The sequence below is a fragment of the Dietzia sp. CH92 genome (genome assembly GCF_032248695.1).
Taxonomy (GTDB): domain Bacteria; phylum Actinomycetota; class Actinomycetes; order Mycobacteriales; family Mycobacteriaceae; genus Dietzia.
The window spans coordinates 115344-326773 of sequence record NZ_JAVHXC010000005.1 but is presented as its reverse complement, the minus strand read 5'-3'; the positions used below and the strand labels follow the sequence as shown (position 1 = coordinate 326773).

Below are 211430 nucleotides of genomic sequence, written 5' to 3'. Positions count from 1 at the left end.
CCCACGTCCGGCACGGAGATCATGCCCAGCACGTCCGCCGCGCCGATCCGCGCCAGCTCCGCCCGCCGCAACGACCGGGCCGCCGCGATGACCCGCTCGGGCGTGGGATGCCGCGCCGCCGACGCCGTGAGCGCCGACGCGATGTCCGAGACCTGGGACGCCACCAGCACCGGCCCCTCGGCACCGTCGGTGAGATCCGGGATCACCTCCGGGTTGCGCATGAGCAGACCGGCGACGAACGCCGACGTGCCCAGCACCTGCACGAGCCGGCGCGCCACGATGCTGTCGTCCCGCAGCGTGCGCAGGAACCAGGTGACGTCCTCGTTCTCCTCGCACAGCTTGCGGTACGCCAGCAGACCCGCATCCGGGTCCGGGGTGTCGGCCAGCCACTCCATGAACGTCGGCAGCAGCAACGCCTGGATGCGGCCCCGGCGGCTGCTCTGCCCCGCCAGCGCCCTCAGGTGACCCAGGGCGTTGCGGGGTGCGGCGAACCCGAGCGCGGCCAGCTGGCGCTCCATCGCCTGCGGGCTGAGCGACAGCGCCTCGGCGTCGTACGCCGCGATCGAATCGAGCAGCGGTCGGTAGAACAACTTCGAGTGCAGGCGACGCACCCGGCTGCGCAGCTGACGCAGGCTCTGCCTCAGCACCTGGGCGGCGTCACTCGGCCCGTTCGGCCGGATGTGCGCCGCGCGGGCCAGCCAGCGGTAGGCCTCCTCGTCGTCGTCCTCCGGGAGCAGGTGGGTGCGCTTGTACCGCTGCAGCTGGAGGCGGTGTTCCAGTAGGCGGAGGAACTCGTAGGCCGCCACCAGCTCCGCGCCGTCCTCGCGCGCGATGTAGCCGCCGTCCCGCAGTGCGGCCAGCGCGTCGACCGTGCTCGTCACCCGCAGGTCCTCGTCCGTGCGCCCGTGCACCATCTGCAGCAGCTGCACCGCGAACTCCACGTCGCGCAGTCCCCCGCGGCCGAGCTTGAGCTCGCGCTCCCGCAGTGTCTCCGGCACGTTCTCCTCGACCCGGCGGCGCATCGCCTGGACGTCGTGGACGAAGTCGTCACGCTCGGCGGCGGTCCACACCATCGGGTGGACGAGGTCGTGATACTCGGTGGCCAGCGCGACGTCGCCCGTCATGGGGCGGGCCTTGAGCAGCGCCTGGAACTCCCACGTCTTGGCCCAACGCCTGTAGTAGGCCGCGTGTGAGGAGACCGTGCGCACCAGCTCGCCCGACTTGCCCTCGGGCCGCAGGGCCGCGTCGACCTCGAAGAACGCCATCGACCCGATGCGCATCATCTCCCCCGCCACGCGCCCGGTCTTGGCGTCGGCCGGCTCGGCCACGAAGATCACGTCGACGTCGGAGATGTAGTTGAGCTCGCGTGCGCCGCCCTTGCCCATCGCCACCACACCCAGCCTCGCCGGCATCGGCGAGTCCGGGTAAACGGTGGCCACCGCCACGGCGAGCGCGGCGGTCAGCGCCGCGTCCGCGAGGTCGGACAGCCGGCGACCCACCTCCGCGAACGGCAGTCGCGGCTCGTCCCCCTCGACGGCCGCCGCCACGTCGTGGGCGGCGAGCAGTGCGATCTGGTCGCGGTAGGCCGAGCGCAGCACCTTGACCGCGGCACCGCCCGTGATGCCTGCGCGGTAGGTGCCCGGCGCGCACAGGTCCGCCCGCTGGGTCGGCGTCGGCGCGCCCTCCACCGGTTCCTCCGGGACGGCCTCGACCGCGCCGAGCATGGCCGCGACGACCTCCTGCGGCGTCGGAAGCTGCGCGCGCAGCAGGGCCCACCTGGTCGGTTCGGCGACCACGTGGTCGCCCAGCGCGCTGGACGAGCCCAGCAGACCGAACAGCCGCGCCCGCAGGCGGGTGTCCGAGCGGAGGGCCGAGTCCAGCGCGGCGGCGTCGGTACCGGCGGCACGCGCGCTGTCGTCGGCGAGCAACGCCTCGCGCAGCCGCACCAGCGCCCCCAACGCCAGGTCGGGGTCCGGGGCCCGGGACAGCGACCACAGCACCGGGACCGCGTCGTCGTCGGTCCACCCCAGGTAGTCGAGCCAGTCGGCGGCACGGTCGTCGAGCAGGCCGAGGCGCCCGGGGCTCGGCAGCCTCGGGCGGGACGAATCCCTGCTCACGATGCCGCCGCCCGTCACAGGTTGAGGTAGTTGCGCAGTTCGTACGGCGTGACGTCGGTCCGGTACTCGCGCCACTCGCGGCGCTTGTTGCGCAGGAAGAACTCGAAGACGTGCTCGCCGAGAGCCTCGGCCACCAGTTCCGACTCCTCCATCGCGTCCAGCGCCTGCTCGAGGCTGCCCGGCAGATCGGTGTAACCCATCGCGCGCCGCTCGCGACGGCTCATGGTCCACACGTCGTCCTCGGACTCCGGCGGCAGCTCGTACCCCTCCTGCACGCCCTTGATGCCGGCCGCGAACATCACGGCGAACGCCAGGTACGGGTTGCACGCCGAGTCCGGGCTGCGCACCTCGATGCGGCGGGAGGACGCCTTGTTGGGCGTGTACATGGGCACGCGCACCAGCGCCGAGCGGTTGGCGCGTCCCCAGGTGGCCGCCGTGGGGGCCTCGCCGCCCCCGATGAGTCGCTTGTAGGAGTTGACCCACTGGTTGGTCACCGCCGAGAACTCGGGGGCGTGCGTGAGGATGCCGGCGACGAACGACTTCGCGGTACCCGACAGCTGGTACTCGTCATCCGGGTCGTGGAACGCGTTGGAGTCGCCCTCGAACAGGCTCATGTGCGTGTGCATGGCCGACCCGGGGTGATCGCGCAGGGGCTTGGGCATGAACGACGCCCAGACCCCGTTGTTCATCGCCACCTCCTTGACGATGTAGCGGAACGTCATGATGTTGTCCGCCATGCTCAGGGCGTCCGCGTAGCGCAGGTCGATCTCCTGCTGCCCGGGCGCGCCCTCGTGGTGCGAGAACTCCACCGAGATGCCCATCGCCTCCAGCGCCTCGATCGCGTGGCGGCGGAAGTGCGGGGCGGTGTCGTGGACGGCCTGGTCGAAGTACCCGCCGTTGTCCGTGGGCACCGGCTCGGCCCCGTTGGTGTCCAGGTCCTTGAACAGGAAGAACTCGATCTCCGGGTGCACGTAGCAGGAGAAGCCCAGGTCGGCGGCCTTGTTGAGCTGGCGCCGCAGGACGTGGCGCGGGTCCGCCCAGCTCGGGCTGCCGTCCGGGTTGTAGATGTCGCAGAAGATGCGTGCCGAGTGCTGGCCGCCGTCGGCGTGCGCCCACGGCAGGACCTGGAAGGTCGACGGGTCGGGCTTGGCGACGGTGTCCGCCTCGGACACGCGGGAGAAGCCCTCGATCGCGGAGCCGTCGAAGCCGATCCCCTCGCCGAACGCCCCCTCGAGCTCGGCCGGGGCCACCGCCACGGACTTGAGCGTGCCGAGAACGTCCGTGAACCAGAGCCGGACGAACCGGATGTCTCGTTCTTCGAGGGTCCTGAGAACGTACTCCTGCTGGCGGTTCATGCCCTACAACCTAGTGCCTGTCGTGTTACGGGCGTGTGTCATCCCCCGGCCCGACGCGCCCCGACCCCCGGGGAGGGCTCGTGGCAGACTCGACCGCGACATCCCGCGGCGGCCGCCACGGGAGACGTCCCCGCCCCCTGTCCCACCCGGGGACCGGCACCGACCGGCCTCGAGGCATCGAAGGAAGGCCACACCCCATGAGCGACACCCCCGACACCCCGGTCTACGGATCCGGCGGCACCACCGCCCCGCAGACGCCGCAGGGCGCCGACCGGCCGGAGGGCCTGACACGGGTCACGCGCCTGCACCACCTCGCCGAACTCAAGGCCGCCGGCGAGCCGTGGCCCATGCTCACCGCGTACGACTTCGTGTCCGCCCGCCTGTTCCAGGAGGCCGGGATCCCGGTCCTGCTGGTGGGCGACTCGGCGGCCAACGTGGTGTACGGCTACGACACGACGGTGCCGGTGACGGAGGACGAGATGATCCCCCTGGTCCGGGCGGTGACCCGCGGTGCGCCGAAGGCGCTCGTGGTGGCGGACCTGGTGTTCGGCAGCTACGAGGCCTCGCCCACGCAGGCGGTCGCCGCGGCGACCCGCATGATGAAGGAGGGCGGCGCCCAGGCGGTGAAGCTGGAGGGCGGCGTGCGGATGGCGCCGCAGATCCGGGCGATCGTCGACGCGGGCATCCCCGTCATGGCCCACATCGGGTTCACCCCGCAGTCCGTCAACGGGCTCGGCGGGTTCCGCGTGCAGGGCCGGGGCGACGCCGCCGAACAGCTCCGGGCGGACGCCCGCGCCGTGCAGGAGGCCGGCGCGTTCTCCGTGGTGATGGAGATGGTCCCCGCCGACCTGGCGCGTGAGGTCACGGCGGAGCTGGAGATCTCCACCGTCGGGATCGGCGCCGGCAACGGCTGCGACGCCCAGGTGCTGGTGTGGCAGGACATGGCCGGCCACAGCACGGGCCGCACCGCGAAGTTCGTCAAGCGCTACGCCGAGCTGGCGGACACGCTGCGGGAGGCCGCCCGCGAGTACGGCACCGAGGTCCGTTCGCGGGCCTTCCCCGCGGCCGAGCACTCCTTCTGATCGTGGCGACCCACACCGAGGGCGCCGACCGGGCAGGCGTGCGCCGCGCCCCCTACCCGGCGATCGACCCGTACGAGACCGGCATGCTCGACGTGGGCGACGGCCAACGCCTGTACTGGGAGTGCTCGGGCAACCCCGACGGGGCGCCGGTGCTGTTCGTCCACGGCGGTCCCGGCGGCGGGACCTCGCCCGCCCACCGCCGGATGTTCGACCCGGAGGTCTACCGGATCATCCTGCTGGATCAGCGCGGGTGCGGACGCAGCACGCCGCACGTGGCCGACGGCGCGGACCTGTCCGTCAACACCACGTGGCACCTGGTGTCCGACCTCGAGCGGCTGCGCGAGGCGCTGGGCGTCGACCGCTGGCTCGTGTTCGGCGGGTCGTGGGGCTCGACGCTCGCGCTGGCCTACGCGCAGGAGCATCCCGACCGGGTCCGCGGCCTGGTGTTGCGCGGCATCTTCCTGTGCCGGCCGGGCGAGATCGACTGGTTCTACCGTGGCGGCGCCGCGCACCTGTTCCCCGACGTCTGGGAGGGCTACCTCGCGCCGCTCATCGCCGCGGACGGCGCCGAGGCGGTGGCCCGGCCCGGCTACGACCACGTCGCGGCCTATCACCGTCTGCTGCACTGCGGCGACCCGACGGTGGAACTCGAGGCGGCCCGGGCCTGGACAACGTGGGAAACGTCCACCTCGACCCTGCTCCCCCGCCCCGTCGGCGGGGACGGCGACCCGGACCGGTTCGCGCTGGCCTTCGCCCGGATCGAGAACCACTACTTCGTCCACGACGCGTTCCTGACCGGCCGGGCGATCCTCGACCGGATGGACCGCATCGCCCGCCTGCCCGCGGTGATCGTCCACGGGCGCTACGACGTGGTGTGTCCGGTGTCCAACGCGTGGGAGCTGCACGCGGCGTGGCCGGGTTCCGAGCTGCACATCGTGCCGGACGCCGGGCACGCTATGGCCGAGCCGGGCACCACCCACCACCTGCTCGAGGCGACGGACCGCTTCCGGCCCTGACCCGCCGGAGGCCGGGGAGCGGGCCGGTCAGACCACGCCGAACCGGCGCGAGGCCGCGACCGTGGCCTTCTGGTACCCCGCCGGGAACAGCCTCACCAGTGCGTCGAGGACGTGCGCGTCCACGCCGACCAGCACGCGGGCGCGTCGGCGCTCGACTCCGTCCAGGATGACCCGGGCGGCGGTGGAGGCCTCGGTCCGCGCGAACTTCGTGTCGAAGATGGCGGCGAAGTCGGCGCTGTCGAGCCCGTCGGCGGCGCCGGCGCTCCGGGCGACGGCCGTCTTGATACCGCCCGGGTGGACGCACGTGACGTCCACGGGGTGGCCGGCGGCGAGCATCTCCATCCGCAGCGACTCGGTGAACTGCTGCACCGCGGCCTTGGCGGCGTTGTAGGCGTTCTGCGTGGGCACGGACAGGAACGCGAAGATGCTGGAGATGTTGACGAGGTGACCGTCGCCGGAGGCGATGAGGTGCGGGAGGAACTCCTTGGTGCCGTGCACGACGCCCCAGTAGTCGACGTCCATGACGCGGGCGATGTCCTTGTACGCGGACCGTTCGACGGCGCCGGTGAAGGCGATGCCGGCGTTGTTGACGACGAGGTGGACCACGCCGAAGTGCTCGGCGACGCGGGAGGCGTACTCGGCGACCGCGGCCTGTTCCGTGACGTCGAGGCGCTGCGAGTGCACGTCGGTCGCGCCGTCGCCGCGCGCCAGCTCGACGGTGCGGGCGAGGCCGTCGGGGTCGATGTCGCTCAGGGCGAGCCGGGCGCCGCGCCGGGCGGCCTCGCGGGCCAGTTCCCGTCCGATGCCGGATCCGGCGCCGGTGACGACGACGACCTTGCCGTCCATCCGCCAGCGGCGCCGGTCCGCCCGGGCGCGGAGGGTGCGGAACGGTCCGGCGATGCGGGCGCTCATCGCAGGGCCTCCTGCCCGGCGGGCGTCGCGGCGGCGAGCTCGGCGGCGGTCTGCCGACGGTAGGCGCTCAGGTCGAACTCGCGGGTCTGGTGGCGGAAGGCGAAGGTGAAGTCCGGCCACACGGCGGGGGCGTTGCCCTTGTCGTCGAGGTACCAGCTGCGGCACCCGGTCACCCACACGGTCTCGCCGGTGTCCTCGCGCAGTTCGCGGTTGTACGCGTCCTGCACGGCCTCGCGGACCTCGACGGTCTGCAGGCCGCGGTCACGCATGGTGCGCATCGCGTCGACGAGGTAGTTCAGCTGGGACTCGATCATGTAGATCATGGACGAGTGGCCCAGGCCCGTGGCGGGGCCGACCAGGACGAACAGGTTCGGGTAGCCGGCGACCGTGGTGCCCTTGTACGCCTCCATGCCCCCGTCGCGCCACACCTCGGCGAGCGTGCGGCCCGCGGTGCCGCGGACACGCTCGAAGAACGGCGAGTCGGTGACGTGGAATCCGGTGGCCACGACCAGGACGTCGGTGGGGTGCTCGGCCCCGTCGGCGGTGACGATCCCGGTCCCGGTGATCCGCGAGATGGGCTCGGTGACGAGGTCGACGTTCTTGCGGCCGAGCGCGGGGTACCAGGTGTTGGACAGCAGGATGCGCTTGCAGCCGATCTCGAAGTGCGGGGTCACCTTCTCGCGCAGGGCGCGGTCGCGGACCTGCAGGGCGAGGTGGGCTCGGCCGAGGGCCCTGATCGGCGCCAGCGCGGCGCGGGTGCGGGTCAGGCCCACCACCTGGAACTCGCGGCTGGCGTACTGCAGGGCCCGGACGGCCCTCTGCAGGCCGGGCACCCGGCGGTACAGCGCCCGCTCGAGGCGCGGGTAGGGCCGGTCCATCCGCGGCAGGACCCAGGGCGCGGTGCGCTGGTAGACGTCGAGGTGGCCCACGGTGGGCGCGATGGACGGCACCACCTGGATGGCCGACGCCCCCGTCCCGATCACCGCGACGCGGCGATCGGCGAGCGGGACCGAGTGGTCCCAGCGGGCGGTGTGGAAGACCTCGCCCGCGAAGTCCTCGATGCCCTCGATCTCCGGAAGCTTCGGCTCGCACAGGGCCCCGACGCCCAGGACCACCACGCGGGCGTCGTATTCGCCCTCGCTCGTGGCCACCGCCCAGCGGCCGCGGGCGGCGTCGTACTCCACGGCGGTGACGTCCACCCCGAAGCGGATCTTCTCGCGGACCCCGGTCTCGGCGGTGACCCGGCGGATGTAGTCGTAGATCTCCCCCTGCGGGGAGAACGCCCGCGACCAGTCCGGGTTGAGGGCGAACGAATAGGAGTACAGGTGCGACGGGACGTCGCACGCCGCCCCCGGGTAGCTGTTGTCGCGCCACGTCCCGCCGACGTCGTGGCCACGTTCGAGGACGACGAGGTCGTCGACACCTTCCTGCGAGAGCCGGATCGCAGCGCCGAGGCCGGAGAACCCGGCCCCCACGACGAGGACGTCGACCACGTTCGGCTGACCCATTGTTACCCCCAACGTCGAGCGTGTGACCGGAACCACCCCGATCTTACCCGCTGGTAAGTCCCGGCGGGGATGCGACGCGGTGGGCGGTGTTCACCCGCAACTGGTACAACCGGTCCATGACGATCAACGAGGCCGTCGAGGTCGAGAGCAAGTTCGAGGTCGCCGACGACATCCGGACGCCCTCCGCGGACTCCTTCGCGCCGCTGGTCGCCGACGCCCCGGTGGAGCACGAGCTCTCCGCCGTCTACTACGACACCGACGACCTCTCGCTCACCCGGCACAAGGTCACGCTGCGCCGCCGCACCGGCGGGGACGACGAGGGGTGGCATCTCAAGCTGCCCGCCCACGCCGGCCGGATCGAACTGCAGGCCCCGCTCGGTGACGAGGTGCCCGAGGAGCTCCTCTCCGCGGTCGCCGGGTTGGTCCGCCGCCGCCCGCTCGCGCCCGTCGCCCAGATCGACAACCTCCGTCAGGTCCACACGCTGCGGGATGCCGACGGGACCGCGGTGATCGAGTTCTGCGACGACCACGTCTCCACGCAGTCCCTCGTCGGCGGCGGGTCCGCGGCCACGTGGCGGGAGTGGGAGGCCGAGATCGTCGACCCGTCGCGGCCCGACGCCCGCGCCCATCTCGCGGCCGTCGCCGCCGCGTGCACGGACGCCGGGGCCACCACCTCGTCGTCGTCGTCCAAACTCGCCCGCGCCATCGGGCCCCTCCCCGACGCCGGTGCCGAGGGCGTCTCCCCCGTCCGCGACGCACTGGCCCGCGACCTCGACAAGCTGCTCGATCACGACCCGGCCGCCCGGCGCACCACCATGACGGGTGTGCACCAGATGCGCGTGGCGGTCCGGGGGCTCCGGAGCACCATCAGCACCTACGCCGCCGAGCTCGAGGCCCGGACCTCCGACTCCGACCTCGATCTTCCCGCGCTCCTCTCCGAACTCAAGGTCCTCGCCGCGGTGCTGGGCAAGCTCCGGGACATCCAGGTGGTGGACGAGCGCCTCGCGACGCTGGCCGCCGGCTACCCCGAGGACGTGGTGAGTCCGCCGACCCGGCGACGCCTGCGGACGGAACTGGACGCGGAGGCCCGGCGTGCGGGCGACCGTGTCACGGCGGCCCTGCTCTCCGACAGGTACCTCGATCTGGTCGACCGGCTCCACGACCTGGTCCACGTCGCCGGCACCGGGCCGTCCGCCGACTCCGACGAGTCGACAACCGGCGGGAAGGCCCAGCGCCGCGAGGCCGAGGAACTGCTCCTACGCGGCGTGGACCGCCAGTTCGAACGATTCACCAAGGTCCGCACGCGCACCGAGCGCGACCTCGCGGAACTGGACCTCACGTTGGCCGAGCGGGAGGAGCTCACGCACGTTGTGCGCAAGCGCGCCAAGGCCCTGCGGCGCAACGTCAGCGCCCTGTCCGAGACGGACGAGCTCAGGGTGGCGCCCCTGCGCGACGCCTGCCAGCGGCTCCACACCGTCCTCGGGGACGTGCAGGACAGCGTCACCGCCCGGCAGTGGCTCCGCCGCATCGCCCGCCGTGCGGAGACCGCCGGTGAGTCGACGTTCGGGTTCGGCGTGCTGTTCGAGCACGAGCGCGGCTTCTCCGAGCGCGCCCTCGACGGGTTCGAGGGCGACGCCGCGGCGGTCACGGCCGCCTACCGCGAGCTCTCGGAGTCGCGGCGCTCGGCGCGGAAGCGTCGCAAGAAGAAGGGCAAGAAAGCCAAGAAGGGCAAGAAGTAGCGCCGGCGCGGACGCCCACGTCGCGAGTCCGGCGCTCACCTCGCGAGGCCGAGATGCCGGCGCTCACCTCGCGAGTCCGAGGGGCGAACGAGTCGCGGGTGACGCGCAGCGGCCCCGCCGGGGTGGATCAGTCCTTCTCGTCCTCGGCGTCCCATGCCTCGTTGCGGGCCTTGGCCTTGGCGAGCGCCGCCTCCGCCTCGCCGCGCGTGGCGTACGGGCCCATCCGGTTGTCCCAGTTGGTCACCTTGCCCTGGAGCGCCTGACCTGTGGCGATGTCGTAGTACCACTGCTCTTCCGACATGGCGGACCTCCTCGGATCGACGGGCGGGGCGTGCACCCACGACCCTACTAGCGCCGGCTCGTCGACGTGCGGCGTGGCGGTGGGCCCGCGCGGGCCGGGTGCCAGCGCATCCCTGGCCGGATACGCTGGCTCGTCGANGTGCACCCACGACCCTACTAGCGCCGGCTCGTCGACGTGCGGCGTGGCGGTGGGCCCGCGCGGGCCGGGTGCCAGCGCATCCCTGGCCGGATACGCTGGCTCGTCGACCTTCGATGGGAGAATGGTCCATTCCCGCAGCGCAACCGGCAAATGTTCGAGCACCATGCCATCACAAGCCGAGGAGGCAGCGCACCTGCGGCCAGCCGCGCTGGCAATGTGCCCGCCCCGGCAGCCAGCGACCCATCAGCCAGCACACCTGCGACCAGCCGCGCTGGCAATCTGCCCGCCCCGGCAGCCAGCGAACCATCAGCCAGCACATCCCCGGCCAGATACGCTGCCTCGTCGCCCTGCGATGGGAGAATGGTCCATTCCCGCAGCGCAACCGGCCAATGTTCGCGCACCATGCCATCACAAGCCGGAGAGGCAGCGCACCTGCGGCCAGCCGCGCTGGCAATGTGCCCGCCCCGGCAGCCCGCGACCCATCAGCCAGCACACCTGCGTCCAGCCGCGCTGGCAATCAGCCCGCCCCGGCAGCCAGCGACCCAGCAGCCAGCACACCTCCGGCCAGGCGCGCTGGCAATCTGCCCGTCCGGGCCGCCGGTTCGCCGCCGGGCCCGCCGCGGCACGCCAGCCGGGCCGGGGGCCAGCACATCCCCGGCCAGATACGCTGCCTCGTCGCCCTGCGATGGGAGAATGGTCCATTCCCGCAGCGCAACCGGCCAATGTTCGAGCACCATGCCATCACAAGCCGGAGAGGCAGCGCACCTGCGGCCAGCCGTGCTGGCAATCTGCTCGCCCGGGTCGCCGGATCCGCCGCCGCACGGCCGAAGCGGGCGGGCCGGGGCGGGAGGGACGGGGCGCGGCTTGCCGGGGCCGGGGCGGGACGGGACGGGCCGGAGCGGAGCGCTCTGGCCACCACGGTCGAGGTCGGGCGAACGAGTCGGCCTGTAAGCCGGATCCTGTGCCCACCGCGTGCGGCGGGCGACGGCCATCCATCTGGGCACACCGTCACCGGGTACCTCGAGCGGTCCACCCGCGGACTCGGGCGAGCAGCCCTTCCCGTGCATCGCTGCACGTCCATCCGCGCAGCCGCACCGCGAGCGGTGCGACCTTCGACCTTGCTCCGGGCGGGGTTTACCGAGCCACCCCGGTCACCCGGGGTGCTGGTGCGCTCTTACCGCACCGTTTCACCCTTACCGCGGCCCAGTGGGCGCGGCGGTCTGTTTTCTGTGGCACTGTCCCGCGGGTCGCCCCGGGTTGCCGTTAGCAACCGCCCTGCTCTGTGGAGTCCGGACTTTCCTCGGGCCGGGGCCTGAGCGCCCGTGGGCGCCGGTTCCCCTGTCCGCGGCCGTCCGGCCGACTCGTTCGCCGCCCCAGTCTAGTCCCCGGCAGTCGCCGACCGCGCCCCGGCGCCGGCGGCCGGGCCGCGTCAGCCGCGCCCCGGCGCCGGCGGCCGGGCCGCGTCAGCCGAGGTGTGAGGTGTCGTTGACCAGGTGCACCGACGTGGGCCCGTCGGAGTAGAAGCGCACGTCGGACACGGACGCCAGGTCCAGGTGCAGGCGGAACAGCAGCTCGTCGCCGGCACCGAGCCCGGCGCGGACGGCCAGCTTGATGGGGGTGACGTGGCTGACCACCGCGACCACTTCGCCGGGTCGCTCGGAGACGATGCGGCGCAGGCCCCGCTCGACGCGCGAGCGGACCACCGCGAAACTCTCGCCACCCGGCGGGGCGACGGCGGTGTCCCCGAGCCAGCGCGAGTGCACGTCGGGGTCCTGCTCGGCGGCCTCGCGGAAGGTCAGGCCCTCCCACCGTCCGAAGTCGGTCTCGATGAAGTCCTCGTCCACGATCAGCGGCACGCCGGCGGCGTCGGCGGCCCGCTCGGCGGTGCCCAGGCAGCGACGCAGCGGCGAGGACACCACGGCACTCAGGCCCGGCAGCGCGGCGAGGCGGCGCGCGGTGCGTTCGGCCTGGTCCACGCCGAGGTCGGTGAGCTCGGGGTCGCCCTGGCCGGAATAGCGCCGATCGACCGACAGGGCGGTCTGGCCGTGGCGCGCCAGGACGATGCGGGTGGGACTGCCGGTGGCGCCGGTCCAGCCGGGCCCGCCGCTCACGGGGTGCCGGTGCGGACGACGATCACGCCGCACTCGGGGCAGGTGAGCACGTCGTCGGCGGGCGCGGAGCGGAACGCGGACACGGTGCTGCGGTCGAGATCCATCGCGCACGCCGAACAGCGACCGCCGCCCAGGATCGCCGCCCCGACCCCGGCACTCTCCGCGCTACGGGAGTAGAGGGCGAGGAGGTCCTCGGGGATCCCCTCGGCCTCGCGCGCCCGGTCGGCCATCGTGGCGGTGACCGAGTCCTCGAGCTCGGCGAGGGCGGTGTCGCGGAGGGTCTCGGCCATGCCGATCCGCGCGTCGAGGTCGGTGACGATCGCCCCGGAGTGCCGGACGTCGGCCTCCATCGCCTCGTGGCGTTCGCTCAGCTCGCCGAGCTCGGCCTCGAGCGCGTCCTGACGGCGCGCCAGCGAGCGCAGTTCGTAGTCGAGTTCGGTGGCCTGGTGCTCCGACAGGCTGCCGGAGGCCAGCAGGTCGGAGTCGTGCGCGCGGCGTCGGCGGACGGCGTCGAGGTCCGACCGCAGTTTGGCCAGGGCGCGGTCCAGGTCCTCGAGGTGGATGCGCGCGCGGGCGACGGATTCCGTGGCGGCGCGGCGCTCGGCCCGGAGCCCGTCCAGCGTCTCCTGCTCGGGCAGGTGCTCGCGTCGGTGCGCGAGACCGGCCAGGCGCAGGTCGAGGTCGGCGATGTCGACGAGTCGACGCTGGTCGTGGGGATGGGCCTTCATGGGTGCCAAGACTACCGCTGCCCCGGCGCTCCCCCCGCGGCCACCGTCCACGGGTCGGTGCGCAGGTCGCACACGCTCGCGGTGACCCCGGCGCCCTCCTCGAGCAGAGCGGCGGCCTGCGCGCACCACGGGTACTCCAGCGCCCAGTGGGCGGCGTCGACGAGCATGGGCCCGCCCTCGCGCAGGTGCTCGTCCACGACGTGGTGGCGCAGGTCGCCGGTGAGGTAGACGTCGGCGCCGGCGGCCCGGGCGGCGCCGAGCAGCGAGTCGCCGGAGCCGCCGCACAGGGCGACGCGCCGGACCTCGGCGTCGGGATCGCCGGCCGCCCGCACCCCCCACTCGGTGGTGGGCAGTCGGTCGGCGACGAGCCGGGTGAACGCGGCGAGGGTGGTGGGCTCGTCGAGATCGCAGATCCGGCCGAGCCCGGTGTCCTCCGGCCCGGGTCCGGGACCGGCGTGGTTGACCAGGACGTCCATCGCGGGCACCTCGTACGGGTGGCCGGCCACCACCGCGCGCCGGATCGCGGAGCGCAGCTCGGGCGGGGCCACGAACTCGACCCGGGTCTCGGGGACCTGCTCGGGTTCGCCGATGCTGCCGATCGTGGGGTCGGTGCCGTCGCCGGGCCGGAACCGCCCGGTGCCGCGGACCGAGAACGAGCACTCGGTGTAGCCGCTCATGCGCCCGGCCCCGGCGGCGAACACGGCGTGCAGGAGGTCGTCGAGGTCGTCGTCGGGCACGGTCACCACCCACCGGTCGACGGTCCCGTCGCCGGTCGGCGCGAGCGGCGCGCCGGCGGTGAGGCCGAGGGCGTCGGCGAGGGCGTCGTTGACGCCGGGGCGGGCGGAGTCCGCGTTGGTGTGGGCGGCGTAGAGGGCGCAACCGCCGGCGATGAGGCGGTGCAGCAGGCGCCCCTTGGGGGTGTCGGCGGCGACGGAGTGCACGCCCCGCAGCAGCGGGGGGTGGTGGACGAGCAGCAGGTCGGCGCCCTCGGCCAGGGCGTGGTCGACCACGGCGTCGGTGGCGTCCACGGCCACCACGACGCGGGAGACCTGCGCGGCGGGGTCGCCCGCGACGAGGCCCACGCGGTCCCACGACTCGGCCAGGCGCGGCGGGTAGGCGTGTTCCAACAGGTCGATCACGTCGGCCAAGGTGGGCCCGCCGGTGGTCATGCTCGCTCCCCTTCCAGTCGGTTCGTCGCCGCGCCGGCCTGCGCGTGCCAGGCGCCGACGAGTTCGTCCACCATCGTGCCCGGACGCACGGCCAGCCGCAGGTAGGTGGCGTCGAGGCCGGGGAACGTGTCGCAGCGCCGGGTGACCACCCCCCGCCGCACGAGCCCGCGTCGGAACTCCTCGGGATCGAGGCCTCGCGGCGTGCGGACCAGCGCGAACGGCGCGGAGGGGGGCGCGACCACCTCGATCCCGGCGGTGTCGAGGGCCCCGACCATCGCCGTGCGCTCCGCCGCGACGTCGGCGCGGATCCGGGCGAGCTCGGCGTCGGCGGCGGGGCCGACGCACGCCCGGATGGCCTCCAGCTGGAGCGTGCCCAGCGGCCAGTGCGGTCGGTGGGCGGCGAGGTCGGCCAGCACGGCGGGATCGCCCACCGCGTACCCCACGCGCAGGCCGGCCAGCGCCCACGTCTTGGTGAGCGAGCGCAGGACCACCAGGCCGGGCAGGTCGGCGCCGGCGAGGGTGTGCCCGGCCTCGTCGTCCACGACGTCGCAGAACGCCTCGTCGACCACCGTGACGCGCCCGGGTCGGCAGAGCGCCGCGACGGCGGCGCGGGGGTGCAGCACGGAGGTGGGGTTGGTGGGGTTGCCGACGACGACGAGGTCCGCCCGATCCGGGACCAGGGCCGGGTCAAGACGGAACGGAACCGGCAGCAGGACGCGGTCGACGGGGACGCCGGCCCGTCGCAGCTCGAGCTCGGGTTCGGTGAAGGACGGGTGCACGACGGCGGCGCGACGGGACTTCCGGGCCGCGTGGTCGGCGAGGAGGTGGAACCCCTCCGACGCCCCGCCCAGGAGCAGGACGCGGTCGCGCGGCACCCCGTGGCGGGCGGCCACGGCCGAGAGCGCGGCCTCGTCGTCGTCGCCCCCCGGATATCCCCCCAGGTCGGCGAGGCGCCCCGCCAACCTGTCGCGGAGCCACGCCGGCGGTCCCGACCCGCGCACGTTGACGGCGAAGTCCAGGGCGCCGGGGACCAGCTCGGCGTCCCCGTGGTGACGCAGCGCCGCCCACGACGGGTCCTCGGCGAGTGCGACGCTCGGTTCGGTCATGACCGAAGCGTAGGACGCGGCGCCCCCGGCGCCGGCCCGGGGCGCCTCTGGGAGGATGGCGGCATGACCGACCGCCCGACCCTCCTCGTGGACCTCGACGGCACGATCACCGACTCCCTCGACGGCATCGCCAGATCCCTCCACCACGCGCTGGACGCGGTCGGGGCGCGGTGGGACACCACCCGCGACATCCGCTCGATCGCCGGGCCGCCCATGCGGGACACCCTCGCCTCGCTCGGCCTCGCCGGTGCCGACCTCGACCGCGCCATCGACGCCTATCGCGAGCGCTACGACGAGGTGGGCTGGCTGGAGAACGCCGTCTTCACCGGCATGGACGCCCTGCTGAACCGGCTGGCCGTGGACGGGTTCCGCATGGCGGTGGCCACCAGCAAGGACGAGAAGGCGGCCCGCCGGATCCTCGGCCACTTCGACCTGGCCGCGCCGTTCGAGTTCATCGGCGGCGCCGACGCCGCGGTGGGGCGGCTCGCCAAGGCCGACGTCATCGCGCACTCGCTCGCCGCCCTGGGGATCGACCCCGTCGCCGCGGCCGCCGGTGGCACGGACGGGGTGCTCATGATCGGCGACCGGGAGCACGACATCGACGGCGCCGCCCGCTACGGCATCCCCACCGCGGTCGTGCGCTGGGGCTACGGCCGGCCCGAGGAATGGGACCGGGCCCGCTGGTCCGTGGTGGACACGGCGGAGCTGGAGGAGGTCGTCCGTGGCCGCTGACCGGACCGTCCGCGTGGTGTTCGTCTGCACGGGCAACATCTGCCGCTCCCCCATGGCCGAGGTCATGGCCAGGCACGCCGTCGACGAGGCCGGGCTCGGCGACAGGGTGGCCGTCTCCAGCGTCGGCACCGGCGACTGGCACGTCGGCGACGCCATGGACCCCCGCGCGGCGGCCGAGCTCGCCGCCCACGGCTACGACACCGCCCACGTCGCCTCCCACCTGTCGCGCGAGGACCACGACGCGGACCTGCTCGTCGCCCTCGACAGCGGCCACCGCGACCACCTCCTGGGCGCCGGCGTCGACCCCGACCGGGTCCGACTCCTGCGGGCCTACGAGCCCGGCGCGGACGGCGCCGACGTCGCCGACCCCTACTACGGCGACGAGAGCGGGTTCACCCGCACCCGGATGCAGATCTCCCGCGCCCTGCCCGGTCTGGTCGCCGAGGTCCGCGACCTCCTGGGGTAGCCGGTCCCACCGCGGCGGGACCCCACGCCGCACGCCCGATACCCTGGGGTCATGCGGATCCTGCGGCGTTTCCTGACCCCCGGGTGGGTGCTCGGCATCCTCGCCGCGATCCTGTTCGCCTGGGCCTGCTTCGCGCTGCTCGCCCCGTGGCAGCTCGGCAAGAGCGACGACCTCGAGGCCCGCAACGCCCGGCTGGTCGAGTCCGTCGAGGCCGACCCCGCCCCGCTCGGGGAGGTGGTGCGCGGCCCGCAGGACTACGCCGAACGTGAGTGGCGGCTCGTCACCCTCGACGGTCGATGGGAGCCGGACTCCGAGGCCCTCCTGCGGCTGCGCTCGGTCGACGGCGAGCTCGTCTACCACGTCCTCACCGTGTTCGACCCCGTCGACGGGCCGGATCTCCTCGTCAATCGCGGCTACGTCCGGGTCGGCGAGAACAACGCCGTGCCCGACTACGCCGCCGCGCCCGCCGGCGAGGTCGGGATCACCGCCCGCGTGCGCGTCACCGAGCCCGGCCAGGCCGAACCCGTCGAACTCGGGGGCCTGCCCACGGTCCGCGTGGTGGACCCGGCCGTCATCGGCGACACCCTCGGGGCAGACCTCGACCCCGCCGGCTACCTACAGCTGAGCCCCGATCAGCCCGGGTCGCTGACCCCCGCGCCGGTTCCCGGGATCGAGAACGGGCCCTACCTGTCCTACGGGTTGCAGTGGCTCGCGTTCGGCATCCTCGCCCCCGCCGCCCTCGTCTACTTCGCGTGGGCCGAGATCCGCGCCCGCCGTCGCGAGGACGAGAGCGCACTCGCCGACGCCGCCGCCGACGCCGGGAGCACCCCGGGGGACGGTCCCGACGCCGACCCGGGCCCCCGCGAGGGCGACGGCCCGGCCGAGCCCCGGACCGACCGCAGCACGGTCCCGGACGACGGCTCGGCCCCGCGGGACGACGAGGTCTCCGCACGGGAGCGGGCCATGCGGGCACGCTACGGCGAGCGCGACGCCGCCGAACAGCGGCGGGCGTTCCGACGCTCCGACCGCCTCCGCAGCTGACGACCCCTCGACAACCGGCCGCCACCGCCGCAGAATCCGGGGATGACGATCCCGCGGCGCGCGGTCGGCGCGGCCACCGCCCTGTGCATGGTGCTCGGTGGGACCGCCGCGTGCAGCCCCGCCGACCGCGCCGTCCTCGTCGCGTCCGCCTGCCCGGACTCCACGGCCCTGCCCACCGCCCCCCGTCACGAACCCGGGCAGGCCCACCTCATCGGGCACGTCCTGCGCAGCGAACTGCCGACCGGGCCGGTGCCGGGGTGGGACGACGTGGTCTCCGTCGCCGACGCCGGCACCACCCTGGCCGCCGTCCACGCCGGCGGCACCGTCTCCGTGGTGGGGGTCGACCACGACGGCCTGCTCGCCGGGACGGGTGGCGCCGCGGGCCGGATCCTGGTGCCCCGCCGCGTGCCCGGTGTCTCCGGGGCGGTCTCGGTGGCCGCGGTGGGCTCGGCGTTCCTCGTCACGCACTCCGACGGCACCGTCACCGGCTGGGGCGACTCGTTCCCCGCCTCCGGGGGCCTCCGGGGCGACACCCCCACCCGCACCACCCCGGCGGCGGTGCCGGGCGCCGAGGACGTCGTCTCCGTCGCCGACGGCTCCCTCACCGCGCTCGCCCTCCGCTCCGACGGCGGAGTCCTCGGGTGGGGGGTCAACCTCACCGGGATCCTAGGGGAACCGGACGGCACCACCGTCCGTCGGATCCGTGACGTCCCCGGGGCGGTCAGCGTCGCCGACGCGTCCGGAGCGGCGGTGATCGCCACCGCGACGGGCGAGGTCTGCGCGTGGGGCAGCAACGTCCACGGCATCCTCGGCGTCGAGCCGCGCGGTGGTCAGACCACCCGCGCCCTGCGCGTGGACGGCTTCGGCGACGCCGGGGTCGTCCACGTCGCCGGCGGACAGCACTTCGCACTGGCCCTCGACGCCGCCGGGACGGTCTGGACCTGGGGACGCACCGTCACAGGCGTCCTCGGCGACGGCACCACCGCGGACACCGTCATCACCAGCCCCCGGCCGGTACCGGGACTGCCCCCGCTGCGGTGGATCGGCACGGGCGAGTCCTCCCCCTACGGGATCGACGCCTCCGGCGCGCTGTGGTCCTGGGGTCGCGGACCCCTGCGCGCCCCGGGGCCCGCCTCCGACACCCGCCCCCGACGCGTCCCGCTGCCGGGGCCCGCCCAGACGGTCTCCGGCGCCCTCGTCCTCCTGGCCCCGGGCGGCTGACCGCTCCTCGAGGGGACCGGCCCCGTCAGCGCCGCGCACACGGCGACGACCGCGGCACCGACCTGGACCGCCCGCATCAGCGTCGCGGCCCTCCGGATGTCGGCCGGGCGCGGCGGGTGGCCGTCCCCGAGGCGGGGCCGCTCCTCCGTGCCGTAGGGGTACGGGGTGGGTCCGCCGAGCCGGACGCCGAGCGCCCCCGCACACGACGCCTCCGCCACCCCGGCGTTGGGGCTCGGATGAGCCGGTGCGTCCCGACGCCACGCCCGGACGGCGGCACCGGGCCGCCCGCCCACCACCGGGGCCGCGGCCGCGGTGAGCAGTCCCGCGAGACGCGCGGCCGGCCACCCCAGCACGTCGTCGAGACGGGCCGAGGCCCACCCGAAGTCGCGGTACCGGGGCGAACGGTGGCCGACCATCGCGTCGAGCGTGTTGGCCGCGCGATGGGCCGCCGCTCCCGCGGGCCCGGCGACGCCGGCCCAGAACAGGGTGGCCACCGCGGCGTCGGAGGTGTTCTCCGCGACCGACTCGACCACGGCGCGCGCGAGCTGCGCGGCGTCGAGCGCGTCCGGCTCCCTCCCGCACAGCCACGGGAGCAACCGTCGCGATCCCGCGATGTCGGACCGTTCCAGAAGGTCGGCCTGGCGTCGCGCGATCCGCAGCAGTGAGGTCCCGCCCAGGCAGACCCACACGGTGGCGGCCGTGCTCACCACGCGCAGCGCGGGACGGGTGGCGGACGCCGCGTCGAGCGCGTGCACGCCGCCGGCGACCCCGCCGACGAGCACGGTGGTGAACGCGACCCCGCGGGCGCGTACGGCGGCGCCGCGCGCGGTGGACTCGAGGCCCTCCCCGACGGGCGGGTGCAGCACGCCCTCGACCCTCGAGGCCACGGCGCCGAATCCCGCCACCGGGTGCCACCTCGACGGGTCGGCCACCAGCGCGTCCAGCAGGACGCCCAGGGCGATGCCGCAGGCGCGGGCGCGAGATGTGTGCATGGGGTGCGCGCGGAGGGACTCGAACCCCCGACCGCTGGTGTGTAAGACCAGAGCTCTAACCGCTGAGCTACGCGCGCGTACGCCGGCGCCCCGCGGGCACCGGCGCGGCTCAGATTATCCCACCGGCAGCGGCGCCCCTCGCCGGGGCGGGCCGGTGCCCGGCGGACCGCGCTACTCGCGCGGCGGACCGCGCTACTCGCGCGGCGGACCGCGCTACTCGCGCGGCGGACCGCGCTACTCGCGCGGCGGTCTGCGCTACTTGCGCGGCATGCTGTTCTTGCGCAGGGCCAGCCGGCTACCGACCCAGTCGCCGAGGGCCGCGGTCCGGGTCTGGAGCATGCCCGCGGTCTGGGCGGACTCCGCGATCACCGCGGGCACGACATGCCCGTCGAGCCCCGTCTTGGGGGTGAGGACCCACACCGACCCCTCGTCCGTGAGCGGCGTGACGACGTCCATCAGCCGGTCCACGAGGTCCCCGTCGCCGTCCCTCCACCAGAGCAGCACCGCGTCGACCACCTCATCGGTGTCCTCCTCCAGCAGCTCCGATCCGACGGCGTCCTCGACGGCCTCGCTGATCGCCTCGTCACAGTCGGAGTCCCATCCGACCTCCTGAACGACCATGCCCTCCGTCAGTTCGAGCTGACCAGCTACCTGGTCCGCCCCGTCCTGCTGGTTCGCCGCGGCGACCACCGTGGTGTTCCTCCCTCTGCTCCGGATAGTCCATCTAGGACTTTCGCTGACCAGGAACACTACCCGCGGACCGGCACCGGGGAAACGAGTACCACCCAATTAGCGGCACGAGGGCTGCCGCGGCGGTGTCGCGGGTCACGCTTTGGGGCACAATCGGAGTCGACGGGCCGACGGTGGCCCGGTCCGAGCCCCACGCGACCCGCCACACACCCGCGGACCGCGTCCCGGGCCCGACGCTGTACCACGAGCGGTGGCCCCACCGGGCCGGCGCGGTACGAATCACAGAAGTGAGGACGACAAGCATGACCGAGAACGCAGGCCCCAGGAACGGTTCCGCACCCACCAACGTGCCGGTCCTCCGCGAGGGCGTCGCGTCCTACCTGGCCGACTCCGATCCCGAGGAGACCCAGGAGTGGATGGATTCGCTCGACGGCCTGCTCGCCGAGGCCGGTCCCGAGCGGGCCCGTTATCTCATGCTCCGGCTGCTCGAACGCGCCTCGAAACAACGCGTCCCGCTCCCGGCACTGACGTCCTCCGACTACGTCAACACCATCCCCACCAGCCTCGAGCCGGAGTTCCCGGGCGACGAGGCCGTGGAGCGGACCTACCGCCGGTGGATCCGGTGGAACGCCGCGATCATGGTGCACCGCGCGCAGCGTCCCGGCATCGGCGTCGGCGGCCACATCTCCACCTACGCGGGCGCGGCGCCGCTGTACGAGGTGGGCTACAACCACTTCTTCCGCGGCAAGGACCACCCCGGCGGCGGCGACCACGTCTTCTTCCAGGGCCACGCCTCGCCCGGCATGTACGCCCGCGCCTACCTCGAGGGCCGGCTCCGCGAGCACGACCTCGACGGTTTCCGGCAGGAGAAGAGCCATCCGGGCCGCTCCCTGCCGTCCTACCCGCACCCGCGCTCGATGCCGGAGTTCTGGGAGTTCCCGACCGTCTCGATGGGCCTCGGGCCCATGAACGCCATCTACCAGGCGCGCTTCAACCGCTACCTGCACAACCGCGGCATCAAGGACACGTCCCAGCAGCACGTCTGGGCGTTCCTGGGCGACGGCGAGATGGACGAGGTCGAGTCGCGCGGGGCGCTGCAGGTCGCGGCGAACGACGGGCTCGACAACCTCACGTTCGTCATCAACTGCAACCTGCAGCGGCTCGACGGGCCGGTGCGCGGCAACGGCCAGATCATCCAGGAGCTGGAGTCGTACTTCAACGGCGCGGGCTGGAACGTCATCAAGGTCGTCTGGGGACGCGAGTGGGACGCGCTGTTCGAGAAGGACACCGAGGGCGCCCTCGTCTCCCTGATGAACTCCGTGTCCGACGGTGACTACCAGACGTTCAAGGCCAACGACGGCGGCTACGTGCGCGAGCACTTCTTCGGCCGCGACCCGCGGACCGCGAAGCTCGTCGAGGACATGACGGACGAGGAGATCTGGGACCTGCGTCGCGGCGGGCACGACTACCGGAAGATCCACGCCGCGTACAAGGCCGCGCTCGAGCACACCGGGCAGCCGACCGTGATCCTCGCCCACACCATCAAGGGCTTCGGGCTGGGGCAGAACTTCGAGGGGCGCAACGCGACGCACCAGATGAAGAAGCTGACGCTGGACGACCTCAAGCAGTTCCGCGACAAGCAGCAGATCCCCATCACCGATGAGGAGCTCGAGGCCGATCCCACCCAGCCGCCGTACTACAACCCGGGCCCGAACTCCCCGGAGATCCGGTACATGCTGGACCGCCGGGCCGCCCTCGGCGGTCACGTGCCCGAGCGGCGGCAGACCTTCACCCCGCTCAACGTGCCGGACATCGACTCGCTGAAGTCGCTGCGCAAGGGCTCGGGCAAGCAGGCCGTGGCCACCACGATGGCGCTTGTCCGAACCGCCAAGGAGCTCATGCGCGACGAGTCGCTGCGTGACCGTTTCGTGCCGATCATCCCGGACGAGGCCCGCACCTTCGGTATGGACTCGTGGTTCCCGACGCTGAAGATCTACAACCCGCACGGCCAGAACTACACCTCGGTCGACCACGAGCTCATGCTGAGCTACAAGGAGGCCAAGAACGGCCAGATCATGCACGAGGGCATCAGCGAGGCGGGATCGGTCGCCGAGTTCACGGCCGCCGGCACCGCGTACGCCACCCACGGCGAGCCGATGATCCCGCTGTACATCTTCTACTCGATGTTCGGCTTCCAGCGCACCGGCGACGCCATCTGGGCGGCCGCCGACCAGCTGGCGCGGGGCTTCCTGCTCGGCGCGACCGCCGGCCGCACGACCCTCACCGGTGAGGGTCTGCAGCACATGGACGGGCACTCCCCGCTGCTGGCCGCGACCAACCCGGGCATCATCTCCTACGACCCCGCCTGGGCCTACGAGCTCGCGCACATCATGCGGGCGGGAATCGAGCGGATGTACGGTCCGGGCGCGGCCCACGAGACCGAGACCGACGGCATCGACCGCAACGTCTCGTACTACATCACCCTGTACAACGAGCCCGTCCCCCAGCCGGCCGAGCCCGAGGACCTCGACGTCGACGCCCTGCTGCGGGGCCTGTACCGCTTCCGGGCGGCCGAGTCCGGCACCCACAAGGCGTCCATCCTGGCCTCGGGTGTGGCCATGTACGCGGCCGTCGAGGCGCAGAAGATGCTCGCCGAGGAGTGGGACGTCGCCGCCGACCTGTGGTCCGCGACCTCGTGGAACGAGTTGGCGCGCGACGGTTTCGAGTGCGAGCGACACGCCCTGCGCCACCCGGACCAGCAGCCCCGCACGCCGTTCGTCGCGGCGGCCCTGGACGGGGTCGAGGGCCCGAAGGTGGCCGTGAGCGATTTCCAGAAGGCCGTGCCCGACCAGATCCGCGCCTGGGTCCCCGGGGACTTCACGGTCCTCGGGTGCGACGGGTTCGGCTTCTCCGACACCCGGCCGGCCGCGCGCCGCTACTTCAACACCGACGCCGAGTCGATCGTCGTGGCGGTCCTGGCGGGTCTCGTCCGCGAGGGTGCGATCGAAAAGGTGACCCTCCTCGAGGCCGCGCGGCAGTACAGGATCGACGACGTCATGGCCGCCCCCGAGCCGACGACGGATCCCGGAGTGGCGTGACCGAGACGACCGACCCCGGCACCGGGGAGAGGGATCCGGAGCGCGTCCGGCGGCGTTCGTCCACGCCGCCGGACGCGAGGCCCGTCTCGGACGCCCTGCTCAAGCGCATCACGCGGTACTCGGGGACGCTGTCCACCGAGGCGGTGCGTGCCCTCGAGCAGGAGTTGCCGTTCTTCGCCGAGTTGTCCGCGGACCAGCGGGCCGAGATCCAGCTCATCATCCAGAGCGCGGTCCGCGACTTCGTCACCTGGGTGCGTAACCCCGAGGCCCCGCACACGGACACGATCGCCGGGTTCAAGCTCCTCCCCAAGGGCGTCGGCCAGGGGCTCACCCTGCAGCAGACCGTGCAGCTGGTGCGCTCGACGCTCGAGTACTTCGAGCTGGTGATGCCCCGGATCACCCACAACGAACGGCAGCGCGGCCTCATGATCGCGGCGGTGCTCAAGTTCGGTCGGGAGCTCGGGTTCACCGCCGCCTCGGTGTACGCCGCGGCGGCGGAGAACCGGGGCGCGTGGGACACCCGTATGGAGGCGATGATCGTCGACGCGGTGGTCCGCGGGGACCGGCACGCGGACCTCACCTCGGGCGCCTCCGCACTCAACTGGGACCCGACCACGGCGGCCACGGTCATCATCGGGACCCCGCGGGAGGACCTGGGTCTCGCCTCGGTGCCCGCGGTCCACAGGGCGGCCGTCGCGTCCGACCGGCACGCGCTGGCCGTGGTGCAGGGCGCCCGCCTCGTCGTCATCCTCTCGGGGGAACTGGAGTCCTCCTCGTCGATCCCGCCCGCCGTCCTCGACGCGTTCTCGACGGACGCCCCGGTCGTCCACGGTCACACGGTGCGGTCGCTGGTCGAGGCCCCGGACAGCGCTGCGGAGGCGCTGTCGGGGGCGGCGGCGGTGAGCGGGTGGCCCGGCGCCCCGCGGCCGGTCGCGGCGATCGATCTCCTGCCCGAGCGGGTCCTGGGTGGGGACCGCGGCGCGGCGGCGATGTTGGTCGAGCGGATCGTCACCCCCCTGCGCGGCGCGGACGCCTCCGTCGAGGACACGCTGCGGGCCTACCTCGACTCCGGCGGGCACGTCGAGAAGTGCGCGCGCGAGTTGTACGTCCATCCCAATACCGTCAGGTACCGGTTGAAGAGAGTGAGCCAAATCACCAAATTCGATCCGCTCAACGCGCGCGACGCGTTCGTGCTGCGAATAGCCCTGGTCCTCGGGAAGTTTGCGGAGCGAACTACTCAGGAGGGCTAAATATTCACTTGCGTCACAACCTGTAACGAAACCGAGCGCTCCGGAGATGGACGGCCAGCCAGCTCGCCATTTGTGGGAACCGTACAAAATCCGCCGCCCGTTTCTGGCTTCGGGAACATCATCTGAACCCCGCCCGGCCGTGTTGTCTGATACCCGTGCTTTGCCTAACCGCCCCTGGACAAGGGTCACAGAAAGCCGGGATGCTCGCGCCCTGGCTCGAGCTGCCCGGTGCCGCGGACCGTCTCGCCGACTGGTCCGCGTCGAGCGGGCTCGACCTCGAGCGCCTCGGCACCACGGCGACGCTGCAGGAGATCACCGACACCGCGGTGACCCAGCCGCTCGTCGTGGCCTCCGCCCTGCTCGGTGCCGCTGAGCTCCGCCGGCGTGGACAGGTCCCCTCCGACACGCTCGTCGCCGGCCACTCCATCGGTGAGATCGCCGCGCTCGCGATCGCCGGTGTGGTCTCCGAGGCGGACGCGCTGCGCCTCGCCTCGGTGCGCGGCGCCGCGATGTCCCGGGCGTGCGCGGAGCGGCCGACGGGCATGATCGCCGTCCTCGGCGGGGTCGAGGCCGACGTGCTGCTGGCCCTCGAGAACGCCGGCCTCGCCCCGGCGAACCGCAACGGCTCGGGACAGATCGTCGCGGCGGGCCCGCTCGAGGCCTGCGACGCACTGGAGAAGAACCCGCCCACCCGGGCGCGCCTCCGGCGTCTCGAGGTCGCCGGGGCGTTCCACACGCACCACATGGCCTCCGCGGTCGACGAGTTCCGCGCGCTGGCCGACACCGTCCGGGTCAACGATCCCGAGCTGGCGCTGCTGTCGAACGCCGACGGCATGGTGGTCGCCTCCGGCCGTGACGCCCTGGACCGGGTGGTCTCGCAGATCACCCATCCGGTGCGCTGGGACCTGTGCACGCAGACCATGCTCAAGCTCGGCGTGGACGCGTTCGTCGAACTCCCGCCGTCCGGCGCGCTCGTCGGGCTGGCCAAGCGCTCGATGCGCGAGGTCGCTCGCCACGGCGTGACCGTCCCGGAGGACATCGAGACCGCTCTCGCGACCGTCCCCGCCCTCAGCGGGGCCTGACACTCCCCCGTCCGACCACCCCCGGTCATCGGCCGTCGCCGATGATCGGGGCGAGAACCTCCGTCGCGCCCGCCGGGCACGACATCACCCATCAGAAAGGACACCACATGGCACGCACCGAGGCCGAGATCATCGCAGGACTCGCGGAAATCGTCGAGGAGGTCACCGGGATCGAGCCGTCCGAGGTGACCCCCGAGAAGTCCTTCGTCGACGACCTCGACATCGACTCGCTCTCCATGGTGGAGATCGCCGTGCAGACCGAGGACCGCTACGGGGTGGAGATCCCCGACGAGGACCTCGCCAAGTTGCGTACCGTGCAGGATGCGGTCGACTATATTCAGAAGATCGACCAGAGCTGACATACCGCCCCGCACGCCGGGGCGGGGACGCGTCGAAGGGCCGAAGGTGCGGTCGGTGCACCACGTCGAGCCCGCGTCCCTGCCCCGCGTGCAGGGCACCTCTCATAGATCGCCCCGCTCCGAGCGGGGCGCCGGGCACGAGATCCGGGCGCGGGACGGGGGTCCCGCTCCGGTCGTCGTCCGCCCACAAGCCAGTCCGGGGGTCCGTCACAGGTACACGCTCCCTCCCGGGGACGTGCACCAAGGAAAGGACTGCACTCAATGACCATCACCAGCGCTGTTGACCAGAACACCGAGATCGATCCGCGCGACCCCGTCGTCCGGCTCGAGAACCTCTTCGATCCCGCCTCACTGGAGTTCATCACCGAACCCGACGCCTCGGGTGCGCTGGCCGCGCGCGGCCTGATCGACGGTGTGCCCACCATCGCGTACGCCACGGACGCCACCGTCATGGGCGGCGCCATGGGCCTGGACGGGTGCCGTCACATCGTCCGCGCGATCGATGTCGCCATCGACGAGCAGCTGCCCGTCGTGGGCGTCTGGCACTCGGGCGGCGCCCGCCTCGCCGAGGGGGTCGAGGCACTGCACGCCGTGGGCACCGTCTTCGAGGCCATGGTCCGCGCGTCGGGTCTGGTCCCCCAGATCTCCGTCGTGCTCGGGCCCGCGGCCGGCGGCGCCGCCTACGGCCCCGCCCTGACCGACGTCGTCATCATGGCGCCGGCCGGCAAGATCTTCGTCACCGGGCCGGACGTCGTCCGCTCCGTGACCGGCGAGCAGGTCGACATGGAGGGCCTGGGCGGCCAGGACGTCCACCACCGCAAGTCGGGCGTCTGCCACATCGCCGCCGAGGACGAGCGCGACGCGCTCAACCGGGCCCGCCGCCTGGTGAACCTGCTGTCCGCGCAGGGCGAGTTCGACCAGCGTCTCCTCGAGGGCGACCACACGGACCTCGCCGGGCTGCTGCCGGAGTCACCGAAGCGCGCCTACGACGTGCGTCCGCTCGTCCACGGCCTCCTCGACTCCTCCGAGCTCGACGGCAACACGACGTTCGAGGAACTGCAGTCCAAGTGGGCTCCGAGCATTGTCGTGGGCTTCGGACGGATCGCCGGGCGGACCGTCGGCGTCATCGCCAACAACCCGCTGCGACTGGGCGGCTGCCTCAACTCCGAGTCCGCCGAGAAGGCGTCCCGCTTCGTCCGCCTCTGCAACGCCTTCGGCGTCCCGCTGATGGTCATCGTGGACGTGCCCGGGTACCTGCCCGGCGTCTCGCAGGAGTGGGACGGTGTGGTGCGCCGCGGCGCCAAGCTGCTGCACGCGTTCGCGGAGGCCTCGGTCGCCCGCGTCACGCTCGTCACGCGGAAGATCTACGGCGGCGCCTACATCGCCATGAACTCCCGCGCTCTCGGCGCCTCCGCCGTGTTCGCCTGGCCGGACGCCGAGGTCGCCGTGATGGGCGCGAAGGCGGCCGTCGGCATTCTCCACAAGCGCACCCTCGCGGCCGCGCCGGAGGACGAGCGCGAGGCTCTGCACGAGCGGCTGGCCGAGGAGCACGCGGCGATCGCCGGCGGCGTCGGCCGCGCGGTGTCGATCGGGGTCGTCGACGAGGTCATCGAGCCCACCGACACCCGCCGTCGCCTCGCCGAGGCGCTCGGCGCCGCCGCCCACACCCGCGGCCAGCACAAGAACATCCCGCTGTGATGTGAGCCCCGCCGGACGCGTCCGGCGGGGTCCACCCCGGCGCACGAGAAGGCGCCCGCCCCGGACACGTTGCCGGGGCGGGCGCCTTCTGCTGTGAGCGCGGGAGCCGAGGCGGGTCAGCCGACCCGCGAGAGCCAGGTGACCTCGGAGGCGGCGGGGTGGCCGCGCAGGGGCTCGAGCGCGCGGTCCCACGGGGTGCCGAGCTCCGCCTCCACGGCGGCGTGGAAGGCGGCCGGGCCCGCTTTCATGAGGTGACGCAGCCGGTTCTCGCTGATGACGACGTCACCGCTCGCGCCGGTCTGCCCGCGCCACATGCCGAGCTCCGGTGTGTGCGAGAAGCGTTCGCCGTCGACGAGGTCGCTGGGGTCCTCCGTCACCTCGAAGGACAGCATCGACCACTTGGCCAACGACTCGGCCAGCCGTGCGCCGGTGCCGACCGGGCCGATCCAGTCGACGATCGCCTTGCGAGCGCCCGGCTGGGCCGGCTGGTCTTCCCAGCGCATGGCCGAGTTGGCGTCGAGCGTGCTCGCGAGAGCCCACTCGACGTGAGGACACAACGCGGTCGGCGCGGCGTGGATGAACACCACGCCGGTCGTCGTATCCGCGAAATGGTTATGGTCAGACATCACTTCACTCCCGACTCACTGAGGGACGTCTTCCCCAACGACCTCACGAATCGCGTGAATGATGTGGCTTGTGTTGTTGTCGCTTACTACTGTGCCCGAAGTGACCGGATCACACCAGTGACACTTCTGGACTCTCAGCAAAGTTACAGCACCGTGATTCCGGCACCGTCCGCCGGCTCGGCGTGTCGCCCATCCGCCACGCCCCCACCGGGCGCGGTCGGAAACCGCGCCGCGGCCGGTCCCCCGCGCCGCGGTCAACCCCCGAGCGCGTCGACGACCGTGTCGGACAGCTCGGGCCACAGCGGCTTGGCCCAGTCGCCGAAGTCGCGGTCGGTGAGCACCACCAGCGCGGCGGACAGGGCCGGGTCGACCCACAGGAGCGTGCCGGACTGACCGAAGTGGCCGAAGGTGCCGGCCGAGTTGCGGGCACCGGTCCAGTGCGGATCCTTCCGGCCCCGCAGCTCGAACCCCAGCCCCCACGGGCACGGCTTCTGCATCCCGTATCCGGGCACGATCCCGTCGAGTCCTCCGAACTGCTCGGTGACGGCCTCGGCCAGGGTCTCGGGCGCGAACAGCCGCGGCGCGACGAGTTCGCGGGCGAACGGCACGAGGTCGGCCAGGTTCGCCGAGGCGCCGTGGCCGGCGGAGCCCTCGAGCACCGTGGACCCCATCCCGAGGGGCCGACACACGGCCTCGTGGAGGTACTCGGGGAAGGCGATCCCGGTGGCGTCGGCGATGTGGTCGGCCAGGACCTCGAACCCGGCGGAGGAGTAGATGCGCCGCCGACCCGGCTCGGTGCGGGTCGTGTCGCGGTCGGCGAAGTCGAGGCCGGAGGCGTGGGCGAGCAGGTGGCGCACGGTGGAGCCCTCGGGCCCGGCGGGGTCGTCGAGGCCGATCGCCTCCTCCTCGAGGGCGAGCAGGGCGGCGGTGGCGACGAGCGGCTTGGTCACGGAGGCCAGGCGGTAGACGCGGGTGTCGTCACCGTGGGTGGCGAGCGCGCCGTCGGGGCCGACGACCGCGGCCGCGGCGTTGTCCACGGGCCACTCCGCGATCACCGCGAGTGCAGCCGTGAGCGCGTCTCGATCGACCTGGTCCGGCATCGGTTCCTCCCTGGTTCGCGTCCTGCCCCGGCGGCGCCGGTGTCGGTGCCCGTCAGTCTGTCAGGTCGGCGCGACCACCGCGGTGAGGCTGGCGGGCGGGTCAGGGCCGCGGCACGTCGCGGCGCCGGAACCCGACGAGCCCCGCCGCGGTCAGGACGACGGTCGCCGCGAGCAGGACGGCGACGCCGGTGGGATCGACCGCGCCGGCCGGGGCGGCACCGACCGCACCGAAGGGTGACAGGCGGGTCTGTGCCTCGGTGAGTCGCAGCGTGGGACCCATGAGGGTGACGACGACGGCGAGCGCGAACGGCGCCCAGGCCAGGACCTGCAGCCGCGGGGCCGTGCCGAACAGGCAGACCGAGACCGCGGCACAGACGAGGGCGGCCGCGATCTGCCCGCCGCCCGCGCCGAGGACCCGGCCGGTCAGCCCCGGGTCGTCGAGCACCGCGGCGGCGGTGAGGGCGAACGCCGCGGAGCCGGCGAGCACGACGACCGCGGTCCCGGCCGCCACGACCACCACGTGCCCCGGTAACCACGCCCACCGGGAGCGCCCGGCGGCGAGCGTGAGCTCCAGCCGGCCCGAGGTCTCCTCGCCGCGCAGCCCGCCGAGGCTCTGGAGCGCGAACCCGGCGCCGAGGAACCCGGCGAAGGCCACGAGCATCTGCACGATCGTGTCGACGACGGCGTCGGGGTCGCCCAGGACGACGGCCAGGTCCGGGTTGGCGACCACGGCCTCCACCGCGACCTCCATGAGCCCGCCGTAGACGGCCATGAGCGCGATCGCGCCGACGGTCCAGCCGAGCACCGCACCGAGGTGCTGGTGGACGGCCGCGCCGACGGGCGAAGCGCGCCACCGCGAGGCCGCGGCGGGGCCGGTGCGGGCGGGCACCATCCCCGACCCCAGGTCGCGGCGGGCGGCGAGCCCCAGCGCCAGGGCGCCGAGCGCGGCGGCGACCACGAGCGCGACCACGAGTGGCGTCACCGACGCCTCGCCGAACGGCCGGGTCAGCCCGTGCCAGCCGAGCGGGGAGGTCCAGCTGAGCCAGCTCCGGTCGGCGTCCCCGACACCGCGCGTGACGAGCGTGAGCCCGGCGACGGCGAGTGCGGCGGCCCAGACGGTGCGGTGGTGCGCGAGGACCTGGGCCAGGACGGCGGTGGCGGCGCCGTAGACCCAGCCGGTGGCGACGATAGAGGCCGCGTACAGCGCCGCGCCGCCGCGGTCGACGTCGAGCGCGAGCGTCACCGCCCACAGGCCGGCGCCCAGGACGAGGAAGGCCCCGGTGACGACGACGAGGGCGGCCGCGGTCGGGGCGAGCCGCCCGACCCCGCCCGCGACGAGGAGTTCGGATCGGCCGGACTCCTCCTCCCGCCGGGTGGAGCGCGCGGTGAGGGCGATCGCCATGAGCGGGACACCGAAGCCGACGAGGAACGAGTACTCGTTCATCACCACGCCGCCGAGTGTGTCGAGGCCGTCGACCCGGCCAGTCAGCATGACCATGGACTCGCCGACGGAGGCACCGTAGGCGGCCACCTTCTGAGGGGTGTCGTAGAGCGAGGCGATGGACAGCGCGGTCGCGAGGAACAACGAGACGGCACCGGCGATCCACACGACGATCGCCGGCCAGCCGGTCCGCACCGCGATCCGGACCGGCAGCCCGGTCCCGGCGAGAGTGTTCATCGCCGGTCCCCGGCCCCGGAGTAGGCGCTGAGGAACAGTTCGTCCAGGCTCGGCGGGGTCGCGGTGAGGGTGTGGATCCCGGCGGCGTGGAGCAGGCCGGTGACCTCGGCGAGCCGCGGCGCGGGGACGTGGCAGCGGACGTCGAACCGGCCGGCGCCGGCGTCGTCGATCCGCAGGTCGTCGATGCCGCCCACCCGCTCCAGTGCCCGCGGGTCGGTGTCGGTGACGGCGTGGACCGCCGTCGTGGTGTGGCGCCGCAGGTCGGCCAGTGTCCCCGAGCTGACGGTCCGTCCGTCGCGGATGATGCTCACGCGGTCGGCGAGCGCCTCGACCTCCCCCATGATGTGGCTCGACAGCAGCACGGTGGCGCCGCCGGCGACGGCCTCGCGCACGCAGTCCTGGAATACCCGTTCCATGAGCGGGTCCAGACCCGAGGTGGGCTCGTCCAGGACGAGCAGCTCGGCGCCGGAGGCCAGCGCGGCGACGAGGGCGACCTTCTGGCGGTTGCCCTTGGAGTAGTCGCGGGTCCGTCTGGTGGGGTCCAGGCGGAACCGCTCGACGAGCTCGGCGCGCCGGGCCGGGTCCAGCCCGCCCAGCGACCGGCCCACCAGGTCGATGCACTGTCCGCCCGTGAGCCGCGGCCACAGCGTGACCTCGCCGGGGACGTACGCGATCCGCGAGTGCAGGCGGACGGCGTCGCGCCACGGGTCGGCACCCCACACCGTCGCGGTGCCGGAATCGGCGCGCATGAGCCCCAGCAGGATGCGGATCGTGGTGGACTTGCCCGCCCCGTTGGGGCCGAGGAAACCGTGGACCTCGCCTCGCCGGACGAGGAGGTCCAGCCCGTCCAGGGCGCGGGCGCGGCCGAACGTCTTGACCAGCCCCTCGACCCGGATGACGGCGTCGCCTTCTGAACGCATGACCAGCTCCTTCGCCCGATTTCCTCCGATCATTCCCGGTTCCGCGCCACAATGTGGGGCATGCGCTCTCCCATGTCCGGCCACCGTTCCTTCACGCCCTCGCTCCGGGACCGCCTGACCAAGGGCCTCATGACCGCCGCCGGATACCTGCCCGGCCCGCTGCTGCGCCCGGTCGCGGGTGCGCCGCGCCGCGTCGACGGCCAGGTTCTCGACCCGCACTTCCAGGCCGGCCTCCGGGTGATCTCGATGATGTCCGAGGGCGAATACGAGGACCTCGCCGTCGAACGGGCCCGTTCGGTCGTGGAGCGGTCGGCCTACACCGTCTCGGGGAGGAGGATCGACCTCGCCGTCGTCACCGACATCGTCCTCCCGCTCGGTGGGACCGGACCCGACCGCGCCGACCTGCCCGCCCGCCTCTACTCCCCCGTCGACGGAGACGAGGCGCTGCCGGTCCTCGTGTACTTCCACGGCGGCGGGTGGGTGCTCGGCAGCATCGACTCGCACGACGCGACGTGCCGCTACATCGCCGACACCGGTCGCCTCAAGGTCATCAGCGTGGACTACCGGATGGCGCCCGAGTGCCTCTTCCCCACCGCCGTCGAGGACGCCCTGGCCGCGTTCCGGTACGTCCGCGACCACGCCGCCGACCTCGGCGTGGACCCGCAGCGCATCGCCGTGGGCGGCGACAGCGCCGGCGGCAACCTCGCCGCGGTGGTGTGTCAACAGACCCGCGACGCGGGCGAGACGATGCCCGACTTCCAGCTGCTGTTCGTGCCGGCGACCAACATGTCCGCCCGGACCCGCTCCTACGAGATGTTCGGCTCGGGGTACTTCCTCACCCGCGGCAACATGGACTGGTACGAGCGCACCTACATCCGCTCCGACGACGACCGCCTCGACCCCCGCGCCTCTCCCCTGCTCGCCACCGACTTCTCGGGTCTGCCACCCGCGCACGTGGCCACCGGAGGGTTCGATCCGCTGCGCGACGAGGGCGAGGAGTACGCCCGCAGGATGGCCGACGCCGGGGTGCGGGTCTCGCTGCGACGCCACCCCACGCTGGTCCACCCGTTCGTCAACGCCGTGGGCGCGAGCCCGGTGGCCAGGGCGGCACTGACCGAGGCCGTGGGGGCGATGCGGATGGCACTGACCTACTGACCGGCGGGCGGGTCGCGGCCGCGGCGACGTGCCGGCGGGTGATCGTGGTGGGGCCAGCGGGGCTCGAACCCGCGACCAGCGGATTATGAGTCCGCGGCTCTAACCAACTGAGCTATAGCCCCTCGCGTGACGGCCGTCTCGTCCGCACGCGCGGCGCAATCGTAGCAAGCGCTCAGGTGGCGCCGTCCGGCCACCAGACCTCGCGGACGTCGGCCAGTCCGTCCTCGACGACCTCGGGCGGTGCGTCCCACACCTGCACGTATCGCCCGGGAGCCTCGTAGGCCGGCGAGCCGGGGTCGCCGGAGCGGACGAAACCCACCCACGACGAGTGCATCGCCGCGACCAGGTCCGGCGGCGCGGGGGCGCCCAGATACTGCCGGGCGTTGGCGGCGTGCGGGGTGGCCCAGAAGAACGGCAGGTCCGCGCAGTGCACCGCGCCGCGACCCTCCGACCAGCGGAAGTCGTAGACCCAGGTCGGTGCACCGGCGGCGATGCGGGTCTCGGCCGCCCGCACGACGGTCGAGTGGATCGTCGCCGCGTCGACGACCGCCCCCACCGCCCGCCGCAACGACCGCCCCGCGGACTGCCGGGCGATCGCCCGCAGGCCGGCGGTCGGCAGCTCCTGCGACCGCAGGATCATCGCCGCCCCCGGCACCAACGCCGGACCCGGCAGGGCGCGGACGACGCCCTCGAACTCGGTGGCCGTGGAGCCGACGAGCAATGGCACGGAGAGCCCGGGCCCCTCCCCGATCCCCTCCAGGGGCGGCACGGGGACGGTGTCGTCCCCGACGGTCGGTCGGAACGGCATGAGGAACGGGTTGTCCCGGCGCAGGCGGCGGTGGAACTCGTCGACCGCGCCCCGGCCGCCCGCCGCCAGCCCGGCGGCCGTCGCACCCTTGGGTGCACGGGCGGCCGGCGACCGCAGCACGGCGGGCGACGAGGCGATCCCCCGGTGGAACAACCCCACCGCCGAGGGCGAGGCCAGCAGGCACAGGACCGCGCCGCCGCCCGCCGACTGACCCGACACCGTGACCTGCGCGGGGTCCCCGCCGAAGGCGGCGATCTCGTCACGGACCCACTCCAGCGCCATGATCCAGTCCCGTACCCCGCGGTTGTCGGGCGCGTCCTGGAACGAGGTGAAACCCTCCACACCCAGCCGGTATCCCACCGACACCACGACGATCCCCGCCCGCGCGAACGCGGTCCCGTCGAACCAGGGCTGGTGCGACGACCCGGACTCCCACCCACCGCCGTGGATCCACACCAGCACCGGGTGCCCGGCGCCCTCCGGTGGTGCCCACACGTCCACATGGAGGATGTCCGTGCCCGCGACGATCGGCTCGGGGATCGCCGGATCGGGATCGAACCTCAGCCGCTGCGCGGTCGCCGCCGGGCGGGTGGCGTCGCGAACCCCGGACCACGGCGACCGCCGGACCGGGGCGGCGAACCGCAGCTCCCCCACGGGATCCTCGGCGTACGGGATCCCGTAGAAGCGGACCACCTCGCCCAGATCGGAACCCCGCACCCGCCCGGTGGACAGCGTGACCTCGACGGCGCTCTGGGCTGCGGGACGACTCATGGCGTCAGAGTAGCGAGACCACCCGGATCCGCCGGCGATCGCTGATACGAATAACTGATGACCACCGACAGGGAGCAGATCATCGAGCGGCTCGCGGACGTCGCGAGCGCCCTGGACACCCGCGACTGGGACAGGCTGGGGGCGCTGTTCACCCAGTCCGCGACGGGCTACGGCGCGACCGGTAGGGAGGCGATCGTCGAGCGGGTGCGGGACCACCTCGGGGGCTGCGGGCCGTCCCAACACCTGCTGGGCAACCACCGCGTCGAGCTCGACCCCGGACCGCGCCCGGACCATGCCCGGAGCCGCACCTACGCGCGGGTCCTCCACCTGGGCGCCGGGGACCTCGCGGATCTGTCGTACGAGTGCTTCGGCGAGTACACCGACGAGTGGACGCGGACGGACGACGGCTGGGCTATCACCGCCCGGTGGTTCGAGGTGAGCTTCGACATCGGCGACGCCCGCGTCCTCCGGCGCGACTGATCCCGTCGACGCCCCGGGCGCTACAGGTACCCGGCCCGCAACTGCTCGGGGGTCTTCGGCGAGAGCAGGCCGGGGGCCACGTCGAAGACCGTGTGGGCGCCGACCTGCCCGGCGGCGTGGAGCCGGTACACCGCCCGGGCGTACGCCACCAGGACCCCGGCCGTGAACTCCGGGTTGCTCCCGAGGGTGAGCCGGTACTCGATGCCCTGCGTGTTGCCCTCACCGGAGACCCCCGACCGGATGACGAACCCGCCGTGCGGCATCGCCCGGTGGTCGCGCGCGAGCTCCTCGGCGGTGATGAAGGTGACGGAGGTGTCGTAGTCCGCGAAGTAGTCCGGCATCGTCACGATCGCCTCGCGGACCGTGTCGGGGTCGGCCCCCTCCTCGAGGACGACGAAGCACTCACGCACATGCTTCTCCCGCGTGGTCAACGCGGGCCGACCACCGGCGCGGACCGCCGCGATCGCGGTCTCGCTCGGCACCGTGTACTGCACGGCGCCCGCCACCCCGGGCACCCGACGCACGGCGTCGGAATGCCCCTGGCTCAGGCCGCGGCCCCAGAAGGTGTACGTGTCCCCCTCCGGCAGCAGGGCCTCCCCCATCACCCGGTTGATCGAGTACATGCCGGGATCCCAGCCGGCGGAGATCAACGCGGTGGTGCCCGCCGCGCGCGCGGGCGCGTCCACGGCCGCGAAGTGCTCGGGGATGCGGGCGTGCGTGTCGAAGCTGTCGACGATGTTGAACCGGGCCGCGAGCTGCGGCGACTGCACCGGCAGATCGGTCCTGGAACCGCCGCACAGGATGAGCACATCGACCTCGGCCGCACCCGACTCCAGGTCGTCGTAGGCGAACACCGGAGTCCGCGGGTCGAGGGTCCGGACGTCCTCCGGTGCGCGGCGGGTGTACACCCCCACCAGCGCCATGTCGGGGTTCTGCGTGAGCGCGGACTCCACGCCGCGCCCGAGGTTGCCGTAGCCTGCGATTCCGATCCGGATCGTGGGGGCCATGCGCTGTTCACTCCTGAGGTGGTTCGGACCGGTGCTCACCGAGGCCACCCGGTGCGGAGAGACACTCACCACGGACACCGGGCTACAGAAACAGGCCGGGAACACGAAGTTCCCGGCCTGTTCGGTGATGCTCCCCCAATTGGACTCGAACCAATAACCCTTCGATTAACAGTCGAATGCTCTGCCAATTGAGCTATGGGGGATTGCTAGCGGCCACCCGGCTGGTGTGCCGGTTACCGAGAAACTACCTTAGTGCGCACCGAGCCCGGCACCAAATCGGCAGCTCAGGCGATGTCCGGAGTCGCACCGACCGCCTGCTCCAACAGGCCGCGTCGGTACTCCTCCAACGCCACCAGATCGCCGAACAACGCCGAGTAGCCCTCCGGATCCTCCGATGGGCTCATCCGCTGCACCTTCGACTTGAGGTCCGCGATCTGCCCCGACACCCACACCTCCTGCAGGCGCGCCAGCACCCCCGAGATATAGCGCGGCAGCGCCTCCTCCGACACCCGCAGGGTCTCCACCGCGAGCACGCCGACCAGGCGGCGCAGCCCCTCGTCCTCGAGCCCCTGCGACACCTCCGAGACCCAGTTCGCCCCGCTCTTACCGGCCGCGCATCCCCCCGCCCGTGCCAGCGACTCCGCGATCGCCGCGTACGCCGGGTGGGTGTAACACTCGTCCGGCAGCGAGTCGAACAGCGGGCCCGCCAGGCCGGGATACTGCAGGGCCGCCTTCACGGCCTCGCGTTGCGGCCACAGCACCGGATCCCCGGCGGCGGGGATCGGCACGCCCCTCGGCACCTCCGGAGACCGCTGGGCTTCGCCACGACCGACCTCGTCGTCGTCGTACCCCCCGGGGCCACGACCCGCGCCACCGCGCTCGGCGGACTCCCACCCCGGACGGCCTCCCCCACCCGGGCCGCCCGGCCCGCGCCGACGCGGACCCGGACCGGCCCCCGTCGACCGCGCCCGGCCCTTCTTCCGGGACTCCTCGCGGACCCGCCGCACCACCGTCGCCGGATCGTCCCAGCCCACCCACCCGGCGAGCTGGCGGGCGTACTCGTCCCGCAACGACGAGTCGCGGATGTCCGCCACCACCGGCACCGTCCGCCGCAGCGCCTCCACACGCCCCTCGGCGTGGTCGAGGTCGTACTCCTCCAACATCGAGCGGATCGCGAACTCGAACATCGGCACCCGCGCCGACACCAGATCCCGTACCGCGGCGTCACCCTTGGTCTGGCGCAGGTCGCACGGATCCAACCCCGGGGGCGCCACCGCGACGAACGTCCGGCCCGAGAACTGCTGGTCTCCGGAGAACGCCCGCAGCGCGGCCTTCTTACCGGCCTCGTCGCCGTCGAAGGTGTAGATGATCTCGCCGCGGAAATAGTTGTCGTCCAGCATCAGGCGCCGCAGCGTCGACAGGTGGTCCTCGCCGAACGCCGTACCGCACGCCGCCACCGCGGTGGTCACGCCCGCCGCGTGCATCGCCATGACATCCGTATAGCCCTCGACCACCACCGCGCGGCGCTGTGAGGCGATCTCCCGCTTGGACAGGTCCAGCCCGAACAACACCTGCGACTTCTTGTACAACATCGTCTCGGGCGTGTTCATGTACTTGCCCAGGGTGTCGTCCTCGAACAGCTTGCGCGCACCGAAACCGATCACCTCACCGGCGAGGTTCCGGATGGGCCAGAGCAACCGGCGGTGGAACCGGTCGATGAGCGTGCCGCGGGAACTCGTCTTGGACAGCCCCGCCGCCTCCAACTCCCGGGGCTCGAAACCCTGGCGCATGAGGTGCTTGCTCATCGTGTCCCAGCCCGCCGGCGCGTACCCGCAGCCGAAGTGCTGGGCCTGGGCCATGTCGAACCCGCGGTCGGAGAGGAACGTCCGCGCCGTCTCCGCCTCCGGATCCTGCGCCAGCCGCTCCGCGTAGAACTTCTGCGCCGCCGCGTTGGCCGCCGCCAACCGGGAACGGGTGCCGCGGTCGCGCTGGACGACCTGGCCGCCGCCCTCGTAGTTGATGCGGTAACCGATCCGGTCCGCCAGCTGCTCGACCGCCTCGACGAACCCGATGTGTTCCATCTTCATGAGGAACGCGAAGACGTCGCCACCCTCACCCGTCGAGAAACAGTGGAAGTAGCCGTGCTGCGGACGCACGTGGAACGAGGGGGTCTTCTCGTCCTTGAACGGGGACAGCCCCTTGAGCGAGTCCGCGCCCCCTGGTTTGAGCGCAACGTACTCGCCGACGATCTCCTCGATACGGGTGCGTTCGCGGATCGCGGCGATGTCCTGCTCCGGAATCCGCCCTGCCATACCGCTCAGAGTAGCCGTCCGCGCGCAGGACCGGCGTCGCCCCTGTGCGGGGCCGATACGCTGGGCCCATGATCGCCGTCTCACCCCGTCCGGCCACCCCCGCACCGCTCCGGCCACGGGCCGCGTCCGCTGCGGGCGCCGCCGTCGCCGCGGTCCTCGCCCTCCTCCTCTCCGTGGCCACCTGGGGTGCACCCGACGCCTCCGCCGAGCCGCCGACGCGCCTGCAGCAGCAGATCACCGACACCGCCGGCGCACTCGGTGGCGACACCCGGGAGGTGCAGGCGCGGCTGGCCGAGCTGCGGTCCACCGACCGCGTCCAGTTGTGGGTGACGTTCGTCGACAGCTTCGACGGCGTCCCCGCCCGCGACTGGGCCCGGCAGACCGCCCGCCTGTCGGACCTGGGCACCGACGACGTGCTGCTCGCGGTGGCCGTTCAGGACCGCGGATACTGGTTCGAGTCCGCCGACCCACGCGCCGATCAACGGATCGCCGCGAACGACATCGAACCCCGCCTCGCCGAGGGCGACTGGGCCGGCGCCGTGGTCGGCGCCGCCGACGGGCTCGAACGCCAGGGGTCCGGCTCCCGGATCTCCCCGCTGGCGATCCTCGCGGGGATCGCGGTGATCGTCGCGCTGGTCGTGGTCCTGGTCCTGATCACCCGGCGCCGGCGCGCGACCCGCACCGCCCGCCAGGCCGAGGACGCCCGCGACATCCCCGGCGACGACACCGCGCGCATGTCCGCCCTGCCGATCGACGTCCTCGACGCGCGCGCCCGCGCCGGACTCGTGGACGCCGACCAGGCCGTCGACGCCTCCGCCACCGCCCTCGAGACCGCCACCGGCGAGTTCGGCGAGCTCCGGACCCGCCCGTTCCGGGCCGCGCTCGACTCGGCACGCGCCGAGGTCGTCGCCGCACACGCGCTCGTCCAGCGCCTCGACGACGACATCCCCGAGACCCCCGACCAACGCCGGGCCATGCTTCTCGAGGTGGCTGCCCGCGCCGAACGGGCCGAGCGGGGCCTGGAGGACCAGGCGAACGCGTTCGGCGAGATGCGCGACCTGCTCATCAACGGCGCCGCCTCCGTCGACGCCCTCACCCGCCGCGCCGTGACCCTCCGCGCCCGGCTCCCCGAGGCCGAGAAGACGATGTCCGACCTGCGCGAGCGGTTCCCCTCCGCGGTCCTGGCGTCCATCTCCGACAACCTCTCCCTCGCCGAACAGCTCCTCGACGCGGCCGAGGCCGAGACCGGACGCGCACGCGTCGCCCTCGCCCGGCCGGTCGGCGAGCAGGGCGAGGCCGTGGACGCCATCACCACCGCCGAGGGTGAACTGGCGCGCGCCGAGAAGCTGGTCGACGGCGTGGACCACGCCGCCGACGACATCGCCACCGCCCGCCGCGACCTCGACCCACTCATCGCCGAGGTCGAGGAGGAACTCGACCTGGCCGCCCGCCTCCTGGCGTCCACCGACGTCAGCGACGCCACGAGCGGCGCCCTCACCGACGCCGCCTCCACCGGCCGGAACGCCGTCGAGGTGGCCCGCCGGGACGGTCAGACCGACCCCCTGGGCACGTTCTCCCGGCTCATCGACGTGGACCGGGACCTCGACGAGGCCCTCGCCGCGGCCGGACACGAGGCCGAGGCCGCCGGCCGGGCCCGCGCCGCCCGCCAGGCCGCCCTCACCCGCGCGGCCGGCGCCGTGCGCGAGGCCGACGACTTCATCGGCAGCCGCTCCTACGTGATCGGCCAGGCCGCCCGCACCCGGCTCGCCTCGGCCAAGAACTCGCTGGCCACAGCCGAGGCCACCGTCGGGCCGGCCGCGTTCCCCGCCGCCGACCGCGCCCTCAACCTCGCCCGCGAGGCCCTCCGGCTGGCCCAGGACGACGCCACCCGGCCGCAGTACACCGGCCGCTACGGCGGGCCCTACGGCCCACACGGCCGGGGCGGACGCGGCGGCTCCGGCACCGGGGCGATCGTCGGCGGCATGATCGCCGGTGCCCTCATCCAGGGCATGACCCGCGGCGCCGGGTCGAGCTTCGGGTCCGGCTCCGGCTGGAGCCGCGGAGGCGGCGGGTTCGGCGGCGGGTTCGGCGGCGGCGGCGGTGGCTTCGGCGGTGGCGGTGGCTTCGGCGGTGGCGGCGCCGGCGGGCGGTTCTGACCACGCTGTCGGACCCCGCGGCTAGCCTCGTTGTCCATGACACGTCGGCGGAAAGTCCTCATCGCGGCCCTCGCCGTACTGGCCCTTCTCGCGGCCGCCGTCGTGGCCGCGGGCGTGCACTTCCGCCCCCTGCTGCTCACCGGCACCGGCTACGCCGCCCACAACGCCTGCGCCCTGCACTTCCTCGTGGGACGGCAGGACGTCGAGGCCGACCTGCCGCCCAATCCCCTCGTGCCCTACCTGCGCACCGGGATCGACGAGGAGACCGGAACCGCCACCACCTCCGTGCTCGGGGTGGGTTTCCGACAGACCGCCCACGTCTCCGAACACGGATGTGCCCTCGGGGGCCGGGCCGCGGGGGCCGGCGACGCGCCGCCTTCCCCGGCCGCGGCGCGGGACGCCGGACCGGGAGTCCGACTGGTGGAGGCGACCGACGCCCCCGCCGAGGTCGCCGCGGCCCTGGAAGACACCGCCGCACACGAGGGGACGCGGGGCCTCGTCGTCGTCCACCGGGGCGAGATCCTCGCCGAGTGGTACGCCGCCGGCTTCGGCCCCGACACCCGCCAGCTCGGCTGGTCCATGGCCAAGAGCGTCGCCTCGACGCTCGTCGGGCGCGCCCGGCTGGAGTTCCCCGACGCCGACCTCGACCCCGCCGCCACCGGACTACGCCCCGAGTGGACCGACGAGAGGGCGCAGATCTCCCTGGACCACCTCCTGCGGATGACCTCCGGCCTGGAATGGGACGAGGAATACGAGCTCGGCACCCCCGTGACCAGGATGCTCTATCTCGAGCCCGACATGGCCGGTTACGCCGCGTCCCGGCCACCGGCGCACGCCCCGGGCGATTTCCGCCAGTACTCCTCCGGCACCACCAACATCGTGTGCGACCTGCTGCACGAACGCACCGGGATGGGGCCCGAGATGGCCGAGGAGCTCCTGTTCCGACCACTCGGCATGCGCAGCGCCGTACTCGAGGCCGACGCGTCCGGCCGGTCCGTGTGCAGCTCGTACCTGTGGGCCACGCCGCGCGACTGGGCCCGATTCGGCCAGTTCGTTCTGGACGGCGGCCAGGTCGACGGGCAACGGCTGCTCCCGGAGGGCTGGATGGACTACGCGACCACGCCTGTCGCGGCGGGCGGCGAACCCGAACCGTACGGCGCCCAGTGGTGGCTCAACCGGGCCGCGGACGGGGATCCGCTGAGATTCGACCGGATGCCGCCCGATGCCTACTGGGCCTCCGGCCACGACGGGCAGTACATCGTGGTGGTGCCCTCAGCCGACCTCGTGGTGGTACGCACCGGCTTCACCCCCGGCTCGAGCCTCGACGAGGTGGGGGTGGACCGGCTGGTGGACGAGGTCGCCCGCGCGGTCGGCTGAGCGGCTCAGCCCCAGGCGGCCTGGATCCCCGCGCTCGCGCGATCGACCCGCTCGAGCCGACTCTCCGTGTACAGCGCGATCTGGTCGACGATCACCCGCATCTTCGCCGCGTCGTCGGGCGCCGAGTCCCAGAGCGGCCGCAGTACCGGATCCAGGCCCGCCGGCGCGGACTGCGCCAGGAACTCCGCCACCCGGTGGATCCGGTCGCGCTGCCGGTCCTGACGCAGGCGGTGCCCCGGGTCGCTCATCACGTACCGCACGGCCATCGTCTTGAGCATGACGACCTCGGCCTCCACCTCCACCGGCACCTCGAGGTCCGCACTGTAGCGGCCGTGCGGCCGCGCGCCGTGCACCTCGCGGGTCGCGTGGATCGCGGGCATCACGAAGCGGCCCACCAGCTCACTGGTCAGCGCCTTGAGCGCGACGAACCCGGCGAAACTCTCCTCGAACGGCTGCGCCGCCCGGACCACCTCGAGTGACCCCAGCCGGCCCGCCGCCTGCTCCAGCTCATCGGCGTCCGGCCCGCGGAACTCCGCCGCGCCGAGCTCGGCGAGCGCCGCGACCTCAGAGCGGTCGGACAGCGATCGCAGGTCGAGCCGACCCGCGACGATCGCGTCCTCGACGTCGTGCACCGAATAGGCCACGTCGTCGGAGAAGTCCATGATCTGGGCCTCCAGGCAGCGGGTGTCCCCGGGCGCGCCCTGCCGGATCCACGCCAGCGTGTCCGCGTCGTCGGCATAGGCGCCGAACTTGCGGGTCCCCTCCCGCGGCAGCCACGGATACTTGGTGGCGGCGTCCAGCGCGGCGCGGGTGAGGTTCAGCCCCACCCCGCGGCCGTCGGCATCCACGACCTTGGGCTCCAGCCGGGACAGGATCCGGACCGTCTGCGCGTTGCCCTCGTAACCGCCGAACGAACGGGCGACCTCGTCCAGCGCCCGCTCCCCGTTGTGCCCGTAGGGCGGGTGGCCGATGTCGTGGCTCAGACCCGCGAGGTCCGCCAGATCGGGGTCACAGCCCAGACCCGCCGCGATGCTGCGCGAGATCTGCGCGACCTCCAGCGAATGGGTCAGACGGGTGCGGGGCGTGTCCCCGTCCCCGGGCCCCACCACCTGCGTCTTGTCGGCGAGCCGACGAAGCGCCGCCGAGTGCAGGACGCGCGCACGGTCACGGTCGAACGGGCTGCGCTCACTGGCCTTGCCCCGCCCGCGGCCGACCCCCTCGTCCACGCGCCGCTCGGCGTCCGCGGCGTCGTACGCGTATCCCGTCATCCCCGTCTCCTCCGGGCGTCGCCGCCCCGTCGTCCCGCGGTCACCGGCTCATCCCGGGAAGTCCACTTCGCTGCCGACGATCCGGTGGTACTGGTACCAGAGCACCGCGCCGGTCTCGCGGATGATGCTCATGATCTGGTTCTCCCGCGTCCACACCGCCGGTCCGTGCCGCGTGGGCGAGGTCCAGGCGTCCAGGCCGGCGTCCCGGGCCATCATCCGCGAACGGTACGAGTGGGTGGGGTCGCTGACCAGGACGACCGACTGCCCGCCCTGGTCGCGCACGGTCTGGGCGACGGCGTCGAGGCTGCCCTCGGTGTTGGTGCCGGTCTCCACCGCCAGGATGACCTCCGGCGGCACCCCGAGCCTGGTCAGGTAGGCACGTCCCGAGCCGGCCTCCGTGTACAGGTCACCAGGTTGGCTCCCCCCGACCGTGATGATCTGCGGCGCGACGCCCTCGTCGAACAGCAGCGCCGCGTGCTCGAGGCGCGCCTGGAACACCGGGGTCGGCACCCCGTTGTACTGCGCGGCCCCGAGCACGACGATCGCGTCGGCCGGGGTGCGGTCGTCGACACGCGCGACGTGCCACACGCGGAACGCGATGACGCCCGGGATGACCAGGCACGACAGCAGCGCGATGACCAGGACCCAGGTGACGGCCCTGGACACCGCGCGGAGCGGGGACCGGGATCTACTCACCCGTCCAGTGTGCCAGTGGCGCCCGTCAGCACCCGATCAGGCGCTGGGCGAGGTAGCCCTCCACCTGATCGATCGCCACGCGCTCCTGCGCCATCGTGTCCCGCTCCCGGATGGTGACGGCCTGGTCCTCGAGCGTGTCGAAGTCGACGGTGATGCAGAACGGGGTGCCGATCTCGTCGTGGCGGCGGTAGCGGCGGCCGATCGCCTGCGCGTCGTCGAAGTCCACGTTCCAGTTCTTACGCAGCTGCGCGGCGAGGTCGCGCGCCTTGGGCGACAGGTCGGCGTTACGCGACAGCGGCAGCACCGCGGCCTTGATCGGGGCCAGCCGGCGGTCGAGCTTGAGCACCGTGCGGGTGTCCACGCCGCCCTTGGCGTTGGGCGCCTCGTCCTCGGTGTAGGCGTCGATGAGGAACGCCATCAGCGAGCGGGTCAGGCCGAAGCTGGGCTCGATGACGTACGGCACGTACTTCTCGCCGGAGGCCTGGTCGAAGTACTGCAGGTCCTCGCCCGAGTGGGTCTGGTGCTGCGTCAGGTCGTAGTCCGTGCGGTTGGCGATGCCCATGAGCTCGCCCCACTCGTTGCCGGAGAAGCCGAACTTGTACTCGAAGTCGATGGTGCCCGCCGAGTAGTGGGCGCGCTCCTCGTCGGGAACGTCGAAGCGGCGCATGTTCTCCGGGTCGATGCCCAGGTCCACGAACCAGTCCCAGCAGTCCTCGACCCAGCGCTTGAACCACTCGTCGGCCTCGTCGGGCTTGACGAAGAACTCGATCTCCATCTGCTCGAACTCGCGCGTACGGAAGATGAAGTTGCCGGGCGTGATCTCGTTGCGGAACGCCTTGCCGATCTGGCCGATGCCGAACGGCGGCTTACGCCGCGCCGTGGTCATGACGTTCTTGTAGTTGATGAAGATGCCCTGGGCCGTCTCCGGACGCAGGTAGTGCAGCCCGGTCTCGTTGTCCACGGGGCCGAGGAACGTCTTCATGAGGCCGGAGAACAGCTGCGGGTCGGTCCACTGCCCCTTGGTGCCACAGTTGGGGCAGGCGATCTCGGTCATCGGGGCGTCGGCCACCGAGTCGAGCTTCTTCTTGGCGGCGTACGCCTCCTGCAGGTGGTCCTGACGCAGCCGGGTGTGGCAGTTGCGGCACTCCACCAGCGGGTCCGTGAAGGTCTCGACGTGTCCCGAGGCCTGCCACACCTGACGGGGCAGGATGATCGACGAGTCCAGGCCGACGACGTCCTCACGGCCCGTGACGAACGTGCGCCACCACTGCTTCTTGATGTTGTCCTTGAGCTCCACACCCAGTGGGCCGTAGTCCCACGCCGAGCGCGTCCCGCCGTAGATCTCGCCACACTGGTACACCAGTCCCCGGCGCTTGCAGAGGTTGACGACGGTGTCGATGACGGAAGCTGAGGCTGCCACGTCGGGGGTTCTCCCTTTGGTGAGTCGGTTGGCTGAGGTGTCGGGGTGGACCACCTCGGCGCGGGCCGGCGCCCGGGCACTTCTCACCAGGGTATCCGGTCGACCTCCCCGGTCTGGGATACTGGGGTCCCCTACCCGACACGACGCCGACGGCGACCGAGCACGACCTCGAGCCCGGAAGGTGGAGATGATGGCAGCCGGACCCCGATCGACCGGACCCGCGCCGGTCGCGGACGTCCACGACGCGGACCACCGGGCCGTCCCCGTCCCCCTCCCGCCGGACGATGTGGTGTCTGCGGCGGGCGAACTGCTCAGGGCCCTGTCCGCTCCCCTACGTATCGCTATCGTCCTCCAGCTCAAGGAGGGTCCACGGTGTGTCCACGAGCTCGTCGACGCGTTGGGCGTGACCCAGCCACTGGTCAGTCAGCACCTCCGCGTCCTCAAGTCCTCGGGGGTCGTCTCGTCCCATCGCCAGGGCCGAGAGATGCGGTACGAGCTGCTGGACTCTCACCTGCTCAACATCGTCGAGGCGGCCGTCGGGCACGCCGGGGAGCAGTGACGCCGTGACCTCAGGCGGCAGGCCCATCGGCATACGCTCGACGCGCCAGCGCAGCGCGATCTCCGCGTTGTTGGACGAGTCCAAGGGATTCCGGTCGGCGCAGGATCTTCACGCCGAGCTGCGTGAGCGCGGCGACACGATCGGGCTCACGACCGTGTACCGGACCCTGCAGTCGATGGCCGACGCCGGCGCGGTCGACGTCCTGCGGACCGACTCCGGTGAACTGATCTTCCGTAAGTGCTCGGACTCGCACCATCACCACCTGGTGTGCCGACTCTGCGGGTTCACCGTCGAGGTCGAAGAGCCGGGCGTCGAGGTGTGGGCGCACCGCGCGGGTCGGGCCCACGGGTTCTCCGACGTCAGTCACACGGTGGAGCTGTTCGGCCTCTGCGCGCGGTGCACTGAGGCGGACGCCGCCGGCGGGCCTGAGGCCGGCGCCGCCGCCGACTGAGCCGCCGCCGACTGAGCCGCCGCCGGTCCGGCCCACCCGGCCACTCCCGCCCGCCCGGCCCACCCGGCCACGCCCGCCCGCCCGGCCCACCCGGCCACTCCCGCCCGCCCGGCCCACCCGGCCACGCCCGCCCGCCCGGCCCACCCGGCCACTCCCGCCCGCCCGGCCCACCCGGCCACTCCCGCCCGCTCGGGCCGCCCGGACACAGCCGCCCGCCTCCATGGCGTCCGGCGCGTACCGATGCGCAGGCGAGACGCCATGCCCGCGCGCGGCTGTCCACCGAGCGCGCATCGGCGGGGGCGAGACGCCATCGACGGGAGCGCCTGCGCGGCATCTGCGGGAGCGAGACGCCATGCCCGCGCGCGGCTGTCTTCCGAGTGCGCATCGGCGGGGGCGAGACGCCATCGATGGGAGCGCATGGGCGGCATCGGCGGGGGCGAGACGCCATCGACGGGAGCGCCTGCGCGGCATCTGCGGGAGCGAGACGCCATGCCCGCGCGCGGCTGTCTTCCGCGCGCGCATCGGCGGGGGCGAGACGCCATCGACGGGAGCGCCTGCGCGGCATCTCCGGGAGCGAGACGCCATCCACGGCAGCGGCTGCGCGACGGGCGGCAGCGGCTGCGCGACGGGCGGGAGCGCCTGCCCGGAATGCGCGCGCCGGTCAGGCCGGGGCGACGCCGCCGAAGCGACGGTCACGCTCGGCGTACTCCAGGCAGGCCGCCCACAGGTCACGACGGTCGAAGTCCGGGAACAGCGTGTCCTGGAAGACGAACTCCGCGTAGGCGCTCTGCCACAGCAGGAAATTGGAGGTCCGCAGCTCGCCGGAGGGCCGGAGGAACAGGTCGACGTCCGGCATGTCGGGCTCGTCGAGGAAGTCCGAGAAGTTCTCCTCGGTGATGTCATCGGGCCCGAGCTCGCCGGCGGCCACGCGGCGGGCGATGTCGCGGGCGGCGTCGACGATCTCGGCCCGCCCGCCGTAGTTCACGCACATGGCCAGGGTCATGACCGTGTTGTCCTTGGTGAGCTCCTCCGCCTCCTCGAGCTCGGAGATGACCGATCCCCACAGCCTCGGCCGCCGCCCGGCCCACCGCACCCGGACACCGAGAGCGTTCATCTCGTCGCGGCGGCGGCGCAGGACGTCGCGGTTGAAGCCCATGAGGAACCGGACCTCCTCCGGGCTGCGCTTCCAGTTCTCCGTCGAGAACGCGTACGCCGACAGGTACGGGATGCCCATCTCGATGCACCCCTGCACGACGTCCATGAGCACGGCCTCACCGCGCTTGTGCCCCTCCGTCCGGGGCAGTCCGCGCTCCTGCGCCCAACGGCCGTTGCCGTCCATGACCAGCGCGACGTGACGGGGCACGAACTCCGCGGGGATGGCGGGCGGCCGCGCGCCCGACGGGTGCGGGGCCGGTGGCCGGACCGTGGTCGCCTGCGGGGCGGGACGCTTACGGAATCTGGGTAGTCCGGGCACGGGGCTCCTCAACGGGTGGGACGGGTTCGGTGTCGGCGCCGACCAGACCGCGGTCGACCAGGGGGAGACTGCGCAGGTCGCGCTCGAGATGCCACTGCAGGTGCGCGGCGGCGATCCCGGAGGCCTGTCGCACCACCGCCGGTGAGGACAGGGCGACGGCGTCCCACCGCCCGGCCAGCAGCGCGGACAGGTGCTCGGCGACGCCGGGTGAGAGCATGGCACAGCCCTGGGGCCGGCAGTGCACGCACACGGTGCCGCCGGAGGCGACGTGGAACGCCCGGTGCGGGCCCACGACGCCACAGCGTACGCAGCAGTCGAGGACGGGTTCCCAGCCGGAGGCGGCCATGGCCCGCAGCAGGAACGCGTCCGCGACCAGGCCGGGCGCGCGGCGGCGTTCGGCGAGCGAGTGCAGGGCGCCCACGGCGAGTCCGAGCAGCCGCGGTGTGGGTGCGCCCTCCTCGCCGGCGAGCCGTTCCGCGGTCTCGAGCACCACGCAGCCGGAGGTGTACGCGGGATAGTCCGCCACCAGCTGGCGGGCGAGGGATTCGCGGCTGGAGGCCTGCCGGACTGTCCCCAGTCCGCTGTTGCCGCGGCCCGGGGCGATCTGCACCTCCACCACCGCGAACGGCTCCAGGCTGGCGCCCATCCGGGAGCGCGTGCGGCGGACGGCGCGGGCCACGGCGCGCACGAGGCCGTGGCGTTGCGTCAGCAGGGTGACGATGCGGTCGGCCTCGCCGAGGTCGTAGGTGCGTACGACGAGGCCCGTGTCGGTGAAGGGATGCATCCGGGCCTCCTCACTGTGCGCGTACCCCTAGTGTCCCACCGGCGGGCTAGAAGCCGAGGCGCCCCAGCATCTTGGGGTCGCGCTGCCACTCCTTGAGGACCTTGACGTGCAGGTCGAGGTAGACCTTGGTGCCGAGCAGCTGCTCGATGCCGGCGCGGGCGCGGGTGCCCACCTCGCGCATGCGGGACCCGCCCTTGCCCAGCACGATCGACTTCTGGCTCTGCCGCTCCACGTAGACGGTGGCGTGGACGTCCACCATGTCGTCGCGGCCCTCGTGCGGGAGGACCTCCTCGATCGTCACGGCGATCGAGTGCGGCAGCTCGTCGCGCACGCCCTCGAGCGCGGCCTCACGGATGAGCTCGGCCATGCGGGTCTCGTCGGACTCCTCGGTCACCACGTCGTCGGGGTAGAACTGCGGCCCCTCGGGCAGCAGGGACGCGATGACGTCCGCCACCACGTCGACCTGCTCGCCGGATGCGGCCGAGACCGGCACGACCTCGGAGTCCGGGCCGAGCAGCTTCGAGACGGCGACGAGCTGCTCCATGACCTTCTGCTTGGAGACGGTGTCGATCTTGGTGACCAGCCCCAGGATCGGCGTGGTGGGGCACAGCTTGCGGACCTGCTCGAGGATCCACCGGTCGCCGGGGCCGATCCGCTCGCCCGCGGGGATGCACAGGCCGATGAGGTCGACGTCGGAGTAGGTGTCCTCGACGAGGGCGTTGAGTCGCTCCCCGAGCAGGGTGCGGGGCCGGTGCAGGCCCGGGGTGTCGACGAGGATGATCTGCGCGTCGGGCCGGTGCACGATGCCCCGGATGGCGTGTCGGGTGGTCTGGGGCTTGGCGGAGGTGATCGCGATCTTCTCCCCCACCAGCGCGTTGGTCAGGGTGGACTTGCCCGTGTTGGGTCGGCCCACGAAGCTGACGAACCCGCTGCGGTAGTTCTCGGGAGTGCTCATCGGTTGTCCTCGCGCCGGGGGTGGTCGTCGGTGTCGTCGTCGTCGGTCTCGAGGGGTGTGGCCACCACGGTGACCACCTTGACCCGCCCGCGCCGGTCGTGCCCGCCCTCGGCGCGCAGGTCGAGGCCGTTGGAGACCACGTGCGCACCGGGCAGGGGGACGCGACCGAGCTCGAGGGCGAGCAGGCCGCCGATGGTCTCGACCTCCTCGGAGACCTCGTCGGGGAACTCGATGCCGAACAGGTCCGCGACCTCGTCCAGGCCGAGCCGGGCGGACAGGCGGTGACGCCCGTCGCCCAGGTCCTCGACGGGCGGGACCTCGGTGGTGTCGTACTCGTCGACGATCTCGCCCACGATCTCCTCGAGGATGTCCTCGATGGAGACGAGGCCGGCGGTGCCGCCGTACTCGTCGACGAGGATCGCCAGGTGATTGTGGTCGCGCTGCATCTCGGCCAGCAGATCGTCGATCCGCTTGGCGTCCGGGACGAACACCGCCGGACGCATCACGTCGGCGACGGGGGCGGCGCGGCCGTCCGGGTCGTCGAGGCGGGCCACGATGTCGCGCAGGTAGACCACGCCCACCACGTCGTCGGAGTTGTCGCCGTCGACCACGGGGATGCGCGAGTACCCGGACTTCACGGTGAGTCGGGCGGCCTGGCCGACGGTCTTGTCGGACTCGATCCACACCATCTCGGTGCGCGGCGTCATGACCTCGCGGGCGGTGGTGTCGCCCAGCTCGAACACGGACTGGATCATGCGGGACTCGTCGTCGGCCACGACGCCGCGTTCGCGGGCCATGTCGACGATCTCGAGCAGCTCGATCTCCGAGGCGAACGGTCCGTTGCGGAAGCCGCCGCCGGGGGTGACGGCGTTGCCGACGCCGACCAGCAGGCTCGCGATCGGCCCCAGCACGACCCCCGTCACGGACAGCGGCGTCGCGGCGCCGAGGGCGAGGGTGTACGCGTGCTGGCGGCCGAGGGTGCGGGGCCCGACCCCGGCGACGATGTACGCCGCGACCGTGGTGACCACGATCGCGGTGACCAGGGCCCAGACCCGGGAGTCGATGAACTCGTCGAACACCACGGTGAACAGCACCGCGGCGGCGATGAGGCTGATCATGTGCAGCAGGACGGTGACGTTGATGTACCGGGGGCGGACCCGGAGCATCGTCGACAGGCGCGCGGCGCCGTAGCGGTTGTCCTTGGCCATGTCCTCGACGCGCGCGACGGAGACCGTGCTCAGCGCGGCGTCGAGGGCGGCGAACAGTCCGGCGACGGGGATGAGCAGCACGGCCGCGACGGCCGTGTAGATGGTGGTGTCCACGTCGTCAGGCGTCCACTCTCGGGGACTCGTCGCGGTGGTCGTACCACTCGCCGAGCAGTTCGTTCTGCAGGCCGAACATCTCCCGCTCCTCGGCGGGTTCGGCGTGGTCGTAGCCCAGCAGGTGCAGGCACCCGTGGACGGTGAGCAGCGCGAGTTCGTGCGCCAGGGGGTGGCCGGAGCTGGCGGCCTGGTCGGCGGCGAACGCCGGGCACAGGACGATGTCACCGAGCATCGCGGGGCCGGGTTCGGGCAGGTCGGGCCGCCCGCCCGGGGTGAGCTCGTCCATGGGGAAGCTCATCACGTCGGTGGGCCCGGGCAGGTTCATCCACGTGACGTGGAGATCGGCCATGGTGTCCTTGTCCACCAGCGTGATCGACAGTTCGGCGGCCGGGTGGACGTCCATCCGGGCGATCACGAACGCGGCCACGTCGATGAGTTCTGCCTCGTCGACCTCCACGCCCGACTCGTTGGCGACCTCGATACTCATCGTCGGCGCTGCTCCCTGTTCCTGTGTGTGGTGGCGGGTCGCTCGCCTCGTTCGAGGCGGGCTTCGTGCTTGGCGTAGGCGTCGACGATCCGGCCCACGAGGGCGTGGCGGATCACGTCGCGCGAGGTCAGTTCGGAGAAGTGGATGTCGTCGACCCCGGTGAGGATGTCGCGCACGACCTTGAGGCCGGAGCGTTGCCCGCCGGGCAGGTCGATCTGCGTGATGTCGCCGGTGACGACGATCTTGGAGCCGAAGCCCAGGCGGGTGAGGAACATCTTCATCTGCTCGGGCGTGGTGTTCTGCGCCTCGTCGAGGATGATGAACGAGTCGTTGAGGGTCCGGCCGCGCATGTAGGCCAGGGGCGCCACCTCGATCACCCCGGCGGCCATGAGCTTGGGGATGGCCTCGGGATCCATCATGTCGTGCAGCGAGTCGTACAGCGGGCGCAGGTACGGGTCGATCTTCTCGTGCAGGGTGCCGGGCAGGTAGCCCAGGCGCTCACCGGCCTCGACCGCGGGCCGGGTGAGGATGATGCGGCTGACCTCCTTCGCGCGCAGGGCGGCCACGGCCTTGGCCATGGCGAGGTAGGTCTTGCCGGTGCCGGCGGGTCCGAGGCCGAACACGATCGTGTGGTCGTCGATCGCGTCGACGTAGCGCTTCTGTCCCAGCGTCTTGGGCCGGATCATGCCGCCGCGCCGGGAGAGGACGTCGGTGCCGAGGACCTCCTCCGGCGTGAGCGGTCCGGAGTCGGCGAGGATCTCCACCGAGCGTCGGACGGACGCGGGCGTGATCTCCACCCCCCGGCGCGCCTGCCGCAGCAGGTCGGAGACCACGCGCGAGGCCCGGTCCACGTCGGGAGGGTCGCCCGAGATGGTCATGGTGCCGCCGCGCACGTGCAGGTCGGCGGCGAGGAGATCCTCGAGGGCGCGGAGGTTGGCGTCGGCGGCGCCGAGCACCGCCATGGCGAGGTCCGGGTCCAGTTGGACCGCGGTGCGGGCGGGGGTGTCGCCGGCGGTGCTGTCGTTTCCTGCGGTGCTTACGTGGATCACTTCCCGTGTCGTGGAGGGGTTGGGTCGAGTGTAGACCCCGGGTCGGACCACCTCGGGGTGAGAACGCCGAGCGCGCCCAGGGCCACCGCCGCGGCGGTGGACGTGCGGAGGACCTCCGGCCCCAGGATCACGGGGCCGGCGCCGGCGGCGGTGAGCGCGCCGAGCTCGGCGTCGGAGACCCCGCCCTCGGGGCCGACGACGACGAGGACCCGCCGCACCGGCCCGGCCGCGGTCACCGCGTCCGCGAAACCGGTGGCGCCCTCCTCGTGCAGGACGAGGGCGCGGGCACCGGCGTCGACCTCGGAGGCGACGAGGGCGGCGAGGGCGGTCGAGTCCACCAGGTCACCGATCTCCGGCTCCCACGCCCGTCGCGACTGCTTGGCGGCGGCCCGCGCGGCGTTGGCCCACTTGGCGCGGCCCTTGTCGACCTTGGGCCCGGTCCAGCGACTCACGCAGCGTTCGGCCTGCCACGGCACGATCCGGTCAGCTCCGGCCTCCGTCGCCAGCTCGACCGCCAGTTCCGACCGCTCGGACTTGGGCAGGGCCTGGACGACCGTGACCTCCGGGGTCGGGCGTGGGACGTCCAGCCGGCTGACGACCTCGGCCTCGACGCGGCCGGAGCTCGTCGTCGTCACCACGCAGTCCGCCACCGCGCCCCGGCCGTCACCGACCCGGATCGCCTCGCCGGGACGGACCCGCAGCGCCGACCCGGCGTGGCGCCCCTCGGGGCCGTCGAGCACCACGGACCCACCGACGGCGGGGACGACGTCGGCGCGGAACAGGGACGGGGTCACGGGCGTGGGTCAGTGCCCGGCGACGGCGTCGCGCAGCCGGGAGAACAGGCCGCCGCGGCGGGCGGTGTCCTCGTTGACGACCTCGGCCGAGTCGCCGTCCAGACGGCGCAGCTGCTCCACCAGGTCGCGGCGCTTGCGGTCGAGCTTCTCGGGGATCACGACCTCCATGTGGACGGTGAGGTCGCCGGCCCCGCCACCGCGGACGCGGGGCATGCCGCGGCCGGTGAGGGTGACGGTGTGGCCGGGCTGGGTGCCGGCCGGGATCTCGATCTGCAGGGCCTCGCCCACGACCGTCTCCAGCTCGACCTCGCCGCCGAGCATGGCGTCGACCACCGGCACGCGCACGGTGCAGTGGAGGTCCTCGCCGTCGCGGACGAACACCGGGTGGGTGCGCTCGTTGACCTCGATGTAGAGGTCACCGGCAGGCCCGCCGCCGGGGCCGACCTCGCCCTGCCCGGCCAGGCGGATCCGCATGCCGCCACCGACGCCGGCGGGGATCTTGGCGGAGACGGTGCGGCGCTTGCGCACTCGCCCCTGGCCCGTGCACTCGCCACAGGGGTCGGTGATGATCTCGCCCGTGCCCGCACACGTCGGGCAGGGGCGGCTGGTCATGATGTTGCCGAGGAGCGAGCGCTGGACGGACTGGATCTCACCCTGGCCCTGGCACATGCCACAGGTGGCCGGCGGCGTGTCGGTGGCCGAGCCCTTGCCGTGACACCGCTCGCACAGCACCGCGGTGTCGACCTGGATCTCCTTGGTCACCCCGGTGGCGCACTCGTCGAGGCCGAGCGTGACGCGGATGAGGGCGTCCGACCCGGGCTGGACACGGCTGCGCGGGCCGCGGCCACCGCCGCCGGCACCGCCGCCGAAGAACGCCTCGAACACGTCGCCGAGTCCGCCGCTGCCGAAGCCGCCGCCGAACCCGCCGCCGTAACCGCCACCGCCCGACGAGTCGAGCGGGTCGCCGCCCATGTCGACGATGCGGCGCTTCTCCGGGTCGGTGAGGACCTCGTAGATCGCGGTGATCTCGCTGAACTTCTCACGCGCCTCGTCCGACGGGTTGACGTCGGGGTGGAGCTCGCGGGCGAGCTTGCGGTAGGCGCGCTTGATCTCGGACTCCGAGGCGCCCCTATCGACCCCGAGGGTCCCGTAGTAGTCGCGTGACACGTGTGGCCTTTCGTCGTGAATGAGTTCAGTCCAGGGCGGGAAGTGTACGGACGTCAGCGTCCGGTGAGGAGCTCGCCCACGTAGTGGGCAACAGCGGCGACCGAGGCGATTGTTCCCGGGTAGTCCATCCGTGTGGGCCCGAGCACCCCCATACCGCCGAACGTCTGCCCCTCCGCGCCGTACTGGGAGGACACCACGGAGGCGCCGCGGATCTCCGCGGCCTGCGTCTCCTCGCCGATCTGGACGGTCACCCCGCCCGGGCCGCCCCGGCCGACGGAGTGGGCCGCGGTGAGCAGGCGCAGGATCACCACCTGCTCCTCGAGGGCCTCGAGGACCGAGCGCAGCGAGCCGTCGAAATCGGCGGCGCTGCGGGTGAGGTTGGCGGTGCCACCGAGGACGATCCGGTCGTCGGGGTGCTCGACGAGGGTCTCCACCAGCACGGTCACGCAGCGCTCCACCGCGTCGCGGTAGTCGGGCCGGGCCCGCTCCCCCGTCGCGGCCAGCGCGTCGGACGCGTCGGCCAGTCGCTTGTCCGCGACCGCCTCGGACAGCAACCCGCGCAGCTCGGCGAGGTGGTCGTCCGACAGCGGGGCCGCCAGCTCGACCGTCCGCTGGTCGACGCGGCCGGTGTCGGTGATGAGCACCAGCAGCAGACGGGTGGGCGTCAGGCTCACCACCTCGAGGTGGCGCACCGTCGACCGTCCCAGGACCGGGTACTGGACCACGGCGACCTGGCGCGTGAGCTGGGACAGCAGCCGGGCCGCGCGGCGCAGGACGTCGTCGAGGTCCACGGCGCCCTCGAGGAACGCCCGGATCGCCCGCTTCTCGGCTCGCGAGAGCGGGGTGATCTCCTCGATGGAGTCCACGAAGTGGCGGTAGCCCTTCTCCGTGGGCACCCGCCCGGAACTGGTGTGCGGTTGGACGATGAAACCCTCGGCCTCGAGCACCGCCATGTCGTTACGGATGGTGGCGCTCGAGACGCCCAGCGAGTGGCGGTCGACGAGGGCCTTGGAGCCCACGGGCTCGTGGGAGGCGATGTAGTCGGAGACGATCGCGCGCAGGACCTCGGTCCTACGATCGGCCGTACTCGACATACCCCGCTCCTCCCCTGCTCCTGTTGGTCGTTCTCCCGCCGATTCTAAGCCAGTTCCTGCGGCGACGGCTCACACGAGGATGTCGCGGACCACGCCGTCGGCGAGCAGCCTGCCCTTCTCGGTGAGCGCGTACCCCGGGCCCGCCGGGTGGTCGGCGTCCCGGCGACGCAGCAGCCCGGCCGACACCCGCTCGTCGGCGCGCGCACGCTCGTCCGGCGTGAACGCGTCGTCGCCCAACCCCTCGGCCAGCCGGAGGCCGGTCATGATCCGCTCGATGTGACGGTCGTCGCCGTCGAGCATCTCCCCTCCGTCGACGGGCAGCCGCCCGGCATCGCACTCGGCGGCGTAGCGCGCGGGGTGCTTGACGTTCCACCACCGGGCCCCGGCGACGTGGGAGTGCGCACCCGGTCCGATGCCCCACCAGTCGCCGCCGCGCCAGTAGCCGATGTTGTGGCGGCAGTAGGCGGAGGGGTCGGTGGCGAAGTTGGAGACCTCGTACCAGTGGAAGCCGGCGCGGGCGAGGCGGTCGGCCACCTGTTCGTAGCGGTCCGCCAGCACGTCGTCGACGGTGCCGGGCATCTCCCCGCGGCGGATCCGGCGGGCCAGGGCGGTGCCGTCCTCCACGATGAGCGAGTACGCGGAGACGTGGTCGACCCCGGCGTCGACGACCGCGTCGAGGGTCCGCGCGAGGTCGTCCCCGGTCTCCCCCGGCGTGCCGTAGATGACGTCGAGGTTGACGTGCTCGAACCCCGCGCGCAGCGCCTCGGCGACCGCCTCCTGCGGCCGGCCGGGCGTGTGGGTCCGGTCGAGGATGCGCAGGACGTGCGCCGCGGTGGACTGCATGCCCAGGGAGATGCGTGTGAACCCGCCCTCCCGCAGGCGCTCGAAGAACTCGGGCGAGGTGGATTCGGGGTTGCTCTCCGTGGTGACCTCGGCCCCCGGTGCGAGTCCGAAGGCCGCGTCGATGCGGCCGAGCAGACCCACGAGGACGTCCGCTCCGACCAGGGACGGGGTACCGCCGCCGATGAAGACGGTGTCGACGGTCGGTGGCGTCCCGGCGGCGGACAGCGCCCGGGCGGCCCGGTCGATCTCGATCGCGGCGGCGCGTTCCCAGTCGACGGGTGAGGTCGCCGAGCCGAGCTCGCCGGCGGTGTAGGTGTTGAAGTCGCAGTAGCCGCAGCGGGTGGAGCAGAACGGCACGTGCAAGTAGATGCCGAAGGGCGCCTGGGGGTCTCGGGCCGGGGGCGTGCTCGCCAGCTCGGCCGGGTCGTGTGGCGCGATCGTCACATCCGACCGGTCTCGGTGTCCGATCCGGTCTCACCTCCTGTCGTGCCCGGGGTGGGCAGCGTCTCGATCGGCGGGGTCGTGGTCGCCGAGAGATCGTCGTCTCCGGAAACTGTAGCCGCAGGTGCGCTGTACGTCGGTGTCCGGGCAGCGTCGTCGGGGGTGCCCGGGCCCGCAGGCGTGTGGGGCACGGCGGTCGGACGGTCGGGCCCCGCCTCTCCGCCGGGGGTGGCGGCCGCGGGGGCACTGTAGGTCGGCGCCTGCGCGGCGTCGTCGGGCGTCGCCCGGCCCGCGGGGGTGTCCGGCACGGCGGACGGTCGGCCGGGACCCGCACCGCCCCCGGACGTGGCGGCCGGCTTGGAACCGGTGGGCTTGGCGCGCCGCTTGGCCGCCGCACTCGTACCGGCTCCGGACTTCCCGGCCGGGGCCTTCCTCGCGGGCGCTTTCGTGGCCGGTGTCTCCTTGGCCGGTGTCTTCTTGGCCGGTGCCTTTGCCGCCGCGGTCTTCTTGGCGGGAGCCTTCTTGGCCGCGGTTTTCTTGGCGGGAGCCTTCTTCGCGGGAGCCTTCTTGGCGGGCGTCGGCGGGCCCGCCGGCTGCTCGGGCTCCGCCGGGTCCGCCGCACCGGCCGGGTCGCCGGCCTCCCCGGCGTCCGCGGGACCGGTGGGACCGATCGATTCGGCGGCGTCGGCGTTCTCCCGCAGCTTCCTGGCGGCGGCGCGCTGCTCCCGGCGCTGCCGGCCCAGTTCCTCGACCGACCTGCGCTCCGTGGACGGGGCGCCGTCGCGCTCGCGTACCTCCGCCGCGGCGACGAGCTCCGCCAGGGCGTCACCGACCGCGTTCGCCAGCGGCCACGGGTCCGGCACCAGGTCCTTGCACGCGATGAAGCCGAAGTGCAGGCGCCCGTCCAGCGACATCACCGTGCAGTTCAGGCCCGCACCGTGGAACACCGGGCCGAGCGGCATCATCTTCTCGATCCTCGCGCCCAGGAAGTACAGCGGGAAGTTGGGCCCGGGAACGTTCGAGATGACGAGGTTGTGCACGACGGGGTGCCGCTCGGACAGCCGCAGCCTCGAGTACATGCGCACGGCGGAGCCGAACACCGACGGTGCCGCGAACTGCGCCCAGTCGGTGAGCAGGTTGGCGTCGAGCGCATCGGTGTGGTCCTTGGCCACGGTGTTGGCGTCGCGGATCGCCTCGAGCCGCCCCACCGGGTCGTCGATGTCCGTGGCCAGCGACATGAACATGCCCGACACCCGGTTGGTGCCGGGCCTGGACTCCGCGGCGTGTACGGACATGGGCACCATCGCGATGAGAGGCTTGCGCGGCCGGGCGTCCAGCCCGTCGAGGTAGGTGCGCAGCGCGGTCGAACACACCGCCAGGACCACGTCGTTGACCGTGGTGCCGAAGGCGTTCTTCACGCGCTTGATGTCCTCGAGGTCCACACTGGCGAACGAGATGGACCGGTGCCCGGTGATCGTGCGGTTGAACGGGGTCCGCGGCGCGGTGAACGGCGCGGGCATGGCCAGCCCCTTGCGGGCCCGGTTGATCCACGAGGGCAGCACGCCGAGCGTGCCCGGGAGCAGCGTGGCCAGCCGCCACGGCGTGGCCAGCCGCGACAGGGCCCCGCCCACGGCCAGCTCGATCGCCCCCGACCCGCCGGCGGTCTCCGCGACCAGCGCCTCGTCGAGTTCCGGGTCCTCCGGCGTCAGGGTGCACAGCTGCGAGAGCATGTTGGCCCCCGTGACCCCGTCCACGGTCGAGTGGTGCATCTTGGCGAAGACGGCCACGCGGCCGTCGGGCAGGCCCTCGATGACGTACATCTGCCACAGCGGCATCGACCGGTCGATCGGCTGGCCGGCCAGGTGAGCGCACAGCTCCGCCAACTCGAGGTCACCACCGGGTGCCGGGATACCGACCCGATGCAGGTGATGGTCGATGTCGAAGGCCTCGTCCTCGACCCACACCGGGTGGTCCACGTTGAGCAGCGAATCGTGGAGTTTGCGACGGAACGGCGGCATCCCCTTGATCCGGCGGGCCAGTTCGTGCCGCACCGCCTCGAAGGAGTACCCGTCGGGCATCTCCGAGACGTCGAGGACGATCAGCCCGCACACGTGCAGGAGCTGGGACCTGGTCTCGAAGTACAGGAAGCTGGCGTCCAGTCCGCTCAAGCGCTGCATGGAGGGAGTGTACGTCCGGGTATGGCCCCACGGGCCGCGTTGCACGCGTTCGCCGGGACGCCGATGTGAACGGGTCTACAGCACCTCGACGAGGACCCACGCGATCACGACGAGCGCGATCAACAGGACGAGGGCGAGAGTCACACGCGACCGGGGCATCAGCGGACCTCCTTCCCGGTCTCGGCGGTCCGCGACGCGACCAGCGCACGGAACTTCTGGACGAGGACGTCCGCGATCCACTCCACCGCCACGGCGGCGAGGAGGAACAGCGGCAGCCCCATCACGAGCAGGATCGCGACCTGCAGCGCGAACGGCAGGGTGGCGAGCCAGAGTTCGACCCTGTCCCACAGCTGCAGGAACCCGGTCACGCAGGGATCCTACGACCGCCCGGTGGCGGCGGCGCGGCGGCCTCCCACCACCGAGGAGTCGAGCCCGCGGCGCCGCAGCAGCGCGGCCGTGCTCGGCTCGGACCCGCGCATCCGCCGATAGGCGTCCAGGAAGTCGATCGCCCCGCCCCGGGAGAGCACCTCGCGGCGCATCCGGTCGCCCGACTCCCGCTTCAGACCCCCGCGCTCGACGAACCACTCGGCGGCGTCGGCGTCGAGCACCTCGGCCCAGAAGTACGAGTAGTACGCGGCGGAGTACCCGCCGGCGAAGACGTGCTGGAAGTACCGCGACCGGTACCGCGGCTCGATCCCCGGGACGTCGAGGCCGGCGTCCGCCAGCACCCGGGCCTCGAACTCGTCGACGTCGGTGACGGCCTCGGCCTCCTCCGGCGAGAGGGAGTGCCACGCCAGGTCGAGCAGAGCGGCGGCGAGGTACTCGACGGTGGCCTGGCCCTCGCCGAAACGCTCGGCCTCCTTCAGCCGCTCGACCAGCTCCGCGTCGATCGGCTCCCCGGTCTCGACATGGCGGGCGTAGTGCGCGAGCATCTCGGGGCGGCGCGCCCACATCTCGTTGACCTGCGAGGGGAACTCGACGAAGTCGCGCGGGACCGAGGTGCCGGAGAACACCGGGTACTCCACGTCCGACAGCAGGCCGTGCAGGGCGTGCCCGAACTCGTGGAACATCGTGGTGACCTCGTCCATGGTGAGCAGCGTGGGCTGCCCCGCCGCGGGACGGGCGAGGTTCATGACGTTGACGACGACCGGGCGCGAGCCCAGGAGCCGCGACTGGTCGCGGAACGAACTCATCCACGCGCCGCCGCGCTTGGTGGGGCGGGCGTAGTAGTCCAGCAGCAGCAGACCCACGCCGGCGTCGGGCTCCGCCCGCTCGTCGTCGAACACCTCGATCACGCGGACGTCGGGCAGGTACCCGGCGAGGTCGGTGCGCTCGGCGAAGCGCAGGCCGTACAGCTGCGACGCCGCGTGCATGACGCCGTCGCGGAGGACCCGCTCGAGCTCGAAGTACGGACGCACGGTCGCGTCGTCCACGCGGAACCGCTCGGCGCGCAGCCGCTCGGACTCCCACGCCCAGTCGGCCGGGTGCAGCTCGCGCTCCTCCCCGCCGAGCAGGTCCTTGGCCTCGTTCCGGGCGTTGGTGACGGCGGCGTCGACCACGTCGAGCAGCAGGCCCCGCGCCGCGTCGGGAGTCCCCGCCGTCTCGACCGCGAGCACGTGCTCCGCGTGGGACCCCAGCCCGAGCAGCCGGGCACGCTCGGCGCGCAGGCGCACGATCTCCAGCACGATCGGGGTGTTGTCGTGGCCGGGGGTCGCGCCCCGGGCCAGCGAGGCCTCGGACACGCGGCGACGCAGCCCGGCGTCGTCGAGCCACGCGGTGATCGGCTGGACGGTGGGCAGGCCCAGCGGGATCAGCCAGCCGTCCCGGCCGGCGTCGGCCGCGCTCGCGGCGAGGGTGGCCCGCATCGACTCCGGGAGCCCGGCGAGCTCGGCCTCGTCGGTCACGGGGACGGCCAGCTCGGTGGTCGAGGCGAGCAGGTTCTCGCCGAACTCGGTGGTGAGCTCGGCGAGGCGGGTGTCGATCGCGGTGAGGCGGGCCCGGTCCGGGTCGTCGAGCGCGGCACCGGCGCGGAGCAGGTCCCGGTGGTGCCGGCGGACGAGTCGCTCGGTCTCCTCGTCGAGGTCCAGCTCGCCGGCCTCGAGCGCGGCGTGGACGGCGTCGACGCGGGCGAACAGGCCCGGGTCCGTCATCACGGACGAGCGGTGGGCGGCGAGCAGCGGCGAGACGACCCGATCCACGGCGAGGCGGGCGGGCGTGGCGTCCGGTCCGAGCAGCCCGTAGAAGAGGGACAGCACGCGGTCCAACGCCGACCCGGACCGCTCGAGGGCGACCACCGTGTTCTCGGCGGTCGGTGCCTCGGGAGTGGCGACGATCGCGGCGATCTCCGCGGCGTGGTCGTCGATCGCGGTGCGGATGGCCGGTTCCAGGTCCTCGTCGCGGACCGCCGCGAAGTCGGGCAGCCCGTACGGCAGCGGGGACTCGTCGAGCAGCGGGTGACGCGGGGCCTCGGGGCTCGGAAGGGTCATGCCGGGCAGTCTACGTCCGCCACCGACCCGTCAGAGCCACTGCGTGGCCGTCTCCCACGCCAGCCGCGCCGCGAGGATCGAGATGACGACCAGGAACACGGTGCGGATGAACTCGTTGCCGTGCCGCATCGCCATCCGGGCCCCGATGAACCCGCCCGCCAGGTTCGCCACCGCCATGCACCCGCCGATGAGCCACAGCAGTTCGCCGTGGAGGCCGAACACGAGGATCGAGGCGATGTTGGTGGTGAGATTGGCGAGCTTGGCCGCGACGGTGCCCTGGAGGAAGCCGAAGCCGAGCAGCGCGACGATCGCGATGACGAAGAACGAGCCGGTGCCCGGGCCGAGCACCCCGTCGTAGAAGCCGATCACGAGCCCGATGAGCGCGGAACGCCAGGTCCGCGCCCAGCCCGCGTGTCGCTCCTCGTGCACGCGGCCCATCGTCGGCTTGAACCACGTGTAGGCCCCCACCGCGATCACGGCGACCAGGACGATGGGGGTGAGCAGGTCCTTGGGGATGAACCGCGCCACCGACGACCCCGCCGCGGACCCGGCGAACGCCGCCACCACCAGCGGCAGCACCATCGCCACCGGCACCCTGATCTTCCGGAGATAGGTCAGGGTGGCCACGAGCGTCCCCGCCACGGAGGAGAGCTTGTTGGTGCCGAGCACCTCGGGGGTCGAGGCCTCGGCCGGCAGGGCGATCACCAACGCGGGGAGCTGGATGAGGCCGCCACCGCCCACGACCGAATCGACCCAGCCCGCGACGAACGCCGCGAGGACCAGGGCCACGAGGACCCAGAACGAGACGCCGAGGGCGGAGGACGAGACGATGCTCGCGACGGGGGTGGGCATGCCGATCACTGTGCTGTAATCGGTTTGTGTATATCAACCCTTACGGGGCCGATCCGGTCACCCTGGCCGCCGACCTGGCCAACCGCCGCCCCCGCTCCACCCGCGAACTGGTGGACCGCTGCCGCGAAGCGGGGGTGACGATCGACCGGGAGGCCTCGGACGCGGACCTCGCGGAGGTCGGGGCGTTCCTCGACGCGTGGCTCGTCGTCGTCGACACCACCGAGCCCCGGGGACGCGCCGACGCCCTCAACGCGCTCCTCGCCGTCCACGCCGAGCCCCCGCGCCTCACCGACCACGACGGGCACTGGCACGTCCACTACCGCGCCGACGACGTCAGCTTCGCCCGCTTGCTCACCGCCATGTTCTCCGTCGGCACCGCCCTGCACCTCACCTCACGCGGCATCGACCGGCTCGCGCGGTGCGCGGCCGACGACTGCGACGCCGTCTTCGCCGACACCACCCGCAACGGGCGCAAGGCCTACTGCTCGACGCGCTGCACCAACCGCTGCGCCGTGCGCCGCCACCGCGCCCGGGCCTGACGGCCGCCGGGCGGCCCGGGTCGCGGGACTACTTCTTCTCCGCGCTCGAATCCGCCGACAACGCCGCCACGAAGGCCTCCTGCGGCACGTCCACCCGACCGATGGACTTCATCCGCTTCTTACCCTCCTTCTGCTTTTCCAGCAGCTTGCGCTTACGGCTGATGTCGCCGCCGTAGCACTTGGACAGCACGTCCTTGCGGATGGCGCGGATGTTCTCGCGCGCGATGATCTTCGACCCGATCGCCGCCTGGACCGGCACCTCGTACTGCTGACGCGGGATGAGCTCCTTGAGCTTGACCGTCATCTTGTTGCCGTACGCCTGCGCGTGGTCACGGTGCACGATCGCGCTGAACGCGTCCACGGCCTCGCCCTGCAGCAGGATGTCGACCTTGACCAGGTCCGCGATCTGCTCGCCGGCCTCCTCGTAGTCCATCGACGCGTAGCCCTTGGTGCGGGACTTGAGGGAGTCGAAGAAGTCGAAGATGATCTCGCCCATCGGCAGGACGTAGCGCAGCTCGACGCGCGTCTCCGACAGGTAGTCCATGCCCTTCATCTCGCCACGCTTGGACTGACACAGCTCCATCGTCGTGCCCACGTAGTCGCTCGGCACGATGATCGTGCACTTGACGATCGGCTCGTAGACCTCGCGGTTCTTGCCCTCGGGCCAGTAGGACGGGTTGGTGACCTGGTGCTCGGTGCCGTCCTCGGCCACCACCCGGTAGACCACGTTGGGCGCGGTGGAGATGAGGTCGAGGTTGAACTCGCGCTCGAGTCGGTCGCGGGTGATCTCCATGTGCAGCAGGCCCAGGAAGCCGCAGCGGAAGCCGAAGCCCAGCGCCACCGACGTCTCCGGCTCGTAGTCCAGGGACGCGTCGTTGAGGCGCAGCTTGTCCAGGGCGTCACGCAGCACCGGGTAGTCCGACCCGTCGATCGGGTACAGGCCCGAGAAGACCATCGGGTTGGGCTCGGCGTACCCCGGCAGCGGCTCCTCGGCACCGTGGCGCGCCGCGGTGACCGTGTCGCCGACCTTGGACTGGCGCACGTCCTTCACGCCGGTGATGAGGTACCCCACCTCGCCGGGGCCGAGCCCCTCCGTGGCCTTGGGCTCGGGCGAGATGATGCCCACCTCGAGCGCCTCGTAGGTGGTGCCCGTGGACATCATCTTGACCTTCTCGCGCGGCTTGAGCGAGCCGTCCACGACGCGGACGTAGGTCACCACCCCGCGGTAGGTGTCGTACACGGAGTCGAAGATCATCGCGCGGGCCGGCGCCTCCGGGTCGCCCACCGGCGCGGGAATGGTCTCGCACAGCTTGTCGAGCAGCTCCTCCACGCCGGCGCCGGTCTTGCCCGACACCCGCAGGACGTCACCCGGCTCGCAGCCGATGATGTGGGAGATCTCCTCGGCGAACCGGTCGGGGTCCGCGGCCGGCAGGTCGATCTTGTTGAGCACGGGGATGATCTCGAGATCGTTCTCCATGGCCAGGTACAGGTTGGCCAGGGTCTGCGCCTCGATGCCCTGCGCGGCGTCCACCAGCAGGATCGCGCCCTCGCACGCCTCCAGCGCACGGGAGACCTCGTAGGTGAAGTCGACGTGGCCGGGGGTGTCGATCATGTGCAGGACGATCTCCTCGCCCTCGTGCGCACCGGAGCGCGGCACCCACGGCAGGCGGACGTTCTGCGCCTTGATGGTGATGCCGCGTTCGCGCTCGATGTCCATGCGGTCCAGATACTGGGCGCGCATGAGGCGCTCCTCGACCACGCCGGTCAGCTGCAGCATCCGGTCGGCCAGCGTCGACTTGCCGTGGTCGATGTGCGCGATGATGCAGAAGTTCCTGATCCTGGCCGGATCGGTGAACGTCGTCTCTGCGAAGTTGGGAATCTCGATCACTCCTGGAGGCGGGCCCGGGTGATGCTGGATTGCGGTCCGTCCGGGCGATCACCCCATTGTCACACGCCCGCAGCCCGAACACCCATCACGTATCGCCCGGTGGGGACGGCGTCCACGGTGCCGTCGTCGAGGAACCGCGCGGTGGAGCTGGTCATCGCGCGCATGTTGGCCGTCATGCGCTCCTCGCTGCCGCGCGCGTCGAAGAACACGGCGAGGTCGGTGGCGGCCCCGATCGGGAACACCTCCTCGACGATCCCGTCGATCACCGGGGCGTCCGCCGTCAGCGCGCGGACCACCGCGTGTTGCGTGTAGGAGGTGGTCGACTGGGTCCCGATCGCCACGGGGGTGTGCTCCTCGAGCCAGCAGTGGAGCCACTCCTCGCGCCCGATCCGCCCCGGCCGGCGCAGGAAGGCGATGTTCGCCATCCCCTCGCACCGCCCGTCCGGCCCGGGTTCGGGGGCGGGCAGGGGTTCGGAGGCGGTGGTCGACCACGCCGAGACGGGGCCGACGGCCCGCAGCGCCGTGATGACCTCGGCGCACGCGGTGGCCGAGGCGACGGGCACCCGGGCCCGGATCACCGCGAGCACGGGACGTTCGGTGACCCGGACGTCGATCAGCGCGCCGGCGACCTGCTCGTCGCGGACGTTGACCACGTACTCCCGGACGCCGAGCGCGGCCAGCGGCGCGGCGGCGGCCCCGCCGATCCGCGCGAGCACCTCCCCGGCCGCCTCCGGGCCCGCCGGGTCACCGTCGCCGCCCCACACCACCGCCACGAGCATGTCCATGGGCCGATCCTAGGGCGGTTACGCTGACGGGCATGGCTATCGACTGGGCCCGCGTGGGTCGCACGGCGGTCCGGATGGGCCGCAGATACGGACCGACGGTCGCACGCGAGGTGCGCAGGCGGTTGGACGACCGCGCGCCCTCCCCCGCCCTCTCGCGGCGGTCCGGCGCGGCGGGCCGGCCCGCCACCACCCGCACCGCCCCCACCTCGAGCCGCGCCCGCACGATCACCTACGCCCCGGACCTGGACGGTCACGCCGACCCGGGCGAGATCGTGTGGACGTGGGTGGAGTTCGAGGAGAACGACGGGCGCGGCAAGGACCGTCCGGTCCTGGTGGTGGGGCGCGACGGGGACCGCCTGCTCGGCCTGCAGCTCTCCTCGAGGGAGAGAAGGGACGACGACGAGGGGTGGCTCGGACTCGGATCAGGCCCGTGGGACTCCGAGGGCCGACCGAGCTGGGTACGCCTGGACCGGGTGCTGGACGTCCCCGAGCAGGGCATCCGACGCGAGGGCGCGATCTGCCCGCGTGAGAAGTTCGACCGGGTCGCCGAGCGGCTCCGCGCGGACTACGGGTGGCGCTGACGCCGGTAGTCCCGCGCCGCGAGCCCGAGCGTCGAGCGGAAGTCCGCCGCGAGGTGTGACTGGTCCGCGTACCCGAGCTCGGCGGCGACGTCGGCGATCGTCAGGTGACGGTCCCGCCGCAGCCGCAGCGCCGCCTCCTGCAGGCGGTAGCGGCGGATGATCCGCAGCGGGGACAGCCCGATGTGGTCCGCGGCCAGACGCTGCAGGGCCCGGGTCGACATCCCCATCCGGCGGGCCAGGTGGCCCACCCCGACGATCTCCGGATCGCTCTCCACCATCTCGATGAGCCGGTCGGCCGTACGCGCGCTCTCGGCCTCGCGCCCGGGAGCCCGGGCCGCGGTCGTCCACCACGCGGACATGACCCGGGCGGCCGCCGCGTCGTCGCCCTCCTCCATGCACCGTGCGACCTCGGCCTCGAGTTGCTCCGCCCCGGGGAACGGGACCTCCGCGTCGACGATCTCTGCGGGGGCGACCCCCAGCGTGGCCAGACCGACGGCGCGCAGGAGCACGCCGAACGCCCATCCCCGCCCCTCGAGATGCCGGGAGGAGGCGGACGTGGTCGGCCCGGACAGGGTGATGCCCCCGGGCTGGACGACCAGGTTCGCCGCGGGGAACGGCAGCAGCGCCTGGGTGGACACCTCGCCGTCCGGTAGGTCCCACCGCGCGATCCAGTACCACCGGACGAGGTGGGCCAGCCCGTCCGGCACCGCACGCCGGTGGAACGTGGGTAGTGCGTCGGGATAGAGAACGCCCCGCGCGTCGTCGAGACCGCTCATCCCGCACCCCCGATCCGTCGGAGTGGACATCTGTCGCGAATCTACAAGTTCGTGCGCGGCCCCGCCCCTAGCGTCATGGGCATGAGCACACAGGATCGGCCGGCCGGGGTGACCGGCGAGCACACGACGGACGGGATCCCCCACGGGCACACGAGCCTGACCCCGTTCCTGGCGCTGCGGGACCCCGCCGGGGCGCTGCGCTTCTACGAGTCAGCCTTCGGCGCCCGCGTCTGCGGCGTGACCGAGATGGGCGGGCTCCTCGTCCACGCCGAGCTCGACTTCGGTGCGGGCAGGCTGCAGATCGGCGCCGTCAACCCGGAGTACGGCCTCGTCGCGATGCCCGACGGCGACGACGACTGCTACTCGCTCGGCCTGTACTGCCCGGACGTCGACGGCGTCGTCGACCGCGCGGTCGCCCTCGGCGCGACGGTCCGCGAGCCGGTCACGACCTTCGTCTCGGGCGACCGCTACGCCTCCCTCCGTGACCCCTTCGGGGTGCGGTGGTCGGTGATGACCCGTGTCGAGGACCTCTCCGACGCCGAGAGCGACCGTCGGGTGGCCGAGTGGGCGGCGTCCCAGTAACGTTGTCTGGCGTCGACGGGGGTCGGCCGACGTTTTGGCCGGTGAGAACCCCACTGGTAAAGTGGGCCGTCGGTGTCCACCGGAGCACGTTCCACGTGCCCGCACGGACGAGACGACCAGACATCAGATCGGCGGGATCCCCTCGTGGAGCCGTCGACACACGACATAAAGGTGTGACGAGTGGCCAACATCAAGTCCCAGATCAAGCGGAACCGCACCAACGAGCGCAACCGCCTCCGTAACCAGTCGACCAAGTCGGCTCTGCGTACCGCCATCCGCAGCCTGCGCGAGGCCACCGAGTCCGGTGACAAGGAGAAGGCCGGCGCCCTGCTCGTCGCCACCTCCCGCCAGCTCGACAAGGCCGCCAGCAAGGGTGTCATCCACCAGAACCAGGCCGCCAACAAGAAGTCGGCGCTGACCAAGGCCGTCAACAGCCTCTGAGTCACCCCGGCGCTCCCGGCCGGGAGCCGCCCAGCCCCGCGTCAGCGCCACCGACGCGTCGAGGCTCCGAGGGCCCACCCCGCACCACGCGTGCGAGGTGGGCCCTTGTCGTGTGCCCGCCACCTCGGCCGTGAGACGCGGACGGGCGCCGGCCGTCGGCGGTGACCGTGGCCGTCGGCGCTGACCGTGGCCGCCGGCGCTGACCGTGGCCGCCGTCCGGTCAGAGCGAGGCCAGTGACCCGACCTCCCGCACCGCCCGCTCCAGCGCGAAGGACGGATTCTCCGCCTGCCCCTTGACCTCGCCGTTGAGACGCGCGACCACCTGCAGCGCACTGCCCAGGGTCTCGATGGACCAGTAGCGGGTCTGGGCGGTGACCTTCTTGACCTTCCACGGCGGCAGGCCCTGCTTGGCCAGCTCCCCCGGCGGCACGCCACGCTGCGTACCCACCAGCGCGATCGAGTTCACCGCATCCGCCAACGCGTCGGCCAACACGACCTCCGGCACGCCCGTGTGCAGCGCCCACTCCAGGGCCTCGATCGCCCCCGCGACGTCGCCGGTCACCGCGCGCTCGGCCACCGTGAACCCACTGACCCCCACCACACCCGAGTGGTAGCGCCGCACGGCCTCCACGTCGACCTTCCCGCCGGTGTCGGCCACCAGCTGACCGCACGCCGAGGCCAGCTGCCGCAGATCGGTGCCCACCGCCTCGACCAACGCCTCGCACGCCTCCGGCGCGACGCGGACAGCCAGGCCGCGGAACTCCGAGCGCACGAATCCCACCACGTCCATGTGCCGGGTGAGCTTGCCGGCGGAGTGCTCCTCCGCGCCGGCCTTGCGCAGGTCCGCCACCAGCGACTTGGCGCGCCCGCCGCCGGTGTGCTGGACCACCAGGACCGTCTCGGGCGGCAGGTCGCGCGCCGCGTCGAGCACCGCCGCCTGGGCGTCTTTGCCCAGCTCCGCCGCCCCGGTGATCACCACGATCCGGGCCTCCCCGAACAGCGACGGCGAGAGCAGCTCGAACAGCTGGGGCGCCGTCACCTCGGGCCCGCCCAACCTCGAGACCACGGGCGGGTCCTGCCCCGCCGGTGTCGCGGCGCGCACGGCCGAGACGACGCCCGTGGTGGCGCGCTCGGTGAGGAACTCGTCCTCCCCGAGCACCAGGTGCAACACAGCCGGCGCGGGCCCCGATGCCATCTGCGCTCCTCGTCGTCGTCGTTGTCGTGGTTCTCGTCGTGGGTCTGTTCACTCCGGTCGTCGTCCGGCGACCACCGCACCGTCCCCGACGCTCCCCGTCATCGTGCCACGACGCCCCGACCGGTCGCCCGGGCCCTGACCCGCCACCACCCCGGGCCTCACGAGCGGCGCTCGCCGTCCTCCATCACCATCCGCTCACGGGTGTCGCCGTGCACCGCGGTGCCCTCCGCGACCGGCTCGTGGAGGGCTCCCGAGGTGTCCGGGGCGGGCGTGCCCTTCCCGATCTCGGACTCCGAGAGCGTCCCCGAGAACCGCTCGGTGAGCTCGCGGAAGAGGCGATGCGAGGCGGTGGCACCGCGTGCCTTGGGCCCCACGGGCCGCTCCTGCTCCGGGTCGACGCACGCGTCGACGATCGCGTCCACCACGATGTCCGGGTCGTCCATCGCCGCCAGCCTCGGCGCGTGGCCGGTGTAGTTGCCCACGTGGTCCCACCAGGGCGTGTCGGCCGCCCACGGCAGGATGGTGCCGACTTTGATCGTCTCGTGCAGTCCGGCGAGCCGCAGCTCCTCGTTGAGCGAGCGGCCCAGGCTCGTGACGCCGGCTTTCACCGCGGCGTAGCTGGCCTGGTACGCCAGCGGCACCTCGCCGGCGACCGAACCGACGTTGACCAGCACGCCCTCGCCGCGCTCGACGAACCGTCGCAGGGCCACGTGGGCGCCGGTCATCATCCCCTTGAGGTCCACGTCGACCAGCCGGGCGTGATCGGCGAGCGGGATCTCCCAGAACAGGCCCATGACGCCGACCGCCGCGTTGTTGACCCACACGTCGATGTGGCCGAACCGGCCCTCGGCGGCCTGAGCGAGGCGCTCGACGGCGTCCGGGTCGCTGACGTCGGTGGGCACCGCCATCGCGGTGCCGCCGGAGTCGGTGATCTGCGCGACCACCTCGTCGAGGACGTCCGGGCGTCGGGCGGCGACGACGACGTGGGCCCCCAGCGCGCCCAGTGTCAGTGCCGTGCCGCGGCCGAATCCGCTCGAGGCGCCCGTCACCACGACCGTCCGCCCTGCCAGGTCTTCCCGATTGCTCATCCTGCCTCCTCAGGGTCGGCGACGCCGGGATCCGTTATCGCGGTTCATGGTCCGCCGCGTGCGTGGACCCTGCATCCGGTCGACCGGCCGGCCGGCGGGGCGACACGGCCTGACGCCGCGACGGGCAACGGATGCGGCACCCGGGGCGGCCCGCGATACTGGGCGGCGTGGAATCCGTGCTCGAGGCCGTACGGCGGTGGCGCCGCGACGACACGCCGTGTGCCCTGGCGCGGATCGTCCACACCCGGGGTTCCGCGCCCCTCCCGGTGGGCGCCGCGATGGCGGTCGCCGCCAGCGGCGAGATCGTCGGCGGGGTCTCCGGCGGCTGCGTGGACGGTACCGTCTACGAACTGTGCCGACAGGCCATCGACGACGGCCGGACCGTACTGGAACGGTTCGACGGCTCCGACGCCTCCCCGCTGTCCCAGGGCCCGACCTGCGGCGGGACCTCGGAGGTCCTCGTCCAGCCCGTCGACGACGCGGGCGACACGTTGCTGGGCCGCCTCGACGAGATGCTGCGCGGCCGCGAGCCCGTCGTGTTGGCCACCGCTCTCACGGGCGACCACGCCGGCGCCCACGTGCTCCTCGGCGCCGACGGCGCGGAGGGATCCCTCGGCGACGACCTCCTCGACCGGCACATTGCCCGCCTCGCGACCGAGCGACTCGGCCGGGCCGGCGCGGTCACGGTCGACACCGGCGCCCCGGGTGACCCCGACGGCCTGACCGCGTCCCACCGCGGGCGCTCACACGCACCGCGGGTCCTGCTGCACTCCTTCGCCGCCCCGACGCTGCTGATCTTCGGGGCCGGCGCGTTCGGTGAGTCCCTGAGCCGCGTCGGCGCGATGCTCGGCTACCGGGTGGTGGTCTGCGACGCCCGGCCCGCGCTGAACCGGCCGGAACGGTTCCCCGACGCCCACGAGGTCGTCACCCGCTGGCCGCACGAGCACCTGGACACCGTGCCGGTCGACGAGACCACCGCGATCTGCGTGCTCACCCACGACCACAAGTTCGACATCCCGCTCCTCACCGCCGCCCTGCGCGGCCCCGCGGGATACGTCGGGGCGATGGGCAGTCGCCGCGTCCACGCCGAGCGTCTGGAGCTGCTGCGGGCCGAGGGCCTGACCGACCGCGAGCTGGCGCGGCTGCGCTCCCCCATCGGCCTGGACCTCGGTGCGCGCACCGCGGAGGAGACGGCCCTGTCGATCGCCGCCGAACTCGTCGCGCACCGGCGCGGCGGCTCCGGCGCCCCGCTGGCCGGGCTCGAGGCGGCGATCCACACGTGATCGGACTCGTCCTCGCCGCCGGGGCCGGTCGACGGTTCGGCCGGCCCAAAGCCCTGGTCGAGTACGACGGCACGCGGCTCGTCGACCGCGCCGTGGCACTGCTGCGCGAGGGCGGGTGCGAGCGCGTCGTCGTGGTCAGCGGCGCCGCCGAGCTCACCGTGCCCGGCGCCGAGGTCACCCACAACCCGCGGTGGGACACCGGGATGGGATCGTCGCTACGCGTCGGTCTGCAGACGATCGGCGCCGGCGACGTGGTGGTGGTGCCCGTGGACATGCCCTGGCTCGGCGCCGAGGCGGTCCGGCGGGTCGCCGCAGCCGGGTCCGCACTGGCGGTCGCGACCTACGGCGGGGTCCGCGGCCATCCCGTTCTCCTGGGCGCCGATCACCTCGCCGGCGTCATCGCCAGCGCATCCGGCGACGTCGGTGCACGCCACTATCTGCGGGCGCACGCCCACCTGGTCGCCGAGGTCCCCTGCGACGACACCGGATCGCCGCGCGACGTCGACCGGCCCGAGGACCTGGCGGCCGCGGCCGGCGACCACAGCGTCCGCCGCGCCCGGTGACCCCCTGACCCGCGGTCGCCGCGGCCGCTGATCCCCGCCCGGCCGCCGGTCGCCGCGGCGCCTACTGGTCGACCGGAAGGTGCTCCAGCAGCGCGTCGGCATGGACGGGCAGGTCGCGGATGCGCGCACCGGTGGCGTTGTGGATCGCGTTGACCACGGCGGCCGCGCTGCCGACGTTGCCGATCTCCCCCGCCCCGCGCGTGCCCATCGGGGTCGCGAACTCGTCCACCTCGTCCAGCCAGACGGCGTCGATATCAGTGGCGTCGGCGTGGGTGGGGATGTGGTAGTCCGCGAGGTTCTGCGTGACGACGTGGCCGAACCGGGTGTCCCGGACGCTCTGCTCGTGCAGCGCCATGGACAGCCCGAAGGTCATGCCGCCGATGAACTGCGACCGCACCGCGCGCGGGTTGACCACGCGACCGATCGAGAACACGCCGAGCATCCGCGGCACCCGGATCTCACCCGTGTCGGCGTCCACGCGGGCCTCCACGAAGTGGGCGCCGAACGAGATCGCGCGGTAGCGCTCGAGCTCGGGGTTGTCCCCGGCGGCGGCGGTGGTCTCCGCGCCCGCCGGCGGGTCCTCGCCGTACCTCGTCCGGAACCGCCCGGCCGCGGCGAAGATGGCCGAGCCCCACGACGAGATTCCGGACGACCCACCGGCGACGGTGGCGTACGGCAGAGCGGTGTCGCCGATCTCCAGGGTGATGGACTCGGCGGGAACCCCGAGCGCGTCCGCGGCGACCAGGGTGAGCGCGGTCCACGTGCCGGTGCCGATGTCCACGGCGCCGACCTGCACGCGGTAGCGGCCGCCGCCCTCCGCGCGGATCGTCGCCCGCGACCCGGGCTGCACCATGTGCGGGTACGCGGCGCTGGCGACGCCGTAGCCGACCATCCAGCGACCGTCCCGGCGCGACGCCGGTGTCGCGGGGCGCCCGGACCACCCGAACCGCTCGGCGCCCTCACGCAGGCAGTCGACCAGACGCCGCGAGGTCCACGGTCTGCCGGACTCGGGGTCGGTCTCCGGGTCGTTGCGCACCCGCAATTCGATCGGGTCGAGTCCGCACGCCTCGGCGAGCTCGTCCATCGCGACCTCCGAGGCGAACGCGCCCGGGGCCTCCCCCGGCGCCCGCATCCAGTACGGGGCCGGCACGTCGAGGGGAACGGCGTGGTGGGAGGTCCGCCGGTTGGGTGCGGCGTACATCGAGCGCGACGGCACGGCCGACTGCTCGACGAACTCCTTGACCCGCGAACTCCCCGACCAGGCCTCGTGGCCGATCGCCGTGAGGCGACCGTCCGCGTCGGCCGCCAACCGGATCCGCGAGACCGTCCGCGGGCGATAACCCACGAAGACGAACATCTGCTGCCGGGTCACCGCGTACTTGATCAGCCGGCCCGGCAGGTGCATGGCCCCCAGCGCCACCAGCACGTCGTGGGCGTGCGGCGCGCCCTTGGATCCGAACCCGCCGCCGACGTGCGGGGCGATCACCCGGATCTGCCCGGTCTCCAGTCCCAGGACCGGCGCGAGCGTGGAGGCCACGCCGTGCGGGGACTGTGTGGAGTCGTACATGGTCAACAGGGGACCGTCCGGGTCCCAGTACGCGGAGACCGCGTGGGGTTCCATCGGGTTGTTGTGCTCCTCCGGCGTGGAGTAGCTCTGATCCACCACGTGCCCCTCCGCCCGCGCGCGGGCGAGCGACGGCCCCATCTCGCCGGTCGTCGACGCGGGCTCGTAGCCGCCGTTGACCACCTCGGGCTCGTAGACATCGGGGTGGTCGGTGCGGAACCCCACGTCGTGGGGCCGCTGCTCGTACTCCACCCGCACCAGCGACTGCGCCCACCGCGCCGCCTCCGCCGTCTCTGCCAGGACGAGGCCGATCGGCTGGCCGCGGTAGAGCACGTCGGTGTCCTGACAGATCGCGTACTCGCGCTCGGAGGTGTCGGCCAGCCGAGGCGTGTTCCAGGGCGTGAGGACGGCGAGCACTCCCGGCTGCGACTCTGCCTCGGAGGTGTCCATGGACGCCACGGAGCCGCGCGCGATGGTGGAGGTGACCGGGTGGAGGAACACGGGCTCGCCGGGTCCGGTGTGCTCGAAGGCGTACTGCGCGGTCCCGGTGACCTTGGCGGGCCCGTCGAGCCGCGGGGTCGAGGTGCCGATGGCGCTCATCGCGGTCCCTCCTGCCCGGTGGCGCCCGCGCGGCCGCCCGCGGCCTCCGCGGCGAGATCGCGCAACACGGCGATGATCGTCCGCCGTAGCAGCGGGACCTTGAACTCCGCACCCTCTACAGGCGTCGCGCCCGCCAGTTCGGCGTCTGCCGCCTCGGCGAACACCGCGGTGCTCGCCGTCCGGCCGACGAGCAGTTCCTCGGCCCTCCCCGCCCGCCACGGCTTGTGCGCCACCCCGCCGCAGGCGATCCGGACGCCGGTGATCACCTCGTCGTCGTCGACCTCGAGATGCGCGGCGACGGAGACGAGCGCGAACGCGAACGACGCCCGGTCGCGGACCTTCCGGTAGGTCGAGACGGCGCCGGGCACCGGCGGCGGCAGCTCCACCGCGACCACGAGCTCGTCGCGCTCGAGGACCGTGTCGAGATGCGGCCGGTCGTCCGGCAGGCGGTGGAAGTCCGCAGCCGGGATCCGACGCTCGCCGCCGGGCCCGAGGGCCACCACGGTCGCGTCGAGCACCGCCAGCGCGACGGCCATGTCGGAGGGGTGGGTGGCGATGCAGTCGTCCGAGTGGCCGAAGACCGCGTGGTAGCGGGTGTACCCACCGATCGCGGAGCATCCACTGCCGGGCTCACGCTTGTTGCACGGGGTGGTGACGTCCTGGAAGTACACGCAGCGGGTGCGCTGGAGGAGGTTGCCGCCGGTCGTGGCGAGGTTGCGCAACTGGGGCGAGGCCGCCGAGAGCAGCGCCCGGCTCAGCACCGGGTAGTCAGTGCGGATGACCGGGTGCCCGGCCAGGTCGGCGTTGCGCACGTTGGCGCCGATCCGCACCCCGCCCCCGTCCAGCGGGTCGACGGTGTCCAGCGGGAGCCGGGACACGTCCACGATCACATCGGGGGTCGCCACCCCGAGCTTCATCAGGTCGACCAGGTTGGTGCCGCCGGCCAGCGGCCTCGCACCGTCGTGTCGACTCAGCAGCGCGACCGCCGCATCGGTGTCCTCCGGGCGCTCGTAGCGGAACGGTCTCATCGCGCGCCCCCGTCACCGGTCGCGGCGGAGGAGTCCCGGACCTGTCGTATCGCGGCGACGATGTTCGGATACGCCGCGCACCGACACAGGTTGCCGCTCATGCGCTCTCTGATCTCGTCGTCGGTCAGGTCCACCTCGGCGTCGAGGTCCTCCGTGACGTGGCTCGGTGTGCCCCGCCCGGCCTCGTCGAGCATTCCCACGACACTGCACACCTGCCCGGGTGTGCAGTACCCGCACTGGAACGCGTCGGAGTCGATGAACGCCTGCTGGACCGGGTGGAGCCCGTCCGCGGAGAGCCCCGCCGCCGTGACGACGTCCCTCCCCTCCTGCGCCACCGCCAACGACAGGCACGAGGTGACCCGGCGGTCGTCGACCAACACGGTGCACGACCCGCACTGACCGTGGTCACAGCCCTTCTTGGGCGAGTAGTTCCCGATCCGGTCGCGCAGCGCGTCGAGCAGTGTCGTGCGCGTGTCGACGGTGACCTCGTGCCGTGCGCCGTCGACTGTGAGCGTGATGCGCATCTCCATGGACCGACTGTAGGGGTGGGTCCACGCTGTCCGCGACCGGTCGGCGTCGGCCGCGCGCGGTGGCCGATGCGCGGTCCGCGCCTACGCTCGAGGGTCCGGGACCATGCCACCGCGGGCCGCCCGACCGCGACGGAGAGGACACACACGTGACGACGACGCAGGCCGAGGCCACCGATCCACGCGAGGTGGCGCACCGCGTCTTCGGCTGGGACGAGCTGAGGCCGCCGCAGGCCGAGGCGGTCGAGGCGGCGGTGGGCGGCCGCGACGTCCTGGCGGTCCTGCCGACGGGTTACGGCAAGTCGGCGATCTACCAGCTCGCCGGGATCATGTCGGAGGGCCCGTGCATCGTGGTCTCCCCGCTCATCGCACTGCAGACCGACCAGTGCGAGGGCCTCAACGAACTCGCGGACTCCGCACCCACGCGCGCGTTGGCGATCAACTCCTCGATGGGCGCCCGCGCGCAGGCCGACGCGTGGGACGACGTCGTCGCCGGGCGCGTCGACTTCGTGTTCCTCACCCCCGAACAGCTGGCCAAACGCGAGGTGCTCGACCGCCTGCGCGAGGCCGGGCCGAGCTTCCTGGTGGTGGACGAGGCCCACTGCGTCTCCGCGTGGGGTCACGACTTCCGCCCCGACTATCTGCGTCTGGACGCCGCCCGGCACCGCATGGGCTCCCCGACCGTCATCGCGCTCACCGCGACCGCCTCGACGCCGGTGCGGGAGGAGATCCTCGACCGGCTCGACATGTCCGGCGCGCTCGTGCTCGCCGGCGGCTTCGACCGGTCGGAACTGCATCTCGCCGTGCGGCGCCATGTGGAGGACGACGACAAGAAGGACACGGTCGTCGAGCGGGCCGTGGAGCTGGCCGGGCCCGGGTTGATCTATACCGCGACACGCCGGTCCACGGAGGAGTACGCGGCCCGCATCGCCGAGCGCTCGGCCGCATCGGACCGCCCACTGAGGGTCCGCGCCTATCACGCCGGGCAGAAGGCGGCGGAGCGCGAGGAGACGCTGGGCGCCTTCCTCGACGGCGACCTCGACGTGGTGGTGGCGACGAGCGCGTTCGGGATGGGGATCGACAAGGAGGACGTGCGGTTCGTCCTCCACGCCGACATCCCCGACTCGCTCGACACCTATTACCAGGAGGCGGGCCGCGCGGGGCGCGACCGGGAACCGGCGACCATCGAACTGCACTACCGCAGTGAGGACCTGGGGCTGCGCAGCTTCTTCTCCTCCCACAGCGCCGACGAGGACGTCATCCGTGCGGTCGTGAGGAACCTGCGTCGCGCGGACGGCCCGGTGCGGCTGAGCCGGTTGAAGAAGGCCGTCGACGCCGGCGGCAAACGGGTGACGGGCGCGGTGAACCTCCTCGAGGCGGCGACCGTGGTCTCCTCCGGGCGCACGGGCATCGAGCTCATCGAGGATCTCCGCCCGAAGGAGGCGGTGGCGCGCGCGCAGGAGATGTCCGAGACCCTCGAGCGGATCGACCGTTCGCGGATCGAGATGATGCGCGGGTATGCCGAGACCGACGGGTGCCGACGACAGTTCCTCCTCGGCTACTTCGGAGAGGAACTCGCGGACCCGTGCGGGAACTGCGACACCTGCGATGCCGGCACCGCCGTGGACATCACGCACTCCGCCGCCGACTTCCCGCTGCAGTCAGCGGTGATCCACCGGGAGTGGGGTTCGGGGATCGTCATGAGCGTCGACGACGACCGGCTCACCGTGTTCTTCGAGGAGCAGGGCTACCGGACGCTGTCCCTCGACCTGGTCCGCGAGCAGGAGCTGCTCACGCGGGCGTGATCTCCGGCGAACCGGGCAGGCCCGCCGCGACCCCGGCGACGGTCTCGAGCCACCACAACGCGGGTGCGCACATCGCCGACAGCACCACGGCGCCGTCCTCCCACAGCGGGCCGAGCGCGGCGGCCGCCGTCCCCAGCACCGTCACGACCGGCACGGCCGGGGCGACGGCGATGTTCGCCGGCAGCGCCCAGGGCCCCGACGCCAGACCGGAGGCCACCAGGATCGGCAGCGTGGCCAGGTGGGCGACGATGCAGACCGCCAGGACGTCGGCCACCGGTCCGGGCATCCACGGCCGGCGCACCCGCAGGGCCACCGGTCGCGCGGCCACCACGAGCGCGGCCGTCGCACAGACCGACAGGACGAATCCGGTCCCCGTGGCGGTGCCGGGGTCGAGGAGGGTGACGAGCAGGACGATCGCCGCGAGCGCTGCCAGCGGGCGCCCCGTCCGTCGGGCACCGAGTGCGGCCAGGCCGATCGCCCCGGTTCCCGCCGCGCGCAACACGGCCGGTTCCGGCCCCACCACCGCGACGAATCCCGCGAGCGCGAGCCCTGCGGCGACGAGGCGACCGCGGCGTCCGACCCCCGTCGCCGCGGCGCCGAGCAGCACCGCGCCCACGACGTAGGTGGTGTTGGCACCCGAGACCGCCGCGAGGTGCGCCAGTCCGGAGGCGCGGAACTCGTCGCGGGTCCGCTCCGACACCCCGCCCTCGTCCCCCAGGACGAACGACGGCAGCAGCCCCGACGCCTCCCCTGTCAGGGCCCGCTCCGAGACCTCCCGGAACCGGTGCCGCACCGCCGCCGGAACGCGGCCCGTCCACCCCGGGCCCCGCGTGACCCGCGGTGGCGCGAGCGCCCTGAGGCCCGGGGGCTCCCCGGCCGAGCGGGGCTCCAGCACCGTCACCGAGGTCCGCACGCGAGTCCCCGGTGGCAGGCCCCGCCAGCCCGCCCGCGCGAGGAGCACGACGTCGAGCTCGCCCGTGCGCGCGGTCGCTCCCGTCCCCGTGACCTCCACCCGGACGGGGACCATCACCCCGCCGCCGCGTACCGGCCGGTCGAACCCCGTCACCACCGCCTCCACCCCGGTGCGGGCGCCTATCAGCTGCACCAACGGGTGCGCGGCCAGGGCATGCGTACGCGCCGCCTGCACTCCCGCCGCGACCGCGCCGACCGCGCACGCCAGGGCCAGCACCCCGAGCGCGCGGCTGTCGAGCCGCGAGCGGTGGCCGGCACCGGCGGACCACGTCGCGGCCACCGCGGCGGCGGCCGTCAGCACCACCGCCAGCGCGGCGGCGCCGACCGCGGCGTCGGCGACGGCAACGGCGGTGGTGATGAACACCGCGAGGGTGGGCAGGACCAGTCGGAGGTCACGGGCGGCGGGGCTCCCGCCCGGCGCGCCGTCGGCGTGCGGGGGCGGCCCCGGGGCCGGGTCGGTCACACCGTCACCAGGTCCCGCAGCTTCGCCAGGGTCGCCGGGCCGATCCCGTCGACCTCGACCAACTGGTCGACACTGGCGAACGCCCCGTTGGCCGTGCGCCACGAGAGGATCGCCGCCGCGGTGACCGGCCCGACCCCCGGCAGGGTCTCGAGGGCGGCGGCGTCGGCGGTGTTCAGGTCGATCAGCCCTGCGTCGCCCCCTCGCGCCTTCCCGGGGCCGGGCGCGGTGGGAGCACCACCGCCCGGGGACCCGGGGCCGCCCGGGGGCGACCCACCGGCGCCGGGCCCGACGATGTCGCTACGCGGCCCCCTCGGCCCGTCCGGTCCCGGGGCCACGCCGACGAGGATCTGTTCGCCGTCGGCGACCTTGCGGGCCAGGTTGAGCCCGTCGCGGTCCCCGCCCTCCAGCACGCCGCCCGCGCTGTCGAGCGCGTCCGCGACCCGGGCACCGGGCGCGAGGGTGACCAGCCCACTGCGACCGACCAGTCCGACGACCGAGACGACGACCGGCTCCTGCTCCGCACCGGGTGCCGCCCCGGCGGCGGAGGCCACCGGCGTCGGGGTCGCCGCCGCGGGTGGTGCCCCCGCCGAGGAGACGTCGCCTCCCCCGGCCGCGGCGACCGGCGAGGCGAGCGGCAGATCGGGCACGGGTGGGCCCTCGGGGACGGCGGCGAGCAATCGGTGGACGGAGAACGCTCCGAGCGCGAGCACCACCACCACGAGGGCGATGCCGGCGAGCCGGTCCGGCGCCCACCGGATCCGGGCCCACCACGGTGGGTCGGCCCACGCGGCGAGGTCGGGTTCCGCCGCCGGGACGCGTTCCGGCCGGTCGCCGTCGGCGTCCAGCGCGGCCCAGGGCACCGCCGCCGCGCGGGCGGAGCCTGCGGAGTCGGCGCCCGCCGCGGCGGGGTCGGCGGCGGCAGGGGCGGCCACCGGTGGCGCGAGCGCTCCGGCCAGACGGTGCAGCGCGGCCGCCCGCTCCGGATCGGCGGGTCGGGCCCGGGTCTCGGTTCGCATGGGCGCGACGCTAGCCCGGCGCCCTCCCCCGGCCGGTGTCGTGACAGGCGGTCAGTCCGCGTCCTGTGGAGAGGGAGAGGGGATGGGGAATTCGGTGTCGGCCAGGTCCGTCACGGACACGCCCACTGTTCCGGGGCCCAGGTGCCACGCGAGGACCTCGTCGAATTCGACGATGACGACCCGCTCCGGGAACGGGGTCTCCTTGCGGATCTCCGCGGCCATCTCCGTGGCGCGATCGGGCGCCTCGTGATGGTGGATCACCACGAGGACGTCGCCGCGCGACACCTCGTCGCGCAGCAACGCCCGGAGCCGCTCGTGGGCTTTGGTCGTGGTGCGCGCCTTGGCCGCGAGGTCGACCGCACCGGATCGGAGGACGATCACCGGACGCATGGCGAGCGCGCTGCCGAAGAGGGCGGCCAGGGCGCTGATCCGCCCGCCCCGGCGCAGGTGCTCCAGTGACTCGAGGGCCGCGTACGTCGACGCTCCACGGCACAGTCGTTCGGCGAGGTCGTAGGTCGCCGACAGTCCGAGCCCGCGACCCGCCGCCCAGGCGCACTGGGCGACGGCGGCGCCGAACGCCATCCCGGCGACCCGGGAATCGGAGACCATCACCCGGCCGCCGAACCGGGTCGCGGCGTCGCTGGCGGACTGCCAGGTCCGCGAGAGTTCCCTGGACAGGTGCACGGACACGATCCCCGTGCACTCCGGGTCGGCGAGGAGGTCGGAGTAGATGGCCGCCATCTCGTCGGGGGTCACCGCCGCCGTGGACACCGCCCGGTCCCCCTCCTCCACGACGTGCAGGGGGACGACCGTGATGCCGAACTCCCGGACCCACCCGGCGGGCAGGTCCGAGCACGAGTCGGTGACGAGCCGGATCGTCATGGCGCGTCCACCGGCGGGGTGATGCCCGCGTTCCACTGGTCCAGCCGCCACAGCACCCGCCGGGCGGCGTCGGTGGTGGGCGCGACCTCCGGCTCGGCGTTCGACACGGCCGGGTCCCCGGGCCGGGGGTGCGCGGACAACTGGACCCAGCAGGTGTTGCCGAGCCCGTTGAACACCGGGTACTGCTCCACGGGCAACTCGAGCAGGGCCGCGGTCAGGGCCGCGATGGCACCACCGTGGGCGACCATCACGGCCGGGTGCTCGCCCCAGTCGGGCGCCGACTCCACGAGCTCGTCGACGACCTCACGGGTACGCCGCGCCACGTCGATGCGACTCTCCCCCTGCGGGGGCGCCCAGCGGGGGCTGCTGCGCCACTGTAGCCGCGCGTCCGGCCACTGCCCGTCCACCTCGGAGTGGGTCATCCCCTGCCAGGTGCCCAGGTGCGTCTCCCGCAGTCGCGGATCGGTCCGGACCTCCAGTCCCACCTCGGACGCCAGGGCTCTCGCCGTCTCGTGCGCCCGCTGCAGGTCCGAGGACAGGATCGTCCACGGCCGGCGGGGGGCGAGGACACGACCGACGGCGTGCGCCTGCCGCACCCCGAGCTCACTGAGCTCGGTGTCCAGCTGCCCCTGCATCCGGAGCGAGGCGTTGTAGTGCGTCTGGCCGTGACGCAGCAGGATGAGACGGCGGGTCACCTTCGAGCTCAGAGCTCCTGGTCCCGCTGCGGCTCCTCCGGGGCGAGCGAGTCGTCGGACCCGCCGGCGCCGGCGGTCTCGGGACGGCGGGAGGTCTCCACGCCGTCGATCTCCACGACGGGGCAGTCCTTCCACAGGCGGTCGAGCGAGTAGTAGTCCCGCTCGTCGACGTGCTGGACGTGGACGACGAGTTCGTTGTAGTCCAACAGGGCCCAGCGGCCCTCGCGCGTGCCCTCGCGGCGCAGCGGCTTGTGGCCGGCCTCGCGGAGCTTGTCCTCGATCTCCTCCACCACGGCGTTGACCTGACGTTCGGTCTCGGCGGAGGCGAGGACGAAGCAGTCGGTGATGACGAGTTGGCCGGACACGTCGATCACGACGATGTCGGTCGCCAGCTTGTCGTCGGCGGCACGGGCCGCGACGGCGGCCATCTCAAGGGCCTCGGGGCTTGCGGTCACTGGGGGTTCTCCTCGGGGTGGGGTTCGATGGGGACGGGGATCCGGTGTACCGGGGCCGTCGCTGCGGGCGTGCCGTCGAGGCGGGTGGACCCCTCCGGCCGGTAGAGGTTGCGTTTGGCGATGTACTGCACGACCCCGTCGGGGACGAGGTACCAGACCGGGGCGCCGTCGGCTGCGCGCCGGCGGCACTCGGTGGACGAGATGGCCAGGGCCGGGATCTCGAGCAGGTAGATCCGTCCGTCCTCGATCTCGGTGAGGTGGGTGTCGGACAGCTCGAAGCCGGGGCGTGAGACCCCGACGAACGTGGCGAGTTCGAACATCTCCTCCCATCCGCGCCAGGTGAGGATCTTCTCCAACGCGTCGGCACCCGTGATGAAGTACAGGTCGGTCTCCGGGTGCTGGCGCAGCAGATCCTTGAGGGTGTCGACCGTGTAGGTCGGCCCCTGACGGTCGATGTCCACGCGACTGACCGAGAACCGCGGGTTGGAGGCGGTCGCGATGACGGTCATGAGATAGCGGTCCTCGGCCGGTGAGACGTCCCGGCCCCACTTCTGCCACGGTTCTCCCGTGGGGACGAACACGACGTCGTCGAGTCCGAACCGGTGGGCCACCTCACTGGCCGCCACGAGATGCCCGTGGTGGATGGGGTCGAAGGTCCCGCCCATCACTCCGATGCGGCGTCGCTCGCCGTCGGCGGTTCCCGTCGTGGTCATGGTCACCGAGTCTATCGGTCGGTCATGACGCGTAGTCGCCTGCCGCGCCCACCGCAGCGCGGGGTCACACGGGGAGCAGGCTGGAGACGACCGCCGTGAGCTGTTCGACGTTGCGGCATTCGTGCATGGGCACGTACTGGGAGTAGAGCCTGGCTGCCGAGTCGCCGGTCCCCCACTGTCGTCTCGGCTCCGGGTTGAGCCAGTGGGTGTGGCCGACCCGTTCGCTGACGAACTCCAGGGCGCCGACCGCCGGATCGCGGTAGTTGTTCCGGCCGTCGCCGAGGATGAGCAGCGACCCCGTCCGGGTCAGGGTGTGTGCGTACTTGTCGGCGAACCCCGCGAGGGCGTGGCCGTAGTCGGAATGCCCGTCGTAGGTGACGATCCGGGCTTCACGCACCATGCGGCTCATCGCCGAGCCGAGGTCGGAACCGGATTCGAAGTACGAGGTCACCTCGTCGGTGGTGTCGACGAACGCGAAGACGCGCACCCGGGAGAACTGCTCGCGCAGCGAGTGCACAAGCTGCAGGGTGAAGTGGCTGAAACCCGCGACCGACCCGGACACGTCGCACAGCACGACCAACTCGGGGCGGGCGGGCCGCGGCTTGCGCAGCACCAGTTCGACCGGCACGCCGCCGGTGGACATCGACCGGCGCATGGTCTTGCGCATGTCGATCGCGCCGTGCCGGTGCCGACGCCGGCGGGCGGCCAGGCGGCTGCCCAGCTGCCGGGCCAGTGGCCCCACCCGGCGCCGCAGCGCCTGGAGGTCCTGGTCGTTGGCGCGCAGGAAGTCCACCTGCTCGGCGGCGGGCCCCACCGCGTACTGGGCCACCCTGTCCCGTCCCACGGTCTCGGCGGTGCGGCGGCGGGTCTCGTCGGCGACCTCGCGCAGGAACCCGCGCACCATGTCCGCGGCGGCGTTGGCGGCGGCGGTCTTCTCCGCGTGTCGCTTGGAACCGTCGGGATCGAACGGGTCGGCGCCGAGCAGCCCGTCGAGGATCCTCTGCATGATCGAGTTCGTGTCCAGCGGGCTCAGCGCCTGGTAGGCGGAATAGCGCGGACCGTTCACCGAGTCGTAGGAGCCGAGCTGCTCCACCAGGAGCTCGGCCAGCGCCCGGGCCTTGGCGCGGGACTCGTCGGTGTCCTCGAGCAGGAGCGAGGCGATGAGCTCGTTCAGCGCGTCGGGATCCACCTTGCCGTCGTCGTCGGTCGGGATCTCCACCTCGAGCACCACCCCGTCACCCGGGGTGTGCGCGCCCACGGCGGCGGGGAACCACAGGTCGAAGAGCTGATCGAACACGCCCCGGTGCGTGGGCTTGTGGAGGATCGTCGAGGCCAGCGCCTCGCGCAGCGCGGCGCGGTCGAGCAGGTCGACGTGCACCATCGCCGAGGCCGCGTCGACCGCCTCGCTGGGGCCGACCGGGATCCCCTTGCGTCGTAGTGCGTCGACGAAGTCGACGAGGTGGCCGGACAGGCCGCCCGGGCTCTTCTGGGTCATCTCGCCCCCCTTCCGCTCGCCTTGCGCGACGGCGTCTAGTTGAGCCGCAGTTCGGCGGCGGCGCGCAGCTGGTCGGACTGGTGCTTGAGGACCACGCCGAGGGTCTGCAGGACGGTCTCGTCGTCGATGGTGTCCAGGCCCAGCGCCACGAGGGTGCGCCCCCAGTCGATCGTCTCGGACACGCTCGGCACCTTCTTCAGCGCCATCGCGCGCAGCACGCCCACCACGCGCACGAGCTGTTCGGCCAGCCGGTCGTCGAGCTCGGGCACGCGGGAGGCGAGGATCTTGCGCTCCAGCTCGGGCGTCGGGAAGTCGAGGTGGAGGTAGAGGCAGCGGCGCTTGAGCGCCTCGGACAGCTCGCGGGCCGCGTTCGAGGTCAGGACCGCGAACGGCCGGCGGGTGGCCTCGATGGTCCCCAGTTCGGGGATGGTCACCGCGAAGTCGCTGAGGACCTCGAGCAGCAGACCCTCGATCTCGATGTCCGCCTTGTCGACCTCGTCCACGAGCAGCACGGTGGGATCGCTGCGGCGGATGGCGGTCAGCAGCGGCCGCGACAGGAGGAACTCCTCGGAGAACACGTCGTCGCGCGTGGAGTCCCAGCCCTCTCCCTGGCCGGCCTGGATCCGCAGGATCTGCTTGGCGTGGTTCCACTCGTACAGAGCCCGAGCCTCGTCGACGCCCTCGTAGCACTGCAGGCGGATGAGTTCGGCCTCGGTGGCGGCGGCGACGGCCTTGGCCAGCTCGGTCTTGCCGACGCCCGCCGGGCCCTCGATGAGCAGCGGCTTGCCCAGCCGGTCGGCGAGATAGACCACCGTCGCGGTCGACCGGTCGGCCAGGTACCCCTGGTCGCCGAGGGCGTCGATGACGTGGTCGATGCTCTCGAACGCCGGTCGCTGTCCGGTGCGGGCTCGGTCCATGGGGCGGGTCCTCTCGGTGGGTGGTCTGTCGGGCCGCCCGGGGGCGGCCCGCTCGGGCGCGGGTGCCTTACGGCCGCACGTGCCCCTGACCGTGGGCGATCCACTTGGTGCTGGTGAGCTCCTCGAGTCCCATGGGACCGCGGGCGTGGAGCTTCTGGGTGGAGATGCCGATCTCGGCGCCGAAACCGAACATCTCGCCGTCGGTCCACGCGGTGGAGGCGTTGACCATCACCGCGGCGGCGTCGACGCGCGAGGTGAACGCCTCGGCCACGTCGATGCTGCGGGTGGAGATCGCCTCGGTGTGCCCGGAGGACCAGCGCGCGATGTGCTCGATCGCCTCGTCCACGCCGTCGACCACCTTGAGCGCGATGTCCATGCTGAGGTACTCCTCGCCCCAGTCGACGTCGTCGGCGGGGACCAGTCCCTCGAGGTCACCGTGAACGGTGACGCCGGCGGTGCGCAGGGCGCCCACCACGCGGTCGACGGCGGCGTCGCCGAGGGCGGCGTCGAGCAGGACGGTCTCGGTGGCGTTGCAGACGCTGCACCGGCGGGTCTTGCCGTTGAGCAGGAGGCTGATCGCCTCGTCGAGGTCGGCGTCTCCGTGGATGTAGAGGTGACAGTTGCCGGTGCCCGTCTCGATCGCGGGGACCTTGGCGTTCTCCACCACGGTCTGGATGAGGCCGGCGCCGCCCCGGGGGATCACCACGTCCACGAGCCCGCGCGCCTGGATGAGGTGGGTGACCGACGAGCGGTCCTCCGAGGGGAGCAGTTGCGCCGCGTCGACGGGCAGCTCGTGTGCGGCGAGCACCCCGCGCAGCACCTCGACGAGCGCCTCGTTGGAGTTGCGTGCCGAGCGGGAGCCGCGCAGGAGCGCCGCGTTGCCGGACTTGAAGGCCAGCCCGAACGCGTCGACGGTGACGTTGGGGCGCCCCTCGTAGATCATCCCCACCACGCCGAGCGGCACCCGGATCTGGCGGAGCTGCAGCCCGTTGGGCCGGGTCGAGCCGCGGGTGACGGTCCCGATCGGGTCGGCGAGCCCGGCGACCTGGCGCAGTCCGCCGGCGATGCCCTCGATCCGCTCGGCGGTGAGCCGGAGCCGGTCGAGCATGGCCTCCCCGGTCCCGGCCTCGATCTGCTCGGCGATGTCCGCCGCGTTGGCCTCAAGGATCGTCGACTCGGCGGCCACGAGCGCGTCGGCGGCGGCCAGCAGCAGCGCGTTCTTGCGCTCGGCGGTGAGCAGGGCCAGCTCGCGCGAGGCCGCGCGGGCGCGGCGGGCGGCGCCGTGGACGGCGTCGCGGACCGGGTCCGCGGCGAGTCGGTCGGCGTCCGTCTGGCCGGCGAGGTCGGGGGCGTCGAGGTGGCTGGTGGTCATGGGCGTCAGCTTACCGATGTGGGCCACGTCGACGTCGCAGGTGAGGTCGCGGCGGGACGGTCAGCGCCACCAGCCCCCGTCGGCGCGCCCACCCCGGGCCGCTACGCGCGCACGAGTACCGCGACCTGGAAGCCGCTGTCGTCGTCGAAGGGCCGCAGATCCCAGGTCGACCACCGCTGCTCGAGCCGAAGTCCGGCGCGCTCGGCGTCGAGGTCGAACTCTTCCCGCGTCCAGCCGCGGTCGAGTCCGAAGCCCACGACGAGCCTGCCGGGCCGTCCGTCGGTGGACTCCGACGCGGGGGCGAGCCGTGCCGCGAGGTTGGTCAGCACGGCACCGCGGTCGGCGGGGTCGACAAAGGCGAGGACGTTGCCGGCCGAGACGGCGAGGTCGAACGGCCCGGCGGCCCAGCCGTCGTCGGCGAGGTCGGCGACCTCCCAGCTGGCGTCGGGGCACTGTTCACGCGCCCGGTCGACGAGGTAGGGGTCGAGGTCCACGCCGGTGACGCGGTGGCCGCGGGCGTGGAGGTAGATGCCCATCCGGCCCTGGCCGCAGCCCACGTCGAGGATGCGGGCGCCGCGCGGCGCCATCGCGTCGACGAGCCGCGCCTCGCCGTCGATGTCGACGCCCTCGGCGACCATGTCGTCCCAGCGCCGCGCGTACCGCCGCGAGTGTTCGGGGTCGGCCGCCACGATCTGCTTCCATGTCTGCGCCATGGGCCCCAGTATGGCCGCCGTGGCGCGGTGGTGACGAGCGTGGTGGCGACGACGACGAGGTGGGCTCCCACCCGGCCCGCGGGCGGGTGGGTCAGGATCCGAGGCGGCGGAGGAGACGGAACGTGGTCAGGTCGGCGCCCCGGGTCTGGTTCACGAGGGTGGCCGCCGCGACCCCGCCGAGTAGGTCGACTGCCGCGATCGACCGGAACCCGCCGGTGCCGCCGTTGTGCCAGAGCACCCCGGGGGCGGCCCGGTGCCAGCCGAGGCCCATCCCCGGGGGCCCGCCCGGAGGGGTCGCGTGGGTGAGCCGGACGGCGTCGGCCAGGGCGGTGCGCGACGGGTCGAGCTGCGCGGCGAGATAGCGGGTGAGGTCGGCGGCCGTGGAACGCAGCGCGCCCGCGCCGGGGATACCGGGTAGGGGCCACGGGTCCGCGGGGCGTCCGCGGCCGCGGTGCCCGTCCGCCGCGCGTCGACGTTGCTCATCGGTCATCAGATCGTCGGTGACCGTGTCGGTCAGCCCGAGGGGGAGGCAGATCCGGTCGCGGACGAGGGTGCCGAAGTCGGTGCCGGTCGCGGTGGTCATCGCGATGCCGAGCAGGCCGGCGCCCAGGTTCGAGTAGGCAGGGGTCCCACGCCCCGGGGCGCGGCGGAGGCGGACGTCCGCGAGCCCGTCCAGGACGTCCTGCTCCGTCAGCTCGGCGTAGGGGTCCGCGCCGCGGCGCAGGTAGGCGAGGTTCTCGCGCATCCCGAGGCGTGCGGGCGAGCGCGGGAGCCCGGAGGTGTGGGTCGCCAGGTGCTGGAGCGTGATCTGCACGCCGTCGCGGTTCGGGACGTCGGTGCCGGCGGGGAGCAGCTCGCGGACCGGGGTGTCGAGCCGCCACCGACCGCCCACGACCCCGTCGGCGAGCAGCAGTGCGGTGAAGGTCTTGGTGATGGAGCCGATCTCGAACAGGGTGCGGGCGTCCGGGACGCTCCCCCGGCCGGTGTCCCCGCAGCCGGCGACGTGGGTGCCCCCGGGGGTTCCGGCCGCCACCACGACCCCCACCCGTCGGCGGGCCAGTCGGGCGACCGTCCGTTCGACCTGTTCCGCGGTGTCCGGTCCGTCGCTCGTCACGGTCCTCAGTCAACACCGGCCGGGTCGGCGTCGCACACCGGTGTCGGAGGCGTGGGGCACGATGGGCCCATGACCTCGCCGGCGGACAGCACCCCTTCACCCAGCCCGACGCCGTCGGACCCCGCGTCGCTGCGCGCGCGGGCCGACGAACTGCTGGGGGCCCTCGCGGGGCCGGGAGCGCGCCTGCGCGAGGACCAGTGGACGGCGATCGAGGCGCTGGTCGCCGACCGCCGTCGCGCACTGGTGGTGCAGCGCACCGGCTGGGGCAAGTCCGCGGTGTACTTCATCGCCGCCCGGTTGCTGCGCGAACTCGGCTCGGGCCCCACGGTGATCGTCTCGCCGCTGCTGGCACTCATGCGCAACCAGGTCGAGGCGGCCGCGCGGGCCGGGGTCCGCGCGGCCACCATCAACTCGGCCAACATGACCGAGTGGGACGAGGTGCGCACGGCCGTCCGCGCCGGCGAGGTGGACGTCCTGCTGGTCAGCCCCGAGCGTCTGAACAACCCGGACTTCCGCGACACGGTGCTGCCCGCGCTCGCGGCGGACGCCGGCCTGGTCGTGGTGGACGAGGCCCACTGCGTCTCGGACTGGGGGCACGACTTCCGGCCCGACTACCGCCGGATCCGCACACTGCTCGCCGACCTGCCGGAGGGTGTGCCGGTCCTGGCCACCACGGCCACGGCCAACGACCGCGTGGTCCGCGACGTGGCCCAGCAGCTCGGCGTGGGCGTGAGCGGCCTCGCGGGGCGGGCCCCGGCCCCCGACGACTTCGCTGCCTCCGACACCCTCGTCCTCCGCGGCGGTCTGGACCGCGAGTCGCTGCGACTGTCGGTGGTGACGATCGAGGACTCCGAGAAGCGGGCGGCCTGGCTGGTGGAGAACCTCGGCTCGCTACCGGGCAGCGGGATCATCTACTGCCTCACCGTCGCCGCCGCCGAGGACATGGCGGAGCTGCTCACCTCGGCCGGGCACCGCGTCAGCGCCTACACGGGACGCACCGATTCCGGCGAGCGGGAGGAGCTCGAGCGGGCCCTGTTGGACAACGAGGTCAAGGCGCTGGTCGCCACGTCCGCGCTCGGCATGGGTTTCGACAAGCCCGACCTCGGGTTCGTCGTCCACCTCGGTGCGCCACCCTCCCCCATCTCCTACTACCAGCAGATCGGACGTGCCGGGCGCGCGGCCGATCGCGCCGAGGTCGTCCTGTTGCCGGGGCCCGAGGACCGGGCCATCTGGAACCACTTCGCCTCGCTGGCCTTCCCGCCGGAGGACGTGGTCCGGCGGGTCCTCGACGCGCTCGAGCCCGACCGTCCGCAGTCGACGCAGGCGTTGGAGCCGGCCGTCGACCTCGGCCGGACGCGGCTGGAGATGGTGCTCAAGGTCCTCGACGTGGACGGTGCGGTCCAGCGGGTCCGCGGCGGCTGGGTCTCCACCGGCCGACCGTGGCACTACGACGCCGAGCGGTACGCGGGACTCGCGCAGGCGCGGCAGGCCGAGCAGCAGGCGATGATCGCCTACGAGCGCACGGAGTCCTGCCGCATGGAGTTCCTGCGTGCCCAACTCGACGACCCCACCCTCGACCCGGCGTCGCCCGGGTGCGGCCGCTGCGACAACTGCACGGGCGAGCGCCGCACCACCGACGTCGACTCCGGGGCGCTGACCCGGGCCCGCGAGGCGCTGGAGCGGCCCGGCGTCGCGCTGCCGCCCCGCCGACAGTGGCCCACGGGCCTGGCCAAGCTCGACGTGCCGCTCAAGGGCAAGATCGCCGACGGCCCGGACGAGGGCCGGGCGCTGGCGCGCCTCACCGACCTCGGGCTGGGCCAGAAACTGCGGGCGCTGCTCGCCGAGCCCGATCAGGACGCGCCCGAGTGGCTGGCCCGCGCCTGCGTGCCGGTCCTGCGCGAGTGGGGCTGGGCCGAGCGGCCCACCGGGGTCGTCGCCCTGCTCACCGGGGAGCACCCGCGGCTCGTCGCGAGCCTCGCCGCCGCGCTGGCGCGGATGGGGCGCATGGAGCCGCTCGGCGAGCTCACCCGCGACCCGGCGATACCGCCGGTGACCGCGCAGAACTCGGCCTACCGCGTGGCCCAGCTGTGGGGCACGTTCACCGGCCCGGCCACCGCGCCGGGCGGGCCGGTCCTGCTGGTCACCGACGTGCTCGGTACGGGCTGGACGGTCACCGAGGCGGCCCGGCACCTGCGGGAGTCCGGGGCGTCGGCGGTCCTGCCCCTGGCGATCGCCTCGCAGGCCTGACCGGTTCAGACCTGGCGCGCCATCGCCCGGCCGGCCTTCATCCCGGAGAAGATGCAGCCGCCGAGGAACGTGCCCTCGAGCGAGTTGTACCCGTGGACGCCGCCACCGCCGAAGCCCGCGACCTCGCCCGCCGCGTACAGGCCCGGGAGCGGCTCGCCGCCCGGGGTCAGGCACTGCGAATCGAGCGTCGTCTCGATCCCGCCGAGGGTCTTGCGCGTCATGAGGTGCACCTTCACCGCGATCAACGGGCCACCCGACCCGGCGGCCGAGCCCCTTCCCGGGCCGGAGTCCGCGAGCAGTCGGTGCGGCTTGGCCAGGCGGGTCAGCTTGTCCGTGAGCACGCGCCGCGAGTTGTGGATCGCCTGCACCTGGGCGTCCTTGGCGAACGGGTTGTCCATCTGCCCGTCCATCGCCAGGACGAACTCGCGCACCTTTTCCACGTCGAGCTCCGGCTCGCCGTCGCGCAGCAGCGAGTTCATGCCGGCGACCAGCTCCTCGAGGGTGTCCGCCACCACCCAGTCGACACCCTTCTCGACGAAGTCGGCGATCGACGGGGGCAGCCCGCTGCCCGCCTTGGACGCGAACTTCCTCACGCTCTTGTCGGTCAGCTCGGGGTTCTGCTCGGAGCCGGAGAGGATGAACTCCTTGCCGGCGATCGCCGAGTCGAGGATGAACCACGAGTAGTCCCGCCCGGCGCGGCGGATCGCCTCGATGGACGCGGTCGTGTGGAAGCCCGGGAACAGCGGCACGGGCATCCGGTCGCCGTTCGCGTCCAGCCACAGGGTGGACGGGCCCGGGATGATGCGGATCGCGTGCGAGGGCCACACGGGCGCGAAGTTGGCCACACCCTCTGTGTAGTGCCACATGCGGTCCCGGTTGATGAGGTTCACGCCCGACCGGGCGGAGATCTCCAGCATCCGGCCGTCCACGTGCTCGGGCACGCCCACGATGAGGTTCTCCGGCACATCGCCGAGCCGATCGGTCGGCCAGTACCTCCGCACCAGGTCGGGGTTGCCGCCGATGCCGCCGGAGGCCAGCAGCACGGCCGCGGCCCGGAACTCGAACTGCCCGGTCTCCTCGCGCGGGGACGCGACGCCGCGGTCGTAGTCGCACGGCACGAGCGTCGCACCGCGCACGCCCACGGCGCGGCCGTCCTCCACGACGATCTCGTCCACCCGGTGGCGCACGGCGAAGCGCACGAGCCCGGCGCGGGCGGCGTCGCGGACGGGCTCCTCGAAGACGCGGACCACCTCGGGCCCGGTCCCCCACGTCACGTGGAAGCGCGGGACGGAGTTGCCGTGCCCGTTCACGTCGCCGCCGCCGCGCTCGGCCCAGCCGACGGTGGGGATGATCCGCAACCCCAGGTCGTGCAGGTACCGCCGCTTCTCCCCCGCGGCGAACTCGACGTAGGCCCGCGCCCACTGCCGCGGCCAGTGGTCCTCGGGACGATCGAACCCGGCCGAACCGAGCCAGTCCCGCCACGCGAGCTCGAGCGAGTCGGAGATGCCGATCCGTCGTTGCTCCGGGGTGTCCACCATGAACAGTCCGCCGAGCGACCAGAACGCCTGCCCGCCGAGGTTCTTCTCGTTCTCCTGGTCCACCACGAGGACCCTCTTACCCGCGCGGCTCGCCTCGTAGGTCGCGACGAGCCCCGCCAGCCCGTGCCCCACCACGATGATGTCGGGGGTGAACCCCGGCTCGGGCGCGGGCAGTGGTCCGGCGTTGGCGGCGCGCGAGGTCGACGGCGTCTGCCACGCGGGGTACACGGGGTGGACTGGCCGGGCCTCGCCGGTGGTGCGGGCGGAACGGGACGCGGAGCTGGTCATGGGTCCAGTGTGCCCGGTCACTCCATCAGGTGGCGCAGGTATCGCTCGGGCGCGTCCAGGTACCGGCGGTAGTGGTCGACCATCGTCAGGTCCTCCCACCGCGCGCAGTGCATGCCCTCGTCCGACAGCTCGTACAGCGCCGCGCCCGGGACCGAGGCCAGGATCGGCGAGTGGGTGGCCATGAGGACCTGAGCGCCGCGCCGGTCCGCCAGCTCGAGCAGCAGCGCGACCAGGCGGAGCTGCGCGTCGAACGACAGTCCCGCCTCCGGCTCGTCCATCACGAACAGCCCGCCGTCGGCGAACCGGGACGTGGTGACGAGGTCCCAGAACGCCTCGCCGTGGCTACGCGTGTGAAAATCCCGCTCGGGGCCGGAGGACTGCAGGTAGGTGAACATGCTGTGCATGGTCTCCGCGCGCAGGAAGTAACCCCACTTGGACGCCCCTCCGCCCCGCACCAGGCGCAGGTCCTCGTGCAGCGGTGACTCCGATCTCCACGTGGTGTCGCGGCCGTGGACGGACCCGCCCTCGGCACCGAGCCCGTACGCCATGGCCACGGCCTCGACGATCGTGGACTTGCCGGCGCCGTTCTCGCCGACGAGCACGGTGAGATCGTCGAGCTCGAGGCCGTCGCCCACCAGCTGCGCGACCGCCGGGATCGAGTACGGCCACGGGGGCTCGGTCGCCCCGGGCCCGGCCACTGCGGCCGCGACCTCGGGGGCGGCGGTCACGCGGACCACGGGACGCGGGTCCAGCACACGGTCTCGGCTCACGCGGTCACGGTACCGTTGCCCTCATGCGGATCCACCAGATGAACTGCGGGACGTTCGCCGGGCTGGCCCCGACGCGCGTGCTGCTGGTGGAGGCCCCGGACGCCCTCGTCCTGGTGGACTCCGGGATCGGACTCGCCGACATCGCCGACCCGGCCGGGCGCCTCGGCCCGGCCCGGCACGTGCTGCGGCCGGCCCTACGCGAGCACGAGACGGCGGTCCGGCGCATCGAGGCCCTGGGACTGGACCCGCGGGACGTGCGCCACATCGTGCTCACCCACCTGGATCTCGACCACATCGGCGGGCTCGCCGACTTCCCCGGGGCGCAGGTGCACGTCTCGGCGCAGGCCCTGACGTGGGCGGTGCGCACGCCCCGGTTCCTGGAGCGCCGCCGCTACCGCCGCGCCCAGTGGGCGCACGGGCCGCGCTTCGCCGAGTACGCCTTCGGCACCGACCGGTGGGAGGGCTTCCGCGTGCACCCCCTGGACCACGTCGCGGAGGGGATGCTGCTGGTGGACCTGCCGGGCCACGCCGTCGGTCACGCCGGGGTGTTCGTGCCGGGGCGGGTGGGGGGCCCGGCCGCGGGCGGGAAGGGCGACGACGGCGAGGACGTCCTCCACGCCGGCGATGCCTTCTACCACCGGGGTCAGATCGGTCGGGCCGGACAGGTGCCGTCGTGGGTCCCGGTCGCCGAACGCGCCATGGCTCTGGAACCGGCCGCGGTCGAGGTGACGCACGCCCGGCTCGCCGGGCTGGCCGCCCGCCGGGAGGGCACCCTGGACGTGGTGTGCGCACACGACCCCTCGGGGCCCGGGGGGCTCTAGATGGTCCGCATCCGCGAGACGGCCTGGACACCGGCCGAACGCACCCCACCCGACCCCGACCTGCCCGAACGTGCGGACGCCCTGGCCGAGCTCATGCGGGGCCGCCGCTCGGTGGTCCTCACCGGGGCGGGCATCTCCACGCCCTCGGGAATCCCCGACTACCGCGGTCCGGACTCCCCCGGCCGCACGCCGATGACCTACCAGCAGTTCGTCGGCGACCCCGCCTTCCGCCGCCACTACTGGGCCCGCAACCACCTGGGCTGGCGGCACATGGAGGCCGCGCGCCCCAACGCCGCGCACCTGCTGCTCGCCGACTGGGAGCGCCGCGGCCTGGTCGCGGGCGTCATCACCCAGAACGTGGACCTGCTGCACCTCAAGGCCGGGAGCCGGCGGCTCGTCGACCTCCACGGGACCTATGCCGTGGTCACCTGCCTCGACTGCGGGCTGCGGCAGAGCCGGTGGGCCCTGCACGAGGAGTTGGACCGCCTCAACCCCGGCTTCGCCGAACGCGTCGCCACCCGCGGCGCGATCGAGGTCGCCCCGGACGCCGACGCCGTCCTGGAAGACACCGCCGACTTCCGGATGGTCGACTGCCCGCGCTGCGGCGGCGTGCTCAAACCCGACATCGTCTACTTCGGGGAGAGCGTCCCCGCGCACCGTGTGCTCGAGGCCAACGCCCTGGTCGACGGGGCCGACCTCGTCGTCGTCGTCGGATCCTCCCTCACGGTCCGGTCCGGGTACCGCTTCGTGCGACGCGCGGTCACCACCGACACCCCCGTCGCGGTGGTCAACCGCGGCCGCACACGCGCGCACGGCGAGGCCACCCTCACCATCGACGGCGACTGCGTCGACGTCCTCACCCGCGTCGACCGCGCGCTGGGCGGGTAGACCGCGGGCGACGCGAGTACCGCCCGGCCCGGACCTCCGGGGCGCGGTCGCTGTGCGGGCCGCCACAGGCGCACACTGGAACCATGAGCACAGATCTGAGCCCCGCGGCCGCGCTGGACCGACTCCTCACCGGCAACCGTCGCTACGTCGACGGCGCCAGCCTCCACGCCCACCAGGATCCCGCCCGCCGCGCCGAACTCGCCGGGGAGCAGCACCCGTTCGGTCTGGTCTTCGGATGCGCCGACTCGCGCGTGCCCGCCGAGGTCGTGTTCGACCAGGGCCTGGGCGACCTGTTCGTGGTGCGCAACGCCGGCCACATCGTGGACCCCTCCGTGCTGGGATCCATCGAGTTCGGCGTGGACGTCCTCGGCATCCCGCTGACCCTCGTGCTGGGACACACCTCCTGCGGCGCGGTCGGCGCCACGATCACCGCGATCGACTCCCACTCCACCCCGTCGGGCTACCTGCGCGACGTGGTCGAGCGGATCGCCCCGGCCGTGTTCGAGGCGCGGCGCGACCCGGAGGCGGGCTACGAGGACGTGGTGATCGAGAACGTCCGGCAGACCGTCACCGCGATCCGCGAGAAGTCCGCCGCCGTCGACCGCGCGATCACCGAGGGCCGCACCGCGATCGTCGGGGCGATCTACAACCTGGCCGAGGGGACCGTCACGCCGGTCCACACCGAGGGCACTGTCGACAGGGGCTGACCCGCGCCGGTCAGACGGCGACGAGGTCGTCCGCGTGCACCAGCGGGCGCCCCTGGCCGGCCGCGCCGCCGGCCGCCTCACGCTCGGCCAGGCGGGAGCGGACCTCGATCGAGTCGTACTGGGCGATCCCGCGGCCGACCACCCGACCGTCAGAGTCGTGGAGCTCGATGACGTCACCGAAGTGGAACAGCCCCTCCACACCGGTGACGCCGGCGAGCAGCAGCGACCGGCGGGCACCGGTCACCGCGCGCACGGCGCCGTCGTCGAGCAGGACCGCACCGCGGGCGTCGGCGGCGTGACGGACCCAGAAGCGGCGCGCGGTCATCCGCTCCGGCCGGGCCGCGAAGACCGTCCCCACGGTCGGCTCGGCGGCGAGTGCCTCGGCCGCCCGCTCGGCCGCGGTGAGCAGGACCGGGATCCCCGCGTCGGCGGCGAGGCGGGCGGCCGCCAGCTTGGAGGCCATCCCGCCGGTGCCCAGCGCTCCCCCGGCGCCGGCCACGACTCCGTCGAGATCGCCCTCGCCGCCGACCATCGTCACCGCGGTCGCGTCGCCCTTACGCGGGTCCGAGTCGTAGAGGGCGTCGACGTCCGAGAGCAGGATCAGGGCGTCAGCGCTGATGAGATGCGCGACCAGGGCCGCCAGACGGTCGTTGTCACCGAAGCGGATCTCGTTGGTCGCGACCGTGTCGTTCTCGTTGATCACCGGCACCGCCCGCAGGGTGCGCAGGCGGTCCAGGGTCCGCTGCGCGTTCGCGGCACTGTCCCGCCGGCCGATGTCGGCGGCCGTGAGCAGGACCTGGCCCACCACACGGTCATAGCGGGAGAACGAGTCACCCCACGCCCGCGCCAGCTCCAGCTGGCCCACGCTCGCCGCCGCCTGCTTGGCGGACAGCGTCGCGGGCCGGGTCGTCATGCCCAGCGGCGCCATCCCCGCGCCGATCGCACCGGAAGAGACGACGAAGACGTCCGAACCGCCGGTCATCCGCGCCTGACAGACGTCGGCCAGGGCGTCGAGCTCGGCACGCCGGATCCCGCCGTGGAAACTGGTGATCGCGGACGAGCCGATCTTGACCACCACGCGGCGGGCCGTGCCGATCCTACGGCGCAGTTCCCGCTCGGTGGTCACTCCAGGATCTCCTCGTCCGGGTCGATCAGACCGCGGCGCACCCGCTTGCGGTACTTGCGCTCGGCGGCGCCGATCCGCTCGTCCGACTCCAGGCGGATGTCCGTCCCGCGGCCCGTGCGCATGAGATCGACACCGGCCGGCGTCTGCGGCTCCCACTGGAAGGACACCTCGCCGATCGTGACGGTGCACCCCTCTTCGGCGCCGGCCTTGATGAGCGCGTCCTCGACGCCGATGCGGGCGAGCCGGTCGGCGAGGAAGCCCACGGCCTCGTCGTTCTCGAAGTCCGTCTGACGGATCCACCGTTCCGGCTTGGTGCCGGTCACCACGAAGCCGCCGCGCTCGGCGGGGTCGGGGCGGATGTCGAACTCCCCGGCGTCCACGGCCTTGGGTCGGATGACGATCCGTTCCGGCGCCGCGGGCGGGTTGGCCTTACGGTGCGCCTTGACCAGTTCGTACAGTCCGAAGCGCAGCTCGTCCAGGCCCTTGTGGGCGACCGCGGAGATCGCGTAGACCGGCCAGCCCCGCTCCTCGAACTGCTCACGCACCATCTCGGCCATGTCGGCCGCGTCGGGGACGTCGATCTTGTTGAGCACCACCACGCGCGGCCGGTCGGACAGGTCGCCGATCCCCGCGTCGCTCAGCTCGGACTGGTACGCCGCGAGCTCGGCCTCCAACGCGTCGACATCGGAGACCGGGTCGCGGTCGGACTCGAGGTTCGCGCAGTCCACGACGTGCGCCAATACGGCGGTGCGCTCGATGTGGCGCAGGAAGTCCAGGCCGAGTCCGCGGCCCTCGCTGGCGCCGGGGATGAGACCGGGGACGTCGGCAATGGTGAACGTGTCGTCGCCCACGGAGACCACTCCGAGGTTGGGCACCAGGGTCGTGAACGGGTAGTCGGCGATCTTGGGCTTGGCGGCCGAGAGCACCGAGACGAGCGAGGACTTGCCGGCGGACGGGAAGCCCACGAGCCCGACGTCGGCCATCGACTTGAGCTCGAGCGTGACGTCGCGGACCTCTCCGGGCTCGCCCAGGAGGGCGAAGCCGGGCGCCTTGCGGGCGCGGGAGGCCAGGGCCGCGTTCCCGAGTCCGCCCTTTCCGCCCTCCGCGGCGACGAACCGGGTGCCGGCGCCGACGAGGTCGGCGAGCACCTCGCCGTCCTCGTCGAGCACGACCGTGCCCGGCGGGACGGACAGGACGAGGTCCGCGCCCTGGGCGCCGTTGCGGTTGGCACCCATGCCGGGCTGCCCCTTTCCGGCGCGGGCGTGGGGCCGGAAGTGGAAGTCGAGCAGCGTGTGAACCTGCGGGTCCACGACGAGGATGACGTCGCCCCCGTCACCACCGTTGCCGCCGTCGGGGCCGCCGAGCGGCTTGAACTTCTCGCGGTGCACGGACGTGCAGCCGCGGCCGCCGTCACCCGCCGCGAGGTGGAGGACGACGCGGTCGACGAATCTCGACATGGTGGGGGCTCCTCCTGATGGTGGGCGGGGACGGGCAGCGGTGTCGCAAATGCTCTCGGGGGCCGGGTGTGGGGTCCGTCAAGACCCCGCCCGGCCCCCGAGGGCGATCAGATATGTGGTCGGCTGGAGGCTCAGGCCTCGGCGCCGGCCGGCACGATGTTCACGGTCTTGCGGCCGCGCTTGGTGCCGAACTCCACCGCACCGGCGGAGAGGGCGAACAGGGTGTCGTCGCCGCCACGACCGACGTTGACGCCCGGGTGGAACTTGGTGCCGCGCTGGCGCACGAGGATCTCACCGGCGTTGACCTCCTGGCCGCCGAAGCGCTTCACGCCGAGACGCTGCGCGTTGGAGTCACGACCGTTACGGGTGCTGGACGCGCCCTTCTTGCTTGCCATGTCCGAGTCCCTCCTTCAGGGAGCACGCCCGAGGGCGCTGAGCTGGTGGCCTACAGGGGCCGGGAGTGGATTACTTGATACCGGTGATCTTGACGACCGTCAGCTTCTGACGGTGGCCCTGACGCTTGTGGTACCCGGTCTTGTTCTTGAACTTGTGGATCCGGATCTTGGGACCCTTGGTCTGCTCGACGATCTCGCCGGAGACGGTGACCTTGGCCAGTGCGTCGGCGTCGGAGGTGACGGACGCGCCGTCCACCACGAGGATCGGGGACAGCGACACGGAGGTTCCGGCCTCGCCCTCGATCTTCTCGACCTTGACGTGGTCCCCTTCGGCGACCTTGTACTGCTTGCCGCCGGTCTTGACGATCGCGTACATCGAGGGCTTCCCCTTGCTTCTCGGGTGTGCGGCCGCCGGGGCGACCGCACCTGGTGTGCGGTGTTCTCTCATGCTCGCCGGCTCACGCCGGTCGGAGTTCGGAGGGCTCGGGGTCCGTGTGGACCCTGCCCGCGACTCCTCGCGCGGCGACATAGCGCCGCGACGAGCGACCTGTCAAGGTTACGGTCCGGCGGCACAGCAGGTCAAACCGACCGTGCCGCCGGGTCCGCGACCCGGTGTCTTCAGTCGCCCGTGGGGGCGGTCGTCGATCGCGTGGCGCGCCGCCTCGCGGGACGCTTGCGTGGCTCGGCGACCACGGCGGTCGGCGCCTGGGCCAGCGGCGCCGCCTCCACTCCCGCCGGGGGCCCGGCCGGAGGGCTCGCCTCGGGGGCGGGTGCCGGGGGCGTCGCTGCCGCGTCCGCCGTGGCCGCCCCCGCCTCGCGGCGGGTGGACCGGCGCCGGGGCCGTCGGCCGGACGTGGTGCCGGTGGACGAGGCGTCCGCGGTCTCGGTCGTGGACGTGGCGTCGACCTCGGCCACCGCCGTGTCCGCCTCGGCGACGACGGCGGACTCGGCCTGCGGCGTCTCGACGACCTCTGCCGCGGCGGTGTCCTCCGCCGCGGTCTCCGGGGCGGGGGCGTTGTCGGCCGCGCGGCGCGACGCGCGGCGACGACGCGGGGGCCGGGTGGTGCCCACGGCGTCCGACGAGTCGGCCTCGTCCGGCCGGGGTGCCTGCGCGGGCGTGTCGGACTCTGCCGCCGCCGAGGCGGCGTCGGGAGCCGCCCCGCCCGCGGGGGCCCCGGTCGGCGGGGCGGTCACCACCACCGGTGCAGGGGCCTCGGTGGCGCGACCGTCCTTCTCCCCCGTCGGCGTGCCGGGGGTCTCGGCGGCGGGCTCACCGGCTCCGGCGGCGGGCTCACCGCCGCCCGTGTCGGGCTCTCCGTCCTGGCTCTCGGCGTTCTGCCGGGCGATCGCCAGTGCGGCCGGGTGCGCGGCGGGCGCGGGGCCGTCCTTGCGCGGGGCCTGCTTGGGAGCGGCCGACTCGGACTCGCCGGCCTTGCCGTTGCCGCCCTTGCGACGACCGCGCCGTGCGCCCGGCTCGTCGGCGTTGTGCGACTCGGTGTGCAGCGGGTCCGCGTGGATGACGAGGCCGCGGCCCTGGCAGTGCTCGCACGGCGTGGAGAACGCCTCGACGAGGCCGGTACCGAGCTTCTTCCGGGTGAGCTGGACCAGGCCGAGCGAGGTGACCTCGGAGACCTGGTGGCGGGTGCGGTCACGCCCGAGCGCCTCGGTGAGGCGCCGCAGGACGAGGTCGCGGTTGGCCTCGAGGACCATGTCGATGAAGTCGATGATCACCATGCCGCCCACGTCGCGCAGGCGCAGCTGACGCACGATCTCCTCGGCGGCCTCGAGGTTGTTCTTGGTGACGGTCTCCTCGAGGTTGCCGCCGGAGCCGGTGTACTTGCCGGTGTTGACGTCGATGACGGTCATGGCCTCGGTGCGGTCGATCACCAGGGAGCCACCCGAGGGCAGCCACACCTTGCGGTCGAGCGCCTTGGCCAACTGCTCGTCCACCCGGTGGGTCGCGAAGACGTCCACGTCGGGGTTGTCGTGACGTTCGAGCCGCTCGACCATCTCGGGCGCCACGCGCGAGACGTAGTCGTGGACCGTGTTCCAGGACGTCTCGCCCTGGATGACGAGCTTGGAGAAGTCCTCGTTGAACAGGTCGCGGACGACCTTGACGAGCAGGTCGGGCTCCTCGTACAGCGCGACGGGCGTGCCGGATCCGGAGTCGGTGCGCTTGGCGGCCGCCTCGGAGATCTCGGACCACTGCGCGGCGAGCCGCTCGACGTCGCGGCCGATCTCCTCGGCGCTGACCCCCTCGGCCGCGGTGCGGATGATGACGCCGGAGCCCTCGGGGACGACCTCCTTGAGGATCCCCTTCAGGCGGCGGCGCTCGGTGTCGGGCAGTTTGCGGGAGATGCCGGTCGAGTTGCCGTCCGGGACATAGACGAGGAACCGCCCGGCCAGGGAGATCTGCGTCGACAGGCGGGCGCCCTTCTGCCCGACGGGGTCCTTGGTCACCTGGACCAGCACCATGTCGCCGGACTTGAGGGCCTGCTCGATCCGCCGGGCCTTGCCGCCGAGCCCGGCGGCCTCCCAGTTGACCTCGCCGGCGTAGAGCACGCCGTTGCGGCCGCGTCCGATGTCGACGAACGCCGCCTCCATGCTGGGCAGCACGTTCTGCACGCGGCCGAGGTAGACGTTGCCGACCATCGAGCGGGCGGACTCGGTCGTGACGAAGTGCTCGACGAGGACCTTGTCCTCGAGGACGCCGACCTGGGTCATGAGACCCCGACCGTCGGCGCGCTGCTTCTCGCGCACCACCATGACGCGGTCGACGGCCTCGCGGCGGGCGAGGAACTCGGCCTCGGACAGGATGGGCTGACGGCGACGCCCGGCCTCGCGGCCGTCGCGCCGACGCTGACGCTTGGCCTCGAGGCGGGTGGAGCCGGTGATGCCCTGGACCTCGTCGGCGGAGGTGCCGGAGGCCTGGCCCCCGCGTCCGGAGCGACGGCGCGCGTCGCGCTCGTGGACCTCGGTGTGGGGCGGGTCGTCGCTGGAGGCCTGGGACTCGTCGGTCCCGGCACCACCGTTGCGACGACGACGACGGCGACGCCGCCTCGAGCCCGACGGAGCACCCGTGGAGTCGTCCGACTCGTCCCCGTCGTCGTCTCCCGTGTCGTCCTGCCCGCCGGCGTCGTCGGCCGTGGGGCCGTCGGAGTCGTCCGCGTGGTCGCGACCGGACCCGCGACCCCGGCCCGCGGCGTCGCTGTCGGGTGCGTCCGCGTCGTCGGCCGCACCGGTGTCCCGGGCGGCCCCGGACACCGTGTCGGAGTCCGCGTCGCCGTCGGTGACGGTATCGATGCCCTGGCCGTTCTGCTCGTCGCCGCCCTCACCGCGACCGCGGCCACGGCCACGGCGACCGCGCCGACGGCGCCGGGCGCCGCCCTCGCCGGTGTCGGACTGGTCAGTGGACCGGTCGCCACCGGAGTCGGACTGCTCAGCGGACCGGTCGCCGCCGGAGTCGGACCCGTCGGGCTGCTCAGCGGTCCGGTCCCCGCGGGAGCCGGGCTCCACGGTGGCCCGGTCCGTGTCGGCGTCGGCCCGCCGGGACTGCTCGGCCTGCTCGGCGCGGCGGCGGCGCGAGGGCGCCTGTTCCGCGGCCGCGGCGGCGGTGTCCTCGGGCGAGAGGAACAGGGGTGAGAACGAGGGGGTCGCGGTGGAGCGGCGCCGGCGGTTCCCGGGCTCGGCGGAGCCCACCTCACCGGTGACGATCGCGATCTCGGGAAGCGGCGGACGCTTCCTCGCGTCGGCTCCGCCCCCGGACCCCGCGTCCCCGGCGTCGGCGCCCCGGGTGGTGGCCGGGACGTCGGCGGGGTCGGTCCCGGCGGGGGTGGTCTCGTCAGCGGTCCGCGCGGCGCGCTTCTCCGCTACCGTGGCCTTCTCCGCGGTCTTCTCGGCGGTGGTCCGGCGGGCCGGGCTCTTCTTGGCGGCGGCCTTCTTCGCCGCGGCCTTGCGCGGCGCCTTCTGGGCGGGCGCAGCGGTGTCCGCGGCGGGGGCCTGCGCGGCCGCGCCTTCCCCGGCGGCGGCGGGGGCCTGCTCACCGGCGCCTCCACCGGCGTCTCCGGAGCGACTGTTGAACCAGGTCAGCAGCACCTCGCGGGTCACGCCGGACTGGGCGCTCTTGATCTCGACCCCGATCCCGGCCATCGCGGCCAGGAACTCCTTGCTGGTCATGCCCACGGCCTTGGCCGCGGCGTGTGCGCGCATCCTCTCGGGCAGCGCGGCGAGGTCGTCGATGGTCAGGTTCGGATCCGACACGTGTCTCCTCCGGCCGGACTCCGGGCGCGATCACGTCACCGGGAAACCGGTGACCCACGCCGCCGCACGGGGTCGGGCGTCTTCTGGTCTCGGCCCCGCCGTGGCGGGGCTACGTCTTGTGGTCCGCGATACCGGGACGAACCGGTCCGCGGGTGGCGGGCGCCCGTTCCGGGGCGGACTGGTGGTCCACTCGCCAGGATGGGCTGGCCCCATTGTCCCACACCGAACGTCCGGGCGTCGCCGTCCGGGCACCACCAAATGGCGATGCGCCCGTCGGCGGGGCCGACGGGCGCAGGGGCGGCGCGGTCGCCGCGGGGGACGCCGCGGTCTAGAGGCCGGGGAACCAGAGGGCGATCTCGCGCGCCGCGGACTCCTCGGAATCCGAACCGTGGACCAGGTTGAGCTGGGTCTCCAGGCCGTAGTCGCCGCGGATGGAACCCGGGGCCGCCTTCTCGACGGGGTCGGTGCCGCCCGCGAGCTGACGCCACGCGGCGATCGCACGGGGGCCCTCGAGAACGCCCGCCACGACCGGGCCCGAGGTGATGAACTCCAGCAGGGAGCCGTAGAACGGGCGCTCGGCGTGCTCCGCGTAGTGCTCCGCCGCGGTCTCCTGCGGGACCCGCCGCATGTCCATCGCCACTATCCTGAGCCCCTTGGCCTCGATACGGGACAGGATGGTGCCGGTCAGGCCGCGCTCGACTCCGTCGGGCTTGATGAGGAAGAAGGTTCTCTCGGTCACGGCGGCAATGCTACAAGCACTCACACCACCCCCGACTCCCGGCGGGCCGTTCAGTCGTGCTGGCTGGGCAGGTAACCCCCGGCCATCCGTCCCGCCAGGTCCCGGCGCAGGAACAGGATGTAGGCCCACACCGCCGCGAACAACAGTCCGCAGACACCCATCGACCAGTGCACCGCCCAGCCGGCCACGGCCAGGGCGGCCAGCGTCAGATTCATGGGGATGGCCCAGGGCCTGCGCTGGAGCCCGCTGGCCACGATCATCGCGATGGCCAACAGACTGACGAACCACACCTTCCACGGCTGGAAGTGCGCGCCGTCGTCGAGCCGGGCGATCACCGTGAGCACCAGACCGATCACGATCGCCTCGAGGACCAATGTGCCCGCCATGATGCCGCGCAGACCCTTCCACGGGTCGACCGACGGTTCGTGGGCGGCGCCCCGGGGTCCGGGGGTCGGGTCGGTCACTGTGCGTCCTTTCCGAACAGACTGCGGGCGGCGCCGGCGGTGACGACCGATCCGGTGATGAGGACCCCGACGCCGGAGACGTCGTCGTCGGCGGTCGGGTCCGGGACCCCCACGAGGTCGAGGGCGGCGCTGACCGCGTCGGGCAGCGTCTCCACCACGTGGACGCGCTGGGCCGTGAAGCGCTCCTCCGCGATCCGCGCGAGGTCGTCGAGCCCCATCGCCCGCGGGGACGCCGACCGGGTGACCACGACCTCCTCCACCACCGGCTCCAACGCGGCGAGGAAGGCGTCGGCGTCCTTACCGTCGAGCATGGCGACCACGGCGACCAACCGCTTGAAGTCGAACTCCGAGGTGATCGCCTCGGCGAGCGCGCGACCGCCGTGCCCGTTGTGGGCGGCGTCGACCAGGACGGTGGGGCTGGAACTGAGCCGCTCGAGGCGACCCGGGTTGTCGACCGCGGCGAAACCCGCCCGGATCAGCTCCGGGTCCAACGCCCGGTCCGGCCCCGCACCGAAGAACGCCTCGACCGCGGCCAGGGCGGTCGCCGCGTTCTCCGCCTGGTGCTCCCCGAACAGGGGCAGGAACACCTCGGGGTACTCGCCCCCGAGCCCGCGCAGGGTGAGCTGCTGACCGCCCACGGCCAGTCGCCGCTCCACGACGTCGAACTCGGAACCGAGGCGGGCCACGACGGCCCCGACCTCGACGGCGCGGCGGATCAGCACCTCCATGGCCTCGGGTTCCTGGCGACCGATCACGGCGACCGGGTCCCGGGGCAGCAGGTCGTCCTGCGGACCGGGCTGGATGATGCCCGCCTTCTCCCCCGCGATCGTGGCGAGATCCTCGCCGAGGTACTCGGTGTGGTCCAACCCCACCGGTGTGATCACCGAGACCGCCGGGCGCACGACGTTGGTGGCGTCCCAGGTGCCGCCCATCCCCGTCTCGATGACGGCGACGTCGACCGGGGCGTCGGCGAACGCGGCGAACGCCATGGCCGTGAGCACCTCGAAGTAGCTCATCCGCGGCCCGCCGGACGCCTCGGACCGCTGATCCACCAGCTCCAGGTAGGGCTGCAGTTCCCGGTAGGTGTCGACGAAGGTGCGCGCGGTGATCGGCTCGCCGTCCATCGCGATGCGCTCGGTCACACTCTGCAGATGGGGGCTCGAGTTGCGCCCGGTGCGCTGGTGGAGCGCCCGCAGCAGGGCGTCGATCATGCGGGTGACCGAGGTCTTGCCGTTGGTGCCGGCGACGTGCACCACCGGGTACGCGTGCTGCGGGTCGCCGAGGATCGAGGTCAGCTCGGCGATCCGGTCCAGGCTCGGCTCGAGGCGCGACTCCGGCCACCGGGTGGCCAGCTCCTCCTCGACCGCGGCGAGCTCCGCGGTGTCGGCCTGCCACTCGGGGCTGCCCACCTCGGGGATCGGGCGCGGCGGCAGGTGGTCCTCGCCGTCGTTCTCCTCGTCGCCCGGGATCGGACCCCCGAGCGGGACGCCCGACACCAGCCCGTCCTCGCCGAGCATCTCGGCGACGTCCTCCTCGGTCGGGGTGTCCCACCCCTCCTCCGGGTCATGGGGCGGGAGCCACTTGCGGTCACTCACGCGGAGCCACTCCCCGCGGGCATCGCCTCGAGGCGGGCGGTGATCCGGGCGACCTCCGCCTCCGCCAGGTCGCGTCGGGCGCGGATCTTGTCGACCACGTGGTCGGGCGCCTTGCCCAGGAACGCCTCGTTCCCGAGCTTGGCGCCGGTGGTCTCGAGCTCCTTGTGGGCCGCGGCGAGGTCCTTCTCCAGCCGACGGCGCTCGGCCGCCAGGTCGATCGTGCCCGACGTGTCGATCTCGACCTCCACCGTCGACAGACCGAGCCGGACCTCCAGTGAGGCGGTGGCCGTGAAATCATCGGCTGCCGGGGTGAGCCGGGCCAACGAGGCCACCTGGTCGAGGAGGTCGGTCGGGAGGTCGGCGGCCTCCACCCCACCCATCCGCGCCGGCACCCGCTGGCCGGGCTTGAGCCCCTGGTCGGAACGGAACCGCCGGATCTCCGTCACCAGCGTCTGCGCGTCGGCCACCCGACGGACCGCCTCCGCGGCGTCGTCGGCCGGGACCACGTCGCCCGGCCACTGCGCGATCACGAGCGACTCCCCGTCCGTCAGCGCCGTCCAGAGGGTCTCGGTGACGAAGGGCACGACCGGGTGGAGCATGCGCAGGAGAACGTCCAGGACGTGGCCCAGCACCAGGCGTGTCCGCTCGGCCCGCTCCGAGGCGCGGGACTCGTCGTCGTTCCCGAACTGGACCTTCGCGAGCTCGAGGTACCAGTCACAGACCTCGTCCCACGCGAAGTGGTAGAGCGCCTCGCACGCCTTGGAGAACTCGTACCGCTCCAGCGAGTGGTCGACCGTCTCGCGCACCTGGCCCAGCCGGTGCAGGATCCACCGGTCCGCATCGGTGAGATCGGCGGCGGCGGGGAGCACGCCCACCTTCGCCCCGTTCATGAGCGCGAACCGGGTGGCGTTGAACAGCTTCGTCGTGAAGTTGCGCGAGGCCTGCGCCGAGTCGTCGCCCACCGACAGGTCGCCGCCGGGGTTGGCGCCGCGGGCCAGGGTGAAGCGCAGCGCATCGGCGCCGAAACGGTCGACCCAGTCCAGCGGGTCGATGCCGTTGCCCTTGGACTTGGACATCTTCTGCCCGTGCTCGTCGCGGACCAACCCGTGGAGGAAGACGTCGGTGAACGGGACCTTGCCCGGCGCCGCCTTCTCGCCGGTCAGGGTCTGCCCGACGAACGTGCCGAACATCATCATCCGGGCGACCCAGAAGAACAGGATGTCGTACCCCGTGACCAGCACCGACGTCGGGTAGAAGCGCTCCAGGTCCGCGGTGCGCCCGGGCCAGCCCATCGTGGAGAACGGCCACAGCGCCGAGGAGAACCACGTGTCGAGGACGTCGTCCTCCTGCGTGTACCCGGCGGGCGCCTGCTCGTCCGGTCCCACGCAGACGACCTCGCCCTCCGGTCCGTACCAGATCGGGATCCGGTGGCCCCACCAGAGCTGGCGCGAGATGCACCAGTCGTGCATGTCGTCGACCCAGTCGAACCACCGCGGTTCCTGGCTCGTCGGGTGGATCACCGTGTCCCCGTGGCGGACCGCGTCGCCGGCCATCTTCGCCAGCTCCTCCACACGGACCCACCACTGCAGGGACAGCCGGGGCTCGATCGGCTCCCCCGAGCGCTCCGAGTGTCCGACTGAGTGCAGGTACGGCCGGATCTCCTTGACGATCCGCCCCTGCGCCGCCAGGTCCTCACGGATCGCCTGACGCGCCTCGAAGCGGTCCATGCCGTCGTAGCGGGTGCCGGTGCCGGCGATGTGCCCCGTCGCGTCCATGATCGTGGGCATCTCGAGCCCGTGCCGCTGACCGATGGCGAAGTCGTTGGGGTCGTGCGCGGGGGTCACCTTGACGGCGCCCGTGCCGAACTCGGGGTCCACGTAGTCGTCCGCGACCACACGCATGGTCCAGCCGTCGCGGAACGGATGCGGGATCTCGGTGCCCACCAGATGCGCGTAGCGCTCGTCGTCCGGGTGGACGGCGATCGCGGTGTCACCGAGCATCGTCTCGAGACGGGTCGTGGCCACGACCAGGTGCGGCTCGGAGTCGTCCATCGCGCCGTAGCGGAAACTGACCAGCTCGCCCTCGACGTCGGCGTACTTGACCTCGATGTCGGAGATCGCGGTCTGGAGCGTGGGCGACCAGTTGACCAGCCGCTCCGCGCGGTAGATCAACCCCTTGTCGTAGAGCTCCTTGAAGATCGTCTGCACGGCGCGGGACAGGCCCTCGTCGAGGGTGAAGCGCTCGCGGGACCAGTCCACGCCGTCACCCAGGCGACGCATCTGCTCACCGATCGTGCCGCCGGACTCACGCTTCCACTCCCAGACCTTCTCGATGAAGGCCTCGCGACCGATCTCGTGCCGGTCGATCCCCTCCTCGCGGAGTTTGCGGTCCACGAGGGTCTGCGTGGCGATGCCGGCGTGATCCATGCCCGGCAGCCAGAGCACCTCGTACCCCTGCATGCGCTTACGCCGCGTGAGCACGTCCATGAGCGTGTGGTCGAGCGCATGGCCCATGTGCAGGCTGCCGGTGACGTTGGGCGGGGGCAGGACCACCGAGTACGCGGGCTTGTCACTGGACGCGTCGGCCTCGAAGTACCCCGCGTCCACCCAGCGCTGATACAACTCGCCCTCCACCTCACCTGGATTCCAGGAGGCGGGCAGGGCGTCCGCGCGGTCGGTGTTCTGGGAGGAAGCGGCTGGAGTCGTCACCCGGCCATCCTAGGCCGTACCCGCCGGGCCCCGACACACGCCGTCGGGCCGCGCGGGCCGCGGCGTCAGTCGGCGAGACCGAGCTCACGCACCGCGTCGCGCTCCGCGACGAGCTCCGCCACCGAGGCGTCGATGCGGGCCCGCTGGAACTCGCCGATCTCCAGGCCCTCCACGACCTCCCACTCCGCCCCGCGGCTGCGACACGGCAGCCCCGTCACCACGCCGGGGACCGTGCCGTACTCGCCACCGGACGGCAACGCGACGGTGGTCCAGCTCTCGCCGGAGGTGCCACGGACCCAGTCCCGCATCTGGTCGACGGCCGCGCCGGCGGCGGAGGCGGCCGAGGACGACCCGCGGACCGCGATGATCTCGGCCCCGCGGCCCGCCACGCGCGGTATGAACGTGTCCGCCAGCCACTCCGGTTCGAGACCGGCGGTGACCGGCTCACCGCCGCGCGTCAGGAAGGTCACGTCGGGGAACTGGGTCGCGGAGTGGTTGCCCCACACCACCACCCCGTCGAGCTCGGAGACCCGTGCCCCCAACCTCGTGGCCAGCTGGCTCAGTGCGCGGTTGTGGTCGAGTCGCATCAGCGCGGTGAACCGGCCCGCGGGGACGTCGGGCGCGTGGCGATGGGCGATGTAGGCGTTCGTGTTGGCGGGGTTGCCCACCACGACCACGCGGATGTCGTCGGCCGCGTGGTCGTTGACGGCCCGCCCCTGTTCACGGAAGATCGCCCCGTTCGCGGTGAGGAGGTCGGCCCGTTCCATCCCCTTGCCGCGCGGCTTCGCCCCCACGAGGAACGCCGCGTTGGCGCCGTCGAACGCCCGGGTCACGTCGTCCGTGATCTCGATCGAGTCGACCAGCGGCAGGGCACAGTCCTCGATCTCCATGGCCACGCCCTCGGCGGCGACCACCGCCGACGGGATGTCGAGCAGCCGGAGACGGACGGGCGTGCCCGGCCCGAAGACCAGGCCGGACGCGAGCCGGAACAGCAGCGAGTACGCGATCTTGCCGGCCGCACCGGTGACGGTGACGGTGACCGGGCTGTTGGTGCTCATCTTCTGGGCCTTCCGGGGACGACGACGGGGTCGGTTCCCACAGTAGTGAGAAACCGACCCCGTGCCGCGTGCCCGGTCGACGCACCCGGTCGCGAGCGGTGTCGCTGGTCAGGTGTGGATCTGCGCCGCCGTCTTCTGCCGGACCTCGTCGATCGTCACGTCGGGCGCCAGCTCGACGAGCGCGAAGCCCTCCTCGGTGATGTCGAGGACGCACAGGTCGGTGACGACCCGCTGGACACAGCCCTTGCCGGTGTACGGGAGGGTGTTCTCCTCCATGAGCTTGATGTCACCCTTCCGGGTGACGTGATCCATCATCACGATGACGCGGCCGGCGCCGTGGACCAGGTCCATCGCGCCGCCCATGCCCTTGACCATCGCGCCCGGGATCATCCAGTTGCTCAGATCGCCGTGCTGCGAGACCTGCATGGCTCCCAGCACGGCCACGTCGACGTGCCCGCCGCGGATCATCGCGAACGAGTCCGACGAGGCGAAGAACGCCGCGCCGGGCGCTGCGGTGATGGTCTCCTTGCCGGCGTTGATCATCTCGGGGTCCAGCTGCTCGCGGGTCGGGTACGGCCCCACACCCAGGATCCCGTTCTCCGAGTGGAGCGTCACGCGCACGCCCTCCGGGAGGTAGTCGGGGATCAGCGTCGGCATCCCGATGCCGAGGTTGACGTACTGGCCGTCGGTGAAGTCCGCGGCGATCCGGGCCGCCATCTGCTCGTGGGTCCAGCTCATGACAGGTCCTCCCCCTTCCTGCTCAGCTTCTCGATCTCCACGCCCGTCTCCTGCCGGCCGACCTCCACGACGCGCTGGACGAAGATGCCGGGGAGGTGGACGTCCGCCGGGTCGATCCCGCCCTCGGGGACGACCTCCTCGGCCTGGACGATCGTGACCCGGCCGGCCATCGCGGCGTCCGGGTTGAAGTTGCGGGCGGTCCCGCGGAACTGCAGGTTGCCGGCGGTGTCCGCCCGGTGCGCGTGCACGAGGGCGAAGTCGGTGACGATCGCCCGCTCGAGCACGTACTGCTGGCCGTCGAACACCCGGACCTCCTTGGGCTCGGAGGCCACCGCCACCCCGCCGTCACCGTCGTAACGCAGCGGCAGACCACCCTCGGCGACCATGGTGCCGACACCGGCCGGGGTGTAGAAGGCGGGGATCCCGGCGCCGCCGGCGCGCATGCGCTCGGCCAGCGTGCCCTGGGGGGTCAGCTCCACCTCGAGCTCCCCCGACAGGTACTGGCGGGCGAACTCCTTGTTGGCACCCACGTACGAGGCCGTGGTCCGGGTGATACGGCGGGCCTCCAACAGCTTGCCGAGGCCGAAGCCGTCGGTCCCGCAGTTGTTGCTCACCGTCTTCAGATCGCCCGCGCCCTGGTCGAGGAGCGCATCGATGAGGACGGCGGGGATGCCGACCAGACCGAAACCTCCCACGGCGAGGGACGCGCCGTCCGGGATGTCGGCGACCGCCTCGGCGGCCGACGAATAGATCTTGTTGGTCATGTCACACACGGTACCGCGTGTTCGCATCTGGCACAACAGTTCGCCTTGCGAACGCGCCCTGGCCGCACTAGCCTCTCATTCAACGAGAACGTGTCGCCCCTGTCACAGGCGCGGTCGTATTCTGTACGTCATGCGGAGCATCGTTCGACATGCGGACGTATGAGCTGCCTTCATATCGCCTTCGACCGAGAGGACGCCATGTTGCACCTCCCCGACCGGTACGTACCGGATCACGACGCCAACCCGCCGCTGCACTTCGCCGAGTACGGCACCACGCGGCTGCGTGCCCCCAGGAACGAGCTCGTCCTGCTGCCCCAGCGCATGGGCGAACTCACCGGGCCGGTCTTCTCCGACACGGCCGTCACCGCGGCCGAGGCCGATCTGACGTTGGTGGGCGAGGGCGAGGCCATCGGCCAGCGGATCATCGTCCACGGCCGCGTCCTCGACAGCGACGGGCGCCCCGTGCCCGACACCCTGGTCGAGGTCTGGCAGGCCAACGCGGCCGGCCGGTACCGCCACCGCAACGATTCGTGGCCCGCACCTCTCGACCCCAACTTCAACGGGGTCGGTCGCTGCATGACCGACGCGCACGGCCGGTACCGCTTCCTCACCGTCAAGCCCGGCGCCTACCCGTGGGGCAACCACCACAACGCGTGGCGTCCGGCGCACATCCACTTCTCGCTCTTCGGCCGCGCGTTCACCGAGCGGCTCATCACCCAGATGTACTTCCCGGACGACCCGTTCTTCTTCCAGGACCCGATCTTCAACGCCTCCCCCGCGGGCGCCCGCGAACGCATGATCAGTGTGTTCGACTACGACACGACCGAGTCCAACTGGGCACCGGCCTACAAGTTCGACATCGTCCTGCGCGGCAGCAACGCCACCCCCTTCGAGAACGGCGAGGAGCACTGATGATCGACACCGCCAACCCCCAGGCCCCCCGCTATCCCGCGCTGACCGGGCGCGACCAGGACGAGGTTCCCTTCGGGGTCACGCCCTCCCAGACCGTCGGCCCCTACGTCCACATCGGGCTCGAGCCCGACTGGACCACCTCGGGGACCCTCGCCGAGCCCGGCAGCCCCGACCACATCCGGGTGTCGATCGCGGTGGTCGACGGGGAGGGCACCCCGGTCGCCGACGCGATGATCGAGACGTGGCAGGCCGATGCCTCGGGCCGGTTCGTCGACGACGTCCCGCTGGTCGGCGGCTCGGGCTTCACCGGGTTCTCCCGTGTGTTCGCCGACGAGACCGGCACGGTCACCATCGACACGGTGCGTCCGGGCGCGATCGGGGACGGAGCGGGCGGTACCCAGGCCCCGCACCTCGAGGTGGGCGTCTTCGCCCGCGGGATCCTCAAGCGCCTCGTGACCCGGTTGTACTTCCCCGAGGACGTCGAGGCCCACGCGGGCGATCCCGTCCTGGCCCTCCTGCCCGAGGACCGTCGCGGCCTGTTGATCGCCGACCACCGGGACGGGACCTACCACCTCACCATCGCCCTGCAGGACTCGCCGGCAGGGCCCGAGACCCCGTTCTTCGACCTGTGACCGGCACGCGCGGCCCGCTGTTCGACCCGGTCTTCGGGTCGTCCCACGCCGACTTCTCGGACGAGGCCTGGGTCGGCGCCCTCGTCGAGGTCGAGGCGGCGCTCGCGCGGGCCGCGTCACGGTTCGGCCTCGTCAGCGCCCCGACCGCGCAGGCCCTGACCACTCTCGCGGCGGACCCGTCCCGGATCGAGGGCGCCGACCCGGCCACGTTGGGAGCGGCCTCGATCTCGGGCGGGAACCCGGTCATCCCCCTGGTCACCGCACTGCGGTCCGCGGTGGTCGGCCTCGACGACCGCGCCGTGCCCGGGGAGGTCCACGTGGGGGCCACCTCCCAGGACGTCATCGACAGTGCGGCGGCGCTGCTCGTCCACCGGGCGGCCGGGCACCTGCGCGCACACGCCGACCGCGTCGTCGTCGCCTGCGCCGACCTCGCCCGCACCCACCGCGGCACGCCGCTCGCCGGTCGCACCCTCGGCCAGCAGGCGCTGCCCACCACCTTCGGGCTCGTCGCGGCGGGGTGGGGCCGGTCGGTCCGCGTGGCCGCGACGGCGGCCGTCCGCGCGGCGGCCGCCGTGTCCGTCCAGTTCGGGGGCGCGGCGGGCACACTCGCGGCGGTACACCCCCACGGCCCGGCGCTGGCCGATGCGGTGGCCGACGAACTCGCCCTGCCCCGCGCGCTCGCCCCCTGGCACACCGACCGCGCGGAGCTGACGCTCTACGCCGGCGCCCTCGGCGCGACGGCGGGCTCGGTCGCCAAGGTCGCCGGTGACGTCATCCTGCACGCGGCCACCGAGATCGGTGAACTGTCGGTACGCGACGCGGGCGGGTCCTCGGCGATGCCGCACAAGCGCAATCCCACCTCGGCGATCGAGGCGCGGGCCGCCGCGATGCGCGTCCCCGGGCTGGTCGCCACGGTGCAGGCCGCCGCCGCCCACGAACACCAGCGCGCGGCCGGGGCATGGCACGCCGAGTGGGAACCGCTGTCCGATCTCCAACGCCTCACCGTCGGCGCACTGGCCCGCCTGGCCCACACCCTCGAGAACCTCGACGTGCACCCCGATGCGATGGCCCGGAACCTCGACGTCACCGGCGGGGCCCTGCTCGCCGAGCGCGTCGTGGTCGCCATGGGGCGCGACCGGCCCGACGCCCGCGGCCTCGTCACCGACGCGTGCCGCCGCGGTCGACTCGACTCGGACGAGCGCCTGATCGACGCGCTCGGCGCCGGGAGACTGCGCGACCTGCTCGACCCGGCCGGCTACCTCGGGCACGCCGCCGACCTGGTCGACGCCCTGCTCCCCACCCTCACCCCCATCGACGGAACGACCCAGGAGGAGACCCGATGACCACGACCGGGATCGCGACCCTGTCCCACGAGGACCGCCGACCGCAGGACGCGGGGCCCGACACCCCCACCCTCGTCCTGCTCGGCTCACTGGGATCCGACCACTCCATGTGGTCGCACCAGATCCGCGAGCTGTCCAAGCTCTTCCGGGTAATCGCGGTGGACCACCGCGGACACGGCGGGTCGGAGCTCATCCCGGGCCCCTGCACACTCGACGACCTCACGGCGGACGTCCTCGCGCTGCTCGACTCGCTCGAGGTGGGGACCTTCCACGTGGCGGGGCTGTCGCTGGGCGGGGCCGTCGCACAATGGCTGGCGATCCACCACCCCGACCGCATCGAATCCGTGGCACTGCTGTGCACCGCGGCCCGGTTCGGGGAGCCGCAGGGATGGACCGACCGCGCCGCCGCCGTGCGGGACGGCGGCATGGAGGCGGTCGCGGACGCCGTCGTCGCCCGGTGGATCACCCCGGCCCTGGCCGAGCGCGACCCGCGCCTGAACGCCTCGCTCCGTGCGATGATCACCGCCACCGACCCCGAGGGCTACGCCGCGTGCTGTGACGCCCTGGCCGGGTACGACGTGCGCGCCGATCTCGGCAGGATCGGGTGCCCCACGCTGGTCGTGGCCGGTGACGAGGACCCCTCCACCGCACCCGACGTGGTGAGGGAGATCGCCGACGGCGTCGACGGGGCCCGTTTCGTCGTGCTCTCCCCCGCCGCACACGTGCCCACCGTCGAACTGCCGGGCCGGGTCACGGCCCTGCTGCGCGAGCACGTGATCGCCGCCGCCGGCGGTGCCACCTACACCGCCGGTCGCACCGCCGCCCACGACGCCGGCATGCGGCGCCGCCGCGAGGTGCTCGGCGACGCGCACGTCGACCGCGCGGTCGCCGGGACCACCGACTTCACCGCCCCGTTCCAGGACTTCATCACCCGCACCGCGTGGGGTGACGTGTGGACGCGCCCGGGCCTGGACGACGTCCAGCGCCGCCTGCTGACCATCGCGGTCCTCACCGCCCTGGGCAACGACGGCGAGCTGGACATGCACCTGCGGTCCGCGTTCCGTGCCGGCGTCCCCGCCGAACTGGTCGCCGAGGTGCTGCTCCACACGGCGGTCTACGCCGGGGTGCCGAAGAGCAACCACGCCTTCGCCCTGGGCAAGGCCGCGCTCGCGGAGCTCGAGGAGCGCGGGTGACCACTGTCGACCAGGCGGCACCCGCGGGGCGGGACGACGACACCGCGCGGGCGACCTCCGCCGACTACGTGCAGTCCCTGGCCCGGGGACTCGCGGTGATCCGGGCCTTCGGCGCCGACAACCCCCGGCAGACCCTGAGCGAGGTCGCCCGCAACACGGGACTGACCAGGGCCACCGCCCGACGGTTCCTGCTCACGCTCGTCGAACTCGGCTACGTGGACTTCGACGGCTCGACGTTCGAGCTCACCCCGCGCATCCTGGACCTGGGGTACAGCTTCCTGTCCGCCACGCCGCTGCCGGACGTGGCCCAGCCCCACCTCAAGCGACTCAGCACGCAGCTCGGCGAGTCGTCCTCGGTCTCTATCCTCGACGGTCCCGACATCGTGTACGTGGGGCGCGTCCAGGTGAGCAGGATCATGACGGTCGGCATCACCATCGGCACGCGCTTCCCGGCGTACGCGACCTCGATGGGCCGGTGCCTGCTCGCCGGACTGGAGCCGTGGGAACTCGACGACTACTTCGGGTCCACCCCGATCGAGCCGCGCTCGGCCTCGTCACTGTCCGACGAGGCCGCCCTGCGTGCGGCCATCGACCTGGTCCGCGAGCAGGGTTGGTGCCTGGTCGACCAGGAGCTCGAGCCCGGTCTCCGCTCCCTGGCGGCCCCCGTCCGCGACTCCGAGAACCGCACGGTCGCGGCGATCAACATCTCGACCCACGCCATGAGGTACACCCCCCGCCAGCTCGTCGACGAGTTCGTCTCACCGCTGCTGGCCACCGCCGACGCCATCACCCGTGACCTGGTGGCCGTCAACCGCTGACACGACCCACCCACGCACGACCCGAGAAAGGCCCTCCCATGACCGACGCCGTGATCTGTTCCCCGCTCCGCACCCCCGTCGCCCGCTTCGGCGGCGCCTTCAAGGACATCCCCGTGGAGACCCTCGCCGCCACCGTGATCCGGGCGCTCGTCGAGCGCACCGGGATCGAGGGATCCCTCATCGACGACGTGGTCCTGGGCCAGGGTTACCCCGGGGGCGAGGCACCGGCGCTCGGCCGCGTGGCCGCCCTCGACGCCGGGCTCGGCATCGACGTGCCCGGGATGCAGCTCGACCGCCGGTGCGGTTCCGGGCTGCAGGCCGTCCTCACCGCGGCGATGCAGGTCTCCACGGGGGCGTGCGACCTCGTGGTCGCCGGCGGTGCCGAGTCCATGAGCGGCGTCGAGTTCTACGCCAACCCCTCGCCGCGGTACGGCATCCGCGGTGACGGCGTGCAGCTGGCGGACCGCCTCGCGCGTGCCCGGCTCACCGCCGGCGGCCGCGATCACCCGGTCCCGGGCGGCATGATCGAGACGGCCGAGAACCTGCGGGCGCAGTACGGGATCTCCCGCGAGGACCAGGACGAGCTCGCCGTGCAGTCCCACCAGCGCGCGGTCGCCGCCCAGCGGGCCGGCAGGTTCGACGCCGAGATGGTCCCCGTCGAGGTCCCGCAGCGCAAGGGCGACCCGATCGTCGTGGACACCGATGAGCACCCCCGGGCGGACACCACCATGGAGTCCCTGTCCCGCCTGCGCGCCATCCGCGGCAAGATCGACCCGGAGTCCACGGTCACCGCCGGCAACGCCTCCGGCCAGAACGACGGCGCCGCCGCCTGCCTGGTGACCACCCCGGAGAAGGCCGCCGAGCTGGGGCTCACCCCGGTCGTCCGGTTGGCGGGTTGGGCCGTGGCCGGCGTGGCCCCCGAGACCATGGGCATCGGTCCCGTCCCGGCCACCGCCAAGGTCCTGGACCGGCTCGGGCTGACGCTGGCGGACATGGACGTCATCGAGCTCAACGAGGCATTCGCCGCCCAGACGCTGGCCGTCCTGCGCGAATGGGACCTGGACTTCCGGAGCGATCGCCTCAACCCGAACGGGTCCGGCATCTCGCTCGGTCACCCGATCGGCGCCACCGGCGGGCGGATCCTGGCCACGCTCTGCGGCGAACTCGAGCGCCGTGACGCCCAGTGGGGCCTGGAGACCATGTGCATCGGCGGCGGCCAGGGACTCGCAGCGGTCTTCGAGCGCGTCTGAGTCATCCCGGGTGCGCCCTGTGCAGGGCACCGTGTCGCGGTACGGATCGCGTACGTGATCCGTATCGCGAACATTTTCGGAGATTTCTTCTCACTCAGTGATAAGCGGCCTTCCCGGCCCGGTGGTGGTCGGCGACACTATGTTGCGTTTCACAATCGGGCCGGGGAGGACGCCACATGGCGACGGAGGATCCGCACGGCGGGGACCGCTCGGTCCTCGGCCGTGCCTTCGCCGTGCTGGGAGCGTTCGATGACCGCCACCGAGTCCGGACCGCCTCGGAGATCGCGCGCGCCGTCGGACTACCCGTCCCCACCACCCACCGCCTCTGCGCCAAACTCGCCGACCTGGGAGCACTGGACCGCGACGAGTCCGGGCGCCTGTCCATCGGCGAGGCGATCTGGGAACTGGGGCACCTCTCCCCCCGCCGCCAGGGCCTTCGCGAGAGCGCCCGGCCCTATATGGAGGACCTCTTCGTCGCCACCCGGGAGAACGTCCAGCTCACCACCCTGGACGGCGCCGAGGTCGTCTACGTCGAGCAGATCTCGGGACGCCAGGCGATCTCCGTGAAGTCCCGGGCGGGAGGTCGGCTCCCCGCCCACGTGTCGAGCGGGGGCCTCGTCCTGCTCGCGCACGCGCCCGCCGACACGGTGAACGCGGTCATCGACGCGGGCCTGCAGGCCCTGACACCGAACTCGATCACCGACGAGCGCACACTACGGGCCACGCTCCACGAGATCCGCCGGCGCGGGCACGCGATCTGCCGACAGATGGTCGACCCGCACTCGGTGGCGCTCGCCGCCCCGGTCCACGACGGCCCCTCGGTGGTCGCGGCGCTCTCCATCGTCGTCTCCCCCTCGACACCCACCGAGCCGCTGATACCCGCGCTCAAGGCCACCGCGCGCGGCATCTCGCGCGCGCTGGCCGGGTGACCACACCCCGCCCGGGACCCGCCCTCCGGGGACATCCGCGGTCCCGGCCGCGCGCCGCGCCGGATCACATCCACCCCCACCTCGCCCACCCACCACCCCGGAGGATCCATGAAGACCCAGGTTGCGATCGTCGGAGCCGGCCCGGCCGGCCTCATGCTCTCCCATCTGCTGCACATCAACGGGATCGAGTCCGTCGTCTTCGAGAAGCGCAGCCGGCACGACGTGGAGGGCACGATCCGAGCGGGCATCCTCGAACAGGACATCATCAACCTGCTGGTGGACACCGGCGTGTCCGACCGGGTCCTCCGGGACGGCGAGCCGCACGAGGGCATCGAACTGCGGTTCAACGGCCAGGGCCACCGGATCGACTTCCGTGAACTCGTGGACCGCGAGGTCAACGTCTACCCACAGCACGAGTTCCTCATCGACCTCATCGCCCGGCGGCTCGCCGACGGGGGCGACGTGCGGTTCGAGACGAGCATCGAGTCGGTGCACGATGTCGAGACCGACACCCCGTCGCTCGTCTACCGGGACGCCGACGGCGAGGACGCCGTCCTCCACGCCGACATCATCGTCGGAGCGGACGGCAACCGCACCGTCACCCGCGCCTCCATCCCCCTCGCCGACGACGAGGCGCGACCGGGCGATCGCCGGGTCGAGCACATCAACCAGTACCCGTTCGCCTGGTTCGGCATCCTCGCGGAGGCGCCCAAGACCAGCGAGGAACTGATCTACGCCAACCACCCCAACGGGTTCGCGCTCATCAGCACCCGCTCCGAGACCGTGCAGCGGCACTACCTGCAGTGCGACCCCAACGACTCCGTCGAGGACTGGTCGGATGACCGCATCTGGTCCGAGCTGCACGCCCGGGTGGACGGTGAGGGCGCCGAGGTCAAGGACGGCGCCATCTTCGACAAGTCGATCCTGCGCTTCCGCAGTTCGGTGAACATGCCCATGCAACACGGTCGCCTCTACCTCGTCGGCGACGCCGCCCACACCGTCCCGCCCACCGGGGCGAAAGGCCTCAACGTGGCCGTCGCGGACGCCTGGGTGCTGGCCCACGCGGTGATGCGGTTCTACCGTGACTCCGAATCAGACCTGCTGGACGCCTACACCGACCTGGCCTCACCGCGGGTCTGGCGAACCCAGCACTTCTCGTGGTGGATGACCCAGATGCTCCACCGCATCCCCGCCCACACCTCGTTCCAGCGTCACCGGCAACTGGCGGAGCTGGACGCGGTCACCCGTTCCCGTGCGGGTCGTACGTACCTCGCGGAGCTGTACACCGGAACCCCCTTGCCCCGCTTCGACGGTGGCTCGGTCACCGGCATCTGACCTGAAAGGACTCCCCCGATGAAATCCGCCACCCGCCCCGGCACCGGGACGCCGCCGACAGCCGGTAGATCCGCCGCGTTCGTCGCCGCGCTCTGCTGGATCGCCGTCCTGCTGGACGGCTTCGACCTGGTCGTGCTGGGCGCGATCATGCCCGCGCTCACCGACCCCGACAGCGCGTACTTCAACACCGATGCCGGGACCGCCACCGCGATCTCCGTCGCCGGGCTCGTCGGGATGACGATCGGCGCGCTGACGATCGGAACCCTCACCGACCGTCTCGGCCGCCGCAAGCTGCTCATCCTCTCCGTCGCCGGGTTCTCGGCGCTCACGTTCGTCACGGCGTTCGTCGACACCGCGTTCCTGTTCGGCGCCCTGCGCTTCCTCGCGGGGATCGGCCTGGGCGGCTGCCTGCCCACCTGTATCGCGATGGTCACCGAGTTCACGCGCACGACCAAGGCCGGATCGGCGACCACCACGGTGATGACGGGGTACCACGTCGGCGCCGTCGCCACCGCCGCACTCGCCCTCGTGCTGCTCCAGCCGTTCGGGTGGCCGGCGATGTTCGTCGCGGGCGCAGTGCCCGCCCTGGTGCTGGTCCCGCTGATGATCCGGTACCTGCCGGAGAGCCCGTCCTACCTGTGGGCGCAGGGCCGGCGCGACGAGGCCCTGGAGATCGCGAACGCGTACGGACTCGAGACGGACCACCTGGTCGAGCGCGAGGACGACCTCGCCGCGTCCGGGACCGCGGGCCAGCGCCCGCCCGGCATCGCCTCGCTCTTCCGCGGCCCGTACCTGCGGACCTCCGTGGCGATCCTCGTCACCTCGTTCATGGGCCTGCTGCTCGTCTACGGACTGAACACCTGGCTGCCGAAGCTCATGCAGAACTCCGGCTACGACCTGGGCAACTCTCTGGCGTTCCTGCTCGTGCTCAACGTGGGCGCCGTGGCGGGCCTGCTGGTGGCCGGCCGCGTCGCCGACCGCATCGGCCCGCGGACCGCGGGACTCATCTGGTTCTCCGCCGGCGCGGTCTTCCTCGCGCTGCTGTCGATCCGTCTGCCCCTCGCGGGCATCTACGTGATGGTGTTCCTCACCGGCTGTTTCGTCTTCAGCTCCCAGGTCCTGGTCTACGCCTTCACGTCGACGCGCTACCCCGCGGCGATCCGCGCGACCGCCCTCGGCATGTCGGCCGGCTTCGGACGGATCGGTGCGATCACCGGACCGACCCTCGGCGGCGTTCTCCTCGCCGCCGGGCTGGGCCACCCGTGGGGCTTCTACGCGTTCGCCGTGGTGGGCGTGCTGGGCGCGATCGCGCTCAGCGTGACCACGATCGCGCCCGACCGCTCGGCGTCCCCGGCCGCGTCCGTCGATCGCGGCTGACCCCGCCCTCTCCCGCGCCGACGCCGGGCCGCTCTCGCGAGCGGCCCGGCGTCGTCTGTTCGAGCAGTGAGGGGCCCGGATCAGTCCTCGATCCGGGACGGGTGCCGCGTCAACGCCATGACCTCCATGTCCATATACGGGAACAGCGGGAGCCCCTGGAGCAGCTCGTGCAGTTCATCCGCCGACTCGACGTCGAAGATGCTGATGTTGGAGTACTGGCCGACGATCCTCCAGAGCTCCTTCCACTTGCCCGAGCGCTGGAGCTCCTGGCTGTACGCCTTCTCGCGCGCCACGGTGTCGGCGCGCACCTCGGGATCCATGTCGTGCGGGATCTTGACGTCCATCCGGACGTGGAACAGTGCCATGGTCGGCCTCTTTCGTGTCGTGGGTGGTCTGGTCGGTGGGGGCGACGTCAGCGGCGCGTGAACCGCTCGACCGCGTCGTGGTCGAGCTCCACGCCGAGGCCCGGTCCCTCCGGGAGGTGCACGCGACCCTCCTCGTAACGGATCGGGGTGGTCACGTAGGTCTCGGCCAGCAGCAGCGGCCCGAACAGCTCGGAGCCGTAGTTGAACCCCGGCTCGGCGCACGCCAGGTGCAGGGAGGCGACCGTGCCGATGGGCCCCTCCAACGAGGTCGCGGCGTGGCAGGCGATGCCCGCCGCCCGCGCGATGGCCACCGTCTCCTTACCGCGGGTCAGTCCGCCGAGCTTGGTGGTCTTGACCGCGATGACGCCGGCGGCGTCACGGCGGGCGACCTCCAGCGCGTCGTGCGGGGACTGCACCGACTCGTCGGCCATGAACTGGACGGGCAGCGAGCGGTTGAGCTCGGCGAGCACCTCGATCTGCTCGGTGGGCGTCGGCTGCTCGATGAGCTCGATCCCGACCTCGACCAGCGCCGGCAGGTGGACGTTGGCGGTGAACCGGTCCCACCGGGCGTTGATGTCGACCCGCAGCCCGGCGCGGCCGTTGAGCCTCTCGGCGAGCGCCGCGATCCGGGCGACGTCCTCGGCCGGATCCAACGCGCCCATCTTGAGCTTGAAGGTGCGGTGGCGATCCGCCGCCAGCAACTCGTCGATCTCCTCGACCATCTCCTCGAGCGGCATCGCGCCGAGCGCCCAGGTGCACTCGATCGAGTCCCGCACCGCGCCGCCGAGCAGGGAGCGGACCGGCACGTCCAGCGCCCTCGCCCACGCGTCGAACATGGCGATCTCGAGGGCGGCCTTGGCGAAGCGCCCGCGTGCGACGACGCCCTCCATCGCCTCCAGCACCGCGGGGATCTCGTCGACCCGCCGACCGACCGCGACCGGGGCGAGGTACTTCTCGACCAGCACCTGCATGGTCTCGGCCGACTCACCGCCCCACCAGGGCCCGCCCGGGGTGACGCCCTCGCCGTATCCCACCACACCCGACTCGGTGGTGACGGACACGAGCAGGATCGACTGGGCCGTGGCGGTGGTCGTCGCGAACTTGTGCGGCCGGATGAGCGGCACGTCGAGGATCCGTGTCTCCACGGATCGGATGGTCAGATCAGACATGAGGGTCCTTTGCTGGGTCGGCCGGTGAACCGCCGACGCCCCGGTCGCGTGTGGCGACCGGGGCTGGCGGAGGGGATGCTGCGTCGATCGCGCCGGTCAGGCCACGTAACGCTTCTCGGAGACGGGATCCAGGACGAAGTCGTACTCGACCTCGTCGATGCCGTCGGCGTTGGGCTTCGGGTGCAGGACGAGCTCGGGCTTGACGGCGCCGGCGACGTCGTCGTCGACCCACTGGCCGCCCTCGAAGTACAGCTGGGTGGTGATGAGGCGCTTGCCCGGGGCCGTCACCTTGAGGTGCAGGTGCGCCGGACGCCACGGGTGCCCGCCGTAGCTGGCGATGAACTCACCGGTCGGGCCGTCGTGCGGGATCTGGTACGGAGCGGGCTGGACCGTGGTGATGTGGAAGTGGCCCTCCGCGTCGGTGGAGAAGGTGGCGCGCAGGTTCCACTCCGGGATGCCCAGGCCGTCGTCGAACTGCGAGTAGTAGCCGTCGGAGTCGGCGTGCCACAGCTCGACGGTGGCGCCCTCGATGCCCTTGCCGTCCAGGTCGCGGACCTGACCGCGGAAGACGAACTTGGTGCCCTTCTCGTCCTCACGCATCGGCATGACGCCCTTGGAGCCCAGGTTCGGGGCGTCCGGCACGTAGTACGGGCCCTCGATGGAGCCCTTGGTGCCGCTGAAGATCCGGCTGTTGGAGTCCTCGATGAAGTGCTCCAGGAAGACGTCGAGCCACAGCGGCCACTCGCCGCCCTCGCCGACCTCGATGAGCCACTGCTTGAGGACGCGGTACTCGTCGTAGGTGACCTCGTGCTCGTAGATCACCTCGGACAGCTTGGTCAGCACGTCCTTGTAGATGGCGGCCGCACGCTCCTTGGAGGTGTCGGAGGTGAAGCGGGTGCCCTTGAACTTGTCCGTCGCGGCGGTTCCGGAGCCGGCGGCGGTGGGGACGGCGGTGTCGGTCATGACGCTCCCTCGGGGTGGTGTCGGTGGGTGGATCGGACCGGCTGGCCCGGTCGATGACCTCACTGTGCGCTGAAAGTGATGTGTCGTCAATCACCGACCTTTACAGACGTAGAGGACATTTCGTGCGCTCAGCGAACACCTCCGACGCGAACCCGCAGGTCGGCGGGCTGGACCACGGTCCGCGTTCGCATCGCGAACACCCTGCACCTAGGTATGACTAGGAGGTGCCCTAGTGTGATCGACCACACAGCCTGGCACCGTGGAGTCACACCGGAAGGAGGCCGCACTGCGGCCGGAACCGACCCACGCTAGGAGCCCTCGATGTCAGATCGACTCGACCACGTCCAGGCCACCCTCGAGACCGCGCTCGAGGACCGCCCCGAGGACGGCATCATCCGCGCCAACCGCCGCATCTTCACCGACGAGGAGATCTTCGAACTCGAGATGAAGCACATCTTCGAGGGCAACTGGGTCTACCTGGCCCACGAGAGCCAGATCCCCGAGGTCGGCGACTACTTCACCACCGACATCGGACGTCAGCCGGTCGTGATCACCCGCGGCAAGGACGGGCAGCTCAACTGCCTCATCAACGCGTGCTCGCACCGCGGCGCGATGCTGTGCCGTCGCAAGACCGACAACCGCACCACCCTGACCTGCCCGTTCCACGGGTGGACGTTCTCCAACTCCGGGGAGCTGCTCAAGGTCAAGGACCCCCGCGACGCCGGGTACCCGGAGCAGTTCAACACCAACGGCTCCCACGACCTCCGCCGCGTCGCACGCTTCGAGAGCTACCGCGGCTTCCTGTTCGGCAGCCTCAACCCGGACGTCCTGCCGCTCGCCGAGCACCTCGGTGACAGCCGCACGATCATCGACATGCTGGTCGACCAGTCCCCGGAGGGGCTCGAGGTGCTGCGCGGGTCGTCCACGTACACCTATGACGGCAACTGGAAGCTGCAGGCCGAGAACGGTGCCGACGGCTACCACGTGTCGGCCACCCACTGGAACTACGCGGCCACCACCGCGCGCCGGGGTTCGGGCGAGTCCAAGAACGAGACCAAGGCGATGGACGCCGGCACCTGGGGCAAGCAGGGCGGCGGGTACTGGTCCTTCGACCACGGCCACCTGCTGCTGTGGATGTGGTGGGGCAACCCCGAGGACCGGCCGCTGTGGGAGCGCCGCCAGGAGCTCGCCGACCAGATCGGCGAGAAGAAGGCCGAGTTCATGGTGGGCGCCTCGCGCAACCTGTGCCTGTACCCGAACGTCTACCTCATGGATCAGTTCTCCTCCCAGATCCGGCACTTCAAGCCGATCTCCGTGGACAAGACCGAGGTCACGATCTACTGCATCGCCCCCAAGGGCGAGAGCGCCGAGGCGCGGGCGGCCCGCATCCGCCAGTACGAGGACTTCTTCAACGCCACCGGCATGGCGACCCCGGACGACCTCGAGGAGTTCCGCTCCTGCCAGAAGACCTACCTCGCCGACGCCGCGCCGTGGAACGACATGACCCGCGGCACCACCCACCAGCTCAACGGCCCGGACGAGACCGCCCGCGGCCTGGGCATGGAGAACGTCCTGTCCTCCGGGGCGAAGACCGAGGACGAGGGCCTGTACCCCGTCCAGCACGCCTACTGGGTGGAGACCATGCAGCGCGCGCTCGAGGCGGAGAGGGCCGCACGTGAGGCCGACGAGCGTGCCGTCCGCGAGGACGCGGCCGACCGCACGCCGCAGCCCGCGACGGTCTCGACCGACGCCTGAGACGCCCGCAGTCCGAACCCTCCCGCCCCACGAAAGGCCTGATCATGACCGCACCCGCCGTGGCGTCGATCTCAGTCGACGAGATCTCCGCTTTCCTGTTCCGCGAGGCACGCCTGCTCGACGACCGTCAGTTCGAGCAGTGGATCGAGTGCTACCGCGAGGACGCGATGTACTGGATGCCCGCCTGGGATGACGACGGCGAGCTCACCACCGACCCCTACTCGGAGATCTCGCTGATCTTTTACCCGAACCGGGCCGGGATCGAGGACCGGGTGTTCCGCATCCGGACCGACCGCTCGTCCGCCACGTCGCTGCCCGAGCCGCGCACCAATCACCTCATCAGCAATGTCGAGGTACTGGACCGCCGTCCCGGCGAGGTCGATATCCGGTTCAACTGGCTGTCCTCCTACTACCGCTACAAGACGACCGACCAGTACTTCGGCACGTCCTTCTACACCCTCGACGTCACCGGTGAGTCGCCGCTGATCACCTACAAGAAGGTGGTCCTGAAGAACGACTACATCCACCACATCGTGGACGTCTACATGGTGTGACACCACACCGCGCCGGCGCCCCCGACGGGGCGCCGGCACCCACCCGGTCGCCGTGCGCGGCCGACACCGCCAGCGACCAGGAGTGAACCCCATGAGCTATCAGGTGGCCCTGAGCTTCGAGGACGGCGTGACGCGTTTCGTCACCTGCGGTCCTATGGAGACCGTCGCCGACGCCTCGTACAAGGCCCGGATCAACATCCCCCTCGACTGCCGGGACGGCGCGTGCGGGACGTGCAAGTCCCTGTGCGAGTCCGGAGAGTACGACGGCGGCGACTACATCGACGACGCGCTCACCGACGCCGAGGCCGAGGCCGGCTACTGCCTGCCGTGTCAGATGGTGCCGCGTTCCGACCTGGTCCTGCAGATCCCCACGACGTCGGACGTCGCCAAGACGACCGCGGCCGCGCACCCCGCCACCGTGACGGCCGTCGAGCGGCTGGCGGAGGGCGCGTTCGCGCTCACGGTGGAGCTGGACGACCGCGACGCGCTGGCGTTCCTGCCCGGCCAGTACGTCAACATCGCCGTCCCCGGCACCGACCAGACCCGGTCCTACTCGTTCTCCACCGGTGCCTCCTCGACGCACCTGTCGTTCCTCATCAAGTACGCGGCCGGCGGCGCCATGTCCGAGTACCTCGCCCAGCGCTGCGCTGTCGGCGACCGGCTCGAACTGACGGGCCCCATGGGCAGCTTCTTCCTGCGCGAGTCCACGCGACCGCTCCTGCTGCTCGCGGGTGGCACCGGGCTCGCACCGGTGCTGTCGATCCTCGAGACGCTCGCCGCGGCCGGCACGACCGACCGCCCGATCCACCTCATCTACGGCACCTCGTTCGACACCGACGTCGTGTACACCGACCTGCTCGACGAGTACACCACCCGCATCCCCGGCATGACCTGGGATCTCGTGGTGGCCGACCCGGACACCGTCCACCCCAACTCCGGGTACGTCACCGGCCTCATCACCCCGGAGCACCTGCACGACGGCACCGCCGACATCTACCTGTGCGGCCCCCCGCCGATGGTGGAGGCCGTGCGCGGGTTCCTGGACGACGAGGGCCTGCAGGTCACGCACTTCTACTACGAGAAGTTCACCCCGGCCGCCGCGGCGCCCGCCCCGTCCGCCCCCGCGGAGACGGGCCCCGACCCGGCGCAGCCGGTGGAGGAGGGCTCCCTCGTCGTCGACACCGCCACCCCCGCACCGTCCGCGGACGGTGACGGTGACGAGGCCGCGGCGCCCGTCCCCGAGGACACCGCCGACGTCGCCCCCGCCGCGGCGCCCGCAACGACCCCCGCCGCGCGCGTCGCCCCCGTGACCCCCCTCCTCGCCCGCTCGCCGGGCGAGCCGGTGCCCCCGATCGAGGCCCGGCCCGTCGGTTACGTCCCGCCCGCCCCGGGCGGTCACCCGGCGCCCGCGGCCGCCGCGGCCGGGCCGCAGGCCCCCATCGCCGCCCGCCCGGTCGGCTACACCCCGCCCGCGCCCGGACTCTCCACCGCACCGGTCGCCGCGGCCGAGCCGGAGGCGCCCATCGCCGCCCGACCCGTCGGCTACACCCCGCCCCGGGTCACGCTCCGCCCCTCCTCCGGGGCGGGCGCCGCGCAGACCGCCACGACCATCTCGCTGGCCCGCGGCGACCGGTCCGAGACCATCACCTCGGCGCCCGGCGTCGTCAGCGGCGAGGTCCATCCCGCGATCGGCCACTCCGACGCCCAGTTCGACGCCCGCATGGCGCTCGAACTCGGCGTCATCGAGCTGACCATGGGCCGCCTCGACGCCGCGCGCCTGGCCGAGTTCCGGATGCTCGCCGAGTCGGCGAACCAGTACATCGAGGGCGACCACTTCCTCGACCCCGAGCGGTTCACCGCCGCGAACGCCCAGTTCCACGAGTTCCTGTTCCGCTGCACGGGCAACGACTCGCTGCTGCAGGCCTACCGCATGCTGGAGGTGACCCAGGTGATGAACAGCGTCCTGCCCGACGCCCGCTGGGTGTCCGAGGAGATCGTCCCCGAGCACCTGGAGATCGTCACGGCGTTCGAGACGGTCGACCGGGACGCGGCGCGGTACCTCATCCGCCGCCACACCGAGCACGCCAAGGCCACCATGCGCACGGCGCTGGCCGAGCAGACCGCGGAGGCGGCGTCGTGAGCGCGCCCGTCGGCGAGTACGACCCCACTCCCCCCGTGATCGCCCCGGGCCGGTTCGCCGGGCGGTCGGTGCTCATCACCGGCGCCGTCCAGGGCATCGGCCGAGCGGTGGCCGATCGGGTGGTCCGCGAGGGCGGGCTGGTCACCGTGGTCGACCGCGCCGACCTCATCACCGGGGTCGCCGAGGAACTGACCGCCGTGTCGCCCGACGGCCATCGCGTGGTGCCCGCCCGAGCTGACCTCGAGACCTTCGAGGGCGCGCAGGCCGCCGCGGAGGCCGCGCTCGGGGCGCACGGCCGGATCGACACGCTCATCAACAACGTCGGCGGCACCATCTGGGCCCGGCCGTACCAGGAGTACGCCCCGGAGCAGATCGAGGCGGAGATCCGCCGGTCGCTCTTCCCGACCCTGTGGATGTGCCGCGCGGTCCTGCCGACGATGGTCTCCGCGGGCGCGGGCACGATCGTCAACGTCTCGTCCGTCGCGACGCGCGGGGTCAACCGGGTCCCGTACGCCGCGTCCAAGGGCGGTGTCAACGGCCTGACCTCGGCGCTGGCCCTGGAGGCCGCGCCCCACGGGGTCCGTGTGGTGGCCACCGCCCCCGGCGGGACCCTGGCCCCCGAGCGCAAGATCTCCCGCGGCGGCGACGCCCGCACCGAGCAGGAGAAGGCCTGGTACTCCCAGATCGTCGAGCAGACCGTCGACTCCACGGTGATGGGCCGCTACGGCACCCTCCACGAGCAGGCCGCGCCGATCTGCTTCCTCGCCTCGGACGAGGCCTCCTACATCACCGGATCGGTGCTCCCGGTCGCCGGTGGCGACCAGGGCTGACCGGCCCGTTCCCCCTCCCGAGCCGGGCGGCCCTCCCGCCCGGCCCGGCCCTCCCGACCGTTCCACGCGACCGGTCCGGTCCCCGGCGACCGGACCCCGCGACCGACCCCTTCCACCGGCACCCCGCCACCACCTGAACGGAGCCCTCCCGTGTCCCAGAGCACTCCCGTGCCCTCCAGCCGCCCGGTGCCCTCGAGCCCGCCCCCGGGCGGCGGCACCCCCTCCGACGTGTGGGAATCCCCCGCACACCGCCGGACCGTCTACGGCGTCCTCGCCGTGGTCGCGATGGCCATCCTGTTCGACGGCTACGACCTCGTGGTCTACGGCGCGGTCCTGCCCGCGCTCATGGCCGACCCCTCCCAGATCGGCGCCCTCGGCGCGGCGCAGGCCGGCGCGCTCGGCTCGTACGCCCTCGTCGGCGTGATGATCGGTGCCCTGAGCGCGGGCGCCGTGGGTGACCGGATCGGGCGCCGACGGATCATGCTCGGCGCGATCGCGTGGTTCTCCATCGGCATGGCCGCCACCGCGTTCGCCCGGGACATCACGACGTTCGGCGTCCTGCGCCTGCTCACCGGCCTGGGGATCGGGGCCATCGTCGCCACGGCCGGCGCGATCATCGCCGAGTTCGCCCCGGCGGGCCGCCGCAACCTGTTCAACGCCGTGGTCTACAGCGGGATCCCCGCGGGCGGCGTCCTCGCCTCCGCGCTCGCGATGGCCCTGCGGGACCACATCGGGTGGCGCGGCCTGTTCCTCATCGGCGCCCTGCCGCTGGTGTTGATCCTGCCGTACGCGTGGTTCGCGCTGCCCGAGTCGCCGCGCTGGCTGGCCTCGCGCGGCCGGACCCGGCGCGCGGCCCTGATCTGCGAGGCCACGGGCCTGCCAGCGGAGATGGCGCGGACCGAGGGCGTGCCCCCCACCGCGGGCACGTCGACGGAGAAGGGCGACGACGACGAGGCGCGCTACCGCACCGGCTTCGCCGCCCTGCTGTCGCCCCGCTACCGCCTGGGCACGGCGCTGCTGGGCTTCATGAGCTTCGCCGGGCTCCTGCTGACGTACGGCCTCAACACCTGGTTGCCCACGATCATGGAGAACTACGGGATCGACGCCAAGAGCTCGCTGGGATTCCTGCTGGTGCTCAACGGCGGTGCGATCGTCGGTGGCCTGGCCGCGTCCTGGCTCGCCGACCGGCACGGGCCGCGCGTGATCGTCGCCTGCTCGTTCGTCCTGGCGACGCTGGCGCTGGTCGCCATCACCCTTTCCCCGCCGCTCGCGCTGGTGGTGGCGCTGGTCGCCGCCGCGGGCATGGGCACCATCGGCACCCAGGTCCTGCTGTACGGCTTCGTGTCGAACTACTACGAGACCGGCGCCCGCGCGGCGGGCGTGGCGTGGTGCGCGGGCTTCGGTCGCCTGGGCGGGATCCTCGGCCCGGTCATCGGCGGCTTCCTCGTGGCGGCCGGCCTGGAGGCCGACACGTCCTTCCTGGTGTTCGGCGGGATCGCCCTCGCCGGCGCCGCGCTGACGCTGGCCGTGCCCCGCTCACCCGGACTGCCCGAACCCACCCGGACCGCGGCGCCCGCGGCCCCGCTCGGGTTCGAACCGGACGCCGACGCCGCCCCGCCGGCGGGCGTGGGTACCGGGGCGGGCCCCGTCGACGGGACCGTCTCCCCCGCCCGGACGGATCTACGCTGACCGCATGACCTTCGCCCATCCGGTTCCCCGTTACGGTCACCACCGCGCCGCGGATCGCCTCCACGCGATCCACGGCGCGGTGGTGGGCAAGCGGTCCTCGATCGTCCTGGTCACCGCGGCCGACGGGGGTGGCAAGAGCCACCTCGTCGACTCCGTCGTCGCCGAACTGTCCGGCGTGACGTCCGTGCTGGTCCGGGCGTTGCCGTGGGAGAAGGACGCCCGGTGGGTCGTGGCCGCGCGGGTGCTCGAACGCCTACCCCGTCCCGAGAACGAGCCCGCCCGCCGGCCCGCCCCTGAGGGGTCCGAGGTGGCCGGGGTGGCCAGGGGGGCCGAGGTGGCCGGGGTCGCCGAGATGGCGCATCCGGGCGAGGAGGACGGGGGCCGGGTCCTGGTCGAGGCGCTCGCCCTCGCACTGGTCTCGGCCGGTCCGGGGGCCGTCGTGGTGGTCGACGACGCCGAGTACGCCGACCCCGCCTCCCTGAGGGGCCTCGCCTCGGCGCTCGAGGCCGCCGCCGGGGCCTCCGTCATGCTGGTGCTCACCCTGGGCAGCCCCGCGCAGGGACCGTCGGCGGAACTGTGCTCCGCACTCGCGCGGGAGACCGTGCGCCTGGGTGCGCTCGACCAGTCCGAGATCCGCACGCTCGTAGCCACCCGGACCGGCCGCGAGCCGTCCGCCGCCGCGGCCCGACGTCTCCTCGACTACACGGGAGGCGAGGCCGGCGCCGTCGCGACGGTCGCCGACGAGGCCCCCGACTCCTGGTGGAACGCCCCCTTCTCCGTCCCGCCGCTGCCCGCCTCCGTGGAGCGCGAGATCGGCGCCCTGCTGGACGGCATGGACCCCGGTCACCGCGCGGTGATCGAGGCCGCCGCCGTCCTGTCACCCCCCGTCAACTACGACGCACTGGCCGCCCTGCTCGCGGCACGGTCCCGCGCCACGGTCTCGCCCGGGGTCATCGCGGCCGCCCTCGACGTGGCCCACGGTGCCGACCTGGTCCGCGTCGAGCTCGAGCCCGGCGCGGCCAGCGTGCGGTTCCGCTCCCCGCTCCTGAGGTCCGCGGTGCTGCGCGGCGTCCCGCCCAGCCAACTCCTCCGCATGCACGCCCTGGCCGCCCGGATCGCCGACGACGCCGGGAACCTCGACGCCGCGCTCGACCACCGCGCCTCCGCGTCGATCGGGCCGGATTCGGAGCTGTCCGAGACCCTGCGGGCCCGCGCCCTCATGCACGCCCGCGCCGGACGGTGGAGCGCGGCCGGGCACGCCTACCTCACCGCCGCCGCACTCACGCCGGACGTGGGGCGCACCCGCGACCTGCAGATCGACGGGGTCGACGCCCTCCTCAACGCCGGCCGGATCAGCGAGGCGAGGTCTCTGGCGCAGAGCCTGGAGCGCGTGCGGTCCGACCCCCGCCGGGACGCCGTGCTCGGCTCCCTGGCCCTCCACCTGGGCCACGCCGGCGAGGCGCAGGTCCTGCTCGACCGTGCGCTCGCCGCCCGCGAGGACCCCGCCTCCGGCGCCCCGGTCTCGGACCCGGTGAGCCTGGCCCAGAAGTTCGTCGTGCACTCCCTGTGCCAGTGGCGCCCCGGCCGCATCCGCCACTGGGCCACCGTGGTCACCGGCAGCGGACGCCCCGATCAGCCCGAGGTCGAGGAGGCCCGGGCGATCGAGACGCTGGGCCGCGCCATCGAGGACGGGGCCGACGCCACGCCGCCCGTCGAGGAGCGGCTCGCGGGCCTGGCCCCCGCGGTCGCGCAACGGTTCGAGATGGCGTCGGGCTGGATCGCGCTGGCCCGCGACGACCTCGAGACCGCCCGGCGCCACCTGGGCTCGGCCGTCCCCACCGCCGACGTCTCCGGCTCCGCCCGCATCTCCATCTGGGCCCAGGCCTGGCTCGCCCGGACCCTCCTGCTGCGCGGCGACTGGGACGACGCCCTCCGCGTGGTGGACACCGCCGCCCGCCGGGTCGACGACCTCGAACTGGACCTGCTGGCCCCGGTGGTGCACTGGCCCGGCGCCGTGATCCGCTCGATGCGCGGCGACCACCTCGGCGCCGCCGCGCACCTGCGGAACCTCACCACCAGCGCCGACGCGTACCCCGTCCAGGTCATCCCGTCGGCGATGGCCCGGATGCAGGTCGCGGCCGCCACCGGCGACTACACCTCGGTCCGGCTCGCCGCCGAACCCCTCGTCGCCCTTGCCGCCCGGATCGACATCGACCAACCGGGCTACTGGCCGTGGCACGACCTCTACGCCCACGCGCTGGTGCTGGCGGGCCGACTCGACGAGGCCGAGACGCTCATCGGACCCGCCGAGTCCCGCGCCGAGCGGCAGGGCCACCGCTCCACGCTCGCCCGCCTCGGCGCCGTCCGCGCCCGCATCGCCGCCGTCCGCGGTGACGTCGACGAGTGCAACCGGATCTTCCGTCGCAGCCTCGACCAGCTCGACGGACTCGCCATGCCCTACTACTCCGCGCGCATGCACTTCGGCTACGGGCAGACCCTCCGCCGCGCCGGCCGCCGCCGCGAGGCACACCTCGCCCTCGGCACCGCCCGCGACATCTACGAACAGCTCGGTGCCCGCGCCTACGTGGAACGCTGCGAACGCGAACGCCGCGCGGGCGGCGTGGACGTCGCCCGCACCGGCGGCAACAGCACCCTCACCCCCCAGGAGAGCGCCGTCGCCACCCTCGTCGCCGCCGGCCGCACCAACGCCCAGGCCGCCGAGGAACTCTTCCTGTCCGTCAAGACCGTCCAGTACCACCTCACGCGCATCTACTCGAAGCTCGGGGTCCGGGGCCGCACCGAACTCGCGGCCTACGTCTCCCGCAACACCGAGCTGTTCGAGACCGCCACCGATCCGACTGGAGAACTGTGACCGCCGACCCCACGACGACCGCCGCCCCCGCGGCCTCCGTCACCGCCGGGCGCCCCTCGCCCCGCCGGGTGCTCACCGACCTCGGCCCCCGCGAGTTCGCCAACGCCCTCATCGCCCTGGTCTTCTCCGCGACCGGCCCCGTCGCCGTCATCCTCACCGCCGGGAGCCAGGGCGATCTCTCCCCCGCGCAGCTGTCCTCGTGGATCTTCGGCGTCTTCTTCGCCAACGGCCTGCTCACCATCGGCATGAGCTGGATGTTCCGCACCCCGCTGGCCTTCTTCTGGACGATCCCCGGCACCGTCATCGTCGGCAACTCCCTCGCCCACCTGCGATGGTCCGAGGTGCTGGGGGCGTACGTCGCCACGGGCGTCGTGATCCTGCTGGTCGGACTGACCGGCCTGGCCCGCCGGCTCATGGACTGGATCCCCATGCCCGTCATCATGGCGATGGTCGCCGGGGTCTTCCTCCAGTTCGGACTCGATCTGGTGTCCTCCGTCTGGTCGTCCGCCGCCGTCGCCCTCCCGATGGCGATCGTCTTCGTCGTCGTCGGCTCCGTCCCCCGACTCGCCCGGGTCGTGCCGCCGATCCTCGCCGCCATGCTCGTGGGGATCGTCGCGGTCGTCGCCACCGGCGGCCTGTCCCGGGGGATCCTCGACGACGGTCTCATCGCCGCACCCATGCTGCAGGCGCCCGAGTTCACCCTGCGCGCCATGACCGAGCTCGTGGTCCCGCTGGCCATCACCGTGCTCGTCGTGCAGAACGGGCAGGGCATCGCCGTGCTACGCGCCAAGGGGCACCACCCGCCCGTCTCCGCCTGCGCCGTCGCCTGCGGACTCTGGTCGCTGCTCGTGTCCGCCATCGGCGCGGTCTCGACCTGCCTGACCGGCCCCACCAACGCACTGATCGTCTCCTCCGGCGACCGCGACCGCCACTACGCCGCCGCCATCACCAACGGTGCCCTCGCCCTGGTCGTGGGCGTGCTCTCCCCCGCCTTCGTCGGCCTGATCCTGGGCACCCCCGCGGCGTTCATCGCCGCCCTCGGCGGGCTGGCGATGCTCGCACCACTGCAGTCGGCGTTCGTCACGGCGTTCCGCACCGACCGCGCCCTCGGCCCGCTCGTGTGCCTGCTCGTCACCGTCGCCGACGTGTCCCTGCTGGGGATCTCCGCGCCGTTCTGGGGCATCGTGCTCGGCATGGCCGTCTCCGCCCTCCTCGAGCGGCGGGTCATGAGCTGACCCCGCGGCGAGACACGAGACGGCCCCCGCCGTGTGGCGGGGGCCGTCTCGTGTCCGTGGTGGCGCGGCCGACCGGTGGCCGGCTCCGTCAGCTCACGCCGAGCGCTCGCGGGGCTCCTCCTCGGAGACCGGCACGATCGTCGGCAGGACGTTGTCGCGCACCGTCTCGCCTGTGACGACCACACGGGCGACGTCGTCGCGGCCCGGGATGTCGTACATCACCGGCAGGAGCACCTCCTCCATGATCGCGCGGAGGCCGCGGGCGCCGGTGCCGCGCAGGATCGCCTGATCCGCCACGGCCTCGAGCGCGTCCTGCGTGAACTCCAGCTCCACGCCGTCCATCTCGAACAGCTTCGCGTACTGCTTGACCAGGGCGTTCTTCGGCTCGGCGAGGATGTTCACCAGCGCCTCGCGATCCAGGCTGGTCACCGTCGCCACCACCGGCAGACGCCCGATGAACTCGGGGATGAGGCCGAACTTGACCAGGTCCTCCGGCATGACCTCGCTGAAGTTCTCGGTGGTGTCGAGATCGCTCTTGCTGGCCACCTCGGCCCCGAAGCCCAGGCCCTTGCGACCCACGCGGTCGCCCACGATCTTCTCCAGGCCCTGGAAGGCGCCCGCCACGATGAACAACACGTTGGACGTGTCGATCTGGATGAACTCCTGGTGCGGGTGCTTCCGGCCGCCCTGCGGCGGCACCGACGCCTGGGTGCCCTCGAGGATCTTGAGCAGCGCCTGCTGCACGCCTTCCCCGGAGACGTCTCGCGTGATCGACGGGTTCTCGGCCTTGCGGGCGATCTTGTCGACCTCGTCGATGTAGATGATGCCCATCTCGGCGCGCTTGGTGTCGTAGTCCGCGGCCTGGATGAGCTTGAGCAGGATGTTCTCCACGTCCTCGCCCACGTAGCCGGCCTCGGTCAGCGCCGTGGCGTCCGCGATCGCGAACGGGACGTTGAGCATCTTCGCCAGCGTCTGCGCGAGGTAGGTCTTGCCGCAGCCGGTGGGGCCCAGCATGAGGATGTTGGACTTGGCCAGCTCGACACCGTCGCCACGCCCGAGCGCCGCGCCCACGCGGATGCGCTTGTAGTGGTTGTACACGGCCACCGCCAGATTGCGCTTGGCCGCGTCCTGACCCACCACGTACTCGTCGAGGAACGCGTGGATCTCGGCCGGCTTGGGCAGTTCGTCCAGGCCCGCCTCCGGCGAGTCGTCGACCTCGGACTCGATGATCTCGTTACACAGCTCGATGCACTCGTCGCAGATGTAGACCCCGGGACCGGCGATCAGCTTCTTGACCTGCTTCTGGCTCTTCCCACAGAAGGAACACTTCAACAGGTCGCCGCTCTCACCCACACGCGCCATGAGTTCTACGTCCTCGCATTCCGGGGGCGCCGATGTCTCGCCCCGTAGTCGACGGTACGCGGAAGCGGCCCCGAAAGCCGCCCCACGTGATCAGTTCATTGCACCCGACGGCGCGCCGCTCCTGGAAGCGGCGCGCCGCCGCCGCGTCAGTTGCCCGCCGACAGCTTGCGGTAGTCGAACACCGTGTCGATGATGCCGTAATCCTTGGCCTCCTCGGCCGTGAGGATCTTGTCGCGGTCGGTGTCCTTGCGGATCTGCTCGGCGTCGCGGCCGGTGTGCCGGGACAGGGTGGTCTCCATGAGGCGCCGCATGCGCTCGATCTCCGCCGCCTGGATCTCGAGGTCCGAGACCTGGCCCTGGATGCCGCCGGTGGCCGGCTGGTGGATGAGGATGCGGGCGTTGGGCAGCGCGGCCCGCTTGCCCTTCGTGCCCGCCGCCAGCAGGACGGCGGCGGCCGACGCGGCCTGCCCCAGGCACACCGTGACGACGTCCGGGCGCACGTACTGCATGGTGTCGTAGATCGCCATCAGCGACGTGAAGGAGCCACCCGGCGAGTTGATGTACATCGTGATGTCGCGGTCCGGGTCCTGGCCCTCCAGGACCAGCAGCTGGGCCATGATGTCGTTCGCCGAGGCGTCGTCGACCTGGGTGCCCAGGAAGATGATGCGCTCCTCGAAGAGCTTGTTGTACGGGTTGGACTCCTTGACTCCGTAGCTGGAGTGCTCGACGAAGGAGGGCAGGATGTATCGGGAGGTCGGCAGTGAGGTCATCGGTGACTCCGTGGTCGTGTGCGGGGCGGTTCGGTCGGCGGGCGGGAACCCGTGGGAGAAGGGCTCGATCACGACGGTGAGGTCCCGCCGGACTGCGACGCACGCGAGATCACGTGGTCGACAAAGCCGTACTCCTTGGCCTGCTCCGCGGTGAACCAGCGGTCGCGATCGGAGTCCTCGGTGACCTGCTCGAACGTCTGCCCCGTGTGGAAGGCGATGAGCTCCGCCATCTCACGCTTGGTCGCGGCGAACTGCTCCGCCTGGATGGCGATGTCGGCGGCGGAGCCACCGACGCCCGCCGAGGGCTGGTGCATCATGATCTTCGCGTGCGGCAGGGCGAACCGCTTGCCCTTCGCCCCGGCGGCCAACAGGAACTGCCCCATCGACGCGGCCAGACCCATGCCGTACGTGGCGACGTCGCACTCCACGAACTGCATGGTGTCGTAGATGGCCATGCCGGCCGTCACCGAGCCGCCGGGCGAGTTGATGTACATCGCGATGTCGCGGGACGGGTCCTCCGCCGCCAGCAGGAGCATCTGGGCGCAGAGGCGGTTGGCGATATCGTCGTCCACCTGCGAACCCAGGAAGATGATCCGTTCCTGGAGGAGACGCTCGTACACCGAGTCGCCGAGAGTGAGTCCGTGCGACCCCGGCGAGCTGAGGGCGGGCTGCGTCGAACTGGGCTGAGCCGCTGAACCGTTCTGGGCCACGGGGAACCTACCTTCACTCATCGTCTTCACCGCTCGCGCGGCGCCCGACCGACCGGCGGCCGGGGAACCGTTACGCCAACACTAACCAACGCCGACGACGGAACCGTCCCGCCGGGGCGGGTGTTCGCTCTCAGCGTCGGGCGTGGCCGCCGCGGGCCGGCGGCCACCACCTCAGAAGCGACGGGGCCGGGGTCCACGTGTCGTGGTCCCCGGCCCCGTCACGGCCGTCCCGCCGTCGGCGGGCCGGCGTGGGTCAGGCGTCCTCGCCCTTCGCGGCACCGGCGTCGGCGGCCTCGGCCGCGTCATCCTCGGCCGCCTCGACGGCGTCGGTGGCGTCGGTGGCGTCGGTGGCGTCCTCACCGGTTCCGAAGAACTCGGAGGTGTCCACGACGTTGCCCTCAGTGTCCTTGACGGTGACCTGCTGGATCACGTCGGCCAGGGCCTTGGAGCGGCGGACGTCGGAGAACAGCGAGCCGAGCTGGCCGGCCTGCTGGATCTGCTGCACGAACTGGTTGGGGTCCATGCCGTAGCGCTGGGCCTGGAACAGGATGTGCTGCGTGAGCTCCTCCTGAGAGACATCGGTCGAGGCCTTCTCGGCGACGGCGTCCAGCAGGAGCTGGCTGCGGATCGCGCGCGCGGCGGCCTCGCGGGTGTCGGCCTCGAAGGTCTCGCGGTCGAGTCCCTCGGCGGCGAGCATGGTGTTGATCATGTCGTCGTCGTGCGCGGCGTCACCGAAGATCGAGTGCAGCTGCTGGTGCGCCTCGTTCTCGACGATGCTCTCGGGGGTCGGGACGTCGGCGGCCTCGAGCAGGGCGTCGAGGACCTTGTCGCGGATCTCCCCGGCCAGGCCGGCCTTGGCCTGCTGGGCGACCTTCTCGGTCAGGTCGGCGCGCAGCTCCTCGAGGGTGTCGAACTCGCTGGCCATCTGCGCGAACTCGTCGTCGGCCTCCGGCAGCTCACGCTCCTTGACGGACTGCACGGTGACGGTGATGACCGCCTCCTTGCCGGCGTGCTCGCCGGCGACGAGCGAGGAGGTGAACTCCTTCGACTCGCCGGCCTTGAGGCCCGTGACGGCCTCGTCGAGACCGTCGATGAGGGTGCCCGAGCCGAGCTCGTAGGACAGGCCCTCGGTGGAGGCGTCCTCGACCGGCTCGCCGTCGACGGTCGCCGCCAGGTCCACGGACAGGAAGTCGCCCTCCGTGGCGCCACGCTCGACACCCTTGAGGGTGCCGAAGCGGGCACGGAGGTTGTCGAGCTCCGCGTCGACGGCGGCGTCATCGGTCTCGGGCGCCTCGACGGTGACCTCGAGCTCCTCGAACTTCGGCAGTTCGATCTCCGGGCGCACGTCGACCTCGGCCGTGAACTCCACGACGTCGTTGTCCTCGAGCTTGGTGACCTCGATCTCGGGCTGCGTGAGGACCACGAGCTCGTGCTCGTCGACGGCCTGGCTGTAGCGCGAGGGGATCATGTCGTTGATGACCTGCTCGAGGACGGCCGGGCGACCGATCCGCGACTCGAGGAGCTTGGCCGGGGCCTTACCGGGGCGGAAGCCCGGGATGCTGACCTGGCCGGCGAGCGACTTGTAGGCCTTGGCGAAGTCCGGCTCGAGCTCGGCGAACGGCACCTCCACGGTGATCTTGACCCGGGTCGGGTTGAGCTGCTCGACAGTGCTCTTCACGGTGATGTTCTCCTAGGAAGTCTTCTGGGGTTCGTGTCTTTCGGCTCCGCTGGTCGGGATGACAGGATTCGAACCTGCGACCCTCCGCTCCCAAAGCGGATGCGCTACCAAGCTGCGCCACATCCCGGTGGGTCGCGCGGCCGACCACCCCGCTGTCTCGCACGGGAAATCCGCCGGGCCGCCAAACCAACTCGCCCAGTGTACGACAGGCCCATCCCGCCGCCGATTCCGACTTCTCGGCCCGGGAGTTGGGGACGCCGCGCGGCGTCCGGTAGTGTTATCTCCGCGTGAGCGGGACCGGGACAATAATCCCAGGTCAAGCCCACTGACGCGGGTGTAGCTTAATGGTAAAGCCCCTGCCTTCCAAGCAGGATACGCGGGTTCGATTCCCGTCACCCGCTCCACAGACGGCCACACGGCGTCACCTGCGGGGCATCACCCATCCGGGCGGTGCCCCGCAACCGTTTCCGGGAGGGGCACTTTAGCCCAGACTTTAGCCAACTAGTCCGCGTTCCCCTCGTCGTCGCCGCCGCCACGCAGGCGCCCCCGCGGATGGCGTCTCGCCCGTCTGCATGACCGGCGCGCCCTCAGCCGCCCCTGCCCATGGCGTCTCGCCCCGACCCCGGTACGCGCGAGACGCCATGGTCGCGCGCGGCTGCGCTTCCCGCCGACGGACCCGCCCCGGATCTGCGTCGCCGAGGCCGCCCGGTCAGTGACCGCCCGGCCCCGGCTGGCAGGTGGGACACCAGTACAGCGTCCGCGCCTCCATCGCCTGCGCGCGCACCTCGTCGCCGCACACCCGGCATTCCCAGCCGTCGCGTTGGTAGACGTAGTTGCGCGGCCGGTCGGCGCCCCGCCTCGGTACGTCGCCGTGATCGTGCTCGGGGCGGATGGTGTGGATGGCCCCGGTCTGCACCCCGACCTCCATCAGGGCGACGAGGTCGTCCCACACGGCGTCGAAGTCCGTCCGGTCGAGTTCCCTGCCGGGCAGGAACGGGTCGATCCCGTGCCGGAAGAGCACCTCGGCGCGGTAGACGTTGCCGACTCCGGCCAGGATCTTCTGGTCCATCAGCAGGGCGCCGACCGGCCGGGCGCTGCGCGAGATCCGGCCCCAGGCGCGATCCGGGTCGGCGTGCGGGTCGAGGGGGTCGGGGCCCAGTCGGCCGCGTACGGCGCCGACCTCCGCCTCGGCGATCACCTCGCAGCGGGTCGGTCCACGCAGGTCGACCCAGTGCGCGGGGCCGCCGTCGGCGATCGCGCCCACCCGCATCCGCACCTGACCCACCGGCGCCGGCGGGGCCTCGCCCTCGGTCACGAGGTGCGTGTCGAAGAACCCGTACAGGCCCAGGTGGACGTGCACGGCTAGGCCGCCCTCGTAGTGGTGGAACAGGTGTTTTCCGACCGCCGTGGCGCGGTCGAAGTACCGGCCGTCCACGGCCACGTGGTCCGCGAACCGACCCTGGGGGCTGGACACACGGACGGGCCCGCCTGCGAAGTACTCGGTGTGCAGGCGGGCCAGCCGGTGGAGGGTGTGCCCTTCAGGCACGGTGAGGCTCAGGCCCCGGGGACCGCGGGGGCCTCGCCGGTGCGCTCGTACTCGGCGAGGATGTCGATACGGCGCTGGTGCCGCTCGGCGCCCGACCACTCCTGGTCGAGGAACGCGTCGACGATCGCCAGCGCCTCCTCGCGGGAGTGCATGCGGCCACCGATGCCGATGAGCTGGGCGTTGTTGTGCTCACGCGCCAGCCGTGCGGTCTCCACGCTCCACGCCAGGGCACACCGGGCGCCGGGGACCTTGTTGGCGGCGATCTGCTCGCCGTTGCCGGAGCCGCCCAGGACGATGCCGAGGCTGCCGGGATCGGCGACCACCTTGCGGGCGGCGTCGATGCAGAACGCCGGGTAGTCGTCCTCGGCGTCGTAGGTGTGGGCGCCGCAGTCGACCACCTCGTGCCCGGAGGCCTTCAGGTGCTCGGCGATGGCGTTCTTGGTCTCGAAGCCGGCGTGGTCCGCTCCCAGGTAGATGCGCATGGCGGAGATTCTGCCACGCGGCACCCGCCGCTCACCCCCGGGCGTCAATCGAACTGCGGGGCCTCGGTCCGTGAGCGCTTGAGCTCGAAGAAGTACGGGTAGTCGGCGAGCATCGCGGCGCCGTCGAACACCTTCCCGGCCTCCTCGCCGCGCGGGATGCGGGTCAGGACGGGCCCGAAGAACGCGGTGCCGTCGACGTGCAGGACCGGGGTCCCGACCTCGTCGCCCACCGGGTCCATGCCGCGGTGGTGGGAGGCTCGTAGCTCGTCGTCGTACTCATCGGTCCCGGCCGCGGCGGCGAGGCCGGCGTCCAGGCCGGCCGCCTCGAGCGCCTCGGTGATGACGGTGGGGTCCTCGATACCGCGGCCCTGGTCGTGGATGCGGGTGCCCATCTCGGTGTACAGCGTCCCGAGCACCTCCTGCCCGTGGCGCCGGGCGGCGGCGATCGCCACGCGCACGGGACCCCAGCCGAGCTTCATCTTCTCCATGTACTCCTCGGGCAGGTCGCGGCCGTCGTTGAGCACGGACAGGCTCATGACGTTCCACGTCAGGGAGATGTCGCGGACCTTCTCCACCTCGAGGATCCAGCGGCTGGTGACCCACGCGAAGGGGCACAGCGGATCGAACCAGAAGTCGACGGTACGGGTGGCGGGCTGGGTAGCTGCGGTCATGTCCCCATCCTCCCCGTCCGGCGGGCGCGCCGCCACTGCCGCGTGCGTGACGGACCCGGGTGGTAGGACTGGTGCGGTAGCCGAACCCCACCGAACCGAGGTCCCACAGATGCGCTCGCTCAACCTCACCCGCGCCGACGCCGCCGCGCGGTCGGAACTGCTCCGCGTCGAGTCGTACGACGTGGAGATCGATCTCACCGACGGCGGCGGTGGTCCCGGGTCCGGCACCTTCCGCTCGCGCACCGTCGTGCGGTTCTCCTGCACGCGCCCGGGCGCGGAGACGTTCATCGACCTGCGGTCGGCCGTGATCCGGTCGGCGGTGCTCAACGGCCGGGAACTGTTCCCGGCCGGGGAGGAGAACCGGTACGACGACGAGGAGGGCCTCACCCTCCCGGACCTGCAGGCGGAGAACGAGCTCGTGGTGGACGCGGATCTGGCGTACACCACCACCGGTGAGGGCCTGCACCGGATGGTCGATCCGGCGGACGGGGAGGTCTACCTCTACTCGCAGTTCGAGACGGCGGACGCCAAGCGGGTGTTCGCCTGCTTCGACCAGCCGGATCTCAAGGCCCGCTACACCCTCACGGTGACTGCACCCGAGAAGTGGGTCGTCGTGGCCAACACGCTGGCCGAGGAGTCCCCGGCGGAGGGCGGCGGCGTGATCCACCGCTTCGCACCGACCGAGATCATGTCCACCTACCTGGTCGCGCTCATCGCGGGCCCGTACCACGTGGTGGAGGACGCCTACACCGACGAGCACGGCACCATCCCCCTGCGGCTCCTGTGCCGCGCCTCTCTCGCCGAGCACCTCGACGCCGACCGGCTCTTCGCCGAGACCAAGGAGGGATTCGGCTTCTACCACCGCGAGTTCGGGCTGCCGTACGCGTTCGGCAAATACGACCAGATCTTCGTCCCCGAGTTCAACGCCGGCGCCATGGAGAACGCCGGCGCGGTGACGTTCCTCGAGGACTACGTGTTCCGGTCCCGCGTGACCGGCTACCGCTACGAGCGCCGCAACGAGACGATCCTGCACGAGATGGCCCACATGTGGTTCGGCGACCTCGTGACCATGCGGTGGTGGGACGACCTGTGGCTCAACGAGTCGTTCGCCACCTTCGCCTCCGTGCTCGCCCAGGTCGACGCGACGCAGTACACCGAGGCCTGGACGACGTTCGCCAACGTGGAGAAGTCGTGGGCGTACCGCCAGGACCAGCTGCCCTCCACGCATCCCGTCGCCGCGGACATGACGGACCTGGAGACCGTCGAGGCAAACTTCGACGGGATCACCTACGCCAAGGGTGCCTCGGTACTCAAGCAGCTCGTCGCCTACGTCGGCCGGGAGCCCTTCCTGGCGGGTCTGCGCGCGTACTTCGCCGAGCACGCGTTCGGCAACGCCGAGTTCGACGATCTGCTGTCGGCGCTCGAGAAGTCCTCGGGGCGCGACCTGTCCGACTGGGCCGGCCAGTGGCTGCGCACCACCGGGATCAACCCGATCTCCGTCGACGTGGCGACCTCCGGCGACGGCGCGGGGGCCCGCATCTCCGAGCTGACGGTGGTCCAGGGACCCGCCGCCCCCGGCGCCGGCGAGCTGCGTACCCATCGCCTCGGCGTGGGCTTGTACAACCGCGATGACAGCGGCGCGGTCATCCGGACCGCCCGCGCGGAACTGGACGTCACCGGCGAGCGGACGCCGGTCGCCGACCTGGCCGGTCAGCCCGTCCCCGACCTGATCCTCCCGAACGACGAGGACCTGACGTACTGCTCGGTGCGGCTCGACGAGCGTTCGCTGGCCACGGTCCTGGACTCCCTCGAGGACATCGCCGACCCGTTGGCGCGGACCCTGTGCTGGTCGGCGCTGTGGGAGATGACGCGGGAGGCGCGGCTCCCGGCGCGCCGGTTCGTCGAGGTCGTCTCCCGGGCCGTCCCCCGCGAGTCGCAGATCGGCGTGGTCCAGCGCGTGCTCACGCAGGCGCAGACCGCGCTGGCCCGCTACGCCGATCCGGACTGGGCCGCCGCCAGCGGCTGGGCGACCTTCTCCGGGGCGATGCTCTCCGCGGCCCGCGACGCCGAGCCGGGATCGGACCACCAGCTGGCCTTCCTCACCGCGCTGTGCGCGTGCCCCATCGGTATGGACCAGCGGCGCGTGCTCGGCACCCTGCTCGACGCCGGTGCGGACGAGGCGGGGCTGCCCGGCCTCGTCGTCGACACCGACCTGCGCTGGACCGTGCTCACCGCGCTCGTCGCCGCCGGCGTCGAGGACACCGACAGGATCGATGCCGAACTCGCCGCCGACGACACGGCGGGGGGAGCGCGCCGGGCCGCCACCGCCCGGGCCGCCCGCCCGACCGTCGCCGCGAAGGAGGAGGCCGAGGAGCTGCTCCTCACGACCGGGGACGACGCCCCGACCAACGCGATCGTGCGGGCCACCCTCCTGGGCATCGATCTGCCCGGCCACGAACACCTGCTGAGCGGTCTGTGCGAGCGATACCTCGACGACGTCACCGCGTTGTGGAAGGCCCGCCCCGGCGACCTCGCGCAGACCGTGGCCGAAGGGATCTTCCCCTCCTGGGCGGTCGACGCCGAGACCGTGGAGCGGTTCGAGAAGGTGATCGCGGACGAGTCACGGCCGGCGTCGCTGCGGCGGATCATCGCCGAGCAGACGGCGGACATGACCCGCGCCCTCGCCGCCCGAGCCGTCGACTCCGCGGCGGCCGGGTAACAGGGCGGCCGACCCCCGGCGCCGGCCGCCGCGACGTCCCGGGCCGGCCGCCACGAACTCCCGGCGCCGGTCGCCGCGATCTCCCCGGGCCGGCCGCCGGCGGGTCAGGCGGCGTCGAGGTAGAGGTAGTCCTCCCAGTACGGGCCGATCTCCCGCAGCTGCGAGACAAGCCTCCATGTCCGACCACGCGGGGCGACGAGCGGCACCGTGAGCTCCCAGCCGAGCTCGGAGAGCAGCTTGTCCGCCTTGCGGTGGTTGCACGGCGCGCACGAGGCGACGCAGTTCTCCCAGTTGTGCGCTCCCCCGCGGCTGCGCGGGACGACGTGATCGACGGTCGTGGCCTTGGCGTTGCAGTAGCCACAGCGGTGCCCGTCCCGGTGCATGAGCGCGGCGCGCGTCATCGGGACCTGCGAGCGGTACGGGATCCGGACGTACTCGCGGAGCCGGATGACGGAGGGGACGCGCACCGAGGTGTCCACCGACCGCACCACGACCTCCACCGGGTGCTCGTGCACCACGTCGGCCTTGCCACCCAGCAGCATCACCACGGCTCGGCGGGCCGGCAGGGCGGTGAGCGCCTCGTAACTGGCGTTGAGCAGCAGCACGCGCGGCGCCGACGCGAGCGGGACCGGCCGGTCCGGGACCGGCTCCAGTCGCTTGGGGGTCCGCGACCCCCGTTGTCGGTACTCCGAGTTCTCGCGCACTGCTGTGCCCATGGTCGGTCTCCGCTCGTCTGCTCCGAGCCCAGTGCATCATCGGTAACCGGGCCCGGGGTGAACCTCGCCTGCAACGATGATGCACCTTCGGTGAACTCTTCGCGCGGTTTATTAGTGGCCGGGCTGGTCGGGTGGGCCTGGCCGGGCTGGTCTGCTGGGCCTGGCCAGGCTGGTCGGGTGGGCCGGGCGGGACCGGTCGCGGCGGGGCGGTGGGGGCGGCGCCGGTTGTGCTCCGCGACGCCCCGCTCGGGGCAGCCACGCCGGTCGGACCGCCCTGTACTCCGGCTTTGGACGCAACCATGGAGGTCCGAAGCGCGAATCACCACCCTGGCTGCGTCCAGAGTCGCCATGAGTGCGTCCATCCGGATTCACGCGCCGAGGGGCGGACGCGGCCGCGCCAAGGGCGAAGGCGGGCCGGTCGCGGGTCAGGGGCGGGCCGGTCGCCGGTCAGGGGCGGGGCCGGGGCGGCTGCACCACCTGCGCGGGGGCCCGCGGGTGTCCGCCCCGGAGACCCGCGAGCGACCGCGCGGGCATGATGGACGTCATGAGCAGCAGCACGTTTTACGACGAGGTCGGTGGGGCGGAGACGTTCCGGAGGATCGTCCACGAGTTCTACCGCCGCGTGGCGGACGACCCCGTGCTGCGCCCGATGTACCCCGAGGAGGACCTGGGCCCCGCCGAGGACCGCCTCCGGATGTTCCTCGAGCAGTACTGGGGCGGACCCACCACCTATTCCGAGCAGCGCGGGCATCCACGGCTCCGGATGCGGCACAACCCGTACGTCGTCGACCGCGCCGCCCACGACGCCTGGCTCACCCACATGCTCGCCGCCGTCGAGACCATCGACCGCGACACCCTGGACGACGAGCGCCGCGCCGCGCTCGTGGACTACCTCACCCGTGCCGCGGCCATGATGGTCAACACCGCCGACGTACCGTGACCCGGTCCCCCGCCCACGCGCGGAGAGCCTGGGAGGACATGGTCCTGTACCAGATCTACCCACGCTCGTTCGCCGACTCCGACGGCGACGGGACGGGGGATCTGCAGGGCGTCATCGACCGGGTCGGGCACCTCGAATCCCTCGGCGTGGACGGGGTGTGGCTCTCCCCCATCATGCGCTCCCCCGGGGTCGACCACGGTTACGACGTCTCCGACCCCCGGGACGTGGATCCGCTGTTCGGCGACGTCGGCACCCTCGGACGCCTGGTGGAGCGACTGCACGCGGCGGGGATGGTCCTCATCATGGACCTCGTCCCCAACCACACCAGCGCGGAGCACCCGTGGTTCGCCGGCGCGGTCGCCGCCGGACCCGGCAGCCCCGAGCGGGCGCGCTATTTCTTCCGCGACGGGCGCGGCGAGGACGGCGCCGAACCGCCCAACAACTGGCCGTCCGTGTTCGGCGGACCCGCCTGGACCCGCGTCACCGAACCCGACGGCACGCCCGGGCAGTGGTACCTCCACCTCTTCGCCCCCGGACAACCCGACCTCGACTGGTCGCATCCGGACGTCGCCGACGACCTGGAGCACACCCTGCGGTTCTGGCTCGACCTCGGCGTGGACGGGTTCCGGATCGACGTCGCCCACGGACTGGCCAAACCCGCCGACCTCGCGGACCTGCCTGACGACGTCGAGATCGCACAGCTCGTCGTCGACACCCGTGACGCACGGTGGGACCGGCCCGGCGTCCACGACATCCACCGACGGATCCGTCGCGTCCTCGACACCTATCCCGGCACCGCGGCGTTCGGCGAGGTGTGGGTGGGACCGGTCGACCGGTTCGCCCGCTACCTCCGGCCCGACGAGCTGCACTTCGCGTTCCACTTCGCCCTCACCGGCGCCCCGTTCGACGCCGCGTCGATCCGCGAGGCGGTCGACTCGACCCTCGAGGCCGCGCGGGTCTCGGGCGCCGCACCCACCTGGGCGCTGTCCAACCACGACGTCGTGCGCGAGGTGACCCGCTACGGCAACGGCGCCCACGGCACCGCCCGCGCGCGGGCGATGCTCCTCGTCGAGCTCGCCCTGCCGGGCATCACGTTCGTCTACAACGGCGCCGAACTCGGCCTGCCGAGCGATTTCTCCATCCCGCACGACCGGCTCACGGACCCCACCTGGGAACGCACCGGTCACGCCGAGACCGGCCGCGACCACTGCCGCGTCCCGATCCCGTGGGACGGCGACCGGCCGCCGTACGGCTTCTCGGACACCGCGCACACCTGGCTGCCGATGCCCGCCGGGTGGGAGACGCTCACCGTCGCGGCGCAGGAGACGGACCCGGACTCCACCCTCGCGCTGTACCGGGAGGCGGTACGTATCCGGCACTCGTGGCCGTCGACGCGGTCCCCGGGGATCGTGTGGGGAGAACAACTTGACGGGTGTCTATCGTTTTGGCGCGAGGACGGCCCGGTGCTGTGCATGATCAACACATCGCGTCGCCCGGTGTCGCTTCCCGACGGCGACGTGGTGCTCGCGTCGGGGCCACTCGACGGGAGGACACTGCCGCCGGACACCGCCGTGTGGCTCCAGCGCTGACGAGGAGGAACTCGGGACATGCGACTTTCCGGTAAGACCGCGATCGTGACCGGAGGGGCCGGCGGCATCGGCCGAGGCATCACGCGGGCGTTCGTCGCCGAGGGTGCGAACGTCCTGGTGGTGGACATCAACGACGAGGCCGGACGGGCGCTGGTCGACGAACTCGGTGACGCCGTGCGTTACCTCGGCGCCGACATCTCCGTGGAGGCCAACGCCGAGACGATCGTCGCCGCGGCCGTCGACGCGTTCGGGCGACTCGACGTCCTGGTCAACAACGCCCACGCCTCGCGCCAGGCCCCGCTGCTGGAGACCACCGGCGAGATGATGGACCTGTCCTTCTCCACCGGGTTCTACCCCACCTTCTGGCTCATGAAGGCCGCGCACCCGCACCTCGCGGAGCGGGACGGCTCGGTCATCAACTTCGCCTCCGGCGCCGGTATCAGCGGCAGCCCGACCCAGGCGTCGTACGCCGCCGCGAAGGAGGCGATCCGCGCCATCAGCCGGGTCGCGGCCAACGAATGGGCCCGCGACGGGATCAACGTCAACGTCATCTCCCCGCTCGCGCTCACCGAGGGCGTGGAGGCCTACATCGAGGCCAACCCGGGCATCGAGAAGCGGCTGCTCGCGGGCACCCCGATGCGGCGGTTCGGCGACCCCGAGTCCGACATCGGCCGCGTCGCGGTGTTCCTGGCCAGCGACGACGCGTCCTACATGACCGGGCAGACGATGATGGTCGACGGCGGCAGCGTCATGCTCCGCTAGTCGGCCCGCAGCCTGGGGACGAGGACGTCGCGGACGGTGTCCGGGTTGCGCTCGACCACCACCCAGCGGCGTCCCAGGTCGCGGGCCGCCACCGCCGTGGTCCCCGAACCCGCGAACAGGTCCACCACCAGTTCGCCCGGCTCGGTGGCCAGCTCCACGATCCGCCGGAGCAACGCCTCCGGTTTGGGCGTGCGGAACCCGTCGACCCCGGCCGCCCGCAGTTCGGCACGCGCGGTGTCGGTCGAGCCGACCTCCTGGGCCAGCCAGATGGTCTTGAGCTTCTTGATCCGGCCCAGCTCGAACCGGTCCCGCTGGTAGACATCGACGCGCGGGCCGCTGCGTCCCCTGACGGTGCGACACACCAGCTCGTCGATCCGCTCCCGCGCCCGGTCACGCGACCACCGCCACACCGCCGGCGTGAGGTCGCCGAACACCGGCAGGATCTCGACCAGCCCCGGGCCGGGCTCCACCGCCACGACCCCGGTCTCCGGGTCGCCGTAGAGCGGATACGTCATGGTGGGTGTGGTGCGGGGGTTGAACCGCTTGTTGGTGTTGCGCAGGGGCAGGAGCCGGAAGCGCACGCCGTCGTCACCGGTGAGCGGGAAGTCGGCGGGATCGACGGCGGAGGCGACGCCGCCGGCCAGCCGCACGCGCTCGGGGTCGCGGGCGTACACCATGAGGCGGTCGTGGGAGCCGGCGAAGAACCGGTCCAGCTGGCGGCCCTTGGGATTGCTCTCCACCGTGAGGTCGGCGATGAACGCGTCGGTGCCGAACACGTCGTCGAGCAGGCAGCGGACGCGGTGCGCCTCGGCGTCGTCGAGATGGACCCACACGGTCCCGGTGTCGGCGAGCAGCGTGCGCGCCACCACGAGGCGGGCTTCGATGTAGTCCAGCCACTCGAAGCGCGGCATGTTGTCGTGGTACGAGTCGAAGCGGCCACCGCGGTTGTACGGCGGGTCGAGGTAGACCAGCTGCGCGGCGCCGGCCGGGGCGAGTCCGTGCCCGGCCAGGGCGCCGGCGGCCTCGGGGATCCGCGCACCGTCGCCGACGAGCACCGCTCCCGCGTGCTCACCGGGGAATACCGCCTCGATCCGGGGCGCGGGCCCCTGCTCCCCGGGGGCCGGCCCGCGGCCACGTCCCGGCCAGGACACCTCGAAGCCCGCGGCGCTCACCGCAGTGGTTCGAGGCTGAGGGCGTCGGTCCGGCGGAACGCCGTGCCGAAGCGGGCGTCGAGACGGAGCCAGGCCCCGCGCTCGCTCACCCGCACCGGCTCCCCCTCCGGTGCGCGGCCCGCCTTCTCCGGCACGAAGCCGCACATCACCATCGAGAACACCGTGCGCATGTCCACGCCGAGGGGATGGTCGGTGTCCGCGCGGACGGTGAGCGCCGCCTGGTCCAGCAGCGACGGCGGGAGCCCGGCCGGGCCGGCGTTCTCGCGTGCCGCCTCGCGCCCCGACTCGGTGAGGTCGAGGAAGACCTGCGCGGGCACGTCCTCGACGCGGGTGAACCCGTCGGTGGGCGGCAGCAGGCCCTGCCACGCGGAGAGCAGCGGCATACCCGGGTCGATCCGCCCCTCGAGATCACCCGACGGCAGCACGTCGAGTTCGGTGAGCAGGTGGTCGGCGCCGCAGACGACGTCGCCGCCGGGGCACGTGCCGCCGAGGGCACGCACGACGAGCGCGCCGAAGGGGGTGCGGCCCCACACCCGCATCCGGTCACCGCTCGAGGTCAGGCGGACGACGGCCGCCTCGTCGAGCCGCAGCAGTCGCCGCAGCAGGACGCGGAGATCATCGCGGTCGGCGGGATCCGGGACGCGGATCATCCCGTCGGCGGGGACGGGGGCCGTCACGTCCGGTCCTCGTGCCGGAACTCCAGCAGGTAGCCGCGCTCCTCGCGGGTGAACCGGCGGGGCCGCTGGGTGGTCAGGTCGAAGGCGGCGATCGTGGCGGTGCAGTCCACCGCCGGCGGGGCGGTGTCCGGGGTGGTGCGGGCGCGGACCTCGTGACGGGCCACGAACATGGCCCCGCCGACCTTCTCGCACCACATCCGCACCCGGATCGGCCCGTCGGCGTGCCGGATTTGACCGCGGTACCGCACGTTCAGATCCGTCATCACCGCGCCGGCGGTGAGCGTGGCGGTGGGCAGGCCCTCGGCGAAGAGCCACGGGATGCGCGCCTCCTCGATGAGGGTGATCATCCGCGCGTGGTTGACGTGGTGGTACAGATCCTGGTCCGACCACCGGACGGGCATCGCCGTGGTGAAGACCCGCCGACCCGGCTCCCCCGAGGCGCCCAGGGGTCCACCGGCGTCATAGACGAGCTGATCGGTCACCCGGCCGACCCCTGATCGGTGATCGCGGCCGGCTGCCGGGCGGCCTCCAGCACGTGGCGAACACCGGAGGGGATCTCCACGGACGACGAGGTGGAGGTGTCGTAGGCGACCATGACCACCCGCAGGGTGCAACAGATCTCGCCCGCGGCGTCGTAGATGGTCTGGCGGATCTGGTACGAGGTGGTGCCGACGTGCTCGACCTCGATCTCCACGTCCACCGAGGTGGAGTCACGCAACACCGGGCGCAGATGGTCGATCTCGGTCCGACGCACGACCTGCGGGAGGTTTCCGAGGCCGAACTGCCCCAGCCGACTGCGGATGAACAGGATCCGCGCCTCCTGGGCGTACTCGATGTACTTGATGTTGTTGACGTGCCCGAACTGGTCGAAATCCGCCCACCGCACCTGCAGGGTGCAGCGGAACGTCCCGGCGTCCGCCATGTCCTGTCGCGTCATCCCGCCTCCTCCCGGTGTCCGAGCAGCGCGGCCCGCTCCTCGGGGGTGATCTCCAGTGTGGTGGTCTCGTCCGCCGCCGTCACCACCATGACGGTGTCGATGACCGCGCACGGCTCGGCACCCGTGGAGTCCGAGCCGATCGAGGTCCGCATGGTGTACGAGGTGCGGCCGACGCGCAGAGTCTGCACGTCGACCCACACCGCGGGCACGCCCATGGGGATGGAGCGGCGGAAGTCGATCTCCATCCAGCGTGCGAGCGCCACCGGCACCCGGGACCCGGGGACGCCGAACTCCTCGCGGAAGAAGAGGATGCGGGCGTCCTGGGCGAACTCCTGGAACTTCACGTTGTTGACGTGGCTGCCCACGAAGTCGGTGATGCGCAGCGGGATGTGTACCCGGTGCACGACGCCCGGCGCACCGCTCGCGTCCTGTGCCGCGGCGGTGTCCGTGTCCTGGGTGGTCGGTGTCGCCATCCGTGTCAGCCCCGGGTCAGCTTGCGGTGGGTGACCCGGCTGGGGCGGGCGGCGTCGGGGCCGAGGCGCTCGACCTTGTTCCGCTCGTAGCCCTCGAAGTTGCCCTCGTACCAGTACCACTGGCCCTCGGCGACGTTGCCCTCCCACGCGAGGATGTGGGTACAGGTCCGGTCGAGGAACCACCGGTCGTGCGAGATGACCACAGCACACCCGGGGAACTCCTCGAGGGCGTTCTCCAGGCTGCCGAGGGTCTCGGTGTCGAGGTCGTTGGTGGGCTCGTCGAGGAGGATCAGGTTGCCGCCGACCTTGAGGGTCAGTGCCAGGTTGAGGCGGTTGCGCTCGCCACCGGAGAGCACGCCGGCCTTCTTCTGCTGATCGGGTCCCTTGAACCCGAACGCGCTCAGGTAGGCGCGCGAGGGCATCTCGTTCTGGCCGACCTCGATGAAGTCCAGCCCGTCGGAGACCACCTCCCACACCGACTTCTCGGGGTCGATGTTGGCGCGGTTCTGGTCGACGTAGCTGAGCTTGACGGTGTCGCCGATGCGGACGGTCCCGGCGTCCGGCTCCTCCAGTCCGACGATGGTCTTGAACAGGGTCGTCTTACCGACGCCGTTGGGCCCGATCACGCCGACGATGCCGTTACGGGGCAGCGTGAAGCTGAGGTCCTTGATGAGGATCCGGTCGTCGAAGCCCTTCTGGAGGTCGTTGACCTCCACCACCACGTTGCCGAGGCGCGGCGGGGTGGGGATCTGGATCTCCTCGAAGTCGAGCTTGCGGTGCTTCTCGGCCTCGGCCGCCATCTCCTCGTACTTGGCCAGACGGGCCTTGGACTTGGACTGGCGGGCCTTGGCGCCGGAGCGCACCCACTCGAGCTCGGCCTTGAGGCGCTTCTGCAGCTTCTGGTCCTTCTTGCCCTGCACCTCGAGGCGCTCGGCCTTCTTCTCCAGGTACGTGGAGTAGTTGCCCTCGTAGGGGTGCAGCTTGCCGCGGTCGACCTCACAGATCCACTGCGCGACGTGGTCGAGGAAGTAGCGGTCGTGTGTGACGGCCATGACGGCGCCCGGGTAGGTCGCCAGGTGCTGCTCGAGCCACAGCACGCTCTCCGCGTCGAGGTGGTTGGTGGGCTCGTCGAGCAGCAGCAGGTCGGGCTTGCTCAGCAGCAGCTTGCACAGCGCGACGCGACGGATCTCGCCACCGGACAGGTTGGTGACCGGAGCATCACCCGGCGGGCAGCGCAGGGCGTCCATGGCCTGCTCGATCTGCGAGTCGACCTCCCACGCGTCGACGGCGTCGAGGTACTCCTGGAGGACGCCCATCTCCTCCATGAGCTCATCGGTGTAGTTGGTCGCCATCTCCTCGGCGACCTCGTTGTACCGCCGCAGCTTGACCATGGTCTCGCCGAGGCCGTCCTCGACGTTCTCCTTGACGGTCTTGGCGGGGTCGAGCTCCGGCTCCTGCAGGAGGATGCCGACGGTGGCCTCCGGGTCGAGGAAGGCCTCGCCGTTGGAGGGCTGGTCGAGCCCGGCCATGATCTTGAGGATCGAGGACTTACCGGCGCCGTTGGGGCCGACCACGCCGATCTTCGCACCGGGGTAGAAGGCCATCGTGACGTCGTCGAGGATCACCTTGTCCCCGTGCGCCTTCCGAACCTTCTTCATCGTGTAAATGAACTCGGCCATTCTACCCTCTCACCAGCACAAATAGGTCTCATCACCGCGGGTGGGCCGCGGGCACGACCCCCATGTTACGTGTCCGCCCGCGACCCGGGCGTCCGCGGCGGACGCCCACCCCACACGCCGCGGCATCAGGGCGCGGCCACCCCCGCGAGCTCGCCGTCCTCGGCGGCCTCCCCGTCCGGGTGGTCCAGGTCCTGCGATCCGATCTCCATGGCGTTCTCGTCGGTCTTCGCGCGCCGCACCGTGACGTCCATGCGCGACAGGTCCGGACCCAGCGCGCTGACGCGCATCTCCAGGTCACGCATGACCCGGCCCTCGCGTTCGTACTCGTTGGTGAGCAGGCGACCGTGCAGGATCACTCCGTCGCCCTTGCACAGGACCCCGGACGCGCGTTGGCCGAGTCTGCCCCAGCAGTTGGCGGAGAAGTAGAGGGTGCCGCCGGTCTTCCACTCCCCGGACTGGCGGTCGAGGTAGCGGCTGTTGCTGGCCACCCGGAACGTGAACACCTGGTCGTCACCCACCCGCCGGGAGGTGGGGTCGGTGATCACGGTGCCGCGGACGGTCGTCTGGGTCTCGTTCATGGGCTCGCTCCTGTCACGTTCGGCCGACCGTGCGTCGGCCTCGTGACCCGAGGGTGCCCCACCTCGTCGTCGTCGCCCCCCGATCCCACCGCCCGCGGTGGTCCCCCTGTGGAGGGGGAACGGCCTGTGGACAACGGTGACCGGTGGGGGTCGACGACGACGGGGAGTTCGGTTCTCAGCGCCGGCGGTCGGCGCGGGCCATCTCCGAGAGCATCTCGTTGTAGGCCCTGAGCTCGGCGTCGTCGTCGCGATCGGCCTGTCGCTCCCCGCGCCGCGCCTCGCGCATGTCGCTCTGGTACCACTGCCAGGCCAGGGCCAGCATGACGATCACCAGCGGGATCTCCCCCATCGCCCAGGCGACGCCGCCGCCGACCCGCTGGCTCTGCAGCAGGTCCGGGATCCACGGCAGCCCGATGCCCGAGTACCACCGCTCCGCCAGCACCGTCGGGTAGTTCATGAGCAGGATGCCGAAGAACGCGTGGAACGGCAGGGAGCTCAGCAGCACCATCAGCTTGTACATGGGCGAGAAGTGCCGCGGGGCCGCGTCGACGCCGATGATCACCCAGTAGAACAGGTAGCCGCTGATGAGGAAGTGGACGTTCATGAACATGTGGCCCAGATGCTCGGAGGCCAGCGTCTCGTAGAACCCGCCGAAGTAGACGAGGTAGAAACCTGCCACGAACTGGACCGACGCCACGATCGGGTGGGTGAGGAACCGCGAGATGGGGCTGTTGATGAACTCCACCAGCCACTCGCGGGGGCCCGGCGGGTTGCCGCGGCCGGCCGTCGGCAGCGCCCGCAGCGCGAGCGTGAAGGGGCCGCCCAGGGCGAGCAACACCGGGACCAGCATCGAGATGAGCATGTGGCCCACCATGTGGCTGGCGAAGTCGGCCATCATGAACATCCCCATGCCCGAACTGGTCGTGAGGAAGAGGGTCACGCATCCCGCCACCCAGAACGCCGTGCGGCTCGGCGGCCACGAGTCTCCCCGGCGACGCAGGTGGATCAGGCCCCACAGGTACAGGCCGAGCAGGATCACCGAGGCCAGGCCCAGGACCAGGTCGAACCGCCACGTGCCGAACACGGTGGCGAAGCCGAACGGGCCGGGCAGTTCGAAGCCAAGCAGGGCCTCCTGGCGGGTGGGCACGTACAGCGGCGCCGGCGGCGGGGTGCGGCCCAGCGAGACGGACAGGCCGATCGTGCCGGCCATGACCACGGCCTCGGTGACGATGATCCGCAGCATCGTCGTGCGGTCGACGGGGGCGTTGGCGCCCGCCGACTCGATCCTCGCGATGACGCGACGCCGCATCGCCAGCCCGAACAGGGCCAACAGGCAGAGCACCAGGGCCTTGCACACCACCAGCAGTCCGTACGTGGAGGTGAGCATGTCGGCCGGGTGCAGGCGGACCAGCGCGTTGATGACGCCGGAGATGCCCAGCGCCACGATCGCCACCGTCGCCACCACCGAGTACCGACGCAACGCCAGGGCGACCCGGGTGCCGCCGACCCACGTGTGGGCGATCACCGCGATGAGGCCGCCGATGTAGAACGCGGCGCCGAACAGGTGGATGATCAGCGAGTTGGTGGCGATGTCGTGCGCGGTGCTGCCCGACGCGTGGCCCGTCGCCGCCACCGGCAGCAACGACAGCGCGCTGACGCCGAGCCAGATGACCGACCATCGCCAGCTCAGCGTGAGCCGCTGGCCGATGCCGGCGACCAGCGCGATGATCGCGGCCCAGCGCCACGAGGACGCCACGTCGATCTGGGTGACGGCCACCAGCCACTGGTCCGGCGGCAGCGACTGCCAGAACGTGCGCCCGGAGACGTCGGAGAGGGTGAGCGGGATGAGCAGCGCCGCCGCGACCGCCCACGCGATGTTGGCCCAGGACGAGACCTGCTGCATGCGGTAGCCGTCCACATCGAGCGTCCTGTCCTTCTGCGGCGGAGTGAAGAACGCCGCGAACAACGCGGCACCCACCGCCACCGACGCGAGGAGCTCTGCGATAGACCGCAGCGCCGGCAGCCCGGCCGTGGTGAGCACACCCGGGTCCGGAACGCCCACCAGCTCCAGGGCCACGTCCCGCGAGAGGGCGGACAGCGGGATGACCACACCGGCCGCCACCACCGCCAGGAGCAGGACCAGGAGGACGATGCTGCGGGTTCCGAGCCGCCCGCCCGAGGCGGGAACGGTCTTCGACGACGTCATGACCACCATCGTAGGAACCCGGGCGCCCCCGGGCCGATTCGCCACTGTCCGGCCCACCCCCCGGGATCGGTTACCATTCTCCCGGCGACGCCCGACGCGCGTCGTCTGCCTCCGTAGCTCAGTGGATAGAGCATCCGGTTTCTACCCGGCTGGTCAGGGGTTCGAATCCTCTCGGGGGCACAAGGTTTACGCAGGTCAAGCGGCATTTATGCCGTGCGATTCGCAGGTCGTGCAACTGGCGTACAAGTTGCCTTGTGTTGGTCAATAGAAATGGCCCCGTAGCGCGGGAACGCTCGGGGCCAGCGACCAAGACGAGGTAACCGTCATGGCCAACAGCCAGCATCCCACACCGCCACCGCTCACAGGCGACGACATCACTCACTTCCGGCGCATCATCGCCGGCGGACCGGGCAACGACCGGCAGAAGATCACCGTCGAGGTCGTCAGCCTGGTCGACAACGGCGAGGCATCCCCGCCGATCCTCTCGGTTCACGGCGAGCTCGACATGAGCCCCGACCAAGCCGTCGAGATTGCCGACGCGCTCACCGCGGCCCGCGCCGCCTACGCCGTGGCGCTCAAGGCTCACTGGGAGTCACTGCGATGAGCACCGTGACACGCACCCCCGGCCAGCGTCCCCACTGGTGCCTCGACGACCAGCCCGAGGAACCCATGACCGAAACCGCCACCGGCGCGGAAATCGTCACCTGGTCCCGGTACTTCGCACCCAAGGGCGTCTCGTGGGAGGTCGGCATCTTCGCTGAGGACCGCCTCTCCCTCGACGGCCTCGAGGCCGGCCCCACCGTGGTTCGCGTATTCGATCCAGAGTGCGACCTCACTCCCGACGAGGCCGAACGGTTCGCCCTGGCAATCATCGACGCCGTCAAGACGGCCCAGAACGCTCACTGAGCCGTCTCCGTCCAGTCGTGGCCCTCAGGTCCACGACTGGCGCGGTGATCGCTCAGCATGCGATCTAGGGCGTTCTCTGGACAGTTCCGCCCCTAACCAACTGTCTCCGGTGTGCACACCCACGAACCGGCGTGGGCGCTCCCTGCATGGTGTCCGGCCGGACATGCCAGGGGGTCACGACAAAGCTCGCACCCGTACGGGGCGGGCTACTCGTCGTGGGCAGATGGTCTATGCCGACATGGTGACCGGGCAAACTCTGGGGAAGGGGCAACTAGCGACCGATCCCCGTAGGGGATTCATTTGGCCGTAGCGGTGAACCACCTCGTCAGCGTTGCATCGTCTCCGGCGAAACACTCACCTGCCACCGTAAAAACAGTAACTTGACGGCATGAACAAAAGCACAGATGCGAATCGAGATGTCCCTGCGAAACTCTTTGCCCCTCGAGTCGGTCAAGCGCCGTATAAGGTAAGCGCGACACTCCTCACGTTCTTGCACGAGTCCCCCGATGCTGTGCTCGCAGAAGCGGAGACTAAGGATGGGTCGACCAACTGGCGGCTCTACTGGCTTGAGGGTGATGTCGTCGGACTCGTCGAGGCGTCCGCGGCGGTTGAGGGGTGGGCCAACGACACGCAAGATGATGTCACCCCCGACATTTCAGTCACGATGGTGCGACTATCGGCGGTAGGCGACATCCAGTTCGACGTTGCTCAGACCAGACTGGACCAGTGGGGCAGTGGACACCAGGTCACCGGGACAATGATCGTTGAGACTGGCGTCGATTCGATTCGTATCCCGCAGCAACCGTCAGGCACAGCCAAGGCCGACCAAGTGTCAGATTTTCACTCTGCACTCTTGGAGGCGTGGAGGGGCTAAGTACCTTCAGCGACTGCGCCCGGGACGGCCTCTGCGCACCGGTTGTGTCGGTGCCGTCCGTCCCTGCGAACCGTCGGTCCCCTGTGCATCGGCTCGCCACACACCGAACACGCGAGCATCCGCCGGCGGTCCTTCGACCGATACCGACACCGATCCGAACAGAACCGCTGCCGCGGCGACCGGGCCACAAACCCCGCCGAACACTCGTCACACTTGCGATCCATCGGACATCCTCACGTCGAATAGCGGCGAACTACAAGCAGCGCCCCACCAGCGGAAACGATCAGCAAGACCGTGTTTCGGGGGGACGGGGGTATTGGAAGCAATGCCGTGGGGGCTTCCGTGTGGCGTCGAGGGGTCACCCCCCACCCCCTGTGCGGCTGGTGACGCCCCCGACCGTTGTGGCCGGGGGCGTCGTGGCCGTGGTTACTCGGCCGGGGTGGTGAGCGTCATCTTCACGAGGGCGCCCTGCGAGGGGAACGCGAATCCGACGCGCATGGTGGCGCGGACGGCGACCCGGTCGGAGTCGAAGTAGCGGCTCGAATCGGTCTCGAGGCGGACGTCGTCGCGCAGGACGGTGAGGACGCGGCTTGAGTCGACGGCCCAGGCGGTTCCCGCGGTCAGGCTCGAGGACACGTGGACGGGGATGCCCAGGACCTGCCTCGAGGTGCCGGCGGTGGCGTCGGTGCCCAGCAGCGGCTGCGCCGAGCCGGTCCCGACCTTCACCTTGGCGAGTGCGAGCGCGTCGTCGGGATGCATGACGAACGCGGTGACGGTTGCGCCTGCGGCCTCGGCCTCGGCGAGAGCATCGGCGAACACGTCCACGCTCGAGAGTTCGCCGGTCGCGGTTGCGGTTGCGGTCAGGCTGCCGAGTCCGGCCGGGGCGGGGCTGGCGAGGTCACCGAAGAACGCGGCGTCGACCTGTCGGGCCATGCTGCGGGCCAGTCCCTCGCCAACGATCTGGGCGGCGGCGGGGCTCGAGTCCTCGGCCAGCTCTCGCGACAGGATGGTCAGGCCGGCGACCTTGGCCGGGGTGACGATGATCTCGTCGATGGTCGGATCGTCCGGGGTGATCTCGGCGCCCTCGGCGACCCATGCGGCGCCGGCGTCCTCGGTGACGACCGGGACGTGGAAGTTGGTTCCGGCGGTGCGGACGGTGGCGGCGACGGTGGGGTTGAACGCGAGCGCGGCGCGGGTGACGGGTTCGACGATGAGCGGCCCGTACTGCTCGGGCAGGATGCCGCCGACGTCGGAAGTGGTGGTGTAAAGAGCCATGAGGCTTGCCTCTCAGGAGTGCGTGAATGGGTGTCCCTGGTCCGGTCCTGCCGGTCCCTTGGTTGCCCTCCTGGGGCTGCGGTGACGGCCCGCGCTGCCCGCCGGGTGGTGGGCCGTCACCGTTGATTCTACCCTCTGCCGGGTCGGATCACGTCGGACCATGAGGCGGTGACGGTGTCCCCGGTTGCGGTGGCGCCGGATGCTCGCCCGCCCCGCCTGTATCCCTGCGGTTTGATGCCGAACCGGTCGCGGGTGGCGCGGACCGCCTCGGTGACGGCGTCGAGGTCGAGCCGGCCGGTGTCGTCGACGAGGGTGTCGAGGTCAGGTTCCGCGGCCCAGAACGCATCCGACTTGATGCCGAACCGTGCGACCTCGGTTTCGACGAGTGCCCGCCGTAGGTCGGTGACGTGGGCGGCGAGCTCGTCGGCGCGGGCGGTCGCTTGGTCGCGTGCCGCCTCGGCTTCCTTGGCGCGGTGCCGGTACTTGGCGGCCTCGTGGTTGGGGTTGTCGGGCTCGTCGTCGTGCTGGTCGACGTCGGGGGCCTGGTCCTCGAGGACAGTGTCGGGGGCGTCGAGGGTGGGGTCGGTGGTCTCACTCATGGTGGTTCCCTTCTGGGGGTTCGATGCCGAGTAGCAGCGGGCTAACGGCGAGGGTTTCGGTGGTGGTGGTGACGCCGTGGGCGTCGAGTTCGGTGACGGTGACCTCGGTGTGCTGGGCGAGTTCCCAGCCGGTTGCGAGGTCGACGCGGTCGGTGGCCGGTGGTCGGGTTCGGCGGTCGGCCCGGTCGGCGATGAGCCGGCGTAGGTCGTTGATGTCGTGCTCGTCGGTCATTCGGTTCCCTTCTCGACGGTGTCGACGAGGGCGTCGGCGAGTCGGCGGGCGTCCCTCGGTGACAGGTGGACATGCACGTTGCCGATGGACAGGCGGGCGCCCTTGCTGGTGGGTTCGACGTTGAGGTCGGCGAACCGGGGGGCGATCCTCACGCGGGTGATGTGGCTGGTCATCATTTCTTCCCCTTGCGTCGGCGGCGGCGTCGGTCGCGGGCCTTGTGTGTGGGCCAGGTGTCGCCGTTGCGGACCGGTGCCCGGTACGTGGCGATGAGCCTGAGCTTGTAGTCGTTCACTGGGCGGTTCCCTTCTGGTGGGTGCGGACCGGTCGGCCGCGGTGGTCGTAGGGGACCCCGGCCCAGATTCCGGCGCGTTGGTTGGGGCGGGCGTTGCCGGCGTAGTCGCGGCACTTGGTGAGGATCGGGCAGGTTCCGCAGATTCCTTGTGCGAGGGTGACGCGGACGCTGTAGTCCTCGGCGGCCTCGTCGTCCCGGCGGGGGTCGAACAGTTGCCACCGGCCCAGGCAGGCGGCGCCGGTCCAGCGGTCCCGGCCGGCCAGTAGTTCGGTCAGTGGGTTCACGCCGTCATCCCGTCCGGTTCGGCCGCTTCGACCGGTTCGTCCGGTTCACCCAGGGGGGGTAAACCCAAACCGGACGTTGCCGCGTCGAGGGATCTGGCGGTGTATCCGCGGGTGCGGTCGTCGGTTGGCTGCCGCGTGGTGTGCACCTTGTACGCGCTCGAGAGCATCCGCCCCATGCGTTGCACGGTCAGCGCCCGCCCGTATGAGCTTTCAGCGCCCCACACTTCGGGGTGAGCGATGATGAGTCGTCGGACGAGGTCCTCCGATCCCACGAACGATTCCCACGGTTTCCACACCTCGGCGATGTGGTCGATGAGTGCCAGCGCCGGCCGCTTCTGCACGTGACCTTCCTCCCGTTCAGTCTTGAGTTCCTCGGCCTCGGTTGTGGCGAGCTCGTCGACGGTGGCAGGCCAACGGCCCCCGGCGACGGTGGCGATGCGCTTGAGCGGTGACCAGCGTTCGCGGGCCCGGCCCTTGATCCCCTCGGGTAGTGGTGGCCTGTTGACGGCGACCTCGTCGGCGACGACCTCGGCCCACGCTGCGATGCGTGCGGCGAGCTGGTCGGCGTCGTCCTCGATTGCTTCCCAGTCGGATTCCTCGACGGTGTCGTCGTGGTCGCGCATGAGGACCACGCGGATGCACCGGGATCGGGTGTCGTCGGGCAGGTTCGGTGATATGCCGGCCATGAGGACCGGCGAGTATGTCGACATTTCCTGCACTTCCCAGCCGTCCTTGACCGGGACGAGGACCGGGCGGGTTCCGCCCCGCTTGTATCCGGTGTTGATGACGCTGAGCAGGTCACCGACGCCGTCCCGTTTCGGGTCGAGGTTGCGGTCGGCCTCGTCGATCAGCAGGGTCCGGGGTTCGCTGCGAACCATGCGGGCCAGTAGTGCCGCCGACGACAGGGCGGAAGCCTGCGAGGGGGAGAAACACAACCGGGCGAAGTGTTCGACGACGGTGGTCTTGCCGGCCTCGGGCATTGGCGAGTCGAGCAACAGCCGCGGGGTTGTGTAGAGCTGCCCCATGAAGTGCGTGTGCACGGCCCACAACGCGAGGATGTCGAGGTCACCGGGTGAGGTCGTGCGAACGTATCGGGCGAGCCAGTCGCGGACCTCGTCGAGAATCGGTTCCGTCCGGTCGACAGTGACCCCCTCTATCGAACCGGACGAACCGGTCGAACCGGTCGAACCGGACATATCGGGGGCGGTACCCCTACCGGACGAACCGGACAGACCGGTCGAACCGGACGAACCGGACGGGTCCGGTATGTCGCGGGGCTGGTCCATGCCGGCGGTCAGACCGGATCGGATCGTGGCCGCTGCCTCGTGGTCGTCCAGTCCGATTCCCCGCGCTGCGGCGGCGAGCTGGTCGGCGACGTCGTTGGCGTCGGCACCGGCTGCGACGACGAGGGTTCCCAGGTTGTAGGCGGCCCGGTTGAGGGTGTCGTTACGCGACCCTTCTGGGGCGCCCGCTACGGCGTCCAGTTCGGCGGCGAGGGCGGCAGCCCAGTATCGGCCCCCGCGCTCGTCACCGTTGATCCTGGGGGCTACTGCGGGCCTCTCGCGGACCACCGGGCGGCGCACGACCCGGTCGAGTAGGTGGGCGGGTAGGTCTGCCGGTTCGGTGTCATCCTCGAGGACGTACCGGCCCCCGTCAGGGTGAACACTCGGCGGCATGACGAGGTACCCGCTCGAGGTCTTGACGTCGATCCCCTCGGCGCCGTCGAGTTTTCCGCGGACCCGGTCCTCGATCCCCTCGGGTAACCATGCCCACACATGCCAGCCGCCCCCGCCGGTCTTGGTCCGATAGGTGGGCGGGAGGTCTCCCAGCGCGTCGAGCGTGCCACCGTGCCGGGGGTCGACGTCGAGGACCACGACACCGGCCGGGGGTCGGGCGGCGATGTTCGCGTCGGGGGTTGCGGTCCACCATGCGCGGATCGTGGCCGGGTCGGTGGTCGCGTCGTCTTTGCCGTGGGCAGTTGCCGGCCGCTTCGTGCGAGGGACGAGGGGGAACACCTCGAGCCCCTGGGCGGCGTAGGCGAGGGCGTGCTCGAGCATGGTCACTGGATCACCGCCTGCGGGGTGAGAGTGACCAGGACAAGGTACGCGTACTTGCCCCGCTCGCGGGCTCGTGTGACGGCCCGTTCAGCCGATGCGAGGGTCAGGAACAGGCGGCGCCGGTATCGGCCCTCACCGGTTTCGACGAGGACGGCGTACCCGGCTGCGGCGGTGAGCACACTGTCGTGGCGCGGGGTAGAATCGTCAGCAGTCGGATGGTTTGGGGCGCCCTCGTTCACAGCGGGGGCGTTCTCTTTTGCGCTCACGCTCACGCACCCCGCTTCACAGCGGCGAGGGGGCGCATCATGGCGTCGAGCTCGTCGAGGTCGACGCGGATCATGCGCGGCCCCAGGCGGTACCCGGTGATCCGACCCTCGGCGATCCATCGGCGGATGGTCTGGTGGTGGGCGTCGACGTACTCGGCAGCGTCGTTGATCGACACGTACCGGCGTTCTGGTGACTGAGACACAGAAACTCCCGTGAAACGGCAAAACGCCAAGCGGCAGCCACCTAGTTCGGTGTCTGTGCTCGGCGTCCCATGCGGGGTTCCCGTGTCTTACGGGGCTGTCTGGCCGTTCGTCGAGACCTTCATCGCGTGCCGTGCGGCTCGGCCTGGTGGCCGGCGATTCTCCCTCGACTAGCGTTCGACGTTATGCGCGGGCATTACTACCCGTGCCACTGAAGTTACACCCATGTGATTAAGTGCGCAACCGTGCGCTACTACTCCCCCATCATCTGAGACATTCGGGCCGCGATCTCGGCATCACGGCCGGCCGCAGCGTGCTGGTAACGCATGCTCATGGCCGGCGTGGTGTGGCCCAACCTCGACATGAGTTCCTTGGTTGTGGCACCGGCGCGGGCAGCGAGCACGGCGCCCTGGTGCCGTAGGTCGTGGAACCTTAGCCCCGGCCGTTCGATGGACTCGGCAGCGGCCTTGAACGTGCGGCGCAGGGTCCACTCGTCGAGTACCCCGTCAGCCTTGCCAGTGAACAACAGCGAGTCACGGCCCCTGCCGACGTGCCGCTCGAGATGGTCCAGCACGGCGGGCACGATGTGCGGCGGCACCGTCACGTCACGCACCCCGGCGTCGGTCTTCGGGGTCGAGAACACCGGCTTGGATCGTATGAACGTGACACCGCGGCGCACGTAAACCTCGGTGCCGTCCGGTGCCACGTCCCGGCGGCGTAGTGCGAGCACTTCCCCACGCCGTAGACCGCACCACGCGGCCAGCAGCACCACAAGACGAATCTCGTCGGGCATAGCGGCAGCGAGGCGGTCCAGCTCTCCTGCGGGCAACACTTCAATCTCGTGGACACGCTTGGTCTGGGACGCCCCGCGGATGCGGCACGGATTGGCCTCGATGAGCCCATCGTCGACGGCGGTTCCCAGGATGGTCCGCAGTAGCGCGTAACAGTGCGCGTTGCGGGTGGCCCCACTCCGGTCCCGGCCACCGTTCGGCGCGGACGGGGTAGCCACGAGGGCGGCGTGCCACTTGCGGACAACGGCCGGGGTGATCGCGGTCAGGTCGAGGTCTCCCAGTTCGGGCAGGATGCGTGTCTCGAGCTTGGATCGGTACGCCGTGCGGGTCGACGGTTTCAGGTTGCGTTCCTCGAGCCAGGTTCGGGCGTAGTCAGCGAGAACTACCGCCGGGACCTCTTCTTGCGCCTTGAGCCTGTCGGCCGGAGGAGTCCACACGTCGAGGTCGATCAGGCGGCGCTCGTGGGCGCACCATGCGGCGGCGTCGTCGTGGGCGTGGAACGTGGCCGGGGCGAGATGCTTTGCACCGTCCGGCCCTACGTAGTGAGCCTGGTACCGGCCTGACGGTAGTTTGCGGATCGCTCCGAATCCCCGTCTGGCGCCCCGCTTGTTTCCCATCGCGGCCTCTCTCGTGCAACTCGCATGCAAGACCTATCCGATCTTGTGTTCACTCATGCTATCGTATGCGCAAGAGGCGATAACGTCTCTGACCAGCACAATCAACTATCCGGGCAGGTCACGGCAGGTAAACCGGAACGGTTCACGAAGGGTTCGAATCCTCTCGGGGGCGCTGGTGTCGTTCTGATCAGAGGCACTTTCCCGCTCTGACGGCACTCGCCGTTAAGAATTCGCGGGGAGACGACCGCGAATCCCCCGCGACCGAGACCGTTGGCATTTGGCTACTCGGCCGCGCCGAGCCGGCCCTCGAGGTAGCTCACCCGTCGCTCAAGGACGACGACGACGACGGACATCGCCCCGTCGAGGAATTGCCGGGCACGGGGCAGGGCGCCTCCGTAGGACGCGGTTAAGAGGCATAAGTTCGTCGGGGTGAATTCCGCAGTTTCTTGTCGTTATAACCGCGCGGTGGATGGCCGGCTAGCAGCACGGCACGATTCTGCGTGTCGGAGGCTCGTCGTAGCCTCGACGCATGGATTGGGAGCTGCTGGTGGCGGGTCTGGCGTTCGGCATGAGCGGGCTGAGCTGGTGGGCGGCGCGGAAGTCGGCGAACGCGGCGGTGAGATCGGCTGACTCCGCGGGCGAGCAGGTTGCGGTGATGCGGACGCAGACCGAGATCCAGCGTGACCAGCTTGAGACGATGCGAGAGGCCAACAGACTGTCGCAGAGTGACCCTCCCATGCCACTGCTCAATATGCCCCGACTGCCGGAGTTCACCATTAGGCACAACCGGGGTGACGGGTACGTGGTCGCCAATAGCGGTCAGGGCACGGCGTACGACGTCGAGTTCGATCCCGGCAGGCTGGTCTGGCGTCCGAGCAACGAGCTGCCCACCGTCTGGGACAGCGCTCACGCCGAGTACGTCATCATCGCGGCCACGTGGGGGTCGGACCCGCTGGTCCGCGTGACCTACGCGACCGAGCCTGCTGGCGAGCGACGGACCCAAATGGTCGCGGTGCCCGGGAAGGGTCAGACCGGGTAGTCGTCGAGTCGTATCGTCGAGGCCTGACTGGCCCAGCAGCCGACACCGGTGAGGCGTCGGCCCCCCTCGACGCCCTCCCGGCGGCCCTGCTCACGGCCGCTCCGCGCCGACCTGTTCGTAGACCTGCCCCACGGGACGTGCGAGCAGCCGCTGCGCCATCTCGGCCTTGAGCACCTCCAGGTGTGCGTCCTCCTCCGGGGTGCGGTCGGGCTTGGCGCCGAGCGAGATGAACTCCTCGGTGACCAGGCCCTCGTCACGCAGGCGGAGCAGGACGACCCTGCCGCGGTAGGTGAACTCCCAGACGTAGCGGGCCAGGACCGGACCGCGCTCGGGCAGCGCGAGTGCGGAGTCGACCTCGTACCGGTCGTCGGTGACCGCCCGGAGCACCAGCTCCACGGCGTCGCGCCCGCCGGGGCCGGGGAAGGCCGTCCGGACGGTGACCTCCCGGCGTTCGACGGGCTCCGCGCCGTCCCGCCCGAGCAGCGCGACGGCGTGTTGGAGCGCGCAGAAGCCGTGCGCCACCCCGCCGGGGAATCCGGGGCCGTGGTAACGGTTGGCGTCCTCGATGGTGAAGTCGAGAGCGACGCCCGCCTCGTGGACGCGCAGAGTGCCGGTCATCGGTGTCCTTCCGAGGCCCATCGCAGGGCCGAGTAGAGCAGTTGGGTGGCGCCGGGCATGAAGCCGGAACCGTGGTGATAGACGGGGTCCATCGTGGTGACGAGCACCCTCCCGGGCGTCGAGGCCTCGTCGATGTAGAGCAGCGAGCCGTCCACCTCGCCCTCCGGGGTGTGCAGGTCGACCAGGCTCGCCGCGCCCTCGGGCGGGTCGAGCACCCCGTGGTAGTGCCAGGCCAGCGCCTTGTCGGCGAACCACGCGGCAGCGGGATGGTCGGTGGCCGTCCGGCGGATCCGGGAGTCCTCCCCGGTCCGCCACCACCAGAAGATGGTGGGCCTGACCTGCTCTCGGACGCCGGGCCACCAGGTGTCGACGCTGTTCTCGCCCAGGATCACCACGGTCGCCCCGGCCTCCGCGCGGGCACGAATCGCTCGCGCCCACGGGGTGAGCAGGTCGGTCCGGATGCGGTCGGCGACCACCACCACGTCGGCATCATCGAGATCGGTGGGCGAGCCGGTACGGGCGTGGACCGGCCGGATGCCGTAGGGCTCCAGCGCCGGGTCCGCCAGGGTCGCCAGCTGGGCGTGGCTGCCGCAGTGCAGCATCGCCATGCGCGGGGGTCGCGGGGTCACTTGCCCTCCAACCAGTCGAGGAGATTGTCACGGAGCGCCCCGGTGCCCCGGTCCTCGGACGCGAACGACATGAGGTCGTTGCCCGCGTGGACCAGGACCTCACCGGAGCCCAGCGGGAAGACCAGGTCGATCGGGCCGGCGATCCGGCCCAGGGTGTGCACGACGGTGGCACCGTGGGGCAGGTCGAGGTAGTAACCGCGCCCGTAGAACCCGGCCACACCCACCTGCTCCCGCTCCTGCGCGGACCAGCGTCCGGGTGGGGTGTTGTAGAGCAGGCCGGCCGGATCGACGCCGGCCCACACGGGGTGCTCGGTCACGCGGGTGAGCGCGAGATCGGCGGGCCCGCGGTACTCGGCTCGGCGCCATCGCGACAGCCCGGTGAGGAACGGGCGCTGCACGTGGCCGTTGACCACCACGCGCAGCCCGGCTCGGACGAGGTCGTCGAACTCCCCGCGGTGTTCGGCGAGGAATTCCTGGTCCACGTCCCCGGACAGGTACACGCCCGTCACCTCGGGGGTGCAGGAGTCGAACAGGTCGTAGACGTCCACCTCCCTGAGGCCGCCGCCGTTGTCGTCGTCGTACTCCTCTCCCCGGTTCGAGGGGCGCGGTGCCATCACGGCCTTGAGAACGGTCATGCCACTCCCCTCCCGAAGTCGGGGACGGTGAGCCGGCGCACCGCGCTCGGCGTGGCGACGTCGGCGGTGACGATCTGCACCCCGTACATCTCGGTGAGGAGCTCGCCGCTGAGCAGCTCGCGCGTGTCGCCGAGGTGACGGGTCTCCCCGTCGACCATGAGCATCGATCGTTCGGCGATGTGCAGCGCGTGGTCGGGGTGGTGGGTGGTCATCACCACGGCCATGCCCTCGTCGGCCAGCGATCGCAGCACCGCCAGGATGCGGGCCTGGTTGGCCAGGTCCAGCGCGGAGGCGGGTTCGTCGAGCACCAGGGTCTCGCAGCCGGACACCAGGGCCCGGGCGATGAGTACCATCTGCCGCTCGCCTCCGGAGAGGGCGCCGAAGTCGCGGTGCGCGAGGTGGCCCACGCCGACGCGCTCGAGCGCTGCCATCGAGGCCTCGCGGTCCCCGGCCGTCGGACTGGAGTACAGCTTGACCCTGCGGGCCCGGCCCATGAGCACCACGTCGAGCACGTCGAAGGAGAACACCGACTGGTGGGTCTGGGGGACGTAGCCGACGCCGCCCCGGGCGGTCACCGTGCCCGCGACGGGCTCGTGGACCTGCGCCAGGCACTTGAGCAGGGTGGTCTTGCCGCGGGCGTTGGGGCCGAGGATCGCCAGGACCTCACCCGGCTCCACCGACAGGGTCACGTCGCGGAAGATCCAGGGCCGGGAGCGCCCGTAGCGGAACGAGATCGCGTGGACGTCAAGCATGGGCCCCCCAGATGGCCGAGCGGTTGCGCAGCAACAGCACCACGAAGAACGGGGCGCCGATCACCGCGGTGAGGATCCCGAGCGGGAGCTCGGCGGTGCTCACGGTCCGGGACAGGGTGTCGATGAGCACGAGATACCCGGCGCCGAGCAGGCAGCTCGCCGGCAGGACCACCCGGTTGTCGGTGCCCACGACCATGCGGACGAGGTGCGGCACCACCAGCCCCACCCAGCCGATGACGCCGGCCACGGCGACGGCCCCGGCGGTCATGAGGGCGACGCAAGTGAGCAGGACCAGCCGCATCCGGCGGGGATCGATCCCCAGGGAGGCGGCGTCCTCGTCACCCATGGACAGGATGTTGAGCCGCCACCGCAGGGCGAGCACGACCGCGCCGGACAGAGCGATGGGCACCAGGGCGATGAGCACCTTGGAGTAGTTCGCCGAGGCGAGCGACCCCATGAGCCAGAACACGATCGAGGGCAGCTCGCTGTACGGGTCGGCGGTGTAGGTGACGAAGGAGACCATCGCGTTGAACAGGGCGCCCACGACGGTGCCGCCGAGGATGATCATGAGCAGGGAGCCGCCGGGGACCGCGCGGGCGATGCCGAGCACGATCACCAGGGCCAGCACCCCGCCGAGGAAGGCCCCGCCCACGAGGGTGGCGCCGCCGATGCCGGTGAGCAGGACCAGCACGCCGCCGAACGACGCGCCGGACGACACCCCGAGGATGTCGGCGCTGGCCAGCGGGTTGCGGAAGACCGCCTGGGTGACCGCGCCGGTGAGAGCCAGGCCGGCGCCGACGATGATCGCCAGCAGGACGCGCGGGAGCCGGACGTCCATGACGACCGTGTACTCCTGCGCGAACCACGTCTCCCTCAGCGGCAGGACCTGCCCGAGCAGGATGCGCACGACCTCGTTGGGCGGCACCGTGTAGCGACCGACGGCCAGGGCCGCGACGGACACCACGACGAGCAGGAGCGCGAACAGCCCGAGCGCCACCAGCGGGCGCCGCCGACGGGGCGCGTCGGCGGAGCGGGGTCGCTCCGCGGTGCCCGGCGCGACCGGGTCAGCGAGCGAACTGGTCATAGTCGGCCGAGCCCGCGTTGAGGTCGGTGCGCAGGACGCGGTCGATCTCGTCCTCGGAGATCTGGTAGGCGAAGAGGTCGTCGAATCCGGCGCGGATGTCCTCGCGGAACTCGGCGGTGTCCTGGCCCGGGTAGAGCACGTGGTGCATCCAGGCCCACATCAGCGGCGACTCCGCGCTCGGCACCTGCCAGCGGTACCCGCCGAGCGGGGTCTTGTAGACGCGCTTCTCGGCGACGGCGGTGACCGAGGCCAGGCGCGGATCCGCGTAGACGTCCTCGGGGGTCATCTCGTCGAAGCCGGACAGGAAGATCACCTCGGGGTCCCAGGTGAGGATCTGCTCGGGGCTGACCTGGCCGGAGTCGGAGACGAAGTCCTGGCTCACGAGCTCGGCGCCGACGAGGTCGAACTGGAAGCCGTCGTAGCCGGTGCCGGTGGTGGTGCCGTAGCCGTCCCCGGTGCGGGAGAGCATCATGGCCCGGGGCCGCTCCTCGGAGCGGGCGGCGACCTTCGCGCGCATCTCCTCGATCTCGTTCTGCTGCCAGGCGACGAGTTCCTCGCCCCGCTCGGGCTTCCCGGCGACCTGGGCGAACAGCGTGATCCAGGTCTCGAGATCCTCCTGGGTGCCGTACTCGAGCCCGACGACCGGGAACCCGGCGTTCTCGATGGGGTCGATCACCTCGGCGCCGCTGTCGCCCCACTGGATCACGACGTCCGGGTCGAGTTCGAGGAGCGTCTCCACGTTGGGGATGAAGTCGTTGCCGGCGATGGTCGGTGACTCGGCCGACGCCGGGAACATCGTGGCGAACATGCCGCCCTGGTTGGCCTTGAGGGTGGAGGAGTTGATGCCGACGATCCGGTCGTAGCTCCGGTCGACCGCGGCGAAGATCGACGGGGCGGGCATGACGGCGAAGGCGACCTTCTCGGCCGGCCCGTCGAGGGTGATGGTCTCGCCGCGCTGGTCGACGATCGACAGGATGTCCCCGCCCGCGTTCGTCTCCGATCCGGCCTCGGCGCGGGTCGAGCAGCCGGTGAGGGCGAGGGCGGCGACGACGCCGGCGGCGAGCGCGGACCTGACGGCGCGTCGTCGGGGTGTGGTGTGCGTTGACATGCGTTCTCCATCCGGATCGGCGGCGGACCCCGGTGGTCCCCGCCCGAACGGATCGGAACGTTAGCATAGGCATACCTAAGTAAGGCTGAGCTATCCCATGTCAACCCTGTTGACGCGCACCGACTCCGGCGCGGACGACCTCAGCCAGCCGCCTCGCGAGCGCCTCAGCCAGCCGCCTCGCGAGCGCCTCAGCCAGCCGCCTCGCGAGCGCCTCAGCCAGCCGCCTCGCGAGCGCCTCAGCCAGCCGCCTCGCGAGCGCCTCAGCCAGCCGCCTCGCGAGCGCCTCAGCCAGCCGCCTCGCGAGCGCCTCAGCCAGCCGCCTCGCGAGCGCCTCAGCCAGCCGCCTCGCGAGCGCCTCAGCCAGCCGCCTCGCGAGCGCCTCAGCCAGCCGCCTCGCGAGCGCCTCAGCCAGCCGCCTCGCGAGCGCCTCAGCCAGCCGCCTCGCGAGCGCCTCAGCCAGCCGCCTCGCGAGCGCCTCAGCCAGCCGCCTCGCGAGCGCCTCAGCCAGCCGCCTCGCGAGCGCCTCAGCCAGCCGCCTCGCGAGCGCCTCAGCCAGCCGCCTCGCGAGCGCCTCAGCCAGCCGCCTCGCGAGCGCCTCAGCCAGCCGCCTCGCGAGCGCCTCAGCCAGCCGCCTCGCGAGCGCCTCAGCCAGCCGCCTCGCGAGCGCCTCAGCCAGCCGCCTCGCGAGCGCCTCAGCCAGCCGCCTCGCGAGCGCCTCAGCCAGCCGCCTCGCGAGCGCCTCAGCCAGCCGCCTCGCGAGCGCCTCAGCCAGCCGCCTCGCGAGCGCCTCAGCCAGCCGCCTCGCGAGCGCCTCAGCCAGCCGCCTCGCGAGCGCCTCAGCCAGCCGCCTCGCGCAGCCGGGCGAGCAGCGGCTCGGCGGCCTCCTCGAGGAACCTGTCGAGGGTCGAGTCGCCGATCTGGATGAGCGCCACGTCGGTGTACCCGGCCTCCCAGTAGGGGCGGACCTTCTCCACGATCGCGTCGAGGTCGGGCCCGCAGGCGAGCTGCTCCCCCACGTCTTCGGGCCGCACGAACTGCGTCGCGGCGGCGAACCCGGCGGTGGTGGGCAGGTCGGAGTTCATGGCCCAGCCGCCGGCGAACCACCGGAACTGGTCGTGGGCGCGCTCGACGGCCGCCTTCTCGGACTCGGGGTCCCAGCTGATGGGGATCTGGGCGATCGCGCGCGCTCCGTCCCCGATCCGGGTCTGCCCCTCGAGCGCGTTCCACTTCTCGATGTAGGCGCTCTCGGGTTCGGTGGCGATGAGATGGTCGCCCAGGGGCCCGAGATGCGCGAGCGCCTTCTCCCCGCCCGCGGCCACGCCGATCGGGACCCGCGTGTCCGGCAGGTCCCACAGGCGGGCGGAGTCCACGCGGAAGTGCTCGCCGGAGTAGGTGACCAGTCCGCCGTCGAACAGTTCGCGGATGATCTCCAGCGCTTCGACGGTCATCTCGTGACGTTCGTCGACGGAGGGCCAGCGCTGCCCCACCACGTGCTCGTTGAGGTTCTCACCGGCGCCGATACCGAGCATGAACCGCCCGTCGGACATGATCTGCACGGTGGCGGCCTTCTGCGCGACGACCGCCGGGTGGTAGCGCAGGATCGGGCAGGTGACGTAGGTGCACAGGTCGACCCGTTCGGTGACGTGGGCGACCGCGCCGAGCACGCTCCACACGTACGGCGCGTGTCCCTGCGAGCTCAGCCACGGGAAGTAGTGGTCGGAGGCCACCTCGAAGTCGAACCCGGCCCGTTCGGCCTTGGCCGCGTAGCGCACGAGTTCCTTGGGGCCGGACTGTTCGGTCATGAGGGTGTATCCGAAGCGCGTCATGCCGATTAATCGTGCGCGCGTCCGGCCCTCGGCGCCACCGGTCGGGATCGCCGGACGGGGTGCCGGCAGGGATCGCCGGTCGGGGTGGTGAACGGTTGCCACGCCGGGCGGTGCACGGCACCGTCGGGGGCATGACCTCTCAGCGCGCGCTCCTGCTCGACGTCGACGGCACCCTGGTCGACTCCACCTACGTCCACGTGTGGACGTGGGTCCGCGCACTGGCAGAGGCCGGCGCGCCGGTGCCGTTCGTGCACGTCCACCGCCGAATCGGTAAGGACGGTTCCACGATCGTGGACGAATTGCTCGATATCGCGGGGGTCGACGACGACGAGGACCGCGACCGCATCGCGGGCCGGGCGAAGGACCTGCACGGTGAGTACTACGCGGAACAGGCGGGGTCGCTCCGGATCCTCCCCGGGGCCCGCGAACTCGTGCGCGGCGCCAAGGAGCGCGGGTGGATCACGGTGCTGGCCACGTCGGCGCCGCCGTCCGAGTTCTCCCGGGCCCGCGAGTTGCTCGACATAGACGAGGTCGTGGACGCCGTGACCACCGGTGAGGATGTCGACCAGGCCAAACCGGATCCGACGATCGTGGCGATCGCCCTGGAGCGCTCGGGCGTCGAGGCCGCCGATGCGGTGATGGTCGGCGACGCAACGTGGGACGCGATCGCGGCGACCAAGCTGGGCATCCGCTCGGTGGCCGTGCGCACGGGCGGGATCGGCGACTCGGAGCTGCGGGACGCCGGGTTCGCCGAGATCGTCGACGACGCAGCGGCGGTGCTGGAGCTCCTCGAGTCCGGCCGTCTCTGATCCGTCGAGCAGCCATTCGCCCGGGGCCCGCGCCCGCGTCCGGCCGCATCGCCCGGGCCGGGACCCAGCCCCGTGTCCGCCCGGACCCAGCCCGTCCCGTGTCCGCCCGTATCCGACCCGTCCCGCGCGTCGGCGTTCGCCGCGCCAGCCGCCATCGCTCCGGCGTCCATCGCGCCAGCACACCCACCCCCCAGATGCGCTGCCTCTGTGACCTACGCTGCCCGGATGCTCGTTGACCCGGCACCTGCGCTGGCGAAATGGACCACTCCGCCAGCGCGAGCCCGCGAGGCAGCGTAAGTAACGGCACTCGCGCTGGCTCCGCGCACACCCCGGCCGCGGCCGCCCCCCGAACCGCGGGTCGCCGCGAGGCCAGGGGCAGGCCGCGAGCTCTACGCGGACCAGCCGCCCGCCCAGCGCTCGCCAGCATCCAGCCCGTCCCGCGCGCCGGCGTTCATCGCGCCAGCCGCCATCGCTCCGGCGTCCATCGCGCCAGCACACCCACCCCCCAGATGCGCTGCCTCTGTGACCTACGCTGCCCGAATGCTCGTTGACCCGGCCCCAGCGCTGGCTAAATGGACAACCCCGACAGCGCGAGCCCGCGAGGCAGAGTAAGTAACGGCACTCGCGCTGGCTCCGCGCACACCCCGGCCGCGGCCGCCCCCCGAACCGCGGGTCGCCGCGAGGCCAGGGGCAGGCCGCGAGCTCTACGCGGACCAGCCGCCCGCCCAGCGCTCGCCCGCCTCCAGCCCGTCCCGCGCGCCGGCGTTCTCCGCGCCAGCCGCCATCGCTCCGGCGTCCATCGCGCCAGCACACCCACCCCCCAGATGCGCTGCCTCTGTGACCTACGCTGCCCGAATGCTCGTTGACCCGGCCCCTGCGCTGGCGAAATGGACCACCCCGCCAGCGCGAGCCCGCGAGGCAGCGTAAGTAACGGCACTCGCGCTGGCTCCGCGCACTCCCCGGCCGCGGCCGCCCCCGAACTGCGGGTCGCCGGGAGGCCAGGGGCAGGCCGCGAGCCCTACGCGGACCAGCCGCCCGCCCAGCGCCCGCCCGCATTCAGCCCGTCCCGCGCGCCGGCGTTCGCCGCGCCAGCCGCCACCGCGCCGGCGTTCATCGCGCCAGCACACCCACCCCTCAGATGCGCTGCGTCTATGACTTACGCTGCCCGGATGCTCGCTGACCCGGCACCTGCGCTGGCGAATTGGACCACCCCGCCAGCGCGAGCCCGCGAGGCAGCGTAAGTAACGGCACTCGCGCTGGCTCCGAGCACACCCGGGCCGTCCGCAGCGCCCAGACCCCTGCGCTGAGGACCCGCGGTGGGCGATCCGCCGATCAGCCGCCCGCGGACCGCGACAGCCCCCCGAACCGCCAGCCCTCCCCGCGCGCGCCGGGAGGCCAGGGGAAGTCCGCGAGCCCTACGCGGACCAGCCGCCCGAGGTCTCGGCGCGGGTCGGCGTCCGCACCGGCAGCAACAGGAGCAGTCCCGCCGCGAGCACCAGGCCGATACCCGCGATGCCCGCGCGGTCGGTGGCGAACGCCCAGGTGAAGAGCCCGAACAGTGCGGGGGCGAGGAACGAGACCGCACGCCCCGTGGTGGCGTAGAGGCCGAACATCTGACCGTCACTCCCGGCCGGGGCGAGCCTGGCCAGGAACGACCGCGACGCCGACTGCGCCGGCCCCACGAACAGGCACATGAGCAGACCGAAGACCCAGAACATCGCGGGGCCCTCGACGAACAGCAGCACGGTCATGGTCGCGATCATCGCCACCAGCGAGCCGATGATCACCGTCTTGGGGCCGACCCTGTCGTCGACTAGGCCCGCGGCCGCCGCCCCCAGCGCCGCCACCACGTTGGCGGCCACCCCGAAGACGAGGACGTCCCCCGGCGCCAACCCGTACACCGTCACGGCCAGGATCGCCCCGAACGTGAACACCCCCGCGAGCCCGTCCCGGAAGATCGCGCTCGCGATCAGAAACTTCACGGTGCGGGGGTCCCGCCTCCACAGATGTTTCAGATCGGCCCAGAGGATGCGGTACGACTCGACGAAGCCGGGCTCGTCGTCGTCGACCTCTCCCGCGCGCCCTCCCCCGGCCGCCCCGCCGGACGGGCGGTGTTCGGGCACCTTCCGCAGCACCGGCAGAGCGAAGAGCGCGAACCACACGGCCGCGAGCAGACACACCAGCCGCACGTTCATGCCGCCGTCGGTGGTGATGCCCAGCAGCCCCCGCTCCGGGCCGTCACCCGCGATGAACCCGAGGAAGGCGCCGAGCAACAGGAAGATCCCGCCGAAGTAGCCCATCGCCCAACCGAAGCCCGACACCCGGCCGACCGTCGACGGCGTCGAGACCTGGCGCAGCATCGAGAAGTACGCGACCTCACCGAACTCGAACGTGATGGACCCCACCGCCAGCAGGACCAGTCCGACGAAGAACCACGGGTAGGGCGCATCGGCGTCGACGAAGAACATCAGCGCCGTGAGCAGCACCGTCGCGTACGTCCAGATCGCCAGGGACCGCCGGCGGCGGCCGCCCCGGTCGGCCCGCTGGCCCATCACCGGCGCCGTGAGCGCGATGACCAGACCCGCCACCGCGATCGAGACCGAGAGCCACGTCGCGGGAGACAGCGGCCCGTCGAGGCCCGCGCCCACGGAGTCGGTGAGATAGACAGAGAAGACGAATGTCACGATCACCGCGTTGAACGCCGCCGACCCCCAGTCCCACATCCCCCACGCCAGAACCTGCCCGCGCGGGGTGCGCGCCGGGACGTCCCCCGGCAGCCGGGACGGGTTCTCAACAGGTACCGGCGACCCGGTGCTCTTCGACTGGTTCACATCCGTCACGCTATCCGCCCGCCCCGACAGTGAGGTCCACGTCGTCGATCGGGCGCGGCGGCCCGGCCGGTACGCTCAGCCTCGGCCCGCCCGCCCGCAGCCCCGAGGAGCACCATGTCACTGCCCACGCCCACCACGTCGAACCGAGCGGTCGTCACCGGCGCCTCCTCCGGGATCGGCATGGCGCTGGCCACCGAGCTGGCCCGGCGTGGGCACTCGCTGATCGTGGTGGCCCGCAGCGAGGGCATCCTGCGCAACCTCAAGACCCGGCTCGAGGCCGAGTACGGCGTGAGCGTCGAGGTCAGCCCCTGCGACCTGGGCAACCCCGCCGAACGCCAGCCGCTCCTCGACGAGCTGGCCGGACGGGAGATCTCCATCCTCTGCAACAACGCGGGCATCGCGACCTTCGGCCCGGTCGCCGACCTGGATCCCGCGTACGAGAAGCAGCAGGTACAGGTCAACGCCGTGGCGTGCCACGACCTCGTCCTGGCCGTGCTGCCCGGCATGGTCCAGCGGCGCGCGGGCGCGATCCTCAACGTCGGCTCGGCCGCCGGCAACATGCCGATCCCCAACAACGCCACCTACGCCGCCACCAAGGCGTTCCTCAACACGTTCTCCGAGTCCCTGCGCGGCGAACTCAAGGGCACCGGCGTCAACGTCACGCTCCTCGCCCCCGGCCCCGTGCGGACCGAGGAGATCGCCGAGGAGGACAAGACCTTCGTCGACCGACTGGTCCCCGATCGCCTGTGGGTGGACACCGAGTACACCGCCCGGGTCTCGCTCGACGCGCTCGCCCGCAACAAGATGCGCATCGTCCCCGGCCCCCTCAGCCAGGCCATGTCCGTCGCCGGCAACTACACCCCCCGCGGGCTCATGGCCCCGATCGTCGGCAGGTTCTACGCCAAGCTCGGAGAGGGCCAGCAGGGCGGAGCCTGATCCACCGCCGGCGGGCCCGGCGAACCTGCGGCGATATAGTCGAGTGATGCCCGAGCCGACCTCCGCCGAGACCCCTGCCCCGACGTCCTCCCCGACGCCCCACCAGGAGTCCAAGAACGACCGCATCGTCTGGATCGACTGCGAGATGACCGGCCTCGACCTCTCGAACGACCGGCTGGTGGAGATCGCCGCCCTCGTGACCGATTCAGAGCTCAACGTGCTCGGCGACGGCATCGACATCGTCATCCACGCCGACGACGCCGCGCTCGACGCCATGGTCCCCGTCGTGCGCGACATGCACGCCTCCTCCGGCCTGACCGAGGAGATCCGGAAGTCGACGGTCACGGTCGCCGAAGCCGAGAAGCAGGTCCTCGACTACATCCGCGAGTGGGTGCCCGTAGCCGGGTCCGCTCCCCTGGCCGGAAACTCGATCGGCACCGACCGCGGGTTCCTCGCCCGCGACATGCCCGAACTCAACTCCTACCTGCACTACCGGATGATCGACGTCAGCTCCATCAAGGAGCTGTGCCGCCGCTGGTACCCGCGGATCTACTTCGGCCAGCCCGAGAAGGGCATGTCCCATCGCGCCCTGGCCGACATCAAGGAATCGATCCGCGAGCTGCAGTACTACCGCGCCACCGCGTTCGTCCCGCAGCCCGGCCCGACCAGCGACGAGGTCAAGAAGGCCGCCGCCCAGTTGCCCCCGGTCGAGTAGGCGCCACCTGGCGATTTCCCGGTGGGGCCACCTAGGGGGTAAAGTCGTCAGCGCTGTCCGCGAGGGCAGCGGTGGTGGCTGTAGTTCAGCTGGTAGAGCACCAGATTGTGATTCTGGTTGTCGCGGGTTCGAGTCCCGTCAGCCACCCCGACCGCGATGGCGGGTGACGTGCACTTCGGTGCGGGTCGCCCGCCATTCGCCATTTGGCGGTGCGTCGGGGGTCACCACCGGTTGCGGGACTGCTCCGCCCACCCCACCAGGCCGTCGAGCGAGACCTCGGAGCCGTCGTCCAACACTCCCCTGCCGTGCCAGGTGCCGAACGCCTGATGCGTGCGCACCGCCAGCACGCCGAGTTCGGTGATGTCGCGGCGCAGATGGAACGGCGTGAGCGTGGCGTCCACCCGCTCGCCCTCCACTCGCCAGGGCGCGGACGGGACGGAGACATCGTAGCTCCAGCGCAGGTCCTCGCCGATCTTGTGCATCCGGCCGTCGACGAGGATCCCGTTCTCCGTGGACCCGGTCCCGTCCGTCCACTTCCCGCCGACCTGCAGCGCCCGCGTCGAGCCGTCGACGACCCCGCTGCCGGCGCCCCAGTTCCACGTCGTGGCGTACCGCCAGCGCCCCCGCCCACGGTCCAGCACCGCCCAGCCGGTGCCGAGGTCATGCGTGGCGCCGTCCAGTGTCACCGTCCCCGTGACGGGATTCGCCAGATCCTTGAGCGTGTACTGGAACCGGCCCGCACTCCACGGGACCACCACCGCGAGACAGTCATGCCCCGGGCGGCCCACCTCCAGATCGATCCGCAGACCCCGCGCCCGCACACGGATGGAGGTGCAGTCCTCGTCGTCGTCGTCGTCGACCTCGATGGCCACCCGGCCCCCACCCACGCCCGCCGACGCGCGCACCGACCCGTCGCCCGGCTCGTCGCCGAACCCCAGCCGGTGCATCGGCCGGACGCCCCCGCGCACCGTCTCCCGCCCCGTGGCGCGGTCCAGGACGTACACCGCACAGTTCGACAGGTAGTCCAGCCCCGCGACCGTCAGGCCCACCACGAAGCGATCAGAGACCACTCCCCAGTACTCCCACCGCTTGGTGCGCCCCCAGCCGCCGATGTGCGTCCGGTGCAGGGGGCGCCGGGACCAGCCCACGGCGTCCGGGGCGAGCTTGCGGCCGTGGGCCAGGTCGACGGGTCGGGAGATCTCGCGCTCGAGTGTCACGCGATCACTGTCGCACGACCGGGCCACGCCGCGACCCCGCGGGCACGGGCCGAGCCCGGCGACACACCGCGATGGGCCGATGCGGATGCGGGCCGAGAGAGGGGCGACCTAGGGTGCGGGTGATCCGACCTACCAGGAGGGACCGTTGCCGACACTCGATCTGCTGCTCCTGGTCGTGGTCCTGCCCGCGATGGCCCTGGTCTCCACCGGGCTGGCCATGTGGGCCCTGGGCATCCCGTTCGCCCTCGCCCTGCTGCTGGGCACCGCCATCTGCCCCACCGACCCCGTCCTGGCGTCGGCGGCGGTGACCGGCGACCCCGCCGAGGAGGACCTGCCCGAACACGACCGCCAGCTGCTGTCGTTGGAATCCGGGGCGAACGACGGACTCGCGCTGCCCCTCGTCCTGGTCGCCCTGGCCGTGGCCACTCCGCTCACGGCCGGACAGGTCGCCACTGAAGCCCTCTGGCAGATCGGGGCAGCCCTGGTGGTGGGCGTGGTCGGCGGTGTCGCCGCCGCGAAGGCCCTGCACCTCGCCGAGCGACACCACGACACCGAGAAGGGGGCCATGCTCATGTACACCCTGCTGCTGGCGATCCTCGTCCTCGGCGTGTCCGGGCTGATCGAGGCCAACGGGGTGTTCGCGTCCTTCGTCGCCGGACTCGCGTTCAACCTTGCCAGCTCCGGCTCCGAACGCAAGACGGAGGTGGAGATCGACGAGGCCGTCAACCAGTTCGCGGTTCTGCCGTTCTTCCTCGCCCTGGGGGCGATGATCCCGTGGGGCACCTGGGCAGAGCTCGGCTGGGGCGCCGTGTGGCTCACGGTCGGCGTCCTGGTCCTGCGTCGACCGCCGCTGGTGTTCGCCGTGATGAAGCCCCTCGGCCTGGGCGTGCGCGACGCCGCCTACCACGGCTGGTTCGGCCCCGTGGGAGTGGCCGCAGTGTTCTACCTGACCGAAGAGGCCAGCCGAGCGGGAGCGGACCCCGTGCTGCTCGGCGCGGGAACGCTCGTCGTGGTGGCGAGCACCGTTGCGCACGGCGTCTCCGCCGCCCCCGGCCGCGCCCTCTTCCGTGCCGCAGCCGAGCGCGGGCGGGCGACGACCTCGTCGTCGTCGCCGTCGTCGTCCTAGGCCGCGCCGCGGTCGGCGTTACCGGCCTTCCACGTCTCCCACGGCACGTTCCAGTCGCCCAGGCCGTCCCAACCCGGCAGCGTGTCCCCCACGGTGCCGGTGACCTCGAAGATGTCGCCGCGCTTGGCGTTGTCGTAGAACCACTTGGCGTCCGCCGTGGTGACGTTGAGGCACCCGTGGCTGGTGTTCTGGCTTCCCTGCGCCCACACCGACCACGGCGCCGCGTGCAGGAAGATGCCGCTGTAGGACATGCGCGTCGCGTACTGCACCGGGGTGCGGTAGCCCTCCGCCGAGTCGACCGCCACACCGTACGTCGACGAGTCCATGATCATCGACGCGTGCTTCTCACCGATCACGTACGTGCCGTTGGGGGTCGGGGTGGCGTCCTTGCCCATCGAGGTGGGCATCGTCTTGATGACCTCACCGTTGCGCTCGACCGTGATCATCTTGGTGGAGTCGTCGACCCGCGAGATCACCGCGTCACCGATCTGGAAGTTGCTGCGGGCGTCCTGCTGGCCGTACATGCCGCCGCCCAGGTCCTCGCCGTAGATGTCCACGTGCACGTCGATCGTGGTGCCCGGCGTCCAGTACTCGGCCGGCCGCCACCGCACCTCCTGATTTGAGACCCAGTAGAATGCGCCCTCGACCGCCGGCTCGGTCGTGATGTGGATGTTCTCCTGGGCCGCGCGACGATCCGCGATCGGCTCGTCGAACATCACGGCGACCGGCTGCCCGATGCCCACGACCGAACCCTCGCCCGTGGTGAGGTACGCCGCGGTCATGATCGAGGGGGTCAGGGTGGTGAACGTGGAGTTCTTGCGGGTGACCAGGCCGGCCTCGTCGGTGGCGGAGGACTCGACGGTGTACTGCCTGCCGTATCCCAGGTCCTCGGTGGTGCGCCACTCGGTGAACTCCGGGTTGAACTCGCCGCGGACCTGCACACCCTCGGGGTTGCGGACCACCACGGAGTCCAGTCTGCCATTCTCCGCCGTGAGGACGATCGGCTCGGCCGGGTTCGCGTCGGTGGCGCCGTCAGTCACCGACAGGTCGATCACCGCGGCGGGAGCGGCGGGCGCCTCGGCGGCCGCCGGCTCCTCCCCCGCGGTGTCACCGATGGTGCAGCCGGTGAGGACCAGCGCGCCGGTGAACACGACGGTCAGACCGAGACGGGCCTTGGACCGGACCCCGGTCGCTCGCCGCCCCGTCCGATCCGTTGTGCGCAGCTTCACTGATTGGCCCCTTCCGAACTCACTCTTCCACCGGGCGTGGCCACGACCGGGGGATGTCTACACCAGTATGCCTGCAGAGATGCCCGTGCTCCATATCGAAACCCCCCGCGCCGCCGGGTCGCCGGCATTGCCGTGTCACCGCGAACACCCCGCGTGACCTGGCGATTTCGTGATCCGGCCCGGCGGCTGTTACTGTTCTTCTCGCACCAAGCAAGGCCGCCAGGCCGGCGAGGCGAGCGCCATTAGCTCAATTGGCAGAGCAGCTGACTCTTAATCAGCGGGTTCGGGGTTCGAGTCCCTGATGGCGCACAGAACGGGTAAGCCCCGGGTCTCACGACCCGGGGCTTTTTCGTGTCCGCAGGGATGCCGGGTCCCCGGGATCGCGGCCCCAACGCCACGAGAGACCCTGCACGCGACGAGAGACGTTGCACGCCACGAAAGGCCCTGCACGCCACGAGAGACCCTGCGCGCAGACGAGAAGAGCGTTCCGCACCTGTCCCCGGTGGGGAGGTGCGGAACGCTCTTCTCGACGGGGCCGCGGCGGGCCGCGGCGGGCCGCGGCGGGCCGCGGCGGACTCAGAGGGCCCGACGCGCCGCCAGGTAGGCCTCGATGCGCTGCCGCTCCTTGCGCTTGTTCACCATGGACACCGTGACCCCGCCGACGACCAGCGCGGCGATCCCGCCGAGCACCGCCAGAACTCGCGGATCCCTGAGGGCCGCGGTCGCGCGCTCCTTGCCCTCGGTCGCGAGGTTCTTGGGGTTGACCCGGTCGATGATCTCGTCCAAGGTCGTCGCGAGATCGTCACGTGCCTTGGCGATATCGCCCTCGATGCTGTCGTAACTCCTGGACACGAGACCTCCGTCGATCGCTCGTCCGCGGGCGTCCCGCGGGTCTTGACCACGCCCACGCTACTGCACACCGACATGATCCGCGCCCGACCGCCGGTGCATCGGATAGGTTGGGAGGGTCCGACGCCCCGACTCGACCCCAGGAGCACCGGTGACCACACCACGGCTCGAGGTGGGCCAGCCGGCCCCCGCGTTCACCCTCCCCGACGCCGACGGGAACCCCACGTCGTTGCAGGACCTCCTCGCGGAGCACGGGAAGGTGCTCGTGTACGTCTACCCCGCCGCGATGACGCCGGGGTGCACGACCGAGACGGTGGACTTCGAGAACGCTCTCCAGCAGCTCCGCGACGCGGGCCTGGGCGTGGTCGGCGTCTCCCCCGACGCCCCGGAGAAACTGGCCCGGTTCCGCGACAAGCACGACATCACGTTCCCGCTCCTGTCGGACCCCGACAAGACAATGCTCACCGAGTGGGGCGCCTTCGGCGAGAAGAAGAACTACGGCAAGACCGTCATGGGCGTGATCCGCTCGACCTTCGTCGTGGAGGCCGACGGCACCATCTCGATGGCCCGGTACAACGTCCGCGCCAAGGGGCACGTGGCGATGATCGCCAAGCTGCTCGGCGTGGAGCTCCCCGAGCCGCAATCGGCGGAGGGCTGACCCACCCATGACAACCGACTCGTCCGAGCGCGCCCAGGGGCCGTCACGGGACACCTCCGACGAGGCCGTCCAGGACGAACCGAACATCCTCGTCCCCCGTCGCCGGCCGATCCAGGAACGCAGCCGCCGCAAGTTCCAGGCCCTGCTCTCGTCGGCCCGGGAGGTCCTGGTCGAGGTGGGCTTCGACTCGTTCACGTGCGAGGAGGTGGCGTCGCGCGCGGGCGTGCCCATCGGGACGCTGTACCAGTTCTTCGCCAACAAGTACGTGTTGGTGTGCGAGCTCGACCGACAGGACGCGCACGGGGTCATCGAGGAGGTCGAGCGCTTCGCGCAGAAGATCCCCGCACTGGACTGGCCGGAGCTGCTCAACGACTTCCTCGACCACCTGGCCGATCTGTGGCTACGCGATCCGTCGCGGCGCGCGGTGTGGTTGGCCACGCAGGCCACTCCGGCGACCCGCGCGACGGCCGCGGTCAACGAGCGCGAGATCGCGCGGATGATCGCCAGCGTCCTGGCACCTCTCATGCCCGCCACGGAGCGGGAGCGGCGCGCGTTCATGGCCGAGGTCCTGGTCCACGTCGCGTACTCGATGCTGAACTTCTCGGTCAGCGCGGGCCCGGTGCCCGGCGGCGAGACGGGCGAGACCGGGGTCTCGGCGGGCGGCGAGGACATGCACGACGCGACCGTCACCGAACTCAAGCGGATGCTCACCGCCTACCTGTGGCTGGCGGAGAAGGAGGCCCAGGCCGACTGAGGCGGCCTCCTCCCGTCGGCGGGAGAGCGGGGGCGTCTACGCGGGCAGCCGGGCCTCGAGCACGACGAACGCGATCGCGGATCCGCCGTCGTGGCTGAGGGAGACGTTCCAGCGCGCGTCGTCGCCGAGGGTCGCGGCGATCTGTCGGGCCACCTCCCCGCCGAACCGCACCGTCGGCCGGCCCCAGGCGTCGCACAGTGTCTCGATGTCGGACCAGCGCAGCAGGTCGGGCGAGATGGGCGGGGGCGCGCCGTACAGCGCGGCGGACCACGCCTTGATGACCGCCTCCTTCGCGGCCCAGCGGGCGGCGAGGTGGCGGGCGAGCGGGTCCTCGTCGCGGCGGGGTGTCACCGCTCCGGGCGGTGTCGACGACGCCGTCGGGCGCGGCGACAACGCGGGCGATGACGATGACGACGACGAGAACCCGCCCACCGGGGCGGCCCCGCGCGCCTCGGCGCGTTCACGACACTGCCTCCGCTCGGCGGCCGAGAACGCCCGCGTGAGCCGGGTCCCCGGTTCGGCCAGAGACGCGGCGAAGGCGCCGAGGTCGACGATGTCGACCCCGACGCCTCTCACCCCGTGCGTCACCGTCCGGTGGCCTCCGCGGGGGCCACCCCGGCGGAGAGGACGCCGTCGGCGTCCACGCGCGCGGCCGGATCGAGCAGGACCGCGGCCTCGCGCTCCTTGACCTCGTCGGCCGTGCCCTCGCCGAGGCGGCGGGCCTCGGGCCGGGTGTAGAGCGCCTCGCCACCGTAGATGGCGTCGGTGAGGCGACGGGCGCCCTCGCGCTCGCGGCGCTGACCGGCCTCGCGGATGCGCTCGGCCTCGTCGGCGCCGAACTCGGCGGCGACGGCCCGGTGGAAGGCCTCCGGGTGCGTCACGGCGATGAGCCCGGACACGTGCCCGAAGCCCAGCGAGGTGAGCAGTCCGGCCTTGAGCGGCAGGTCACCGCCCAGCTGCAGGGTCTCGCGCAGCCACACCAGGTGCCGGTGCCGGTCCAGGACGTCGTCCACGCAGTCGAGCGCCCGGTTGGGCGGCAGGGTGCCCGACCGCAGCATCTGGGTGAGCCCGATGAGCTGGAACGCCGCGGCGCCGCCCTTGGCGTGGCCGGTGAGCGTCTTCTGCGACACCACGAACAGCGGGTTGCCCTGGGACCGCCCGATCGACGCGGCGAGCCGCTCGTGCAGGTCCGACTCGTTGGGGTCGTTGGCCTTGGTCGAGGTGTCGTGCTTGCTCACCACCGCCACGTCGTCGGCGGTGAGGCCGAGCGCCGCGAGCCCGCGGGCCAGCGGCGAGCGCGAACCGCCACGACCGGCACCGAGGGCACCCAGCCCGGGGGCCGGGATGGAGGTGTGCGCACCGTCGGCGTAGGAACCGGCCCACGCGACCACGCCCTGGACGGGCAGGCCCATGCGTGCGGCGACGTCACCGCGCGCCAGCAGGATGGTGCCGCCGCCCTGCGACTCGACGAACCCGCCACGTCGCCGGTCGTTGGCCCGGCTGTAGTGACGCTCGTCGATCCCCTTGGCCGCCATGGCCGCGGAGTCGGCGGTGGCGGACATGTCGGCGAAGCCCTGGATGCCCTCGATGGACAGGTCGTCGAACCCGCCCGCCACGACGAACTCGGCCTTGCCGGCGCGGATCTTGTCGAAGCCCTCCTCGACGCTCACCGCGGTGGTGGCGCAGGCCGCCACCGGGTGGACCATCGAGCCGTAGCCGCCGACGTAGGACTGCATGACGTGCGCGGCCACCACGTTGGGCAGCGCCTCCTGCAGCGTGTCGTTCGCGCGACTGCGGCCCAGCAGGCCGTCGACGTAGAGCGACCGCATGCTCGTCATGCCGCCCATGCCGGTGCCCTGGGTGTTGGCGACGTCGGCCGGGTGGACGTGGGCCAGCAGCTCCGCCGGGGTGAAGCCCGAGGAGATGAAGGCGTCCACCGTGGCGACGAGGTTCCAGGCGGCGACCCGGTCGATGCCCGAGACCATGTCCGCCGGGATGCCCCACGCGGTGGGGTCGAACCCGGTCGGGATCTGCCCGCCGACCACGCGGGTGAGCGTGGTGCGACGCGGGACGCGGATCTCGGTACCGGCCTTGCGGGTGACGGTCCACTCGCCGTCCTCGCTCTGCGTGACCACCGTGTTCTCGGGGTCGTCGGCGAGGTAGGCGCGGGCCTGGGCCTCGTCGTCCACGACGAAGGACAGGTCCTCCGGCAGGAACACCGAGGTCAGCTGCGGCGCGGTGTTGGAGAACATCTCGGCGCGGGTGTCGTCGGCGTACGTACGCACGCCGACCCGGGCCAGGACCTCGTCGCGGAACCGCTCGGCGATGTCCGCCTCGTCGATCGCCTCGCCGGTGGCCGTGACGGTCCAGCCGGCGCGCGGCGAGTCCTCCCACGTGATGAGCCCGGTCGACCAGGCCAGTTCGACCACGCCGGCGGCGGTGAGGTCGCCGGTGGTCTCCACCTCGAAGCGGGTACGGGCGCTGCCGTAGGGGCCGACCTCGCCGGCGCCCACGATCACGACCATGTCCTCGAGCGACTGCGTGACCTCGCCCCACTCGGGGCGCTCGTCGGTCGCGACGGTCGGCAGCGAGGGCAGCGCGGCGATGGTGCCGGTGGTGTCCTCGTCCGAGCCGGACGACGCGGCGGCGGGGCGGTCCGCGGCGAGCGCGGCCATGTCCAGGTCCGCGGTGCCGAGGCCTCCGGTGAGGTCCACGGTGACCGGCTCGGAGTCGGCCGCCTCGCGGAACTCGGGCGTGCACCAGCGCAGCAGTTCGCCGGCGATCCCGTCGGTCGACCACGTGGACACGCCCGCGGCCTCGACGGCCTCGACGAGCGGGTCGTTGTGGCCCATGAGCCCGGTGCCGCGGACCCAGCCGATGATCGCGTGGATGAACGTCACCCGCTGCGACCAGGCCTTCTCCGAGCCCCACTTGGCGATCATGGCGTCGAGGGCGGCCTTGGACTCGCCGTAGGCGCCGTCACCGCCGAAGATGCCGCGGTTGGGCGAGCCCGGCAGGACCACGTGCAGGCGGGAGTCGACGTCGGTGTCGGCGCCGATCGCGCCCAGCCCGGCGACGAGCTTCTCCACGCTCCACAGCAGGACGCGCATCTCGGTCTCGGCCCGGGGGCCGGCGTCGGCCATCGAGCCCTGGACGCGCGGCGCGGCGAACGGGAACAGCAGCGTCGGCGTGAGCGCCGGCTTGAGCACGGTGGTCTGGCCACCGGCCGACTCCGAGTGCTCCGAGCCGACCCACTCCACGAGCGCGTCGACGTCCGAGTAGGAGGTCATGTTGGCGGGCAGGACCCACAGCGCCGCGCCGCCACGGGCGTGGGAGCGGTAGAGGTCCTTGAAGAACGCCAGTTTGGCCTGGTCGAGGCTCGACGTGGTGGCCACGACCGTGGCGCCACCCGCCAGGAGGCGACCGGTGACCGCGGCGGCGATGGAACCCTTGCCGGCGCCGGTGACGACGGCGACGTCGCCCGCGTACTCGCCGACGAACTCCTCGGCCGCGCGCTCGGAGATCTCCAGGTAGGTCGCGGCGAGGGCGTCGCGCCGGGCGTCGGTCGCCCGGGCCGCCCACCAGCGGGCCTGCTCGGCGACGATCTCACCGGCGCCGCGGAAGGCCTCCGCGGTGTCGGCGGGCACGTCCGAGGCGGTCCAGAGGCGGGCCAGGTCCTCGCGGGCCGAGGCCCAGCGGTCGTCCAGCAGGACGGCGCGGCCGGCGTCGAAGGCCGGGGCCACGACGCGTCGCCAGTCGGTGCCCAGCTCGGCGGCGACGAGGTCGGCGAGCTCGGAGTCCGGGTCGGCGTCGGCCAGCAGGTCCACGGCTTCCGGCTCGAGATGTCCGAGGCGGGTGAGCAGGCCACGGGCCGCCTCCGCCAGGACACCGTCGCGACCGGTGAGCTCGTCGGCGAACTCGGTCAGTGCGGCGGAGTCGACGACCCCGCCACCACCGGCGCCCGAGGAGGGCATGGCCACGGACACGCCGTGGGCGGCGCCGACCGCCTGGACGGCCGCGTCGATGAGGGCGTCGAGTCCGGCGACGTCCTTGACGCCCGAGGCGTCGAGGGTCGCGAGGTCGCCCCCGCGGATCGAGGCGCCCTCACGGGTGCCCAGCGCGATCTCGGCGGTCACGTGGTGGGCCCAGCCGGTGCCGAGCTCCCACGCGCCGGTCACGCGCTCGGTGATGTAGGCCGCGCGCTTGCCGGTGCGGCCCAGGACGGCACGGAGGGCCTCGCCGACCGCGTCCGACAGGACGGGGCCGAACGGGGCGTAGCCGCGGGCCAGGCGCGAGACCTGGTCGGCCAGGGTCGGGAAGTCCGCCTCGGCCGCGCCGTCGATGGCGCCCAGGCTCAGCTCGGTGCCCAGGTCCAGCAGCAGCTGGTTGCGGCGCGACGACACGCCGTCGCACAGCGTCTCGATGGAGTCGCCCGCGGCGATCTGCTCGGGACGGACCTTGGTGCGCAGCGCCACCAGCATGCGGGTGGCGGCGGGCGCGCCGAAGTCCAGGTCGTCCGGGCGGGGCGCGCCGGGGGCGGCGGCCGGGGCCGCGGTGGTCTCGACCGCGGTCGAGGATCGGTCCGCACCGGCCGTGCCGGGGGTGTTGACGGCCGGTGCGGGGTCTGTGGGGGCCGCCTGGTCGGCGGCCGGAGTGGTCCCGGTGGCGTCCACCGGGTCGTCGTCGACCTCCACGCTGGGCGGCAGGGTGCCGTACAGCGTCGCCGAGTCGCGCTCGACGTTGATCACCTGGGCGCGCGGCCCGCGGTGGGTGAGCAGGTCGAGGGTCTTGGAGGCGAGGTTCGCCACGGTCGGGGCGTTGGCCACGCCGACCTCGATGAACTGCTCGACGCCGAGCCCGCCGCGCTCGATCGGCGTGAACAGCAGCTCCTGGGTCTCGATCCAGCGGACCGGGCTCGCGAACTGCCAGGCCAGCAGCTCCACCAGGAGCAGACGACCCAGGCGGGTGGGCGTGGCGGCCCACGCGTCCCAGTTCGCGAGCACCTCGGCGAGGGACTCGGCGGGCACGAGGTCGGCGATCTCCTGCACGAAGTCCCGCTCGAGGCTGAACAGGCGCGGCACGAGGTTCGGGATGTAGCGGCCGACCAGCACGTCGATGTCGATGTCGTGCGGGATCAGCGCGTCGAGGGTGGCCCGGAAGTCGGGCACTCCCCCGCGCAGGACCGTGGAGTGGAACGGCACGTCGATGCCCGGCACCAGGATGAAGGCGTTCTTGCCGCCCGAGCGCTCGAGCTCGCGGTTCACGGCCTTCTCCAGTGCGGCGCAGCCGGCGACGGTGCCGGCCAGGGCGTACTGCGAGCCGGCGAGGTTGTAGTTCACGATCTCGATGAACTCGCCGGACTCGCGGGCCACGTCGGCGACCCACGCCCCGATCTCGTCGTCCGAGATCCCCATCTGCGACGGGCGGATCGCGGCCATCCGGTAGTCCGAGCGGCCCTCCTCGTCACGCGGGACCAGCTGGTGCATGGTCGATCCGCGCTGGAAGACGATCTCCAGCAGCGGCTCGAGCTCCAGCACGCCGGAGATGGCGGCCAGGGCGTCGTACTCACCGATCGAGTGGCCGGCGAAGTAGGCGTCGTCGATGAGCAGGCCGTCGGCCTCGAGCTCGGCCCGCTGCGCCACCGCGAGGCACGCCATGGCGACCTGGGTGAACTGCGTCAGGTAGAGCACGCCGTCGGGGTGCTTGTGGACGGTGCCGCGGACGGTCACCTCGGTGGGGTTGTCGCGGGCGATCGCGAGGATCGAGAAGCCCAGGGCCTCGCGGGTGTGCTTGTCGGCACGGTCCCAGATCGCGCGGGCGGCGGGGCACCGGTTCCGACCCTCCATGCCCATCCCCTTGGCCTGGATGCCCTGGCCGGGGAAGGCGTAGACGGTGCGCGGGGCCTCGGTCAGCGCGGTGGCGGCCAGGACGGTGGCGCCGTCGACCGTGCAGGTGACCTCGAGGACCTGACCGCCGGCGTGGCGACCGGTCTGGACGGCGCGGACCGAGATGTGGTCGCCCGGGCGGACCGGGGCGAGCATGCGGGCGGTCCAGCCGGCGATGCGCAGCGCGGGGGTCCGGCCGTCGGAGGCCTGGACCGCGTGCTGGGCGGCGGCCGACAGCCACATGCCGTGCACGATCACGCCACCCAGCCCGGCCAGCTCGGCCGCGGTGTCGGAGACGTGGATCGGGTTGTGGTCACCGGAGACCAGCGCGAACGCGGTCATGTCGTGCGGCGCGGTGAGGGTGGTGGCCACGCGCTGCTGGCGGGTGGTCTCCGCGGGCGTGGCGGTGCCGCCGGCCGCGGTGACCAGCGCGCCACCGGCCGGGCGGGGGTCGCCGACCTCGGCGCCGCCCGTGCGGCCGCGGATGGCGAACCGCTCGGACAGGGTGCACAGCGGGGTGCGGGTGCCATCGGGGCCGACCGTGGCGACCTCCACGGAGACCTCCACGACGCGACCCAGATCGGTGTCGCGGACGCCGCCGGACCGGGCGACGACGACGAGGTCGGTCGTGGTCCGGGGCAGCGCCGCGTGCATGCGGATGCCGTGGTCCAGGTGCACGAGGTCGAGCAGTCCCTCGACGACGGTGCCGGTGCCGCGCGGGCGACGTGTCGCGCCGAGCACGGCGAAGACGGCGGGCCACGCGGCGCCCACGAGGGCGTCCGGGACGCCGGCGGAGGGCGCGAGCGAGGTGGGCAGGCTGCCGGCGGTGACGCCGGTGTGGTCCGTGGCCAGGGTCGGCTCGAAGGTGAAGCGGGCCGTGGCGGCACCGTCGGTGACCTCGGGCAGCGCCTCGATCACGGTGCCACCCGCTCCCCCGCGGCCGACGCCGGCGGCGGTGGACAGCAGGGTCCGCATGGCGGACTCGGCGGCCTCGTCGCTGACGACGGGGGCGGCGCCGGTGGCGACGGACTCGCCCACGGTGATCGAGATGGTCATCTCGGCGGGCCCGATGGGCAGCGTGAGGTCGACGGTCCGGCCGTCGGCATCCGGGGTGAGCACGGCACCCGAGACGGGGTGGCGACCGACGCCGTCGGCGTCGATCTCCCAGGCGTGGAGCACGCCCAAGCGGTGGACCGGGTTCACGACGAGGCGGCCGGCCCAGGTGACGTCGGGGCTGTTGAGCACGTCGGCGACGGGCCCGGTGGCGGTGGTGACGACGCCGCGGCGACGGCTCGACACCGCCTCGGTGCCGGGCAGGTAGCCGCGGACGCGGTCCGCGGTGGCGGCCTCGAAGCGGTCGAGCAGTTCGCCGACCGGCTCGTCGACGCGGGTGATGCCGGCCACGGCGGTGGTGCCGGGGATGACGCACACGGCGTCGGCGTCGTAGCGCGGGTCGTGCGCCTGCCACAGGGAGTCGGAACGCCACCAGCGGCGCACGTCGCCGTCGACGACGGGGACGAACGGGACGGGCTTGCCGGGCATGCGGCAGATGTCGAGGAACTCGGCGGCGTCGGCGGGGTGGAGGACGGCGGTGCCGAGCTCCGGGTAGCGCGCGGCGAGGGTCTCGATCACCTCGGCGGGGCGCTCCATCGACTCCACGCGGGGGAAGGCGGAGCGGATGCGGCCGGTGTCGGCGGCGTCGAGGCGGGCCTCGGTCCGCTGGACCATGCGGTGGAAGCGATCGCGGATGGTGGGGTCGAGCCACACCGAGCGGGTACCGGCGGCGACGTCGCCACCGAAGTCCGCGCCGAGGTCGAAACCGTCCCCCTCGCGGGCGACGGTGCCGTCGGCGTCGGCGCCGGCGGCGAGGGAGAGCTCGACGAAGCGGCGCAGCCACTGCTCGTAGGTCATCGTGTCGAGGTCGCCGAAGTACGGCTTGGCGGTGCCGTTGATGGCCTCGATGATCTCGGAGCGGCGGGCGGCCACGGCCTCGGCGTCGCCGGCGACCTCGTCGAGGAGACGGCCGGTCCGTGCGGCGGTGTTGTCGATCTCGTGGATGTCCGCACCCAGCTGGCTGCGGCCGGAGGCCATGCCCCCGTCGGCCTGGCCGGCGCCCACCCAGGCGTCGACGCCGACGGTGTCGACGAGCAGCTGCTTGACCTGGGGGCTGGTGGTGGCCTCGAGGGTCGCCATGGCGGCGGTGCCGACGAGGATGCCGTCGACCGGCATGGCCGGGTAGCCGTGGTCGTTGGCCCACGAACCGGTGAGGTAGTCGGCGGCCCGCTCGGGGGTGCCGATGCCGCCACCGACGCACAGGACGACGTTCGGGCGCTCGCGCAGCTCACCGTAGGTCGACAGCAGGAGCGCGTCGAGGTCCTCCCACGAGTGGTGGCCGCCGGCGCGGCCGCCCTCGACCTGGACGATGACGGGCATGTGCGGGACCTCCGCGGCGATCCGCACGACCTGGCGGATCTGCGCGACGGTGCCCGGCTTGAAGCTGACGTGGCGCAGCCCGGCCTCGGTGAGCTCCTCGATGAGGGCGACCGATTCGTCGAGCTCGGGGATACCGGCGGTGACGATCACGCCGTCGAAGGGGATGCCCGCGGCGCGGGCGCGCTGGACGAGGCGCTTGCCGCCGACCTGCATCTTCCACAGGTACGGGTCGAGGAACAGCGAGTTGAACTGGGCGCTACGGCCGGGCTCGAGCAGCTCGGCCAGGCGGCGGGTGTTCTCGGCGAAGATCGCCTCGGAGACCTGACCACCACCGGCGAGCTCGGCCCAGTGACCGGCGTTGGCCGCGGCGGCGACGATCTCGGGGTCCACGGTGGTGGGCGTCATGCCGGCCAGCAGGATCGGCGAACGCCCGGTGAGGCGGGTGAAGGAGGTCTCCACGTGGACGCTGCCGTCGGGCAGGGTGATGAGCTGCGGCTGGAACGCGGTCCACGGCCGCTCGATGGGCGGGGTGGCGCCCGGGGTGAAGAGGTTGCGCAGGCCGCCGCGGGTGGCGGCGGGGACGACGCCCACGCCCTGGCCGCGGACCACCGAGCGGTTGAGGCGGGTCAGCGCCTCGCCGGGGCCCATGTCGAGGATCCACTGGGCACCGGAGTGCAGGGCCTCGGCCATCTCCTCGACCCAGTCGACCGATTCGATGAAGACCTGGCGAGCCAGGTGCACGGCGCGCTCGGTGTCGAGGTCACAGGCGCGGGCCCAGCGGGCCACGATGTCGACCGCCGGCGCCATGGCCGGGTGGTGGAAGCCGACCTCCACGTCGAGCGGGTCGAAGACGGGGGCGAAGACCTCGCCGCCGGTGAGCTTGGCCTCGCGGCGGCGACGGGACTCGGCCTCGAGGTCGGCGCAGTGACGGCGCAGTTCCTCGAGGTCGTCCGGACGGCCCACGACGACGTGGCGGCGCTGCGCGTTGCGGATCGAGACCGAGGGACGGATTGAGGCGTCGAGCCCGGAGAACAGCTCGTCGACGAGCGAGCGGAGGGTCTCGCCGTCGATCCCGGAGACTCCGACCATGGGGCTGGCCTCGCCGCGACGGAACAGGCCCACACGCCGCCCGACGAGGGTGGCGGCGGCACCGATCAGCTCGGCGACGGCGAGCAGCCGGTCGTCGATCGAACCGAAGGTCTCCACCGACTCGACGGCCAGGATGCCCTGCGAGTGGCCGACGACGGCCGCCGGCGTGGTGTCGTTCACGTCGAAGCCCTCGGCGGCGAGAGCGCGCAGCGCACCGATCTGGGTGAGCAGCACCGCAGGCAGCGACACGGCCGCGGCGGAGAGCGAGGCGTCGTCGGGCAGATCCGCGCCGTCCTCGTCCTCACCCGTGGTGGTGTTGGCCCACTCGATCGGCCGGAAACCGTGCGTACGCACGACCGCGATCTCGTCGTGGACCGGCTCGGTCAGCGCGACGGAGGCGTCGACGAGGTCCTGGAGCTCCGGCCCGATCCCGGTGCCGTCGATGAGGTCGCTGAGCGCGTCGCGCCAGGCGATGCCCTGTCCTCCGAAGGCGAGCGCGTAGGCCGTACCCTCGCGGAGCTCGTCCGCCAGGGCACGCGCGGCGGCACGCGCCGCGAACCCGGTCTCGAGCGGGCGGGGGGTGAGGTCGCGGTCGTCGATCGTCACGTGTGGAACTCCTTGGCACTGCGTCAGGGTCATCGCCGAAATCGGTGTGCGGTTTCGGCGCAGCGCACAGATTGCCACACGAAGTTGAGGCGGGCCTCAGATTGAGGGGGTACGACCGACCGATTCGGGGGGTCCGGCCCCCGGCCGCCGGGTGATCCCCACCACAGAAATACCTGACGCGGCCCTCATATCCTCAGGTGAGGCCAGCCTCAGGTTTTCAGATCGCGGCGTTACCCAATCGTTATCTTGTTCTCAGCGGGTCTGGGCGCGGTCCCGGCGTGTCGCTGCCGGGCTCACGCGCCGCAGCGCAGTGCTTCCATCTGCCGCGCGCCCAGGCCCGCGACCGGACACAGTTCCGCGGCCAGCCGGCGCGGGCCCGAGGACCACTCGACGTGGGCTGTGCGAACCGGCTGGCCGACCGCCACCGTGACCAGGCCGCCAAGCCCGGGTAGCTCCTCCGCGCCCAGCGCACCCGCGCCCACCGTCTCCACGGCGACGACCTCGGCCACGGAGGCGGCCCCGGGCGCGGGGATGAGGCGCAGCTGGATCCGGTGCCCGTCGAACGCCCCGACCCAGGCGGCGAAGGTGCCGGTGCCGTCCGTCCGCAGGTCGAGTGTGTAACCGTGGGCGAACCACGACCCGGTCTCGCGCACGACGTCGGACGGCGAGAGGACCGCCGGCGCGATGACGGGGGCCACGTCGCCGCCGGCGGTGAGGCCCACCCGCTCCACCACGACGGGAGCGGCCGGCCCGAGCGGCCCGGCCCCGGGCGGCGCGGCCGCCACCGACGCCCCACCGGCCGTGATCGTCACGAGCGCCGCGGCGACGAGCAGCCGATTCGCGGTCTGTGCTCCTAAACCGTGCCTCATGGGATTACCCTAATCACACCAGCCACGTGTTCGAGTACCCGACTTGCGTCGTTTCGATCACCAAATGGCAACCGTCCGACTAGAAGTAGGGGACCCGGAGCGCGGCTCACACCCGAGCATCTCGCCGGCTCCCCCGCTGAGGAGGAATTCATGTCCGCACCCGCCGCCACGGGCCGAACCCGGAGACGCGAGTCGTTCTCGGGACGATCGGTCTTCGTGTTCGCCGCCATCGGCTCGGCCGTAGGCCTGGGCAACATCTGGCGCTTCCCCTTCGTCGCCTACGACAACGGCGGCGGCGCGTTCCTCATCCCCTATCTGGTGGCGCTGCTGTCCGCCGGCATCCCGCTGCTGTTCTTCGACTACGCGATCGGGCACCGCTTCCGCGGGTCCGCTCCTCTGAGCTTCCGCCGTATGAACCGCTTCGCCGAGCCGATCGGTTGGATTCAGGTCCTCGTGTCGTTCGTGATCGCCGTGTACTACGCCGTCATCCTCGCGTGGGCCGCCTGCTACGCCTGGTTCTCTCTCGACGGCCGCTGGGGTGAGACCTACGAGGAGACCGCCACGTTCTTCGCGGAGGACTTCCTCCGCGCGGGTTCCGGGTTCGGAGTCGAGTTCGTCCCCCTCATCACCGCTGTCCTCGTGGCGGTGTGGCTGATCACCCTCGGCGTGCTGATCGCGGGTGTCCAGAAGGGCATCGGCCGCACCGCCCAGATCTTCATCCCGCTCCTGGTGATCCTGTTCATCGCACTCGTCATCCGCTCGCTGTTCCTCGAAGGGGCGATGGACGGTCTCAACAACTTCTTCACGCCCGACTGGGGTGTCCTGACCGACCCGGGTGTGTGGATCGCCGCGTACGGCCAGATCTTCTTCTCCCTCTCGGTGGGCTTCGGCATCATGCTCACCTACGCCTCCTACCTCAAGCGTCGGTCCAACCTCACCAGCTCCGGTCTCGTGGTGGGTTTCTCGAACTCGGCCTTCGAGGTCCTGGCCGGTATCGGCGTCTTCGCCACCCTCGGATTCCTGGTCTCCTCGGCCGCGGGCGCCGGGTGGGACGACGTGAGCGGCGGGCCCGGTCTGGCCTTCATCGCCTTCCCGGCGCTCATCTCGCAGATGCCCGGCGGGCCCATCTGGGGTGTCGTCTTCTTCGTCTGCCTCATCCTGGCCGGCCTGACCTCCATGATCTCCATCGTCGAGGTGGTCATCTCGTCCTTCCAGGACAAGGTGGGGGTCTCCCGCCTCACCGCGACCCTGGCGGTCGGCGGACCGATGGCGGTCATCTCGGTGCTGCTCATGCCCACGGAGACGGGCCTGCAGAACCTCGACATCCTCGACAAGTTCGCCAACAGCATCGGCATCGTCGGTATCGCGCTGGTCTCTCTCATCGTCGTGATGTTCGCCCTGCGCCTGGGGCCGACCCTGCGCGACCACCTCAACTCGATCTCGTCGTTCCGGGTCGGTCCCATCTGGATCGTCTGCATGGCCGTCGTCACGCCGCTCGTGCTGGCCTACGCGCTGTTCGGTGAGATCCGCAGCCTCATCTCCGAGCCGTACGAGGGCTACGACGCCGCGGTGCTGGGAGTGTGGGGCTGGGGCATGATCGCCGCCATCCTGGTGCTCTCGGTGATCCTGTCCCTGCTCCCGTGGCGGGGCGCCACACACCTCGACGGTCCGCCCCGGGCCGACGACGACCCGAGTGACCTCTACTACGAGGACGCGCTGACCCGCGCGGGCGACACGGACGCGCCGCGCGCCACCTCCACCACCACCGACCCAGAGAAGGAGGGCTGACGCATGGACGCTCCGGCGATCATCATGATGGTGCTGTTCCTGCTCGTGATCTGGGGCGGCATGGCCCTGAGCATCGGGCACTTCGTCAGGCACCCGGACGACATGACGGAGGAGAACGCGGCCCGTGAGGCCACCCCCCGCTGATCCCGCTCACCCGACCCCCGAGGCCCCGGTCCCCCACCAGGGAGGCCGGGGCCTCGTCGCGTGCGGTCATGGGTCGCGCGCGGTCACAGGCTCCGGAACAGGTCGCGGGGGTCGTACCGGTTCTTGATCTCGCGCAGGCGCTCGAAGTTGGAGCGGTACGCCTCGCGGGTGACCTGTGGGCCGGTCTCGGTGGTGTACCCGATGTAGAGGCCGTCGACGTGCGGACGCATCGCCGCCCAGGCGGCGTCGACGAGCCGCTCCCGGCCCGGCAGCATCCACGCGGCGACGAACACCTCCGCGTCGCGGTGGGCGAACGCCATCGCGTCGGCCGCCACATCGTTCACCGCCCCGCCGACCGAACGGAGCTCGAGGCGGGCGACGGCGGGATCCCACAGGAGGGCCTCGAGCGCGTCGATCGTCGCGTCCGTCATCTGGCGCACGTACCCGTTGCGCATCCGGATGGTCTGCTGGCCGACGTGCCGCTGGTCGAGGGGCGGTACCAGCGCCGCGTAGGGCGCGACCTGCGCCTGCTGGCGCAGCACCGGGCCCAGCGCGAGCAACGGGGTGAGTCCCGCCGAGGCGGCGTCGACGTCGTCGTCGGCCCAGATCGCCTGGAGTCGGGCGACCGGCGGCTGTGCGCCCTGGCCGCGCTGCATGTTCACGAAGGTCGTCAACTCCCGGGGCGCGTGGCGCATCGCGTCCGACCAGGCCCGGAGGAATGCGGCGGTGTCGGTGACGTCGTAGAGGAACTCGCCGTAGACGATGTCCCCGCTGCCCAGGTCGATCGCCTCGAGCTCGAGGGCGGTGACCACGCCGACGTGGCCGGCGCCGCCGCGGACGGCCCAGAACAGGTCGGGGTTCTCGTCCGGTGCGGCGCGGAGCACGGACCCGTCGGCCAGCACGATCTCGGCGGCCACCACGTGGTCGACGGTCATGCCGTACCGGCGCACCATGTAGCCGAGACCGCCGGAGGTCCCGAGTCCCCCGACCCCGGTGTCGCCGAAGTTCCCGGTGGTCATGGCCCATCCGCGCTCGGCGAGGACACCGGCCACGTGGCCCCAGGTCGCGCCGGTGCCGATCCGGACCCGGCGTGCGGACCCGCCGGTGATCTCGAGGGAGTCGAGACCGGACACGTCGAGCAGGATGCCGCCGGGGTGCACCTCCACTCCCATCCCGTGTCCTCCTGACCGCACGGCGAACGACGCCGGTTGCCCGGCCGCGTAGCGGACCGCCGCCACGACGTCGTCGACGTCTCGGGCCATGATCACCGCCCCGGGTCGCCCGCTGTACATGTAGCCGGAGCGGACGTCGGCGTATCCGGCGTCCCGCGGGGTGATCACGCGGTCGCGGAGCCGCTCGGGCACGGCGGTGAGGTCGACGGCGTCGCTGAGTTCGGCGGTGGGGTCGGCCCGGCTGAGCCGCCGGACACCCCGGACGGTGATGGCGGGGCGCTCGAAGGCGGGCCCGGCCGCCCCGCCTCGTTCGGCGGACACGCGCTCGCGGACGTCCGGTGCGACCTCGGCGCCGAAGCGCTGGAGCGTGCCCGGGTCGTCCGAGCCGAGGATGAACCCGGAGAACCCGTACCGCAGGGCGATCTCGGAGATCTGCTCGGCTGTCTGGTCGGGGCCGATGTTGAGGATGCGTCGGATCTCACGGGGGGATCGCCCGGCGGCGGCCGCGGCGTCGTCGACGCGGGCGTTTCCCTCGGCGAGGTCGGCGAGGGACGAGAGGTAGGACATCGACGGCAACCACCCGTCGGCCTTGCGGCCGACGAGGCGGAGCATCCGGGGTTTGTAGGCGCCCAGCCAGATCCCGATGTCGTGCGCCGGTTCGGGTCCGCGTCGCGCGCCGTCGACCCGGTGGTGGTCGCCGTGGACGCGCAGCGGGCGCTCCTCGGTGGTCTCCCACACGCCCCGGATGATGTCGATGCCCTCTTCGAGCGCGGTGACGCCCTGCCCGGGCGTGAGACGGTCACCCCCCATCGCCGCGATGCCGTCCCAGAACGCCCCGGCGCCCAGCCCGAGCTCCACCCGGCCGCCGGAGAGCAGGTCGAGGCTGGCGACGGAGCGGGCGAGCACCGCGGGGGGCCGCAGGGGGAGGTTGAGGACGTTGCCCGCGAGGTGGACTGTCTCGGTGCGGGCGGCCACATAGCTGATCAGGGTCCACGTGTCGAGGAATGCCGCCTGGTACGGGTGGTCCTGGAACGTCACGAGGTCGAGTCCGGCGGCCTCGCTGAGCTGCGCCAGGGCGATGGGCCGCTCGGGGTCGGAGCCTGTCGGGGTGAGGAAGCTGCCGAACATGAGCGGATGCCCGTAGTCGGTCATGACCCCTCCCCGGTCTCGTCCCGGTGCCACCCGGGCGGCCCGTCCGTTCCGGCCTCGTACTCGTCCATCGGCACCGCTCCGTCCTCCCATGCCTCGATCACCGGCGTGAGTATGCGCCAGCACTCCTCCGCGATGTCCCCGCGAACCGTCAGGAGGCGGTCTCCGTCGAGGATCCGCCCGAGGATCTGCCCGTACGGCAGTAGTCCGCCGTCCCCGGGCGCGGAGTCGAGGCGGGTGGGCTCGACGGAGGTGGCGTCGGGCGCGGTGGTGGCCAGGTCCAGGGTCACCCGGCGCGGGGCGATCCCGATCGTGAGGCGGGTGGGTGGCGCGTCCGCGCCGAACGCCGCCGGCGTCTCGCGCGGTGGGCGGAACGTCACGGTCACGCCCATGACGTCGTCCGCCAGCGCCTTGCCGGCCCGCAGCCGGACGGGCACCCCGCTCCAGCGCGGGTCGCGGATCTCCAGCAGGACCTCGGCGAGCGTCTCGGTCCCGCGGGCCGCGTCCACCCCGTCCTCGTCGACGTAGGACGGCACGTCGCGGCCGCCCACGCGGCCGGCGGTGTAGCGGGCGCGCCGGGACGAGGCGACCGGGTCGCCCTCCCGGACGTGGGTCGCGCGCAGGGTCGCCGCGATGCGGTCGTGGAGCCCGGTGGCGTCGAGCCGTCCCGGCGTCTCCATGGTGGTGAGTGCCATGACCATGAGCAGGTGGGACTGCAGCATGTCGACGAGCGCTCCGGCGGAGTCGTAGTACCCGGCGCGGCCCTCCAGGGCGAGTGTCTCGTCGGCGACGATGTCGATGCGTTCGATGTGCTCGGCGGACCACACGGGTTCGGTGATGCGGTTGGCGAACCGGATCCCGAGGAGGTCCAGCACGGCCGCCTCGCCGAGGAAGTGGTCGACGCGGTGGATGCGGTCCTCGCCCACGAGGCCGGTGAGTGCGGTGTTGAGGTCGCGCGCCGACCCCGGGTCGCTGCCGAAGGGCTTCTCCAGGGCGAACCGCACGTCGTCGCGCAGGGGCCGTCCGCGCAGCCCCTCGCAGGCGGTGGCGGTGATCGCCGGCGGCAGGGCGAAGTGCAGGACCACGGGGCCGTCGAGGCCGTCGATGAACGCGGCGAGCGCGTCGGCGTCGGTCACGTCGAGGGTCTCGAAGCGGGACTCCGCGGCGATCCGCCCGGCCCGCTCCTCGTCCAGGCGTCCGGCCCGGAGCGCCGTGTGCACGAGGTCGCGCCACTCGCCCGGGCCCCTACCGGACCGGCCGGAACCCACGACGCTGACGTCGCGGCCCGGGTCGCGCGCCAGGAGCGAGCCCAGGCCGGGCAGCAGGAGGCGTTCGGTGAGGTCGCCGCCGGCCCCCAGGATCGCGAGGGTGGGGCGGGCGGTCGCCGAGGGTCTGGTGGTCGGCATGCGGTGGGCCTCCCGGTGGGTCGTCGCCCGACCGGTTCCGGCCGGGCACGTCGCGGCGTCGAGCCCGACGCTACCCGCGCGATCGGCGGTCGGGCGGGCGTCGGGGCAGTAGCCTCGGCCCCATGGTCACCGAGTCGAGCGATACGGCCCCCGTCGAGGTACGGCACCTCATCCAGCAGTGGAAGCGCCTCGACGAGGTGCTCGCCGGGCTGAAGAAGGACGACTGGACGGCGCCGACGGCCCTGCCCGGGTGGAGCGTCCGGGACGTGGTGGCGCATGTCGCGGGGACCGAGCACATGCTCGCGGGCGAGCCGGTGCCGGACGTCGAGTTACCGCCGTCGGCGCGCGAGTACGTCCGGAACCCCATCGGGGAGCTCAACGAGAAGTTCGTGCAGGAGGCCCGCTCGCTGGCGGTGGAGGACGTCTTCGCGGACTTCCGCGAGGTCGTCGCCGAGCGCACGGGGCAGCTGGCGGAGATGTCGGCCGCGGATCTGGAGGCGGAGACCGGCTCCCCCGTCGGGAACGTCCCCTACCGGCGGTTCATGGGTGTGCGGGTCTTCGACTGCTGGGTGCACGAGGACGATGTCCGGCAGGCGATCGGCATGCGGCATCAGCTGGGCGGGGACATCGGCCGGTTCGCGGTCGGTGAGATCCTGGGCGCGCTCCCCCGCGTCGTCGGCAAGAAGGCGGCCGCGCCGGACGGCTCACGTGTCCGGTTCCGCGTCGTGGGTGACGGGGACGCCGATCTGCCGCTGGTCACCGACGTCGTGGTCGACGGTCGGGCGTCGCTCGCGGACGTGGACGAGTCGGTGCGACCCACCGTCGAGCTGGTCTTCGACACCGTCACCTTCGTGCGCGCGACGACCGGCCGGATCACCGCCGAGCCTGGCGCCGGGGTGGAGATCAGCGGGGACGAGGAGCTGGGCCGGGCGGTCCTCGGGTCGTTGGCCTTCACCATCTGACCCCCGGGACGTGGTGACGACGACGAGGAGCTCGCCGGCCGGACGGCGGTGGCACCGCCCCGGTCCGCACATCGTCGTCATGGGCGTGACCGGTGCCGGGAAGTCGACGGTCGCCCGGGCGATAGCCGATCGGGCCGGGGCGCCGTTCCTGGACGCGGACGATCTGCATCCGCCCGCCAACCGGCGCAAACTGGCCGCCGGTGAGCCCCTGACCGACGAGGACCGGTGGCCGTGGCTGGCGGCGGTCCGGGACCGGATGGGGGACCACGACCACTCGTGCGGGCCGGGGGCGCCCGGTCCCTTCCGAGGGCTCGTGGTGGCGTGTTCGGCGCTGCGCCGTGCCTACCGCGACGTGCTCCGCGAGGTGGGGCGTCCGGTGTTCTTCGCGGAGCTCGGCACGGACGCCGAGCTGATCTCGGCGCGGCTCGCGGCCCGGCGCGGGCATTTCGCGTCGGCGCGGATCCTGGGGTCGCAGATCCACACTCTGGAGCCGCTCGGGGCCGACGAGCTCGGGATGATCTGCCCGATCTCGCGGCCGGCGGACGAGATCGCCCGGGACGTGCTGGCGGCGCTCGCTCTCTGACGGTGCGCCCGGGGAGACTTGAACTCCCACGTCCGTAGACACTGGAACCTAAATCCAGCGCGTCTGCCAATTCCGCCACGGGCGCATCACCCGGGGGTACCGGGCGAGATGAGCTTACCGCGTGGTCAGCGGTACCGTGGAGGCGTGTCCGACACCTCGAGTCCCCGCGCGGCCGGAGGCGATCTCGCGTCCGCGGATCCGGCGTCGACGCCGACGCGGGTCAAGCACCGCCCGGCGTGGATCGCGTTCGTCGTGCTGGGCGCGATCGTCTGCGTCGGCATGGGCCTGTGGCAGTTGGCGCGTTACCAGGAGGCCAGCGGCACGGTCCAGAACCTCGGCTACACGTTCATGTGGCCGTTCCTCGGGGGCTTCCTCATCTACGCGTACCTCAAGTACGTGCGGATGGAGGCCGCGGAGGACGAGTGGGCCTCGGCGTCGGCCGGTGCCGCGGGGGCGCCCGGCGCCGCCGACCGTGATGACGACGGCGGCGATGACGACGACGACGAGCTCGACCCCCGCGCCGCCGCCCCGCAGGTCGCCGGGCGGGGCGGAACGGGCCGGGACCGCTTCGGCGTCATGACGGAGATCCCCGCCGACCTGCTGCCGACTCGTCGCCCCGCCGCGGACGAGGGGGCCCGTGACGAGGGCCTGGACGCGTACAACGCCTATCTCGCCGAGCTGGCCCGGAAGGATCGGGCGGCCGGCGGCAACCACCGGGAGAGATCCGCTTCATGACCGCAACCACCACGCCGTTGACCGACGACCGCAGGCCGGATCCGGGCGGGAAGGTCGCCGGGGCGCTCAAGCGCTACCGCGTCCTCGCCTGGATCACCGGTGTGTGGCTGCTGGTGCTCACCGTGGAGATGATCTACAAGTACCTCGTCCTGGAGAACTCCTCGGACGCCCCCGACTGGTTCACCTACATCGGCCAGGCGCACGGCGTGTTCTACATCCTGTACCTGTTCATGACGCTGGACCTGGCCATCAAGGCCCGCTGGCCCGCGTCGCGCACGCTGCTCACGGCGCTGGCGGGCACGATCCCGTTCCTGTCGTTCTGGTTCGAGCACAAGCGGACCCGCGACGTGCACGCCGAGTACGCGATCTGACCGCCGCGGAGGTGCCACCGCCGGCGTGACCCGGGGTGCCGTCAGGCGCGCGCGGCGAGCTCTCGCAGCGCCGGTGCCAGCGCCCGCAGCGCCCTGCCGCGGTGCGACGCGGCGTCCTTCTCCTGCGGGCTGAGCTCGGCCGCCGACCGCCCGGACCCCTCGGGCAGGAACAGCGGGTCGTACCCGAACCCGCCCTCCCCGCGCGGCTCCCGCAACACGACGCCCGGCCAGCGGCCCTCCTGCACGACCTCGCCGCCCGGTACCCCCGGACCGACCAGGGCGCACGCCGAGACGAAGCCGGCGCCCCGACGCTCGTCCGGTACGTCCGACAGCTGCGCGAGCAGCAGCGCGTTGTTGGCGGCGTCGTCGCCGTGGCGGCCCGCCCAGCGCGCCGAAAGCACCCCCGGCATCCCGTTGAGCGCGTCCACCGCCAGTCCCGAGTCGTCCGCCAGGCACGGCAGGCCGGTCGCCGCCGCGCCCGAACGCGCCTTGATCAGGGCGTTCTCCGCGAACGTGGCGCCGTCTTCCGGCTCCTCCGGGAACTCCGGCACCTCGTCCAGGCCCACCGGGTCGATCCCGACGATCCCCTCGGCCTCCAGCACCCGCCGCAGCTCGGCCAGCTTCTTGGCGTTGCGACTCGCCACCAGCAGTCGGACGGCCACGGCTACTTCGCCCGGTTCCGCGCGGCGGGCGGGCTCGGCAGCGCGCCCGGGTACGGCGCCGCGAGCGCCTCGCGCTGCAGCTCGAACAACCGCTCGCACCCGGCCTGCGCCGAGTCGAGCATCGCGTCCAGCACGTCGCGGCCGAACGCCGCGCCCTCGGCGGTGCCCTGCACCTCGATGAGCTTCCCGCCGTCCGTGCACACGACGTTCATGTCCACCTCGGCGCGCGAATCCTCCTCGTACGGCAGGTCGCACAGCACCCGGCCGTCCACCACACCCACGCTCACCGCGGCCACCTGCCCGGTCAGCGGGTTCCCGGTGACGGCGCCGCTGGACTGCAACCACGTGATCGCATCCGCCAGCGCGACATACGCCCCGGTGATCGCGGCCGTGCGCGTCCCACCGTCGGCCTGCAGGACGTCACAGTCCAACGCGATGGTGTTCTCCCCCAGCGCCGACAGGTCGATGCACGCACGCAGGGACCGACCGACCAGACGGCTGATCTCGTGCGTGCGGCCGCCGACCTTGCCGCGGACCGACTCGCGGCCCGACCGCTCGTGGGTCGCCGCCGGGAGCATCGCGTACTCGGCCGTCAGCCAGCCCAGGCCCGACCCCTTGCGCCAGCGCGGCACCCCCTCGGTGACACTGGCCGTGCACATGACGCGGGTCTGCCCGAAGGTGACGAGCACCGACCCCGCCGGATGCGAGGTGAAGCCCCGCGTGATGGTCACGTCGCGCAGCTCGTCGACGCCGCGTCCGTCTGCCCTGCTGAGATTCGAAGAGGTCACGACCGCCGATCCTAGCGGGCGCCCGACTAGACGGTGAGGCGCAGATCCGGCTCGGCGAGCAGGATCTCGCCCTCGAACTCGGCGGCCGCCTCCGCCCGCACCGCCTGGTGGTCCGTCCACGGCGGGATGTGGGTGAGCACCAGCCGCCCCACCCCGGCCCGCCGAGCGGTCAGCCCCGCCTCGCGGCCCGACATGTGGATCCCCGGCGGGCGCCCCTCCTCGTGCGTCCACGACGCCTCGCAGAGCAGGACGTCCGCGCCGACCGCCAGCTCGACCAGGGCGTCGCAATAGGCGGTGTCCCCGCTGTAGGCCAACACCCTCCCGTCCCGGCACTCCAGGCGCATTCCGTACGACTCGGGAGGATGCTCCACCCTCTCGGCCCGCACCCGCAGGGCGACCTCGTCGTCGTCGCCCCTCATCTCCACCTCGGGCGTGACATCCCACGTCGACACGTCGAACGTGTCCGACAGGTCGTCCACCGCGCCCGGCTCCTCCGCCGACGCCACGCCGATCCGGTACGCCGTCCCCGACGGCCCCACCAACGGCACCCGACCGGCGCCCCGCGCGCCCGGACCGAACCGGCGCAACACCAGCAGGCTCGGCACGTCCAGGCAGTGGTCCGCGTGGAGGTGCGACAACAGCACCGTCGCGTCCTCGGGCGCGACGTGCCGCTGCAACGCGCCGAGCACCCCGGGCCCCATGTCGATCACCACGGGCGCCAGACCGTCGACCTCCACCAGGTACCCGGACGCCGGCGACGTGGGCCCGCCGATACTTCCCGAGCAGCCGAGGACAGTCAGAAACATGGGCACCATCGTGCCACGGCGCACCGCGTGTCGTGGTGTCCGACGCGGTCTCCGCGACGCGTGTCACGACCCGTCACCGCGCACCCGCCCGGCCCACCGCCACGAGGCCCGGCCCCAGGAACCGCGACGCCACCCGCCGGAACGCATCCGGATCTCCGGTGACCAGGTACTCCCGCGTGGGCGGATCGGACGGGTCGTGCGGCCGGAGCAGATCCCCGGCCGTGAGCACGCGGAGCACGTCCTTGGCCGTCTCCTCCGCGCTCGAGACCAGCGTGACGTGATCGCCCGCCGCGAGCTGCACCACCCCGGACAGCAGCGGGTAGTGCGTGCAGCCCAGCACCAGGGTGTCGACATCGGCGTCCCGGATCGGCGCCAGGTACGCCTCCGCGAGGCCCAGCACCTGACGTCCACTGGTGATGCCCCGTTCGACGAACTCGACGAACTTCGGGCACGCCACCGACGTCAACTCGATGCCGGCCGCCGCGGCGACCGCGTCGTCGTACGCCCGCGACGCCACCGTCGCCCGGGTCGCGATCACCCCGATCCGGCCCGACCGCGTCGTGGCCACAGCCCGCCGCGCCGCCGGCTGGATGACCTCCACCACCGGCACCGGATACCGCTCCCGCGCGTCCCGCAGCATCGCCGCCGACGCCGTGTTGCACGCGATCACCAACGCCTTGACCCCGCGGTCGACGAGTTGGTCCGCCACGGCCAGCGCGTGCGCGCGGACCTGCGCCAGCGGGAGCGGGCCGTACGGCCCGTTCGCCGTGTCTCCCACGTAGACCACCGACTCGTCCGGCAGCTGGTCCACGACCGCGCGGGCCACCGTCAACCCCCCGGCGCCCGAGTCGAACACACCGATCGGGGCCCGGGCATCCGGGGCCGTCACCTGCGCGGTCCGACCGGGCCCCCGGCCGGACCCGCCGCGAGCTGCCGCGATCCGCGCTCGCGCCTGAGGCCGTACGCCGACGCCACGCCGCCGATAGCCCCGCCGAGGTGCCCCTGCCACGACACGCCGTCGAGCATCGGCGACAGCCCCGCCAACGCGTCGAGGCCGAAGTAGAAGCCGATCACCAGACCGATCACGATGTGCAGGACGCGACGGGAGAAGAAGCCGCGGACGATGACGTAGAAGATGTAACCGAACACGATCCCCGACGCCCCGATGTGCACGGTCCCCGGGCCGCCGAGCAGCCACGACACGATCCCCGAGGCCAGCCACGAGACGAGCGTGACGCCGACCAGCGGCCGGATCCCGGACAGCGCGATGATCGAGCCCAGGACGAGCAGCGCGACGGAGTTGCCGATGAGGTGCGCCCAGTCGCCGTGCAGCAGCGGCTGGAACACGATGCCGAGCAGCCCGTCGGTCGACAGGGGCTGCACGCCGTAGTCGTCCAACGTCTGCCGCGGCCCCACCGTCGCCACCAGGACGCGGTCCGCGGCCTCGACAACCCACATCAGGGCGACGAACGACCAGAGCAGGACGAGGGCCGGCCAGCGCCGCGGGCCCGGGTCCGCCGGCCGGGACGCGCCGGTGCCCGGCCAGGGCGATCTCGGGTCACGGTTCACGATGTTCTCCTCACTGCCCGTCTCACAGCCCGTCTCACTGCCCGTCCAGGGCGCTGCACAGGGAGTCCTGCATGAAGGTCAGCCAGTGGTACACGTCCAGCTGGGCCGAGCGGGGGTCGTCGTCCGGCACGTACTCGGGGATGTCGGTGGCGGGCTCGCCGTTCGTCGACCCCGCCTCGAGCAACACGGCCCCCAGTCCCAGCCGCACGTCGTTGAGGCAGCGCATCCACGCGCCCGCCTGGTCGAGGGTGAGCGACACCGTCCCGCCGCGCGACGGCAACGAACGCAGCACCACGCCCGCGCAGTCGAGCTTGGCGTCGATGATCGCCGGCTCGTGGAGCATCCGCATGCCCGCGCTGTGGGCGCGCGCGACCGCCGCCCGGTCCGCGTCCGACCCGTCCGGGCGATCGGCCGTCTCCGGCCGGTGGAAGTCCGGCAGCAGCCGCGCCAGAGGCGCCTCGGCCGGGAGCTCGGAGTGTCCGCTGCGCATGCCGGTGAGTTCCGCCAGCTCGTCCCGCGGCGCCGAGTCGCGACGCTGCTCGAGCATGTCCACGATGTTCGACACGAGCGCGTGCAGGATCTGCACCTCGTGGCTCTCCATGACCGACCTGATGCGCGGCCCGGCCAGGGACCCCTTGCGCTGCCAGGCCTTCACCGGCTCACGCCTCCCGCTGCATGGTGGCCCACAACCCGGCCTCCTGCAGCTTGCGCACGTCGTTCTCCACCTTGTCGCGACTACCGGACGACACCACCGCCCGCCCGTCGTTGTGGACCTTGAGCATCAACTCGTGGGCCTTCTCCCGGCTGTACCCGAACACCCGCTGGAACACGAACGTCACGTAGCTCATGAGGTTCACCGGGTCGTCCCACACGACGGTCAACCAGGGGTTGTCCACCCCGCCGTCGAGGTCCGCGTCCGTGGACTCCACGGGCACGGCCGACGGCATCGCCATCACCGGGGCGAGCCACCGGACGGCCGCAAGCGGTGTCGTCACAGGGTGCATGCCTCCCAGGATACGGATTCGCGCCGGGTCGGCCACGCCGTAGAGTCGGGCCCGTGACCTCGACGACCACTCCCCCAGTCACGCCCGACGCCGGGCGACCGTCCACCGCCCTGCTCACGGACAAATACGAGCTCACCATGATCCAGGCGGCGCTCGCCGACGGCACCGCCGACCGGCCGTGCGTGTTCGAGGTGTTCGCCCGCCGTCTGCCCGCGGGCCGCCGGTACGGGGTCGTCGCCGGCACCGGGCGACTCATCGAACGGCTCGCCGACTTCCGGTTCCGCGACGAGGAGATCGACGCGCTGGCGGACTCGCTCGACGAGCGGACCCTCGCCTGGCTGCGCGACTTCCGCTTCACCGGCGACGTCGACGGCTACCCCGAGGGCGAGCTGTTCTTCCCCGGCTCCCCCGTCCTCGGCATCCGCGGTGGCTTCGCCGAATGCGTCCTGCTGGAGACCCTCGTCCTGTCGGTCCTCAACCACGACAGCGCCATCGCCTCGGCCGCCGCGCGGATGAACTGGGCCGCCGACGGTCGCCCCATCATCGAGATGGGCTCGCGGCGCACCCACGAGGAGGCCGCGGTCGCCGCGGCCCGCGCCGCCTACCTCACCGGCTTCGACGCCACCTCCAACGTCGAGGCGACCCGCCGCCACGGGGTGCCCTCGGCCGGCACCTCGGCCCACGCGTTCACCCTGCTGCACACCGGACCGGAGGGGCCGGACGAGGCCGCCGCGTTCCGCTCCCAGGTGCGGTCCCTCGGCGTGGGCACCACCCTGCTGGTGGACACCTACGACATCACCGCCGGCGTGCAGACCGCGGTCGAGGTGGCCGGCCCGGACCTGGGCGGCGTCCGCATCGACTCGGGTGACCTGGGTGTGCTCGCCCGCCAGGTCCGCGACCAGCTCGACTCCCTCGGGGCCTACAACACCCGCATCGTCGTCTCCGGCGACCTCGACGAGTACGCGATCGCCGCGCTGCGCGCCGAACCCGTCGACGTGTACGGGGTCGGCACCCGGCTCGTCACCGGCTCCGGCGCCCCCACCGCGGGCATGGTCTACAAGCTCGTCGAGGTCGACGGCATCCCCGTGGCCAAGCGTTCCGCCCACAAGGAATCGCTGCCCGGCGCCAAGCGCGCGATCCGCCTCCACCGCCGTACCGGGACCGCCGTCGAGGAGGTCCTGCTGCCGTGGTCCGCCGAGGCGCCGGACGAGAACGGACTGGAGATGCGCGAACTCATGGTCCCACTGGTCCGGGGCGGTGAGACCGTGCCGGACCTGCCGACCCTGGAGCAGTCCCGCGCCCACCACGCCTCGGTCATGGTCTCGCTGCCCTGGGAGGGGCTCGCCCTCAGCGAGGGCGACCCGGCGATCCCCGTGCGCGTCGTGCCCCCGGCCGCGCGCTGACCCGGCCCCTCCCGCGGGTCGCCCCCGCCGCCGCCCCCCCCCCCGCCCGGTCCGGTGGGCGGGTCCGGTGTCCGGGCGGGCCGCTAGGGTATCCGCGTGACCGACTCGCTCCCCTCCGTCTCCGAGCTGCTCGCCACCGCGGTCGAGAGCCTGGGCGGCAGCGAGCGGTCGGGCCAGGTCGCCATGGCCGAGGCCGTCGGCAACGCCCTGGCCACCGGCGAGCACCTCGCCGTGCAGGCCGGCACCGGCACCGGCAAGTCCCTCGCCTACCTGGTGCCCTCCCTGCGCCACGCCGTCGCCACGGGCGGCACGGTGGTGGTGTCCACGGCGACCATCGCGCTGCAGAACCAGTTGGTGGACCGGGACCTGCCCCGCCTGGCCGCCGCGCTGCGCCCCGAACTCGGCGTGAGCCCGTCCCACGCGATCCTCAAGGGGCGCGGCAACTACCTGTGCCTGCACCGGGTGAGCACCGGGCCGGTCGACGAGGCCGACCCCGAGGAGATCGAGACCGAGGAGCTCTTCGACCTCCCCCTCGGCGGTGAGTCGACCGCCGCGCGCCCGCCCCGCCAGGCCTCCACCCGCGACACCGGCCCCAGCTCCTGGCTGGGACGGGAGATCGCGCGACTGCACGACTGGGCCCAGGAGACCGACACCGGCGACCGCGACGACCTGCCCCGCGGTGTGTCCGACGCGGCCTGGCGTCAGGTGTCCGTCACCAGCCGGGAATGCCTGGGACAGGTGTGCCCCGAGTTCACAGAGTGCTTCGCGGAACTGGCCCGCCAGAAGGCCGGCCAGGCCGACGTCGTGGTGACCAACCACGCCCTGCTCGCGATCGACGCGATGACCGATGTCTCGGTGTTGCCCGAGCACGACGCCGTGGTGATCGACGAGGCCCACGAACTGTCCGACAGGGTCACGGGCGTGACCACCGCCGAACTCACCGGGGCCGCCGTCATCCAGGCCGCCCGCCGGGCGGCCAAGCTCGTCGACCAGCAGACCGCGGACCGCATGGTCGCCGCCGGGGAGGGCCTGGCCACCCTGCTCGAGATCTGCCCGGAGGGGCGGTGGGACCTCCTACCCGAGGGCGCCGACCTCGCCCTGGCCGCCGTGCGCCACACCGCCGAGAACTGCCGGAGCGCGGTGCCCGGACCCAAGCCCGGCGAGGCCGCCAACGACCCGCAGAGCGCCTCCGACCGGCAGAAGACCCTCGCCGCGCTCGACGAGATCGCCGACGCCGCCGACCGCATGCTCTCCTCCTACGAGAAGCCGGTCACGGAACGTCTCGAGATCGTGTGGATGAGTGTCGAGGAGCGACGCGGCCGGATCCTGCGGGTCGCGCCCCTGTCCGTCGCGGGGCTGCTGCGCACGCGCCTGTTCGCCGAGTCGACCGTCATCCTCACCTCGGCCACCCTCACCACCGGTGGGAAGTTCGACGGCCTCGCGGCCACCTGGGGTCTGCCGCCCGCGTCCTCCGCCCGCCCGGACACGACGAGCGCGGTCGCGCTCGAGCCGCCGTCCGACGACGACGCGAGTGCCCTGCGCTGGACCGGTCTCGACGCGGGCTCCCCGTTCGACTACCGCCGCAACGGCATTCTCTACGTGGCCGCCCACCTGCCCGCGCCCGGCCGCGACGGCACCTCCCCGGCCGCCGAGGACGAACTCGTGGACCTCATCACCGCTGCCGGCGGGCGCACGCTCGGCCTCTTCTCGTCGATGCGCGCCGCGAAAGCGGCGGCCGAACTGCTGCGCGAGCGGCTGGACACCCCGGTGTTGTGTCAGGGCGAGGACTCCACCGCCAACCTCGTCGCGCAGTTCGCCGCCGACGAGGAGACCACCCTCGTCGGCACGCTCTCGCTGTGGCAGGGCGTCGACGTCCCCGGGCGGTCCCTGTCCCTGGTCGTGATAGACCGCATCCCGTTCCCCCGGCCCGACGACCCCCTGCTCTCCGCGCGACAGCGTGCGGTCGGGGCCCGCGGGGGTAACGGATTCCTCGCCGTCGCCGGTAACCACGCCGCCCTCCTGCTCGCCCAGGGCGTCGGCCGCCTGCTCCGGCGCACCGAGGACCGCGGCGTGGTCGCCGTGCTCGACTCCCGCCTGGTGACCGCGCGGTACGGCGGCTACCTACGCGCCTCGCTGCCGCCGTTCTGGCAGACCACCGACCGCGACGTCGTGATCGGCGCGCTGGAGCGCCTGCGTAACGCCTGACGCACGTCAGGTGGCCGGGCCGGGCCCGGCCGCGAGTGCGAACTCGGCCGCGACGACCCCCCAGCCGATGCCGCGGTGCGAGATGCTCGTCCACCCACCCGCCGCCGCCAGCTCGGCCACGCGCTCCGGCGACCGCGGTGCGGCCGCCGTGACCGCGAACTGCAGGACGGTCTCTTCCGCCGCGGCCGGGGAGAGCCCGTCGGGAGCGCTCGCGTCGATCACGACCAGCCGCGGGGCCAGGTCCGCCAGGCCACGGAGATGGGCACACGCCGCGTCGTCATCGAGATGCCCGAGCAGCATTGCCGACACGGCGACCGTCGCCCGGCCCC

The 211430-nt window shown here is 72.3% G+C and carries 185 protein-coding genes, 9 tRNA genes, 1 other RNA gene and 2 pseudogenes (1 of these 197 only partly in view); 70 read left to right on the top strand and 127 right to left on the bottom strand.

What is annotated here, in order from left to right; translation table 11 throughout:
- Window positions 1–2120 (bottom strand): bifunctional [glutamine synthetase] adenylyltransferase/[glutamine synthetase]-adenylyl-L-tyrosine phosphorylase (locus tag RWK90_RS12755; protein ID WP_314038003.1); only part of this gene is annotated, 2120 nt, incomplete at its 3' end.
- 11 nt (window positions 2121–2131) lie between these two features.
- Window positions 2132–3472, bottom strand: a complete 1341-nt coding sequence (gene glnA, locus RWK90_RS12750; RefSeq protein WP_070721793.1) for a type I glutamate--ammonia ligase — start codon at window positions 3470–3472, stop codon at window positions 2132–2134.
- Window positions 3473–3669: 197 nt separating this feature from the next.
- On the opposite strand from glnA, the gene panB reads away from it, so the two are divergent.
- Window positions 3670–4554: a 3-methyl-2-oxobutanoate hydroxymethyltransferase gene (gene panB / locus RWK90_RS12745; protein WP_314037987.1), complete on the top strand. Its 885-nt coding sequence runs from the start codon at window positions 3670–3672 to the stop codon at window positions 4552–4554.
- A 2-nt stretch (window positions 4555–4556) separates the two neighbouring features.
- Window positions 4557–5570 (top strand): prolyl aminopeptidase, encoded by a 1014-nt coding sequence (pip, locus tag RWK90_RS12740; protein WP_396230333.1) that lies wholly within the window; start codon window positions 4557–4559, stop codon window positions 5568–5570.
- A 27-nt stretch (window positions 5571–5597) separates the two neighbouring features.
- Here the strand turns inward: pip and RWK90_RS12735 are convergent, their stop codons facing one another.
- The gene (locus RWK90_RS12735) at window positions 5598–6416 is read right to left on the bottom strand and encodes an SDR family NAD(P)-dependent oxidoreductase (RefSeq protein ID WP_314038001.1); all 819 of its coding nucleotides are present in this window, start codon (window positions 6414–6416) and stop codon (window positions 5598–5600) included.
- 62 nt (window positions 6417–6478) lie between these two features.
- Window positions 6479–7990 (bottom strand): NAD(P)/FAD-dependent oxidoreductase, encoded by a 1512-nt coding sequence (locus tag RWK90_RS12730; protein WP_314037986.1) that lies wholly within the window; start codon window positions 7988–7990, stop codon window positions 6479–6481.
- A 116-nt stretch (window positions 7991–8106) separates the two neighbouring features.
- Between RWK90_RS12730 and RWK90_RS12725 the strand changes: the two genes are divergently transcribed.
- On the top strand, window positions 8107–9729 hold the full coding sequence (locus RWK90_RS12725; RefSeq protein WP_314037985.1) for a CYTH and CHAD domain-containing protein: 1623 nt from the start codon (window positions 8107–8109) through the stop codon (window positions 9727–9729).
- A 127-nt stretch (window positions 9730–9856) separates the two neighbouring features.
- Here the strand turns inward: RWK90_RS12725 and RWK90_RS12720 are convergent, their stop codons facing one another.
- From RWK90_RS12720 to cobC, 6 genes and pseudogenes are all read right to left on the bottom strand, one after another.
- Window positions 9857–10030 carry an SPOR domain-containing protein gene (locus RWK90_RS12720; protein ID WP_314037984.1) on the bottom strand — a complete coding sequence of 58 codons (174 nt, stop codon included), beginning with the start codon at window positions 10028–10030 and terminating at the stop codon, window positions 9857–9859.
- A gap of 1070 nt (window positions 10031–11100) precedes the next feature.
- Window positions 11101–11532: RNase P RNA component class A (gene rnpB, locus RWK90_RS12715), an RNA gene on the bottom strand.
- A gap of 99 nt (window positions 11533–11631) precedes the next feature.
- Window positions 11632–12282: pseudogene (locus RWK90_RS12710) on the bottom strand (histidine phosphatase family protein); the annotation flags it as partial.
- Window positions 12276–13007 (bottom strand): C4-type zinc ribbon domain-containing protein, encoded by a 732-nt coding sequence (locus RWK90_RS12705; RefSeq protein ID WP_314037983.1) that lies wholly within the window; start codon window positions 13005–13007, stop codon window positions 12276–12278. The gene RWK90_RS12705 and the pseudogene RWK90_RS12710, both read right to left, overlap by 7 nt.
- 11 nt (window positions 13008–13018) lie before the next feature.
- On the bottom strand, window positions 13019–14176 hold the full coding sequence (locus RWK90_RS12700) for a Nif3-like dinuclear metal center hexameric protein (protein ID WP_314037982.1): 1158 nt from the start codon (window positions 14174–14176) through the stop codon (window positions 13019–13021).
- Entirely contained in the window at window positions 14173–15282 is a 1110-nt protein-coding gene (gene cobC / locus RWK90_RS12695) for an Rv2231c family pyridoxal phosphate-dependent protein CobC (protein WP_314037981.1), read from the bottom strand. The genes RWK90_RS12700 and cobC overlap by 4 nt, the downstream gene beginning before the upstream one ends.
- 63 nt (window positions 15283–15345) lie before the next feature.
- Here cobC and RWK90_RS12690 point away from each other — a divergent pair, with 63 nt between their 5' ends.
- From RWK90_RS12690 to RWK90_RS12680, 3 genes are read left to right on the top strand one after another with little or no spacing between them, the layout of a single operon-like run.
- A complete protein-coding gene (locus tag RWK90_RS12690) occupies window positions 15346–16014 on the top strand; it encodes an HAD hydrolase-like protein (protein WP_314037980.1) in 669 nt (222 codons plus the stop codon).
- Complete coding sequence (locus RWK90_RS12685) at window positions 16004–16480, top strand: low molecular weight protein-tyrosine-phosphatase (protein WP_314037979.1); 477 nt, start codon at window positions 16004–16006, stop codon at window positions 16478–16480. Before RWK90_RS12690 ends, RWK90_RS12685 begins: the two co-directional genes overlap by 11 nt.
- A gap of 51 nt (window positions 16481–16531) precedes the next feature.
- The gene (locus RWK90_RS12680; RefSeq protein ID WP_314037978.1) at window positions 16532–17521 is read left to right on the top strand and encodes an SURF1 family cytochrome oxidase biogenesis protein; all 990 of its coding nucleotides are present in this window, start codon (window positions 16532–16534) and stop codon (window positions 17519–17521) included.
- Window positions 17522–18585: 1064 nt separating this feature from the next.
- Here the strand turns inward: RWK90_RS12680 and RWK90_RS12675 are convergent.
- The 3 genes from RWK90_RS12675 to RWK90_RS12665 form a co-directional block, all read right to left on the bottom strand.
- Complete coding sequence (locus RWK90_RS12675; RefSeq protein WP_314037977.1) at window positions 18586–19734, bottom strand: cobalamin biosynthesis protein; 1149 nt, start codon at window positions 19732–19734, stop codon at window positions 18586–18588.
- Between the two features lie 4 nt (window positions 19735–19738).
- Window positions 19739–19811: transfer RNA gene (locus RWK90_RS12670), tRNA-Val, on the bottom strand.
- A 178-nt stretch (window positions 19812–19989) separates the two neighbouring features.
- The gene (locus RWK90_RS12665) at window positions 19990–20424 is read right to left on the bottom strand and encodes a DUF3052 domain-containing protein (protein WP_314037976.1); all 435 of its coding nucleotides are present in this window, start codon (window positions 20422–20424) and stop codon (window positions 19990–19992) included.
- A 302-nt stretch (window positions 20425–20726) separates the two neighbouring features.
- Between RWK90_RS12665 and aceE the strand changes: the two genes are divergently transcribed.
- The 5 genes from aceE to RWK90_RS12640 all read left to right on the top strand — a co-directional run bounded on the left by aceE (window position 20727) and on the right by RWK90_RS12640 (window position 27911).
- Complete coding sequence (aceE, locus tag RWK90_RS12660; RefSeq protein ID WP_314037975.1) at window positions 20727–23522, top strand: pyruvate dehydrogenase (acetyl-transferring), homodimeric type; 2796 nt, start codon at window positions 20727–20729, stop codon at window positions 23520–23522.
- Window positions 23519–24772 (top strand): helix-turn-helix domain-containing protein, encoded by a 1254-nt coding sequence (locus RWK90_RS12655; RefSeq protein WP_314037974.1) that lies wholly within the window; start codon window positions 23519–23521, stop codon window positions 24770–24772. Before aceE ends, RWK90_RS12655 begins: the two co-directional genes overlap by 4 nt.
- Before the next feature lie 155 nt (window positions 24773–24927).
- Window positions 24928–25854, top strand: coding sequence for an ACP S-malonyltransferase (locus RWK90_RS12650; RefSeq protein WP_314037973.1), 927 nt, complete (start codon window positions 24928–24930; stop codon window positions 25852–25854).
- A gap of 107 nt (window positions 25855–25961) precedes the next feature.
- Window positions 25962–26213, top strand: a complete 252-nt coding sequence (gene acpM, locus RWK90_RS12645; protein WP_007629089.1) for a meromycolate extension acyl carrier protein AcpM — start codon at window positions 25962–25964, stop codon at window positions 26211–26213.
- Window positions 26214–26474: 261 nt separating this feature from the next.
- Window positions 26475–27911, top strand: coding sequence for a carboxyl transferase domain-containing protein (locus tag RWK90_RS12640; protein WP_314037972.1), 1437 nt, complete (start codon window positions 26475–26477; stop codon window positions 27909–27911).
- Between the two features lie 116 nt (window positions 27912–28027).
- On the opposite strand, the gene RWK90_RS12635 is transcribed toward RWK90_RS12640, so the two are convergent.
- The 4 genes from RWK90_RS12635 to RWK90_RS12620 form a co-directional block, all read right to left on the bottom strand.
- Window positions 28028–28537, bottom strand: coding sequence for a DUF3145 domain-containing protein (locus tag RWK90_RS12635; RefSeq protein WP_043567216.1), 510 nt, complete (start codon window positions 28535–28537; stop codon window positions 28028–28030).
- 254 nt (window positions 28538–28791) lie between these two features.
- Complete coding sequence (locus tag RWK90_RS12630) at window positions 28792–29637, bottom strand: serine hydrolase domain-containing protein (protein ID WP_314037971.1); 846 nt, start codon at window positions 29635–29637, stop codon at window positions 28792–28794.
- Between the two features lie 100 nt (window positions 29638–29737).
- Window positions 29738–31315 carry a hypothetical protein gene (locus tag RWK90_RS12625; protein WP_314037970.1) on the bottom strand — a complete coding sequence of 526 codons (1578 nt, stop codon included), beginning with the start codon at window positions 31313–31315 and terminating at the stop codon, window positions 29738–29740.
- Window positions 31312–32235 carry an ABC transporter ATP-binding protein gene (locus RWK90_RS12620; RefSeq protein ID WP_314037969.1) on the bottom strand — a complete coding sequence of 308 codons (924 nt, stop codon included), beginning with the start codon at window positions 32233–32235 and terminating at the stop codon, window positions 31312–31314. Before RWK90_RS12620 ends, RWK90_RS12625 begins: the two co-directional genes overlap by 4 nt.
- A gap of 60 nt (window positions 32236–32295) precedes the next feature.
- Here RWK90_RS12620 and RWK90_RS12615 point away from each other — a divergent pair, with 60 nt between their 5' ends.
- Window positions 32296–33390: an alpha/beta hydrolase gene (locus RWK90_RS12615; RefSeq protein ID WP_314037968.1), complete on the top strand. Its 1095-nt coding sequence runs from the start codon at window positions 32296–32298 to the stop codon at window positions 33388–33390.
- Window positions 33391–33435: 45 nt separating this feature from the next.
- On the opposite strand, the gene RWK90_RS12610 is transcribed toward RWK90_RS12615, so the two are convergent.
- Window positions 33436–33512, bottom strand: a tRNA-Ile gene (locus RWK90_RS12610).
- A gap of 50 nt (window positions 33513–33562) precedes the next feature.
- A complete protein-coding gene (locus RWK90_RS12605; RefSeq protein ID WP_314037967.1) occupies window positions 33563–34969 on the bottom strand; it encodes a carboxylesterase family protein in 1407 nt (468 codons plus the stop codon).
- A 57-nt stretch (window positions 34970–35026) separates the two neighbouring features.
- Here RWK90_RS12605 and RWK90_RS12600 point away from each other — a divergent pair, with 57 nt between their 5' ends.
- Window positions 35027–35449, top strand: a complete 423-nt coding sequence (locus RWK90_RS12600) for a nuclear transport factor 2 family protein (RefSeq protein WP_314037966.1) — start codon at window positions 35027–35029, stop codon at window positions 35447–35449.
- A gap of 20 nt (window positions 35450–35469) precedes the next feature.
- Here the strand turns inward: RWK90_RS12600 and RWK90_RS12595 are convergent, their stop codons facing one another.
- The 3 genes from RWK90_RS12595 to dnaG form a co-directional block, all read right to left on the bottom strand.
- Window positions 35470–36456: a diaminopimelate dehydrogenase gene (locus RWK90_RS12595; protein WP_314037965.1), complete on the bottom strand. Its 987-nt coding sequence runs from the start codon at window positions 36454–36456 to the stop codon at window positions 35470–35472.
- Window positions 36457–36586: 130 nt separating this feature from the next.
- A tRNA-Asn gene (locus tag RWK90_RS12590) sits at window positions 36587–36659 on the bottom strand.
- Between the two features lie 81 nt (window positions 36660–36740).
- The gene (dnaG, locus tag RWK90_RS12585; protein ID WP_314037964.1) at window positions 36741–38768 is read right to left on the bottom strand and encodes a DNA primase; all 2028 of its coding nucleotides are present in this window, start codon (window positions 38766–38768) and stop codon (window positions 36741–36743) included.
- A 68-nt stretch (window positions 38769–38836) separates the two neighbouring features.
- Here dnaG and RWK90_RS12580 point away from each other — a divergent pair, with 68 nt between their 5' ends.
- Window positions 38837–40924: a TPM domain-containing protein gene (locus RWK90_RS12580; RefSeq protein WP_314037963.1), complete on the top strand. Its 2088-nt coding sequence runs from the start codon at window positions 38837–38839 to the stop codon at window positions 40922–40924.
- Window positions 40925–40960: 36 nt separating this feature from the next.
- Window positions 40961–42301 carry a serine hydrolase gene (locus RWK90_RS12575; protein ID WP_314037962.1) on the top strand — a complete coding sequence of 447 codons (1341 nt, stop codon included), beginning with the start codon at window positions 40961–40963 and terminating at the stop codon, window positions 42299–42301.
- A gap of 5 nt (window positions 42302–42306) precedes the next feature.
- On the opposite strand, the gene RWK90_RS12570 is transcribed toward RWK90_RS12575, so the two are convergent.
- From RWK90_RS12570 to RWK90_RS12560, 3 genes are read right to left on the bottom strand one after another with little or no spacing between them, the layout of a single operon-like run.
- Window positions 42307–43569: a deoxyguanosinetriphosphate triphosphohydrolase gene (locus RWK90_RS12570; RefSeq protein ID WP_314037961.1), complete on the bottom strand. Its 1263-nt coding sequence runs from the start codon at window positions 43567–43569 to the stop codon at window positions 42307–42309.
- 48 nt (window positions 43570–43617) lie between these two features.
- Window positions 43618–44235 (bottom strand): YdcF family protein, encoded by a 618-nt coding sequence (locus RWK90_RS12565; RefSeq protein ID WP_314038000.1) that lies wholly within the window; start codon window positions 44233–44235, stop codon window positions 43618–43620.
- A 55-nt stretch (window positions 44236–44290) separates the two neighbouring features.
- Entirely contained in the window at window positions 44291–45685 is a 1395-nt protein-coding gene (locus tag RWK90_RS12560; protein WP_314037960.1) for a glycine--tRNA ligase, read from the bottom strand.
- A gap of 187 nt (window positions 45686–45872) precedes the next feature.
- Between RWK90_RS12560 and RWK90_RS12555 the strand changes: the two genes are divergently transcribed.
- Both RWK90_RS12555 and RWK90_RS12550 read left to right on the top strand, forming a co-directional pair.
- Window positions 45873–46244 carry an ArsR/SmtB family transcription factor gene (locus RWK90_RS12555; protein ID WP_396230332.1) on the top strand — a complete coding sequence of 124 codons (372 nt, stop codon included), beginning with the start codon at window positions 45873–45875 and terminating at the stop codon, window positions 46242–46244.
- A gap of 4 nt (window positions 46245–46248) precedes the next feature.
- Window positions 46249–46695: a Fur family transcriptional regulator gene (locus tag RWK90_RS12550; protein ID WP_314037958.1), complete on the top strand. Its 447-nt coding sequence runs from the start codon at window positions 46249–46251 to the stop codon at window positions 46693–46695.
- 661 nt (window positions 46696–47356) lie between these two features.
- Here RWK90_RS12550 and RWK90_RS12545 read toward each other — a convergent pair.
- From RWK90_RS12545 to RWK90_RS12480, 14 genes and pseudogenes are all read right to left on the bottom strand, one after another.
- Window positions 47357–48169, bottom strand: a complete 813-nt coding sequence (locus RWK90_RS12545; protein ID WP_314037957.1) for an isoprenyl transferase — start codon at window positions 48167–48169, stop codon at window positions 47357–47359.
- Entirely contained in the window at window positions 48144–48953 is an 810-nt protein-coding gene (gene recO / locus RWK90_RS12540) for a DNA repair protein RecO (protein ID WP_314037956.1), read from the bottom strand. Before recO ends, RWK90_RS12545 begins: the two co-directional genes overlap by 26 nt.
- Before the next feature lie 46 nt (window positions 48954–48999).
- Window positions 49000–49908: a GTPase Era gene (era, locus tag RWK90_RS12535; protein ID WP_314037955.1), complete on the bottom strand. Its 909-nt coding sequence runs from the start codon at window positions 49906–49908 to the stop codon at window positions 49000–49002.
- Window positions 49905–51230: a hemolysin family protein gene (locus RWK90_RS12530; protein ID WP_314037954.1), complete on the bottom strand. Its 1326-nt coding sequence runs from the start codon at window positions 51228–51230 to the stop codon at window positions 49905–49907. The genes era and RWK90_RS12530 overlap by 4 nt, the downstream gene beginning before the upstream one ends.
- A gap of 4 nt (window positions 51231–51234) precedes the next feature.
- On the bottom strand, window positions 51235–51717 hold the full coding sequence (gene ybeY, locus RWK90_RS12525) for an rRNA maturation RNase YbeY (protein ID WP_007626431.1): 483 nt from the start codon (window positions 51715–51717) through the stop codon (window positions 51235–51237).
- Entirely contained in the window at window positions 51714–52766 is a 1053-nt protein-coding gene (locus tag RWK90_RS12520; RefSeq protein WP_314037953.1) for a PhoH family protein, read from the bottom strand. Before RWK90_RS12520 ends, ybeY begins: the two co-directional genes overlap by 4 nt.
- Window positions 52763–53560 carry a 16S rRNA (uracil(1498)-N(3))-methyltransferase gene (locus RWK90_RS12515; protein ID WP_314037952.1) on the bottom strand — a complete coding sequence of 266 codons (798 nt, stop codon included), beginning with the start codon at window positions 53558–53560 and terminating at the stop codon, window positions 52763–52765. Before RWK90_RS12515 ends, RWK90_RS12520 begins: the two co-directional genes overlap by 4 nt.
- A 9-nt stretch (window positions 53561–53569) precedes the next feature.
- Window positions 53570–54727, bottom strand: a complete 1158-nt coding sequence (gene dnaJ / locus RWK90_RS12510; protein ID WP_314037951.1) for a molecular chaperone DnaJ — start codon at window positions 54725–54727, stop codon at window positions 53570–53572.
- Window positions 54728–54780: 53 nt separating this feature from the next.
- Window positions 54781–55821 carry a heat-inducible transcriptional repressor HrcA gene (hrcA, locus tag RWK90_RS12505; protein ID WP_314037950.1) on the bottom strand — a complete coding sequence of 347 codons (1041 nt, stop codon included), beginning with the start codon at window positions 55819–55821 and terminating at the stop codon, window positions 54781–54783.
- 69 nt (window positions 55822–55890) lie between these two features.
- Window positions 55891–57102 carry a radical SAM family heme chaperone HemW gene (gene hemW / locus RWK90_RS12500; RefSeq protein WP_314037999.1) on the bottom strand — a complete coding sequence of 404 codons (1212 nt, stop codon included), beginning with the start codon at window positions 57100–57102 and terminating at the stop codon, window positions 55891–55893.
- 806 nt (window positions 57103–57908) lie between these two features.
- Window positions 57909–59282 (bottom strand): annotated as a pseudogene (locus tag RWK90_RS12495) (wax ester/triacylglycerol synthase family O-acyltransferase); the annotation flags it as partial.
- 158 nt (window positions 59283–59440) lie between these two features.
- Window positions 59441–59650, bottom strand: coding sequence for a hypothetical protein (locus RWK90_RS12490; RefSeq protein WP_314037949.1), 210 nt, complete (start codon window positions 59648–59650; stop codon window positions 59441–59443).
- A 9-nt stretch (window positions 59651–59659) separates the two neighbouring features.
- Window positions 59660–61768, bottom strand: coding sequence for a M3 family metallopeptidase (locus tag RWK90_RS12485; RefSeq protein ID WP_314037948.1), 2109 nt, complete (start codon window positions 61766–61768; stop codon window positions 59660–59662).
- Between the two features lie 30 nt (window positions 61769–61798).
- Window positions 61799–62620 carry a TSUP family transporter gene (locus RWK90_RS12480; RefSeq protein WP_314037947.1) on the bottom strand — a complete coding sequence of 274 codons (822 nt, stop codon included), beginning with the start codon at window positions 62618–62620 and terminating at the stop codon, window positions 61799–61801.
- Between the two features lie 26 nt (window positions 62621–62646).
- Between RWK90_RS12480 and RWK90_RS12475 the strand changes: the two genes are divergently transcribed.
- Window positions 62647–63159 (top strand): CGNR zinc finger domain-containing protein, encoded by a 513-nt coding sequence (locus RWK90_RS12475; RefSeq protein WP_314037946.1) that lies wholly within the window; start codon window positions 62647–62649, stop codon window positions 63157–63159.
- Window positions 63160–63187: 28 nt separating this feature from the next.
- Here the strand turns inward: RWK90_RS12475 and lepA are convergent, their stop codons facing one another.
- Both lepA and RWK90_RS12465 read right to left on the bottom strand, forming a co-directional pair.
- Window positions 63188–65047 (bottom strand): translation elongation factor 4, encoded by a 1860-nt coding sequence (gene lepA / locus RWK90_RS12470; protein WP_314037945.1) that lies wholly within the window; start codon window positions 65045–65047, stop codon window positions 63188–63190.
- A gap of 59 nt (window positions 65048–65106) precedes the next feature.
- Window positions 65107–65832 (bottom strand): EthD domain-containing protein, encoded by a 726-nt coding sequence (locus RWK90_RS12465; RefSeq protein WP_314037944.1) that lies wholly within the window; start codon window positions 65830–65832, stop codon window positions 65107–65109.
- A 32-nt stretch (window positions 65833–65864) separates the two neighbouring features.
- On the opposite strand from RWK90_RS12465, the gene RWK90_RS12460 reads away from it, so the two are divergent.
- Window positions 65865–66413 (top strand): type II toxin-antitoxin system PemK/MazF family toxin, encoded by a 549-nt coding sequence (locus RWK90_RS12460; protein ID WP_314037943.1) that lies wholly within the window; start codon window positions 65865–65867, stop codon window positions 66411–66413.
- On the opposite strand, the gene RWK90_RS12455 is transcribed toward RWK90_RS12460, so the two are convergent.
- The gene (locus RWK90_RS12455) at window positions 66398–67219 is read right to left on the bottom strand and encodes a helix-turn-helix domain-containing protein (RefSeq protein ID WP_314037942.1); all 822 of its coding nucleotides are present in this window, start codon (window positions 67217–67219) and stop codon (window positions 66398–66400) included. The genes RWK90_RS12460 and RWK90_RS12455 overlap by 16 nt on opposite strands.
- A gap of 51 nt (window positions 67220–67270) precedes the next feature.
- On the opposite strand from RWK90_RS12455, the gene RWK90_RS12450 reads away from it, so the two are divergent.
- Together RWK90_RS12450 and rpsT are read left to right on the top strand one after the other, a co-directional pair.
- Complete coding sequence (locus RWK90_RS12450) at window positions 67271–67771, top strand: VOC family protein (protein ID WP_396230331.1); 501 nt, start codon at window positions 67271–67273, stop codon at window positions 67769–67771.
- 180 nt (window positions 67772–67951) lie between these two features.
- A complete protein-coding gene (gene rpsT / locus RWK90_RS12445; protein WP_007629872.1) occupies window positions 67952–68212 on the top strand; it encodes a 30S ribosomal protein S20 in 261 nt (86 codons plus the stop codon).
- A 220-nt stretch (window positions 68213–68432) separates the two neighbouring features.
- Here rpsT and holA read toward each other — a convergent pair whose 3' ends face one another.
- Both holA and RWK90_RS12435 read right to left on the bottom strand, forming a co-directional pair.
- Entirely contained in the window at window positions 68433–69407 is a 975-nt protein-coding gene (gene holA, locus RWK90_RS12440; RefSeq protein ID WP_314037940.1) for a DNA polymerase III subunit delta, read from the bottom strand.
- A 158-nt stretch (window positions 69408–69565) separates the two neighbouring features.
- Entirely contained in the window at window positions 69566–70495 is a 930-nt protein-coding gene (locus RWK90_RS12435; protein ID WP_314037939.1) for an SDR family NAD(P)-dependent oxidoreductase, read from the bottom strand.
- A gap of 167 nt (window positions 70496–70662) precedes the next feature.
- Between RWK90_RS12435 and RWK90_RS12430 the strand changes: the two genes are divergently transcribed.
- Together RWK90_RS12430 and RWK90_RS12425 are read left to right on the top strand one after the other, a co-directional pair.
- Window positions 70663–71778, top strand: coding sequence for an XdhC/CoxI family protein (locus tag RWK90_RS12430; protein ID WP_314037938.1), 1116 nt, complete (start codon window positions 70663–70665; stop codon window positions 71776–71778).
- A complete protein-coding gene (locus RWK90_RS12425) occupies window positions 71775–72341 on the top strand; it encodes a nucleotidyltransferase family protein (RefSeq protein WP_314037937.1) in 567 nt (188 codons plus the stop codon). Before RWK90_RS12430 ends, RWK90_RS12425 begins: the two co-directional genes overlap by 4 nt.
- A 61-nt stretch (window positions 72342–72402) precedes the next feature.
- On the opposite strand, the gene RWK90_RS12420 is transcribed toward RWK90_RS12425, so the two are convergent.
- From RWK90_RS12420 to RWK90_RS12410, 3 genes are read right to left on the bottom strand one after another with little or no spacing between them, the layout of a single operon-like run.
- Complete coding sequence (locus RWK90_RS12420) at window positions 72403–74505, bottom strand: xanthine dehydrogenase family protein molybdopterin-binding subunit (RefSeq protein WP_314037936.1); 2103 nt, start codon at window positions 74503–74505, stop codon at window positions 72403–72405.
- Window positions 74502–75533, bottom strand: coding sequence for a xanthine dehydrogenase family protein subunit M (locus tag RWK90_RS12415; RefSeq protein WP_314037935.1), 1032 nt, complete (start codon window positions 75531–75533; stop codon window positions 74502–74504). Before RWK90_RS12415 ends, RWK90_RS12420 begins: the two co-directional genes overlap by 4 nt.
- Window positions 75530–76063 (bottom strand): 2Fe-2S iron-sulfur cluster-binding protein, encoded by a 534-nt coding sequence (locus tag RWK90_RS12410; RefSeq protein ID WP_314037934.1) that lies wholly within the window; start codon window positions 76061–76063, stop codon window positions 75530–75532. Before RWK90_RS12410 ends, RWK90_RS12415 begins: the two co-directional genes overlap by 4 nt.
- A 146-nt stretch (window positions 76064–76209) precedes the next feature.
- Between RWK90_RS12410 and RWK90_RS12405 the strand changes: the two genes are divergently transcribed.
- Window positions 76210–77865, top strand: a complete 1656-nt coding sequence (locus RWK90_RS12405) for a RecQ family ATP-dependent DNA helicase (protein ID WP_314037933.1) — start codon at window positions 76210–76212, stop codon at window positions 77863–77865.
- Here RWK90_RS12405 and RWK90_RS12400 read toward each other — a convergent pair.
- The 11 genes from RWK90_RS12400 to RWK90_RS12350 all read right to left on the bottom strand — a co-directional run bounded on the left by RWK90_RS12400 (window position 77852) and on the right by RWK90_RS12350 (window position 88672).
- On the bottom strand, window positions 77852–79300 hold the full coding sequence (locus RWK90_RS12400; RefSeq protein ID WP_314037932.1) for a ComEC/Rec2 family competence protein: 1449 nt from the start codon (window positions 79298–79300) through the stop codon (window positions 77852–77854). The two genes, RWK90_RS12405 and RWK90_RS12400, sit on opposite strands and share 14 nt — an antisense overlap.
- The gene (locus tag RWK90_RS12395; protein ID WP_314037931.1) at window positions 79297–80316 is read right to left on the bottom strand and encodes a ComEA family DNA-binding protein; all 1020 of its coding nucleotides are present in this window, start codon (window positions 80314–80316) and stop codon (window positions 79297–79299) included. The genes RWK90_RS12400 and RWK90_RS12395 overlap by 4 nt, the downstream gene beginning before the upstream one ends.
- 51 nt (window positions 80317–80367) lie before the next feature.
- Window positions 80368–81198, bottom strand: coding sequence for a DegV family protein (locus RWK90_RS12390; RefSeq protein WP_314037930.1), 831 nt, complete (start codon window positions 81196–81198; stop codon window positions 80368–80370).
- Entirely contained in the window at window positions 81195–81893 is a 699-nt protein-coding gene (locus tag RWK90_RS12385) for a histidine phosphatase family protein (RefSeq protein ID WP_314037929.1), read from the bottom strand. Before RWK90_RS12385 ends, RWK90_RS12390 begins: the two co-directional genes overlap by 4 nt.
- 8 nt (window positions 81894–81901) lie before the next feature.
- Complete coding sequence (rsfS, locus tag RWK90_RS12380; protein ID WP_314037928.1) at window positions 81902–82348, bottom strand: ribosome silencing factor; 447 nt, start codon at window positions 82346–82348, stop codon at window positions 81902–81904.
- Complete coding sequence (gene nadD, locus RWK90_RS12375) at window positions 82345–83061, bottom strand: nicotinate-nucleotide adenylyltransferase (protein WP_314037927.1); 717 nt, start codon at window positions 83059–83061, stop codon at window positions 82345–82347. The genes rsfS and nadD overlap by 4 nt, the downstream gene beginning before the upstream one ends.
- A gap of 64 nt (window positions 83062–83125) precedes the next feature.
- Window positions 83126–84556, bottom strand: coding sequence for a VWA domain-containing protein (locus tag RWK90_RS12370; RefSeq protein WP_314037926.1), 1431 nt, complete (start codon window positions 84554–84556; stop codon window positions 83126–83128).
- A gap of 35 nt (window positions 84557–84591) precedes the next feature.
- Entirely contained in the window at window positions 84592–85473 is an 882-nt protein-coding gene (locus RWK90_RS12365; protein WP_314037925.1) for a MoxR family ATPase, read from the bottom strand.
- Between the two features lie 67 nt (window positions 85474–85540).
- Complete coding sequence (locus RWK90_RS12360) at window positions 85541–86845, bottom strand: glutamate-5-semialdehyde dehydrogenase (protein WP_314037924.1); 1305 nt, start codon at window positions 86843–86845, stop codon at window positions 85541–85543.
- Window positions 86846–86946: 101 nt separating this feature from the next.
- Window positions 86947–87558, bottom strand: a complete 612-nt coding sequence (locus RWK90_RS12355) for a class I SAM-dependent methyltransferase (protein WP_314037923.1) — start codon at window positions 87556–87558, stop codon at window positions 86947–86949.
- 91 nt (window positions 87559–87649) lie between these two features.
- Window positions 87650–88672 carry a serine hydrolase domain-containing protein gene (locus RWK90_RS12350; RefSeq protein ID WP_314037922.1) on the bottom strand — a complete coding sequence of 341 codons (1023 nt, stop codon included), beginning with the start codon at window positions 88670–88672 and terminating at the stop codon, window positions 87650–87652.
- Window positions 88673–88741: 69 nt separating this feature from the next.
- On the opposite strand from RWK90_RS12350, the gene RWK90_RS12345 reads away from it, so the two are divergent.
- On the top strand, window positions 88742–90919 hold the full coding sequence (locus tag RWK90_RS12345; protein WP_314037921.1) for a RecQ family ATP-dependent DNA helicase: 2178 nt from the start codon (window positions 88742–88744) through the stop codon (window positions 90917–90919).
- A 5-nt stretch (window positions 90920–90924) separates the two neighbouring features.
- Here the strand turns inward: RWK90_RS12345 and RWK90_RS12340 are convergent, their stop codons facing one another.
- Together RWK90_RS12340 and RWK90_RS12335 are read right to left on the bottom strand one after the other, a co-directional pair.
- Entirely contained in the window at window positions 90925–92745 is a 1821-nt protein-coding gene (locus RWK90_RS12340) for an FAD-binding dehydrogenase (RefSeq protein WP_314037920.1), read from the bottom strand.
- A 17-nt stretch (window positions 92746–92762) separates the two neighbouring features.
- Window positions 92763–93515 (bottom strand): AAA family ATPase, encoded by a 753-nt coding sequence (locus tag RWK90_RS12335; RefSeq protein ID WP_314037919.1) that lies wholly within the window; start codon window positions 93513–93515, stop codon window positions 92763–92765.
- A 23-nt stretch (window positions 93516–93538) separates the two neighbouring features.
- Between RWK90_RS12335 and RWK90_RS12330 the strand changes: the two genes are divergently transcribed.
- From RWK90_RS12330 to RWK90_RS12320, 3 genes are all read left to right on the top strand, one after another.
- Window positions 93539–94336: an MBL fold metallo-hydrolase gene (locus tag RWK90_RS12330; RefSeq protein ID WP_314037918.1), complete on the top strand. Its 798-nt coding sequence runs from the start codon at window positions 93539–93541 to the stop codon at window positions 94334–94336.
- The gene (locus tag RWK90_RS12325; protein WP_314037917.1) at window positions 94337–95224 is read left to right on the top strand and encodes a Sir2 family NAD-dependent protein deacetylase; all 888 of its coding nucleotides are present in this window, start codon (window positions 94337–94339) and stop codon (window positions 95222–95224) included.
- An 83-nt stretch (window positions 95225–95307) separates the two neighbouring features.
- Window positions 95308–95931, top strand: a complete 624-nt coding sequence (locus RWK90_RS12320) for a carbonic anhydrase (RefSeq protein ID WP_314037916.1) — start codon at window positions 95308–95310, stop codon at window positions 95929–95931.
- Between the two features lie 10 nt (window positions 95932–95941).
- Here RWK90_RS12320 and proB read toward each other — a convergent pair whose 3' ends face one another.
- The 12 genes from proB to RWK90_RS12260 form a co-directional block, all read right to left on the bottom strand.
- Window positions 95942–97057, bottom strand: coding sequence for a glutamate 5-kinase (gene proB, locus RWK90_RS12315; protein WP_314037915.1), 1116 nt, complete (start codon window positions 97055–97057; stop codon window positions 95942–95944).
- Window positions 97054–98514, bottom strand: coding sequence for a GTPase ObgE (gene obgE / locus RWK90_RS12310; RefSeq protein WP_314037914.1), 1461 nt, complete (start codon window positions 98512–98514; stop codon window positions 97054–97056). Before obgE ends, proB begins: the two co-directional genes overlap by 4 nt.
- A 131-nt stretch (window positions 98515–98645) precedes the next feature.
- On the bottom strand, window positions 98646–98909 hold the full coding sequence (rpmA, locus tag RWK90_RS12305; RefSeq protein WP_007626965.1) for a 50S ribosomal protein L27: 264 nt from the start codon (window positions 98907–98909) through the stop codon (window positions 98646–98648).
- Between the two features lie 70 nt (window positions 98910–98979).
- The gene (gene rplU / locus RWK90_RS12300; protein ID WP_314037913.1) at window positions 98980–99285 is read right to left on the bottom strand and encodes a 50S ribosomal protein L21; all 306 of its coding nucleotides are present in this window, start codon (window positions 99283–99285) and stop codon (window positions 98980–98982) included.
- A gap of 242 nt (window positions 99286–99527) precedes the next feature.
- Window positions 99528–103169 (bottom strand): Rne/Rng family ribonuclease, encoded by a 3642-nt coding sequence (locus RWK90_RS12295; RefSeq protein ID WP_314037912.1) that lies wholly within the window; start codon window positions 103167–103169, stop codon window positions 99528–99530.
- Between the two features lie 328 nt (window positions 103170–103497).
- Window positions 103498–103908 (bottom strand): nucleoside-diphosphate kinase, encoded by a 411-nt coding sequence (gene ndk, locus RWK90_RS12290; protein ID WP_314037911.1) that lies wholly within the window; start codon window positions 103906–103908, stop codon window positions 103498–103500.
- Window positions 103909–103958: 50 nt separating this feature from the next.
- Complete coding sequence (locus tag RWK90_RS12285) at window positions 103959–104372, bottom strand: DUF4233 domain-containing protein (RefSeq protein ID WP_314037910.1); 414 nt, start codon at window positions 104370–104372, stop codon at window positions 103959–103961.
- Entirely contained in the window at window positions 104369–105967 is a 1599-nt protein-coding gene (locus RWK90_RS12280) for a folylpolyglutamate synthase/dihydrofolate synthase family protein (protein WP_314037909.1), read from the bottom strand. The genes RWK90_RS12285 and RWK90_RS12280 overlap by 4 nt, the downstream gene beginning before the upstream one ends.
- A complete protein-coding gene (locus tag RWK90_RS12275; protein WP_314037908.1) occupies window positions 105964–108675 on the bottom strand; it encodes a valine--tRNA ligase in 2712 nt (903 codons plus the stop codon). Before RWK90_RS12275 ends, RWK90_RS12280 begins: the two co-directional genes overlap by 4 nt.
- A 65-nt stretch (window positions 108676–108740) precedes the next feature.
- The gene (locus RWK90_RS12270; protein WP_314037907.1) at window positions 108741–109733 is read right to left on the bottom strand and encodes a malate dehydrogenase; all 993 of its coding nucleotides are present in this window, start codon (window positions 109731–109733) and stop codon (window positions 108741–108743) included.
- A 108-nt stretch (window positions 109734–109841) separates the two neighbouring features.
- Window positions 109842–110471, bottom strand: coding sequence for a 3-oxoacid CoA-transferase subunit B (locus tag RWK90_RS12265; RefSeq protein ID WP_314037906.1), 630 nt, complete (start codon window positions 110469–110471; stop codon window positions 109842–109844).
- A complete protein-coding gene (locus RWK90_RS12260) occupies window positions 110468–111235 on the bottom strand; it encodes a CoA transferase subunit A (protein WP_314037905.1) in 768 nt (255 codons plus the stop codon). The genes RWK90_RS12265 and RWK90_RS12260 overlap by 4 nt, the downstream gene beginning before the upstream one ends.
- Window positions 111236–111433: 198 nt before the next feature.
- On the opposite strand from RWK90_RS12260, the gene pcaH reads away from it, so the two are divergent.
- From pcaH to RWK90_RS12215, 9 genes are all read left to right on the top strand, one after another.
- Window positions 111434–112147 (top strand): protocatechuate 3,4-dioxygenase subunit beta, encoded by a 714-nt coding sequence (pcaH, locus tag RWK90_RS12255; protein ID WP_314037904.1) that lies wholly within the window; start codon window positions 111434–111436, stop codon window positions 112145–112147.
- Window positions 112147–112779, top strand: a complete 633-nt coding sequence (gene pcaG, locus RWK90_RS12250; protein WP_314037903.1) for a protocatechuate 3,4-dioxygenase subunit alpha — start codon at window positions 112147–112149, stop codon at window positions 112777–112779. The genes pcaH and pcaG overlap by 1 nt, the downstream gene beginning before the upstream one ends.
- Window positions 112776–114122, top strand: coding sequence for a lyase family protein (locus RWK90_RS12245; protein WP_314037902.1), 1347 nt, complete (start codon window positions 112776–112778; stop codon window positions 114120–114122). Before pcaG ends, RWK90_RS12245 begins: the two co-directional genes overlap by 4 nt.
- On the top strand, window positions 114119–115315 hold the full coding sequence (gene pcaD / locus RWK90_RS12240) for a 3-oxoadipate enol-lactonase (RefSeq protein WP_314037901.1): 1197 nt from the start codon (window positions 114119–114121) through the stop codon (window positions 115313–115315). Before RWK90_RS12245 ends, pcaD begins: the two co-directional genes overlap by 4 nt.
- The gene (locus tag RWK90_RS12235) at window positions 115312–116133 is read left to right on the top strand and encodes an IclR family transcriptional regulator (protein ID WP_314037900.1); all 822 of its coding nucleotides are present in this window, start codon (window positions 115312–115314) and stop codon (window positions 116131–116133) included. Before pcaD ends, RWK90_RS12235 begins: the two co-directional genes overlap by 4 nt.
- A gap of 38 nt (window positions 116134–116171) precedes the next feature.
- Window positions 116172–117383: an acetyl-CoA C-acetyltransferase gene (locus RWK90_RS12230; protein ID WP_314037899.1), complete on the top strand. Its 1212-nt coding sequence runs from the start codon at window positions 116172–116174 to the stop codon at window positions 117381–117383.
- Window positions 117384–117559: 176 nt separating this feature from the next.
- On the top strand, window positions 117560–118312 hold the full coding sequence (locus RWK90_RS12225) for an IclR family transcriptional regulator (protein WP_314037898.1): 753 nt from the start codon (window positions 117560–117562) through the stop codon (window positions 118310–118312).
- Window positions 118313–118420: 108 nt separating this feature from the next.
- The gene (locus RWK90_RS12220; protein WP_314037897.1) at window positions 118421–119647 is read left to right on the top strand and encodes a 4-hydroxybenzoate 3-monooxygenase; all 1227 of its coding nucleotides are present in this window, start codon (window positions 118421–118423) and stop codon (window positions 119645–119647) included.
- Window positions 119648–119665: 18 nt separating this feature from the next.
- Window positions 119666–121024 (top strand): aromatic acid/H+ symport family MFS transporter, encoded by a 1359-nt coding sequence (locus RWK90_RS12215; protein WP_314037896.1) that lies wholly within the window; start codon window positions 119666–119668, stop codon window positions 121022–121024.
- Between the two features lie 80 nt (window positions 121025–121104).
- On the opposite strand, the gene catC is transcribed toward RWK90_RS12215, so the two are convergent.
- From catC to catA, 3 genes are all read right to left on the bottom strand, one after another.
- Complete coding sequence (catC, locus tag RWK90_RS12210) at window positions 121105–121389, bottom strand: muconolactone Delta-isomerase (protein ID WP_314037895.1); 285 nt, start codon at window positions 121387–121389, stop codon at window positions 121105–121107.
- 47 nt (window positions 121390–121436) lie between these two features.
- Window positions 121437–122558 (bottom strand): muconate/chloromuconate family cycloisomerase, encoded by a 1122-nt coding sequence (locus RWK90_RS12205; RefSeq protein ID WP_314037894.1) that lies wholly within the window; start codon window positions 122556–122558, stop codon window positions 121437–121439.
- Window positions 122559–122654: 96 nt separating this feature from the next.
- Window positions 122655–123521 (bottom strand): catechol 1,2-dioxygenase, encoded by an 867-nt coding sequence (catA, locus tag RWK90_RS12200; RefSeq protein WP_314037893.1) that lies wholly within the window; start codon window positions 123519–123521, stop codon window positions 122655–122657.
- Window positions 123522–123842: 321 nt separating this feature from the next.
- On the opposite strand from catA, the gene benA reads away from it, so the two are divergent.
- The 7 genes from benA (at window position 123843) to RWK90_RS12165 (ending at window position 134596) form a co-directional block, all read left to right on the top strand.
- Window positions 123843–125276, top strand: a complete 1434-nt coding sequence (benA, locus tag RWK90_RS12195; RefSeq protein ID WP_314037892.1) for a benzoate 1,2-dioxygenase large subunit — start codon at window positions 123843–123845, stop codon at window positions 125274–125276.
- Window positions 125277–125320: 44 nt separating this feature from the next.
- A complete protein-coding gene (gene benB, locus RWK90_RS12190) occupies window positions 125321–125830 on the top strand; it encodes a benzoate 1,2-dioxygenase small subunit (RefSeq protein WP_314037891.1) in 510 nt (169 codons plus the stop codon).
- Between the two features lie 91 nt (window positions 125831–125921).
- Window positions 125922–127970: a benzoate 1,2-dioxygenase electron transfer component BenC gene (gene benC, locus RWK90_RS12185; RefSeq protein WP_314037890.1), complete on the top strand. Its 2049-nt coding sequence runs from the start codon at window positions 125922–125924 to the stop codon at window positions 127968–127970.
- Window positions 127967–128800, top strand: a complete 834-nt coding sequence (locus tag RWK90_RS12180; RefSeq protein WP_314037889.1) for a 1,6-dihydroxycyclohexa-2,4-diene-1-carboxylate dehydrogenase — start codon at window positions 127967–127969, stop codon at window positions 128798–128800. The genes benC and RWK90_RS12180 overlap by 4 nt, the downstream gene beginning before the upstream one ends.
- A 285-nt stretch (window positions 128801–129085) precedes the next feature.
- On the top strand, window positions 129086–130489 hold the full coding sequence (locus RWK90_RS12175; protein ID WP_396230336.1) for an MFS transporter: 1404 nt from the start codon (window positions 129086–129088) through the stop codon (window positions 130487–130489).
- Window positions 130490–130493: 4 nt separating this feature from the next.
- On the top strand, window positions 130494–133361 hold the full coding sequence (locus RWK90_RS12170) for a LuxR C-terminal-related transcriptional regulator (RefSeq protein WP_314037888.1): 2868 nt from the start codon (window positions 130494–130496) through the stop codon (window positions 133359–133361).
- Window positions 133358–134596: a benzoate/H(+) symporter BenE family transporter gene (locus RWK90_RS12165; protein ID WP_314037887.1), complete on the top strand. Its 1239-nt coding sequence runs from the start codon at window positions 133358–133360 to the stop codon at window positions 134594–134596. Before RWK90_RS12170 ends, RWK90_RS12165 begins: the two co-directional genes overlap by 4 nt.
- A 93-nt stretch (window positions 134597–134689) precedes the next feature.
- Here the strand turns inward: RWK90_RS12165 and clpX are convergent, their stop codons facing one another.
- The 5 genes from clpX to RWK90_RS12140 all read right to left on the bottom strand — a co-directional run bounded on the left by clpX (window position 134690) and on the right by RWK90_RS12140 (window position 139243).
- Window positions 134690–135958: an ATP-dependent Clp protease ATP-binding subunit ClpX gene (gene clpX / locus RWK90_RS12160; RefSeq protein WP_314037886.1), complete on the bottom strand. Its 1269-nt coding sequence runs from the start codon at window positions 135956–135958 to the stop codon at window positions 134690–134692.
- Between the two features lie 146 nt (window positions 135959–136104).
- Entirely contained in the window at window positions 136105–136728 is a 624-nt protein-coding gene (locus tag RWK90_RS12155) for an ATP-dependent Clp protease proteolytic subunit (RefSeq protein WP_314037885.1), read from the bottom strand.
- A 68-nt stretch (window positions 136729–136796) separates the two neighbouring features.
- Complete coding sequence (locus RWK90_RS12150) at window positions 136797–137438, bottom strand: ATP-dependent Clp protease proteolytic subunit (protein WP_314037997.1); 642 nt, start codon at window positions 137436–137438, stop codon at window positions 136797–136799.
- A gap of 253 nt (window positions 137439–137691) precedes the next feature.
- Complete coding sequence (gene tig / locus RWK90_RS12145) at window positions 137692–139116, bottom strand: trigger factor (RefSeq protein WP_314037884.1); 1425 nt, start codon at window positions 139114–139116, stop codon at window positions 137692–137694.
- 50 nt (window positions 139117–139166) lie between these two features.
- Window positions 139167–139243 (bottom strand) — tRNA-Pro (locus tag RWK90_RS12140).
- A 203-nt stretch (window positions 139244–139446) separates the two neighbouring features.
- On the opposite strand from RWK90_RS12140, the gene RWK90_RS12135 reads away from it, so the two are divergent.
- Window positions 139447–139520 (top strand) — tRNA-Gly (locus tag RWK90_RS12135).
- 305 nt (window positions 139521–139825) lie between these two features.
- Here RWK90_RS12135 and RWK90_RS12130 read toward each other — a convergent pair.
- The 3 genes from RWK90_RS12130 to RWK90_RS12120 are packed head-to-tail and all read right to left on the bottom strand — an operon-like array spanning window position 139826 to window position 141815.
- Window positions 139826–140662, bottom strand: a complete 837-nt coding sequence (locus tag RWK90_RS12130; RefSeq protein ID WP_314037883.1) for a DNA-formamidopyrimidine glycosylase family protein — start codon at window positions 140660–140662, stop codon at window positions 139826–139828.
- 8 nt (window positions 140663–140670) lie between these two features.
- Window positions 140671–141144 carry a ribose-5-phosphate isomerase gene (locus RWK90_RS12125; protein WP_314037882.1) on the bottom strand — a complete coding sequence of 158 codons (474 nt, stop codon included), beginning with the start codon at window positions 141142–141144 and terminating at the stop codon, window positions 140671–140673.
- Between the two features lie 44 nt (window positions 141145–141188).
- Window positions 141189–141815 carry a DsbA family protein gene (locus RWK90_RS12120; RefSeq protein WP_314037881.1) on the bottom strand — a complete coding sequence of 209 codons (627 nt, stop codon included), beginning with the start codon at window positions 141813–141815 and terminating at the stop codon, window positions 141189–141191.
- Window positions 141816–141924: 109 nt separating this feature from the next.
- Here RWK90_RS12120 and pepN point away from each other — a divergent pair, with 109 nt between their 5' ends.
- A complete protein-coding gene (gene pepN / locus RWK90_RS12115; protein WP_314037880.1) occupies window positions 141925–144534 on the top strand; it encodes an aminopeptidase N in 2610 nt (869 codons plus the stop codon).
- Window positions 144535–144638: 104 nt separating this feature from the next.
- Here pepN and RWK90_RS12110 read toward each other — a convergent pair whose 3' ends face one another.
- The gene (locus RWK90_RS12110; protein WP_314037879.1) at window positions 144639–145250 is read right to left on the bottom strand and encodes an HNH endonuclease; all 612 of its coding nucleotides are present in this window, start codon (window positions 145248–145250) and stop codon (window positions 144639–144641) included.
- A 544-nt stretch (window positions 145251–145794) separates the two neighbouring features.
- Here RWK90_RS12110 and RWK90_RS12105 point away from each other — a divergent pair.
- The 3 genes from RWK90_RS12105 to RWK90_RS12095 are packed head-to-tail and all read left to right on the top strand — an operon-like array spanning window position 145795 to window position 148541.
- On the top strand, window positions 145795–146190 hold the full coding sequence (locus RWK90_RS12105) for a globin (protein WP_314037878.1): 396 nt from the start codon (window positions 145795–145797) through the stop codon (window positions 146188–146190).
- Between the two features lie 38 nt (window positions 146191–146228).
- Window positions 146229–147779, top strand: coding sequence for a glycoside hydrolase family 13 protein (locus tag RWK90_RS12100; RefSeq protein ID WP_314037877.1), 1551 nt, complete (start codon window positions 146229–146231; stop codon window positions 147777–147779).
- Window positions 147780–147797: 18 nt separating this feature from the next.
- Window positions 147798–148541, top strand: a complete 744-nt coding sequence (locus RWK90_RS12095) for an SDR family oxidoreductase (protein WP_314037876.1) — start codon at window positions 147798–147800, stop codon at window positions 148539–148541.
- Here the strand turns inward: RWK90_RS12095 and RWK90_RS12090 are convergent.
- The 8 genes from RWK90_RS12090 to RWK90_RS12055 form a co-directional block, all read right to left on the bottom strand.
- Window positions 148538–149713 carry a site-specific DNA-methyltransferase gene (locus tag RWK90_RS12090; protein WP_314037875.1) on the bottom strand — a complete coding sequence of 392 codons (1176 nt, stop codon included), beginning with the start codon at window positions 149711–149713 and terminating at the stop codon, window positions 148538–148540. The two genes, RWK90_RS12095 and RWK90_RS12090, sit on opposite strands and share 4 nt — an antisense overlap.
- The gene (locus RWK90_RS12085) at window positions 149710–150390 is read right to left on the bottom strand and encodes a hypothetical protein (RefSeq protein ID WP_314037874.1); all 681 of its coding nucleotides are present in this window, start codon (window positions 150388–150390) and stop codon (window positions 149710–149712) included. Before RWK90_RS12085 ends, RWK90_RS12090 begins: the two co-directional genes overlap by 4 nt.
- Window positions 150387–150872: an acyl-CoA thioesterase gene (locus tag RWK90_RS12080; RefSeq protein WP_314037873.1), complete on the bottom strand. Its 486-nt coding sequence runs from the start codon at window positions 150870–150872 to the stop codon at window positions 150387–150389. The genes RWK90_RS12085 and RWK90_RS12080 overlap by 4 nt, the downstream gene beginning before the upstream one ends.
- Entirely contained in the window at window positions 150869–151327 is a 459-nt protein-coding gene (locus RWK90_RS12075; RefSeq protein ID WP_314037872.1) for a thioesterase family protein, read from the bottom strand. The genes RWK90_RS12080 and RWK90_RS12075 overlap by 4 nt, the downstream gene beginning before the upstream one ends.
- Entirely contained in the window at window positions 151324–151800 is a 477-nt protein-coding gene (locus RWK90_RS12070) for a thioesterase family protein (protein WP_314037871.1), read from the bottom strand. Before RWK90_RS12070 ends, RWK90_RS12075 begins: the two co-directional genes overlap by 4 nt.
- A 5-nt stretch (window positions 151801–151805) precedes the next feature.
- Window positions 151806–153479 (bottom strand): energy-dependent translational throttle protein EttA, encoded by a 1674-nt coding sequence (gene ettA / locus RWK90_RS12065; protein WP_314037870.1) that lies wholly within the window; start codon window positions 153477–153479, stop codon window positions 151806–151808.
- A 125-nt stretch (window positions 153480–153604) separates the two neighbouring features.
- A complete protein-coding gene (locus RWK90_RS12060; protein ID WP_314037869.1) occupies window positions 153605–154057 on the bottom strand; it encodes a single-stranded DNA-binding protein in 453 nt (150 codons plus the stop codon).
- Window positions 154058–154232: 175 nt separating this feature from the next.
- Entirely contained in the window at window positions 154233–156263 is a 2031-nt protein-coding gene (locus RWK90_RS12055) for a cytochrome c oxidase assembly protein (protein WP_314037868.1), read from the bottom strand.
- 107 nt (window positions 156264–156370) lie between these two features.
- On the opposite strand from RWK90_RS12055, the gene RWK90_RS12050 reads away from it, so the two are divergent.
- The 4 genes from RWK90_RS12050 (at window position 156371) to RWK90_RS12035 (ending at window position 158043) form a co-directional block, all read left to right on the top strand.
- Window positions 156371–156443: transfer RNA gene (locus RWK90_RS12050), tRNA-Arg, on the top strand.
- A gap of 145 nt (window positions 156444–156588) precedes the next feature.
- Window positions 156589–156867: a hypothetical protein gene (locus RWK90_RS12045; RefSeq protein ID WP_314037867.1), complete on the top strand. Its 279-nt coding sequence runs from the start codon at window positions 156589–156591 to the stop codon at window positions 156865–156867.
- Entirely contained in the window at window positions 156864–157169 is a 306-nt protein-coding gene (locus RWK90_RS12040) for a hypothetical protein (RefSeq protein WP_314037866.1), read from the top strand. The genes RWK90_RS12045 and RWK90_RS12040 overlap by 4 nt, the downstream gene beginning before the upstream one ends.
- A gap of 388 nt (window positions 157170–157557) precedes the next feature.
- Entirely contained in the window at window positions 157558–158043 is a 486-nt protein-coding gene (locus RWK90_RS12035) for a hypothetical protein (RefSeq protein WP_314037865.1), read from the top strand.
- Window positions 158044–158469: 426 nt separating this feature from the next.
- Here RWK90_RS12035 and RWK90_RS12030 read toward each other — a convergent pair whose 3' ends face one another.
- The 9 genes from RWK90_RS12030 to RWK90_RS11990 form a co-directional block, all read right to left on the bottom strand.
- A complete protein-coding gene (locus tag RWK90_RS12030) occupies window positions 158470–159318 on the bottom strand; it encodes a phage major capsid protein (RefSeq protein ID WP_314037864.1) in 849 nt (282 codons plus the stop codon).
- A gap of 128 nt (window positions 159319–159446) precedes the next feature.
- Window positions 159447–159917, bottom strand: coding sequence for a hypothetical protein (locus RWK90_RS12025; RefSeq protein WP_314037863.1), 471 nt, complete (start codon window positions 159915–159917; stop codon window positions 159447–159449).
- Window positions 159910–160149: a hypothetical protein gene (locus tag RWK90_RS12020; protein ID WP_314037862.1), complete on the bottom strand. Its 240-nt coding sequence runs from the start codon at window positions 160147–160149 to the stop codon at window positions 159910–159912. Before RWK90_RS12020 ends, RWK90_RS12025 begins: the two co-directional genes overlap by 8 nt.
- A complete protein-coding gene (locus RWK90_RS12015) occupies window positions 160146–160322 on the bottom strand; it encodes a hypothetical protein (protein ID WP_314037861.1) in 177 nt (58 codons plus the stop codon). Before RWK90_RS12015 ends, RWK90_RS12020 begins: the two co-directional genes overlap by 4 nt.
- A 115-nt stretch (window positions 160323–160437) precedes the next feature.
- Entirely contained in the window at window positions 160438–160725 is a 288-nt protein-coding gene (locus tag RWK90_RS12010) for a WhiB family transcriptional regulator (protein WP_314037860.1), read from the bottom strand.
- Window positions 160722–162782, bottom strand: a complete 2061-nt coding sequence (locus tag RWK90_RS12005) for a bifunctional DNA primase/polymerase (protein ID WP_314037996.1) — start codon at window positions 162780–162782, stop codon at window positions 160722–160724. The genes RWK90_RS12010 and RWK90_RS12005 overlap by 4 nt, the downstream gene beginning before the upstream one ends.
- A gap of 2 nt (window positions 162783–162784) precedes the next feature.
- Window positions 162785–163048 (bottom strand): hypothetical protein, encoded by a 264-nt coding sequence (locus tag RWK90_RS12000; RefSeq protein WP_314037859.1) that lies wholly within the window; start codon window positions 163046–163048, stop codon window positions 162785–162787.
- 2 nt (window positions 163049–163050) lie between these two features.
- The gene (locus RWK90_RS11995) at window positions 163051–163251 is read right to left on the bottom strand and encodes a helix-turn-helix domain-containing protein (RefSeq protein ID WP_206474650.1); all 201 of its coding nucleotides are present in this window, start codon (window positions 163249–163251) and stop codon (window positions 163051–163053) included.
- A 251-nt stretch (window positions 163252–163502) separates the two neighbouring features.
- The gene (locus RWK90_RS11990; RefSeq protein ID WP_314037858.1) at window positions 163503–164657 is read right to left on the bottom strand and encodes a site-specific integrase; all 1155 of its coding nucleotides are present in this window, start codon (window positions 164655–164657) and stop codon (window positions 163503–163505) included.
- A 529-nt stretch (window positions 164658–165186) separates the two neighbouring features.
- On the opposite strand from RWK90_RS11990, the gene RWK90_RS11985 reads away from it, so the two are divergent.
- Window positions 165187–165696 (top strand): hypothetical protein, encoded by a 510-nt coding sequence (locus RWK90_RS11985; RefSeq protein ID WP_314037857.1) that lies wholly within the window; start codon window positions 165187–165189, stop codon window positions 165694–165696.
- A 90-nt stretch (window positions 165697–165786) separates the two neighbouring features.
- On the opposite strand, the gene RWK90_RS11980 is transcribed toward RWK90_RS11985, so the two are convergent.
- From RWK90_RS11980 to RWK90_RS11950, 8 genes are all read right to left on the bottom strand, one after another.
- Window positions 165787–166314: a hypothetical protein gene (locus RWK90_RS11980; RefSeq protein WP_314037856.1), complete on the bottom strand. Its 528-nt coding sequence runs from the start codon at window positions 166312–166314 to the stop codon at window positions 165787–165789.
- Entirely contained in the window at window positions 166311–166943 is a 633-nt protein-coding gene (locus RWK90_RS11975) for a hypothetical protein (RefSeq protein ID WP_314037855.1), read from the bottom strand. Before RWK90_RS11975 ends, RWK90_RS11980 begins: the two co-directional genes overlap by 4 nt.
- Window positions 166940–167578, bottom strand: a complete 639-nt coding sequence (locus tag RWK90_RS11970; RefSeq protein WP_314037854.1) for a hypothetical protein — start codon at window positions 167576–167578, stop codon at window positions 166940–166942. The genes RWK90_RS11975 and RWK90_RS11970 overlap by 4 nt, the downstream gene beginning before the upstream one ends.
- On the bottom strand, window positions 167575–168330 hold the full coding sequence (locus tag RWK90_RS11965) for an ABC transporter ATP-binding protein (RefSeq protein ID WP_314037853.1): 756 nt from the start codon (window positions 168328–168330) through the stop codon (window positions 167575–167577). The genes RWK90_RS11970 and RWK90_RS11965 overlap by 4 nt, the downstream gene beginning before the upstream one ends.
- Window positions 168323–169414 carry an iron ABC transporter permease gene (locus RWK90_RS11960; RefSeq protein WP_314037852.1) on the bottom strand — a complete coding sequence of 364 codons (1092 nt, stop codon included), beginning with the start codon at window positions 169412–169414 and terminating at the stop codon, window positions 168323–168325. The genes RWK90_RS11965 and RWK90_RS11960 overlap by 8 nt, the downstream gene beginning before the upstream one ends.
- Complete coding sequence (locus tag RWK90_RS11955) at window positions 169395–170522, bottom strand: ABC transporter substrate-binding protein (protein ID WP_314037851.1); 1128 nt, start codon at window positions 170520–170522, stop codon at window positions 169395–169397. The genes RWK90_RS11960 and RWK90_RS11955 overlap by 20 nt, the downstream gene beginning before the upstream one ends.
- A 100-nt stretch (window positions 170523–170622) precedes the next feature.
- Entirely contained in the window at window positions 170623–171342 is a 720-nt protein-coding gene (locus RWK90_RS17385; RefSeq protein ID WP_396230335.1) for a DUF445 family protein, read from the bottom strand.
- A 16-nt stretch (window positions 171343–171358) separates the two neighbouring features.
- Window positions 171359–172348 (bottom strand): TIGR03557 family F420-dependent LLM class oxidoreductase, encoded by a 990-nt coding sequence (locus RWK90_RS11950; protein ID WP_314037850.1) that lies wholly within the window; start codon window positions 172346–172348, stop codon window positions 171359–171361.
- 131 nt (window positions 172349–172479) lie between these two features.
- On the opposite strand from RWK90_RS11950, the gene RWK90_RS11945 reads away from it, so the two are divergent.
- Window positions 172480–173157, top strand: coding sequence for an HAD family hydrolase (locus RWK90_RS11945; RefSeq protein WP_314037849.1), 678 nt, complete (start codon window positions 172480–172482; stop codon window positions 173155–173157).
- A 1415-nt stretch (window positions 173158–174572) separates the two neighbouring features.
- Here RWK90_RS11945 and RWK90_RS11940 read toward each other — a convergent pair.
- Entirely contained in the window at window positions 174573–175880 is a 1308-nt protein-coding gene (locus RWK90_RS11940; protein ID WP_314037995.1) for an MFS transporter, read from the bottom strand.
- 222 nt (window positions 175881–176102) lie between these two features.
- Here RWK90_RS11940 and cmrA point away from each other — a divergent pair, with 222 nt between their 5' ends.
- The 3 genes from cmrA (at window position 176103) to RWK90_RS11925 (ending at window position 177786) form a co-directional block, all read left to right on the top strand.
- A complete protein-coding gene (cmrA, locus tag RWK90_RS11935; RefSeq protein ID WP_314037848.1) occupies window positions 176103–176924 on the top strand; it encodes a mycolate reductase in 822 nt (273 codons plus the stop codon).
- Between the two features lie 46 nt (window positions 176925–176970).
- Entirely contained in the window at window positions 176971–177639 is a 669-nt protein-coding gene (orn, locus tag RWK90_RS11930) for an oligoribonuclease (protein ID WP_314037847.1), read from the top strand.
- A 74-nt stretch (window positions 177640–177713) separates the two neighbouring features.
- Window positions 177714–177786: transfer RNA gene (locus RWK90_RS11925), tRNA-His, on the top strand.
- 74 nt (window positions 177787–177860) lie between these two features.
- On the opposite strand, the gene RWK90_RS11920 is transcribed toward RWK90_RS11925, so the two are convergent.
- The gene (locus RWK90_RS11920; RefSeq protein ID WP_314037846.1) at window positions 177861–178856 is read right to left on the bottom strand and encodes a DUF2804 domain-containing protein; all 996 of its coding nucleotides are present in this window, start codon (window positions 178854–178856) and stop codon (window positions 177861–177863) included.
- Between the two features lie 145 nt (window positions 178857–179001).
- Here RWK90_RS11920 and RWK90_RS11915 point away from each other — a divergent pair, with 145 nt between their 5' ends.
- Window positions 179002–179982, top strand: a complete 981-nt coding sequence (locus RWK90_RS11915) for a cation:proton antiporter (RefSeq protein ID WP_314037845.1) — start codon at window positions 179002–179004, stop codon at window positions 179980–179982.
- Here the strand turns inward: RWK90_RS11915 and RWK90_RS11910 are convergent.
- Window positions 179979–181211 carry an Ig-like domain-containing protein gene (locus RWK90_RS11910; protein WP_314037844.1) on the bottom strand — a complete coding sequence of 411 codons (1233 nt, stop codon included), beginning with the start codon at window positions 181209–181211 and terminating at the stop codon, window positions 179979–179981. The genes RWK90_RS11915 and RWK90_RS11910 overlap by 4 nt on opposite strands.
- A 236-nt stretch (window positions 181212–181447) precedes the next feature.
- Here RWK90_RS11910 and RWK90_RS11905 point away from each other — a divergent pair.
- Window positions 181448–181520: transfer RNA gene (locus tag RWK90_RS11905), tRNA-Lys, on the top strand.
- 267 nt (window positions 181521–181787) lie between these two features.
- Here the strand turns inward: RWK90_RS11905 and RWK90_RS11900 are convergent.
- Window positions 181788–182063, bottom strand: coding sequence for a DUF3618 domain-containing protein (locus tag RWK90_RS11900; protein WP_314037843.1), 276 nt, complete (start codon window positions 182061–182063; stop codon window positions 181788–181790).
- Between the two features lie 148 nt (window positions 182064–182211).
- On the opposite strand from RWK90_RS11900, the gene RWK90_RS11895 reads away from it, so the two are divergent.
- On the top strand, window positions 182212–182718 hold the full coding sequence (locus tag RWK90_RS11895) for a peroxiredoxin (protein WP_314037842.1): 507 nt from the start codon (window positions 182212–182214) through the stop codon (window positions 182716–182718).
- A gap of 7 nt (window positions 182719–182725) precedes the next feature.
- Complete coding sequence (locus tag RWK90_RS11890; protein ID WP_314037841.1) at window positions 182726–183472, top strand: TetR/AcrR family transcriptional regulator; 747 nt, start codon at window positions 182726–182728, stop codon at window positions 183470–183472.
- A 36-nt stretch (window positions 183473–183508) separates the two neighbouring features.
- Here RWK90_RS11890 and RWK90_RS11885 read toward each other — a convergent pair whose 3' ends face one another.
- The 3 genes from RWK90_RS11885 to RWK90_RS11875 all read right to left on the bottom strand — a co-directional run bounded on the left by RWK90_RS11885 (window position 183509) and on the right by RWK90_RS11875 (window position 194354).
- Entirely contained in the window at window positions 183509–184060 is a 552-nt protein-coding gene (locus RWK90_RS11885; protein WP_396230330.1) for a holo-ACP synthase, read from the bottom strand.
- The gene (locus RWK90_RS11880; protein ID WP_314037839.1) at window positions 184057–193485 is read right to left on the bottom strand and encodes a polyketide synthase; all 9429 of its coding nucleotides are present in this window, start codon (window positions 193483–193485) and stop codon (window positions 184057–184059) included. The genes RWK90_RS11885 and RWK90_RS11880 overlap by 4 nt, the downstream gene beginning before the upstream one ends.
- Before the next feature lie 293 nt (window positions 193486–193778).
- A complete protein-coding gene (locus tag RWK90_RS11875; protein WP_314037838.1) occupies window positions 193779–194354 on the bottom strand; it encodes a hypothetical protein in 576 nt (191 codons plus the stop codon).
- Window positions 194355–194504: 150 nt separating this feature from the next.
- Here RWK90_RS11875 and RWK90_RS11870 point away from each other — a divergent pair, with 150 nt between their 5' ends.
- Both RWK90_RS11870 and RWK90_RS11865 read left to right on the top strand, forming a co-directional pair.
- Entirely contained in the window at window positions 194505–196142 is a 1638-nt protein-coding gene (locus RWK90_RS11870; protein ID WP_314037837.1) for a sodium-dependent transporter, read from the top strand.
- A gap of 3 nt (window positions 196143–196145) precedes the next feature.
- On the top strand, window positions 196146–196286 hold the full coding sequence (locus RWK90_RS11865) for a methionine/alanine import family NSS transporter small subunit (RefSeq protein WP_314037836.1): 141 nt from the start codon (window positions 196146–196148) through the stop codon (window positions 196284–196286).
- Between the two features lie 83 nt (window positions 196287–196369).
- Here RWK90_RS11865 and RWK90_RS11860 read toward each other — a convergent pair whose 3' ends face one another.
- Both RWK90_RS11860 and RWK90_RS11855 read right to left on the bottom strand, forming a co-directional pair.
- Entirely contained in the window at window positions 196370–198610 is a 2241-nt protein-coding gene (locus RWK90_RS11860; RefSeq protein ID WP_314037835.1) for an LLM class flavin-dependent oxidoreductase, read from the bottom strand.
- The gene (locus RWK90_RS11855) at window positions 198607–200013 is read right to left on the bottom strand and encodes a glucose-6-phosphate dehydrogenase (protein ID WP_314037834.1); all 1407 of its coding nucleotides are present in this window, start codon (window positions 200011–200013) and stop codon (window positions 198607–198609) included. Before RWK90_RS11855 ends, RWK90_RS11860 begins: the two co-directional genes overlap by 4 nt.
- Before the next feature lie 122 nt (window positions 200014–200135).
- Here RWK90_RS11855 and RWK90_RS11850 point away from each other — a divergent pair, with 122 nt between their 5' ends.
- Both RWK90_RS11850 and RWK90_RS11845 read left to right on the top strand, forming a co-directional pair.
- Complete coding sequence (locus RWK90_RS11850) at window positions 200136–200975, top strand: maleylpyruvate isomerase family mycothiol-dependent enzyme (protein ID WP_314037833.1); 840 nt, start codon at window positions 200136–200138, stop codon at window positions 200973–200975.
- A 13-nt stretch (window positions 200976–200988) separates the two neighbouring features.
- On the top strand, window positions 200989–201558 hold the full coding sequence (locus RWK90_RS11845; protein ID WP_314037832.1) for a gluconokinase: 570 nt from the start codon (window positions 200989–200991) through the stop codon (window positions 201556–201558).
- Between the two features lie 3 nt (window positions 201559–201561).
- Here the strand turns inward: RWK90_RS11845 and RWK90_RS11840 are convergent.
- Window positions 201562–201643 (bottom strand) — tRNA-Leu (locus tag RWK90_RS11840).
- Window positions 201644–201702: 59 nt separating this feature from the next.
- On the opposite strand from RWK90_RS11840, the gene RWK90_RS11835 reads away from it, so the two are divergent.
- Window positions 201703–202293 carry a hypothetical protein gene (locus tag RWK90_RS11835; RefSeq protein ID WP_314037831.1) on the top strand — a complete coding sequence of 197 codons (591 nt, stop codon included), beginning with the start codon at window positions 201703–201705 and terminating at the stop codon, window positions 202291–202293.
- Entirely contained in the window at window positions 202290–202664 is a 375-nt protein-coding gene (locus RWK90_RS11830; protein WP_314037830.1) for a DUF3817 domain-containing protein, read from the top strand. The genes RWK90_RS11835 and RWK90_RS11830 overlap by 4 nt, the downstream gene beginning before the upstream one ends.
- A gap of 41 nt (window positions 202665–202705) precedes the next feature.
- Here RWK90_RS11830 and RWK90_RS11825 read toward each other — a convergent pair whose 3' ends face one another.
- From RWK90_RS11825 to clpS, 7 genes are all read right to left on the bottom strand, one after another.
- Window positions 202706–203326 carry a non-canonical purine NTP pyrophosphatase gene (locus RWK90_RS11825; protein WP_314037829.1) on the bottom strand — a complete coding sequence of 207 codons (621 nt, stop codon included), beginning with the start codon at window positions 203324–203326 and terminating at the stop codon, window positions 202706–202708.
- 2 nt (window positions 203327–203328) lie between these two features.
- Window positions 203329–204114, bottom strand: a complete 786-nt coding sequence (gene rph / locus RWK90_RS11820; RefSeq protein ID WP_314037828.1) for a ribonuclease PH — start codon at window positions 204112–204114, stop codon at window positions 203329–203331.
- 26 nt (window positions 204115–204140) lie between these two features.
- Window positions 204141–204920: an MBL fold metallo-hydrolase gene (locus tag RWK90_RS11815; RefSeq protein ID WP_314037827.1), complete on the bottom strand. Its 780-nt coding sequence runs from the start codon at window positions 204918–204920 to the stop codon at window positions 204141–204143.
- A gap of 73 nt (window positions 204921–204993) precedes the next feature.
- Window positions 204994–205809, bottom strand: a complete 816-nt coding sequence (murI, locus tag RWK90_RS11810; protein ID WP_314037826.1) for a glutamate racemase — start codon at window positions 205807–205809, stop codon at window positions 204994–204996.
- Window positions 205806–206489 carry a rhomboid family intramembrane serine protease gene (locus RWK90_RS11805; RefSeq protein WP_314037825.1) on the bottom strand — a complete coding sequence of 228 codons (684 nt, stop codon included), beginning with the start codon at window positions 206487–206489 and terminating at the stop codon, window positions 205806–205808. The genes murI and RWK90_RS11805 overlap by 4 nt, the downstream gene beginning before the upstream one ends.
- A 34-nt stretch (window positions 206490–206523) precedes the next feature.
- Entirely contained in the window at window positions 206524–207144 is a 621-nt protein-coding gene (locus tag RWK90_RS11800) for a DUF2017 domain-containing protein (RefSeq protein ID WP_314037824.1), read from the bottom strand.
- Window positions 207145–207148: 4 nt separating this feature from the next.
- Entirely contained in the window at window positions 207149–207493 is a 345-nt protein-coding gene (gene clpS / locus RWK90_RS11795) for an ATP-dependent Clp protease adapter ClpS (protein WP_396230329.1), read from the bottom strand.
- A gap of 53 nt (window positions 207494–207546) precedes the next feature.
- Between clpS and RWK90_RS11790 the strand changes: the two genes are divergently transcribed.
- Together RWK90_RS11790 and RWK90_RS11785 are read left to right on the top strand one after the other, a co-directional pair.
- Window positions 207547–208896: a nicotinate phosphoribosyltransferase gene (locus RWK90_RS11790; RefSeq protein WP_314037823.1), complete on the top strand. Its 1350-nt coding sequence runs from the start codon at window positions 207547–207549 to the stop codon at window positions 208894–208896.
- A gap of 96 nt (window positions 208897–208992) precedes the next feature.
- Complete coding sequence (locus RWK90_RS11785) at window positions 208993–211101, top strand: ATP-dependent DNA helicase (protein WP_314037822.1); 2109 nt, start codon at window positions 208993–208995, stop codon at window positions 211099–211101.
- Window positions 211102–211107: 6 nt separating this feature from the next.
- On the opposite strand, the gene RWK90_RS11780 is transcribed toward RWK90_RS11785, so the two are convergent.
- Window positions 211108–211430, bottom strand: the 3' end of a protein-coding gene (locus tag RWK90_RS11780) for a siderophore-interacting protein (protein ID WP_314037821.1). Its footprint extends 1390 nt past the window's final position; only the last 323 of its 1713 coding nucleotides appear in the window; the start codon falls outside the window, past its right edge; it ends in the stop codon at window positions 211108–211110.

What these genes read in the sequence shown, in the direction of transcription:
- glnA (WP_070721793.1), bottom strand. Translation starts at nt 3,472, where the DNA reads ATGAACCGCCAGCAGGAGTACGTTCTCAGGACCCTCGAAGAACGAGAC.
- panB (WP_314037987.1), top strand. Translation starts at nt 3,670, where the DNA reads ATGAGCGACACCCCCGACACCCCGGTCTACGGATCCGGCGGCACCACC.
- RWK90_RS12735 (WP_314038001.1), bottom strand. Translation starts at nt 6,416, where the DNA reads ATGGACGGCAAGGTCGTCGTCGTCACCGGCGCCGGATCCGGCATCGGA.
- RWK90_RS12730 (WP_314037986.1), bottom strand. Translation starts at nt 7,990, where the DNA reads ATGGGTCAGCCGAACGTGGTCGACGTCCTCGTCGTGGGGGCCGGGTTC.
- RWK90_RS12725 (WP_314037985.1), top strand. Translation starts at nt 8,107, where the DNA reads ATGACGATCAACGAGGCCGTCGAGGTCGAGAGCAAGTTCGAGGTCGCC.
- RWK90_RS12720 (WP_314037984.1), bottom strand. Translation starts at nt 10,030, where the DNA reads ATGTCGGAAGAGCAGTGGTACTACGACATCGCCACAGGTCAGGCGCTC.
- RWK90_RS12705 (WP_314037983.1), bottom strand. Translation starts at nt 13,007, where the DNA reads ATGAAGGCCCATCCCCACGACCAGCGTCGACTCGTCGACATCGCCGAC.
- RWK90_RS12700 (WP_314037982.1), bottom strand. Translation starts at nt 14,176, where the DNA reads ATGACCACCGGCGGGCCCACCTTGGCCGACGTGATCGACCTGTTGGAA.
- cobC (WP_314037981.1), bottom strand. Translation starts at nt 15,282, where the DNA reads ATGACCGAACCGAGCGTCGCACTCGCCGAGGACCCGTCGTGGGCGGCG.
- RWK90_RS12690 (WP_314037980.1), top strand. Translation starts at nt 15,346, where the DNA reads ATGACCGACCGCCCGACCCTCCTCGTGGACCTCGACGGCACGATCACC.
- RWK90_RS12680 (WP_314037978.1), top strand. Translation starts at nt 16,532, where the DNA reads ATGCGGATCCTGCGGCGTTTCCTGACCCCCGGGTGGGTGCTCGGCATC.
- RWK90_RS12675 (WP_314037977.1), bottom strand. Translation starts at nt 19,734, where the DNA reads ATGCACACATCTCGCGCCCGCGCCTGCGGCATCGCCCTGGGCGTCCTG.
- aceE (WP_314037975.1), top strand. Translation starts at nt 20,727, where the DNA reads ATGACCGAGAACGCAGGCCCCAGGAACGGTTCCGCACCCACCAACGTG.
- acpM (WP_007629089.1), top strand. Translation starts at nt 25,962, where the DNA reads ATGGCACGCACCGAGGCCGAGATCATCGCAGGACTCGCGGAAATCGTC.
- RWK90_RS12640 (WP_314037972.1), top strand. Translation starts at nt 26,475, where the DNA reads ATGACCATCACCAGCGCTGTTGACCAGAACACCGAGATCGATCCGCGC.
- RWK90_RS12635 (WP_043567216.1), bottom strand. Translation starts at nt 28,537, where the DNA reads ATGTCTGACCATAACCATTTCGCGGATACGACGACCGGCGTGGTGTTC.
- RWK90_RS12630 (WP_314037971.1), bottom strand. Translation starts at nt 29,637, where the DNA reads ATGCCGGACCAGGTCGATCGAGACGCGCTCACGGCTGCACTCGCGGTG.
- RWK90_RS12625 (WP_314037970.1), bottom strand. Translation starts at nt 31,315, where the DNA reads ATGAACACTCTCGCCGGGACCGGGCTGCCGGTCCGGATCGCGGTGCGG.
- RWK90_RS12620 (WP_314037969.1), bottom strand. Translation starts at nt 32,235, where the DNA reads ATGCGTTCAGAAGGCGACGCCGTCATCCGGGTCGAGGGGCTGGTCAAG.
- RWK90_RS12615 (WP_314037968.1), top strand. Translation starts at nt 32,296, where the DNA reads ATGCGCTCTCCCATGTCCGGCCACCGTTCCTTCACGCCCTCGCTCCGG.
- RWK90_RS12605 (WP_314037967.1), bottom strand. Translation starts at nt 34,969, where the DNA reads ATGAGTCGTCCCGCAGCCCAGAGCGCCGTCGAGGTCACGCTGTCCACC.
- RWK90_RS12600 (WP_314037966.1), top strand. Translation starts at nt 35,027, where the DNA reads ATGACCACCGACAGGGAGCAGATCATCGAGCGGCTCGCGGACGTCGCG.
- RWK90_RS12595 (WP_314037965.1), bottom strand. Translation starts at nt 36,456, where the DNA reads ATGGCCCCCACGATCCGGATCGGAATCGCAGGCTACGGCAACCTCGGG.
- dnaG (WP_314037964.1), bottom strand. Translation starts at nt 38,768, where the DNA reads ATGGCAGGGCGGATTCCGGAGCAGGACATCGCCGCGATCCGCGAACGC.
- RWK90_RS12580 (WP_314037963.1), top strand. Translation starts at nt 38,837, where the DNA reads ATGATCGCCGTCTCACCCCGTCCGGCCACCCCCGCACCGCTCCGGCCA.
- RWK90_RS12575 (WP_314037962.1), top strand. Translation starts at nt 40,961, where the DNA reads ATGACACGTCGGCGGAAAGTCCTCATCGCGGCCCTCGCCGTACTGGCC.
- RWK90_RS12570 (WP_314037961.1), bottom strand. Translation starts at nt 43,569, where the DNA reads ATGACGGGATACGCGTACGACGCCGCGGACGCCGAGCGGCGCGTGGAC.
- RWK90_RS12555 (WP_396230332.1), top strand. Translation starts at nt 45,873, where the DNA reads ATGATGGCAGCCGGACCCCGATCGACCGGACCCGCGCCGGTCGCGGAC.
- recO (WP_314037956.1), bottom strand. Translation starts at nt 48,953, where the DNA reads ATGCATCCCTTCACCGACACGGGCCTCGTCGTACGCACCTACGACCTC.
- era (WP_314037955.1), bottom strand. Translation starts at nt 49,908, where the DNA reads ATGAGCACTCCCGAGAACTACCGCAGCGGGTTCGTCAGCTTCGTGGGC.
- ybeY (WP_007626431.1), bottom strand. Translation starts at nt 51,717, where the DNA reads ATGAGTATCGAGGTCGCCAACGAGTCGGGCGTGGAGGTCGACGAGGCA.
- hrcA (WP_314037950.1), bottom strand. Translation starts at nt 55,821, where the DNA reads ATGTCGAGTACGGCCGATCGTAGGACCGAGGTCCTGCGCGCGATCGTC.
- RWK90_RS12485 (WP_314037948.1), bottom strand. Translation starts at nt 61,768, where the DNA reads ATGACCCTTCCGAGCCCCGAGGCCCCGCGTCACCCGCTGCTCGACGAG.
- RWK90_RS12480 (WP_314037947.1), bottom strand. Translation starts at nt 62,620, where the DNA reads ATGCCCACCCCCGTCGCGAGCATCGTCTCGTCCTCCGCCCTCGGCGTC.
- RWK90_RS12465 (WP_314037944.1), bottom strand. Translation starts at nt 65,832, where the DNA reads ATGGACATGCTCGTGGCGGTGGTGTGGGGCGGCGACGGTGACCCGGCG.
- RWK90_RS12460 (WP_314037943.1), top strand. Translation starts at nt 65,865, where the DNA reads ATGGCTATCGACTGGGCCCGCGTGGGTCGCACGGCGGTCCGGATGGGC.
- RWK90_RS12455 (WP_314037942.1), bottom strand. Translation starts at nt 67,219, where the DNA reads ATGTCCACTCCGACGGATCGGGGGTGCGGGATGAGCGGTCTCGACGAC.
- RWK90_RS12450 (WP_396230331.1), top strand. Translation starts at nt 67,271, where the DNA reads ATGAGCACACAGGATCGGCCGGCCGGGGTGACCGGCGAGCACACGACG.
- holA (WP_314037940.1), bottom strand. Translation starts at nt 69,407, where the DNA reads ATGGCATCGGGGCCCGCGCCGGCTGTGTTGCACCTGGTGCTCGGGGAG.
- RWK90_RS12435 (WP_314037939.1), bottom strand. Translation starts at nt 70,495, where the DNA reads ATGAGCAATCGGGAAGACCTGGCAGGGCGGACGGTCGTGGTGACGGGC.
- RWK90_RS12420 (WP_314037936.1), bottom strand. Translation starts at nt 74,505, where the DNA reads ATGAGCGCCATCGGCACCTCGACCCCGCGGCTCGACGGGCCCGCCAAG.
- RWK90_RS12415 (WP_314037935.1), bottom strand. Translation starts at nt 75,533, where the DNA reads ATGAGACCGTTCCGCTACGAGCGCCCGGAGGACACCGATGCGGCGGTC.
- RWK90_RS12410 (WP_314037934.1), bottom strand. Translation starts at nt 76,063, where the DNA reads ATGGAGATGCGCATCACGCTCACAGTCGACGGCGCACGGCACGAGGTC.
- RWK90_RS12395 (WP_314037931.1), bottom strand. Translation starts at nt 80,316, where the DNA reads ATGCGAACCGAGACCCGGGCCCGACCCGCCGATCCGGAGCGGGCGGCC.
- RWK90_RS12390 (WP_314037930.1), bottom strand. Translation starts at nt 81,198, where the DNA reads ATGACGATCCGGCTCGTCACCGACTCGTGCTCGGACCTGCCCGCCGGG.
- nadD (WP_314037927.1), bottom strand. Translation starts at nt 83,061, where the DNA reads ATGACCACGACGGGAACCGCCGACGGCGAGCGACGCCGCATCGGAGTG.
- RWK90_RS12370 (WP_314037926.1), bottom strand. Translation starts at nt 84,556, where the DNA reads ATGACCCAGAAGAGCCCGGGCGGCCTGTCCGGCCACCTCGTCGACTTC.
- RWK90_RS12365 (WP_314037925.1), bottom strand. Translation starts at nt 85,473, where the DNA reads ATGGACCGAGCCCGCACCGGACAGCGACCGGCGTTCGAGAGCATCGAC.
- RWK90_RS12360 (WP_314037924.1), bottom strand. Translation starts at nt 86,845, where the DNA reads ATGACCACCAGCCACCTCGACGCCCCCGACCTCGCCGGCCAGACGGAC.
- RWK90_RS12355 (WP_314037923.1), bottom strand. Translation starts at nt 87,558, where the DNA reads ATGGCGCAGACATGGAAGCAGATCGTGGCGGCCGACCCCGAACACTCG.
- RWK90_RS12345 (WP_314037921.1), top strand. Translation starts at nt 88,742, where the DNA reads ATGACCTCGCCGGCGGACAGCACCCCTTCACCCAGCCCGACGCCGTCG.
- RWK90_RS12340 (WP_314037920.1), bottom strand. Translation starts at nt 92,745, where the DNA reads ATGACCAGCTCCGCGTCCCGTTCCGCCCGCACCACCGGCGAGGCCCGG.
- RWK90_RS12330 (WP_314037918.1), top strand. Translation starts at nt 93,539, where the DNA reads ATGCGGATCCACCAGATGAACTGCGGGACGTTCGCCGGGCTGGCCCCG.
- RWK90_RS12325 (WP_314037917.1), top strand. Translation starts at nt 94,337, where the DNA reads ATGGTCCGCATCCGCGAGACGGCCTGGACACCGGCCGAACGCACCCCA.
- RWK90_RS12320 (WP_314037916.1), top strand. Translation starts at nt 95,308, where the DNA reads ATGAGCACAGATCTGAGCCCCGCGGCCGCGCTGGACCGACTCCTCACC.
- obgE (WP_314037914.1), bottom strand. Translation starts at nt 98,514, where the DNA reads ATGTCGAGATTCGTCGACCGCGTCGTCCTCCACCTCGCGGCGGGTGAC.
- rpmA (WP_007626965.1), bottom strand. Translation starts at nt 98,909, where the DNA reads ATGGCAAGCAAGAAGGGCGCGTCCAGCACCCGTAACGGTCGTGACTCC.
- rplU (WP_314037913.1), bottom strand. Translation starts at nt 99,285, where the DNA reads ATGTACGCGATCGTCAAGACCGGCGGCAAGCAGTACAAGGTCGCCGAA.
- RWK90_RS12270 (WP_314037907.1), bottom strand. Translation starts at nt 109,733, where the DNA reads ATGAGCACCAACAGCCCGGTCACCGTCACCGTCACCGGTGCGGCCGGC.
- RWK90_RS12265 (WP_314037906.1), bottom strand. Translation starts at nt 110,471, where the DNA reads ATGAGCTGGACCCACGAGCAGATGGCGGCCCGGATCGCCGCGGACTTC.
- RWK90_RS12260 (WP_314037905.1), bottom strand. Translation starts at nt 111,235, where the DNA reads ATGACCAACAAGATCTATTCGTCGGCCGCCGAGGCGGTCGCCGACATC.
- pcaH (WP_314037904.1), top strand. Translation starts at nt 111,434, where the DNA reads ATGTTGCACCTCCCCGACCGGTACGTACCGGATCACGACGCCAACCCG.
- pcaG (WP_314037903.1), top strand. Translation starts at nt 112,147, where the DNA reads ATGATCGACACCGCCAACCCCCAGGCCCCCCGCTATCCCGCGCTGACC.
- pcaD (WP_314037901.1), top strand. Translation starts at nt 114,119, where the DNA reads ATGACCACGACCGGGATCGCGACCCTGTCCCACGAGGACCGCCGACCG.
- RWK90_RS12230 (WP_314037899.1), top strand. Translation starts at nt 116,172, where the DNA reads ATGACCGACGCCGTGATCTGTTCCCCGCTCCGCACCCCCGTCGCCCGC.
- RWK90_RS12225 (WP_314037898.1), top strand. Translation starts at nt 117,560, where the DNA reads ATGGCGACGGAGGATCCGCACGGCGGGGACCGCTCGGTCCTCGGCCGT.
- RWK90_RS12220 (WP_314037897.1), top strand. Translation starts at nt 118,421, where the DNA reads ATGAAGACCCAGGTTGCGATCGTCGGAGCCGGCCCGGCCGGCCTCATG.
- RWK90_RS12215 (WP_314037896.1), top strand. Translation starts at nt 119,666, where the DNA reads ATGAAATCCGCCACCCGCCCCGGCACCGGGACGCCGCCGACAGCCGGT.
- catC (WP_314037895.1), bottom strand. Translation starts at nt 121,389, where the DNA reads ATGGCACTGTTCCACGTCCGGATGGACGTCAAGATCCCGCACGACATG.
- RWK90_RS12205 (WP_314037894.1), bottom strand. Translation starts at nt 122,558, where the DNA reads ATGTCTGATCTGACCATCCGATCCGTGGAGACACGGATCCTCGACGTG.
- catA (WP_314037893.1), bottom strand. Translation starts at nt 123,521, where the DNA reads ATGACCGACACCGCCGTCCCCACCGCCGCCGGCTCCGGAACCGCCGCG.
- benA (WP_314037892.1), top strand. Translation starts at nt 123,843, where the DNA reads ATGTCAGATCGACTCGACCACGTCCAGGCCACCCTCGAGACCGCGCTC.
- benB (WP_314037891.1), top strand. Translation starts at nt 125,321, where the DNA reads ATGACCGCACCCGCCGTGGCGTCGATCTCAGTCGACGAGATCTCCGCT.
- benC (WP_314037890.1), top strand. Translation starts at nt 125,922, where the DNA reads ATGAGCTATCAGGTGGCCCTGAGCTTCGAGGACGGCGTGACGCGTTTC.
- RWK90_RS12175 (WP_396230336.1), top strand. Translation starts at nt 129,086, where the DNA reads ATGGCCATCCTGTTCGACGGCTACGACCTCGTGGTCTACGGCGCGGTC.
- RWK90_RS12170 (WP_314037888.1), top strand. Translation starts at nt 130,494, where the DNA reads ATGACCTTCGCCCATCCGGTTCCCCGTTACGGTCACCACCGCGCCGCG.
- clpX (WP_314037886.1), bottom strand. Translation starts at nt 135,958, where the DNA reads ATGGCGCGTGTGGGTGAGAGCGGCGACCTGTTGAAGTGTTCCTTCTGT.
- RWK90_RS12155 (WP_314037885.1), bottom strand. Translation starts at nt 136,728, where the DNA reads ATGACCTCACTGCCGACCTCCCGATACATCCTGCCCTCCTTCGTCGAG.
- RWK90_RS12125 (WP_314037882.1), bottom strand. Translation starts at nt 141,144, where the DNA reads ATGCGCATCTACCTGGGAGCGGACCACGCCGGCTTCGAGACCAAGAAC.
- RWK90_RS12120 (WP_314037881.1), bottom strand. Translation starts at nt 141,815, where the DNA reads ATGACCGCAGCTACCCAGCCCGCCACCCGTACCGTCGACTTCTGGTTC.
- pepN (WP_314037880.1), top strand. Translation starts at nt 141,925, where the DNA reads ATGCGCTCGCTCAACCTCACCCGCGCCGACGCCGCCGCGCGGTCGGAA.
- RWK90_RS12110 (WP_314037879.1), bottom strand. Translation starts at nt 145,250, where the DNA reads ATGGGCACAGCAGTGCGCGAGAACTCGGAGTACCGACAACGGGGGTCG.
- RWK90_RS12105 (WP_314037878.1), top strand. Translation starts at nt 145,795, where the DNA reads ATGAGCAGCAGCACGTTTTACGACGAGGTCGGTGGGGCGGAGACGTTC.
- RWK90_RS12100 (WP_314037877.1), top strand. Translation starts at nt 146,229, where the DNA reads ATGGTCCTGTACCAGATCTACCCACGCTCGTTCGCCGACTCCGACGGC.
- RWK90_RS12095 (WP_314037876.1), top strand. Translation starts at nt 147,798, where the DNA reads ATGCGACTTTCCGGTAAGACCGCGATCGTGACCGGAGGGGCCGGCGGC.
- RWK90_RS12075 (WP_314037872.1), bottom strand. Translation starts at nt 151,327, where the DNA reads ATGACGCGACAGGACATGGCGGACGCCGGGACGTTCCGCTGCACCCTG.
- RWK90_RS12070 (WP_314037871.1), bottom strand. Translation starts at nt 151,800, where the DNA reads ATGGCGACACCGACCACCCAGGACACGGACACCGCCGCGGCACAGGAC.
- ettA (WP_314037870.1), bottom strand. Translation starts at nt 153,479, where the DNA reads ATGGCCGAGTTCATTTACACGATGAAGAAGGTTCGGAAGGCGCACGGG.
- RWK90_RS12060 (WP_314037869.1), bottom strand. Translation starts at nt 154,057, where the DNA reads ATGAACGAGACCCAGACGACCGTCCGCGGCACCGTGATCACCGACCCC.
- RWK90_RS12055 (WP_314037868.1), bottom strand. Translation starts at nt 156,263, where the DNA reads ATGACGTCGTCGAAGACCGTTCCCGCCTCGGGCGGGCGGCTCGGAACC.
- RWK90_RS12045 (WP_314037867.1), top strand. Translation starts at nt 156,589, where the DNA reads ATGGCCAACAGCCAGCATCCCACACCGCCACCGCTCACAGGCGACGAC.
- RWK90_RS12040 (WP_314037866.1), top strand. Translation starts at nt 156,864, where the DNA reads ATGAGCACCGTGACACGCACCCCCGGCCAGCGTCCCCACTGGTGCCTC.
- RWK90_RS12035 (WP_314037865.1), top strand. Translation starts at nt 157,558, where the DNA reads ATGAACAAAAGCACAGATGCGAATCGAGATGTCCCTGCGAAACTCTTT.
- RWK90_RS12030 (WP_314037864.1), bottom strand. Translation starts at nt 159,318, where the DNA reads ATGGCTCTTTACACCACCACTTCCGACGTCGGCGGCATCCTGCCCGAG.
- RWK90_RS12025 (WP_314037863.1), bottom strand. Translation starts at nt 159,917, where the DNA reads ATGAGTGAGACCACCGACCCCACCCTCGACGCCCCCGACACTGTCCTC.
- RWK90_RS12020 (WP_314037862.1), bottom strand. Translation starts at nt 160,149, where the DNA reads ATGACCGACGAGCACGACATCAACGACCTACGCCGGCTCATCGCCGAC.
- RWK90_RS12015 (WP_314037861.1), bottom strand. Translation starts at nt 160,322, where the DNA reads ATGACCAGCCACATCACCCGCGTGAGGATCGCCCCCCGGTTCGCCGAC.
- RWK90_RS12005 (WP_314037996.1), bottom strand. Translation starts at nt 162,782, where the DNA reads ATGCTCGAGCACGCCCTCGCCTACGCCGCCCAGGGGCTCGAGGTGTTC.
- RWK90_RS11990 (WP_314037858.1), bottom strand. Translation starts at nt 164,657, where the DNA reads ATGGGAAACAAGCGGGGCGCCAGACGGGGATTCGGAGCGATCCGCAAA.
- RWK90_RS11985 (WP_314037857.1), top strand. Translation starts at nt 165,187, where the DNA reads ATGGATTGGGAGCTGCTGGTGGCGGGTCTGGCGTTCGGCATGAGCGGG.
- RWK90_RS11980 (WP_314037856.1), bottom strand. Translation starts at nt 166,314, where the DNA reads ATGACCGGCACTCTGCGCGTCCACGAGGCGGGCGTCGCTCTCGACTTC.
- RWK90_RS11970 (WP_314037854.1), bottom strand. Translation starts at nt 167,578, where the DNA reads ATGACCGTTCTCAAGGCCGTGATGGCACCGCGCCCCTCGAACCGGGGA.
- RWK90_RS11965 (WP_314037853.1), bottom strand. Translation starts at nt 168,330, where the DNA reads ATGCTTGACGTCCACGCGATCTCGTTCCGCTACGGGCGCTCCCGGCCC.
- RWK90_RS11960 (WP_314037852.1), bottom strand. Translation starts at nt 169,414, where the DNA reads ATGACCAGTTCGCTCGCTGACCCGGTCGCGCCGGGCACCGCGGAGCGA.
- RWK90_RS11955 (WP_314037851.1), bottom strand. Translation starts at nt 170,522, where the DNA reads ATGTCAACGCACACCACACCCCGACGACGCGCCGTCAGGTCCGCGCTC.
- RWK90_RS11950 (WP_314037850.1), bottom strand. Translation starts at nt 172,348, where the DNA reads ATGACGCGCTTCGGATACACCCTCATGACCGAACAGTCCGGCCCCAAG.
- RWK90_RS11945 (WP_314037849.1), top strand. Translation starts at nt 172,480, where the DNA reads ATGACCTCTCAGCGCGCGCTCCTGCTCGACGTCGACGGCACCCTGGTC.
- RWK90_RS11940 (WP_314037995.1), bottom strand. Translation starts at nt 175,880, where the DNA reads ATGTGGGACTGGGGGTCGGCGGCGTTCAACGCGGTGATCGTGACATTC.
- cmrA (WP_314037848.1), top strand. Translation starts at nt 176,103, where the DNA reads ATGTCACTGCCCACGCCCACCACGTCGAACCGAGCGGTCGTCACCGGC.
- orn (WP_314037847.1), top strand. Translation starts at nt 176,971, where the DNA reads ATGCCCGAGCCGACCTCCGCCGAGACCCCTGCCCCGACGTCCTCCCCG.
- RWK90_RS11890 (WP_314037841.1), top strand. Translation starts at nt 182,726, where the DNA reads ATGACAACCGACTCGTCCGAGCGCGCCCAGGGGCCGTCACGGGACACC.
- RWK90_RS11875 (WP_314037838.1), bottom strand. Translation starts at nt 194,354, where the DNA reads ATGAGGCACGGTTTAGGAGCACAGACCGCGAATCGGCTGCTCGTCGCC.
- RWK90_RS11870 (WP_314037837.1), top strand. Translation starts at nt 194,505, where the DNA reads ATGTCCGCACCCGCCGCCACGGGCCGAACCCGGAGACGCGAGTCGTTC.
- RWK90_RS11865 (WP_314037836.1), top strand. Translation starts at nt 196,146, where the DNA reads ATGGACGCTCCGGCGATCATCATGATGGTGCTGTTCCTGCTCGTGATC.
- RWK90_RS11860 (WP_314037835.1), bottom strand. Translation starts at nt 198,610, where the DNA reads ATGACCGACTACGGGCATCCGCTCATGTTCGGCAGCTTCCTCACCCCG.
- RWK90_RS11855 (WP_314037834.1), bottom strand. Translation starts at nt 200,013, where the DNA reads ATGCCGACCACCAGACCCTCGGCGACCGCCCGCCCCACCCTCGCGATC.
- RWK90_RS11850 (WP_314037833.1), top strand. Translation starts at nt 200,136, where the DNA reads ATGGTCACCGAGTCGAGCGATACGGCCCCCGTCGAGGTACGGCACCTC.
- RWK90_RS11830 (WP_314037830.1), top strand. Translation starts at nt 202,290, where the DNA reads ATGACCGCAACCACCACGCCGTTGACCGACGACCGCAGGCCGGATCCG.
- RWK90_RS11815 (WP_314037827.1), bottom strand. Translation starts at nt 204,920, where the DNA reads ATGTTTCTGACTGTCCTCGGCTGCTCGGGAAGTATCGGCGGGCCCACG.
- clpS (WP_396230329.1), bottom strand. Translation starts at nt 207,493, where the DNA reads ATGCACCCTGTGACGACACCGCTTGCGGCCGTCCGGTGGCTCGCCCCG.